Annotated in this window: 204 protein-coding genes and 1 tRNA gene (2 of these 205 cut by a window edge); 102 read left to right on the forward strand and 103 right to left on the reverse strand. The window is 62.4% G+C overall.

Features of this window, described 5'->3' with window-relative positions:
* The 7 genes from A9D13_RS14765 to mmsB form a co-directional block, all read left to right on the forward strand.
* A protein-coding gene (locus A9D13_RS14765; RefSeq protein ID WP_066775348.1) for a CoA-acylating methylmalonate-semialdehyde dehydrogenase crosses the window boundary here: on the forward strand, positions 1-1,307 show its 3' portion. It extends 190 nt beyond the left edge of the window; the window shows 1,307 of its 1,497 coding nt (coding positions 191-1,497); its start codon lies beyond the left edge, outside the window; its stop codon occupies positions 1,305-1,307.
* Positions 1,308-1,396: 89 nt separating this feature from the next.
* The gene (locus tag A9D13_RS14770; RefSeq protein ID WP_066775356.1) at positions 1,397-1,930 is read left to right on the forward strand and encodes a hypothetical protein; all 534 of its coding nucleotides are present in this window, start codon (positions 1,397-1,399) and stop codon (positions 1,928-1,930) included.
* A gap of 11 nt (positions 1,931-1,941) precedes the next feature.
* Positions 1,942-2,244: an I78 family peptidase inhibitor gene (locus tag A9D13_RS14775; RefSeq protein ID WP_066775359.1), complete on the forward strand. Its 303-nt coding sequence runs from the start codon at positions 1,942-1,944 to the stop codon at positions 2,242-2,244.
* Positions 2,245-2,281: 37 nt separating this feature from the next.
* Complete coding sequence (locus A9D13_RS14780; RefSeq protein WP_066775362.1) at positions 2,282-3,424, forward strand: acyl-CoA dehydrogenase family protein; 1,143 nt, start codon at positions 2,282-2,284, stop codon at positions 3,422-3,424.
* Positions 3,421-4,464, forward strand: coding sequence for an enoyl-CoA hydratase/isomerase family protein (locus A9D13_RS14785; protein WP_066775365.1), 1,044 nt, complete (start codon positions 3,421-3,423; stop codon positions 4,462-4,464). The genes A9D13_RS14780 and A9D13_RS14785 overlap by 4 nt, the downstream gene beginning before the upstream one ends.
* Positions 4,461-5,243, forward strand: a complete 783-nt coding sequence (locus tag A9D13_RS14790; protein WP_066775368.1) for an enoyl-CoA hydratase-related protein — start codon at positions 4,461-4,463, stop codon at positions 5,241-5,243. The genes A9D13_RS14785 and A9D13_RS14790 overlap by 4 nt, the downstream gene beginning before the upstream one ends.
* Before the next feature lie 40 nt (positions 5,244-5,283).
* Entirely contained in the window at positions 5,284-6,153 is an 870-nt protein-coding gene (gene mmsB / locus A9D13_RS14795) for a 3-hydroxyisobutyrate dehydrogenase (RefSeq protein WP_066775370.1), read from the forward strand.
* Positions 6,154-6,157: 4 nt separating this feature from the next.
* Here mmsB and A9D13_RS14800 read toward each other — a convergent pair whose 3' ends face one another.
* From A9D13_RS14800 to A9D13_RS14815, 4 genes are all read right to left on the reverse strand, one after another.
* A complete protein-coding gene (locus A9D13_RS14800; protein ID WP_066775372.1) occupies positions 6,158-6,475 on the reverse strand; it encodes a PilZ domain-containing protein in 318 nt (105 codons plus the stop codon).
* Between the two features lie 133 nt (positions 6,476-6,608).
* Positions 6,609-7,046, reverse strand: coding sequence for a hypothetical protein (locus tag A9D13_RS14805; protein ID WP_156522096.1), 438 nt, complete (start codon positions 7,044-7,046; stop codon positions 6,609-6,611).
* Between the two features lie 155 nt (positions 7,047-7,201).
* The gene (locus A9D13_RS14810) at positions 7,202-8,815 is read right to left on the reverse strand and encodes a Mur ligase family protein (RefSeq protein WP_066775377.1); all 1,614 of its coding nucleotides are present in this window, start codon (positions 8,813-8,815) and stop codon (positions 7,202-7,204) included.
* A complete protein-coding gene (locus A9D13_RS14815) occupies positions 8,812-9,588 on the reverse strand; it encodes an alpha/beta fold hydrolase (RefSeq protein ID WP_066775380.1) in 777 nt (258 codons plus the stop codon). The genes A9D13_RS14810 and A9D13_RS14815 overlap by 4 nt, the downstream gene beginning before the upstream one ends.
* A 90-nt stretch (positions 9,589-9,678) precedes the next feature.
* Between A9D13_RS14815 and A9D13_RS14820 the strand changes: the two genes are divergently transcribed.
* A complete protein-coding gene (locus tag A9D13_RS14820) occupies positions 9,679-10,860 on the forward strand; it encodes a D-alanine--D-alanine ligase (protein WP_066775383.1) in 1,182 nt (393 codons plus the stop codon).
* Here A9D13_RS14820 and A9D13_RS14825 read toward each other — a convergent pair.
* A complete protein-coding gene (locus A9D13_RS14825) occupies positions 10,857-11,354 on the reverse strand; it encodes a hypothetical protein (RefSeq protein WP_066775387.1) in 498 nt (165 codons plus the stop codon). The genes A9D13_RS14820 and A9D13_RS14825 overlap by 4 nt on opposite strands.
* A 72-nt stretch (positions 11,355-11,426) precedes the next feature.
* Between A9D13_RS14825 and A9D13_RS14830 the strand changes: the two genes are divergently transcribed.
* Complete coding sequence (locus A9D13_RS14830) at positions 11,427-12,413, forward strand: glucokinase (protein WP_066775389.1); 987 nt, start codon at positions 11,427-11,429, stop codon at positions 12,411-12,413.
* Here A9D13_RS14830 and A9D13_RS14835 read toward each other — a convergent pair.
* From A9D13_RS14835 to A9D13_RS20980, 4 genes are all read right to left on the reverse strand, one after another.
* A complete protein-coding gene (locus tag A9D13_RS14835) occupies positions 12,346-13,143 on the reverse strand; it encodes a hypothetical protein (protein ID WP_066775391.1) in 798 nt (265 codons plus the stop codon). The genes A9D13_RS14830 and A9D13_RS14835 overlap by 68 nt on opposite strands.
* 110 nt (positions 13,144-13,253) lie before the next feature.
* Entirely contained in the window at positions 13,254-15,287 is a 2,034-nt protein-coding gene (locus tag A9D13_RS14840; RefSeq protein ID WP_066775393.1) for a 3-hydroxyacyl-CoA dehydrogenase NAD-binding domain-containing protein, read from the reverse strand.
* A 287-nt stretch (positions 15,288-15,574) separates the two neighbouring features.
* The gene (locus A9D13_RS14845) at positions 15,575-15,829 is read right to left on the reverse strand and encodes a hypothetical protein (RefSeq protein ID WP_156522097.1); all 255 of its coding nucleotides are present in this window, start codon (positions 15,827-15,829) and stop codon (positions 15,575-15,577) included.
* A 761-nt stretch (positions 15,830-16,590) separates the two neighbouring features.
* Positions 16,591-17,256, reverse strand: coding sequence for a hypothetical protein (locus A9D13_RS20980; RefSeq protein ID WP_216635513.1), 666 nt, complete (start codon positions 17,254-17,256; stop codon positions 16,591-16,593).
* A gap of 151 nt (positions 17,257-17,407) precedes the next feature.
* Here A9D13_RS20980 and A9D13_RS14855 point away from each other — a divergent pair, with 151 nt between their 5' ends.
* From A9D13_RS14855 to A9D13_RS14875, 5 genes are all read left to right on the forward strand, one after another.
* The gene (locus tag A9D13_RS14855; RefSeq protein WP_229665323.1) at positions 17,408-18,142 is read left to right on the forward strand and encodes a TlyA family RNA methyltransferase; all 735 of its coding nucleotides are present in this window, start codon (positions 17,408-17,410) and stop codon (positions 18,140-18,142) included.
* 20 nt (positions 18,143-18,162) lie between these two features.
* Complete coding sequence (locus tag A9D13_RS14860; RefSeq protein ID WP_066775402.1) at positions 18,163-18,696, forward strand: TspO/MBR family protein; 534 nt, start codon at positions 18,163-18,165, stop codon at positions 18,694-18,696.
* Positions 18,697-18,812: 116 nt separating this feature from the next.
* A complete protein-coding gene (gene cysD / locus A9D13_RS14865) occupies positions 18,813-19,745 on the forward strand; it encodes a sulfate adenylyltransferase subunit CysD (RefSeq protein WP_066775405.1) in 933 nt (310 codons plus the stop codon).
* Entirely contained in the window at positions 19,745-21,676 is a 1,932-nt protein-coding gene (gene cysN, locus A9D13_RS14870; RefSeq protein ID WP_066775408.1) for a sulfate adenylyltransferase subunit CysN, read from the forward strand. The genes cysD and cysN overlap by 1 nt, the downstream gene beginning before the upstream one ends.
* A 12-nt stretch (positions 21,677-21,688) precedes the next feature.
* Positions 21,689-22,429, forward strand: a complete 741-nt coding sequence (locus A9D13_RS14875) for a 3'(2'),5'-bisphosphate nucleotidase CysQ (protein ID WP_156522098.1) — start codon at positions 21,689-21,691, stop codon at positions 22,427-22,429.
* A gap of 75 nt (positions 22,430-22,504) precedes the next feature.
* Here A9D13_RS14875 and budC read toward each other — a convergent pair whose 3' ends face one another.
* The 4 genes from budC to A9D13_RS14895 form a co-directional block, all read right to left on the reverse strand.
* Positions 22,505-23,266: a meso-2,3-butanediol dehydrogenase gene (gene budC / locus A9D13_RS14880; protein WP_066775417.1), complete on the reverse strand. Its 762-nt coding sequence runs from the start codon at positions 23,264-23,266 to the stop codon at positions 22,505-22,507.
* Positions 23,267-23,426: 160 nt separating this feature from the next.
* Positions 23,427-23,867: a type II 3-dehydroquinate dehydratase gene (gene aroQ / locus A9D13_RS14885; protein ID WP_066775420.1), complete on the reverse strand. Its 441-nt coding sequence runs from the start codon at positions 23,865-23,867 to the stop codon at positions 23,427-23,429.
* A gap of 165 nt (positions 23,868-24,032) precedes the next feature.
* Positions 24,033-24,437, reverse strand: coding sequence for a response regulator (locus A9D13_RS14890; RefSeq protein ID WP_229665325.1), 405 nt, complete (start codon positions 24,435-24,437; stop codon positions 24,033-24,035).
* Between the two features lie 150 nt (positions 24,438-24,587).
* On the reverse strand, positions 24,588-26,675 hold the full coding sequence (locus A9D13_RS14895) for a protein-disulfide reductase DsbD family protein (protein ID WP_229665327.1): 2,088 nt from the start codon (positions 26,673-26,675) through the stop codon (positions 24,588-24,590).
* Between the two features lie 100 nt (positions 26,676-26,775).
* On the opposite strand from A9D13_RS14895, the gene A9D13_RS14900 reads away from it, so the two are divergent.
* Positions 26,776-28,035: an FAD-dependent monooxygenase gene (locus A9D13_RS14900; RefSeq protein WP_066775422.1), complete on the forward strand. Its 1,260-nt coding sequence runs from the start codon at positions 26,776-26,778 to the stop codon at positions 28,033-28,035.
* A 5-nt stretch (positions 28,036-28,040) separates the two neighbouring features.
* Here A9D13_RS14900 and A9D13_RS14905 read toward each other — a convergent pair whose 3' ends face one another.
* The 3 genes from A9D13_RS14905 to hemC are packed head-to-tail and all read right to left on the reverse strand — an operon-like array spanning position 28,041 to position 30,663.
* Positions 28,041-29,021, reverse strand: a complete 981-nt coding sequence (locus A9D13_RS14905) for an MICOS complex subunit MIC60 (RefSeq protein WP_066775427.1) — start codon at positions 29,019-29,021, stop codon at positions 28,041-28,043.
* An 8-nt stretch (positions 29,022-29,029) separates the two neighbouring features.
* A complete protein-coding gene (locus A9D13_RS14910; RefSeq protein ID WP_066775428.1) occupies positions 29,030-29,731 on the reverse strand; it encodes a uroporphyrinogen-III synthase in 702 nt (233 codons plus the stop codon).
* On the reverse strand, positions 29,728-30,663 hold the full coding sequence (gene hemC / locus A9D13_RS14915; protein ID WP_066775430.1) for a hydroxymethylbilane synthase: 936 nt from the start codon (positions 30,661-30,663) through the stop codon (positions 29,728-29,730). Before hemC ends, A9D13_RS14910 begins: the two co-directional genes overlap by 4 nt.
* Positions 30,664-30,729: 66 nt before the next feature.
* Between hemC and tsaD the strand changes: the two genes are divergently transcribed.
* Genes tsaD through A9D13_RS14945 form a run of 6 tightly spaced genes read left to right on the forward strand, consistent with a single transcriptional unit; the run spans position 30,730 to position 35,992 of the window.
* Positions 30,730-31,800: a tRNA (adenosine(37)-N6)-threonylcarbamoyltransferase complex transferase subunit TsaD gene (gene tsaD / locus A9D13_RS14920; protein WP_066775434.1), complete on the forward strand. Its 1,071-nt coding sequence runs from the start codon at positions 30,730-30,732 to the stop codon at positions 31,798-31,800.
* On the forward strand, positions 31,797-32,831 hold the full coding sequence (locus A9D13_RS14925) for an NAD(P)H-dependent glycerol-3-phosphate dehydrogenase (protein ID WP_066775436.1): 1,035 nt from the start codon (positions 31,797-31,799) through the stop codon (positions 32,829-32,831). The genes tsaD and A9D13_RS14925 overlap by 4 nt, the downstream gene beginning before the upstream one ends.
* Entirely contained in the window at positions 32,828-34,381 is a 1,554-nt protein-coding gene (locus A9D13_RS14930) for a lipopolysaccharide biosynthesis protein (RefSeq protein WP_066775439.1), read from the forward strand. The genes A9D13_RS14925 and A9D13_RS14930 overlap by 4 nt, the downstream gene beginning before the upstream one ends.
* 9 nt (positions 34,382-34,390) lie before the next feature.
* The gene (locus tag A9D13_RS14935) at positions 34,391-35,161 is read left to right on the forward strand and encodes an OmpA family protein (protein WP_066775441.1); all 771 of its coding nucleotides are present in this window, start codon (positions 34,391-34,393) and stop codon (positions 35,159-35,161) included.
* A 10-nt stretch (positions 35,162-35,171) separates the two neighbouring features.
* The gene (locus tag A9D13_RS14940; protein WP_066775443.1) at positions 35,172-35,354 is read left to right on the forward strand and encodes a hypothetical protein; all 183 of its coding nucleotides are present in this window, start codon (positions 35,172-35,174) and stop codon (positions 35,352-35,354) included.
* Positions 35,351-35,992, forward strand: a complete 642-nt coding sequence (locus A9D13_RS14945; protein ID WP_066775444.1) for a hypothetical protein — start codon at positions 35,351-35,353, stop codon at positions 35,990-35,992. Before A9D13_RS14940 ends, A9D13_RS14945 begins: the two co-directional genes overlap by 4 nt.
* Here A9D13_RS14945 and A9D13_RS14950 read toward each other — a convergent pair.
* Together A9D13_RS14950 and uvrB are read right to left on the reverse strand one after the other, a co-directional pair.
* On the reverse strand, positions 35,989-36,561 hold the full coding sequence (locus A9D13_RS14950; protein WP_066775446.1) for a hypothetical protein: 573 nt from the start codon (positions 36,559-36,561) through the stop codon (positions 35,989-35,991). The genes A9D13_RS14945 and A9D13_RS14950 overlap by 4 nt on opposite strands.
* Complete coding sequence (uvrB, locus tag A9D13_RS14955; RefSeq protein ID WP_066775448.1) at positions 36,558-38,744, reverse strand: excinuclease ABC subunit UvrB; 2,187 nt, start codon at positions 38,742-38,744, stop codon at positions 36,558-36,560. Before uvrB ends, A9D13_RS14950 begins: the two co-directional genes overlap by 4 nt.
* A 103-nt stretch (positions 38,745-38,847) precedes the next feature.
* On the opposite strand from uvrB, the gene A9D13_RS14960 reads away from it, so the two are divergent.
* From A9D13_RS14960 to A9D13_RS14990, 7 genes are all read left to right on the forward strand, one after another.
* Complete coding sequence (locus A9D13_RS14960; RefSeq protein ID WP_172808186.1) at positions 38,848-39,414, forward strand: DUF3617 domain-containing protein; 567 nt, start codon at positions 38,848-38,850, stop codon at positions 39,412-39,414.
* Between the two features lie 89 nt (positions 39,415-39,503).
* Positions 39,504-40,367: an esterase/lipase family protein gene (locus A9D13_RS14965; RefSeq protein ID WP_156522099.1), complete on the forward strand. Its 864-nt coding sequence runs from the start codon at positions 39,504-39,506 to the stop codon at positions 40,365-40,367.
* 10 nt (positions 40,368-40,377) lie between these two features.
* Positions 40,378-41,814 carry a circularly permuted type 2 ATP-grasp protein gene (locus A9D13_RS14970; protein ID WP_066775453.1) on the forward strand — a complete coding sequence of 479 codons (1,437 nt, stop codon included), beginning with the start codon at positions 40,378-40,380 and terminating at the stop codon, positions 41,812-41,814.
* On the forward strand, positions 41,814-42,758 hold the full coding sequence (locus tag A9D13_RS14975) for an alpha-E domain-containing protein (protein ID WP_066775456.1): 945 nt from the start codon (positions 41,814-41,816) through the stop codon (positions 42,756-42,758). Before A9D13_RS14970 ends, A9D13_RS14975 begins: the two co-directional genes overlap by 1 nt.
* A 9-nt stretch (positions 42,759-42,767) precedes the next feature.
* Positions 42,768-43,646 (forward strand): transglutaminase family protein, encoded by an 879-nt coding sequence (locus tag A9D13_RS14980; RefSeq protein ID WP_066775458.1) that lies wholly within the window; start codon positions 42,768-42,770, stop codon positions 43,644-43,646.
* A 153-nt stretch (positions 43,647-43,799) separates the two neighbouring features.
* Positions 43,800-44,555, forward strand: a complete 756-nt coding sequence (locus A9D13_RS14985; RefSeq protein WP_066775460.1) for a proteasome-type protease — start codon at positions 43,800-43,802, stop codon at positions 44,553-44,555.
* A gap of 177 nt (positions 44,556-44,732) precedes the next feature.
* Positions 44,733-45,350, forward strand: a complete 618-nt coding sequence (locus A9D13_RS14990; protein WP_066775463.1) for a response regulator transcription factor — start codon at positions 44,733-44,735, stop codon at positions 45,348-45,350.
* 134 nt (positions 45,351-45,484) lie between these two features.
* Here the strand turns inward: A9D13_RS14990 and A9D13_RS14995 are convergent, their stop codons facing one another.
* The 3 genes from A9D13_RS14995 to A9D13_RS15000 form a co-directional block, all read right to left on the reverse strand.
* A complete protein-coding gene (locus A9D13_RS14995) occupies positions 45,485-46,057 on the reverse strand; it encodes a TMEM165/GDT1 family protein (RefSeq protein ID WP_066775860.1) in 573 nt (190 codons plus the stop codon).
* Positions 46,058-46,376: 319 nt separating this feature from the next.
* Positions 46,377-46,808, reverse strand: a complete 432-nt coding sequence (locus A9D13_RS20595; protein WP_156522100.1) for a hypothetical protein — start codon at positions 46,806-46,808, stop codon at positions 46,377-46,379.
* 28 nt (positions 46,809-46,836) lie between these two features.
* Positions 46,837-47,562 (reverse strand): extensin-like domain-containing protein, encoded by a 726-nt coding sequence (locus A9D13_RS15000; protein ID WP_229665329.1) that lies wholly within the window; start codon positions 47,560-47,562, stop codon positions 46,837-46,839.
* A 222-nt stretch (positions 47,563-47,784) separates the two neighbouring features.
* On the opposite strand from A9D13_RS15000, the gene A9D13_RS15005 reads away from it, so the two are divergent.
* The 3 genes from A9D13_RS15005 (at position 47,785) to A9D13_RS15015 (ending at position 51,822) form a co-directional block, all read left to right on the forward strand.
* Positions 47,785-48,906: a phosphoserine transaminase gene (locus tag A9D13_RS15005; protein WP_066775467.1), complete on the forward strand. Its 1,122-nt coding sequence runs from the start codon at positions 47,785-47,787 to the stop codon at positions 48,904-48,906.
* Between the two features lie 81 nt (positions 48,907-48,987).
* Complete coding sequence (gene serA, locus A9D13_RS15010; RefSeq protein WP_066775468.1) at positions 48,988-50,571, forward strand: phosphoglycerate dehydrogenase; 1,584 nt, start codon at positions 48,988-48,990, stop codon at positions 50,569-50,571.
* Between the two features lie 78 nt (positions 50,572-50,649).
* Entirely contained in the window at positions 50,650-51,822 is a 1,173-nt protein-coding gene (locus tag A9D13_RS15015) for an ATP phosphoribosyltransferase regulatory subunit (protein ID WP_066775469.1), read from the forward strand.
* Here A9D13_RS15015 and A9D13_RS15020 read toward each other — a convergent pair.
* Positions 51,819-52,769 carry an alpha/beta hydrolase gene (locus A9D13_RS15020; protein ID WP_229665331.1) on the reverse strand — a complete coding sequence of 317 codons (951 nt, stop codon included), beginning with the start codon at positions 52,767-52,769 and terminating at the stop codon, positions 51,819-51,821. The genes A9D13_RS15015 and A9D13_RS15020 overlap by 4 nt on opposite strands.
* A 155-nt stretch (positions 52,770-52,924) precedes the next feature.
* On the opposite strand from A9D13_RS15020, the gene A9D13_RS15025 reads away from it, so the two are divergent.
* From A9D13_RS15025 to A9D13_RS15035, 3 genes are all read left to right on the forward strand, one after another.
* Positions 52,925-54,214: an adenylosuccinate synthase gene (locus A9D13_RS15025; protein WP_066775472.1), complete on the forward strand. Its 1,290-nt coding sequence runs from the start codon at positions 52,925-52,927 to the stop codon at positions 54,212-54,214.
* A gap of 85 nt (positions 54,215-54,299) precedes the next feature.
* Positions 54,300-55,298 carry a helix-turn-helix domain-containing protein gene (locus A9D13_RS15030; RefSeq protein WP_066775475.1) on the forward strand — a complete coding sequence of 333 codons (999 nt, stop codon included), beginning with the start codon at positions 54,300-54,302 and terminating at the stop codon, positions 55,296-55,298.
* 86 nt (positions 55,299-55,384) lie between these two features.
* Positions 55,385-55,475: transfer RNA gene (locus A9D13_RS15035), tRNA-Ser, on the forward strand.
* Positions 55,476-55,549: 74 nt separating this feature from the next.
* Here A9D13_RS15035 and A9D13_RS15040 read toward each other — a convergent pair.
* The 7 genes from A9D13_RS15040 to A9D13_RS15070 all read right to left on the reverse strand — a co-directional run bounded on the left by A9D13_RS15040 (position 55,550) and on the right by A9D13_RS15070 (position 64,035).
* Positions 55,550-56,380, reverse strand: a complete 831-nt coding sequence (locus A9D13_RS15040; protein ID WP_066775477.1) for a 23S rRNA (adenine(2030)-N(6))-methyltransferase RlmJ — start codon at positions 56,378-56,380, stop codon at positions 55,550-55,552.
* A 49-nt stretch (positions 56,381-56,429) separates the two neighbouring features.
* On the reverse strand, positions 56,430-56,978 hold the full coding sequence (locus A9D13_RS15045; protein ID WP_066775479.1) for a pseudouridine synthase: 549 nt from the start codon (positions 56,976-56,978) through the stop codon (positions 56,430-56,432).
* 91 nt (positions 56,979-57,069) lie between these two features.
* Positions 57,070-57,378 carry a c-type cytochrome gene (locus A9D13_RS15050; RefSeq protein ID WP_066775481.1) on the reverse strand — a complete coding sequence of 103 codons (309 nt, stop codon included), beginning with the start codon at positions 57,376-57,378 and terminating at the stop codon, positions 57,070-57,072.
* A 62-nt stretch (positions 57,379-57,440) separates the two neighbouring features.
* Entirely contained in the window at positions 57,441-58,781 is a 1,341-nt protein-coding gene (locus A9D13_RS15055) for a PQQ-dependent sugar dehydrogenase (RefSeq protein ID WP_066775483.1), read from the reverse strand.
* 36 nt (positions 58,782-58,817) lie between these two features.
* Positions 58,818-60,710: an outer membrane protein assembly factor BamB family protein gene (locus A9D13_RS15060; protein ID WP_066775484.1), complete on the reverse strand. Its 1,893-nt coding sequence runs from the start codon at positions 60,708-60,710 to the stop codon at positions 58,818-58,820.
* Entirely contained in the window at positions 60,710-62,581 is a 1,872-nt protein-coding gene (locus A9D13_RS15065) for a gamma-glutamyltransferase family protein (RefSeq protein WP_066775486.1), read from the reverse strand. Before A9D13_RS15065 ends, A9D13_RS15060 begins: the two co-directional genes overlap by 1 nt.
* A 41-nt stretch (positions 62,582-62,622) precedes the next feature.
* On the reverse strand, positions 62,623-64,035 hold the full coding sequence (locus tag A9D13_RS15070) for an amidohydrolase family protein (protein ID WP_172808187.1): 1,413 nt from the start codon (positions 64,033-64,035) through the stop codon (positions 62,623-62,625).
* A 344-nt stretch (positions 64,036-64,379) separates the two neighbouring features.
* Between A9D13_RS15070 and A9D13_RS15075 the strand changes: the two genes are divergently transcribed.
* From A9D13_RS15075 to A9D13_RS15110, 8 genes are all read left to right on the forward strand, one after another.
* Positions 64,380-64,694, forward strand: coding sequence for a hypothetical protein (locus A9D13_RS15075; protein ID WP_066775490.1), 315 nt, complete (start codon positions 64,380-64,382; stop codon positions 64,692-64,694).
* Positions 64,695-65,444: 750 nt separating this feature from the next.
* Positions 65,445-67,061 carry a M20/M25/M40 family metallo-hydrolase gene (locus tag A9D13_RS15080; protein WP_066775494.1) on the forward strand — a complete coding sequence of 539 codons (1,617 nt, stop codon included), beginning with the start codon at positions 65,445-65,447 and terminating at the stop codon, positions 67,059-67,061.
* 259 nt (positions 67,062-67,320) lie between these two features.
* On the forward strand, positions 67,321-67,545 hold the full coding sequence (locus tag A9D13_RS15085) for an ATP-binding cassette domain-containing protein (protein WP_066775496.1): 225 nt from the start codon (positions 67,321-67,323) through the stop codon (positions 67,543-67,545).
* Positions 67,542-69,227, forward strand: a complete 1,686-nt coding sequence (locus tag A9D13_RS15090) for an ABC transporter permease (protein WP_066775499.1) — start codon at positions 67,542-67,544, stop codon at positions 69,225-69,227. The genes A9D13_RS15085 and A9D13_RS15090 overlap by 4 nt, the downstream gene beginning before the upstream one ends.
* A complete protein-coding gene (locus A9D13_RS15095; RefSeq protein WP_156522101.1) occupies positions 69,220-69,645 on the forward strand; it encodes a hypothetical protein in 426 nt (141 codons plus the stop codon). Before A9D13_RS15090 ends, A9D13_RS15095 begins: the two co-directional genes overlap by 8 nt.
* 5 nt (positions 69,646-69,650) lie before the next feature.
* A complete protein-coding gene (locus tag A9D13_RS15100) occupies positions 69,651-71,096 on the forward strand; it encodes an ABC transporter permease (RefSeq protein ID WP_066775503.1) in 1,446 nt (481 codons plus the stop codon).
* A gap of 75 nt (positions 71,097-71,171) precedes the next feature.
* The gene (locus tag A9D13_RS15105; RefSeq protein WP_066775504.1) at positions 71,172-72,509 is read left to right on the forward strand and encodes an ABC transporter permease; all 1,338 of its coding nucleotides are present in this window, start codon (positions 71,172-71,174) and stop codon (positions 72,507-72,509) included.
* A 21-nt stretch (positions 72,510-72,530) separates the two neighbouring features.
* The gene (locus tag A9D13_RS15110) at positions 72,531-73,868 is read left to right on the forward strand and encodes a hypothetical protein (RefSeq protein ID WP_156522102.1); all 1,338 of its coding nucleotides are present in this window, start codon (positions 72,531-72,533) and stop codon (positions 73,866-73,868) included.
* Positions 73,869-73,938: 70 nt separating this feature from the next.
* On the opposite strand, the gene A9D13_RS15115 is transcribed toward A9D13_RS15110, so the two are convergent.
* The 3 genes from A9D13_RS15115 to A9D13_RS15125 form a co-directional block, all read right to left on the reverse strand.
* On the reverse strand, positions 73,939-75,150 hold the full coding sequence (locus A9D13_RS15115; protein ID WP_066775508.1) for a pyridoxal phosphate-dependent aminotransferase: 1,212 nt from the start codon (positions 75,148-75,150) through the stop codon (positions 73,939-73,941).
* A complete protein-coding gene (locus A9D13_RS15120) occupies positions 75,129-75,812 on the reverse strand; it encodes a TetR/AcrR family transcriptional regulator (RefSeq protein WP_066775511.1) in 684 nt (227 codons plus the stop codon). Before A9D13_RS15120 ends, A9D13_RS15115 begins: the two co-directional genes overlap by 22 nt.
* A gap of 65 nt (positions 75,813-75,877) precedes the next feature.
* Positions 75,878-76,834 (reverse strand): NAD(P)-dependent oxidoreductase, encoded by a 957-nt coding sequence (locus tag A9D13_RS15125; RefSeq protein ID WP_066775512.1) that lies wholly within the window; start codon positions 76,832-76,834, stop codon positions 75,878-75,880.
* Positions 76,835-77,031: 197 nt separating this feature from the next.
* Here A9D13_RS15125 and A9D13_RS15130 point away from each other — a divergent pair, with 197 nt between their 5' ends.
* The 3 genes from A9D13_RS15130 to A9D13_RS15140 all read left to right on the forward strand — a co-directional run bounded on the left by A9D13_RS15130 (position 77,032) and on the right by A9D13_RS15140 (position 79,406).
* Positions 77,032-77,814, forward strand: a complete 783-nt coding sequence (locus A9D13_RS15130) for a class II aldolase/adducin family protein (RefSeq protein ID WP_066775514.1) — start codon at positions 77,032-77,034, stop codon at positions 77,812-77,814.
* A 423-nt stretch (positions 77,815-78,237) separates the two neighbouring features.
* A complete protein-coding gene (locus tag A9D13_RS15135) occupies positions 78,238-78,429 on the forward strand; it encodes a hypothetical protein (RefSeq protein WP_066775516.1) in 192 nt (63 codons plus the stop codon).
* A 53-nt stretch (positions 78,430-78,482) separates the two neighbouring features.
* On the forward strand, positions 78,483-79,406 hold the full coding sequence (locus tag A9D13_RS15140) for an SAM-dependent methyltransferase (RefSeq protein WP_066775518.1): 924 nt from the start codon (positions 78,483-78,485) through the stop codon (positions 79,404-79,406).
* Between the two features lie 45 nt (positions 79,407-79,451).
* Here the strand turns inward: A9D13_RS15140 and A9D13_RS15145 are convergent, their stop codons facing one another.
* Positions 79,452-80,105, reverse strand: a complete 654-nt coding sequence (locus tag A9D13_RS15145) for a glutathione S-transferase (RefSeq protein ID WP_066775520.1) — start codon at positions 80,103-80,105, stop codon at positions 79,452-79,454.
* Positions 80,106-80,226: 121 nt separating this feature from the next.
* Between A9D13_RS15145 and A9D13_RS15150 the strand changes: the two genes are divergently transcribed.
* Entirely contained in the window at positions 80,227-81,450 is a 1,224-nt protein-coding gene (locus A9D13_RS15150) for a polyhydroxyalkanoate depolymerase (protein WP_066775522.1), read from the forward strand.
* A 24-nt stretch (positions 81,451-81,474) separates the two neighbouring features.
* Here A9D13_RS15150 and A9D13_RS15155 read toward each other — a convergent pair whose 3' ends face one another.
* The 16 genes from A9D13_RS15155 to A9D13_RS15230 form a co-directional block, all read right to left on the reverse strand.
* A complete protein-coding gene (locus tag A9D13_RS15155) occupies positions 81,475-82,713 on the reverse strand; it encodes an APC family permease (protein ID WP_066775524.1) in 1,239 nt (412 codons plus the stop codon).
* 28 nt (positions 82,714-82,741) lie between these two features.
* Entirely contained in the window at positions 82,742-83,947 is a 1,206-nt protein-coding gene (locus A9D13_RS15160; RefSeq protein ID WP_066775526.1) for an ABC transporter permease, read from the reverse strand.
* A complete protein-coding gene (locus tag A9D13_RS20600; protein WP_066775528.1) occupies positions 83,947-84,690 on the reverse strand; it encodes an ABC transporter ATP-binding protein in 744 nt (247 codons plus the stop codon). The genes A9D13_RS15160 and A9D13_RS20600 overlap by 1 nt, the downstream gene beginning before the upstream one ends.
* A 6-nt stretch (positions 84,691-84,696) precedes the next feature.
* Positions 84,697-86,013 (reverse strand): efflux RND transporter periplasmic adaptor subunit, encoded by a 1,317-nt coding sequence (locus tag A9D13_RS15170; protein ID WP_066775530.1) that lies wholly within the window; start codon positions 86,011-86,013, stop codon positions 84,697-84,699.
* 2 nt (positions 86,014-86,015) lie between these two features.
* The gene (locus tag A9D13_RS15175; RefSeq protein WP_229665332.1) at positions 86,016-87,542 is read right to left on the reverse strand and encodes an efflux transporter outer membrane subunit; all 1,527 of its coding nucleotides are present in this window, start codon (positions 87,540-87,542) and stop codon (positions 86,016-86,018) included.
* Positions 87,543-87,761: 219 nt separating this feature from the next.
* Positions 87,762-88,385, reverse strand: coding sequence for an acyltransferase (locus A9D13_RS15180; protein ID WP_172808188.1), 624 nt, complete (start codon positions 88,383-88,385; stop codon positions 87,762-87,764).
* A gap of 8 nt (positions 88,386-88,393) precedes the next feature.
* Positions 88,394-89,002: an acyltransferase gene (locus A9D13_RS21305; RefSeq protein ID WP_156522103.1), complete on the reverse strand. Its 609-nt coding sequence runs from the start codon at positions 89,000-89,002 to the stop codon at positions 88,394-88,396.
* Positions 88,999-90,186: a hypothetical protein gene (locus A9D13_RS15190; RefSeq protein ID WP_066775534.1), complete on the reverse strand. Its 1,188-nt coding sequence runs from the start codon at positions 90,184-90,186 to the stop codon at positions 88,999-89,001. Before A9D13_RS15190 ends, A9D13_RS21305 begins: the two co-directional genes overlap by 4 nt.
* Before the next feature lie 12 nt (positions 90,187-90,198).
* Positions 90,199-91,164: a GNAT family protein gene (locus A9D13_RS15195; protein WP_066775536.1), complete on the reverse strand. Its 966-nt coding sequence runs from the start codon at positions 91,162-91,164 to the stop codon at positions 90,199-90,201.
* Positions 91,161-92,960 carry an ABC transporter ATP-binding protein gene (locus tag A9D13_RS15200; protein ID WP_066775542.1) on the reverse strand — a complete coding sequence of 600 codons (1,800 nt, stop codon included), beginning with the start codon at positions 92,958-92,960 and terminating at the stop codon, positions 91,161-91,163. The genes A9D13_RS15195 and A9D13_RS15200 overlap by 4 nt, the downstream gene beginning before the upstream one ends.
* The gene (locus A9D13_RS15205; protein ID WP_216635515.1) at positions 92,957-94,147 is read right to left on the reverse strand and encodes a glycosyltransferase family protein; all 1,191 of its coding nucleotides are present in this window, start codon (positions 94,145-94,147) and stop codon (positions 92,957-92,959) included. The genes A9D13_RS15200 and A9D13_RS15205 overlap by 4 nt, the downstream gene beginning before the upstream one ends.
* 2 nt (positions 94,148-94,149) lie before the next feature.
* Positions 94,150-96,732 (reverse strand): glycosyltransferase, encoded by a 2,583-nt coding sequence (locus A9D13_RS15210; RefSeq protein WP_066775547.1) that lies wholly within the window; start codon positions 96,730-96,732, stop codon positions 94,150-94,152.
* 29 nt (positions 96,733-96,761) lie between these two features.
* Positions 96,762-97,757 (reverse strand): UDP-glucose 4-epimerase GalE, encoded by a 996-nt coding sequence (gene galE / locus A9D13_RS15215; RefSeq protein WP_066775548.1) that lies wholly within the window; start codon positions 97,755-97,757, stop codon positions 96,762-96,764.
* Positions 97,757-98,749, reverse strand: coding sequence for a UDP-glucuronic acid decarboxylase family protein (locus A9D13_RS15220; RefSeq protein WP_066775550.1), 993 nt, complete (start codon positions 98,747-98,749; stop codon positions 97,757-97,759). The genes galE and A9D13_RS15220 overlap by 1 nt, the downstream gene beginning before the upstream one ends.
* A 255-nt stretch (positions 98,750-99,004) precedes the next feature.
* Complete coding sequence (locus A9D13_RS15225) at positions 99,005-100,306, reverse strand: UDP-glucose dehydrogenase family protein (protein ID WP_066775866.1); 1,302 nt, start codon at positions 100,304-100,306, stop codon at positions 99,005-99,007.
* 434 nt (positions 100,307-100,740) lie between these two features.
* Complete coding sequence (locus tag A9D13_RS15230; RefSeq protein WP_066775552.1) at positions 100,741-102,279, reverse strand: M20/M25/M40 family metallo-hydrolase; 1,539 nt, start codon at positions 102,277-102,279, stop codon at positions 100,741-100,743.
* A gap of 419 nt (positions 102,280-102,698) precedes the next feature.
* On the opposite strand from A9D13_RS15230, the gene A9D13_RS15235 reads away from it, so the two are divergent.
* The 3 genes from A9D13_RS15235 (at position 102,699) to A9D13_RS15245 (ending at position 106,965) form a co-directional block, all read left to right on the forward strand.
* On the forward strand, positions 102,699-104,903 hold the full coding sequence (locus A9D13_RS15235) for an acylase (protein WP_229665333.1): 2,205 nt from the start codon (positions 102,699-102,701) through the stop codon (positions 104,901-104,903).
* A 78-nt stretch (positions 104,904-104,981) separates the two neighbouring features.
* Positions 104,982-106,508 carry a CRTAC1 family protein gene (locus A9D13_RS15240; RefSeq protein WP_066775554.1) on the forward strand — a complete coding sequence of 509 codons (1,527 nt, stop codon included), beginning with the start codon at positions 104,982-104,984 and terminating at the stop codon, positions 106,506-106,508.
* Positions 106,509-106,551: 43 nt separating this feature from the next.
* A complete protein-coding gene (locus A9D13_RS15245) occupies positions 106,552-106,965 on the forward strand; it encodes a hypothetical protein (protein WP_066775556.1) in 414 nt (137 codons plus the stop codon).
* Between the two features lie 44 nt (positions 106,966-107,009).
* Here the strand turns inward: A9D13_RS15245 and A9D13_RS15250 are convergent, their stop codons facing one another.
* From A9D13_RS15250 to A9D13_RS15280, 8 genes are all read right to left on the reverse strand, one after another.
* On the reverse strand, positions 107,010-108,368 hold the full coding sequence (locus tag A9D13_RS15250) for a hypothetical protein (RefSeq protein WP_156522104.1): 1,359 nt from the start codon (positions 108,366-108,368) through the stop codon (positions 107,010-107,012).
* 4 nt (positions 108,369-108,372) lie between these two features.
* Positions 108,373-109,710, reverse strand: coding sequence for an ABC transporter permease (locus tag A9D13_RS20985; RefSeq protein ID WP_066775562.1), 1,338 nt, complete (start codon positions 109,708-109,710; stop codon positions 108,373-108,375).
* A gap of 46 nt (positions 109,711-109,756) precedes the next feature.
* The gene (locus A9D13_RS15260; protein ID WP_066775564.1) at positions 109,757-111,193 is read right to left on the reverse strand and encodes an ABC transporter permease; all 1,437 of its coding nucleotides are present in this window, start codon (positions 111,191-111,193) and stop codon (positions 109,757-109,759) included.
* Between the two features lie 53 nt (positions 111,194-111,246).
* Positions 111,247-112,863: an ABC transporter permease gene (locus tag A9D13_RS15265; RefSeq protein ID WP_066775566.1), complete on the reverse strand. Its 1,617-nt coding sequence runs from the start codon at positions 112,861-112,863 to the stop codon at positions 111,247-111,249.
* A gap of 24 nt (positions 112,864-112,887) precedes the next feature.
* Positions 112,888-113,625 carry an ABC transporter ATP-binding protein gene (locus A9D13_RS15270; RefSeq protein ID WP_066775568.1) on the reverse strand — a complete coding sequence of 246 codons (738 nt, stop codon included), beginning with the start codon at positions 113,623-113,625 and terminating at the stop codon, positions 112,888-112,890.
* An 87-nt stretch (positions 113,626-113,712) separates the two neighbouring features.
* Positions 113,713-115,365 carry a M20/M25/M40 family metallo-hydrolase gene (locus A9D13_RS15275; RefSeq protein WP_066775570.1) on the reverse strand — a complete coding sequence of 551 codons (1,653 nt, stop codon included), beginning with the start codon at positions 115,363-115,365 and terminating at the stop codon, positions 113,713-113,715.
* A gap of 324 nt (positions 115,366-115,689) precedes the next feature.
* On the reverse strand, positions 115,690-115,815 hold the full coding sequence (locus A9D13_RS21310) for a hypothetical protein (RefSeq protein ID WP_268235807.1): 126 nt from the start codon (positions 115,813-115,815) through the stop codon (positions 115,690-115,692).
* Entirely contained in the window at positions 115,812-116,276 is a 465-nt protein-coding gene (locus A9D13_RS15280; protein ID WP_172808189.1) for an HlyD family secretion protein, read from the reverse strand. Before A9D13_RS15280 ends, A9D13_RS21310 begins: the two co-directional genes overlap by 4 nt.
* On the opposite strand from A9D13_RS15280, the gene purU reads away from it, so the two are divergent.
* From purU to A9D13_RS15325, 8 genes are all read left to right on the forward strand, one after another.
* Complete coding sequence (purU, locus tag A9D13_RS15285; protein ID WP_066775574.1) at positions 116,265-117,119, forward strand: formyltetrahydrofolate deformylase; 855 nt, start codon at positions 116,265-116,267, stop codon at positions 117,117-117,119. The two genes, A9D13_RS15280 and purU, sit on opposite strands and share 12 nt — an antisense overlap.
* 54 nt (positions 117,120-117,173) lie before the next feature.
* Positions 117,174-117,647 (forward strand): MarR family winged helix-turn-helix transcriptional regulator, encoded by a 474-nt coding sequence (locus tag A9D13_RS15290; protein WP_066775576.1) that lies wholly within the window; start codon positions 117,174-117,176, stop codon positions 117,645-117,647.
* A 177-nt stretch (positions 117,648-117,824) separates the two neighbouring features.
* Positions 117,825-118,874, forward strand: a complete 1,050-nt coding sequence (locus A9D13_RS15300) for a glycoside hydrolase family 26 protein (RefSeq protein ID WP_156522106.1) — start codon at positions 117,825-117,827, stop codon at positions 118,872-118,874.
* A 245-nt stretch (positions 118,875-119,119) separates the two neighbouring features.
* A complete protein-coding gene (locus A9D13_RS15305) occupies positions 119,120-119,911 on the forward strand; it encodes an aldo/keto reductase (RefSeq protein ID WP_066775582.1) in 792 nt (263 codons plus the stop codon).
* Positions 119,905-121,572 (forward strand): GMC oxidoreductase, encoded by a 1,668-nt coding sequence (locus A9D13_RS15310; protein WP_066775584.1) that lies wholly within the window; start codon positions 119,905-119,907, stop codon positions 121,570-121,572. The genes A9D13_RS15305 and A9D13_RS15310 overlap by 7 nt, the downstream gene beginning before the upstream one ends.
* The gene (locus A9D13_RS15315; protein ID WP_066775589.1) at positions 121,569-122,768 is read left to right on the forward strand and encodes a glycosyltransferase; all 1,200 of its coding nucleotides are present in this window, start codon (positions 121,569-121,571) and stop codon (positions 122,766-122,768) included. The genes A9D13_RS15310 and A9D13_RS15315 overlap by 4 nt, the downstream gene beginning before the upstream one ends.
* Positions 122,765-124,216: an oligosaccharide flippase family protein gene (locus A9D13_RS15320; RefSeq protein ID WP_066775591.1), complete on the forward strand. Its 1,452-nt coding sequence runs from the start codon at positions 122,765-122,767 to the stop codon at positions 124,214-124,216. Before A9D13_RS15315 ends, A9D13_RS15320 begins: the two co-directional genes overlap by 4 nt.
* Before the next feature lie 5 nt (positions 124,217-124,221).
* Complete coding sequence (locus A9D13_RS15325; RefSeq protein WP_172808190.1) at positions 124,222-125,358, forward strand: glycosyltransferase family 4 protein; 1,137 nt, start codon at positions 124,222-124,224, stop codon at positions 125,356-125,358.
* Here A9D13_RS15325 and A9D13_RS15330 read toward each other — a convergent pair.
* The 4 genes from A9D13_RS15330 to A9D13_RS15345 all read right to left on the reverse strand — a co-directional run bounded on the left by A9D13_RS15330 (position 125,355) and on the right by A9D13_RS15345 (position 131,049).
* Positions 125,355-126,626 carry a hypothetical protein gene (locus A9D13_RS15330; protein ID WP_066775595.1) on the reverse strand — a complete coding sequence of 424 codons (1,272 nt, stop codon included), beginning with the start codon at positions 126,624-126,626 and terminating at the stop codon, positions 125,355-125,357. The two genes, A9D13_RS15325 and A9D13_RS15330, sit on opposite strands and share 4 nt — an antisense overlap.
* Positions 126,627-126,629: 3 nt before the next feature.
* Positions 126,630-127,640 (reverse strand): glycosyltransferase family 2 protein, encoded by a 1,011-nt coding sequence (locus tag A9D13_RS15335; protein WP_156522107.1) that lies wholly within the window; start codon positions 127,638-127,640, stop codon positions 126,630-126,632.
* 75 nt (positions 127,641-127,715) lie between these two features.
* The gene (locus A9D13_RS15340; RefSeq protein ID WP_066775599.1) at positions 127,716-128,747 is read right to left on the reverse strand and encodes a glycosyltransferase family 2 protein; all 1,032 of its coding nucleotides are present in this window, start codon (positions 128,745-128,747) and stop codon (positions 127,716-127,718) included.
* 118 nt (positions 128,748-128,865) lie between these two features.
* Complete coding sequence (locus A9D13_RS15345) at positions 128,866-131,049, reverse strand: GumC family protein (protein ID WP_082922458.1); 2,184 nt, start codon at positions 131,047-131,049, stop codon at positions 128,866-128,868.
* 688 nt (positions 131,050-131,737) lie between these two features.
* On the opposite strand from A9D13_RS15345, the gene A9D13_RS15350 reads away from it, so the two are divergent.
* Positions 131,738-132,181, forward strand: a complete 444-nt coding sequence (locus tag A9D13_RS15350) for a MarR family winged helix-turn-helix transcriptional regulator (RefSeq protein ID WP_172808191.1) — start codon at positions 131,738-131,740, stop codon at positions 132,179-132,181.
* A 28-nt stretch (positions 132,182-132,209) separates the two neighbouring features.
* Here the strand turns inward: A9D13_RS15350 and A9D13_RS15355 are convergent, their stop codons facing one another.
* Genes A9D13_RS15355 through A9D13_RS15365 form a run of 3 tightly spaced genes read right to left on the reverse strand, consistent with a single transcriptional unit; the run spans position 132,210 to position 138,921 of the window.
* On the reverse strand, positions 132,210-135,332 hold the full coding sequence (locus A9D13_RS15355) for an efflux RND transporter permease subunit (RefSeq protein WP_066775605.1): 3,123 nt from the start codon (positions 135,330-135,332) through the stop codon (positions 132,210-132,212).
* The gene (locus A9D13_RS15360) at positions 135,332-136,489 is read right to left on the reverse strand and encodes an efflux RND transporter periplasmic adaptor subunit (RefSeq protein ID WP_229665334.1); all 1,158 of its coding nucleotides are present in this window, start codon (positions 136,487-136,489) and stop codon (positions 135,332-135,334) included. The genes A9D13_RS15355 and A9D13_RS15360 overlap by 1 nt, the downstream gene beginning before the upstream one ends.
* Before the next feature lie 38 nt (positions 136,490-136,527).
* Positions 136,528-138,921: a zinc-dependent metalloprotease gene (locus A9D13_RS15365; RefSeq protein ID WP_066775607.1), complete on the reverse strand. Its 2,394-nt coding sequence runs from the start codon at positions 138,919-138,921 to the stop codon at positions 136,528-136,530.
* Positions 138,922-139,083: 162 nt separating this feature from the next.
* On the opposite strand from A9D13_RS15365, the gene A9D13_RS15370 reads away from it, so the two are divergent.
* The 3 genes from A9D13_RS15370 to A9D13_RS15380 all read left to right on the forward strand — a co-directional run bounded on the left by A9D13_RS15370 (position 139,084) and on the right by A9D13_RS15380 (position 144,439).
* Positions 139,084-139,578 carry an Lrp/AsnC family transcriptional regulator gene (locus A9D13_RS15370; protein ID WP_066775872.1) on the forward strand — a complete coding sequence of 165 codons (495 nt, stop codon included), beginning with the start codon at positions 139,084-139,086 and terminating at the stop codon, positions 139,576-139,578.
* Positions 139,579-139,948: 370 nt separating this feature from the next.
* Positions 139,949-142,744 (forward strand): TonB-dependent receptor plug domain-containing protein, encoded by a 2,796-nt coding sequence (locus A9D13_RS15375; RefSeq protein WP_229665336.1) that lies wholly within the window; start codon positions 139,949-139,951, stop codon positions 142,742-142,744.
* A 90-nt stretch (positions 142,745-142,834) separates the two neighbouring features.
* Positions 142,835-144,439, forward strand: coding sequence for a peptidase dimerization domain-containing protein (locus A9D13_RS15380; protein WP_066775614.1), 1,605 nt, complete (start codon positions 142,835-142,837; stop codon positions 144,437-144,439).
* 96 nt (positions 144,440-144,535) lie between these two features.
* On the opposite strand, the gene A9D13_RS15385 is transcribed toward A9D13_RS15380, so the two are convergent.
* Complete coding sequence (locus A9D13_RS15385) at positions 144,536-145,390, reverse strand: eCIS core domain-containing protein (RefSeq protein WP_172808192.1); 855 nt, start codon at positions 145,388-145,390, stop codon at positions 144,536-144,538.
* 407 nt (positions 145,391-145,797) lie between these two features.
* Between A9D13_RS15385 and A9D13_RS15390 the strand changes: the two genes are divergently transcribed.
* From A9D13_RS15390 to A9D13_RS15445, 12 genes are all read left to right on the forward strand, one after another.
* Positions 145,798-148,761, forward strand: a complete 2,964-nt coding sequence (locus tag A9D13_RS15390) for a TonB-dependent receptor (protein ID WP_308420376.1) — start codon at positions 145,798-145,800, stop codon at positions 148,759-148,761.
* 106 nt (positions 148,762-148,867) lie between these two features.
* Complete coding sequence (locus tag A9D13_RS15395) at positions 148,868-150,412, forward strand: tryptophan halogenase family protein (protein ID WP_066775618.1); 1,545 nt, start codon at positions 148,868-148,870, stop codon at positions 150,410-150,412.
* Complete coding sequence (locus tag A9D13_RS15400) at positions 150,409-151,125, forward strand: SapC family protein (RefSeq protein ID WP_066775623.1); 717 nt, start codon at positions 150,409-150,411, stop codon at positions 151,123-151,125. Before A9D13_RS15395 ends, A9D13_RS15400 begins: the two co-directional genes overlap by 4 nt.
* Positions 151,125-152,156: a cupin-like domain-containing protein gene (locus A9D13_RS15405; protein WP_066775625.1), complete on the forward strand. Its 1,032-nt coding sequence runs from the start codon at positions 151,125-151,127 to the stop codon at positions 152,154-152,156. Before A9D13_RS15400 ends, A9D13_RS15405 begins: the two co-directional genes overlap by 1 nt.
* Positions 152,153-153,664 carry a tryptophan halogenase family protein gene (locus tag A9D13_RS15410; protein ID WP_066775626.1) on the forward strand — a complete coding sequence of 504 codons (1,512 nt, stop codon included), beginning with the start codon at positions 152,153-152,155 and terminating at the stop codon, positions 153,662-153,664. Before A9D13_RS15405 ends, A9D13_RS15410 begins: the two co-directional genes overlap by 4 nt.
* Complete coding sequence (locus tag A9D13_RS15415; RefSeq protein WP_066775627.1) at positions 153,661-154,590, forward strand: glycoside hydrolase family 16 protein; 930 nt, start codon at positions 153,661-153,663, stop codon at positions 154,588-154,590. The genes A9D13_RS15410 and A9D13_RS15415 overlap by 4 nt, the downstream gene beginning before the upstream one ends.
* 53 nt (positions 154,591-154,643) lie before the next feature.
* Entirely contained in the window at positions 154,644-155,705 is a 1,062-nt protein-coding gene (locus A9D13_RS15420; protein WP_066775629.1) for a LacI family DNA-binding transcriptional regulator, read from the forward strand.
* 118 nt (positions 155,706-155,823) lie between these two features.
* On the forward strand, positions 155,824-158,346 hold the full coding sequence (locus A9D13_RS15425) for a glycoside hydrolase family 3 protein (protein ID WP_066775631.1): 2,523 nt from the start codon (positions 155,824-155,826) through the stop codon (positions 158,344-158,346).
* Between the two features lie 37 nt (positions 158,347-158,383).
* On the forward strand, positions 158,384-159,682 hold the full coding sequence (locus A9D13_RS15430; RefSeq protein WP_066775632.1) for a sugar MFS transporter: 1,299 nt from the start codon (positions 158,384-158,386) through the stop codon (positions 159,680-159,682).
* 143 nt (positions 159,683-159,825) lie between these two features.
* Positions 159,826-161,592 (forward strand): PHA/PHB synthase family protein, encoded by a 1,767-nt coding sequence (locus A9D13_RS15435; protein ID WP_229665338.1) that lies wholly within the window; start codon positions 159,826-159,828, stop codon positions 161,590-161,592.
* A gap of 4 nt (positions 161,593-161,596) precedes the next feature.
* A complete protein-coding gene (locus tag A9D13_RS15440; protein WP_066775633.1) occupies positions 161,597-163,009 on the forward strand; it encodes a bifunctional enoyl-CoA hydratase/phosphate acetyltransferase in 1,413 nt (470 codons plus the stop codon).
* Positions 163,010-163,120: 111 nt separating this feature from the next.
* Positions 163,121-164,743, forward strand: a complete 1,623-nt coding sequence (locus tag A9D13_RS15445; protein WP_066775637.1) for an MBL fold metallo-hydrolase RNA specificity domain-containing protein — start codon at positions 163,121-163,123, stop codon at positions 164,741-164,743.
* On the opposite strand, the gene A9D13_RS15450 is transcribed toward A9D13_RS15445, so the two are convergent.
* Positions 164,740-165,918: a L,D-transpeptidase family protein gene (locus A9D13_RS15450; protein WP_229665340.1), complete on the reverse strand. Its 1,179-nt coding sequence runs from the start codon at positions 165,916-165,918 to the stop codon at positions 164,740-164,742. The genes A9D13_RS15445 and A9D13_RS15450 overlap by 4 nt on opposite strands.
* Before the next feature lie 86 nt (positions 165,919-166,004).
* Here A9D13_RS15450 and A9D13_RS15455 point away from each other — a divergent pair, with 86 nt between their 5' ends.
* Positions 166,005-166,616, forward strand: coding sequence for a murein L,D-transpeptidase catalytic domain family protein (locus A9D13_RS15455; RefSeq protein WP_082922462.1), 612 nt, complete (start codon positions 166,005-166,007; stop codon positions 166,614-166,616).
* Positions 166,617-166,715: 99 nt separating this feature from the next.
* A complete protein-coding gene (gene arsB / locus A9D13_RS15460) occupies positions 166,716-167,789 on the forward strand; it encodes an ACR3 family arsenite efflux transporter (protein ID WP_066775644.1) in 1,074 nt (357 codons plus the stop codon).
* On the opposite strand, the gene thpR is transcribed toward arsB, so the two are convergent.
* Together thpR and A9D13_RS15470 are read right to left on the reverse strand one after the other, a co-directional pair.
* The gene (gene thpR, locus A9D13_RS15465; RefSeq protein WP_066775648.1) at positions 167,786-168,325 is read right to left on the reverse strand and encodes an RNA 2',3'-cyclic phosphodiesterase; all 540 of its coding nucleotides are present in this window, start codon (positions 168,323-168,325) and stop codon (positions 167,786-167,788) included. The two genes, arsB and thpR, sit on opposite strands and share 4 nt — an antisense overlap.
* Before the next feature lie 41 nt (positions 168,326-168,366).
* Positions 168,367-169,764: an amidohydrolase family protein gene (locus tag A9D13_RS15470; RefSeq protein WP_172808193.1), complete on the reverse strand. Its 1,398-nt coding sequence runs from the start codon at positions 169,762-169,764 to the stop codon at positions 168,367-168,369.
* Positions 169,765-169,957: 193 nt separating this feature from the next.
* On the opposite strand from A9D13_RS15470, the gene uvrA reads away from it, so the two are divergent.
* From uvrA to A9D13_RS15485, 4 genes are all read left to right on the forward strand, one after another.
* Positions 169,958-172,858, forward strand: coding sequence for an excinuclease ABC subunit UvrA (uvrA, locus tag A9D13_RS15475; protein ID WP_066775652.1), 2,901 nt, complete (start codon positions 169,958-169,960; stop codon positions 172,856-172,858).
* A gap of 115 nt (positions 172,859-172,973) precedes the next feature.
* Positions 172,974-173,534 (forward strand): hypothetical protein, encoded by a 561-nt coding sequence (locus A9D13_RS20605; RefSeq protein WP_172808194.1) that lies wholly within the window; start codon positions 172,974-172,976, stop codon positions 173,532-173,534.
* Positions 173,521-174,609: a ComEC/Rec2 family competence protein gene (locus A9D13_RS20610; protein WP_156522110.1), complete on the forward strand. Its 1,089-nt coding sequence runs from the start codon at positions 173,521-173,523 to the stop codon at positions 174,607-174,609. Before A9D13_RS20605 ends, A9D13_RS20610 begins: the two co-directional genes overlap by 14 nt.
* Before the next feature lie 80 nt (positions 174,610-174,689).
* Positions 174,690-174,899: a hypothetical protein gene (locus A9D13_RS15485; RefSeq protein WP_066775658.1), complete on the forward strand. Its 210-nt coding sequence runs from the start codon at positions 174,690-174,692 to the stop codon at positions 174,897-174,899.
* A gap of 486 nt (positions 174,900-175,385) precedes the next feature.
* Here the strand turns inward: A9D13_RS15485 and A9D13_RS15490 are convergent, their stop codons facing one another.
* Positions 175,386-175,682: a hypothetical protein gene (locus A9D13_RS15490; RefSeq protein WP_066775660.1), complete on the reverse strand. Its 297-nt coding sequence runs from the start codon at positions 175,680-175,682 to the stop codon at positions 175,386-175,388.
* Positions 175,683-175,808: 126 nt separating this feature from the next.
* Here A9D13_RS15490 and A9D13_RS15495 point away from each other — a divergent pair, with 126 nt between their 5' ends.
* Together A9D13_RS15495 and A9D13_RS15500 are read left to right on the forward strand one after the other, a co-directional pair.
* Entirely contained in the window at positions 175,809-176,387 is a 579-nt protein-coding gene (locus A9D13_RS15495; protein WP_156522111.1) for a hypothetical protein, read from the forward strand.
* 285 nt (positions 176,388-176,672) lie between these two features.
* Complete coding sequence (locus A9D13_RS15500) at positions 176,673-177,164, forward strand: DUF4168 domain-containing protein (RefSeq protein WP_066775878.1); 492 nt, start codon at positions 176,673-176,675, stop codon at positions 177,162-177,164.
* Positions 177,165-177,276: 112 nt separating this feature from the next.
* Here A9D13_RS15500 and A9D13_RS15505 read toward each other — a convergent pair whose 3' ends face one another.
* The 10 genes from A9D13_RS15505 to recJ form a co-directional block, all read right to left on the reverse strand.
* Positions 177,277-177,897: a YybH family protein gene (locus tag A9D13_RS15505; RefSeq protein ID WP_066775664.1), complete on the reverse strand. Its 621-nt coding sequence runs from the start codon at positions 177,895-177,897 to the stop codon at positions 177,277-177,279.
* 90 nt (positions 177,898-177,987) lie between these two features.
* A complete protein-coding gene (gene otsA, locus A9D13_RS15510) occupies positions 177,988-179,364 on the reverse strand; it encodes an alpha,alpha-trehalose-phosphate synthase (UDP-forming) (RefSeq protein WP_066775665.1) in 1,377 nt (458 codons plus the stop codon).
* Positions 179,365-179,409: 45 nt separating this feature from the next.
* Entirely contained in the window at positions 179,410-180,150 is a 741-nt protein-coding gene (gene otsB, locus A9D13_RS15515) for a trehalose-phosphatase (protein WP_066775666.1), read from the reverse strand.
* A 78-nt stretch (positions 180,151-180,228) separates the two neighbouring features.
* Positions 180,229-181,473 (reverse strand): nucleotidyltransferase domain-containing protein, encoded by a 1,245-nt coding sequence (locus A9D13_RS15520; protein ID WP_172808195.1) that lies wholly within the window; start codon positions 181,471-181,473, stop codon positions 180,229-180,231.
* Positions 181,466-183,424, reverse strand: a complete 1,959-nt coding sequence (locus A9D13_RS15525) for an asparagine synthase-related protein (protein ID WP_066775673.1) — start codon at positions 183,422-183,424, stop codon at positions 181,466-181,468. The genes A9D13_RS15520 and A9D13_RS15525 overlap by 8 nt, the downstream gene beginning before the upstream one ends.
* A 7-nt stretch (positions 183,425-183,431) precedes the next feature.
* Positions 183,432-183,893, reverse strand: a complete 462-nt coding sequence (locus A9D13_RS15530) for a lasso peptide biosynthesis B2 protein (RefSeq protein WP_066775675.1) — start codon at positions 183,891-183,893, stop codon at positions 183,432-183,434.
* Positions 183,894-183,959: 66 nt separating this feature from the next.
* Positions 183,960-184,229 (reverse strand): PqqD family protein, encoded by a 270-nt coding sequence (locus A9D13_RS15535; protein WP_172808197.1) that lies wholly within the window; start codon positions 184,227-184,229, stop codon positions 183,960-183,962.
* A 165-nt stretch (positions 184,230-184,394) separates the two neighbouring features.
* Positions 184,395-184,535: a hypothetical protein gene (locus tag A9D13_RS20615; protein ID WP_156522113.1), complete on the reverse strand. Its 141-nt coding sequence runs from the start codon at positions 184,533-184,535 to the stop codon at positions 184,395-184,397.
* Between the two features lie 82 nt (positions 184,536-184,617).
* The gene (locus A9D13_RS15540) at positions 184,618-185,511 is read right to left on the reverse strand and encodes a hypothetical protein (protein ID WP_156522114.1); all 894 of its coding nucleotides are present in this window, start codon (positions 185,509-185,511) and stop codon (positions 184,618-184,620) included.
* Positions 185,501-187,213, reverse strand: coding sequence for a single-stranded-DNA-specific exonuclease RecJ (gene recJ, locus A9D13_RS15545; protein WP_082922491.1), 1,713 nt, complete (start codon positions 187,211-187,213; stop codon positions 185,501-185,503). Before recJ ends, A9D13_RS15540 begins: the two co-directional genes overlap by 11 nt.
* A gap of 185 nt (positions 187,214-187,398) precedes the next feature.
* On the opposite strand from recJ, the gene A9D13_RS15550 reads away from it, so the two are divergent.
* The 3 genes from A9D13_RS15550 to A9D13_RS15560 all read left to right on the forward strand — a co-directional run bounded on the left by A9D13_RS15550 (position 187,399) and on the right by A9D13_RS15560 (position 189,421).
* Positions 187,399-187,752 (forward strand): NAD(P)H-dependent oxidoreductase, encoded by a 354-nt coding sequence (locus A9D13_RS15550; RefSeq protein WP_308420377.1) that lies wholly within the window; start codon positions 187,399-187,401, stop codon positions 187,750-187,752.
* Between the two features lie 350 nt (positions 187,753-188,102).
* Positions 188,103-188,816 carry a hypothetical protein gene (locus A9D13_RS15555; protein ID WP_156522115.1) on the forward strand — a complete coding sequence of 238 codons (714 nt, stop codon included), beginning with the start codon at positions 188,103-188,105 and terminating at the stop codon, positions 188,814-188,816.
* 44 nt (positions 188,817-188,860) lie between these two features.
* Positions 188,861-189,421 (forward strand): AHH domain-containing protein, encoded by a 561-nt coding sequence (locus tag A9D13_RS15560; protein ID WP_082922465.1) that lies wholly within the window; start codon positions 188,861-188,863, stop codon positions 189,419-189,421.
* 37 nt (positions 189,422-189,458) lie between these two features.
* Here A9D13_RS15560 and leuA read toward each other — a convergent pair whose 3' ends face one another.
* The 6 genes from leuA to miaA all read right to left on the reverse strand — a co-directional run bounded on the left by leuA (position 189,459) and on the right by miaA (position 196,798).
* Positions 189,459-191,144, reverse strand: coding sequence for a 2-isopropylmalate synthase (leuA, locus tag A9D13_RS15565; RefSeq protein ID WP_066775682.1), 1,686 nt, complete (start codon positions 191,142-191,144; stop codon positions 189,459-189,461).
* A 273-nt stretch (positions 191,145-191,417) separates the two neighbouring features.
* Positions 191,418-192,074 carry a YceI family protein gene (locus A9D13_RS15570; protein ID WP_066775684.1) on the reverse strand — a complete coding sequence of 219 codons (657 nt, stop codon included), beginning with the start codon at positions 192,072-192,074 and terminating at the stop codon, positions 191,418-191,420.
* A 229-nt stretch (positions 192,075-192,303) separates the two neighbouring features.
* Positions 192,304-193,323 carry a ketol-acid reductoisomerase gene (ilvC, locus tag A9D13_RS15575; protein WP_066775686.1) on the reverse strand — a complete coding sequence of 340 codons (1,020 nt, stop codon included), beginning with the start codon at positions 193,321-193,323 and terminating at the stop codon, positions 192,304-192,306.
* Between the two features lie 108 nt (positions 193,324-193,431).
* Complete coding sequence (gene ilvN, locus A9D13_RS15580) at positions 193,432-193,947, reverse strand: acetolactate synthase small subunit (protein WP_066775687.1); 516 nt, start codon at positions 193,945-193,947, stop codon at positions 193,432-193,434.
* Between the two features lie 29 nt (positions 193,948-193,976).
* Complete coding sequence (gene ilvB, locus A9D13_RS15585) at positions 193,977-195,692, reverse strand: biosynthetic-type acetolactate synthase large subunit (RefSeq protein ID WP_066775886.1); 1,716 nt, start codon at positions 195,690-195,692, stop codon at positions 193,977-193,979.
* Positions 195,693-195,856: 164 nt separating this feature from the next.
* The gene (gene miaA, locus A9D13_RS15590; protein WP_229665343.1) at positions 195,857-196,798 is read right to left on the reverse strand and encodes a tRNA (adenosine(37)-N6)-dimethylallyltransferase MiaA; all 942 of its coding nucleotides are present in this window, start codon (positions 196,796-196,798) and stop codon (positions 195,857-195,859) included.
* 13 nt (positions 196,799-196,811) lie between these two features.
* On the opposite strand from miaA, the gene serB reads away from it, so the two are divergent.
* Entirely contained in the window at positions 196,812-197,693 is an 882-nt protein-coding gene (serB, locus tag A9D13_RS15595; RefSeq protein WP_066775892.1) for a phosphoserine phosphatase SerB, read from the forward strand.
* A 3-nt stretch (positions 197,694-197,696) separates the two neighbouring features.
* Here serB and A9D13_RS15600 read toward each other — a convergent pair whose 3' ends face one another.
* The 3 genes from A9D13_RS15600 to purL form a co-directional block, all read right to left on the reverse strand.
* The gene (locus A9D13_RS15600) at positions 197,697-198,428 is read right to left on the reverse strand and encodes a glycoside hydrolase family 16 protein (RefSeq protein WP_156522116.1); all 732 of its coding nucleotides are present in this window, start codon (positions 198,426-198,428) and stop codon (positions 197,697-197,699) included.
* A 65-nt stretch (positions 198,429-198,493) separates the two neighbouring features.
* Entirely contained in the window at positions 198,494-199,690 is a 1,197-nt protein-coding gene (locus A9D13_RS15605; RefSeq protein ID WP_216635516.1) for a glycosyltransferase family 4 protein, read from the reverse strand.
* A 224-nt stretch (positions 199,691-199,914) separates the two neighbouring features.
* Complete coding sequence (gene purL, locus A9D13_RS15610) at positions 199,915-202,149, reverse strand: phosphoribosylformylglycinamidine synthase subunit PurL (protein WP_066775897.1); 2,235 nt, start codon at positions 202,147-202,149, stop codon at positions 199,915-199,917.
* A 160-nt stretch (positions 202,150-202,309) separates the two neighbouring features.
* Between purL and A9D13_RS15615 the strand changes: the two genes are divergently transcribed.
* The 9 genes from A9D13_RS15615 to tgt all read left to right on the forward strand — a co-directional run bounded on the left by A9D13_RS15615 (position 202,310) and on the right by tgt (position 209,899).
* Complete coding sequence (locus tag A9D13_RS15615; protein WP_066775689.1) at positions 202,310-202,564, forward strand: exodeoxyribonuclease VII small subunit; 255 nt, start codon at positions 202,310-202,312, stop codon at positions 202,562-202,564.
* A 4-nt stretch (positions 202,565-202,568) separates the two neighbouring features.
* Positions 202,569-203,474 (forward strand): polyprenyl synthetase family protein, encoded by a 906-nt coding sequence (locus A9D13_RS15620; RefSeq protein ID WP_066775899.1) that lies wholly within the window; start codon positions 202,569-202,571, stop codon positions 203,472-203,474.
* A 20-nt stretch (positions 203,475-203,494) separates the two neighbouring features.
* A complete protein-coding gene (gene coaD / locus A9D13_RS15625; protein ID WP_066775690.1) occupies positions 203,495-204,016 on the forward strand; it encodes a pantetheine-phosphate adenylyltransferase in 522 nt (173 codons plus the stop codon).
* Positions 204,017-204,118: 102 nt separating this feature from the next.
* Positions 204,119-204,853 carry a peptidylprolyl isomerase gene (locus A9D13_RS15630; protein WP_156522117.1) on the forward strand — a complete coding sequence of 245 codons (735 nt, stop codon included), beginning with the start codon at positions 204,119-204,121 and terminating at the stop codon, positions 204,851-204,853.
* A gap of 71 nt (positions 204,854-204,924) precedes the next feature.
* Positions 204,925-205,980, forward strand: a complete 1,056-nt coding sequence (queA, locus tag A9D13_RS15635) for a tRNA preQ1(34) S-adenosylmethionine ribosyltransferase-isomerase QueA (RefSeq protein ID WP_066775692.1) — start codon at positions 204,925-204,927, stop codon at positions 205,978-205,980.
* 32 nt (positions 205,981-206,012) lie between these two features.
* Positions 206,013-206,969, forward strand: a complete 957-nt coding sequence (locus tag A9D13_RS15640) for an ABC transporter ATP-binding protein (RefSeq protein WP_066775693.1) — start codon at positions 206,013-206,015, stop codon at positions 206,967-206,969.
* Positions 206,966-207,733: an ABC transporter permease gene (locus A9D13_RS15645; protein WP_066775694.1), complete on the forward strand. Its 768-nt coding sequence runs from the start codon at positions 206,966-206,968 to the stop codon at positions 207,731-207,733. The genes A9D13_RS15640 and A9D13_RS15645 overlap by 4 nt, the downstream gene beginning before the upstream one ends.
* 18 nt (positions 207,734-207,751) lie before the next feature.
* Positions 207,752-208,738 (forward strand): DUF481 domain-containing protein, encoded by a 987-nt coding sequence (locus tag A9D13_RS15650; protein ID WP_156522119.1) that lies wholly within the window; start codon positions 207,752-207,754, stop codon positions 208,736-208,738.
* A gap of 39 nt (positions 208,739-208,777) precedes the next feature.
* Complete coding sequence (gene tgt / locus A9D13_RS15655; RefSeq protein WP_066775695.1) at positions 208,778-209,899, forward strand: tRNA guanosine(34) transglycosylase Tgt; 1,122 nt, start codon at positions 208,778-208,780, stop codon at positions 209,897-209,899.
* Here tgt and A9D13_RS15660 read toward each other — a convergent pair.
* A complete protein-coding gene (locus A9D13_RS15660; protein ID WP_066775697.1) occupies positions 209,896-210,114 on the reverse strand; it encodes a YrhK family protein in 219 nt (72 codons plus the stop codon). The genes tgt and A9D13_RS15660 overlap by 4 nt on opposite strands.
* 120 nt (positions 210,115-210,234) lie before the next feature.
* Complete coding sequence (gene rpsD, locus A9D13_RS15665) at positions 210,235-210,849, reverse strand: 30S ribosomal protein S4 (RefSeq protein WP_066775699.1); 615 nt, start codon at positions 210,847-210,849, stop codon at positions 210,235-210,237.
* Positions 210,850-211,144: 295 nt separating this feature from the next.
* Between rpsD and A9D13_RS15670 the strand changes: the two genes are divergently transcribed.
* Positions 211,145-211,453 (forward strand): chorismate mutase, encoded by a 309-nt coding sequence (locus A9D13_RS15670; protein WP_172808206.1) that lies wholly within the window; start codon positions 211,145-211,147, stop codon positions 211,451-211,453.
* 5 nt (positions 211,454-211,458) lie between these two features.
* On the opposite strand, the gene A9D13_RS15675 is transcribed toward A9D13_RS15670, so the two are convergent.
* The 5 genes from A9D13_RS15675 to rpiB form a co-directional block, all read right to left on the reverse strand.
* Positions 211,459-212,118, reverse strand: a complete 660-nt coding sequence (locus tag A9D13_RS15675; protein ID WP_066775909.1) for an RNA methyltransferase — start codon at positions 212,116-212,118, stop codon at positions 211,459-211,461.
* 79 nt (positions 212,119-212,197) lie between these two features.
* The gene (gene nrdR / locus A9D13_RS15680) at positions 212,198-212,674 is read right to left on the reverse strand and encodes a transcriptional regulator NrdR (RefSeq protein WP_066775701.1); all 477 of its coding nucleotides are present in this window, start codon (positions 212,672-212,674) and stop codon (positions 212,198-212,200) included.
* Positions 212,675-212,688: 14 nt separating this feature from the next.
* Positions 212,689-212,868 carry a hypothetical protein gene (locus A9D13_RS15685; protein ID WP_066775702.1) on the reverse strand — a complete coding sequence of 60 codons (180 nt, stop codon included), beginning with the start codon at positions 212,866-212,868 and terminating at the stop codon, positions 212,689-212,691.
* A gap of 12 nt (positions 212,869-212,880) precedes the next feature.
* Positions 212,881-214,179, reverse strand: coding sequence for a serine hydroxymethyltransferase (gene glyA, locus A9D13_RS15690; protein ID WP_066775704.1), 1,299 nt, complete (start codon positions 214,177-214,179; stop codon positions 212,881-212,883).
* On the reverse strand, positions 214,176-214,631 hold the full coding sequence (gene rpiB, locus A9D13_RS15695) for a ribose 5-phosphate isomerase B (protein ID WP_066775914.1): 456 nt from the start codon (positions 214,629-214,631) through the stop codon (positions 214,176-214,178). Before rpiB ends, glyA begins: the two co-directional genes overlap by 4 nt.
* Positions 214,632-214,885: 254 nt before the next feature.
* Between rpiB and A9D13_RS15700 the strand changes: the two genes are divergently transcribed.
* Both A9D13_RS15700 and A9D13_RS20180 read left to right on the forward strand, forming a co-directional pair.
* A complete protein-coding gene (locus A9D13_RS15700) occupies positions 214,886-216,418 on the forward strand; it encodes a catalase (RefSeq protein WP_066775706.1) in 1,533 nt (510 codons plus the stop codon).
* A gap of 13 nt (positions 216,419-216,431) precedes the next feature.
* Positions 216,432-216,875, forward strand: a complete 444-nt coding sequence (locus tag A9D13_RS20180; RefSeq protein WP_156522120.1) for a hypothetical protein — start codon at positions 216,432-216,434, stop codon at positions 216,873-216,875.
* 52 nt (positions 216,876-216,927) lie between these two features.
* Here A9D13_RS20180 and rpoD read toward each other — a convergent pair whose 3' ends face one another.
* From rpoD to A9D13_RS15720, 3 genes are read right to left on the reverse strand one after another with little or no spacing between them, the layout of a single operon-like run.
* Positions 216,928-218,955 (reverse strand): RNA polymerase sigma factor RpoD, encoded by a 2,028-nt coding sequence (rpoD, locus tag A9D13_RS15710; RefSeq protein WP_066775708.1) that lies wholly within the window; start codon positions 218,953-218,955, stop codon positions 216,928-216,930.
* Positions 218,956-219,014: 59 nt separating this feature from the next.
* Positions 219,015-220,910, reverse strand: coding sequence for a DNA primase (dnaG, locus tag A9D13_RS15715; RefSeq protein ID WP_066775710.1), 1,896 nt, complete (start codon positions 220,908-220,910; stop codon positions 219,015-219,017).
* Positions 220,911-220,950: 40 nt separating this feature from the next.
* Entirely contained in the window at positions 220,951-221,403 is a 453-nt protein-coding gene (locus A9D13_RS15720; RefSeq protein WP_066775712.1) for a GatB/YqeY domain-containing protein, read from the reverse strand.
* Positions 221,404-221,594: 191 nt separating this feature from the next.
* Here A9D13_RS15720 and carA point away from each other — a divergent pair, with 191 nt between their 5' ends.
* The 4 genes from carA to greA all read left to right on the forward strand — a co-directional run bounded on the left by carA (position 221,595) and on the right by greA (position 227,058).
* The gene (gene carA / locus A9D13_RS15725) at positions 221,595-222,779 is read left to right on the forward strand and encodes a glutamine-hydrolyzing carbamoyl-phosphate synthase small subunit (protein ID WP_066775714.1); all 1,185 of its coding nucleotides are present in this window, start codon (positions 221,595-221,597) and stop codon (positions 222,777-222,779) included.
* Entirely contained in the window at positions 222,776-223,141 is a 366-nt protein-coding gene (locus A9D13_RS20620; protein WP_156522121.1) for a hypothetical protein, read from the forward strand. Before carA ends, A9D13_RS20620 begins: the two co-directional genes overlap by 4 nt.
* A gap of 4 nt (positions 223,142-223,145) precedes the next feature.
* Positions 223,146-226,469 carry a carbamoyl-phosphate synthase large subunit gene (carB, locus tag A9D13_RS15730; protein WP_066775717.1) on the forward strand — a complete coding sequence of 1,108 codons (3,324 nt, stop codon included), beginning with the start codon at positions 223,146-223,148 and terminating at the stop codon, positions 226,467-226,469.
* Between the two features lie 112 nt (positions 226,470-226,581).
* Positions 226,582-227,058 (forward strand): transcription elongation factor GreA, encoded by a 477-nt coding sequence (gene greA / locus A9D13_RS15735; protein ID WP_066775719.1) that lies wholly within the window; start codon positions 226,582-226,584, stop codon positions 227,056-227,058.
* Between the two features lie 51 nt (positions 227,059-227,109).
* On the opposite strand, the gene A9D13_RS15740 is transcribed toward greA, so the two are convergent.
* The 5 genes from A9D13_RS15740 to A9D13_RS15760 form a co-directional block, all read right to left on the reverse strand.
* Positions 227,110-227,334: a DUF4170 domain-containing protein gene (locus tag A9D13_RS15740; protein ID WP_066775721.1), complete on the reverse strand. Its 225-nt coding sequence runs from the start codon at positions 227,332-227,334 to the stop codon at positions 227,110-227,112.
* A gap of 116 nt (positions 227,335-227,450) precedes the next feature.
* Positions 227,451-228,050 carry a hypothetical protein gene (locus A9D13_RS15745; RefSeq protein WP_066775724.1) on the reverse strand — a complete coding sequence of 200 codons (600 nt, stop codon included), beginning with the start codon at positions 228,048-228,050 and terminating at the stop codon, positions 227,451-227,453.
* Between the two features lie 69 nt (positions 228,051-228,119).
* Complete coding sequence (locus A9D13_RS15750) at positions 228,120-228,455, reverse strand: hypothetical protein (protein ID WP_066775725.1); 336 nt, start codon at positions 228,453-228,455, stop codon at positions 228,120-228,122.
* Positions 228,452-228,826, reverse strand: coding sequence for a phage holin family protein (locus A9D13_RS15755; protein ID WP_066775917.1), 375 nt, complete (start codon positions 228,824-228,826; stop codon positions 228,452-228,454). Before A9D13_RS15755 ends, A9D13_RS15750 begins: the two co-directional genes overlap by 4 nt.
* 183 nt (positions 228,827-229,009) lie before the next feature.
* Entirely contained in the window at positions 229,010-229,519 is a 510-nt protein-coding gene (locus A9D13_RS15760; protein WP_066775918.1) for a DUF883 C-terminal domain-containing protein, read from the reverse strand.
* A gap of 307 nt (positions 229,520-229,826) precedes the next feature.
* On the opposite strand from A9D13_RS15760, the gene eno reads away from it, so the two are divergent.
* Positions 229,827-230,686, forward strand: the 5' portion of a protein-coding gene (gene eno / locus A9D13_RS15765) for a phosphopyruvate hydratase (protein ID WP_066775726.1). Its footprint extends 424 nt past the window's final position; only the first 860 of its 1,284 coding nucleotides appear in the window; the start codon lies at positions 229,827-229,829; the stop codon falls past the right edge of the window.

The raw sequence follows: 230,686 nt of genomic DNA on the forward strand, positions 1-230,686 counted from the left end.
GCGCCCGCGTGATGTTCAAGTTCAAGCAGCTCATCGAAGACAATATGGAAGAGCTCGCCCGCCTGCTGTCGAGCGAGCACGGCAAGGTCATTGATGACGCCAAGGGCGACGTGCAGCGCGGTCTGGAAGTCATCGAATTTGCTTGCGGCATCCCGCAGGCGCTGAAGGGTGAATATACGCAGGGCGCAGGGCCGGGCATCGACGTCTATTCGATGCGCCAGCCGATCGGCATCGGCGCCGGCATCACCCCGTTCAACTTCCCGGCCATGATCCCGATGTGGATGTTCGGCATGGCGATCGCCTGCGGCAATGCCTTCATCATCAAGCCGAGCGAGCGCGATCCCAGCGTTCCCGTCCGCCTTGCCGAACTCTTTCTGGAAGCGGGCGCGCCCGAGGGCATCCTGCAGGTTGTTCATGGCGACAAGGAAATGGTCGACGCCATTCTCGACCACCCGGCCATCGGCGCGATCAGCTTCGTCGGCAGTTCCGACATTGCCAATTACGTCTATGCCCGCGGCACCCAGAACGGGAAGCGCATGCAGTGCATGGGCGGCGCGAAAAACCACGGCATCATCATGCCCGATGCCGATCTCGACGTCGCCGTGAACGATTTGATCGGCGCGGCCTATGGCTCCGCCGGCGAACGCTGCATGGCGCTGCCCGTCGTTGTGCCGGTGGGTGAAGACACTGCTGAGCGCCTGCGCGACAAGCTGGTGAGCGCGGTCGGTTCGCTGCGTGTCGGCGTTTCCACCGATCCCGATGCGCAATATGGCCCCGTCGTCACCGCGCAGCACAAGGCGCGTGTCGAGGAATGGATCCAGAAGGGCGTGGACGAGGGCGCGGAGCTTGTCATCGATGGTCGCGGCTTCAAGCTGCAGGGGCATGAGGAAGGTTACTTCATCGGCCCGTCGCTGTTCGACCATGTGAAGACCGACATGGACACCTATCACAACGAGATTTTCGGCCCCGTCCTCCAGATGGTCCGCGCCAATGATTTCGAGGAAGCTCTGAAGCTTGCCAGCGATCACCAGTATGGCAATGGCGTCGCCATCTTTACCCGCAACGGCCATGCCGCGCGCGAATTCGCTGCCCGCGTGAACGTCGGTATGGTGGGCATCAACGTGCCGATCCCGGTGCCAGTCAGCTATCACAGCTTTGGCGGGTGGAAGCGTTCGGGCTTTGGCGATCAGAACCAGTACGGCATGGAAGGCATGCGTTTCTGGACCAAGGTCAAGACCGTGACCCAGCGCTGGCCCGATGGCGGCGGCGATGGATCGAATGCCTTTGTCATCCCGACCATGGGGTGACCTGACGGTTCAGGGTCTTTCGGGTGGATATCGCGGGGCTATGCTGCGTTACATTCGAAAGACCCTTACCGTTCGACAAAGGACATCCCATGCGCATTGCCTCTTCACTTTTCCTTACCCGAACGCTGGCCGCTGCTGCCGTGCTGGCGCTTGCCTCGTGCGGACCGTCCGCGCAGGATGAGGAGAATGGCGGGATCGACGACGCAACCGCCGACATGGCCAGTGATGATGCGGCCAGTGATGATGCGGCCAGTGATGATGCGCCCATGCCGGTCGAGCCCGATGGGGGCATCGGCGATGGCGCCACGGGCCCTGGCATCCCCGCGGCCTTTCAGGGCAACTGGGGCATGAACGCCGCCGATTGCGAAGGGGGCGCTGCGGCCAAGGGTCTGCTCAAGATCGATGGCGATACGCTGACCTTCTATGAATCGGTGGGGACCCTGGCCGAAATTGAGCAATCCAGGCCCGGCAGCCTCCGCGCCGATTTCGCATTTGAGGGCGAGGGCATGGAATGGAACCGCTCCATGCTGCTGGAGACCGCCGATAACGGAGAAGCACTGTATCGCCGCGAATATGGCGATGGCGCGGTGCCCGGTGCTTTTCGGTACCAGAAGTGCAGCTGAGGAGAGCGGACGTGAAGCGTTTGATGCAAATGAGCCTGATCGCCGCCACTCTTTCCGGCTGCGCCACGGTCGATCCCGCTCCGGCAGAGCCCGTGCGGATCGGTGCGGACGGAGCATGCGATGCCGCCGGGGTACAGGACCGGATCGGTCAGACGGCAACCGCGCCGCTTGGCGCCGAATTGCTTGCCGCGACCGGCGCGCGCCAATTGCGCTGGGGCCCGCCGCGCAGCGCGATGACCATGGATTTCAGGCCCGACCGGCTGACCGTATCCTATGACGACGACATGAAGATCGAGCGCATCAGCTGCGGCTGATCGACGTTCCAGACACAAGATAAGATAAAGAGGACCGATGACAGGCCAATTCGAACTGACCGAGGAGCAGCAGGCGATCCAGGAGATGGCACAGCGGTTCGCCGCCGATGCCATCACCCCCCATGCTGCCGAATGGGATGAGAAAAAGATCATGCCGCGCGACGTGCTGAAACAGGCGGGCGAGCTTGGTTTTGGCGCGATCTATGTGTCGGAGGATTCGGGCGGCATCGGGTTGGGCCGGCTGGAATCGGCGCTAATCATGGAGGCGCTCGCCTATGGTTGCCCGTCGACCAGCGCCTTCATCTCGATCCACAACATGTCGGCCTGGATGATCGACACTTTCGGCAGCGATGCGCTGAAGGAGAAATACCTGCCGCGCCTGATCGGGATGGAGGAGCTTGCCTCCTATTGCCTGACCGAACCGGGTTCGGGGTCCGACGCTGCGGCATTGAAGACCAAGGCGGTGGACAAGGGCGACCACTGGGAAGTCACCGGATCGAAGCAATTCATTTCCGGCGGTGGCCATAACGAGATTTATGTCACCATGGTGCGCACCGGAGAGGATGGCCCGCGCGGCATTTCCTGCATGGTGATTGAAAAGGACATGGAAGGCGTATCCTTCGGTGCGCAGGAGAAGAAGCTCGGCTGGAACTCGCAGCCGACCGCGGCGCTGATCCTCGACAATGCGAAAGTGCCCAAGGAAAACATCGTCGGGCGCGAGGGCGAGGGCTTCGCCATCGCCATGAAGGGGCTTGACGGCGGCCGCCTCAATATCGGGGCCTGCTCTCTGGGCGGGGCGCAGCGGGCGATCGACGAGGCGCTGGCCTATGTGAAGGACCGCAAGCAGTTCGGCAAGGCGATCGCCGATTTCCAGAACACGCAGTTCACGCTTGCCGAAATGGCGGCGGAGCTGGAGGCTGCGCGGGCGCTCCTCTATCTCGCCGCGGCGAAGGTGACGGCCGACGCGCCCGACAAGACCCGCTTTGCCGCCATGGCCAAGATGATCGCGACCGAAACCGGCAGCAGCGTCGTCGATCGCGCGCTGCAGCTGTTCGGCGGCTACGGTTACCTCAAGGAATATCCCATCGAGAAGCTGTGGCGCGACCTGCGCGTGCATTCAATCCTTGAAGGCACGAACCAGATCATGCGCATGATCGTCGGACGGGAGATGGTGCGATGAGCGAGGTGCTGATCCATACGCATGGCCCGGTGGGGCACATCTCTCTGAACCGGCCCAAGGCGATCCACGCGCTGACCCTTTCGATGTGCGAGGCGATGATCGAGGCGCTGGTGAAATGGCGCGACGATCCGGCGATCGAGGCGGTCATCGTCGATCATGCCGAAGGGCGCGGCTTCTGCGCGGGCGGTGACGTTACATTGCTGCGCAATTCCGCTCTGGAAGATGGCGGCGCGTCGGGCCGGCATTTCTTTGAGGTGGAGTATCACCTCAACCACCTGATGTTCACCTTTCCCAAGCCCATCGTCGCCTTTATGGACGGCATCACCATGGGCGGCGGCGTCGGCATTTCGCAGCCCGCGAAATATCGCGTGGTGACGGAAAACACGAAATACGCGATGCCCGAAACCGGCATCGGCCTGATCTGCGACGTGGGCGGCGGCTGGTACCTGTCGCGCTTGCCGGGGCAGATCGGCAAGTTCGCCGGGCTGACTGGTGCGCGCCTAGATGGTGCGGAATGCCTGTGGGCGGGGCTGGCGACGCATTACCTGCCTGCCGATGTGCTGGCCGAGGCGAAGGCGAAAATCGTCGAGAACCCCTCGGCCATCGAAAGCGTGCTGGATGCGCTGTCGGCTGATGCTCCCGATCCACGGCTTGCCGGTAACAAGGAGCGTATCGACACGCTTTTCGCTGCCGAGAGCCTGACCGACATCATAACCGCGCTTGAGGCCGATGGCGGCGAGTGGGCGATGAAGGAGTTGAAGACGCTTCGCACGAAAAGCCCGCAAGCGTGTGAACTGGTCCTGCGCCAGCTGCGAGAAGGTGCGGCCTGCGAGACCTTCGCCGATAATATGCGCATGGAATATCGTGCGGCGGGCCGGGCCATCATGCTGCCCGACTTTGCCGAAGGCGTGCGCGCTCTGCTGGTTGACAAGACCGGCGACCCGAAGTGGCAGCCCGCCACGCCTGAGGAAATCGACCCGGCAGCAGTCGACGCGGTTTTCGCGCCCCTGCCGGCTGACAAGGAATGGAGTCCGCTATGACCTACGAAACCATCGAAACCGAAACTCGCGGCGCGGTGACGCTGATCACGCTCAACCGCCCCAAGGCTCTGAACGCGCTCAACACGCAGGTACTGGCCGATCTGACCAGTGCTTTCGCTGCGTTCGAAGCGGATGACAGCCAGCTTTGCGCGGTCATCACCGGTAGCGGCGAAAAGGCCTTTGCCGCTGGTGCGGATATCAAGGAGATGTCGGAAAAGCCGGCGGCGGACTTCTACAAGGAAGACTTCTTCGCCGGCTGGACGTCCGATGTCGTCAAGAAGACGCGCAAGCCGTGGATCGCAGCGGTCAACGGTTTCGCGCTGGGCGGCGGTTGTGAACTGGCCATGATGGCCGATTTCATCATCGCGTCCGACAATGCCAAATTCGGCCAGCCCGAGATCAAGCTGGGCGTTGCCCCCGGCATGGGCGGTTCGCAGCGCCTGACCCGCGCCATCGGCAAGTCAAAGGCCATGGAGATGTGCCTGACGGGCCGGATGATGGACGCTGAAGAGGCCGAGCGCAGCGGCCTTGTCGCCCGCGTCGTGCCGCTGGCGGATCTGCTGGACGATGCGATGAAGACGGCAGCGACGATCGCGTCAATGCCGCCGCTGGCCGCGATGATGAACAAGGAAATGGTCAACACCGCTTTCGAAACGACGCTGGATCAGGGCCTGATCGCGGAGCGTCGCATGTTCCAGGTGCTGACCTCGACCGAGGACAAGGCCGAAGGCATGGCTGCCTTTGTCGAGAAGCGTGAAGGGAAGTGGAAGGGGCGCTGAGCGCTTCTCCATCCAGACGAAACACACCGGGAGAGTATTCATGAAAATTGCCTTCATCGGTCTTGGCAACATGGGCGGCGGGATGGCCGCGAACCTGGCCAGGGCCGGGCATGAGGTCAGCGCCTTCGACCTTTCGGAAGATGCGCTCGCTCGCGCAAAAGAAGCCGGATGCGCGACTTTCACTTCTGCCAGGGAAGCGGTGAAGGGCGCGGAAGCGGTCGTATCCATGCTGCCCAACGGCAAGATCGTCGATGCAGTCTATGATTCTGACGTCATCGGCCACGCGCCTTCTTCGGCGCTGCTGATCGATTGTTCGACCATTGATGTCGCCACCGCTCGCAAGGTAATGGATGCGGCCAAGGCGGCAGGCCACGACATGGTCGATGCCCCCGTTTCGGGCGGCATCGCGGCGGCCAATGGCGGCACGCTGACCTTTATGGTCGGCGGCAGCGAAGAGGCGTTCGCTCGCGCCGAGGTCGTGCTTGGCCCGATGGCAAAGGCCGTCATTCGCGCCGGCGAAGCCGGGGCAGGGCAGGTTGCCAAGATGTGCAACAACATGCTGCTCGCCTGCCACATGATCGGCACGGCAGAGGCTCTGAAGCTCGCTGACCGCAACGGTCTCGATATGGAGAAATTCTACGAGATCAGTTCAAAGTCGACCGGCTATTGCTGGTCCTTGAACGACTACACGCCCGTTGCCGGCGTCGGTGCGTCGAGCCCTGCCGATAACGGCTATGCGGGCGGATTCGCAACGGCGCTGATGCTCAAGGACTTGCGCCTTGCCATGGATGCAGCCGATCGCAGCGGCGCCAAGGTCGATCTGGGGCGCAAGGCCTGCGAACTTTACGAAGCTGCCGATGCCGCGGGGCTGGGCGGCAAGGATTTCGGCTCGATATTCGAGACGCTTTGATCCGTTAACGGGGGCGGCGGCCTGTGCGCAGGTCCGCCGCCGTCCGCGTCAGGTGGTCGAGCACCATCGCATGCAGCGGGCGCAGGAACTCGATCCCGTAGAACGATCCTTCCTGCCAGCAGACCTTTGCGGCGAAGGGATTGAGATGGCCGAAAGTCAGCGTCAGCTCCGCGCCCACCGGCAACGGGTGCAGGCGGTCGAGCAGGCGGCAGCCCTTGGCCGAAAGATCGACGATCAGCGCGCCACGCTCTCCACCACCGTTCTGCAGGCGATATATGCCGTGCAGCGAAACCCGAGAGCGATCCTCGATTCGCAGATTCATTGATTACCCACCCTTTTCGATACCGGAATGAGTTACCGCGATATTAGGAAAGAAATCGTTTAAATTGCGCAGTTCACGCAATTTTGACGGCAATCGCCGGACCGTTTGCGTAAAAACGGCCCGGCGCATAGGCTTACTCTTCTGCTTTGGCCTTATCCCACTCTGCGATCTTTGCCGCCGCGGTTGTGGGACCTTCGACGATGATATCCTCATGATCGGCGATCACCGTGGGCCAGGCTTCGAAAGCGTCTTTCGGCACGCCCAGTTTTTCACGCGCGGCCTTGGCCTTGTCGCCATATTCCTCCTTCCACGGCGGAGAAATCACGACCAGCATCCAGCCTGCGCCCTGCTGGTGGAAGTAATAGGTCTCGACGGGGATCTCGGCTTCGGCGAACACCTTGTCGCGTATCGCCATCATGCGGACCGCTTCCTCCATCTTGCCCGGCGCGAACTTGTAAAGCGTGATGATCGGCGAATCGTCCAGCGATTGCGCAATGGCAGGCTGCCCCCCGGCGACCAGCGCGGCGGCGCAGGCTGTAAGGGCAATGCGGCGGATATGTTTACGGATCATGGTTTCCCCCTTGGGTTTCGGCACATGGCCGATGGCGCGACCCGATACGGGGAATGAACTGCCGTCATGCGGCATAAAGTTTTGTTGAATACCCCCCGGTGCCGCGACCATGCGCGCACCGGGCTAATTGTTCAAATTATAATAAACTACAAAAGTTAGAGAAGTCTTTTTTCTTCAAGCAGATCAGGAAGATCATTCGCGTAAAGAATTACGTCCTCGGGCTTCGCCTCGGTCTTAAGCGCATTGCGCGCGTCCGCGAAGCTCGCAACTTCGTGCGCAGGCTTACCGTTCTGCGCCAAAGCGGCGGTGAAACTCGCTATACGTGAAGGGTTCACGGCATAGACGATATCGGCAAGCCCGGCGGAATATTCGCCCAGCTTAGCGTGGACGCGGTCATGCTCCATGCCCAGTTCGGCGACGCCGGGCGTCACAAGGATCGCGCGACCGCCGCGCTGTTTTGCCAGTTCAGCCGCGACCGCCACGGCATTGCGGAAGCCGGTCTCGTTCGCGTTATAGGCATCGTCCAGCACCAGCGCCTCACCAGGGCTTTCGCGCTTTTGCAGCCGGTGGGGGACCTGCTCGACATCGGGCGTTACCAGCGGGATGCGTTCGGCGATCGTGTGGTCGATGACGGCAGCCATCGCGACGGCAAGCGCCGAGTTGGTGATGTTGTGCTCACCCAGCAGCGGCAGCTCATAGCGGATGGTCCCAAAGCTTTCGCCGTCGACGCGGCGATCCTCGAGCTCGATCACCCAGTCGGCATCCTCCAGCGTGGCGGAATTGATGCGAATGTCGGCGTCCTGCTCGGGACCAACGGTGACAACCTGTCCCGGATAGCGTTCGGCAAGGCCGCGAAAGGGGGCGTAGTCCATGACCTGCGTCGCGACGACGGCGATGCCTTCATTGGCGCACACGGCCTCGACCAGTTCGGACTTCGCCTTGGCAATGTTCTCGACCGATCCGAAACGTTCGGTGTGCGCATCGCCGATGGCGGTGACAATGCCGTAATCGGGCTTAACGAACTTGCACAGCCGCGCGACCGATCCGATACCATAGGCCCCCATTTCGGCGATGAAGAAACGGTGGCTCCACTGCAGGCGCTCGCGGATGTGGCGGGTGAGGCCGAGCACCGTGTTGATCGACCCGCGCGAATAAAAAACGGGGCCGGACACGCCCAGCACCTCGGCAAAGATATGCTTGGTTGTCGTCTTGCCAAAGCTGCCGGTGATGCCGATGCGGATGGGGTCCAGCCGCGCCAGCTTGGCCTTCGCTTCGTCGATATAGGCTTCGTTCACCCGGTTCTGGATCGGCTGCAGCATGCCATTGGCCAGGATCAGCGCCAGCGGCGGCAACTGGATCGCGACCAGCGCCTGTATCGGCCCCATCGAGGCAAGCAGGACCGACAGGATCGAGATCAGTGCCGCGACATTGCGGATGCGCCGTGCCCGCTCCGTCAGGGCGAGGGGCTTCTTGTAGGTGTAGAGACGCTCTTTCCAGCCGATCGCGGCCAGAACCGCGCCCGACACGATGACCGCGACGACGAAAATACCGGCGACAGCGGGCTCGCCCGTCGAAAGAACGGCGATAAGCAACAGCACCAGCAGGACCAGGCTGGCCTTTACGTCATAAAGCCGGACCCGGAAAATCGCGGCTGCAAAACGCTTTGCGTCATATTCCTCCTGCTGGAAATAGGTGAGCAGCGTATGCAGGCGCACCCAGACCAGCCAGCCGAAGCCAAGCGCGAAGAGAAGGATGGCGGCGAAGATCATGCGGCCGTTCCTTCATCGGATGCTGTGACCGGCAGGCCTTCCTTGATGGCCAGCGCAATCTGGTGCCTTCCTCGGTCGAGGATCGAGATATGGTCGAGGAAGGGCATTTCGACATAGCGCGCGCCGGGGATGCCGTGCGCGATTTTGCGGCCCACTTCGGGCGGGGTGTCGGTATCCTGCGCGCCATAGATCAGCGTGGTCGGCACGATAATGCCCGAAAGCTCGTTGGTCTGATCCTCGTTCACCGTGGCGGTAAAGATGTCGCGCATCCCGCTTTCCCGGCTGGCAACATAGTCGATGGATCCAAATTTCTTTTCCAGTTCAATCAGTTCAGCTTCATTTTTGGCCTGGGCTTTCAGCTTCTGGAACTGGTTGGAACGCCGCTTGCGCTTGTATTTTTCCCAGCCCGAAATCTCACGCGGGACGCCGGCGCCGGCGACGATGATCAGCCGTTCTATCAAGCCGGGGCTGCGCCGGGCGAGCCGCAGGCCAATGCGCCCGCCAAGGCTGTGCCCGACCCATGTGCACAGGTCGAAGCCAAGATCGTCGGCCATGTGGCGCGCCATGTAATCGGCGTATTCCACCGTTCCCCATGCATCACCCGGCCTCTCGGACTTGCCGAAGCCGGGCAGATCGAACAGGTAGGCATCGATGAGGGGCGCAAGCGCCTCGGCAACCGGGATGAAGTCGCGGTGGGTTCGGCCCCAGCCATGGCCGAAAGCTACCTTTGGCGCACCCGGTGTGCCGATCCGAATATGGTGGGGAGGCTTCATGCCGCCCTTCTTACAGCGCCGATTGTGGTGCACAAGACAGGTGAGCGTTGCCCTGTGGGCGATGTGCGACAAGAGTTGGGGATTACGTGAATGGATCAGGCCGTCGATAATGCGCTGGGAAGCAGGCTGCGGGTCGCCGTGCTGTTCGGCGGGGCGAGCCAGGAGCATGATGTCTCGGTCGTGTCCGCGCATCAGCTGATGGATGCAGCCGACGTGCGCCGGGTCGAGATCGTGCCTGTCTACACCGATTTCGAAAACCGCTTTTTCTCCGCTCCTTTCCTGCGCGATATCAGGCGGTTCAAGCCCAAACCGTCGGGCGCTCCCGAAGTGATCTTCCGCTGGAGCGAGCGCGGCCCGGTCATGCAGGAGCTGGTCTCTGGCGATCAGACACCGATCGATTGCGTGCTGCCCGTGTTCCACGGCCCGTTCGGTGAAGACGGACGGCTACAGGGCCATTTCGAGCTACTGGGCATTCCCGTCACCGGCTTCGCCGCCGGGTCCAGCGCGATGGCCATGCGCAAGGACGCGACCAAGGCGCTGGTGAAATTGGCAGGCGTTAACGTCCTCGATCACGTCACCGCGAACCGCGCGAAACTTGCCAATCCCAAGGCGCTGGTGGCCGAGGTCGAGGCCAAGGTTGGCCTGCCCGCGATTGTGAAGCCGGCCAATCTGGGCAGTTCCATTGGCGTGGGTCTTGCCAAGACGGCTCAGGATCTGCCTGCGCTGGTCGCCTATGTGCTGGCGCAGGACAATCTCGCCATTATCGAGCCGCAGGTTCAGAACCTTGTCGAATATAATATCGCCATGCGCTGGGATGCAGCGACGCAGGATGTAAAGCTATCCGCGATAGAGCGGCCCAAGAGCGGCGCTGAACTGCTTGATTTCAAGGAGAAATATCTGTCTTCAGGCGGCGGCACGAAGGGGGCTTTCCTCCCGTCCGAAGGCATGCTTTCGCTGACACGCGACATCAATCCCGACCTGCCGCCCGAGATGAAGGCGACGATCCACGATTACGCCCGCCGCGCCTTTGTCACGCTTGGTCATCGCGGCGCACCGCGCATCGACTTCATGTCGAATCGCGAAACGGGGGAGATCTGGTTCAATGAAATCAACGCCATCCCCGGCAGCTATGGCTTTTTCCTGTGGGAAGCGGCGGAAGAGCCGCTGCTGTTCCCCGAACTCGTCCAGCACCTGATCGAGGAAGCACTTGCGGGAAGCGTGAAGCGGTTCGACGATCCAGTGCCGCAGGGCGCCTATCTGCTGCCGCGCTAACCGCCTGCTTTCCACCAGGCGTCGATGGTGAAGCCGGGGACGGCTTCGCTCTCGACATAGCCGCCATGATACATGTCCATCACGATCTCATGCGTGGTGTCGGGGCAGGCCACTTCGAAATAATCGACGATATTGCCGTATGGGCCGGTCCCGCCGCTGCTCAACCGGCGATAGGCGGGCGGGCGGTTGTCACTACAGCGCAGGGCGTCGAGATATTGCGCTTCGCCCTCGGGCATGGTGGTGCGCACCGGGTTGTCCGCGGTGCCGAGCGGGTGGGCCTGCGCCGCCTCTATCGCGGTATTCAATTCAACCCCGCTCATCATGGATTCGCCCGACGCCATTGCGGCAAGCATGCGCGCGAACTGATCCTGCGAGATCGTGCCGTCCCCCTCGTCGGTGATGGCTTCGGCTTCGACCGAATCCTGCGCCTGCAATGGCGTGCCAGTCGAACCGAGCAGGGCGGCGGCCATGAAAGCTGTGAATTTGCGCCCCAATTTATTCCCCCATTCGAATTCATGGCGGGCTTTGATCTTTCGTCGGCCCGTGTCCGACGCTAGCGTCCCCCCATGATCAAGTCACAGAAAATCGTTTCAATCGATGTCGGCGGCACCAATGCCCGTTTTGCCATTGCCGAGGTTTCCGCCGGGAGAGTGGAGCATCTGGGCGAGCCCGTTACCTTTGCCACGGGCGGCGTGTCGGGTCTTGCAGCGGCATGGCAGCGTTTTGCCGAGGCGCAGGACGAGCCGCTGCCGCGCGCGGCAGGCATTGCCGTTGCAGCGCCGCTGGGTGATGAGGAGATCCGCTTCACCAATTCGCACTGGGTTATCCGTCCCGCCACCATCGCGCAGGACGTTGGCCTCGACGATTTCGTGCTGATCAATGATTTCGAGGCGGTCGGCCATGCCGTCGCCCGCGCCAACGAACATTTCTTCGAGCATCTGGCAGGGCCTGACGTGCCGCTTCCCGATCACGGCGTCACCTCGATCGCCGGGCCGGGAACGGGTCTGGGTGTCGCGCAGCTATGGCATGACGGGGCAGGGGGCTATCGGGTCCAGCCGACCGAGGGCGGGCATATAGGCTTTTCGCCGGAGGACCGGGTTGAGGAGAAGATCCTGTCCCACGTGCGCGAGGTATTTCCCCGCGTTTCGATCGAACGCATGTGTTCGGGCCCCGCCATCATCCAGATCGCCGAGGCCATCGCCAAGATCGAGAACCTACCCATGCCCTCGGGCGACGATCGTGAGCTTTGGCTCTCGGCCATCACCGGCAGCGATCCGGTCGCGGTGAAGGCGTGCGAACGTTTCTGTATGATCCTGGGGGCGGCAGCTGGTGATTTCGCGCTGGCGCATGGTGCCAATGCGGTCGTGATCGCGGGCGGGCTGGGGCTAAGGCTGAAAGACCGGCTGACCGATCCCGGCTTTGCCGAACGTTTCGTTTACAAGGGCAGGTTCAAAGGCCTGATGGAGAAGATCCCCGTCAAGCTCATCACCCATCCGCAGCCCGGCCTGTTTGGGGCTGCTGCGGCCTTTGCACAGGCGCATTGTCCCGCGTGAGGCGGGTGAACCAGTCGCTTTCGATGATCGCATAATCGCGGCGCTGCGCCGCGGTCATGCTGCCGCGGCGAACCACGCTGGTCGCCAATGCGGCCAGTGCGGAAATCGCGAAGAGTTCGCCCCCGTCTTCCAGCATGCCGAGAGGCACGTCGAGGCGCGGATCGACGAAATGACGCATGCCGACATGGAATGCGTCCATGATGATCGAGAAAAAGGCGAAGATGGCGAACATCGTCGTCACCGCCCATAGCTCGCGCTTCACATGGTCTTCTGCGGTGACAAGGGCCCATAGCATCGCCGCGCCGGCCGCGATGCAGACCGCGATCATGAAAACCGGCTCACCATAATCGGGATTGGGGGGATAGAGCATCTCGCCCGCCGCCTCATGCCACTGCATGCTGCCGTCGAATGCCATATAGATCAGCAGCAATGCCGGCAGCATGAGTTTTCCGCATCTCTCACCCGCGGCGCGGAAGATATAGACCACTGCGGCCAGCGTGAGCAGCACCGTTTCCCAGAATTCCGAAACGCTGCCCTCTGCATCGATATGCAGGAAGACGAGTTCATTGCCCGTCTGCGCCGCATATTCGATCGAATAGATGTGGAGCATGATCAGCATGGCGCTGATGAACATGAAGTTCCGGCCAGGCCAGTTCCGGCAGGCGATGCCCGCTTCGCGCAGGCCTGTCCAGGCGCCGAACCAGCCCCATCGAATGAAATTTTCCGCCATTGTCTTCATGAAATCGTAACATAATCGTGATCCCCGCCCCCAGCAATTGCGCGAAAGGTGAGAGCGGGAACCTGACGAAATTTTTCACGATTACATCGGCTGGAATAATCTCAGGTAAAGCTGGATCCGGTCTCTGCCTTTTCTTTGAGCAACTTGGCCGGTTCGATGCCCATCGCTTCGAGACCCGAAATAATCGTGCCAAGACCGTGAATATCGGCCCAGCACATCGGGCCTCCCTGATAGGATGGCCAGTTATACCCCAGAATTGCCGCGACATCGATATCGCCGGCGCGCAGGGCGATTCCTTCTTCCAGGATCTTGGCGCCCTCATTGATCACCGGATACAGCAGGCTGGCCACGATCTCTTCGGGAGAGAGCGCTGGAGCAGTTTCGATGCCATTGGCCTCGCGGACCTTCTCGATCACCTCCAGCGCCGCTGGCGAGGGGGTTGAACGGCGCTTCTCGTCATAATCATAGAAACCGCCATTCAGCTTCTGGCCGCGGCGTTCCAGCTTCACCAGTTCGCCCGTCATGGTGACGTCGCCGGGGAAGGTGATGACGTCGAGCCCGATCAGGTCGAGCAGTGCGATCGGCCCCATGGCAAAGCCATAGGCTTTCATCGCGGCGTCGATTTCCTGCATCGGCGTACCCTTCAAAAGCATCTGCTGGCTGGCGACCATGTAGGGGAACATCAGGCGGTTCGCGATGAAGCCATCGCACACGCCTGCCAGAACGGGCGTTTTCCGAAGCGCTTTGCCCAGTTTCATGCCGGTCGCGATCACGCTGTCGCTGCTCTTGTCGCCGCGCACGACTTCGAGCAGCGGCATCACATTGGCGGGCGAGAAGAAGTGCAGGCCGACCACCATCTCGGGCCGCTTTGTCATCGCCGCGATATGGTTGAGGTCGAGAAAGCTGGTGTTGGAAGCGAGGATCGCCCCGTCCTTTGCAATGGCATCGAGGCGGGTGAACACCTTTTCCTTGATCTCCATGCTTTCGAATACCGCCTCGATGACCAGATCGACATCGGCGAGATCATCCATTTCCAGCGTGCCGGTGATGAGGCCCATGCGCATTTCGACGTCTTCGGCCGTCATGCGGCCCTTCTTCGCCGTGTTCTCGTAATTCTTGCGGATCACGCTCAGCCCGCGCTCAAGCGCCTCCGGCTTGATTTCGACCAGCTTGACCGCGATGCCGGCATTGGCAAAGCACATGGCGATCCCGCCGCCCATCGTGCCCGCGCCGATCACGCCCACGCTGTTGACGTCGATCAGCGGGGTGTCCTTGGGGATGTCGGGAACTTTCACGGTTTCGCGCATGGCGAAGAAAACGTGGATCAGGGCCCGCGACTGGTCGGAGTTCAAAAGGCGGAGGAACTCGCTGGTCTCGACCTCGACGCCCTTTTCATAAGGAAGCTCGACCGCGGCCTTTACGCAGGTGAGGATCGCATCGGGCGCGATTACCCCACGGAAAAGCCTGCCATAGTCGGCCTTGATCCGGTCGAAGATGTCGGGATCGGCGCGGTCCTTCGTCGTCCACTCGCTGTCCTCGGTCGTGCGGGGAAGGGGGCCGTCCTTTGCGATCAGTGCGGTGACCATGGCTATGGCGGCGTCATCCTGCGTGCCGGCTGGCACGGTCTCGTCGACCAACCCTATCTTCTCGGCCTTGTCGGCGCCGATGGGCTTGCCGGTCAGCATCATGCCAAGCGCCGCCTCTGCACCGATCAGGCGGGGGAGGCGCTGCGAACCGCGTGCGCCCGGCAGCAGGCCAAGGTTGACTTCGGGAAAGCCCAGTTTCGTATTGGCTGCGGCGACGCGGTAGTGGCAGGCCAGCGCCAGTTCCAGCCCGCCGCCCAGAGTATTGCCATGCAGCGCGGCAACGACCGGCTTGTCGAGCGCGGTGATCATGTCGAACACCTCGCCGTGCGAAGGTTCGGGAACATCGGGGAATTCCGCGATGTCCGCGCCAGCGGGGAAAGTGGCGCCCTCGGCCAGGATCACGGCGCCGCGAATGGCCTCGTCAGTGGCGATCTTTACGGCGGCTTCCTTTAGCCCGACCCTGACCGCGTGGCCCAGTGCATTGACGGGTGGACTGGAAATGGTGACGCGGGCGATACCGTTTTCCACCGTTACGCTGACTGCGGCCATTTTCTGCACTCTCCTGTTTCTGTCGAATTCTTTGGCGGCCATCCCCGCAATCACGCGAATCGTGCCGACCAGCCTGCCGAGGAATGGCCGCTGTCAGCTGGCTTGGCAAACAAGCCGGCGTGAATCGCGGCCGCTGAATTGCCATGCATGATGAACGGATCTGGTCCGCCATTAGGGATTAGGGGTGTGGGCGCACTTCGCAACTGCATAAAAGAATGGGCCGTCCGGCATTCACCGGACGGCCCATTCTTTTTTCACCGGAGCAAATGCTCCCTACGGCAAGCAGATTACATGCTGACCGGGTCGATGGCGGAATCGTCATCATCGCCGCCGCCAAGTGCGACGGCAGCACCCGCGCCGATCAGAAGCAGGCCCAGGATGAGAATGATCCCATTGCCCTTGGCTTCGCTGGCTTCTGCAGCCGGTGCCGAAAGCCGCGTGCCTGCCGAACCAACCGTGTCGAGCGGCGCCGCATGCGCGGCGATCGGTGCAAGCGCCAGATTGGCGGCGACCGAAACAGCAGCGAGTTTCTTGATGATCATCATACCCCCGAATTAACCTTTTCGCGTTTGCGGCATATTACATAATTTCCTTTGGCGAAAGAGCTAACCGGTACGGTAAACCGTTTCCAAACATGGATAGTCTGTTCGCCGCGGCGTTTCGATGTCTCCGAAAGCCGTAATTTCAGCTTCTTGTCGGATAACTCTCATCACGCAATAAAGTTTCCGGGAAAGAGCCGAAATGATACAGCGCCGCAGGTTACATCGTGCGAACCGCCATGGTTCGCATCCGCGAAAATCGGGCTGGTGGAAATGAGAAACCCCGCAGCGACCGAAGTCGCCACGGGGTTTCACATGGTCAGCGGCCAGGAAGTGCCGCCCTGACGAAGCCTTTATCGCCTTACCGGGTCAACTGTGCGGGCAGCATCAGCGACCCGCCATGACTTAGCGATAATGCCTCGTAGTGGACTTCACCGACCTCTTAGCTGGACCATGAGACATCGGATCACCTCCTTTCGCGCCGGGGCCAAGAATACCGCCTGTTCGCAAGCCCCGAGTGTCTTGCGTACGGTTCGGCCGGGGCGGGTTCCGGGCGTCGCTATCCGCTCTGGCGGAGACCCTCGGTCCGTCGCCCCGTCCTTGATTCGCATGCTGCTTTTTTTGCGCTGCAACGACAAGACTTGCATTGGAATTATTCACCGTCACAATATCCGCCTTGCCGATTCAGCCGCGGCAAACCCCTCAAAACCGTATTGATTCGCAGTGGGCTTCGCAGGGGCCTTCTCAGGTTTCCTTCTCAGGGCCTAGCGGCAGTCTTGCGCCGTACGCGCGATCTCTGCCCAGGCGGGCATGACCAGCAGCGCGGTCCCATTGGCTGCCACGGCAAAACGTCCGCGCGAAAAGATCATCGCATCGATGATCGGATCGGTCGGCGCCAGCGTCGCTACCAGCTGCGGCACGGGGCCTTCCAGCACGGTCGCGGGCAGGGTGCGCGTGGCGGAACTGGTCGCGATGGTCATGCCGGTCGGCGCGGGAATGCCCTTGGGCAGGGCGCGCCACAGCTTGATGACATTATTGCCGCGCTCGCAAGCCATGGTGAACTGCGTACCGTCCGATGGCGCGCCGAACAGGGCGCGCGTGGCATTGCCGTCCGCCCGGTAAGCCCATGTCCCGCTCGCCAGAGGAACCTCAAGCCACTCGCCAATAGTATATTGCGGCGTTGCCGGGACTGGGGCCGGTGCGGGAGCGGGGGCGGGAGCCGGTGCCGGCGCGGGGGCCGGCGGTGCCTTGTATGTCGTGGGCACGGGGGCGCAGGCCGCAGCCAGCGCAAGGCCGGTAAGCGCGATCATAGTGCCGGTCAGCGACCAGCACCGGCGCATGGCGGTGCGGGCTGCCCTGGCACGGGCTGCCTTGGCACGGGCGGGGGGGATAAGTGCGGGGCCCTCGGGGCGATTGCGGCTTGGCGTCATGGGCTGCTTATGCGAAGCCTTCGCCAAGCGCTCAAGCCGCAATCGGGCGAAATGCCCCCATAACTCGCCCTGCAGTGATTTCACCAAGACCGACTCCAGCATGACAGACAGCGCCAACCGGCCCTCTCGGGCTTCCAAAAAGCCGAAAAAGATGCGTGTGGACCAGATGCTGGTCGATCGTGGCCATGCCGAAAGCCGTACGCGGGCACAGGCCTTGGTCATGGCAGGCGTTGTCTTTGCCGGGGAGGCAAAGGTCGCCAAGCCCGGCCAGCAATTGCCTGTCGATGTCGAGCTGGACGTGCGGGGCCGCGATCACCCGTGGGTGTCACGCGGCGGGATCAAGCTGGCCCATGCGATCGCGGAATTCGCCCTTGCTCCTGCCGGCGCGCGCGCGATGGATATCGGCAGTTCGACCGGCGGGTTCACCGACGTGCTGCTGACCAATGGCGCGGCGCATGTCTTTGCCGTGGATTCCGGCACGAATCAGCTCGCGTGGAAATTGCGCAGCGACGAGCGGGTGACCGTTCTCGAACAGACGAGCGCGCGGATCCTGACGCGGGAGCATATTCCACAGGGGTGCGACTGGGTCGTATGCGATGCGTCCTTTATCTCGCTGGCGAAGGTTTTGGCGGTTCCGCTGGCACTGGCGGCACCCGATGCCACGCTGGTCGCGCTGATCAAGCCGCAGTTCGAGGTGGGACGCGATGAGGTGGGCAAGGGCGGCGTGGTCCGCGATCCCGCTCTTCATGCGCGCGTTTGCGAAGAAGTTCAGGACTGGCTGACAGGCGAGGGATGGGCCATCAAGGGTCTGACGGAAAGCCCGATCAAGGGGCCTGAAGGCAATGTCGAGTTTCTGGTCTGGGCCGCACGGGGAACGCGCGGCTGAGAGCCGGGTTTGGAGGGGCTATGGAAGATAATCGCGAACCGCAATCCGCCGAACGAATTCCGCACGTCCCCAGCTATCGGCAAAAGAGCATGCTGTGGTGGGCGATGCTATGCGTGCCGCTCGTCACGATCCTCGGCCTCGCTTCCGGTCAGCTTTCAGGGTCGGGCGTCGGCGATCCCTGGTTCGATGCGCTGGTGAAACCGGCGTTGTTTCCGCCGGGGTGGGTGTTCGGCGTGGTGTGGACCATCCTTTATGTGATGATGGGGTTTTCGCTGGCCATGGTGCTGGCAAGTTCGCGGCGCGGGCGCAAAAGCGCGGCGGTGAAGATGTTCGCCGTCCAGTTGGCGGCGAATCTGTGCTGGTCGCCGATCTTCTTCGGGCTGCACCAGATCGCGCTCGCCTTTTTCTGGATATTGCTGATGATCGTGCTCGTACTGGCGACGATCGCACTGTTCGTCCGGGTCAGCCGTTTGGCGGCTGCACTGCTCCTGCCATATCTCGCATGGATATGCTTTGCTGCGGTACTGAACCTGCAATTCTGGCAGGTTAACTGAGAAATCGGGTTAACGACCTTGCGCGACGGACAATGCTTCGTTGAACGCCTGAAAGCAAATTTTTCTACCGCACCGCAGTTCCCCTCGGTATCCCCCGATCCCGACAAAATTCATTCATGCTGCAGCCCAACAAGGAGCATTTCTTGCCGCGCGCACTCACTCATTTGGAACGGCTAGAGGCCGAGAGCATCCACATTATCCGCGAAGTTGTTGCGGAGACCGACAAGCCCGTGATGCTGTATTCGGTTGGCAAGGACAGCGCGGTTATGCTGCATCTTGCGAAGAAGGCATTCTATCCCAGCCCGCCGCCGTTTCCGTTGATGCATGTCGACACGACGTGGAAGTTCAAGGCGATGTACGAGCTTCGCAACCGCGCCGCGGAAGAGGCGGGGATGGAGCTGATCGTGCACCAGAACCCGGAGGCGAAGGAGCGCGGGATCAACCCGTTCGACCATGGCCCGCTGCACACCGACATGTGGAAGACCGAAGGGCTGAAGCAGGCGCTCGACATGTATGGCTTCGACGCGGCCTTTGGCGGCGCGCGCCGGGACGAGGAAAAGAGCCGCGCGAAGGAGCGCATCTTTTCGTTCCGCACGGCAAGCCATGGCTGGGACCCGAAAAATCAGCGGCCTGAGTTGTGGAACCTCTACAACGCGAAAAAGGCGAAGGGCGAAAGCATTCGCGTATTCCCGATCTCCAACTGGACCGAACTCGACATCTGGCAATACATCCAGCTTGAGGGGATCGAGATCGTGCCGCTGTATTTCAGCGCGCCGCGCCCGACGGTGGAGCGCGACGGCATGCTGCTGATGGTCGATGACGAACGCTTCCCGCTGAAGGAAGGCGAGGAGCCCGAAATGCGCTCGATCCGCTTCCGCACATTGGGTTGCTACCCGCTGACCGGCGCGGTGGAGAGCGAGGCGAGCAATCTGTCCGAAGTGATCCAGGAAATGCTGCTGACGACGACCAGCGAACGGCAGGGCCGCGCCATCGACAAGGATGCTGGCGGTGCCGGCATGGAGAAGAAGAAGCAGGAGGGCTATTTCTGATGACCGATATCAAGGACGAGCCCGTCTACAAGACCGATGCGCTGATCGAGCAGGACATCGACGCCTATCTGGAAAAGCACCAGCACAAGACCATGTTGCGCTTCATCACCTGCGGCAGCGTGGATGATGGCAAGTCGACGCTGATCGGCCGCCTGCTGTATGATTCCAAGATGATCTTCGAGGATCAGCTGGCCGACCTCCACGCCGATTCCAAGAAGATGGGCACGCAAGGGCAGGAGATCGACTTCGCGCTCCTCGTCGATGGTCTTGCCGCAGAGCGAGAGCAGGGCATCACCATCGATGTCGCCTATCGCTTCTTCGCGACCGAAAAGCGCAAGTTCATCGTCGCCGACACGCCGGGGCATGAACAATACACGCGCAACATGGTGACCGGCGCATCGACCGCCGATCTCGCGGTGATCCTCGTCGATGCGCGCAAGGGCGTGCTCGTCCAGACGCGGCGGCACAGCTATCTCGCCCATCTCGTCGGCATCAAGCACGTGGTGCTGGCGGTGAACAAGATGGACCTCATCGACTACGACCGCTCGACTTTCCTGGATATCGTGCAGGACTATCGCGAGTTCGCCGAGGAAGTGGGCATCGAGGCGTTCACCGCGATCCCGATCTCGGGCTTCAAGGGCGATAATATCACCGAGCTGTCGGACAACACGCCGTGGTATTCCGGCCCGACGCTGATGGATCACCTGGAAAGCGTGGAGCTGTCGGCCGACGAGGATCTGGGGAAGCCGTTCCGCATGGCCGTCCAGTGGGTCAACCGCCCCAATCTCGACTTCCGCGGCTTCTCGGGCCAGATCTCGGGCGGGACGATCAAGCCGGGCGATCCGGTGCGCATCGTGCCATCGGGCAAGACCACCACGGTGAAATCGATCGTCACCTTCGACGGCGAACTGGACGAGGCGCAGGCGGGCCAGTCGGTCACGCTGGTGCTGGAGGACGAGGTCGACGTGTCGCGCGGGAGCGTGATTGCAGCGGCCGACCATCCCCCCGAAAGCGCCGACCAGTTCGAGGCGACTGTCGTGTGGATGGCGGATGAAGCCATGCTACCGGGCCGCTCCTACTGGCTGAAATGCGCGACGCAGACGGTATCGTGCAGCCTGCAGGCGCCCAAGTACAAGGTCGACGTCAACACGCTGGACCATCTTGCCGCCAAGACGCTGGACCTGAATTCCATCGGCGTGACCGAGATGGTCACCGACAAGCCGCTGACCTTCCTGCCCTATCGCGACGAGCAGGGCCGCCTCAACAAGACGATGGGCGGGTTCATCCTGATCGACAAGATCACGAACCAGACCGTCGCCGCCGGCATGATCCACTTTGCGCTGCGCCGTTCGCAGAACGTCCACTGGCAGGCCATGGACATCACGCGGGAAGCGCGCGCGGACCTTAAGAACCAGACGCCCAAGGTGCTGTGGTTCACGGGCCTCTCCGGTTCGGGCAAGTCCACCATCGCCAATCTGGTCGAAAAGCGGCTGCACCGGATGAACCGGCACAGCTTCCTCCTTGACGGCGACAATGTGCGGCATGGGCTGAACAAGGACCTTGGCTTTACCGACGCCGACCGGATCGAGAATATCCGCCGCGTGGGCGAGGTTGCGCGCCTGATGACGGATGCGGGCCTGATCGTCGTCACCGCCTTCATCAGCCCGTTCCGGGCCGAGCGCGACATGGTGCGCGCGATGATGGAGGAGAGCGAGTTCGTTGAGGTCTATATCGACACGCCGCTCGCGGTGGCCGAGGAACGAGATGTGAAGGGCCTGTATAAAAAGGCGCGGGCAGGGACGCTCAAGAACTTCACCGGGATCGATAGCCCGTACGAGGCACCCGCCAACCCCGAAATTCGCATCGACACGACCAGCATGACGGCCGAGGAAGCCGCCGACCGGATCGTCGAATATGTGCTGGGCTGGTAAGGGGCGACACGCATGATCATGGAAAGCGATCACGAACTCGCCGCCCGTCTGGCCGAAGTCGCCGGACAGATCGCGGTGCAGGTGCGCGACAGCGGCCTCATCGACGGCAAGCCGCTGGGAAGCGCGGGCGACAAGACCGCCAATGCCTTTTTGATGAAGGCGATCGCGGCGCAGCGTCCCGATGACGGCGTCTTGTCGGAGGAGAGCCGCGACACGCTCGAAAGGCTGGACAAGGAGCGGGTTTGGATCATCGACCCTGTCGATGGCACCCGCGAATATGGCGAAAAACGGTCCGACTGGGCCGTGCATGTCGGGCTCGCCATCGGGGGCAAGCCCGTGATCGGGGCGGTCGCTCTGCCCGGCGTGCCGACAGTGATGCGCACCGATCGCATCGCCGATCTGCCGCCCGCGCCTGAAAAGCTGCGCATGGTGGTCAGCCGTACGCGCCCGGGCAAGGACAGCGAAGCGGTGGCCGAGGCCATTGGCGCCGAGCTGGTCCCCATGGGCAGTGCAGGCGCCAAGGCCATGTCGATCATCCGGGGGGAGGCGGACATCTACCTCCACTCCGGCGGTCAATACGAATGGGACAATTGCGCCCCGGCAGCCGTGGCCATCGCGCATGGTCTGCATGCTTCACGCATCGACGGTTCGCCCATGCTCTACAACCGGCCCGACGTGTCGCTCCCGGACTTGCTCATCTGCCGTAAGGAACATGCCGACACGGTGCTGAAGCTGGTCGCCGAGATGGGCTGATCCTGCCCGTATCCCGGATACAAAAAGCCCCGCGCGGAAAGTGATCCGCGCGGGGTTTTTCATATCTTCAATGGATCAGCCGATCGCGGGCTGCCCATTCGCCGCAGTTACGCCGCCATCAACAGGCAGGATCACGCCGGTGACCATGCGCGCATCGTCGCTGGCAAGAAAGCTTACGACTGCTGCGATATCCTCCGGCTCGGCAGGCGCTTCGAGCGGCATCCGCTCCTGGAACTTGGCCAGCTTTTCCTTGTCGGCCATGATGCCCTTGGCCATCTTCGTGTCGGTCAGCGAGGGGGCGACCGCGTTCACGCGAATGCCGCGCTTACCCAGATCCAGCGCAAGCGCACGGGTGAAGTTCGAGATGCTGCCCTTTGACGTATTATAGGCCAGCATGCCCCAGTCGCCGCCAATGCCAGAAACCGAACTGGTATTGACGATGCACCCCTTGGTCTTTTCCAGATGCGGGATGGCCGCGCGCGAGCAATAGAAAACACCGTCCACATTGGTGCGGATGACCTTGTCCCAGTCCTCGTCGGTGTGCTCCTCGGGCGGCTTCATTTCGGCAGCACCGGCATTGTTGTAGAGCACGTCGAGCTGGCCTGTCTTTTCGACGACGGCGTCGATTGCGGCTTTCACATTCTCGCTGTTGCGCACATCGACCTTCAGGGCGAAGCACTTGTCGCCCGGCATTTCCTTCACAGCGGTCTCGACGCTATCGGAATGGCCCAGAAGGGCGACGGTTGCCCCTTCTTCGGCAAATCGCTTTGCAGTTGCCTTGCCGATGCCCGATCCGGCGCCGGTAACGATGACGGTCTTTCCTTCGAAACGTTGCATTATATTCCCTGTTAGGTTGGTTCGGCCGCCAATGGACGGGCGGCACGGTTTACAGGGAAATAGCGCATCGGGCCCGGTTTCGTTCCGGTCGCGGCATCGCTAATCTGCGAGAGGAATGAATGGCGCGACATGATGCGCCGGGGTGCGATTGAAGGGGCGCTCAGCCTTTTGCGATCAGCCGCGAAACAGTGTCGATGGCATAGCCATAGCCCGCGATGCCACAGCCGCAGATGACGGCCGATGCGATGTCCGAAAGATAGCTTTTGTGACGAAAGCTTTCGCGGGCATGGACATTGGAAATATGGATTTCGACAAAGGGGCCGCCAAACGCGGCCAGCGCATCGCGGATCGCGACCGAGGTGTGGGTGTAGGCGGCAGGGTTGATGACGATGCCATCCGCCTTGCCGCGCGCTTCCTGGATCCAGGTGACGAGGTCGCCCTCGCTATTCGACTGGGTAAAGCGCATGTCATGGCCCAGCGTGCGGCACTTATCGGCGCACAAGGTCTCGACGTCCTTCAACGTTTCGCGCCCATAGATCTCAGGCTCACGCGTGCCGAGCATGTTGAGATTGGGACCGTTGAATACACAGATCAGCGCCATGGCATACCCTCCGCCTAGTACCGCATCGGGTTAGGCGGGGCCTTGGCCGCTTTCAAGACGGCGCATGGTTTTCTGCAGAGGAATTGCCCGCATGAAGGAAGCCGCCCTGGAAAAAGACAGCCCAGCAAAAAACCGGGCGGGGCCCGGTGGTCTATTGTCAGAAATTTACGCCTGATCGATCAGCATTTCGCGCAGCGAACTCTCAATCGCGCCGACCGCGCACGGCTTGGCGCAGACGATCGCATCGGGATAACGTTTCATGAGCACTTCAGGCCGGGCATGGCCAGAGTGGAAGACGATCGGCACATCCATTTCCACCAAACGGTCGGCTACCGGCAGAACGTCGCCATCGGTCAGTTGCACATCAAGGATCGCAGCTTCCGGCCTTTTATTGGCGAGCGCATCCATCGCGCGCGCCACGCTGGGGTAAGGACCGTCGACGTCGTAACCGCTGTCTTCAAGCCTGTCGCACAGGTCAAAGGCAATGATCATTTCGTCTTCAACTAACAGTATCACTGGTCGTAATCCGTCACAATTTTTCCATCCGACACTCGTGCCCATATTAACCATGGTGCCATCTCAACCCTTTTGGGAGCCCACGCACTTGCTCCTTGAAAACAGCGACCCAAGCCAAGCAGGACAAGCCATACCGGTTGCTTATCAACCGCGAAACAGCGTTACGGTTCCGTGACTGCTGCGATAATTTGTATCTGCTATGCATCATTTGCGCGCCTGCGCAACTAAGAGATTGGCGGTGAGGATCTGCGGCAACTGCTCCGCATCCTTCCCCGGCGCATACCAAAGGTACAGGGGAACACCGGCCGCGCCCTGCGCCGACAGGAAACGGGTAATCGCGGGATCGCGCCGCGTCCAGTCGCCGACGATGACCGTTACGCCCGCCTTGTGAAAGGCTTCGATGACGGGATCGCGCGCGATTGCCACGCTTTCGTTGACCTTGCAGGTGACGCACCAGTCGGCTGTGAAATAGACGAAGACTGGCCCCGTGGCGCGGGCACTGGCCAATGCCTCTTCGCTATAGGGGATCGCGCCCGGTATCGCCTGATCGGTCGCATTTGATGTCGGTTCGGTAAGTGCGCTTGCCGCTGCGGCGCTGCCGATGGCAATTGCGATCGCAGCCAGTGCGAGGCCGATCGCCGCCTTGCCCTTGCGCTGGCGTCTGCCGGCGATCAGGCACAATGCGGCGATAACGATCGCCAGCAGTGCTCCGCCCGCCAGCAGAGCCGCGCCGCCAAGCCGCCAGCACAGCCATGCGAGCGCCAGCACGGTAAGCCCCATCGGTACCGCCATGACCAGACGAAAACGGTTCATCCACGGGCCTGGACGCGGCAGCATGCGGCGCAGCCACGGCACGAAGCCGATGGCGAGGAAGGGGGCGGCAAGGCCGAGGCCCAGTGCGGCAAACAGCGCCATCGCCTGTTCGCCCGGCAGCAGCAGCGCCGCGCCCATGGCCGCGGCCATGAATGGGCCGGTGCACGGCGTCGCGGCAACCGCGGCCAGAACACCGGTCATGAAGGCTCCGCCGCCCTCGCCGATGCGCACGGGCAGGATGAATTCGTAAAGCCCGGCCAGATTGGCGGTGATCGCAACCGCAAGCGCCAGCAGAAGCACGACGGTGGCAGGTTCCTGCAACTGGAACGCCCAGCCGACCTGCGCGCCTCCTGCCCGCAGTGCCAGCAGCACCGCCCCCAGCGCCAGCACGGCCAGCACCACGCCTGCTGTATAGGCGATCGCCTCGCGCCGAGCCTCACGCGCATTGCCGCCCGCGCGGGCGAGGGCCATCGCCTTGAGGCTGAGGATCGGGAAAACGCAAGGCATTACGTTCAGGAGCAGCCCTCCGGCAAAGGCGGCCGCGATCAGGGCGATGCCGGCCATGGAGAAGAGGCTATCGGCAAGAGCATTTGCCGCAGCAGTCGTGGCAGGGACTTCGCCCGGGCTGGCCGTAAAGGCGATGCCATTGCCGTCATCGTCCAGTCTCAGCACGAAATGCAGTGGCTCGCCTTCACTCGCGGTGGCGCGCGCGCCGGTTTCGGCGATCAGCCAGTCGCCTTCGCGCGTGAAAGCCTGCGGCGCGGCATATTCGGCATAGCGGTCCTCCTCCACGAAGAGGTGCGGGGCTGTTGCCTCCGCTCCGGCGGCAAGCGGGATCGCGACGCGCAATTGGCCATTCGCGATGCTGTAGCGCCCCTCCATCACGACGGGGGCGGGCAGCATCTGCCGCCATTTGGAAAAGCGTGGGTCGTCTCCCGGCGTTTCACCCTTGGCCGCGACCGGGATCACGGTTTTCATCTCGGCCTGTTCGGGCACGCAGATCTTGTCGGTGCAGGCCAGCCAATTCGCCCGCAAGGAAACGGGGATGCTGGTGCCTGATGCGGCCGTTTCGGGAACTGTGATGGGGACGAGCACGGCATAGGGCCCCTCATACACATGGTTCATCAGCGGGCCGATCAGCAGCGGCTCGGGCACGGGATATTCCGGTTCGCCCGCACTGGCGCCATCGGGCAGCGTCCAGACCAGATCCATTCCGAAACCGGCATCGCCCGGATTGCTCCAGTAACCGTGCCAGCCGGCATCTGGGCGCATGGCGATGGCGATTTCTATCGTCTCGCCCGGCTGCGCGGCGCGCTGGGCGATCAGTTCGGATGAAATATGGTTCGCCCGGTCCTGCGCATGGGCAGGGGTTATGGCGACGATCAAAGCCGCGATAACCAGCGTCAGCGCCCGCAACACCGGTTTGAAGGCGGGCGGGACGATGGTCGGGATCACGATGAAGCGGTTCTCTTCGTTCAAAGCACCATCCGGGGCTTGCGCAGGGCGGAGCGGATAGCCATCAGGGGGTTGATGTAATTACGGCTCGCGCGTGGCTTAGGCGCGGCGGAAAGGCAATTCAATGGCTGGCGGTTCCAACTCGGGCAATGGCGGGTCCACTTTGGGCGGTGAAAGGCGCGATCTGGTGATCCTTGGCGGCGGACTGGTCGGGCTGACCCTTGCGCTGGCGCTTGCCAGAAAAGGCATCACCAGCCACGTGATCGACGCGGGCGATCCCTCGGCCCAGACAGCCGAAGGTTTCGATGGCCGCGCCTCTGCCATCAGCACGGCAAGCTGGAACCTGTTCGGCAATATCGGCCTGCAGGAACAGCTTGAACCTTTTTGCTGCGGCATCGACGAGATCGCGGTTTCCGATCAGTTGAAGCCCGGCGAATTGCGCTTTCGCCCCGGCGAAGGCGAAGGGTCATTGGGCCGCATGTTCGAAAACCGCCGTCTTCGCCTGGCGCTGTTCGACGCGCTGAAACATGCGCCTGAAATCGCCTACCACCCCAATTCGCGGGTCGTGGAGCGCGAGCGCGGGGCGCATGGCGTTGCCGCCACGCTGGAAGACGGCACGCGCTTCACCGGCAGCCTGCTGATCGCCGCCGAAGGGCGCGGATCGCCGACGCGGGAGGAAGCGGGGCTTACGGTCGCGAAGTGGAGCTATAACCATCGCGCCATGATCTGCGGGCTCGCTCATGAAAAGCCGCATGGCAATGTGGCGTGGGAAATCTTCTATCCCGATGGCCCGTTCGCGCTGCTGCCCATGCTGGATGACGATCAGGGCCGCCATCGCAGTGCACTGGTCTGGACCGTTGCCGAAAAGGAAGCGCCCGCATGGCTGAAGCTGGGCGAGCGCGCGTTCACGGCAGAGGCCGAGAAGAAGACCGGCGGCGCGCTGGGCAAGATCTCGCTCGCCAGCCCGCGATCGTCATATCCGCTGGGCTTCCACCATGCACCGACGATCATCGCCGAACGGCTCGCGCTGGTGGGCGATGCGGCGCATGGCATTCACCCGATCGCGGGGCAGGGGTTGAACCTTGGCCTGCGCGATGTCGGCGCATTGGCCGAAGTGCTGGAGGAAGGCGCGCGTCTGGGCATGGATCTTGGCGATGCGCAATTGCTGAAGCGCTATCAGGACTGGCGCGGCCTTGATGATTTGATGGTCGCGGCGGCAACCGATGGCCTGACGTGGATATACGGCGTGCCCGGCAAGACGGCCAGCGCGATCCGCCGCATTGGCATGGCCGCGATCGAGAAATCGAGCCCGGTGAAGCGCTGGTTCATGGATGAGGCGCGCGGTGTTTCGGGGAAGCTGCCTTCCCTGCTGCAAGACGCCTGAGGGCGTTACTCTTCGGGCTGCGGCGCCACGGTTTCGGCCTGCTCGCTGCTGGCATCACCCGGGGCCTGCGTTTCTTGCGCGGAATTATTGATGCCGCTGGGGGCCGCGGGGCTGGGCTGGCGCACCGGCTGGCCCGAACTGTCGGTCAGATTGCGCGATTCCAGCAGGGCCGCGGTCTCGATCAGGTCCAGTGCCTGATGCGTCGCGACAAACCGGCGCGCATCGGCAAGCCAGTCGGCGGTCGCTTCCCTGTTCGGCAGGCGCGCGACCAGCGCGGCGGCGGCTTCCACCCGGCCATCGTTCAGCAGCTGCTCGGCGCGCTCCAGCCTCACTTCCGGCTGGGGCGAGGGGGCGTCCGAATTGCGCAGCACGAAGAGATTGCCGATCTCGGCCCGTAGCTTCGCCCATCCGGTCAGGTCGTCAGGTGTTTCCGTCGCGGTCGAAGGCAGCTTTTGCAGGCTTTGCCGCAGCTGATCCAGCGTGACCGGATTGCGCGCCGAATTGATGATCGTGCGCACCGCATTGGGCTGCGCGTTGCCAAAGCGCAGGCGAAGCTGGTTTTCCAGATAGCCCAGCGGCGCCCCCTGCTCGACAAGGCGGCGCGAGGCGAAGGCGATCAAAAGCCCCTCGGCACGGGCGGCATTGCCCGATGCGGCCTCTGCCTGAAGGTCGAGGCGGTTGAGGCGTCGCTCCAGCTCTGTCACGCGCATGCCCATGGAGGCATCCGCGGGCAGGGTCGATGAAGTGCTTGGCGTTACAGGGGCTGCAGCACGCAGTTCGGCATCGCCGTCTTCGCCATCGCCCGCAGGCAAGGCCGCGGCCTGCTGCGGCGTCTCCGCATCGTCACTGGCCAGCCAGCCGGTGCTCCACGCCAGATAGAACGCGGCGGCAAGGCCCAGCACGAACGCCATCAGCACGCTGGCGGCATATTTGCGGAGACGGTTGCCGGCGGGCGCGTCGTAGGAGGTGGGGGAGCTGGCTTCCATGGGGTTCGTTATTGTTGCGAGGGATCGCAGCCTTGGCACATTTGTTCGGCCAAGGCCAGCAGGGCGGCATCCTGAGGGGCGGGGGCTGAACGGCAGCTGGCCCAGCCGATTCCGGCCCGCTGCGCGATGCGCGGGGCAAGGCAGGCCAGCATGATCTGCGAACGCGGAATGCCGTTGCGATCGCACTCATGCGCGAAATGCTCCGCCGCTTCGCCGGAGTGGAGCAGGACCAGCGCACCAGCGGCAAGGGTTTCGATCAATGCTTCATCCATGGGGGCTGCATGCACGGCATAAAGGATACAGGTGTCGACACTGACGCCGTGGGGCACATCCAGCGGCACATGCGCTTCGCCCGACAGGCGCAGCAAGCGGTGCAGGCCTCGCGCCTCGGCATGGGGAAGCAAGGTCTGCATGCCGCGCGCGCCGGTGGCGATAACGTCGAAACCCGCCTCGCGCGCAGCCTGTGCCGTGGTTTCGCCCACGCACAGGGCGGGAAGCGTCGTCAAGGCGGTCAGTCCGGCGCCGCCATGGCGAAGGGCATTGGCGCTGCCGATCAAAACCGCGTCATGGGCAGCAGGATCGGGAATGTCCCATGGAACCGGCCCCACGGTAAAAAGCGGATGGCTGGTGACGGTCAGCCCCTGATGAGCGCCGCGCTCCACCGTCGCCGCATCGCCCGGAGCCGGGCGGATGGTGATGACCGGGATCAACCCGGCGCACCCTCGAAATGGATGCGCACGCTTTCGGGGGCTTCGGCCAGCAAGGTGGCGGCAAGTGCGGCGGGGCCGTCGCTATCGCTGGCGAATTCGGCGCAGCGCTCCAACATCACCGCGCCGTCGGGGCTGAAAATGGCGGCCCGCATAGATAGCTGCGTCTCGCCCGACGTCAGCACGGCGATGGGGCTGTGGCAATTGCCGCCCAGCGCCAGCAGCAAAGCGCGCTCTGCCATGACCTGCGCGCGGGTCGGTGCATGGTCTATGGCGGCCAGCAATTCGCGAGTGGCAGCGTCATCTGTCCGGCACTCGATCCCGATCGCGCCCTGTGCCGGGGCGGGAAGCCAGTCATCGACGGCAAGCGGATGGCCGACCCCGGTTTCGCCCAGCCGTTCAAGACCGGCGGCGGCAAGGAGGGTGACGTCGGCTTCTCCCGCTTGCAGCTTGGCAAGGCGGGTGGCGACATTGCCGCGAAAGCTCACGACCTTGAGGTCCGGCCTTTGGTGAAGCATCTGCGCGGCGCGGCGCGGCGCGCTGGTGCCCACGGTCGCGCCCTGCGGGATAGCGGCAACGGATGACGCGCCGACCAGCACATCGCGGACATCGGCGCGCGGCAGCAGGGCGGCAATGGTCAATTCATCGGGCCGGATCGTCTCGACATCCTTCATCGAATGGACGGCGATGTCGATTTCTCCGGTCGCCAGCCACAGGTCGAGTTCCTTGGTCCACAGCGCCTTGCCGCCGATTTCGGCCAGCGGCCGATCCTGCACCTTGTCGCCGCTGGCAAGGACGGGGACGATCTCGACCGCGTCCTCGCTCCAGCCATGGGCGGCGCACAGGCGGTTGCGCGTTTCATGCGCCTGCGCCATCGCCAGTGGCGAACGGCGGGTGCCGAGGCGTAAGGGGCGTGCGGAGGATCGGGCGGTCATTGCGGTTGTGGGACTAGTCATGGAGCGGCTTGTGCTAGCGGGTCAAAGCGTTCAGGGAAAGCGGCCATGAGCGCGGTAGCCCCCGACAATCAACCACTCGTGCTGGGAATCGAGTCGAGTTGCGACGAAACCGCGGCTGCGCTGGTGCGTGCCGACGGGGCGATCGTGGCGCAGATCATCGCCAGCCAGGATGAACATCACGCCCCGTTCGGCGGCGTGGTGCCCGAAATCGCGGCGCGCGCTCATGTCGAGGTGCTGGCTCCGATGGTCGGCCGTGTGCTGGCAGATGCGGGCATGACATTGGCCGATGTCGACGCGATCGCGGCGACTGCTGGCCCCGGCCTGATCGGCGGCGTGATGGTGGGGCTGGTGACGGCCAAGGCATTGTCGCTCGCTTCGGGCAAGCCGCTGATCGCGGTTAACCATCTGGAGGGCCATGCGCTCAGCCCGCGGCTTGCTGATCGCGAACTCGAATTCCCCTATCTCTTGCTGCTGGCATCGGGCGGGCACTGCCAGATCCTGGAAGTGCGCGGCGTGGGCGAATATCGCCGCCTTGCCACGACCATCGACGATGCCTTGGGCGAAGCTTTCGATAAGACGGCGAAGATCCTTGGCCTTGGCTATCCCGGCGGCCCGGCGGTGGAGCGGCTGGCGAAGGAAGGCGATCCCGATGCGGTCCCGCTGCCGCGCCCGCTGAAAGGCTCGGCAGAACCGCATTTCTCTTTCGCGGGCCTTAAAAGCGCGGTGATGCGCGCGCATGACAGCGGGCAATATGCCGCCGCCGATATCGCGGCGAGTTTTCAACAGGCGGCCATGGATTGCGTGATCGACCGCACGGCGGGCGCGCTTGCCGTGGCGAATGATGTAAAGGCGCTGGTCGTCGCAGGCGGTGTGGCGGCAAACCAGCGGCTGCGCGGCGCGCTTGAGGATATGGCGCAGCGTCACGGGCTTGCATTCGCGGCACCGCCGATGAAACTGTGCACCGACAATGCGGCGATGATCGCATGGGCAGGGCAGGAACGGCTGGCAGCCGGGCTGGTGGAAGAGGGCGGCGATCCGCTTTCTATCTCGGCCCGTCCACGCTGGCCGCTGGACCCCGATGCGGAAGCCGTGCGGGGAGCGGGAGTAAAGGCATGAGTGCCCCTTTGACTGCGAAGGGAGGTATCGGCGTGATCGGAGCGGGTGCCTGGGGCACCGCGCTGGCGCAGATGCTGGCCTCGGACGGGCGCGATGTCGCCCTGTGGGCGCGTGAAAGCGAAGTAGTGGATGCGGTCAATAATGACCATCGTAACCCGGTTTACCTGCCATCGGCATCGCTTGCGCCAACGATCAGGGCCAGCAGCGATCTGGCTGAATTTTCCGCACTCGATACGCTCTTGATCGTCACGCCGGCGCAGCATCTCGGATCTATCATGGGCGAATTGTCCGATTACGCGGGCGACGCCGTGCTTTGCGCCAAGGGGATCGAGGCCGGATCGGGCCGGCTGATGGCGGAAGTGGCACGGGTCGCTGCGCCGAAAGCGCGCCTGTCAGTCATTTCCGGCCCGACATTCGCGCATGAGGTTGCCGCAGGGCTTCCCACGGCGGTCACGCTCGCCTGCGCGGGCGGCGAAGCGCAATGGCAGCGCCTTTCGATTGAAATCGCGCGGCCCAGCTTCCGGCCTTATTATTCCGACGACATGATCGGCGCGGAAATCGGGGGCGCGGTCAAGAACGTGCTCGCCATCGCATGCGGCGTGGTCGACGGGTTGCAACTGGGTCAGAACGCCCGCGCCGCCACCATCGCGCGCGGCTATGCAGAGATGCTGCGCTTTGGCCTTGCGCGCGGGGCGCAGGCAGAGACGCTTTCAGGCCTTTGCGGGCTGGGCGATCTGGTGCTGACCTGTTCCTCCACCTCCAGCCGCAATTTCTCATTGGGACGCGCTTTGGCAGAGGGCACGCCCGCTGCCGAACTGATGGCCAATCGCCGCACCGTGGCAGAGGGTGCGCACACCGCGCCCGTGCTGAAAGGGCTGGCCCAAGACATGGGCATCGCCATGCCGATTACCGAAGCGGTTTGCGCGCTTTTGGCAGGTGAGACAACTGCGCCCGACATGGTGTCTTCGGTCCTTGCCCGCCCGCTCAAAAGCGAGGTTGAGGCCATGCCGGCGCAGGGCGACACCGCGTGACGAGCGAAACCGAAACGGCAGGCAAGCCGGACGAGCCCAGCGATCTGCAGACGCTGGCCAAGGGCGGACGCACGAATTTCTTCGGCTTCCTGCTGCGGCTGGTCGCGCGCTTGCCGTTCCTGTTCATCGCTGGCCGTTTCTATGGCGCGGACCAGCTGGGTCGCTTTGCCTCTGCACTGATCATTATCGAGATCGGCGGACAGCTTGCCACGCTCGGCCTCAAACGCGGTCTGGCCAAGGAACTAGGGCGCGGCGACCGGGACGAGGCCGACGTGATCGCGGACGGGCTGCTGCTCAGCCTCGTATTCTCTTCGGTCCTTGCCGCGATATTGTTCATCTTTCCCGCGCCCATGTTCCCCAATGGCATGAACAGCCAGTGGGACCGCCTGCTGCCGATCGCGCTGATCTTCCTTGCGTTGACAGAGGTGATGCTGGCCGCGCTCGCCTTTCGCTATAATATCGCGGCCACCGTGCGCAGCCGCGCCATTGTCGAACCGTGGGTCATCTCCATCGGGGCGGGCGTGTTGCTGTTCATTCCGCCGCTCGCGGATGGCGGTCTTGCGATTGCCTATCTGCTCTCGGTGATCGGGGCGGCCATCACCGCCTTTATCCCGATGCTGCGCATGTATGGCATTCCGCACGGGTGGAAGCCGCATATGATCAAGCTGCTCGCCATCGCACGGGAAAACCTGCCGCTGGCGCTGGCCGATGCGATCGAGTGGGGCACGCGGCGCATGGATATTGCGATCCTTGGCATCTTCGTCAGCCCGGCGACAGTCGGCGTCTATTACGTCGCGGTGCAGGTCGCCAGCCTGCCGCAAAAGCTGAAGACCAGTTTCGAGCCGATCCTTGGCCCCGTGATCGTGCGCAAGCTGAAAGAGCATGACTATGCCGCCATCGCGCGGCAGGTGTGTCAGGCGGGTTTCTGGATTATCGCGGCGCAAACAGGCATCGCGCTGGCTTTGGGCATTCCGGGTGAGGCGGTAATGGGTCTTGTCGGTCCGGGCTTCGTTGGCGGGACGGGCGCGCTTGCGTTCCTGCTGGGCGCAGAGGTGGTGGCGGCGACAGCGGTCGTATCCGAAGCGGCGCTCATCTATCTCGCGCGGCTCAGGAATCTTGCGATCTCCGTCGCGACATTGGCATTGCAGGCCCTGTTTACAGTGGCGCTTGTCCATCTGGCGAAGACTATCGGCATGACCGAGCCGTTTCAGGCCGCTGCGGCGGCGCTTGCACTGGGGCTGGCGCTGGCCTTCGCCTCTTTCGTCAAATCGCGCATGCTGGCGAAGATGCTGGGGTATTCGATCAATAATTTCCGCTGGCCGCTGATATGGGCGATCGCGCCGGCCGTGGTGGTCGGGTTCCTCTTTACCATGGGGCCCGAATGGCTGGAGCTGGCGCTGGGCGTTCCGGCGATCCTTGCGACCTATGGCTTCGTGATCTGGCGGCGCGGCTTTGGCCCCGAAGATCGCGAACTGTTCAAATCCGGGCGAAAGCAGTCCAAGCCTGCCGTGAAAGCTGATGACCTTCCACCCGAAGCGGGCGCGCGCTAGAGGGGCGGCATGAACATTTTTCTTGCCATACCGCAATGGATGCGCGTGGCCGCCGGCGCGGCGATCGTGGCTGGTGTCGGGCTGGTCGCATCCGAACAGACCGGGTCGAACATGGTTTCGCGGCTGGAAACACGGGCAGAACGGGTGATCGCCGAAAACGGGGCCGGGGGCGAGGGCGGCATTCGCGCCGATTTCACCACGACCAATGGCTGGCTGACCCGTCACCCCACATTGCGCGGGGGCACGGATCTTCCCGATGATGTCCGTACCCGCGTCGCCCGTGCGGTTGCCGCGATACCGGGTGTGGGCGGTACCCACTGGGAAGCGGGCAAACGCCGCGAGCCGGAACAGACCGAGCCAATTCCCGAACCCGGCCCGTTCCACTGCCAGCGCGATGTCGAACAATTGCTGTCCGTCCGGGTCATCCGTTTCGGACAGGGCAGCGCCGAAATCGCGCCTGCGAGCGGCGTGCTGCTTGATGAAGTCGCGGCCGCGCTCAAGCCGTGCCGCGGGTCCATCGTCGCGATCATCGGCCATTCCGACGCGGTGGGCGATGCTGCGATCAATCTCCAGCTTTCGCGCGATCGCGCCTCTGCCGTGCGCGATGCGCTGATGGAAAGGGGCATTCCGGGTGCATCGATGCGCGCCACGGGCGTCGGATCGCAGCAACCGATCGAAGGGCTGGAGCCCGAGGACCCGGCCAATCGCCGTATCGAGTTTTCCGTGATCGAGGTCGCTCCGCTGGCGCCGACCCCGATCGATCTGCCCGGCGCGTGGTAGGGGACAGGCCATGCCACTCTGGATAGAACTGACCGTATTATTGCTGATCGTCTATTTCGCCGTGCTGGCGATCATGGCGAGCTGGTTGCGGCGGGGTGCGCGTCTCGCCCGCTTGACGAGCGAGCGTACGCGGCGGCAGGAACGCAACATAAGACGCAGCAAAAACATAAAGACTGACGAGGAAGTGAAATGATCGAGATGATCCAGTCCAACTGGCTGTCATTCCTGCTGGTTGTGATCGTGGCCGTGCTGATCGCCCTGTGGCTGATCGCCCGTCCCAAGAAAACGAAGGACCGCAGCTATCGCCCCGACGTGCTCGACGAGGGGGTCGGCCCCGCCAAGCGCAACCAGGCCTTCATAGACGCCGCGCCTGCCAGCGCGGGCAAGGTCACGCATGAGCACGAACCGCCCGCCGTGCCCGAGGCTGTGGGCGGTGCCGGCATCGCCGTTGCCGCTGCTGCATTGGCTGCAGAGGAAGAGCATGAGGCGCATGAGCGCGAGGCGCGCGAAGCTGCCGACCAGATGCCCGCCAGTGCCGAGGATGCGCAGGCCGTGGCCGCGGCGGTCAAGATCCATGACGACGATGTCGGTGAAGCCGACGACCTGCGCCGCATCAAGGGCGTGGGGCCAAAGCTTGTTGAACTGCTCGGTTCGATGGGCATCTCGCGCTATGACCAGATCGCGGCTTGGAGCGACGAAGACGTGCTGAAGATCGACGAGCAGCTGGGCCGCTTCAAGGGCCGCATCGCGCGCGATGACTGGCGCTCGCAGGCCAAGTACCTCGCTGAGGGCGATACCGCCGGTTACGAAGAAAAATTCGGCAAGCTCTAGGCGGTTGTCGCCGCATCCTTCGTGCTGGCGCGGCAGGATTTCACCACCTCGCCCAGCATGGAGGAGGCGGGCGAGATAACCTTGCCGCCGCCCGCGACGGTGGCGTAGAAAGGCCCGCCGGTGATCGCGATCCAGTGCGGATCCTTCGCATCCAGCGCGCCGGTCCATTCCGTGCCGTCATTGCTGACTTGCAGGCGCAATATGCCGCGGTAGCCGACAAAGGCGAACATCGCCTCTGCTCCCTTGTCCGACGGCACGTGGCGCGTGGCCTGCACCTTGCCGCCGACGCAGATGATGTCGATCAGCGGAGGCATTCCCGGTTCGCCATATTGCGCGCCATTGCCGCTGCGCACCCAGCGCGCGTCTTCCGGGTCGATCTTGCCCGGCATGGGCAGTTCTTCCGGGTCGGACAGGCGTTCGGCAGCATTGGCCGTGCCGCCCAGCGACATATGGATGGTGCGGCCCTGCGGCTCGTCGCTCTTCACTTCTTCGCTGCCGCCGGAACAGGCGGATAGCGCAATCAGGGCACATGCGCCGATGGCGCCGCGAAGGGGGAAGGGCTGGCTCATTTATTCCATTTGCGCTGAGTCTTGCCGTAACGCAATTTCCGCGTGCCGGGTTTTCCCTCGTTTGATCGACCGACTCGCGGCGCTTTGTGCTCATCTTCCGGCAAGCCGAGTTCCTCGCTCTCCAGCCGGCGGATCTCATCGCGCAGGCGGCCCGCTTCCTCGAACTCCAGATCGGCGGCCGCGGCGCGCATGCGGCCCTCCAGCTCTTCGATATAGGCGCGCAAATTGTGGCCGACGAGATTGTTGCGCTCATCATCGCCCGTGTCGACGGTGACGCCGTCCTTCGATGCGGTATCGGCGACGATATCGGCAATACGGCGCTTGATCGTGGCAGGCGTGATCCCGTGCTCGCGGTTATACTCCTCCTGCTTTTCGCGGCGGCGGTCGGTTTCCGCCATGGCGCGTTCCATCGATCCGGTGATGCGGTCGGCGTAAAGGATGACACGGCCATCGACGTTGCGCGCAGCGCGGCCAATGGTCTGGATCAGCGAAGTTTCGCTGCGCAGGAAGCCTTCCTTGTCGGCATCGAGAATACAGACGAGCCCGCATTCGGGAATGTCGAGCCCTTCGCGCAAGAGGTTGATGCCGACCAGCACGTCATAAACGCCAAGCCTGAGGTCGCGGATCAGCTCGATACGCTCCAGCGTTTCGACGTCACTGTGCATGTAGCGGACCTTTACTCCCGCCTCGTGCATGAATTCGGTCAGGTCTTCCGCCATGCGTTTGGTCAGCGTGGTGACCAGCGTGCGATAGCCCTTCTTCGCGGTCTCCTTGCACTCGTTGATGCAGTCCTGGACCTGGTCCTCGACCGGGCGGATCTCGACCGGCGGGTCGATCAGGCCGGTTGGGCGGATGACCTGTTCGGCAAACACACCGCCGGTCTGCTCCATCTCCCACCCGCCGGGAGTGGCGGAGACACAGAAAGTCTGCGGGCGCATCGCGTCCCACTCGTTGAAACGAAGGGGGCGGTTGTCGATGCACGACGGCAAGCGGAAGCCATATTCGGCCAGCGTGATCTTGCGCCGGTGATCGCCCTTGGACATGGCGCCGATCTGCGGCACGGTCTGGTGGCTTTCGTCGACGAATAGCAGTGCATTATCGGGCAGATATTCGAACAATGTCGGCGGCGGTTCGCCCGGCAGGCGGCCCGTCAGGAAGCGCGAATAATTCTCGATTCCCGCGCATGACCCGGTGGCGTGGATCATCTCAAGGTCGAAATTGGTGCGCTGCTCCAGCCTTTGCGCCTCCAGCAGCATGCCCTGTTCGTGCAGCTCCTTCAGCCGCTCGTTCAGCTCGAAGCGGATCGCTTCGGTCGCCTGCTTCATCGTCGGTCCGGGGGTGACATAGTGCGAGTTTGCGAACACCTTCACCCGGTCGAGAGTGGCGCCCTTTTTGCCGGTAAGCGGGTCGAATTCGGCAATCTCCTCGATCTCGTCACCGAAAAAGCTGACGCGCCACGCCATGTCTTCGTAGTGCGAGGGAAAGATTTCGAGATTGTCGCCGCGCACGCGGAAATTGCCGCGGGCGAACCCTGCGTCATTGCGCTTGTATTGCAGGGCGACGAGCTTCCTGATGATCTCGCGCTGGTCGACCTCCATGCCTTTTTCCAGCTTGAAGATCATGGCCGAATAAGTCTCGACCGAGCCGATGCCGTAAAGACAGGAAACCGATGCGACGATGATCACGTCGTCGCGTTCGAGGAGAGCGCGGGTGGCCGAATGGCGCATCCGGTCGATCGCCTCGTTGGTCGAGCTTTCCTTCTCGATATAGGTGTCGGACCGGGGGACATATGCCTCCGGCTGGTAGTAGTCGTAGTAGGACACGAAATACTCGACCGCATTGTTCGGGAAGAAGCTCTTGAACTCCCCGTAAAGCTGCGCGGCGAGGATCTTGTTGGGCGCGAGGATCAGGGCGGGGCGCTGCAATTCCTCGATGACCTTGGCCATGGTGAAGGTCTTGCCCGAACCGGTCACGCCCAGAAGCACCTGAGTCTGCTCGTCCGCCCTTGCGGATTCCACCAGTTCGCCGATCGCGGTCGGCTGGTCGCCTGCGGGTTCGTATTCGCTGACGAGTTCGAACCTTTTGCCCGGCAACGACTTTTCGGGCCGTTCCGGGCGGTGGGGAGTGAACGATTCGGATGTGTCGGGCTCTTCCAGACCCCTGCGGATTACGAGTTCGGCCATGCGCGGAGATATGGGGGCAATAAGGCGCGTTCGCAATTGCCAGCACCGCGATCATCTGCAATGCCCGCCGATATCGATGAATATGCCTGGGGGAATTTCTGCAATGAACTTAGCCACTCGCCGCCCGTTTCGCGCTTTTGCCGCCATGATCATGGCAGGCTCTGCCCTGGCTTTGGCCGCCTGTTCGAGCGAAGAGGAAACCGCCGGCGCCGACAGCGAAGAGGTCATGTCTCTCGACGATGCGGCCGCCGAATATGCCAAGCTCGATAAGCCGCAGCCCGGTCAGTATGACATGAAGGTCGAGATCCTGAGCTTCAACATGCCCGGCGCGCCCGAGAACATGCTCGACATGATCAAGACCAACATGGAGAGCGGCTTTGCCGACGGTTACTGCCTGACGCCCGAAGACGCGGAAAAAGGGTTTGAAGAGCAGCTGGGCCAGATCGGCAATGGCGGTCAGTGCGACTTCAATAACCTGTCCGTCGATGGCGGCAATGTGACCGGCAAGGCGACCTGCGAAATGCAGGGCGGCACGATGCAGATGGGGATGAACGGCACCGTCACCTCGACCAGTTCGGACCTGACGGTCGACACGCAGGTCGAAACGGGCGGGCAGACGATGGACATGACCATGCAGGTCACCCAGACCCGGACAGGCGACTGCGCCTGATTGCGAAGATTAAATGCGGCCCCGCCCGGAAACCGGCGGGGCCGTTTCGCATTGGTTACCAATGCACTTCAATGGTACACCCCGGCGGCATGACGGCTGAGACCACCCCCCCTGCGACAAGCCATCCTGCCAGCGACCGCACGGGCCGCGGTATCGGTTTCCTGCTGGGTGAGATCAGGCGCAGGCGCGCATTGGCACTTCGTCCGCATCCGCAGGGTGTGCAGACTCCGCGTTCCAGCCTGCTGGTTTCGGAATTCGCCTCGCTCGCCTTTCCGCGCGTCTATGCGGCGCTGCATGGCCGGATGAACATTGCCAAGGCCGACGAACCGCGCGCGGTCATGTTGCTGCCCGGTTTCGGATCGCATCCATGGCGCATGGCCGCGATGCGCAAGGCACTGGAAGGGGCGGGCCATTCGGTCACCGACTGGGGGCTCGGCTGGAACCTGGGGCCTAGCCAGGATCGTTTTGACCGGCTGCTGTCACGCATCGAACGCGTCTGCCGCGCCGAGGGGCGCAAGATCACCTTGGTCGGCTGGAGCCTTGGCGGCGTATTCGCGCGAGAGGCGGCCAAGCGGCTGCCCGATTGCGTGGAAATGGTCGTGACGATGGGCACGCCGTTTTCGGGCGACATGCACGGCAATAACGCATGGCGGGTCTATCACCTGATTACCGGCCATGCGGTCGATAATCCGCCGGTGGGTGAGGATTTCGCCGAGAAGCCGCCCATGCCGACCATCGCGCTGTGGAGCGCGAAGGACGGGGTGATCCATCGCCACTGCGCCTGCGGCAAGACGGGGGAGCGCGATCTCGCCATTCCCATGCGCTGCACGCATATGGGCTTCGCATGGCATCCGGCAGTAATCGAAAAGGTCTCGCAATTGCTGGCAATGGGGCCCGAAAGGCTTAGCCGGGTTGCAACGCAGCAAAAAACCGCCGACAAGCCTGAATCATGAGTGGGGATTCATGAACGCCGACGACAATATCAAGTTCGACGAGATGCATGGCGGTGACGGTGCGATCCGTGACGCCTATTCCGGCTATTGCGAATGGTTCGATGAACAGAACCCGCAGGCGTTGCGGAAGAAGCACCGCGAGGCGGAGGCATTCTTTCGCCGCACCGGCATCACCTTCAACGTCTATGGTCAGGACGAGGCGGAGGAACGCCTTATCCCATTCGACCCGGTGCCGCGGATCATCACCGCGCCCGAATGGCGGCGCCTGTCGAAAGGCATCGACCAGCGGGTGAGGGCGCTGAACGCGTTTCTTCACGATCTTTACCACCGGCAGGAAATCATCAAGTCGGGCCGCGTGCCCGAATGGCTCTTGCGCGGGAATGAGGCGTTCCTGCCCCACATGTGCGGTTTCACGCCGCCGGGCGGGATCTACACCCATATCACCGGCATCGACCTTGTCCGCACCGGACCGAATGACTTCCACGTGCTGGAAGACAACGCCCGCACGCCCAGCGGCGTCTCCTATATGCTGGAGAACCGTGAGACGATGATGGCGATGTTCCCGGAATTGTTCACCCGGGTAAAAGTCGCGCCTGTATCGAATTATCCGCGGCGGCTGGCACGCAGCCTTGCCGCCTGCGCACCGCCTGCATTCGACGGCAAGGGCAAGCCTGCTCTCGCCGTGCTGACGCCGGGCATCTACAACTCCGCTTATTACGAGCACAGCTTCCTCGCCGACCAGATGGGCGCGGAACTGGTGGAGGCGTCTGACCTTCGCGTGATGGACGGGCGCGTGCAGATGCGCACGACGCGCGGGTACAAGCCGCTCGACGTGATCTATCGCCGCATCGACGACGATTTCCTCGATCCGCTGACGTTCAATCCGGAATCCATGCTGGGCGTGCCGGGCATCATGGATGTCTATCGCGCAGGCGGCGTCACCATTGCCAATGCGCCGGGCACTGGCATTTCGGACGACAAGGCGCTTTACAGCTTCATGCCCGAAATCGTGGAATTCTATACCGGCGAAAAGCCGCTGCTCCCGAATGTCGAGACCTGGCGATGCATGGAGGAGGACGCGCTTAAATACGTCCTCGACAATATCAAGGATCTCGTCGTGAAGGAAGTTCATGGCTCGGGCGGCTATGGCATGCTGATCGGCCCGACCTCTTCGAAGCGCGAGATCGCCAAGTTCACCGAGAAGCTGAAGGCGAACCCGCATAATTATATCGCGCAGCCTACGCTGTCGCTTTCCACCGTGCCGATCCTGGCGAAAAAGGGCCTTGCCCCGCGCCATGTCGATCTGCGCCCGTTCGTGTTGATGAGCCCCAATGGCATCGACATCACGCCGGGCGGGCTGACGCGCGTGGCATTGAAGGAAGGATCGCTTGTCGTGAATTCCAGCCAGGGCGGCGGCACCAAGGATAGCTGGGTGCTGGAGGACTGATGCTCGGACGCAGTGCAAACGGCCTGTTCTGGATGTTCCGCTATCTTGAGCGGGCGGAAAACTATGCGCGCCTGATCGATACCGGTTTCCGCATGGCGCTGACCCGCGATTCCATCACGGCAGAGCAGGAATGGGGCTCCATCGTCGAGACGGCGGGCATGGCAGAGGCCTATCTCGAAAAGAACGGCACCTATACCGGCATGCAGGTGTGGAATTACATCCTGCGTGACAAGGACAATCCCAATTCGATCCGCAATCTGATCGGGCAGGTGCGCCAGAATGCGCGCGCGGTCAGGAATGTCATCACCTCCGAATTGTGGGAGGCGGTGAACGAAAGCTATCTGCAGATGAACGATCTGCTGGCAAAGCCGGTCACGCAGATCAATCTGGGCGACGCGATCGCCGCGGTGAAGCGTGAATCGACGCTGGTGCGCGGGTCGATGGACGGCTCGATGCTGCGGAACGACATCTATAATTTCGCGCGCATCGGCAATTACATCGAACGCGCCGACAACACCGCGCGCATCCTCGACGTCAAATATTACGTGCTGCTGCCTTCGCTCTCCTATGTCGGCTCCAGCCTCGACAATGTTCAGTGGGAAACGATCCTGCGGTCACTGGGGGCGGAGCGCGCCTATCGCTGGCTCAACGCCGGAAACATGGAGGCGAAGAGCATCGCCGATTTCCTGATCCTCGATGGCCGGTTCCCGCGCAGCCTTGCGTTCTGCTACGCCAAGATCCGGTCGAACCTTGCCAGCCTTGCCCTGCAATATGGCGAGGAACTTTATACCCACGAGGTGATGCGCAAGGCCGACATGCGCCTGCACGACGCCGACGTGGACAAGATCTTCGATACCGGCCTGCACGAATTTCTGGCCGATTTCATCACCGACAACAACGATATTGCGCGTGCGGTCGAGGCCGATTACCGCTTCGTGGAATAGGGAGAAGCCATGCGTCTCGCCGTCCATCACCGTACCAAATACACCTTCAGGGAGCCGGTCGTGCACGCGCTGCAGCGCCTGCACCTGACGCCCAAATCCACCAGCGGGCAGACCGTGGTGGAATGGAACATGCGCTATACCGGCGCGCATGAAGAGCTGCATTACGACGATCACAACATGAACACGACGGTCCTGATCGCGGTCGATCCCGGCGTGCATGAGGTGGTCATCGAATGCGAAGGCATCGTCGACACCGCCGATAATGCAGGCGTGATCGGCCGCCATGCGGGCCATCTGCCGCGCTGGCATTTCCTCAGCCAGACGAAGCTGACCAAGCCGGGGCCGAAGATGAAGGCGCTGGCCCAGCAGTTAGCCCGTAACGAGGATTCGACGCTCGACACGCTTCATTCGCTATGCTCCGCCGTGCTGGAGGAGATGGAATACCAGACCGGCGAGACCGATGCCGAGACCAGGGCGGAGGACGCGCTGGCCGCCGGGAAAGGGGTCTGTCAGGACCATGCGCATGTCTTTATCGGCATCGCGCGGCATCTCGGAATTCCGGCGCGCTATGTCTCCGGCTATCTGATGATGGATGAGCGGGTCGAGCAGGAAGCGAGCCACGCCTGGGCGGAGGCTTATGTCGACGACCTGGGCTGGGTCGGCTTCGATATCTCGAACAAGATCTGCCCGGACGAGCGTTATATCCGCGTCGCTACAGGCCGCGATTATGGAGAGGCCGCACCGATCACCGGCATTCAGCTTGGCGGCATGAGCGACAGCCTGACTGTCGAACTCGCGGTTGAGAATCGCGGTGCGAGCCAGTCCCAGAGCCAGGGCGCGAACGGCCAGGCGCAGGCGCAATCGCAGCAGAGCCAATCGCAGGGCTGATGTGTTCGGCAGGATCTGCCGTGAAATCCGAAATCTCGGATGCGGTTGCGCAAGGGATATTGACGCGCCTGTGGAACTGGGCCTTAGGCTCTATGGTTTGCGCAAGGCTGGCGGACTAGCCTTGCGCATGGATTTCGATGAAGGACGGTTGAAGTGACCTATTGCGTCGGCATGATGCTCGATCGCGGGCTGGTGCTCATGAGCGACACGCGCACCAATTCGGGTGTCGACAATATCTCGGTGTTCCGGAAGATGTTTCACTGGACGGTACCCGGAGAGCGGGTGATCGCGGTGATGACGGCGGGCAATCTCGCCACGACGCAGGCGGTCATTTCAAAGCTGGAAGAGCGCACCAAGGCGCCGGAGGACCGGGAGCCTTCGATCCTGAAGTGCACGACCATGTTCCAGGTCGCCAATCATATCGGCGAACTGCTGCGCGAAACTATCGAGGAGCGGCAGCTGTCCAACGGGCAGTCGGGCGGTCCGCGCTTTACCGCCAGCATCATCGTCGCCGGCCAGATCGCGGGGATGGAGCCGCGCCTCTTCCTCATTTATCCCGAAGGCAATTTCATCGAGGCGAGCGAAGACACGCCTTTCTTCCAGATCGGTGAGACCAAATACGGCCGTCCGATCATCATCCGCGGCTATGACCGCACGATGAGCTTTGAGGACGGGATCAAGCTCCTGATGGTGTCCTTCGATTCCACTCTGGCGGCGAACCTTTCGGTCGGCATGCCGCTTGATGTGCTTGTGCTGGAGCGCGACAATTTCGAGCCGCTGCACCAGCGGCGCATCCTAGCCAGCGATCCCTATTTCCAGGAAATCTCCACGAACTGGAGCGAGGCGTTGCGCGCGGCGTTCCATTCGCTGCCCGATTACAGCTTCAATCAGGACGAAGAAGCCGGGTGATTCTTACCAAAACACCCTGATTCGAAGGGTTTTTTGCGAAAGTCCGGCGGCCATTACCTCCATTTCGGAGCGTTATTTGACGCACTTCCTTGGCTCTTTGGCTTAACAAATTCGATACATCCATAACGGGTTTAACCTTAGTGGCGAGACCCGGATGGTTCCGCAAATGTTCCGTTCATGGAACAGCGCATCATCATTCACATCGTCGACGCCGAGCCCCGCAATCGGGCGGCGTTTGCCCGCATCATCTTCGATCTCGGCCATCATGCCGAAGTATATGAGAGTATCGACGAGCTTACCCGGCACATGCCCGATGACGGCATAATTCTTGCCCATGACGATCCGGAATTCGGCGGCGTGCTGGCGCTGATGGATGCGATCTCGCAGCGCGGGGCATGGCTGCCGGTCATTGCTATGGCCGCCAACCCGAAGATGGAGCGGGTCGTCAATTCGATGCGCAGTGGCGCTTTCGATTATCTCGAACAGCCGGTCGATCCCGAGGCGCTTGCCTCGACCCTTCGCCGCGTATCGAAAGAGGCGGAGAACCAGGCGCTTTACCGTCGCCGCGCGATCGAGGCGCGCATGCGCATCTCGCTTCTCTCCAACCGCGAACGCGAAGTGCTCGACCGGCTGACGCAGGGCTGTTCGAACAAGGTGATTGCCCGCGAACTGGAAATCTCGCCCCGCACGGTGGAGATCCACCGCGGCAACATGATGGACAAGCTGGGCGCGCGCCATGCCGCCGAAGCGGTCCGCCTCCGGCTCGAGGCCTCGATGGGCGACTGGCTGCATTGATCTGTCCACCCGTGTCGGGGAAGGGATTGGCGTTTCCTGGTCAGCCCTTCCACCCCGATACCGATCGACCGGGTGGGCGAGCATCTGTTCGGAGCCGCCCACTCCTACGCCCGCCCGGTCAAGCGGATGACGGATCAGCCCAAGAGGCCCGCCGTCTCTATCGCAAGCACGATGCCCAGCACGATGAACAGCGCCGCTGCCGCGATGCGCACCGCCTTCAGCGAGATGCGGCGGGTCAGCCAGTCGCCGGCAAAAACCGCGGGGACATTCGCCAGCATCATGCCGAGCGTCGTGCCCGCCGTTACCCAGAGCGCGCTGTCATAGCGGGCGCCGAGCGCGATTGTGGCGATCTGTGTCTTGTCGCCGATCTCGACGAGGAAAAAGGTGATGAGCGTGGTGACGAAGGCGCCGCCTCGGCTCTTGGGGTCCTCGTCATCATCCAGCTTGTCGGGCACCAGCGTCCACAGGCCCATGGCGACAAAGCCTGCGGCGACGATATAGCGGAACACGGGCCCATCCAGCAGGCCTGCCACCGTCGCGCCCAGCAGGGCGGCAAGGAAATGATTGGCCAGCGTCGCGAATAATATGCCCCAGACTACGGGCCACGGGCGGCGGAACCGTGCGGCCAAAAGCAGGGCGAGCAGCATCGTCTTGTCGCCGATCTCGGCGAGGGCAACGACGGCGGTCGAGGTGAAAAAGGCTTCCATCCAGATGAACTCCATGCGCCGAGCGTTTCTTCTACAATACCGATGACACCACGGCCCCCCGCTCGGCAAAGCGGAGGCTGCGGTGTCATGCGGTCTCGCCAGAAGATACTTCCCTGTCGCGCCGCGGCCTCTCGGCCGAGTATGTCGACGGCAGGTCCCGCTTGCGCGGGCGGCTACTCCCCGGATGACGCGGGCGGGGTAGGGGATGATGGCGGTGCGCGCAAGGGAGAAGATTGATCGGACAGTCCAAACAAGAGGAGGTACCGGTCAGTAAGATGCGCAGATCGCATGACCCCGGCTGCCCCAGAAACGCATCCACTCACCTGCATATTGCACGAGTTCGATTTGATCCGGGATCTTGAGGGGGCTTTCTCCTGCGAAGTGGCCCAAGACGACTGCTGGACGAGCCTCCGAAGCCATGGCGAGCTTTTTGCCGGGCCTCGCCCACGGCCTTCACAAGGGCATCCCCATATTCGAGTGCTTCATCAGCGAAGCGGTTTTCCCATGCTGCCGTGATCAGAACCCGGTCTAGCACGGCGCCACAATTCTGGAGCAGGTTGCCGCGAAACTGGGTTTCGTATCGATCACGGATAGCTGCCGGTTCTTCAATTGGCGCGATATTGACGCCTGGATTGGCGTGGTCGGGATCTTGGAAGTCGAGCTCTCCTGTAAAAATCGAGATCACCCATTGCCGCCATTCTATTTCGAGGCCTTGCCTCGGTCGGCCAATGGCTAGGATATCCAGTCCCATTTCGCTCGCCTTTACCTGTCGAGAATGCTCAACGGCAAAACCCGTCGCCACCTGCCTCCAGATGCAGGTGATCCTCATGCGCTGCATTGTAATCGGGGCCCAATACGGTGCCGAAACGCTTGCAGGCGCTGCCGTGGATCACCCGCAGGAAGCGGCGTTCGGCAGCGGAGCCGTTCCAGCCCGCTTTCACCGTGATCCGCCGCCCGTCGGCCAGCACGAAGCCCGAGATGTCGACCGCACTCGCCGTCGAATGGGCGGAACGGCGCGATGATCCCGCGACATTGCGGCAGTTGTAGCTGCCAAAGGTCTCCACCTTCACCACCGGGCTGCCCAGCATCTGTTGCGCCGCGCGGCTCACGCCATAGCGGGTCCAGTTCGACAGGGTTTGCGACAATGTGCAGGAGATGCGCGGCAGGTTCGTCACCGTCACGCGGCTGTTGTCGCTGGCAAGGTGATAGAGCGTGACCGCATTGCTTGAACTGCATGATCCGGCACTGAGGTTCGGCAAGGGCACGAAATCCGCGCCTAGTTCGGCCAGTTCGCGGCGGCAGATGCGTTCGCTTTCGGATGCAGGTGCGATGGTGGGGCGCGGTGTGGGTCTTGGTCCGCTTACCGTTTCGCCACCCGTCTGCCGCACTGCCTGCGGCGCGCAGGAGGCAAGCGCAAGCATCGCCGCCAGCGCCGAGATGCGGGCGATTCGCTGCGTCGTCATGCGCTTATCGTGGCCTGCGGGCAGGTTCGCGACCTTGTCCATAAGTCTCATCCTAACCGGCCCGGCGCGCGCCCGCCAAGCCACATCCTTGCGCTTTCCCTAGGGTTTTGCGTGGTTTCTTACGCACCGGGCCTTCACCGCAGATGAACCACTTCCCACCGGCTTATGCACGCATCCGCTTGACAGTTCGGCGGCTTACTCTAGTGCGGCGAGCGGGCCACGCGGTCCCAACGCCGCGCGTGCTCTCTGTAAGGAGAGTCTTAAATGACTGATACAAAGCCGACGCTACCGGAGCGTCCATTTTTCTCGTCCGGTCCCTGTGCCAAGCCCCCGGTTTGGACTCCCGAAATCATTGAAACCGCATCGCTTGGGCGCTCGCATCGCTCCAAGATCGGCAAGGCGCGTCTGGCGTATTGCATCGATCTCATGCGCGAACTGCTGGAGCTGCCCGAAACGCACCGCATCGGCATCGTGCCCGGTTCGGATACTGGCGCGTTCGAGATGGCGATGTGGACCATGCTGGGCGCGCGCCCGGTTACCACGCTGGCCTGGGAAAGCTTTGGCCAGGGCTGGGTGACCGATGCGGTCAAGCAGCTCAAGATCGACCCCACCGTGATGACCGCCGATTATGGCGAGATCCCCGATCTTTCCGCCGTGGACTGGTCGAACGACGTGCTCTTCACCTGGAACGGCACCACCAGCGGCGTTCGCGTTCCGAATGCGGACTGGATCCCGGAAACCCGCGAGGGCCTGTCCTTTGCCGACAGCACCAGCGCCGTTTTCGCGCAGAGCATCGACTGGACGAAGATCGACGTCGCCACCTTCTCCTGGCAGAAAGTGCTGGGCGGTGAGGGCGGCCATGGCGTGCTGATCCTCGGCCCCCGCGCGGTCGAGCGCCTTGAAAGCTACACCCCCACATGGCCGCTGCCGAAAGTTTTTCGCCTGACCAAGGGCGGCAAGCTGATCGAGGGCGTGTTCAAGGGCGAGACCATCAACACCCCGTCGATGCTGGCTGTCGAGGATGCCATCGTTTCGCTGGAATGGGCGAAGCAGATCGGCGGCGCCAAGGCCATGAAGGCGCGCGCGGACGCCAATGCCGCTGCGCTGAATAAGATCGTCGAGGACCGCTCGTGGCTCGGCCATCTGGTCGCAGACCCCGCGATCCGTTCGAACACCAGCGTGTGCCTCACTGTCGAGGGCGCGGACACGGACTTCATCAAGAAGTTCGCCAAGCTGCTCGAAGACGAGGGCGCAGCCTTTGACATCGCGGGTTACCGCGATGCGCCCGCAGGCCTTCGCATCTGGTGCGGCGCGACCGTAAACACCGCGGATATTGAGGCGCTTGGCCCTTGGCTCGACTGGGCCTGGGCGCAGCTTTCAGCCTGATCCGAACACGCGATTTACGTGGGGGCGGGGCCTGAAATCCCGCCCGCAATTCCCCGATTTCAAAGAGAAAGGGAGGCTATCATGGCCAAGCCCAAAGTTCTTATTTCCGACAAGATGGACCCCAATGCCGCGCGCATTTTCGAAGAGCGTGGCTGCGATGTCGACGTGAAGCCCGGCATGAGCAAGGAAGAGCTGATCGCCTGCATCGGCGAATATGACGGCCTTGCCATCCGCTCCGCGACGAAGGTGACCGAAGACGTTCTCGAAGCCGCGACCAATCTCAAGGTCATCGGCCGCGCCGGTATCGGCGTCGACAATGTCGACATCCCGGCTGCCAGCTCCAAGGGCGTGGTGGTGATGAACACCCCGTTCGGCAATTCGATCACCACTGCCGAGCACGCAATCGCCATGATCATGGCGCTGGCCCGCGAAATCCCAGCTGCGAATGAGCGTACGCAAAAGGGCGAATGGCCCAAGAACGATTTCATGGGCGTCGAAGTCACCGGCAAGACGCTGGGCCTCATCGGCGCTGGCAATATCGGCTCGATCGTCGCCAGCCGAGCCCTCGGCCTGCGCATGAAGGTCGTGGCCTATGACCCCTTCCTCACCGAGGAACGTGCCGTCGAGATGGGCGTCGAAAAGGTCGATCTGGAAGAGCTGGAAAAGCGTGCCGATTTCATCACGCTCCACACCCCGCTGACCGACGAGACGCGCAACATCCTCAACCGCGAACGTCTGGGCCGTACCAAGAAGGGCGTGCGCATCGTCAATTGCGCGCGCGGCGGCCTGATCGATGAGGCGGCGCTGAAGGAATTGCTCGATTCCGGCCATATCGCTGGCGCGGCGCTTGACGTGTTCCAGACCGAACCGGCCAAGGACAGCCCGCTATTCGGCACCCCCGGCTTCATCTGCACCCCGCATCTGGGCGCATCGACGACCGAGGCGCAGGTCAATGTCGCGCTGCAGGTGGCCGAGCAGATGGCCGATTACCTCGTCAATGGCGGCGTGACCAATGCGCTCAATATGCCTTCGCTGTCTGCAGAGGAAGCGCCCAAGCTCAAGCCCTATATGGCCCTGGCCGAAAAGCTGGGTTCGCTCGTCGGGCAGCTGGCGCATGGCAATCTCACCCGCATCGGGATCGAGGTCGAGGGCGCTGCGGCACAGCTCAACATCAAGCCAATCACGGGCGCCGTGCTCGCGGGCCTGATGAAGCGCTATTCGCAAAGCGTGAACATGGTCAACGCCCCCTATCTGGCAAAGGAACGCGGGCTTGACGTGCGCGAGATCCGCCGTGAGCGCGAGGGCGATTACCAGACACTGGTTCGTATCAAGATCGACACCGAGGCGGGCGAGCGCACCGTCGCGGGCACGCTCTTCGGCAAGACCCAGCCGCGCCTGGTCGACATCTTCGGCATCGGGATCGAGGCGGAACTCACCGGCAACATGCTCTATGTCGTCAACGCGGACGCGCCGGGCTTCATCGGCTCGATCGGGTCGCTGCTGGGCAAGAACGGCATCAATATCGGCACGTTCCACCTTGGTCGCCGCCAAACCGGTGGTGAGGCGGTGCTGCTGCTTTCGGTCGATCAGCCGATCGCGCAGGACGTGCTTAAAGAGGCCTGCGAACTGCCGGGCGTGAAGGTGGTGAAGGCGCTGACCTTCTAAGCCGGACCGAACACCGGAAGACGCGGGGAGGGGCAATGCGCTTGCCTCTCCCCGTTTCGCTATCTAGAGGCGCTAGCGATGACGACGCCGATCAATCCGTTCGCCAATAACGGCCCCGACCCCGACCTGCTGCCCGAAGGGCTTGCGGACCGCCTGCCGCCGCGGGCGGCCGAAGCGATGCGCGTGACCCGCGCCATGGTGGATGTGCTTTCGGCCCATGGATATGATCCGGTGCAGCCGCCGCTGGTGGAATTCGAACGTTCGCTGGCCAGCCGCATGGCGGGCGTGCGCAAGAACCGCATGGTACGCTTCACCGATCCGGTTTCGCTGCGCACCCTGTCGGTCCGTGCCGACATGACGGTGCAGGTTGGCCGGATCATCGCAACAGGGCTTGGCAGTGCGCCGCGCCCGCTGCGCCTCAGCTATGCGGGTCAGGTTCTGCGGATCAAGGGCGACGGCCTCGCGCCTGAACGTGAGCAGTTGCAGATCGGCGCCGAGATCATCGGCGCGGACAATGCCGCCGCTGCTGCCGAAACCGTATTGCTGGCGATCGAGACGCTGCGGGCAGCGGGCGCGACCGGGATATCGGTCGATTTCACACTGCCCGACCTGGTCGATACGCTGGTCGAAAAGGCGCACCCGCTGCCGCCCGAGGCGGTGATTGCGGTACGCCGCGAGCTGGATGCCAAGGATGCCGGCGGCCTCTCGGCTGCGGGCGGTGAGGCGTTCCTGCCTCTGCTCTATGCGACCGGGCCCTTCGATGCGGCCATTGCCCGGCTTGAGGAATTCGACCGCGCCATCAGTGATGGCGGCGCATTGGGGACCCGCATCTCCGGGCTGCGTGAGATTGCGGCGCAGGTCGGCAATGCCGCGCGGATCACGCTTGATCCCAGCGAAAGGCACGGCTTCGAATATCAAAGCTGGTTCGGCTTCACGATCTACGCCGATGGCGTGCGCGGCGAGCTGGGCCGGGGCGGCACTTATCGCGTGACCGGCGAGGCGCGTCCGGGCGAAGCAGGGCATGACGAGGCGGCAACCGGCTTCTCGCTCTATCCCGATCCGCTGATCGACGCGAACCCGCTGGAGGGTGCGGATCGCGTGCTGTTCCTACCGCTTGGCTATGACCGGGAAAAGGCCGAAACCCTGCGCGCCGAAGGCTGGCGCACCCGCGCCGCCTTGTCGGAAAGCGACGACGCCGGGGCGCTGGCTTGCACGCATGTGCTGGGTGCGAAAGGCCCCGAGGCGATCTAACCCCCGATGCGCGCGGGCGAGGGTGTGAACAGCCCTGCCAGGTAATCATCGACAATTGGCGTCGCCGGGGAATCGCTGCGGCCCAGCATGGCGTTGATCATGTTGTGGCCGTCCATGCCCTTGCCGGGTACGCCCTCCACTGTCGCCCGCGTTCCATTTTCCTGCAAACGCGCGGCCAGCGTCCGCGCCTGTCGGATGGATTCGTTACGCTCCACATGCATCAGCAGGAAACTGCGCGCATTGAGGGTTTCAGTATGCCCCGATGGTGAGAGCAGCCGCTGCCGTCCGGGGTCGGAACTGAAGGCGATGCGATAGGCAAAGCCCAGCAGCGGGCCCGCATCGACGATCTGGCTCGGCACGTCATAGGCCGCGCCATCCAGCAGCACGACGCCGCCGATATCGCCCGGCTCCAGCGAATAGGGCCGCAAAAACCGCGGATCGGTCGCGACCAGCGCGGCAAGATGCGCGCCGGCGGAATGCCCCATCAGGATCACGCGGCGGCTGTCGATATTGAGTTCTGCCGAGCGGTCCAGCAGTGCCGCCAATGACGCGGCGACATCGGCGGCCTGATCCTCGATGTCGACTTCCGGCAAGAGGCGATAGTTGACGCTGGCGAACTGGTATCCGGCCTGCGTGTAATGGCGAACCTTGGCAGGGCCGGTCGAATCGGACTTATCGCCGCCGACCCATGCGCCGCCATGCACGAAAAGGATCAGCGGGCGCACGCCTTCAACCGGAGAGGCGTAGAAATCCATTCGCTGCAATTGCGCGCCGCCATAGGCGATCTCGCGCGCGGTGGGTGCTGCCGCCGGGGCAGGGGCAGGTGCGGGCGCTGGCGCAGCCTGCGGCCGCGATACCGAGGGGGCCGGGGGCACCTGCTGCGCCGTTGCCGGGGCGACGGCGAGAAGGGTCAGCGAAGCACAGACGAACATGAATTTCGGTTTCATGCGAAAGCGCATAAACGCCAAAGCCTTTCGCCAGCCCGAACAAATGTGCAAACAAGCGTAAATCAGGCGGCAAATCGGGCAAAACCGCCCTTGCCGTGAAACCTTCATACCCCTAAGCCGCGCGGCGAGTTTGCGATGCTTGAAAGGCATGTACTTTGGCCAATGTAACCGTGATCGGTGCCCAGTGGGGCGATGAAGGCAAGGGCAAGATCGTCGATTGGCTGGCAAGCCGCGCCGACGCCGTCGTCCGTTTCCAGGGCGGGCACAATGCCGGCCATACGCTGGTCGTGGGTGATGTAACCTACAAGCTTTCGCTGCTGCCTTCGGGCATTGTTACCGGCACTTTGTCGCTCATCGGCAATGGCGTGGTGCTCGACCCCTGGGCGCTGAAGGCCGAGGTCGAGAAGCTGACCGCGCAGGGCGTGACCATCAATGCCGAGAATTTCGCCATTGCCGACAATTGCCCGCTGATCCTGCCTGTTCACCGCGATCTCGACGGTCTGCGCGAAAATGCTGCCGGTGCCGGCAAGATCGGCACCACGGGACGCGGCATCGGGCCTGCCTATGAAGACAAGGTCGGCCGCCGTGCGATCCGCGTGTGCGACCTTGCGCATCTCGATTCGCTGGATCCGCAGATCGACCGGCTTTGCGCGCATCACGATGCGCTGCGCGCCGGTTTCGGCGAACCGCCGGTGGACCGCGAAAAGCTGCTGGCCGAGCTGCGCGAAATCGCGCCCTATGTGCTGCAGTTCGCGCAGCCGGTGTGGAAGCGCCTGAAGAAGGTGCGCAAGGCCGGCGCCAAGGTCCTTTTCGAGGGGGCGCAGGGCGTGCTGCTCGATGTCGACCATGGCACCTATCCCTTCGTCACCAGCTCCAACACCGTCAGCGGCACGGCGGCCAGCGGGTCGGGTCTGGGCCCCAATGCCACCGGCTTCGTGCTGGGCATCGTCAAGGCCTATACCACTCGCGTCGGTTCGGGTCCGTTCCCGACCGAGCTCGACGACGAGGATGGCCGCACGCTGGGCGAACGCGGACATGAATTCGGCACGGTCACGGGGCGTCAGCGTCGCTGTGGCTGGTTTGATGCCGTTCTGGTCCGCCAGAGCTGCGCGATTTCGGGCGTGACCGGTATCGCACTGACAAAGCTCGACGTTCTGGACGGGTTCGAGACGGTGAAGATCTGCACGGGCTATCGACTCGATGGCAAGATTCTCGATTACCTGCCCGCGCATGCGCAGGAGCAGGCCCGGGTCGAGCCGATCTATGAAGAAATGGAGGGCTGGCGCGAGACGACCGCAGGTGCGCGCAGTTGGGCCGATCTTCCGGCGCAGGCAATTAAGTATATTCAGCGTGTTCAAGAACTTATCGAGACTCCCGTGGCGCTGGTGTCGACCAGCCCCGAACGCGAAGACACCATCCTGGTCCGCGATCCGTTCGAAGACTGATTGGTTAACATATTGAAAATCAGCGAAACATATTGACATGTTCTGCTGATGTTCCATAAGTGTTCTTCCGTAAGGGGGAACATTCATGTCGCATATCGCAGCTCCGTTCGTTTACGATCAGCCGGACGAAAATCGTCAGCCTGACAGCAAGGTGCCCAACATCCCGGTGTCAATCCTTGCCGATCGCCCGGCGGTGCGTAATGCGCTGATGGATCAGGTGCTTGATGCCGGGCTGATGGTCCGGCAGGCCGAACCCCTCGACAAGCTGCTGACAGACGAGGCGCTGGTGCTCGGCGATCTCGTTATCATCGATCTGCCCGTGCCCGGCGCCGAACTCCTGGCGGCGCTGGCACGGCTCGACATGCGAGCGGGGCAGAGCGGGACGCAGCTGATCGTGGCCACGCGGGTCGAGGGGATCGATGCAGTGTTCGGCGCGATGGACAGCGCCGGTGTCCAGTTCCTGGTCGATCCGAAGCCTGCCGAATATGCGCTGGCCATCGGCGCCGCGCTTGCGCGCCTGCCGGGTCGTTCCGTGCATGAGATGACGCATGAGGATCATCTCGCGCTCGTCCGCCTGACAGAACAGGTCCATTCGCTGGCACGGCGTATCGGCGGGATCGGCGGGGCCGAGATGGGTGCCGGGCTGTCTGCGCCCAAAGCACCCAGTGCGGTCAATGCACCCAATGTCGCCTATATGGCCCGCGCGGCAGAGGATGAAGCCGTACAGGCGCATGGCGAACTGCCCAATGCAGGCCATGTGCGTGAGATCATCCGACAGCGGCAGCTGCGCGCGAATTTCTTCGATTCCGAACTCTTCGCCGATCCTGCCTGGGACATGCTGCTCGACTTGACGGCGGCGCGGGCAGAGGGGCAGGACGTGTGCGTTTCGAGCCTGTGCATCGCATCGGGCGTGCCGCCCACCACGGCGCTGCGCTGGATCGGCCAGATGACCGAGGCCGGCCTGTTCGAGCGCCTGCCCGATCCTGCCGATCGTCGCCGCGCGATTATCCGCCTCAGCCGTAAGGCGGAGAATGGCATGGCGGCCTATTTCAGCCGTGTCGGCACCGCTCCGATGCCAATCTAAGCCCTCTTTGGGGGCAAGTGAGCCAAGTGTCTTGCACTATCGATAAAGCGCGGCTAGGGCGCGTTTTCCTGACAGATCAGGCATGCGGAGCGGTGGCCGAGTGGTCGAAGGCGCACGCCTGGAAAGTGTGTATACGGTAACCCCGTATCGAGGGTTCGAATCCCTCCCGCTCCGCCACGTATCCCCATCATTCGTCCCGATTTTGGGACCGGTCGTGAAACCGGCTGAAAAGGGCGTGATGCGGGTCTGTTTCAGTCGCTCAACCATTCTGCGGTGATGTCGCCCCTATGCCCTTCCGGCGCCAATGCGGCGCGCAGGGCTTCGAGCAAGGGCGGCAGCGCCTGCGTGAAGGCATAGGGCGGGTTGATGATGAAAAGACCCGCGCCATTATAGATGCCGGGCTGGTCGGCATCATACAGCCAATGCTCCACGCTCATGAATTTTGCGATGCCGAGCCTTCGCAGCTTCTGCTTCCACCGCTCATGCGCGGCGCGGTCTTTCAGAGGGTACCAGATCACGGTCACGCCATGCGCCCATTTGCGCTGCGCAGCCGCCAAGGTTGCGGTGATCCGGTCGCGTTCATCCGTCTGCTCGTAAGGCGGGTCGACCACCACCACGCCGCGCGGCGTGCGCGTCGGCAGCAACGCCAGCCATAGCTCGTAAGCGTCGCGTTCATGCACGGCGGCGGAGGTGCCGCGCATCGCATATCGCAGGGCCTTGGCATCCTCGGGGTGTTTTTCATTGAGGATCAGCAAGTCTTGCGGGCGCAGAAGCTGCGCCAGAACGCGCGGCGAGCCGGGGTAGAGATCCGGCTCGTCCCCGGTGTTCACCGCCTTTACCGCGTCGCGGTAGTCGTTCAGCAGCGGATGCGCGTCGGCAAAGGCCCGGACCACGCCCTGCGCGGCCTCGCCGGTGCGCTGGGCCTGATCTGCGTTAAGATCGTAGAGGCCGCAGCCGGCATGGGTGTCGATCAGGGTCAATGCGCCCGGCTTTTGCTGCAGGGCCCTGACAAGAGCGATCAACAGGCAATGCTTCACGACGTCGGCGCTGTTTCCAGCGTGGAAGGAGTGGCGATAATTCATTGTATTCGGATTCCTGGCATTCTGCCGTGATGCGGGCTGCAGCCTCCGCCTAGACGGAGATTTCCTTGAACTGGCCCTGCGCGACCCCGGAGACGGTCCATTCGCCGATCGACCAGCGCACGAGCCTGAGGGTTGGGAACCCGACCGCCGCCGTCATGCGGCGCACCTGCCGGTTGCGCCCTTCGCGGATGGTGATCTTCAGCCAGCTGTCGGGAATGGACTTGCGCTGACGTATCGGCGGATCGCGCGGCCACAGTTCCGGTGCGTCGATGCGGGCGATTTCGGCAGGCATGGTCATGCCGTCTTTCAGCCGTACGCCTTGCCGCAAGGGTTCCAGATCCCGTTCCTGCGGGTCACCTTCGACCTGCACGAGATAGGTCTTGGCCATTTTGAAACGTGGATCGGAAATGCGTGCCTGCAACCGCCCGTCATCGCATAAGAGCAGCAGGCCTTCGCTATCCCGGTCGAGCCTTCCGGCGGGATAGACGCCCTTTACCGCAATGAAATCGGACAAGGTCGCGCGAACCGTCGGCGAACCGCGATCGGTAAATTGCGACAGGACCCCAAAGGGTTTGTTGAACAGAAGCAGCCGGGCCATCCGGTGCCTTTATCGTTCGATTGCGGCCATGTCATCAGGCCCAAAGGCGCCGCCGGATGTGCGGCGCTCGCTCTGCTTCGGGATGGCGCGGTTATTCCGCCGAAGCCGAATCAGGGGGTTTTGGCGCGAGGTTTGTGGACAGGTAATCGAGGATGATCCGGTATTCGTCATCGCTGACCGACATGCCATTGCCGATCATGAAAGTGACGACCTGCGACCATTCATCGGGGGTGCGGGGCTGGGCGAACAGATCGATCCCGTGGCACTGCGTGCAGACGGCCATGGTCACGTCCTTGCCGGGGGCTTCGGGCAGCTCTTTCAGATCCCCGGCAGCGGCGGTGGTGACCGTCGCGCCCATCGCGGTGAGCCCGAATGCGCCGATGAGAAGTTTATTTTTCATGCTGGTTCTGCGGCCGTTCCTGCTGGGTTTTCTGGGTTTTCTGGGTTTTTGCCATGGAAAGATCAGTCCGGCGATTCAAACGGATCAGACGCCCTGCCGCTTGCCTCGCTTGCTGGCGGCGATGCGGCAGTGGGTTCCAGCCGCAGCAGCATGCCATCGGTATCGTCGGGCCCGCGCAGCCGACCTTCGGTCAGGACGTAGATGTAGCCGTCCGGCCCCTGTCTGATGTCGCGGAAGCGCACGTCCAGCTCTGTTAGCATGGTGTCGCCTTGCCGAACGAAGTCGCCCATGATGGAAAGCTGCGCGACCGTCTTGGAGCCCGCGCCCGCGACCATCAGGCTCCCCTTCAGGCGCGGAAACCTGTCGCCTGTATAGAACATCATGTTCTCGGGGTTGAAGGTCGGATTCCAGAAGAACATCGGCATGTCCATGCCTTCGCGGAACCACGGCTGGTCGGAGACGAGCTTGCCAAAATAATGGCGGCCCAGCGAAACGAGCGGCCAGCCGTAATTATGGCCGGGCAGGATCAGATTGACCTCGTCGCCGCCGGCGGGACCGAATTCCGACGCCCACATCTGGCCGGTTCGCGGGTGCCAGTCCATTCCGTAGACGTTGCGGTGGCCATAGCTGTAGATTTCGCCCAGCGCGCCATCGACATCGACAAAGGGATTGTCCGGCGGAACCGAACCGTCGTCCCGGACGCGCAGGATCTTGCCGATATGGCTGGAAAGGTCCTGCGCCTTGGGCCGCGCGCTGGAGATTTCATTGCGGGTCGTGCCGTCACGGTCGCCCACGCTGATATAGAGCATGCCGTCAGGTCCGAAGACCATGCGCCCGCCATATGTACCAAGCGGGCTTTCCCATGCCTTGGCGACGAGAATATCCTCGACCTCGGTCAGGGCGCCGCCCGACCAGCGCGCACGGGCGACGGCCAGCGCGGTTCCGGCCATTGGCGCGCCCTCCTTGGTATATGAGATATAGAGAAGCGCGTTTTCGGCGAAGTCGGGATGGAGGGCGATGTCGTGGAGGCCGCCCAGTCCGACATTGTTGAGCGCCGGCAGGCCCGCGACCGGGGTGGGGTCAAGCACGCCATCGCGCACCACCCGCAGGCGGCCGGGACGCTCGGTGATCAGCATCGTTTGGCCGTCGGGCAGAAATACGAGACCGTCGGGATGCGACAGCCCCTCGGCCAGCTTGACGACGCGCAGCCCCATGCCGCCCTTGCTTTTCAGATCGACCGGTCCGTCGACTGCCGCGCCGCTGAGTGCATCGGGCGGGTAATTGCGGATGATCTCGGCCTTGGTCAGCGGGCGGGTGACACCCGGTGTCTCTGCCTCCTGCGCGAGCGCCGCCTGCGACACGGTCGCCGCGGCCAGCAGGGCCCAGGATAATCTGCGGATCATGGCGTTCTCCAACTCCTGCCTTCAAGCGCTATTCGGCTATTCCAGCGCCAGCGCGACCAGTTCGGCGGGGTGGTCGATCCCGCCCACGGCGACCACGATATATTGCCGCCCCTCATGCGTGTAGCTGATCGGCGGACCGGTCGTGCCGACGCCAAGGTCGATCTCCCACGCCACATCGCCTGTCTGCTTGTCATAGGCGCGGAACATGTTGCCGCCGCTGTATCTGGGCAGGCTCAGGCCCACCGCGTCGCCTTCGCCCATGAACAGGAAGCTCTTGGTCAAAAGCGGCGCTGCACGTCCCGACTGGCCAAGCGGCGGCAGGTCGAGATCCTTGAGCAGCGGGTGGTCGCGCGGCCCGTCGCCATTGGGGACCATCCAGAGATGATCGCCCGAATCCATGTCGATCGCGGTGATCCGGCCATAGGGCGGCTTGACCAGCGGCAGGCCCTGCGGCCCGTCGAGATAGAGCTTGTCCTCTGGCGGGCGGCGATAATCGTAACGGCTGATCCATGGCACGGTGACCGAAGGGATATAGGCGATGCCCGTTTCGGGATCGAGCGCCGCGCCGGTCCAGTTCGCCCCGCCGACCCAGCCGGGGAGGTAAAGCGTGCCCAGCTTGCCGTCATCACCCCCGGCAATGGTTGGCGGGGTATACATTGGCCCGTGGACATAGCGGTTCAGTATCTCGACCGCCTCTTCATGCAGTTCGGGCGTAAAGTCGATCGGCGCGTCCTCGTTCATGTCCTGCCGCTCGAACGGGGCAGGCTTCACCGGACGCGGCTGCGTGGGCGAGGTATATTCGCCCTCCACGATGGCCTGCGGCACGGGCACTTCCTCGATCGGGAACAGCGGTTCGCCGCTCGCGCGGTCAAAGGCGAAGACATAGCCAAGCTTCGTGACCTGTATCGCGGCCTTGCGCAGTTCGCCGTTGACCCGGATGTTGGCCAGCATCGGTGGATAGGGCAGGTCGTAATCCCACAGATCGTGATGGACAGTCTGGTAGTGCCAGACCATTTCCCCGGTCTTCGCATCCAGCGCGACAAGGGAGTCGGAGTAGAGATTGTCGCCGGGACGCGCCCTGCCGTCGTAATCGCTGCTCGGCGCGCTGATCGGCAAATAGACATAGCCAAGCTCTTCGTCCGCGCTGAAGGCGTTCCAGACCTTGGTCTTGCCGCCCTGTCGCCAGCTGTCCCCGTGCCATGTCTCGGCCCCCGGCTGGCCTTCTTGCGGAATGGTGTTGAAGGTCCAGACCAGCTCTCCGCTTCGTGCGTCGAACCCGCGCACATCGCCGGGGAGCGAGGCCTTGTTGATGTCGGCAATGCCGGTCGCGATCGGCTGGCCGCCGATCACGATGACATCGCCGACCACGATCGGCGCGGGGTAATTCCACGAATAGATCGTGTCCGGGTCCTCGCGCAGATCCACCCTGCCGCCCTGTCCGAACTCATCGACCAGTGCGCCGGTCGTGGCATCAAGCACATAGAGATACGGGCTGCGAACGGAAACGATACGCGCCTTATCGCCATCCTGCCAGAATGCGAGCGCCCGGCTTGCCTGATTGCGTGTGCTTATCGGTCCGGGGCCGAAATCCTTTTGCCGCCAGAGCACTGCGCCGCTGCCCGGATCGCGCGCCTCGACCTGACCGGCCTGATTGCTCAGATACATGACCCCGTTCACGACAAGCGGAGCATTGCGCCAATTGTTCGACAGCCGCAGATCGGGCTGTTCTGCCAGCAGCGCGGGATCGGTGGCCGGTGCGCGCCAGACGACTTTCAGCCGGTCGATCGTCTCGGCATTGATCTGGTCGAGCGGCGAATATTTGGTCGCCCCGATGTCGCCTGCGAAATGCGCCCACTCGCCGCCGTCCTGCGCCAGCGCGGGCATGGCGAAAAGCGCGAGACCGGCTGCGATGATTGTGTGAAGCCGCATCAGTAACCCACCGAGTAACCCATGCGCCGCGGGTCTGAGCCTGCGACCTTCGTGTCGTATTCCGTTTGCAGCACCGCCTGGATGCTGCCGATCGACCATGGGCCGACCGCTCGCACCGTGTGGCCCATCGCCTCAAGACCGGCGAAGGCTGCAGGCGGTAGCCGCGATTCCAGTTGCAGCGTGATCGCGGCGCCGGGGGTGTAGAACCCCGGCTCCGGGTCGAGCGCGAGGCGCGGATGTTCGATCGCCTCCTGCACCGGCATGCGCCGGTCGATGATGTTGATAAGGTGCTGGAATTGCGTCTGACCGATGGTCTCGCCGCCCGGAGTCCCGAAAGCCATCTTGAAGCGGCCCTTTTCCAGCACGATGGTCGGGCAATTGCCGAGCAGCGGGACGCGCCCGCCCTGCACGAAATTGGGGTGGTCGCGATAGGGCGCGGTCGATCCGGTCCTGAGGCCATTGTTACAAAGGAGGCCGGTGTTGCCCATGACCACGCAGGCACCGAAACCGCCGCCCAGCGTGGTGGTGACGGCGACCGCATTGCCGTCGCTGTCGGTCACAGAGAGGCTGGTGGTGTGCCCCGGCACGTAACTGGCGACAGCCAGCGGACGCGGCGGCATCATGGCCCCGGCGATATCTCCGCCAGCGGGGAAGGGGATCGCGCGCGCCGGATCGATTAGCCGGCGGCGGCGCTCGGCAAAGGCCTTGGACGTGAGGATTTCGACCGGGACGTTGCTCTGCGTCGGGTCCGCCGCATAGCGATAAACGTCGGATTTGGTGACCTTGATGCACTCGGCAATGAGGTGCAGCGCCTTTGGGCTATCGGGCGGCAGGGCGGCAATGTCGAAGCCTTCAAGCAGGTTCAGCTGTTCACAGGTCTCCAGCCCTGTGCGCGACGTCAGGGGCGAGGAGATGACATCGAACCCGCGATAGCTGGTCTTTAGCGGTTCACGCCACACGGGCCGATACTTGCGCATGTCGTCAAGGCGCAGCCATCCGCCATTGGCGCGCGAGAAACGGTCCATCTCTCGCGCGATGGGGCCGGTGTAGAAATAGTCATAGGCAGCCATCAGCGCGGCATCGCGGCTCGCCCCGCCGGCCAGCGCGGCGCTTTCTGCATCGGCAAGCGACTGGAAGGTCCGCGCCAGCGGCACGTTCGTGAACATGCCGCGCGGCGGCGGCGGCGCGCCATCGGGCAGGAAGATCGCCGCGCTCGTCGGGAATTTGCCGAGCACTGCCTGTTGCCGCGCAATAAAACGGGAGATCGACGGATCGAGGGGATGGCCATCGCGGGCATAGCCGATGGCAGGGGCAAGCAGTGTCGCCAGCGGCAGTCTGCCATAGCGGCGCGCCAGTTCGATCCAGCCACCGAACGAGCCGGGCGTCACCACCGCTTTCGGCCCGTTGTTGAATACCGACGGGTCCGCCGTATCGTCGACGAGCGCCGGAGCCGCGCCTGTAAAGGCCAGTGCCTCGATCTTGCCGGTCTTGCGTTCGAGGCAGGTGGCAAGCCCATTGCCCGCCGCGCCCGATGCCCACGGCTCGGCCACGTTCAGCACCGCCATCGCGGCGACGGCGGCATCGGCGGCGCTGCCGCCCTGCATCAGGATCGACACCCCGGCCATGGATGCCAGCGGATGCCCTGCGGCGACAAGGCCATTGGGACCCGGCACCTCGACCCGGTGCTGGGCGACCTTGGCGGGGGCGACCGACGGCGCATCGGGCGCCTGCCGACCGACGCCTGTCTGCTGGGTCCCCGTCCCTTGCGCAATCGCCGCAGCGGGCACGGTCGCTGCCACCGCTGCGGTCGATAGCCCGCCGGCCATAAGCTGGCGGCGGCTGAGGGCGTGTTTGTCGGCGTGATCAGTCATCGCTCGGCTCCCGCAAGACAGGTTTTGATCGCAATGGAATTTCAGAACGGGAGAGGGATGGTCGGCGCGCCGTCCAGTTTGTAGATGACGCCCCCCTTCATCACGACCTGCACGGAAAAGAGGTTGTTGAGCTCGGCATAGACCGGGTCTCCGGGGACCACGATAATATCGGCGTACTGGCCCGGTTCGATGGTGCCGATATCGCGCATGCCCATGATCTGCGCATTGACGCGGGTGGTGTCGCGGATCACCTCGAGCGGGGACATGCCTTCGTCGACCAGCACCTTCATTTCGCGGATCAGGCCATCATGGTTGAAGTTCATCGGCGTGCCGCTGTCGGTGCCGACGCCCATCACCGCGTTGGAGGCGATCCACTGCTTCACCTGCGGGCTGCGAAAGGCGATCTGGCGGTCGATGCGCGAGAAATAGGCTTCCGACGGCCATTCCTCGAAGGAGTGCTGGATCGCTTCCCATATGTCTGCGGGAAACAGCGCCTTTGCGGCAGGATCCTGCAGCCTTTCGGGGAAGGCTACCGTGTCGGGATAGATCCAGCTGCGATGCGCCGCGGTCAGGACGATCGGGCGATAGCTGGCGGCGACTTCCTTGACGATCTCGTCCGAATAGGTCGGCATCCCGGCTGAGCCGACATGCTGGAACACGTCAACCCCTGCATCGATGGCGTTCCTGAGCGCCGGCTCGTCGTAAAGATGGGCATGGACCTTCATGCCATTGGCATGCGCGGCCTCTACTATGGCGAAATAATCATCACGCGTCAGGCCCGCATGCAGCTTGATGACATCGACGCCGGTCCGGTGCAGGCGGTTGACGATCTCGACCCCCTCTTTGGGGCTGCTGAGCACCGCCGAGGCATCGTCCGGAAAGCCGCCAAAGGCGCGGCGCGTGACGAGCGGGCCCGACACTTGCAGCCGCGGTCCGGGAACCGTGCCTGCATCGATCCTGTTGCGCAGCGATACGCTTTCCACCGCATTGCCGCCCAGATCGATCGCGCCGGTCACACCCGACATCAGCATCTGGTAGCCTGAAAGCTCCATGATCTGCTCGATGGAATAATGGCTGCCTTCGCCTTCGAGCCATTCGAACCAGTGCGCCTCGCTGCCATAGCCGACCATAAAGAGATGGGCGTGCGCATCGATCAGGCCGGGCATCATCGTCTGGCCACTGGTGTCGATGATCCGCGCCCCTTCGGGGATGGCCACTTCGGCCGCCGGGCCAACCTCGACGATCCGCTCGCCCCGCACCACGATTGTGGCATCGTGCAGCGGCGGGACGCTGAGCCCACTTATCAGCATGCCGCCGGTAAGGACGGTAGTGTCAGGTTCTTGCGCATGGAGCGGTGCGGCCAACAGGGCCAGTGCCGGCATCAACAGCCGACACGCAGAGCGGGCAAGTAAGCGCCCGCCCTTCATCACTTCGCCAAGCCTGTTGACCCCCATCATTTTCGCCCCCCGACCGGACAGTTTCGGACGCAAGAAAACGCTGCAAGGCAAGTCTTCGGCGCCCGAATGCCAAATTTCTCAACCAAGCATTGCGTGATTATCGGCGCATTATCTGTAATGTTTGCATGATACTGTCAAAGCCGGTTGAGTGTCGGTGGAGCCCGATAGCGGGCGGTTCTTGCCGGAATCCTGCGTGTGCTAGCAAAGCTGCTCGCCGATACGGCGGAAATCGGCGCAACGAGCAGCATCAGCGCAATTTTCCGGAAGATTTCCGTTTTTGCGAATTGTATTGTCGAGATTGATGACGGCTGCTGATTGGTTTGGGCGCTTTTAGCTGATGGTTGGCGCTGTTTCTGCGCGAAACAGGTTGCAAGATTACCATGGTCTATCCTTATGACCCGGGGAATCCGCAAGCATCTTCGGGCGGGGCATCTTCGGGCGGGGAAACGCGCAAGATCCGCTCTGGCTACGGCGACCGCGAGATCTATCCCGGTTGGGCCGCCAAAGCAGGGGTCGGGTGGCGTGATAGGCGGGAAGAATTCGGCCGCAAGCTGATCTATCCATCCTCGAGCCCTTGCAATCCGGTGGCCAGCAAGACGGAGATGCAGATTGCCATCTGCGACACGCTTAAGCTGCCCAGTGAAATGCTCATCTGAAAGTGGCGAACAAGCGTTGGCTCGCGATTATGTCCGCGACAGGGAGGTGGGCGTTACAATGCCTGAGGAGCACTGGAGCCGAGAAGCACAGGGCACTCCTTCCGCTTTCGGCTCCTGAGCCGATCGAAATGCTTGGTCAATGATCCCGTGACGGCGAACTGATCGCAATACAGGTGCGGGCGATACCGGCAAATCCGGTGGAAGCATGGACTATCTTCGAATCCTGCATTTCCAGAGCGGAAGAGCCGGGTGGGGCGATTTCGGACTGGATATTCGCCTGAGCGCAGCTGGGCTTCGCGGGGTCTCCCGATTCGACGGCCTGCACGCTTTGCTCATTGCTGGATGCATGATCCGATATGTGCGCATAATGCCCAAATGGTGATGAAAAGCACTAAGCCCGGCTCAATTATTATAATCTTTTAACGGGAAACGCCGCTCCGCCATATGTAATATGCAATGCGTAAAGTGTGCTACGCTACGGGGGGTCTGTAGATCGTTGCTAATTGAAACTGGACTGTAATCGCTGCATTATTTTGACCTAATTTGGTGACAGGCCGAATTGTCGAGCTATGAATTAATAATGGCGATCATCCTGTTTCCACTCACATAGTCTGCAACGGAAATCATGCTGACTTTTTAGCGACCCCTCATTCGGTTTTATTCGGGATCTGTTTTCCGTTGGTAAAAGGGGCGAAATTGATGATGCGCAAATCTTCTGCAATGCTCATTTCTGCAGGATTGCTGGCACTAATGACCGGTTGCGGTACGCAGGATGACGCCGCCGGCGGCAGCGGAGCGCAATCGGCAGGATCGGGCCCTGTGCTGGGCATTCGTCCATCGGGCGACGAAACGATCACCTACGACAAGGCCAAGATCAAGAACGAGGATTTGTTCAAGGTCTTCGATCATATCGATGAGAACATCGATCAGCATGTCGTGAACCTGCAGAAGTGGATCCAGCAGCCTTCGATTTCCAATACCGGCGAGGGGCTTCAGGAATCCGCCGAGATGGTAAAGGGCTTCTTCGACGAATTCGGCTGCCAGAAGACCCAGATCTATGATCCCGGCGAGAACCAGTGGGGCTCTCAGTCGAACCCGGTGGTCTATGCCAAATGTGACGAAGGCGCGGAAAAGACGCTGATCGTCTATTGGCAGGGCGACACCATGCCGGTGACCCAGCCCGATCTCTGGAAGGCACCGCCGTTCGAGGCGCGCATCGTCGAGCAGGAGCCTTTTAAAAAGGTGCTGATCGGTCGCGGCGCACAAAATTCCAAGGGTCCGGAAATGACCTTCATGAATGCGATCCGTTCGATCAAGGCGGTCACGGGCAAGCTGCCGGTCAACCTGATCTTCGTGGTCGAGCATGACGAAGAGCGCATGGACATCGGCCTGAACCAGTTCATGAAGGATCACGGCGACCTGTTCGAGGGTGCCGAAGCGACCTGGGGCCCCGGCGCATCGGAAGGCTGTGTCTTCGTCGAACTGACGACCAGCGGTGACAGCTGGGGGCGCGGCCCGACCTATTCCGACATCCACGGTTCCAACAAGCGTTCGGTCGACAGTGTGGCGTGGCGTCACATGACCATGCTGTCCAAGCTGGTGTCGGAAGACGGCAACAAGGTACTGATCCCTGGGTTTTACGAAAACATCGTGCCGCCGACCGCGGAAGAGATGCGGATCCTGAGGAAGCAGGCCGAAGGGCGCGATCTCGAGATCGCGGCCAAGAACCTGGGCGTTGCGCGTTTCATCTCGGAAGATCCGCTGACCCAGCTCAAGATGGCGCGCATGGGCACGTCGATGAACCTCGACGGCATCTGGGGCGGCAACATGTTTGCCGGCGGTTCGGGCGCGATCATGCCGAACAAGATCGTCTCGAAGCACAATTTCCGTTACGTGCCCAACATGAAGGGGCCCGACATCGTCAAGAAGCTGCGCGCCTATCTCGATCAGCTCGGTTATGAGGATGTCGAGATCAACGTGATCGGCGACGTGCCGTGGGCGAAGAAGAACACCAACAACGACCTCAGCAAGTCGAACGCCTATACCGCCTCGATCTGGGGTCTGGGGTCCAAGCCCTATAGCCCGGACGATTCCATCCTGCTTGGCGGCGGCGGCGGTTATTGGCCGGCCTATCTCTTCTCGGGCAACCAGTCGTCGGTGAACACGCCGATCAGCTCTGTCCGTGCCGGGACCGGCGGCAACTCGCACGCTGCCAATGAATGGTATGTGATCGAAGGCGCGGGCGAACAGCTGGGCATGGCGAGCGCTGAAAAGGTCATTGCGACGGCGCTTTACACCTATGCCGGCCTCAATGGTGAAATCCCGGAAGAATTCGCAAATCCGGAAGGTCTCGACACTGCTGAATAAGCAGAATGGCGGCCTGTCGCGTTCTGCAGGCACGGGCACGGGCACGGGCACAGGCATGGCTGCGCGATGGTGGTGCCGGTGGCGGATCCTCCGCTGCCGGCGCCGACCGCGGTAAGCCGGGGTGTGCGGCCTTGATGGCAGGCCCGCCCGGTCGCAGCAGGACTGGTGCATCGGGTGCGGTGCCGGTTCGGGCGCGCATGTCGAGGGCGTCATGAGCGGTGGTGCATTTCCCCAATTCCCCAGTCAGGTACATTAGTCGATGTCGATCATATCCCTCAGTAATCTCAGGAAAACCTACCAGATTGGCGAGAATGTCGTCGAAGCTCAGGCAGGTGTGTCGCTCGAAATTGAGCAGGGGGAATTTGCCTGCATTACCGGTCCGTCAGCTTCGGGAAAATCGACGCTGATGCATATTCCGGCCTGCCTCGACCGAGCGAGCGTGGGCGCAGAGGATACCGCCGGGCCGGCGGTGGCTGCGCAATGAGCGGGGCGGCTGACATCTACAATCGCCACTCGCTGTCGATTGCGCTGCGTGCATTGTTCAAGAACCGGTTGCAGACCGGCCTGGCGCTGCTTGGCGTGATCGTGGGCGTGGGCGCGCTGGTCACCAGCATTGCGCTGGGTCGCGGGGCGCAGGAGTCGGTGGAGGACCAGCTTCGCGCGGCGGGCGCAAACCTGATCGTCGTGACGGCGGGCAATTACAGCGGCTCGCGGCAGGACCGCAGCAACCCCGATGGCGACATGGGCTTTACCGCCCTCGAACCGGATCTGCTGCCACATTTTCCCGATCCGACGTTTTCCGGGTTTCAGCAGGTCGCGTGGACCGGCGGCGACGGGCAAGAGCTTTCCTTGCAGCCCGCATCGTTCGAAGGCGCGGCGCCGGTTCTGACGCGCCTGCCCAATGGCATGCTCTCGTGGCAGGCACCTGCTCCGACCTTGGCTCCGGCTCCGGCTCTGGCATCTTTGGAAGCGAATGAGCCGCAGTTCATGCTGGCCCATTACGAAGACGATCCGATGGAAATGCACGATCATCCCACGGCGCGAGACCGTTTGGGCGACAAGACCGCCGGTCTGGGTGCTGCGGCAACGCTTTTGCCCGGCGATGCCGCGGCCATACAGGCCATGCCGGGTATCGAACACGTGGTCTCTGGCGTGCATGAAAATGCGCGGATCTTCGCCGGGGGAGAGGACGGTGCGCAATGGTTTACGCGCATGCACGGCACCGAATGGGCACTTCCCGAACTCAAGAGCGGTTGGGTCATCACCCATGGGCGCTTCCTCGACAAGGCGGATGCCGACGACAAGGCGCAGGTCATGGTGCTGGGGCGGGTCGCGGCGGACAAGCTGTTTGGCGAAGATTCCGATCCGGTCGGCGAAGAGGTCACGCTCTGGAACCAGCAATTCAAGGTGATCGGCGTGGTCAGCAGCCGGAGCTGGGCCACGCAGCCCGTTCCAGGGGATGACCAGTTCGATGCCGTCTATGTCCCGGTGACGACGATCAATGGCCTGCTGAACCTCAGCAAGCTCAACACGATCTCGATCACGGTAAAGTCGGCCGGCGATGTCAGCCGCATTGCCGACGAGATCAAGCTGCTGCTGCGGGGGCGGCACGAGATCGGCGAGGCGACGCCCGATGATTTCACCGTCACCACCATGGCCAAACAGGCGATAGGCAAGGGCGTGCCGCCGCAGCTTTCGCGCATCATCAGCGGCAATCTTGAGCGGGTCGACCGCCTGACACTGGAACAGCTTTCCGCGTCCCTGCGCAAGACCAATGTCATCATGCTTGCCCTGCTGGCCAGCGTGGCGACCGTGTCGCTGCTGGTCGGTGGTATCGGGGTCATGAACCTGTTGCTGCTGTCGGTTACGCAGCGCACGCGTGAAGTGGGGCTTCGCATGGCTCTTGGCGCGCGGCGCAGCGACATCGCCGTCCAATTCGTGACGGAGGCGTTGTTGCTATGCGTCACCGGCGGAATTTTGGGCATTGCGGCGGGCGTATTCGCATCGGGCGCGCTGGAGCAGATCTTCCACTGGTCGGCCGTGGTATCGCCCCTGTCCGCATTGCTGGCCCTGATCGTGGCGGCACTGCTTGGCATTGCCTTCAGCATCTATCCGGCGCGGCGCGCATCGCTGCTGGATCCCATCGAGGCCCTTCGACATGAATAGAGTGTTTTGCGTTCTTGCTGCCTTTGCCTGCGTCATTTGCAGCCCGGCCATTGCCCATAACGGCGAAATCCATGAGGCCCCGCATGGCGGTATCATGGCGCCCACGAAGAACGCCCATCTCGAGATCGTGCTGGCACCCAAAGGCGGCGTCAGGATCTATGTTTATGATCTCAAGAACGTGCCGCTTCCTGCTTCGGCGGCCAGTGTGCTGAGCGTCGAAATCGAGCGCGCGGGCCAGAAGACCGAATATGTGACGCTGCGGCCCGACCCGACAGGAACCTTGTGGATGGGGCCCAGCAAGCCGGTGCCCAATCCAGCCAGCGTCATCCGCATTGGCAGCGTCGTTCGCGGTGTGTCCGGCCTGATCGAAATTCCGCGCTCTAAGTTCCCTGTCTACAAGGTCGCGAAGGGCAAATAAGGCCAATGGGGACCAACGTCCGACTGGCGTTGAAGGCGCTGATGCAAAATCGCCTGCAGGCGATGCTCACCTTGCTGGGCATGAGCGTCGGGGTCGCCATGGTCGTGGTCGTTTTCGGTCTGGGTCTGGGGGCTCAGCGAAGTATTGAATCCCAGATAGAACGCGCCGGGCCCACGCGGGTGATGATCCGCGCGGGCAATTACGTGCCGCCGGGGGTCGATACCACCGGGCAATACGACAGCAGCGGCGGAGAATTGTCAGGGGGCAGCGTCAGCCTTGGGATGGGGGGCGAATATTCGGGCACGATCGACATGTCCAAATTCGGCGCCGTGGCCGACGCCCGCGAAAGCGCCCGAAAAGCGAAGCGGACCCGATTCATGTCGCCAGCCACCCCGCTCGGCGAGGCCGAGATTGCCGCGGCGAGGGCCATGGCGAATGTGCGGGCGGTGTCGGGTGAACTCGCCGGCAATGTTAGTCTGGATGATGGGGCGGGTCTGCCCGCGAATATTGTGCGCCTGATCGGCTTTGGCCCCGATGGCCCCGACATGTCGGGATGGAAGGTGCTGGAGGGGCGATTGCCAAACCCTTTCGAACATCGCGGCTGGGCGCCGGTCGCGGTCATCGCGCCTGCAGTGGCGCAAAGGCTCTGGCCCAATGCCAAATCGCCCATCGACAAGACACTGCCCATCGCAGGCATGGAAGCGAAAATCATCGGCGTCGTCGATGCGGATGCGGCCGGCGGCGCGCTGGTGCCCATGGTCTATGTGCCAAGCAGCCTTGCCATGAAGCTGCTGGGCCGCGACGATTATGACAGCATCGCGATCCGCACGACGTCGATTGCCGAAACCAGCGCAGTGGCCAAGGCGGTCAGCGAAAAGCTGCGTGAACTCCACGATCTGCCCGAGGACATGGTCAATGATTTCCGGGTGGAAACGCAAAGCAATGCCGCCCTTCCGGTGCTGGGGTCCGATCCGCGCATGGCGCGAGCCGTGCACTCCAATTCCAAGGGTCTGGAGGAAGCGACCTGGGTCGAAATGGCCAAGAGCCTGCGGCAGGCGGGGCGCACCTTCACCCTGCTTCTTGCCGGAGCTGCCGCGGTTTCGCTGCTGGTGGGCGGTATCGGCATCATGAACATCATGCTGGTATCCGTGGCTGCCCGCACGCGGGAGATCGGCCTGCGCATGGCGGTCGGCGCGCGGGCGCATGATGTCATGCTGCAATTCCTGGTCGAATCCGTCACGCTTTCCACGCTGGGCGGCCTGTGCGGGATCGGGCTGGGCATCGGGGGGCTGCTGATTAGCGAATACGGTCTTCACTGGGCCACGGCGCTCTCTCCGGCCATGATGGTAATCGCGGTCGCCATGGCTGCGATCACCGGCGTCGCCTTCGGGCTGGGGCCGGCGCGGGCGGCGGCACGGCTCGATCCTGTCGTGGCGCTGAGATCCGAATGACGGGATGCGCATGACCCGAAACCCCATGCCGATCCAATATGCAGGCTGTAACCATTTCCCAGACCGGAGTTATCCATGTTCGCGCTGATACCCGTCAACATACGACTTGCCCTGCGTTCGCTCAGCCGGAACCGGATGCGGACCATGCTGACCATGCTGGGAATGATCATCGGGGTCGCGGCGGTTCTGACCATGGTCGCGATCGGTACAGGTGCGCGCGCTTCGGTCCAAAGCGAAGTCAGTTCGGCAGGGACAAGGCTCGTTTTCGTACGTTCGGGCAATTACACCCGCGGTGGCGAAGGTATCGGCATCGGTGCGGGTAGCGGCGCTTCCGACACGCTGACGCTTGAAGACATGGCAGCGATCAAGGAGGGCGTCAGCGGCATCCTTGAAATCAGCCCGGTCGTGAACACGAGGACCAGCATTTCGTCCGGCTCGATCAAGGCATTTGCCAAGGTTCAGGGCGTCTCACCTTCCTTCGCTGCAGCCTATGGGTGGAATGTCACTTCAGGGTCGGTGTTCGACGATAACGCAGCTGAAGCCGTCATCGGACGCATGCTGGCAGATCAGATGTTCGGGCCCGGTTCCGATCCCACCGGAGAGACGCTGCAGTTGCGTGATGCGGAGTTTGAGATCGTTGGCGTGATTGCCGGTGAATTCGGCGAACAGGGCGAAACGGTGTTTGTCCCCTATCAGAAGCTGCAGGATCTTTTGGGGCAGCCCAATCTCAATGAAATCTCGATTGCCGCTCAAAAGGCTGGCGAAGCCTCGCGCGTTGGCGATGACGTCAAGAGCCTGCTGCGCCAACGGCACGGCATCGCGACCTCTGCCGCCAAGTCCTATATCGGGGCGCAGGCCGGAACGGGCGGCGGGGCCATCGACGATTTCACCGTGGTGACGCAGACTGCCGAGGCGCTGACGCAGGGCCTTTACACGCCTGCCGCCGCCTTTGCTCTCGCCAATCTTCCAAAGCTCGATGAAGTCAATTTGGAGGAAATGACCGAGGCGCTTGACCGAGCGAGCGATACGATGACGTCGCTGCTTGCAAGCATCGCGGGAATCTCGCTGATTGTAGGCGGTATCGGGATCATGAACATCATGCTGGTATCGGTGAATGAACGGACCCGGGAAATCGGCCTGCGCATGGCGACCGGTGCGCATTCCAGCGATGTCGCCATGCAATTCCTGGTCGAAGCCATCACGCTCAGCGTCATCGGCGGGGTCTTCGGCCTCCTTCTCGGCCTTGGCTGTTCATGGCTGATCGGCTGGGTCCTGGGTTGGCCCGTTTCCGTGTCTGTCGCCGCCATGGCCATGGCCATGGGCATCTCCGCGCTGGTAGGGCTGGTTTTCGGCAGCTATCCGGCACGGCGTGCATCGCTCCTCGACCCGATCGACGCGCTACGTATGGAATAGCCGGGCGGAACTAGGCAGGCCATGACATCATTACTCGAAAAGCGCTCCCCCCGGCGCACCATCATTGCGGCCTTGGTCGCCGTGGCCGTGCTGGCCATCGGGCTGATCGGGTGGAGGCTGATACCGCTCCATGCGCCGCCCAGTGACGAGCAGGCAGAGCGGTTCGTGAAAATCGGGCTGCAGTTTCAAGAGCAGAGCCCGCGCGAGCCCGTCAGCTTTTTCGGTCCCGCCGCGCTCTATCCGGCTGCGGAGGACAAGACCACGCTCGATGCCTTGCACAGCCAGATGGCCATGCTGGCGCAAGAGATGGAGGGCGCAAGCAATCCAAGGCGAGCACGCCTGCACGAGCGGGCAAAGCGGCTGGCCGCGCTGATCGCGCTGGCCGCGGGCGATGAGAAATTGTCCTTCGACGAGGAGGCAAAGCGGCTTTACGGGCTCGATCCCGCCACGCTTGACGAAGCGAAGTTCGCGCAGCTGCGTGCTAAGCTGGATCAGCTGCTGCCCGGCGATGGCTCACTGACAAGCCGTGTGCAGGCGTTTCGTGATCGTTACATCGTTCCCGAAGAGCTGCGACCGGAATTGTTCCAGCGTGCGCTGGACGAATGCCGGGTCCGCACCAAACGGCACTGGTCGCTGCCGCCCGAAGAAAAGCTCTATGTCGAATGGAACAGTTATGCGGGTGCGGCCTGGCATCAGTACCAAGGCAATTTCCGCAGCAGCCTGCAGATCAATCCGCAGGCCGTCGCATTCCTTGGGTCTATTGTCGATGTCGCCTGTCACGAAGGCTACCCGGGTCACCATGTCCAGTTCCTCTTGCGCGAAATGGACTTTGGCAATGGCAAGCTTCCGCTGGAGGAGAAGGTCGTATTCCTGCGCTCGCCCGGCTCGGTCGTGCGCGAAGGTGCCGCCGATTACGGCGTGTCGCTGGCCTTTCCGATAGAGGATCGGCTGGTATTCGAACGCGATGTCCTTTTCCCCCTTGCGCATTTCCCGCCGGAAGATGCCGAGCATTTCGAACAGGTGCGCAGCCTGCTCGCGCAATTGGCTCCTGCGGCCCTGCCCATATTGCGCGATTACCGCGACCGCGAGATTGCGCCCGCCGCTGCCATTGCGGCGCTGGATGACAAGGCGCTGATCGGCAGCCCGCAGGCGCTTTTGGGCTTTACCGATAATCTGGGCGCCTTCGTCACCGGCTATACCAGCGTGCGCGAGCAGGTGAGGGCGGCCATCGAGCAGGGCAATCCCGATGAGGAGGAGCGCTGGGCCCGGCTTCGGGCGTTGCTCGGCATGGCCGATAATGTGCCGCTTGGCGTAGCCAGCGATCGGCTGTCAGTCGCCGGAACAGAAGCGGACGATTGAAATCGTGACGTCGCGGGTTGGGCACGCATGATCACGCCCCCGTTCGCTCCGGCGGTTCAATCGCTCAACCTCACGAAGCGCTGGCGTTCGCCGTTTCAGGCTGCGCCCCGCCAAGGGCTTCGGCCAGCGCGCAGATGCGGCGCATCGCTTCTTTCAGCATGTCATCGGATACAGTGAGGGCGACGCGAATAAGCGTGTTCGCATTATCGCCAAAGGATGTGCCGGGCATGATCGCGACATTATGTTCGTCGAGCAGGCGCCAGACGAATTCCTCCGATGTCAGGCCGGTCCCCTTGACGTCGAGCATGATGAACATGCCGCCCGAAACCTTTGCGCCCGTTATGCTGGGGCAGGCTTCCAGTTCTGACATGATGAGGTGGGTGCGCGCCGCATAGCTTTTCGACATGCGCTCGGCCGTATCGAAATTGCCGCGCAGCGCCGCCTCGGTCATGTCGGCGATGAAAGGCTGGTTGCCGAACAAGATGCTCTCCGAGATCGGCAGAAGGCGGGTGCAGAATTCGGTCGGCCCAACGGCCCAGCCGCTGCGGAACCCGGTCGCGGCAAAGGTTTTCGAGATGGAGGAGACCACGATGGTGCGGTCGCGCAGATCGGCAATTTCCAGCGGCGAGGCAAATTCGTCGTCGGTGAAGATCAGGTCCTCGTAAACCTCGTCCGAAACGATCCACAAATCATGCGCGCGCGCGATCGCGCCAAGCCGGGCAATGCTTTCGCGGTCCAGCAGCGCACCGGTCGGATTATGCGGGCTGTTGAGCAGAAGCACGCGGCTGTCTGGCGTGATCGCAGCCTCAAGATCGGCTGGCTGCATGATGAAATCATGCTCGATTTTAAGCGGGATGGGCTGCACGATTCCGCCCGGCGCGCGGATCACCCCGGCGTAGGTCGCGTAATAGGGATCGCCCACCAGAACGCCGTCGCCATCATCGACCAGTGCGGCAATGACTGCGTAAAGTGCGGTCTGCGTTCCGGGAAAGGCGAGGATATTATCGGTGGTGACATCGGGCCAGCGCGGCCGGTATTTCTCGACCAGCGCATCCAGCAGGCCAGCCTCTCCGCGGCCGTTCGAATAATGCGTGCGGCCATCCAGCATGGATTGGTGGCACACCTCGATCAGGGCGGGATCCACGGGGATGTCCGGCTCACCGATGGTCAGCTCGATGATCTCTTCGCCGGCCGCAGCCTTGGCGCGGGCCGCGTTGTGGATGGCCCATTTCTCTCCGCCAAGATCAGCGAGGCGTTCGGTTATGCCGGCATAGCGTGGGATTGGTCTTGCTCCTTATCGGTGGTGTCTGCGCCTGCCAGAGTGCCGCCGGGCAATGCCAGCAGGCGCTCCGCGGCCTCGATGATGAGGGATGGCAGGATGTCCTGACCGTAAAGGCCCGAATTCAGCGATCCTTCCAGCCACAACCCGTCAAGCAGGGCGTTGAGCGCGATCGCGTGGCGCCTGCACAGGGATGCGCCGTGCGGCATACCCAGATCGGCAAGCACCCCTTCGATCATTGCTTCGAGCAGGGCGAGAAACTCGCGATAGCCTTCGCGGTGGGTATCGGCGAAATAGCGGTCCTGCCGCACCCGCCCGATGAACGTCGCCCACAGCGATACCTTATCTTCGGACAGGTTGGGCCGCGTCATGTTGGCGACGAGGAAATGGCGCAGCTGCCGGGCAGGGGAGCCGCCCGATCGTGCCGCGCTTTCGCTGGCGCGCATGGTCAGCTGGCCGATCAGATAGGCATAGGCATTGCGGATCAGCTCGTCCTTGCTGCCGAAATAATGGCGGACAAGCCCCGCGGTGACGCCCGCTTCATCGGTGATGCGGCGTACTGTCGCGCCTTCCAGCCCATGTCGTGCCACGCACGAAAGCGTCGCCTCCATCAGGCTCTCGCGCCGCTCGTCGAGCGTCAGCCTCTGATATGCCTTCCGGCTCATGACCTTACCGTTCCATCATGCGGGGTGGCTGTGGTCCATTTGTTATACGAGTGAATAATTGCGGATCAATACCCCTGCTCGCGATCAATCGCCAGGCTGAGATCCTTGCCTGCCAAAAGCTCGCGCGCGGATTGCACGACCTGTTCGGATACGATGTGCGGCGTGGTGTCACTGGCAATGTGCGGCGTGATGTGGATGCGATTGTCGCTCCAGAACGGGTGATCTTCGGGAAGCGGCTCTGTCGCAAAGACATCAAGGCTCGCACCGGACAATTGCTGCTTGTCGAGCGCCTCCACGAGGTCTTCTTCGTTCAGATGCTCGCCCCTGCCGATCTGGATCAGCGTCGCGCCAGCAGACAGCTTCGCGAAAAGTTCGGCGTTCAATACGCCGCGTGTCTGATCGGTCAACGGCAGCGCATTGACAAGGAATGCGGCATCGGACGCGGCATTCAGCATGGCATCCTCACCCCAGCAATAGCCGGCGCCATCGATCTGCTTGTCGGGTTCGCTGCGACAGGCAAGCGTGACCGAAAAGCCGAGCACGATCATGGCCCGCGCGATGGCGCGGCCCATGAAGCCATTGCCGAGTATGGCGATTTTTACCTGCTCAGGCGGACGCATGGGCAGCGGATTCCACTGCGCCCTGACCTGTGCTTGCGCGTATTCTTCGAAGTCCCGTTCGATGCGCAGCACCTCATGCGCGACGAAACCGGCCATCAGTTCGGCCTGATAGGGGTCGCGGACGCGGCATATCTCGACAGCGGGCGGCAAGCCGTCATGGGTGACGAGGTCGTCGACGCCGGCGCCGATCGACATTGCCATTTCAAGTTCGGGATAAGGGGCGAAAGCCTGCTCCCCCGGCTGCCAGCAGACCGCAAAGCGAATGGCGGCCGGATCGCTGACCTCATCGGGATTGAGCAATCGTACATCGTCGCATCGCCCAGAAAGGTCGAGCTGGTAGAAAGTCTTGAGGTCGAAAGTCTCGCTCAAGAGAACACCGTGAATGGTGTCGGGATTTGTCATCGTCGATACATCTCCGGGGAAGATCGTGTTCCGGGGCTGGGCCGGCCATCGGCTGAATGCAGCAGTGACGGCTTATGCCCGCGAAGGTTCGGTTCGGGGGTTGTGCTGGCTTCGATGAAGAACTTATACAAACGTATATCATCGAGTAAAGCCGGGCAGGCACCGGCTATTGCTGCGGCGAAGGAGATCGGGTCGACATGACGGATGGCACCATCTTGCAGGAAGATCGGCTTGCGGCGGTAAGCGAGGGTGAGCGGCAGGCCCGGATCGAGCTGGCCGCCTGCTACAGGCTGGCGGCGCATTACCGGATGACCGACATCATCTACACCCACATAACCGCGCGCGTGCCGGGAGAGCCGGGCCATTTCCTGATCAACCCCTATGGCCTGATGTGGGAGGAGATCACCGCATCGTCGCTGGTGAAGATCGACGTCGAGGGAAACAAGGTCGACGACAGCAGCCATCGCGTTAATCCGGCCGGCTTCATGATCCACAGCGCGGTGCACATGGGTCGCCATGACGCGGCTTGGGTGATGCATACGCACACCCGCTCGGGCGTGGCGGTGTCCTGCCTTTCGGATGGTTTGCTGCCACTCAATCAGATCGCGATGCAGTTTTACGGCCGGATTGGCTATCACGATTTCGAAGGCATCGCCCTTGATACGGGGGAGCGGGAAAGGATCATCGCGAACCTTGGCCGCAATACGGCGCTGATCCTTCGCAACCATGGCCTCGTGACCGTTGGTGAAAGCGCGGCGCAGATGTTTTCAAAAATGTTCTATTTGAACAGGGCATGCGAAATCCAGGAGTCCGTTCTGGCCATGGGCCGACGGATCGAGCCTGTTTCCGAAGAGATCGCGCAGCGCGTCGTCGAGCAATATGACGAGCTGGAGAGCGAGGACAGCGATCAGGAATTGAAGCTGGAATGGGATGCGCAGATGCGCATGCTCGACCGTATTGATCCACTTTACGTGCAATGACCGGATTGGCCCGATCACATTCTGTCAAAACCATAGGCTTTACGTGCTTGACATGACTGAGGGGGGTACATAGCCTCCTGTCAATAACGAGGAAGAGAATATCTTTCTTGTCGTTCGGTCTAGTCCGTTATGCGTGTGGTCCGGGCGGGAGAGGGCGGTCCCGATTTCGCGTTTCGCGATCTAATCCTGTATTTTTCAGGAAATATTATCGGTTCCGCGCAATAAAAATTGCAAGAACGCATTGGCTTGACGATTTATTCGTCATGCGGTGGCGTCATTACTTTGCCGGTTGTCATTTCCGGCAATGGAATTTTGCGCAGTTTTGTCGGTTTCGAAAGATTGCGGTCCACGCCCCTCCCATGGCTTTGGCACTGTTCCGCACGGTTTCGATAACTTCTCCGGCCCCCCACAAGGAGTAAGCGAATGCAAACACTCGATTGCAACGGCCTTTCGGAAATTCCCACGGTCCTCCGCATCAAGCAGGCGCTGGTCGGATGGACGGAAGCGGGGGGTGAAATCGGTGTGCTGGTCGGGTCGCATTGCGATCATGATCGTATTACCGGCTCGCTCGGGGCGATGGCCGATCGCGTCAGGCTGGTTTCGGCACCCAACTAGCACGCCCGGCGCGGATACCGCCACTGCCGCAAGCATGACCAGAAGAGGGTAGAATGGCTGACGCCAGCATTTCGGATATGACCAATCATTCCGGGCACGAGCCTGTATCTCTCGAAAGACCGGATTACGCATTTGATCCCACCGATCCATGGACGCGAACCTTTCAGGAAGGGCTGAAGCGCGCGGAACTTTCAGGCAAGTCAGTCTATGAGGTGGGTGTCGGAACGGGCACCAATGCCGCCTTCGTGCTGCGCGATTGCGGCGCGTCGGTCTTTTACGGCAGCGATCTCGATCCGCGCCTTGTCGAACTGGCGCAGCGCAACGTCCGCAGCCTTGCCCCCCATCAGGCATCACGGTTTCAGCCCGTGATGGGGGCCGTCAGCCTGGTCGACAATGATGAGGCGCGGGCAAAGCTGGCGAAGACCGATGTGATCATCGCCTGCCTGCCGCAGGTCGGTGACCCCAATGACGAACATTTCACCTCTTTCCGCAATGAGCATTCGAGTGCGGCACCCATGGAGGCCGAGGATCCATCAGAGGATCACATCGCGCATTATTATCCGTGGAAGAGCTTTGACGAATATCCCTACAACTCGGTCGGGCTGGGCCTGAACGAGGCTTTGCTACGCCGCATCCGGGAGTTTGGCGCAGCTGAGGCGCAGGTCGTGATGAACTTCGGTTGCCGCATCGGCACCGAGCTCATTTTCGAGATGTTCAGGGCAAACGGGTTCGAACCGGAAAAGCTGGCGTCGCGCCTCGTGCTGCAGCACGCGGGCACGGATATATCCTTTTTCGTCGCGCTGGAAAGCGCGCTCAAGGGTACGGGGCTGGAGAAGGACTTCACGTGCAAATTCTTCGCCGACCCCGAAGGCGAGGAGAAATTGTCGGCATCGCAGGCGCAAGCATTGCTGGATGAAGATCCGCAGGTGCCGCTTTATCACGAAGTATGCGTTATCCGCGGAGTGCAGCCCGCCTGAACGAGGCCGTGAGGGGATCGGGCGGCAAACTCGCTGGCGCGCGGATCAGAATTCGACGTCCAGCTCTTCCAGCTCTTCGGGTTCCGCCTTCGCCGCTGCGATCCATTCCTTCATCGGTGCCCAGTCGGCGATCGTCCGGCAATAGGCCGCGCTTTCGGGCGAAACCCCGACGGCATAGGTGATGAAGCGCGTCGCGACCGGCGCATACATGGCGTCGGCCACGGTCGGCTTTTTGCCAAAGAGAAACGGGCCGCCATATTTCGAGAGGCATTCGTGCCAGATCGTCTCGATCCTCTCGATATCGGGGCGTGCGCCGCTGAACACGGGGAAGCTTTCATGCACGATCTTCAGGTTCATCGGCAAAGCGGATCGCAGATTGGTAAAGCCTGAATGGATCTCCCCCGAAACCGACCGGCAATGCGCGCGCGCGATCCGGTTTTCGGGCATCATGCCGGCTTCGGGAAAACACTCGTTGAGATATTCCGCGATCGCCAGCGTATCCCAGACGCTGGCCTCTTCATGGGTCAGGCGCGGGACGAGGACGGAGGGCGATAGCAGCAGCAGCTCGGCACGGTTGCTGGCATCGTTTTCGACCGGCACCTCCACGAAATCGAGGCCCGCCAGCTTGCACAGGAGCCAGCCCCTGAGCGACCAGGCCGAATAGGTTTTGCTCGAAATCGTCAGCTGCGCTTTTTGCATTTCTTCCCCGCCAGATCGTTCAAAAGCTTGCTTTGCTCGATGATGCGCTGCAGCATTGCGCAATCCGGTCGTTTTGAAAAGGTGAAACGCATGCGCTGTCTGGTGGTGGAGGTGATCTGTAATGCTCTATAAGAGCTATCAGGCATTCACCGACCTCATGCTGCCCTCGCGCATGCTGGCCTCTGCGATGGTTGAGCTGGGCGAGCGACTGCCCGATGAGATTTCGGACAATGATCTGGTAAAGCGCTATTTCGCGCTGTGCGAGGTTTTCGCCGGCATAACCCTCACTCACAAGCGTCCCGATTACGGCATCGAGGAGGTGTTGTGCGGCAACGAGGTCCAGCCCGTGGTCGAGGAGGTCGCGCAGGACTGGCCGTTCGGCAATCTTTTGCATTTCGCGAAACCGGGCCTGCAGACGCCGCAGCCGCGCATGCTGGTGGTGGCGCCGCTATCGGGCCATTTCGCCACGCTGCTGCGCAATACGGTCGAAACGCTGCTGCGCGACCATGACGTCTATATCCTCGACTGGAAGAATGCGCGTGACATTCCGCAGAGCGAGGGGCGTTTCGGCTTTGACGATTACGTCGACTACATCATCACCGGCATGCAGCATTTGGGGCCGGGATCGCATATGTTCGCGGTCTGCCAACCCTGCGTCCCGGCATTGGTCGCGACGGCGCTGATGGCAGAGGACCGCGACCCCAGCGAGCCGCGCACGCTGACATTGCTGGGCGGCCCGGTCGATACGCGTGAATCGCCAACGGTCGTGAACGAACTGGCCAATTCGAAACCCTATTCCTGGTTCGAGGAAACGGTCATCGACAAGGTGCCGCTCCGCTATCGGGGAAGGGGGCGCAAGGTCTATCCCGGCTTTCTCCAGCTGACCGCCTTCATGTCGATGAACCCTGATCGCCACTGGGACCAGCAGCGCAAGCTTTATGATATGGTCGTCAATGGCGAGGACGAGGCCGCGCTCAAGATACAGGATTTCTACAAGGAATATTTCGCCGTTCTCGACCTGACGGCGGAATTCTACCTGGAGACGATCGACAAGGTGTTCCAGCGCGCCCTGCTGGCCAAGGGTGAACTGATGTATCGCGGTGAAAGGCTGGTCGATTGCAACGCCATCCAGCGCACCGCCATCCTTACCGTCGAAGGGGAGCGCGACGATATCTGTGCCGTGGGGCAGACGGCCGCGACCCATCTGCTGTGCGGCCGGTTGCGGCCCCATCTCAAGCGCCATTACCTGCAGCCCGGCGTCGGTCATTACGGTATTTTCGCCGGATCGAAATGGGAACGGCAGGTCTATCCGCAGGTGCGCAATATCGTTCTGGCCATGAACTAGCGGCCCTGAATTAATGGCCCTGAATTAACGGATCGCCGGCCACAGGCTGGCCACCATCAGGCCAAGGCAGATCACGCTACCCAGTATCGGCACGACGATGGGATAGCGCGGTAAGCCATCGCCTTTGGCAACCCCGCGCATCCTGATCGCGACCAGCCCGGCGCATACGCAGGAAAAGATCAGCAGCATCAGCGTGCTGGTGCCTGCGGCCAAAGTCTGGATCGGGAAAAACAGGGCAAGCAGCGCGATCACTACGCCAGAGCAGACGGTTGCCCTGACCGGGGTCCGCGTGCGCGGAGAAATCCGGGCCAGCCAGCGCGGCGCCGCCCGGCGCCGGGTGCCGAGGTCATGAATGACCCGCGACGCCATGACGATCTGCGCCAGCGCGCCATTGAGGATGGTGACAAGCCCGATCAGCGCGAGGAAATCCGATGGGCCGCCATGGCGCGCGATGATGGCGCTGAGCGGTGCGCCGCTCTCACGCAATGTCTCGGACGACAGCGTCGATACCGCGATCGCCGATACCGCGAGATAGAGGCAGAGCGAAATGGCCAGCGCGGTGATGATGGCGAAGGGGATGGCGCGGCTGCTGTCGGTCGTCTCCTCCGACAATGTGGCCAGATCCTCAAAGCCGATATAGGCGTAGAATGACAGCACGGTCCCTGCCAACACGCCGTGGACCAGCACCTCTGGCGGCGCATCCAAGCCCTGGGCGAATGTCGCGGGAAAATCGGCCAGCGATCCCCCGGCAAAGCCGATCACGAGCAGCAGGCCCAGCACCTCCAGCGCAGTGGTCGCGATCATCGTCCATGCCGCTTCCTTCACCCCGATGGCGGCAATGGCGGCAAGCGCCGCAATCACCAACGGCACGACCAGATATTTCGGCAGCGCCACGAATACGGCCAGATAGCCGACAAATCCCGACGTGATCGTCGCTGCCGAGATAAGACCCGTGGCGATGATGGCCCAGCCGATGAAAGCGGTTAGCCATTGCCGGTTGAAGGCCCGCGCGACAAAGGCGGCGGACCCGCCGCTTTCAGGTATGCGCGCGCTCAATTCGCCATAGGACAGGCCGGTCAGCCACGCCGCGACCGCAGCGACCAGAAATGCGACGGGGGCCAGAGAACCCGCTTCCCCCGCGACCTTGCCGACGACGACATAGATCCCTGCACCAAGGATCGTGCCAAGCCCATAGATCGCCAGCACCCAGCGGGAAAGTGCCGGTTCGAGCGTCTCGCCTGCCTTGCCCGCCGCCTTTGCCAATATAGGCCCCCCGCGTTCAGCCTTGCCCTTATTCGTAGCGCAGCGCGTCAATCGGATTGAGATTGGCCGCCCGCCGCGCAGGGAAATAGCCGAAGACGATGCCGATCGCACCGGAAATGAGGAACGCGGCAACATTGATCGGCAGGTCGAACACCCATGGCAGACCCATCAACGGTATGGCGAGCGCGATCACAAGCTGCGCCAGCGCCAGCCCCAGTAACCCGCCGATGCAGGACAGCACGACCGCCTCGACCAGGAACTGCATCAGCACTTCGCCGGCGATGGCGCCGATGGCAAGGCGTATGCCGATCTCACGCGTGCGTTCGGTTACGGATACGAGCATGATGTTCATGATCCCGATCCCGCCCACGACAAGGCTGATCGCGGCGATGGCGGCGACGATGGCGGTCAGCATGCCGGTCGTTTCGGTGACCGTGTCGGTGATCTGCTTGGTATCGAAGATGTTGAAATCCTCGTCCTCGCCCTCCGACAGATGCCGGCGCGCGCGCAGCACATTGGTAAGCGTCGTCTTCACCGCTTCGGTCGAGAAACTGTCGTCGATGCCGATGACGATGGTATGGATGTCGGTGCTGCCAAGGAAGCGGCGCTGCACCGTCTTGACCGGCATGATGACGATATCGTCCTGGTCGTTGCCGAAACCGCCCTGACCCTTGGTGCTCAATACGCCAATGACATCGCAGCTGACATCGCCGACGCGGAAGCGCTTACCCATCGGATCCACGGCGCGAAACACCTCGTCCCGCACGGTGGTGCCGATCAGGCAGACCGACTTGCCCGCGCTTTCCTCCTGGGCGTTGAACAGGCGGCCCTGTTCCAGCGGCCATGGCTGAATGGCGAAATATTGATTGGTGCTGCCGGTAATCCTCGTCGACCAGTTCGCCCCTTCATAGATGGCCGTCGCGCTGGTGGTGGTGAGGGGGGCGACCGCCTTTACGCCGCTGACCTGTTCGGCAATGGCGGTGATGTCGGCATTGTCGAACTGCCGGGGCGCAGACCCGCCGCCGCGGCCCGAACCGCTGCCGGGGCTGACCTGCAATATGTTTGATCCCAAAGATGCGATCTGGTCGGTCACCGCCGCCGTCGTCGCACGGCCCAGCGTCACCATGGTCACGACCGCCGCGACCCCGATCACGATGCCCAGCATGGTCAGCAGCGAACGCAATGCGTGCCGCTTTATCGAGCGCAGCGAGACGAAGACGATCGTGCCCAGCATCAGCCCGCGCCCCCGGCTGCGATGGCCCTGTTTTCGCGTGACCTGCGCACATGGCCGGTTTCCTCGCGGTCGATAAGGCCATCCTTGAAATGGACGATGCGCCGCGCAAATTCGGCCATGTCCGGTTCGTGCGTCACCATCATCACCGTGATCCCGTCGGCATTGAGATCGGACAAAAGCTCCATGATCTCAACCGATCGCTGGCTGTCGAGATTACCGGTGGGTTCGTCGGCCAGCAGCACATCCGGGCTGGACACGATGGCGCGGGCGATGGCCACGCGCTGCTGCTGCCCGCCCGATAATTCGCCCGGCGTGTGATCGGACCATGCGGCAAGGCCGACCTTTTCCAGCGCCGCCATCGCGCGTTCACGCCGCAATTTGCGATCATCGCCGCGATAAAGAAGCGGCAGTTCGACATTTTCAAGCGCGGAGGTGCGCGCCAGCAGGTTGAACCCCTGAAACACAAAGCCGAGATAGCGCCGCCGCAAGAGCGCCCGCTGGTCGCGCTCCAATGCCTCCACATGGTGGCCGCGAAACAGATATTCGCCGCTGCTGGCGACGTCGAGGCAGCCAAGAATATTCATCATCGTCGACTTGCCCGACCCCGATGGCCCCATGATCGCGACGAATTCGCCCGGCGCGACATCGAAATCGACACCCTTCAGCGCGCGAAAGGCGGTGTCGCCGCTGCCGAACACCTTGGTCACGTGCCTCAGCGATATGAGAGGGGCAGGGGCTGCCATCGCCGCCTAATCCGCCGCCTCGGCGCCTGCTGCCGAGCGTTTGCCGACGATGACCTGCATTCCGGCTTCCAGATCGCCGGAACTGACCGCGGTGAAGCTGCCATCGGTTTCGCCGGTCACGATCTGGACAGGTTCGGGATCACCATCACTGCCCAGCACATAGATCGTCTGGCGGGCGCCGCGTCCGATGACGACTGTCTTCTCCACGGTTTCACGGGGCGGGCCAAGGCGCATCCCGTCCGACTTCTCCTCTTCGTCAATGGGCTGGAAGGTCAGCGCGCCATTGGGCACCAGCAGCGCGTCGGAGCGATCCGAGGTGACGATATCGGCCGTGGCCGTCATGCCCGGGCGCAGCTTCTGATCGGGATTGGCGACCGACAGGTCTGCGGCATAGGACACGACCTGCCCCGAAGTGGAGGATGTGCCGGACGAGCCGCTGCTCGACGCGCTGGCGGCAGAGGCGGTGAGGTTGGAGCCGATCTCGACCCGGGTGATCCGCGCGGGAAAGCGCGTTCCGGGGAAGGCATCGACGGTAAAGCTCGCCTCCTGCCCTTCCTTGACGGTGCCGACATCGGCCTCGTCGATCGCGACTTCCAGCTTCATCTGGGAAAGATCTTCGGCGATCACGAACAGGGTCGGCGTGCTGAAAGATGCGGCCACGGTCTGCCCCGGATCGACCTGCCGGGCCAGCACGACGCCTGCGACGGGGGATCGGATGATGGCGCGATTACGCTGGGTGCGGCTCTGCGCCAGCGTTGCCTCCGACGCGCCGACATTGGCCTGCGCCACGGCCAGCGCGGCGCGCGCGCGGTCGAGGTCGGCCTTGCCCGTCTGCAATTCGGTGGCCGATGGCACCTTGCCGCCCGAAAGCTCGCGCACTTCCTCTAGCCGGGCATATTGCGCCTGCGACTGGGCGAGCGTCGCCCTTGCCTGCTCGACCTGCGCGCGATTGGCGGCAAGCTGGGCGACATTCTGCCTGATCTGGTCCTCGATCTGTTCGGGATCGATTTCGGCCAGCGGCTGACCGGCGCTCACGCGGTCGTTCACATCGACCAGCACCCGCGTGACAAGGCCGGAAAGTTGCGATCCGACCGTGACCTGGTTCGTGGGGGCGAGCTTGCCCGTCGCCGATACGCTGGCGACAAGGCTGCCGCGCTTTACCTCTGCGGTCACATAGCCGGCCTCATCCCCGTCCGAAAAGCAGCGGGAGATCAGGAGGACAAGGACGATCAGGACCGCGACCGTGGCCCAGATCTTGCGCCTTTTGTACCAGGGCGGGCGCTTGTCCTCGCCAAGGAATTCTTCGATCGTCTCTTCGGACATGGTCAGTCCTGCCCCCCTGGTGAAATCTCTGCCGGCCCCTCTATCGGCGGATCATATGCGGGATTGCCCTCAGGGTCCCAGCCGCCGCCCAGCGCATCATAAAGCGCGACCAGCGCGTTTGCCCGGTCGGATTGCGCCTGCACCAGCCCATTGCGGGCCGAGATCAACGCGATCTCCTGTGCGTTCAATGTCGTGAAATCGGTCAGTCCCGACTGGTATTGCGCCCGTGCATAGATGGCCGAATTATTGGCCGCATCCAGCGCCACTTCGTAAAGCGTCTCCCGCTCACGCGCGGCGCGCAGGGCGGTGACGGCGTTCTCCACATCCTCCAGCGCGGTCAGCACGGTTCCGCGATAGCTGGCAAAGGCGCCATCGGCAGCAGCTTCGGCCTGCCGGGCCTGCGCGGCCAGTCGGCCCCCTGCGAACAGCGACTGGCTGATCCCGGCAAACAGTCCGCTGGTGATCGTGTCGAACAGGCGCGAAAAGCTGGTCGCATTGGTGTCGAGGCTGCCGCTGATCGAAAGCGTGGGCAGCAATGCCGCGCGCGCAACGCCGATCTGCGCGGCTGCTGCTTCAAGCTGGCGTTCGGCCGAGCGGATGTCGGGGCGGCGGCGCAAGAGGTCTGCCGGGATGCCCGCGCCGGGATCGGATGGCCCGGTGGGAATGGGCTGTACCGCTTCCATGATGGGCTTTACCGCCCCCGGCGCCTGCCCGGTAAGGACGCCAAGGCGCGAGACGGCGGCATTATACTGCTGCCCAATCTGCGGGACCGAGGCTGCCGATTGCGCACGGCTGGACCGGGCCTGTTCCTCATCCACGGATGAGACGAGGCCTGCCATCACGCGGTATCCGGCGATTTCCAGATTATCGTCCTGAATGGCCAGGCTGGCCCGCGCATTGGCAAGCTGCGACTGATAGGCCCGCGCGAGGATGTAGTTGCGCGCGACCTCGCTCTCCACCAGCCGCATGGTCGAGGCATAGTCGAATCCCGCAGCCTCCAGATCCGCCCGGCTTGCCCGCACGGCGCTGCGATTGCCGCCGAATATGTCGAGCTGGTAGCTGGCATCGAGGCCGAGCGAGAAGCTGTCGCTGCCGCCGCCGCCTACGGTCGTCACCGTGCCATCGGGCAGGGTGACCGTCGTGCCGCCGCCGCGGATGCTTTCCTGCCGGTTGTAACCGCCCGCAGCGGATAGCGAGGGAAACAGCGACGAACGGCTGACGACGAGCGCCTCTCGCGCTTGGCGCAGGCGGGACAGGGCAACACCCAGATCGGTATTCGCCTCAAGCGATTGTTCGATCAGCCCGGTCAGTACCGGATCGTCGAATGCCTGCCACCACCGCACGAGATCGGGCGTTTCACCCGATGCCTCGACGCTCCAATCTTCCGGAAGGGCAAGCGCCTGCGCATCATGCGGCATTTCGGGGGCGAGCGTCGTGCACGATGCAAGCAGCACGGCGGCAAAAGCCGGCAGTATCTTCCTTGCAATATCGAAATGCATCAGCGCCCCCGCATCATCCGCCATCTGCATCAATCGCCTTCCCATAGCAGGATAAGGTCGAAAGGGCTTGTATCCCTGTGTATCTGCAAAGTTCTTCGGGTCAATTGAAACGAAAACCGCCGCTCGGGCCAAGTCTTGCAGGTAAAATTATGCGCAGGATTTTTTCGAAAACTGCGTGATGGCGATCGATTGCATCATTTATGCAACGCCGCGGGACTGGAAATGCGGATAATTTCAGGGGAGGCAGCATCACGCGATGCAATCGCTGCTGTGGAGCTTTCGGCTTTCGTCCCGGTCCAGCGCGCGGATCATGCGCGCAGGAGAGCCTGCGACCAGCGTATAGGGCGGGACATCGGTGTCGATGACGGTGCGGCAGCCGATGATCGCGCCTTCGCCAATGGTGACGCCGGGCATGATGACCGAACCGAAGCCCACCCAGACATTATCGCAAAGCACGACGGGCCGGGCATCGGCAGGCGCGGGGATGGTGGGCCTGCCGCGATGGCGGGGCTTTGCAAACCAGCGACCGCTCCAGATGGCGGGATCGGGGACGCAATCGGCAATGACCACGCCCCAGGCGATCAGGCAATGCGCGCCGATGGTGATTTCGGCCTCGCATTGCAGGGTGGCGCTGTTGATGCAGGCATAATCGCCAAGGCGGATCGCGCCGCGTTCCCCCACGACCAGCTGCGACTGGCTATAGATCCCGCTGCCCGTTCCCATGGTCAGACCGGGGCTGCGGGTGGAATGGAACTGGCCGAAAATCTGGGCGCTCTGCAGAAAGCAGTTTTCCGAGCAGACAATATTGGCCGGCAGCGGTATCTGCCGCCAGTCGTGGCTCATGTCGGGATGGCGCTGTTCGGGGGATTTCATGGCGTGGCTCATGAAGTTTCAACGTCCGACAATATGCGCGCGGGATTGCCCGCGACCACGCAATAGGGCGGCACATCCTCGGTCACGACGGAGCCGGGGGAGACGAGGGCGCCATCGCCAATCGTCACGCCTTTCAGGATAGAGGCATTGGCGCCGATCCAGACATCATTCCCGATCGTCACCGGGCGCGGCCTGATGACCGGGCGCTGTGAACGGTCGCCGCCGGGGGCAAGGGCGATCGTGTCCTGTATCCGCTGGGCGGGATCGACGGGGTGGAAATCGCAATCGGCGATGGTGACGCCGAACGACACATTGACCCTGTCGCCGATGGTCACTTTTTCTTCGCAAACGATCGAGCAATTGCAGAAATAGCAGTCGTCGCCGACCGACAGGGACGCGCGCGGCCCCACTGCCAGCGAGCTGCGCCAGAAGACCACGTCACGCCCGGTTGTCAGCGCACCGGGCTGCGTCGCCTGGAAGAAATAGAAGCTGTGCGAGGAATCGATGCAGGTTCCATCGCCCACCACGATATTGCCGGGTATCTGCGCATCATACCAGTCATTCGCCAGTGCGGCCCCTGCGATCAGCGGCTGTAGTTCGGGTTGTGTCGCCATCATGCATGCACCCTTGCGCGTTCGATCATCTGGGAAAGGACGAGAGAGGCATCGAAATGTTCATGCGCCAGCGCCCGTGCCGCGCGGGCATGGCGCGGCAGGTCGGATCCGATGCGCCGCGTATGTTCGATGGCCTCTTCGCGAGTGGAGAAGGCATACAACCCGTCGCCCGGCGGGACGTAGCGGGACCAGCCGGTATCCTGCACCACGGCGGGGCGCGATGCGGCAAGGTAGCAGGCCGTCCGGCAGGAAAACCAGCCGCTGCGCGAGGCGACATAGGCGTGCTTGGCCACGGAAATCTCCCCCGCCGATTGCAGGATGAAATCGTGATAGGACTGCGCATCGGGCACCGTTTTGGCAGGGTCCAGCAATCGCCACCCGGCAGCGGCGATGCGTTCGGTGGGAAAGCCGGGTTTGTCCTGCCCGTTGACGGCAAGGTCGAACGAACGGTTCGGGCAATGCGCGGGAACGTCGATGACAAGGCCGAATTCGCTGTCCTTTTGCCCATAGGTTTCGCCATGGAATTCCAGTGGGGGCAGGGCCGACCAGTTCATGACCGTGGAAAACGGCAGCCCCGCGCCGGGCGGATCGCTATCCCAGCGGTCGAGCGCGATAGGCTGGCGCGTCGGGATCCAGTCGATCCCGCATTGGGGGACAAGGCAATCGTCGGCCCCGATGTTTTCACCAAAGGTGAAATGATGGGTATAGGCTGCCAGCTTCGCCTTCAGCCCGCGCGCGCCTTTGGTGAACCCATCATCGCCGGTCAACTGCATCTGGGTGAACATCGGATCGGAATCGATGACGATGCGCACGGGTATGTCGATCCATTCCTCTCGCAATGCGGCAGAGCATGAGATGCTGATGAAGATATCGGCCGACCGCATGATGCGCACCACCTGCGCTTCGGGCAGGCCGAACCAGCCCAATGTCGCCGGATCGCGATAGGCCCAGCGGTCGCCAAGCCCCAGATCCTCCATCGCCTTGGTCAGATAGGCGATGTTGAACCGCCCGTCACCCGGCTCGCCTTCGGGCACGAAACTTGGCCATGTGCCGGTGTCCTCGATGTAATAGACATCGTGGCCCATCCCCGCGAAGCCCATGACATACTGGATATAGTCCCACACCGCTCCGCCTGCCGGGAACAGACCGATATAGCCGCATACGACGATCCTGAGTTTTTCGGCCATGGCTCGTACTCCTCAGCCGCCGCCTGCCAGATACCAGCTATCTACGGCGAATTCGTCGGTCAGGGTCTCGTCCAGCGCCTCCACCGCAAATCCGAACTTGTAGATGCTGTTGACGAAGCCGAGCGCTGCCGGATCCTCGTAATAGGGCATCATCATCAGCTTGAGATCGGGGATGATGCTGCTGTCGAGCGCATTGAGCAGCGCCGCCAGTGCAGGATCGTAAAGATCGCGCTCCAGGGTGACGATGTCATAGAGCAAGCCGTCCTTGCGAACCGTGGCATAGCCGGCCAGCGTGCCCGAAGCTGTCACCAGTTCGAAGTTGCGATGTTCCGAATTGCGATAGCTGAGCGTGGCGAGGTCGCGGTGGATCGCGCAGCCGATGTCCTGATTTTTGCGCGCCTGTTGCCAAAGCTGCGCATGGTCGGCGGTAAGCTCTGCAACCGGCCTTGCCGTCATGCCGCCGATCAGGGCGGGGGGGCTTGCCACGGGACGTTCCATGCAGCCTATGCGTTTGTGCGGGATCTCCTTCATCCCGCTTGCGGCAGCCTTGCGAAGGATGGCCAGCCAGCCGGATTTGGGCAAGGAGAAGATCACGGGGTAGCCGCGGCGTACGGCGGCCTCTCGGCAGCCTGCCCAAAGGCCCATGATCGGGTGGGTCGCGATATCGAACCTGCCCTTGAATTCATTGGACACGATATTGGCCATGAACCGCCCGCCCTGGACAACGCGGTCTCCCACCGCGATGCGGTGGGGCAACATCGTGATCAGCCCCACGACCCGGCCGGTTTCATCCAGTGCCACGACCGGGATGATCAGACCTTCGGGATTGTGGTTGCACCAGTAATCGAACATCTCGGCCGATAATTCGCCCCAGCCCGCTTCCTGCCAGATATGCTGCAAGCCGGGGAAATCGTCAGGCTCGTATTCGCGGTAGGTGAGCCCGCTGTCGCGCGAAGTGTCGATGGCTGTCTGGGTCATAGGACGGCGAGCTCCTGGTGGCGGTAAAGGGCGGAATAGGTGGCACCGTTGCCGATCAGCTCTTCATGCCTGCCGGCCTCGACCAGCCGCCCGTCATCGAGCACGATGATCTTGTCGGCGTGCTTGATCGTGCTCAGCCGGTGGGAGATGAAGAAGGTCGTGCGCGCCCGTGCCGATTGCGCGAGGTTCTGCAGGATCTGCGCTTCGGTGCGCGCGTCGAGTGCGGATGTCGGCTCATCAAGGATCAGGATCGACGACGGGCGCAGCATGGCCCGCGCGATCGCGATCCGCTGGCGTTCCCCGCCAGAGAGGCTGGATCCGCTTTCGCCGAGGTTCGTGGCATAGCCAAGCGGCAGGCGGCTGATGAAATCATGCGCGCAGGCCATCCTGGCGGCTTCATGGATCTGCGACAGGCTGGGATCTTCGACGCCGAAGGCGATATTCTCGGCAATGCTGACAGGGAACAGATAGGGCTCTTGCAGGACCAGCGAGACCGAAGAGCGCAGCTTGCGCAATGGCAAGTCTCGCAGGTCGTGGCCATCCAGCAGGACCCGGCCGGAAGCCGGATCGTAGAACCGCGAAATCAGCGATACGAGCGTCGATTTCCCCATGCCGGTCGCACCGACAATGGCGACGATTTCGCCCGGGCTGGCGGTAAAGCTGACGTGATCCAATACGGTTCGGGGGGGTCCTTCATCGCCTCGCTGGACATAGCAGAAAGAGACATCCTCGAATTGCAAGTCTCCCCTGATGACCGGCGGATCGACCGGATCGGCCCGCTCGGGCACCTCTTCACCGCTGTCGAGCACTTCGAACACACGGCGCGCTTGTGAGCCGGACACCACAGCCGCACCCAGCGCGACCGAGATCGCTTCGATCGGGCCTGATAGCGCCGCCAGATAGCTGGTGAAGACCAGCAGATCCCCCAGCGAGATATGCCCGCCGATCACGCGCCATGCGCCAAGACCCAGAACCGCTGCCGTGCTCAGCCCTGTCACGATCAGCGTCACCTGCTTGTAGGCGGCACCGATGTTGACATCGCGCTGATAGGCCCCGCCAAGCCGCTGTGCGTAGCCCTGCAACTTGGCCTGCAGCAGATCCTCTCGATTGAAGCCCTGGACGACCTTGATGCCAGAGATCGCCTGATCGACGAAGGACATGAAAGAGCCAAGCTCGTCATATCGGCGCCGGGTTGCCCGATCCATCGGCCCCGCGAACAGCAGAAGCGCACCGGCAAGACCCGGCACCACCACCATCGACATCAGCGCCAGGGTGACATCGATCTGGGCGAGGATGACAAACATCCCGATCAGCGTGCAGAGCGATATCACCCCCGGCAGCAGCACGGCCGAAACCGCCATGTGGACGCAATAGACATCCTGGCTCATCCGCTGAATGAGGTCGCCGCCGGCCTGTTTCTGGTGATAGGATAACGACAGGCGCTGGAGCTTGGCAAAGAGCTCTCCGGCCAGCCCGTGAACGAGCCGGTAGCAAAGCTTAACGACCAGCGCCGTCCCGATATAGGTGAGCACCGCAGACGCAAGCGTGATGACGACCAGCGTGCCGATCGTCCATGCCAGCAGCCCCTGTGTCGTATCGCCATAGGGCAGGGCCGCGGCCATGGCGGCAAGCGTGCCGGGAAGATCCTGACCGCCCAGCACGTAATCGACGACCACCTTGAGCGGCCATGGACGCAGCAGTTCGAGGAGCATGCCGGAAAAGGCAATCGCGAACGCCACCAGCAGGCCGGGCCAGACCGTGATCGCATAGGATAAAAGACGGGGAAACCGGTTCATGCCACCGCCTTTTCACTGTCGGCCACCGCGCAATGTTCGATCATGTCGGACAGGACTCCGTGAGCGGCGAAATGCGTTTCGGCGACCTCGCGCGCTGCGCTGCAATGCCGGGTGTAATCGCTCTCGATCTCGCGGATCGCCTCTACCGCCTCGTCCGGGGTCGAAAAGAAGATCAGGCCGCCATCGGCATCCAGGAATTGCGAACAGCCCGTATCCTCGACCACTACGGGGCGGCCGCTGGCGAGGAAGCAGGCGCTGCGTTCGCTGAACCAGCCGGTCCGCCCCGCGACATAGCCGTGCTTGGCGACGCTCCATTCGCCTTTCGAAGCGCCGATGTAATCGCGATAGCTTTCGACCGTTCGCGTGACCTCCATCGGATCGTCGATCCGCCAGCCCAGCGCGGCCAGCGCGTCATGCGGCGCGGTATCGCCGCCCAGCGCCAGCGCCATGGCCGCGTCCACCCGCGAGGGCAGGTCCTCGTATCCGGCGAACGACGCCGACTTCATCCCGAATTCGCGCCAGCCGATGCGGCGGGTGCGATAGCTGTCCCACTGCATGACCGTGGTCATCGCTCCATCAGGCTGCCCGCGGCGCATATCCCACGCCGAGAGCGCGACCGGCTGGCGCGTCGGATGCCATGTGATCCCGTCATCGGGTGCCATGGATCGGCCCTGGGGAATAAGCTCGCCAAAGGTGAAAAAGCGGTTGTGCTGCCGTGCCCGCTCCAGTGCTTCCGGCTCGCTGCAATGGCGCGCCTGCGTGAACAGCGGATCGGTATCGACATAGGCGCGCACCGGTATCTCACCCGTCCAGTCGCGCAATGGGTTCATGGCCGAGATATTGAGCACGAGATCGGCGTCGCGGCAGAACGCGATCGCCCGATGCGCGGCAGGCCCCATCCAGCGATCCGCATGCGCATCGAAATAGCACCAGTCATCGGCCAGCCCGATCAGGTCGAATGCCCGGCGCGCGAAATCGATGCCATATCTGGGATCGCATCCGGTGGTGAAGGTCGATGGATCGTAGCACAGCGGGTAATCGTCGCTGTCCTCCATGAACAACACATCATGCCCCATGTCGGCCAGCCCGCGGACATAGTTCAAGTGATGCCATGCCATGCCGCCAACCGGACCGCGCACGACATAGCCGAGGACCACGATCCGAAGCCTGTCGCTGCGCGTCGTCATGCTCATTCCTTCCGTGCTTCGCCGAAATGGCTGCGCCACGCGCGTTCCCACAGCCAGCCGCCGTTGGAACATGCGCTCCACGTGGCGATGGCGACATAGATTGCCGCGGCGATCAGCGCGCCGCCCGCGATCGGGGCGGAGGAGAGCAGGGCGCCGACGCCAAGGCCCACGAGGAGAAGCCCGAGCAGAATGGTGCCGCGAAACACCACGGGGCGAGTGCGAAAGCGGAAGAGCTGGCAGCCGGCGCCGTGCTCTTCCACCATCGCGGTGACGCGGGTTTCGGCGAACAGCGACGGGCGAAAGGCGATGTCCCAGTCGTCGGTGTCGCCGCCTACGCGGTGCGGCAGTTCAAGCTCCACCATCGTCTGCCGCAATCCGGCAAGCCGATCTTCCAGCGATACCCAGTCGATCTCGCTCCAATGTGTTTTTTCGCGTGCCCTTGGCAGCGGAAACAGGCGCAGCGGGGCGCGGCCCCAGGGGCCGATGCCATGCTGCATCCGGCCGATCAGCCGTGCCGCGGGTTGCAGCAGATGCAGCCAGGCGACGATGGCGCGCATCTGCCATGCGGGCCTGCGCCCCGTGGCGACGGAGGAGAAATGCGCCCGGCGCGCGCCCTGAACCGCCATCATCACGCTGAGCAGCACCCCGGCAATGGCGAAAGGCGCAAATACCAGCATCGGTGTCCATGCAATGCCCAGCAGCGAGAGCGCGATCAGCCCGCCGACGATCGCATACCATTCGGGCATCAGCGGCAGCGAACTGACAAGCCCCGCCGCCGGTTCATAGATCGACTGGAACGGCGCGGCATTGAACGTGCCGTGATAGATCCGCATGGGCCGGAAGGGTACCTGCATCAGCCCGCGCCCATACAGCCTGCCATGCCATGACAGATGGCCGGTCGAATTATACTTCTCCGGCCATTTCGCCTCCAGCAGCGCCTCTGCGCGGGCATAGCCGCGCTGCTGCTTGAGATAGCGCGAGATCGAGGGGCGACGGTGGTGCCAGACCATCGCGGCGGCGTGGAAGCCGATGGTCTCACCGCTGTCCATCAGGCGCCAGCAGCAGTCGACATCGTCGCCGGCCACGCGGAACTGCGGATCGAAGCCGCCGATGGCGCGCAGCTTATCGGTGCGATAGGCCATGTTGCAGCCCGGGATATGTTCGGCGACCTGATCGCCGACGAGGACATGGACCGGGCCGCCCGGCGCATTGGCAACGCATTCGGCGATGTCGCCATCCTCGGGCGGGCCGATATTGGGGCCGCCCATCGCGCCGACCTGCTGGCTCTCGAACGCCAATGCCATGTAATGCAGCCAATGCGGATCGGGATAGGCGTCGTCGTCGATATAGACCGTGATCTCACCGCGCGCCTGTTCCAGCCCCAGATTGCGCGCGTTCGACAATCCCCGGTTTTCGGTAGAGGTCAGCTCCACCGGATATTTGCGCGCGATATCGGGCGTCGCGTCGGTCGAGCCATCGTCGATGACGATGATCTGCTTGGCCGGATATTCCAGCTCGCACAGCGCCTTGATCGTCTCCTCTATCGTGCCGGAGCCGTTGTAGGAGCACACCACCACCGAGATCAGCGGCCAGTCGCGCTCGGCCATGGGCGCCGCGGCATAGGCGAACTGCACCGTTTGCAGCGCCGGTTTGGGCTGCCGCTCCCGCGTGACCAGCCCGAAATCCCAGTCGAGGATCTCATGACCGCCCCGGTGCCATTCATCGGTCCATGCGAAAACGAAACAGCCCGCGCATCCCGCTTCGAAAGCGGTCTTCACCTGCCAGTCGAGCGCCTTTGCCTGCGTGATCGCGCCATTGCGCCGGGAGTCGAGCCCGATCTCCGCCATGACCAGCGGCTTTTCGCAGGCCATGTTCTGCAGCCGCGCGAGATAGCGCGACAGCGTAGCCTTGTCTTCGAGATAGACGTTGAACGCGATGAAGTCGGCAAAGTCCTGATCGAGATATTCGGTCGTCGGGAAATTGACATAGGTGACCAGCACGCCGGGATCTTCATCGCGCACCAGTGTCGCCAGCGACCTCAGGAAACGCTCGACCTTCTTTTTGCCGTGCCAGCGCACGACGGCGGCGGGGATCTCGTTCCCGACGGTATAGCACAGCAGGGCGGGGTGCCCGGAAATGGGCCGCACCTGTTCGCGCATCCTCTTGCGGATGGCGGCGGCCTGTCCGGGCTGATCGAGGAAGGCGATATGCTGTTCCCACGGAAGGCCGACCATCACCCGCAGCCCGTTTTCGGCAGCGACATCCAGCAGCCAGCGCGGCGGCAGCGTATAGGTGCGCACCGCATTCATGCCCGACTGGGCCATCTGGCGGAAATCCGCCTCGACTACCGATCGTTCGGGGACATTCGCGCCATCCTCGGTTTCGCCGAAGGTTCCGTAGGTGACGCCCTTGATCCAGAACTTTTCGTCGCCCGCATACAGGAATTTACCGCGCACAATGACGCGTTGCTCAACCGGGCGGACGGGGGCGGGAGCCTCCGTTTCGCCGGTGCAGTGAACCGGCTGGCCATCGAAGGCGTCGTGATCTTCGGATCGGCGCAGCATCGTATCGAACAGGTCGGTCATTTCATTATCCCGTCACGAGAGGGAAGGGATCAGGCGGCCCTTTCGGCACCTCCTGCCTGCTCCGCGCTGATCCAGTTCAGTGCGGTGCTGATGATATTGTCCATGTCGGAATGGACCGGCTCCCACCCCAGCAATTCGCGCGCCTTGTCGGGCGCGGCGTAAAGTGCCGGGGGGTCGCCCGCGCGGCGCGGGGCATGGTTCACGGGCATCCTGCGCCCGCTCACCCGCTCTATCGCCGCGATCAGTTCCAGCACGCTGGTGCCCTGACCCGTGCCGAGATTGAGCGCCACCGGAGCGCCGTCATCCGCCAGATATTCGGCCGCTGCGACATGGGCCGAGGCGAGATCGGTGACATGGATATAGTCGCGCACCGCCGAACCGTCGGGCGTGGGGTAATCGGTCCCCATGACATCGAATGGCCCGCGCTGCCCCAGCATCGACATGAGGGCGAGGGGAATGGCGTGGGTTTCGGGGTAATGGCTTTCCCCGATCTCTCCATCCGCGTCGCAGCCTGCCGCATTGAAATAGCGCAGCGCAGCCCATGACAGGCCATAGGCCCGCTCGTAATCGCGCAGCATGTGTTCGGCGACGAGCTTGGTATAGCCGTAGGGATTGATCGGGGCCTGGGCGGAGCTCTCCGCGATCGGCACCGTGTCGGGCACGCCATAGGTCGCGCAGCTCGATGAAAACACGATCCGGTCCACCCCGCTTTCGCGCATCGCGGAAAGCAGCGTGGCAAAGCCCGTTACGTTCACGTCGTAATATTTCGCCGGGTCCGCCACCGATTCCCCGACATAGGCAAGCGCGGCGAAATGCATGACGAGATCGGGCCGGTGCTTTTCGAAAACCCGGAGCAGCGCTTCGCGGTCGCGAATATCGCCCACCTCCAGCGGACCCCAGCGCACGAAATCGCGGTGCCCGGTGGTGAGATTGTCGAACACGACAGGCTGATGCCCGGCCGCGGCAAGCGCCTTGCACGCATGGCTGCCGATATAGCCGGCGCCTCCGATGACGAGGATCTTCATCAGCGTCCCGCCGTCATGCTGGCGCTGATCGCTGCCGGGGCCATGCGCGCGACCTCTTCGGCGAAGTAATTGGCCGTCATGTCCAGCCCTTCGCTGAGGGGGATGAGCGGTTCCCATTGCAGCCGGTCGCGGGCCAGAGTGATGTCGGGCTTGCGCTGCTTGGGGTCATCCATGGTCGCGGGCACGCAGACGATCTCGGACTTCGAACCCAGCTTGTCGACCACGATCTCGGCCAGCTGCTTGACGGTGAATTCGCCGGGATTGCCAATGTTCACAGGGCCATGGCAGCCATCCGAATGCATCAGCCGCAGGAAGCCGGCGATGAGATCGTCGACATAGCAGAAGGAGCGGGTCTGATCGCCCGACCCGTAGAGTTCGAGCGGTTCGCCCTTCAGCGCCTTGACGATGAAGTTGGAGACGACGCGCCCGTCCTCCGGGTCCATGCGCGGGCCATAGGTGTTGAAGATCCGCACCACGCGGATGTCGACATTATAGGTGCGCAGATAATCGAAACACAGCGATTCCGCGGCGCGCTTTCCTTCATCGTAACAGGCACGCGGCCCGATCGTGTTGACAGAACCGGTGTAGTGCTCCGGCTGCGGATGCTGTTCGGGATCGCCATAAACCTCGCTCGTCGATGCCTGGAAAAAGCGAGCCTTGTTCGCCCGCGCCAGGTCGAGGAGGTTCTTCGTGCCCAGAACACTGGTCATCATCGTCTGGACCGGATCGATCTGATAGCGCGGCGGCGAAGCCGGGCAGGCAAGGTTCCAGACCTCGTCGACCTCCATCGAGGGGAGCGGCGAACAGATGTCGGCCTGGATCAGATCGAACCGTTTATCGCCCAGCAGATGGCTGATATTGGCGACCCTGCCGGACGTGAAATTGTCGACACAAGTCACATGGTAGTCGAGCTCAATCAGCTGATCGCACAAATGGCTGCCCAGAAATCCGGCACCACCTGCCACAACAGCCCTGCGAATTACCTCGGACATAGCTTATCCCCTTGTCTCGGCAGCCTTCATCAGGCTGCGCGGAACATCCATCGCAATGCGACCATCCAACGGTAAGCTAGGAGTACGAACTCCTATGCTGCATATGCACAATTAAATGTCAACGAGATCGGTACAGAAAAAGGGGAAGGCATTATTATGGCTTGCTCTTTCCGGGGGCATCTTATGCGATGCCATTTCTTCCCTTTTTCTTTTTCCTTCCGACTCGCGGTGCAAATTACCTTCTCGTGCGGCTGCTCAATGGCCGACGGCGTGGTATCTAAAGCCATGGCCTTCCATCTCGGCCCGGCTGTAGACATTGCGCAGGTCCACCATCAGCGGTTCCTTGAGCAAGTCCTTGGTCCGCTGCAGGTCCAGCGCCCGGAACGCGGCCCATTCGGTGGCGATGACGGCGCAGTCGGTGCCGGTCATCGCGTCATATGGGTCCTCGCAGAAAGTGACCTCGGTCATCATGGTGCGTGCATTGGCCATGCCCTCGGGGTCATAGGCACGCACGCTGATGCCGGCATCCTGCAGGGTCTGCACGATGGCAAGCGAGGGTGAATCGCGCATGTCGTCGGTGTCGGCCTTGAATGTCAGGCCGAGCAAGGCGACCGACTTGCCATGGACATCGCCGCCCATCGCATGAACGACCTTTCGCCCCATGCCGCGTTTGCGGCTGTCGTTCACCGCGACGACTGCCTCGACGATGCGCAGGCTGGCGTCATGATCCTGCGCGGTTTTCAAAAGCGCAAGCGTGTCCTTCGGGAAGCACGATCCGCCATAGCCGGGGCCTGCGTTGAGGAAGCTGGAGCCGATCCGCTTATCCATCCCGATGCCGAGCGCAACGTCACCCACATCGGCGCCCACGCGTTCGCACAAATCCGATATCTCATTGATAAAGCAGATCTTCGTGGCCAGAAACGCATTGGCGGCATATTTCGTCAACTCGGACGCGCGGCGCGCCATTTGCAGCATCGGGGCCGAGTTGGTGGTGACCGGACGATAGATTTCGTTCAGCACATGCGCCGCTTCGGGCTCGTTCACGCCGATGACGACGCGGTCGGGCCGCTGGAAATCATCGATCGCCGCGCCTTCGCGCAGGAATTCCGGGTTCGATGCGACATAGAATTCAAAATCGTCGCGTACCGACCGGATGATCCGCTCCACCTCGTCCCCTGTGCCGACGGGCACGGTGGACTTGGTGACAACAACCGCGCCGGGCCGGATCAACTGTCCAATTTCCTTTGCTGCCGCATAGACGTAGCTGAGGTCGGCATGGCCATCGCCGCGCCGCGAAGGCGTGCCGACTGCGATGAACACCGCATCGGCAAACGGGGCCGCGCTTTCCAGCTCGGTTGTGAATTTCAGCCTGCCCTCGGCCACGTTCTTCGCAACAAGCTGTTCGAGCCCCGGCTCGTATATCGGCATGATGCCCTCGTTTAGAGCGTCGATCTTCCGCTGGTCCTTGTCCACGCAGACGACCTCATGTCCGAAGTCAGCGAAACAAGTGCCCGACACAAGGCCCACATATCCCGATCCAATCATCACGATCCGCATATCCACCTCCACCGCAATGCGTCCTGCCGAAGATCATGGTGCAATGCACAATAAGCGGTCAATACGGCATTATTGCTCGACCTCCTCTTTCTCTGTTCTTGTTTCTATTCAATAGATTAATCTTGTTTCAAAGATTTAAAACAATATTACCAATATCTAATCTGACGTAGAAAGTCGGTCTTTATCAGAAAGCTGAAAGCGTACTTTTCGCAGCCTGGCTTCCTATCGCCAAATCCTGGCCGATCAGCGCCAGATGGCTGCCGCTACCCAGATGGGATTAGTCCTTGTCGAAACTGCGAGGTCGGGTGAACGCTACCAATTGCCGGATGCTTGATCTCATCATGTCGAGTCGGCGTGTCGGCTTATGCCGATCTGCAGCATGGAGCACAGGTTCAGCGCTATGCGCCGATCCCGCTTTTTCGTGGGATGGGGCCTCAATCCCCGGCCGAAAGGTCCTGCGTGAATAGCGCGCGCAGCGTACGCACGCCCGCTTCGAAATTGCCGATACGCAGGTTCTCATTCGCCGCATGCTGATTGTTGTCGGCATTGACCAGCGGGACCAGCAGGATCGGCGCGCCGAGCCCGTTCGCCAATGGCTGTGTCGGCACTCCGCCGCCCATGATCGGAATGCGGACCGGATCGACACCGAATTCCCGGCGCATGGCCGATGCCGCCCATTTGCCCACACCGGCATCGAGCGGCGTCATCAGCGCCGACATTCCGCCTCCTCCCGTGATCGAGGCGAGGAGGGGGTATTTCAGGCGCTCTTCCTCGGTCGGTTCACCATCGACAAGGTGATAGCCCTGTGCCTCTACCCAGTTTCGCACCAGCGCCAACTGGCGGGCAGGGGGCGTGCCCGGCACGGTGCGCGAACTGACGCGAGCGGCGGCAAAGGCGGGAATGATGGAGCGGCGCGAGCCCGGCTCCCCCGCTATCATCGAGGTTATGTTGAAGGTCGGATAGTTCATCGCCTCCTGGTAATTGTCGCCGACGTGTTCGCTTTCGGCGATGCCGATGCGCTTTCTTATCGCGGCCTCGTCGTCGGGCACTGCGGCCAGAACCGCTTTCATGCCCGGGTTCATGTCGACGCCATCGTAAAAGCCGGGGATCAGGACCCGGCCATCGGGCGCCCGCATCGTAGAGAGCAGATGCGCAAGCGCGAAGCTGGGGTCAGGCGCGAAATTGCCGAAATGGCCACTATGGACGTCATTGTTGGCGGAATGGACCTTCAGTTCGAAGCCCATGCCGCCGCGATGGCCGAATACCAGCGTCGGATTGTTACTGGCATGCATGGGGCCATCGAGCATCACCACGGCGTCGGCCCTGAGAAGTTCGCGGTTCCGCGCGACCACGTCCTTAAGCGTGGGCGGGCCGCCTTCCTCGTGTGAATCGATGATGATCTTGATGTTGATCGCGGCTTCCGTGCCATTGGCGCGCATCATGTCCATCGCGGCGATAAGCATCATGATCGGGGCTTTGTCGTCCGCAGCCGAACGTGCGAACAGGCGCCATTCGGGATCGACGGGGGCAGAGCCCGTCAGGCTTTCGAGAGCAATCGGCGACCATTCCCCACCTGCGCCCCGCTGTTTGAGCACCGGCGTGAAAGGATCGGGCTGGTCCCACTCTTTTGGAAACACGGCCTGCCCGTCCATATGGGCATAGAACAACACGGTCTTGCGATCGGGCGATGGGTCGGCAGCCTGCGCAAAGACCATCGGGGTTTCGCCATCCTCAAGCTGACGTGCATCGAAGCCATGTCGACGGAAGGCCGCCTCAAGCCAGTCGGCGTTGCGCTGCATGTCCTCTACCGAGAGGTGCATGACATTGGGGATCTTCAGGAACTCGATGAATTCGGGAAACACCTGCCTCGCTGCTTCCGGTGCCGTGACGCGGTCCCCGGCATGGGCGGGGCCGCCGGAGGCAAAGGTGAGGGCGGCACAGGTCAGGGCGATTAGCGCGGATGCAGGTTTCATGGGCTGGTCGCTCCCGCTTGCATGACGATTTCAGGCTGTTCCGATGACCCGAACATGCCCGTCTTCGCCGAGCGATTGGAGGAAAAACCGGTGGCTACCCGAACTTTGCCTGAATCTTGCAAATCATGCGCGTTGATACATCATTATTATAATTTGCTGCACGAATTATGGCTCTGATGATGAAATCCATGAACAAATGAGGAAGGTGTTAGGCGGATCGCGGTCCCTGGCCATGCTGCGATCTTGCCTGACCGCTGGCCCGTGTGCAGACTGGCTCAAATGTGAATGGAAACCGGGGCGCATGCTTATGCAAAGCCGCCCCGATCCGCAGCATACGATAAGCAGAAAAACGGTTTGCTTGGGAGACTTCGGGGAAGCGTCATCGCGGCGATGGCGTGTCATGGACGGGGGTCTTGGTCATGGTGTCAGTCGCATTTCTGCGGCAGCGTTCGAACGGCGGCAGTCGGCATATCGGGGCCGTGGGCGCGTTATCTGTTTCAACCATGCGATCGGCGCTGCTTGGCATTACGCTGGCGATCACCGTGACCGGGGGTGCACTGGCGGTCCTGCCCGAAACGCCTGCGCAGGCAGCGGACAACAAGACCGCTTTCGGTGGGGGCGAGATCCTTTGGGACAGCTATGGCGTGCCCCATGTATATGCCAATACCGAAGAGGGCGCGTTCTATGGCTTCGGCTATGCACAGGCGCAGAACCATGGCGACATATTGCTGCGCATGTATGGCGAATCCCGCGCCCGCGCGGCTGAATACTGGGGCGCGGAATTCGAAAAGCAGGACCGCTGGCTGATCGGCAATGGCGTGCCGGAGCGCGCGAAGCAGTGGTACGCGATGCAGACGCCGCAGATGCGCCGGAACCTCGACGGCTTTGCCGCGGGTATCAATGCTTATGCCGCCGCACATCCCGACAGGATCGATCCCGAGGTGCGGCAGGTGCTGCCCGTCACCGGCACCGATATCATCGGTCATGCGCACCGGCTGATGAATTTCCTATATATCGCATCAGACCGTAAGGTGCTGGTCGCGCCCGAAACGAATGAGGCGGGTGGATCGAACGCATGGGCCGTCGCGCCTTCGCGCTCTGCCAGCGGCAATGCGATGCTGCTGGCCAATCCGCACCTGCCATGGGCACCGTCGCTGCTCACCTATATGGAGGCGCAGCTCGAAGCGCCGGGGCTCAGCGTCTATGGCGCGACGCAGGTCGGGCTGCCGGTGCTGAGGTTCGGGTTCAATCGCAATCTGGGCTTCACCAACACGGTGAACACCATGCTCGGCTATACCAGCTATGTCCTTACGCCAAAGGGCGATGGTTATGAATTCGACGGCAAGATCCTGCCCTTCCGGACAGAGACCAAGAGCTACAAGGTGAAGCAGGAGGACGGGACGCTCAAGACCGTCAGCTTCACTCAGCGTCATGCGGTGCAGGGGCCTGTTTTCGAACTGCCCGATGGCAAGACTCAAGTGGCCGTGCGGGTTGCGGGGCTCGACCGGCCCGGCGTGCTGCAGCAATATCTCGACATGGGGAAGGCCGCGAACTGGGCCGAATTCTCCACCGCGCTCAAGAAGATGCAGGTGGTGATGTTCAACATCGTCTATGCCGATCGCGACGGGCATATCCTCTATCTCGACAATGGGCTTTTGCCAAAGCGCGCCAGCGGCGATCTCGCTTTTTGGTCAAAGCCGGTGCCGGGCGATACTTCGGCGACCTTGTGGGATGAGCTGCACAGCTTCGACGAGCTGCCGAAGGTCCTCGATCCCGCGACCGGCTTTGTCCAGAACGCTAATGATCCGCCATGGCTCTCGACCTGGCCGCGCGCGCTGAACGCGGCGGATTATCCCGCCTATACCGCGCCGGTCGGACCGGTCAGCCAGCGCGCGCAAATGTCGGTGAAGATGCTGGCCGAGGGGCCGAAGATCAGCTTCGACGATTTTGTCGAGAAGAAGCTGACGACCCGCTCGCTGATGGCTGATCGCATGATCCCGGAACTGGTGCAGGCGGCGGCAGGAAATAGCGACCCTGACATCGTCAAGGCGGTCGAACTGCTGAAAGGCTGGGACCACCATTTCGAACCCGACAGCCGCGGCGCCCTGCTGTTCGAGACATGGGCCGCGATCTTCGCTCCGGAAAATTTCACCGACCAGAGCAATTACGCCATCCAGTGGACGCCCGACGATCCGCTTCAGACCCCGCGGGGCCTGAAGGATCCGGACGGAGCCGTCGCCATGCTCAAACAGGCGGTGGCAAAGACCATCGAGCTTTATGGCGCGATCGACCGCCCCTATGGCGAGGTATCGCGCTTTCACATCGACGACGTGAGCGTTCCGGGCAATGGCGGTTTTGGCAATACGGGCGTGTTCCGCGTCATTACGTGGAACCCGATGAAGGATGGCGAACGCACCCCGCGCCATGGCGAGACATGGGTTTCCATGGTGGAATTCGGCACGCCGCTCAAGGCCAAGGGGCTGATGAGCTATGGCAATGCCAGCCAGCCCGGATCGCCGCATCCCAGCGACCAGCTGAAGCTGCTGTCGGAAAAGAAATTCCGCACGCTCTGGCTCGACCGCGCCGATGTCGAGGCGAACCTGGAGGACACGACCAGCTTCTGACCCCATCGCCCAATCCTGTCCGTGTCGGTGGCAGATCATGTGCATGCCACTCGGGACAGCGAAGCAAGGACCGGACCGTTGAACAGATCGACCATCCTGCACCATTCACTGCCGGCAATCGCCATTGTGGGCGCGGCCTGTGCCGGGGCGACATCTGGCGCCGCGCAGGAATTCACGAGCGTCCATCCCGAGCTGTTCGATGAAAAGGGCTCGCTCTCCAACGCATGGGCGGATTTCGACAGGGACGGTGACCTCGATTTCGCGGTCACGACCAAGAGCGGGGCGATCCGTCTCTATCGCAATGACGGCGGCCTGTTCACCAGTGTCGGAGAGGCGATGGGCCTGCCGACCGAAGGGCCGGAATATCGCGGCATCAGCTGGGGCGATTACGATGGCGATGGCTGGCTCGACCTTTATGCAGGCGCCACACGGCCCGAAGCAAGCAGCGCGCTTTTCCGCTCTAAAGGCGGCGCGGTGTTCACCGATGTCGCCGAAGAGGCCGGGCTGACCTTTCCGGGCCGCTCTTCGCGCCAGAACAACTGGATCGATTACGATGGCGACGGCGATCTCGACCTGTTCGCCACGAACAGGATCGGGCCGAACCGGCTGTATCGCAACGATGGCGGACGTTTCGCCCATGTGCTGCCGGATGCGCCGATGTCGCAGTTCAAATCCACGGTCGGGGCATGCTGGCTCGATTATGACGAGGATGGCGATCTCGACCTGTTTCTTGCCAACCAGTCGGGCCAGACCGATTCCCTTGTCCGGAACGATCGCGGCACCTTCGTCGATGTCGCGCCCGAACTCGGCATGGACATGGCCGGGCGGGAAAAGAGCGAGGGCGGGGTCGGCTGCGCGGTCGGGGATTACGACAATGACGGCCATCTCGACATTTTCGTCGCCAGCTATGGGCGCAATTTGCTGTGGCGCAACAATGGCGATGGCAGCTTTGCGAACATGGCCGCAGCGATGGGTGTCGATGTCGAAAACCATGCCGTGGGCGCGACATGGGGCGATTTCGACAATGACGGGCTGATCGACCTGTTCATCACCTCCTATACCGGCGCGCGTGATGAGCAGGTGCCCGCCGATGCGCTGTTCCGGAACCGGGGGACATCCGGCTTTTCCGATGTGATCGGGCAATATCCGCTGCTCAACAACGGGGATCACGGGGTGGAATGGGTCGATCATGACGCCGATGGCGCGATCGACCTCAGCCTGACGCATGGCTATACCGATGTCGGCGGGCATTTCGTCTATCGCAACCGGCTTTCACCGGCGGATGCCGCGCGCGGTCTCAACATCGAGGTGCGCGGACCGGACGGGTCCCCCGCAATGCCCGGCACAGAGGTCCGGCTCTACGATGCAGGCGGCGAGATCCTTGCCACGCGGCAGCTGTCGACCGGGGGCGGCTATAATGCGCAAAGCGTCACGCCGGTTCATTTCGGGCTGGCGAGCAGCGGGCCAGTCATGATCGAAGTGACCTATGTCACCGGTACGTCGCGCCGACGGTTCCAGATCGCGGATGTCGATCCGGCTCAGTGGTCGGGGCGCGTACTCGTTTTTACGCCACCTGCGGATAATGCCGAGATAAAGCCGCGGTAGCTGCAACGCCAAGTCCTGTTCACCAAAAGTGGAGACTGCTGAAATGAAGAAGATCCTGGTCATCGCCGGAGCCGCCATGCTGTCGGCATGTGGAAGCCCGGAAGCCGAGCAGGCCGAGGCCCCGGTTACAGAGACCGAAGCCCCCGTCGAAGTCATGCCGCTGCTGGACACGAGCTGGAGCTTTGCGATGGACGGCACGGATTACTTTGAATCGATCGACGCCGAAGGCAATTACCTCACCAATGTCATGACCGACGATGGCGAGGAGCATTTCGATCACGGCCTTTACGAGATGATCGACGGCAAGCATTGCTTCACCAGCCAGATGAACGAAGACGGACAGATGTGCTGGACCACGCCTGCCGAGATCGCCACCGGCGATACGGTCGACGCGGTAAGCGACAGCGGCGATACGCTTGCCATCACGCGGCAGGAATACCGGAAGCTGGAGCACTGAGGATCGGCGCTGGCCGCAGGCAGATCAGCGCGGTGGCATCGGCGTCAGCCGTGAGGCGATGCCGCCGCGCAAGCCTTTCCCTGCAAAGCTGAAATATCGTTGGTCGCGACGATTTCGCGCAGCAGGGCCCATTGCGCCCCAACATCGCCGCGGCCCAATGCGCGCGTTTCGATGCATTGGGCGATCAGTTCGCGCGCGGCGGTATAGCCAAGGACATAGGAGCGGTTCGTCTTGACGAATGTCAGCAGCGCGCGGGGGCTGGCGATCAGCGCCTTGTCGCGCAGGGCGCTTGCCGCATCATAGAATGTCATCCGCCCATCGATATAGGCGGCGATGATCGGCGTTCCGGCAGCGGCCATTTGCCCTGCCAGCCGATGGATTTCGGCATATTCCGCAGCCTTTTCCGGGTCGAGACCGGCAAGCGGGAACAGCGTGTCACGCAGATCGGCAATGGCGCCGGGTGACGAAAGGGCAAGGGCGACTCCATATTCTGCGGCCCCCTCGCGCAGCAATTGCTCCGGCGTGTGGATGAGGACGATTGTATCCTCAACCGGCAATTCCCGCCCCTCGGTAAGCAGCAGGAACTGGGCGTGATGTCCGGGATACCCCTCATGACATGCAAGATCGAGCGCGGTCCCGACTGTCGCGGCGGCAGCGAGCGAAATTTCCAGCCTGCTGCGACCGGCGCCGAGATAGCGATGCCATGCGGCCGGTGCGTTATCGGTCCAGACAGTCTCGATCGCATCTTTATCGGGCACCTTCTGATCGGGCAGGGGCCAATGGTCTGCGGTGCGCTGCCTGCATAGTGCCAGCGCCTTTGCGAACACCGCCTTACGCCGGCCGGGCGGGATCATGAATTGCGCGTCATAGGCGGCGAGGCGCTTTGCCAATGGTCCGGCGCCGGGGAGCAACTCGTCCAGTTTGGCGCTGATCCCGGCCAGCATTTCCGTATCGGGATCGGGAATTGCGAGGCCATAGAGGCGCGCAGCCTCTTCGCCCAGCGGGACAGGGCGCGGATCGCTCGCCGCTTTCACTTGAACCAGCAGATTGTCGGTGAGGTTCAGGAGGTGGGCCTGCCGCTTGGTCGGGGGAAGGGCGGCCAGCTCTGACTTCAGCGCGCGCAAGTCAGCTTGCAGTTCGTCGAATGAAGCCGGTTCCGCTTCCGCGTCCGGGCGCAGGGCGTCAGGCCCGAAATAGAAATCGAGCGCGCCTTCCTCTACCTGTGCAAAGGACAGGCCCAGCGTGACATAGCGTCGGGCCATGTCGTCGATGTCGTCACTGCGGCCCGTCATGAACGCCGCAGCGATCAGTGCCGCGATGACGGCAAGCACGGCAGCAATCAGCCACGGGCGGATCGCCCGCCCCGATGACGCCCTGCCGGATCGCGCCGTCTTTTCGGGCAAGGGCCTACTCGCTGCGCAGCGCGTCGATCGGGTCGAGGAGCGAGGCGCGCCGCGCCGGGTAGATCCCGAAGATCAGGCCGACCAGTGCCGCGATCCCCAGCGCCAGCGCCATGGCCGGGATCGGCACGCTGACCGGCCATTCCAGCGACCAGCCGATGATCCGTGATGTCACCAGCCCCAGCACCAGCCCGATAAGGCCTCCGACCAGGCTAAGGGTCACGGATTCGATCAGGAATTGAAGGGCAATATCGGCAGACCGCGCACCCGTTGCCACGCGCAAGCCGATCTCTCGCGTGCGTTCGGTGACGGATACGAGCATGATGTTCATGATGCCGATCCCGCCCACGATCAGCGAAACCCCGGCGATGCTGGCAAGCAGGATGGTCATGGTATCGCTCGCGCGGTCGAGCGTGTCGGCCATTTCTGCCGTCGTCACCTCGTCCAGCTTTGGCAAATTGGCGAGGGCGAAGGCCGCGGCAGGCGTGTAAAGCCCCTTGGTCAATGCCTTTGCCGCCTGCGTCTCGACCGTGAAATCGTCGACACCGCCTGCGCCGGAACCCTGTGCACCCAGATATCCCTGGCTGGAGCTGGCCGCGCCGATCCCGTGGCGCTGGCGCAGCAGCGCCTTTACCTCGTCCGAAATGCGTGAGGCCTGACCGGCTTCTTCGGCAGCGATCACGATGAAATCGAGGTGACGGATGTTCTGGCTGGACTGCATTGCGCGCCATGGCACGAACAGCTTTTCGTCGTGGTCTTCGGTGCCATCGTCGGTGACGCCCACGATGGTGTAATCGGCATCGCGCACGCGCACGTTCTTGCCGGTGGGGTCGAAGCCCTTGCCGAAAAGATCATCGGCAAGCGCGCGTCCGATCACGGCCTCGTTCCCGGCATCGGCCAGCATCCGGCCGGGATCGATGTCCCACATATTGGCATCGGCGAAATCGGGGCCCACGCCCTGTACCTGCGCGAATGAACGCGAAGCGCCCGACGTGACCGTGGTGCGCATCGACAGGCCCGGGCTGACCGCGGTGATGCCGTCAATCTCGTCCGCGATGGCACGGGCATCGGCATCGGTCAGCGTCGTGGCCGCGCCAAGTCCCGATGCGACCCCGACGCTGGCGCCGCCGCGCGTGTAATTGCCCGCGCGGACATAGACGAGATTGGTGCCGGCGGAGCGGACATCCCCCTCGACCGAACCACGCGCGCCGGTGCCCAGCGCCACCATGGTCAGCACGGCGGAAACGCCGATGATGATGCCCAGCATGGTCAGGAACGTGCGCAGCCGGTTCCGGGCGAGCGAGCGGGTTGCCATCCAGATATTGATGGGAATCAGTTGGAACATTCGGCACTCCGGATCTTGGCGGGGTTGGTGCACATGAGCGTCTGGCTCATTCCGATTTCAGCGCGACGACGGGATCGAGGCGAGCAGCCCTGCGGGCAGGCGCGATGCCGAACACGATCCCGGTCGCAGCGGCGAGGGCAAAGGCGAGCAGCAGCATCCATGGCGACACGGCGGTGGCCCAATGGAACCCGTATTCGGTGACAAGCAGGCCGACCCAGCCCAGCGCCAGCCCGATCAACCCGCCCAGCGTCGCGAGCGTGATGGCTTCGACAAGGAACTGGATCATCACGTCATTCGTCCGCGCGCCCAGCGCCATGCGTAGGCCGATTTCGCGCGTGCGAGCCGCGACGGATACGAGCATGATATTCATGACGCCGACCCCTCCGACCGCCAGCGACACTGCCGCCGCCCCGGCAAGAAGCAGGGTGAAGGTGCGCCCCGCCTGCCGCAGGCTCTTGGCCATTTCCTCCCAGTTCGCCCGTTCCAGTTCGGCCGTGTTCGAATGCACCGCGCGCACCAGTCCGGGATTGGTCCCCATGCTGGGGAGGGCGGATATGCTTTGGCTTTCGACGCGGAAATCGTCGAAGGTGTCATCGGGCAGCTGGTGCAGCTCGCGCAGCTTTTTCGTGATCTCTTCGGCCGCCTTGCTCGTGACCGCGACCGAGGCTGTCCGCACGGTGATCTGGTCAAAGCTGTCACGCTCAAGCAGCGTCTGGGCGAGATCGAGAGGCGCATAGACGGTGGGGATGATGGCATTGGTCTTTTCGGGCGCATCGATCACGCCCACGACAGTGAGATCCGTGCCGCCCACGGGAATATGCTTGCCGATGGGAGACCCTTCGCCGGGCCAGAGTTTTTCCGAAACCGACCGGCCGATCACGATTTCGGGCGTGCCTGCTGCAATGCTTGCCGCATCCGGGATTTCGCCTTCCAGCGCTTTCCATCCGTCCATTTCCGGCCACGCAGGGGCAAAGCCGTGAACCCGCACGACCCGCATGCGCAGGCCCGCATCGCTGTCGACGCTGGCATTGCCTTCCACCGATCCGGCGACGGCGGTGACATCGTCGATCTCGCTCGTAAGCATTGCGATCTCGGCAGCGCCGAGCGGGGTGGCGGGGTTGCGGAACTTGGTCGGCGTCTTGGTCTCCATGCGCGCGCGTGCGCGTTGGACGGCCTCGTTCAGGGTCGCATCCGATTTGCCGGAATAAGGATCGATTGAGACCGCTCCCTCGGCCTCTCCGCCAAAGCTGGTGTCCTGACCTTTGGAGCTCATGCCCGGCGGGGTGAGATTGCCGGGCTTGATGGTGATGCGGGTGGGGCCTGCGGCCTCTATCTGGGATTCGATCCGCATCTGCGCCCCGCGGCCAAGGCCGGACACGATCACGACCATCGCCACGCCCACGCTCATGCCCAGCAGGGTAAGCACGGCCTGCAGCTTGTTCTGCGTAAGTGCACGCATCGCCATGCGCAGATTAGTACCCATGGGTCTTCGCCTTTTGCGATGCCCGATCGGCACGAATTCCTGACTGCCATTCACTAGTCATAATGCAGAGCCTCGATCGGGTTGAGATGGGATGCGCGCAGCGCGGGATAGACACCGAAGACCGCGCCAAGCACGACCGCGACGACAAGCGCGATGAATGCGGCAAGGGGCGAGATCACCGCCGACCACTGGAAAAGCCGCTGAAGGCTGCCCGACGCCGCGATGCCGAGCGCAATGCCCGCCACCCCGCCGATCAGGCTCAGGAGGATCGCCTCGAACAGGAACTGGCCCGCGATGTCCCCCGGTTTCGCGCCCAGGGCCATGCGCAGGCCGACCTCTCGTGTGCGTTGGGTGACGGACAGGAGGAGGAGGTTCATCACTCCCACTCCGCCGACAAGCAGCGAGACCGTCGCCACCCCGGCCAGCAATGCGACAATGGTCCGATTGGTGCGCTTCAGTGAGTTGGAAAGATTGGCGACCGTCATCTTGTCGACCGAACGCATATTGCCCGACACCACGCGCGCGACGCTGGGGGCGAGGCCCTTGCCGAGAACCTGCTGGGCGACGCTCTCGACCTTGAAATCATCGGGCATGGCATCGCCGATTTCGTGCCGCTTTCGCAGCAGTTCGGTAATGGCTTTGGATACCTGCGTCGTCTGGTCGACGGAAACGGTGGTGACGGCAATGCTGTTCAGCTTACTGAGGTTCAGCAGCTTGTGGATCGCGGTCACCGGAACGTAAAACGCATCGAACTGGTCATCGCCGGGCGTGGGCTGCGCGGCCCAGCTTCGCGATCCGACGACGCCGATGACGGTAAAGGGCTGATTCCAGAGGACGACGGTCTCTCCCACGGGATTGACGTCTTTGCCGAACAGCTTGTCCGCCACGACCTTGCCCAGCACGGCGACCTGCGCGCCATCCTCGACTTCGGCCTCGCTCAGGAAACGGCCATGGGGGAAGGTCCAGCCGCTGCGGATCTCGGGCAGGTCGGCTTCGGTTCCGTGCAGCCGGGTGAACCAGACCGCATCGGAATCCTGCACATGCAGGCGCTGGTTTTCATGCACGCCCGAAACGACATACTGGACGCCGGGTATTCTGGCGATTTCCCGCGCATCTTCACGCGTCAGCGTCGCGGCAGAGCCCAATCCCGCGGCGGCATCCCCCAGCCGCTGGGCCGCCGTCGGATGTTTGTGCACCGCCATCGGGTCATCCTCGAAATGGATCTGGCGGAACATTTTATCCCGCGCATTGGCGCGATAGACCGCTGGCAGCGTAGGCAACTCGTCCATGCTGAGGACGTAGGGCGTGGCTTCTTCGGCCGAGAATGCGACGCTTTCCATTCGTGCGATGGCGTCGTCGGAACGAATGCCGGGGACGAGGTCGGGAAGCGATTGCGGCAAATCCAGCCAACCGATGCCATGGCCGGTGGCATCCATGTTGAGATATTGCTCGGTGTTGGGCTTGTAATTGCCTGCCGTGACCAGCAGCAGATTGGCGCCCGCAGCGCGCAATTGCTCGTCCAGCGCCTCCTTGGCCCCCTGACCCAGCGCGAGGCTGGTGACCAGCGCACCAACACCGATCATCATGCCCAGCATCGCCAGCATGGCCTGAACGCGATTGCGCTTCAGCCCCTGAACGGCAAGGGTGAGGTGATGTCTCAGCGCGATCATGTCCGTGCGCTCACCCTATCCCGATCAGCCCAGCATCTGCGCCGCAACCGGCTCGGCAAGCCCTTCGTGCGGTACATTGGCCTCATCGCTCAGGATCGCGCCATCGCGCACCGTGATGATGCGCGTGCCATAGGCCGCGATTTCCGGTTCATGGGTAATAAGGACGATGGTGATGCCCAGCCGTTCGCGCAGGTCCTGCAGCACATGCATGACATCGATGCTGGTCTTCGTGTCGAGATTGCCAGTCGGCTCGTCGGCAAGGATGAGGGACGGGGTGTTCACCAGCGCACGCGCGATCGCCACGCGCTGCTGCTGCCCGCCCGAAAGCTGGTTCGACCCATGCTCGGCCCGGTCGCCAAGGCCGACGACCTCAAGCGCCTTCATCGCCCGCTCATGCCGTTCGGTCGCGCCCATGACCGGGCGGGAATAGAGAAGGGGAATCTCCACATTCTCTGCCGCGGTGGTGCGCGGCAGCAGGTTGAAGCCCTGGAAGACGAAGCCGATCCGCTTGTTGCGAATATCGGCCAGCTCGTCGCCCGAAAGCGAGGAGACGTCCTTGTCGTCGAGGCAATATTGCCCGGACGTCGGCCGGTCGAGACAGCCAAGAATATGCATCATCGTCGACTTGCCAGAACCCGACGGCCCGACGATGGAGACAAATTCGCCCGCCTCGATGTCGAGGGATATGCCGCGCAGGGCATGCACCTCGTTGTCGCCGAGCGTATAGATCTTCTTGATGTCTTTGAGAGAGATGACTGGCAAGTGAGACCCTTTCAATCAGAGGGGCGGAACACGCTTTGATAATGGGCGGACCCGGCCCGATCCGTGGCCGGGTCCGCGTGGCTCCCGTCAGGGGGTTTCGGTTTTGGGCTTGTTCAGGCCGGCATAGTTGTAAAGGGCGGTCGCCACGGATTTCTCCGCGCCGGCCATGCCGTAAACCTTGCCCGCGCCTTCGATGACGTAATATTCATTGGCCGCGTGGGCATTGCCGCCCGATCCGGCCATGCCGCCAAAGATCGGCACGTTCACCGCATATCCCGAGAACAGGTAGGACGGCCAGTAACCGCCCATGATGCTGGAATAATCGTGCAGCGGCGCGCTCTGGATGTTGAAGCTGTCGAACATCTGCGAAACCGCGCGGCCGATCTCAGTGTCGGTGCTGGTCTTCGACCATGGCACATCGCCCACGACGTTGATCTGCACGTCCTCATAGCCATGCGCGTCGAGATGCTTGCGCACCTTGTCGACGATGTCCTGGCCCGACATGTTCGGGATATAGCGGATATTGTGCTTCGACACGATGCGGTTGGGCAGGACCGCGCCCGATCCGCCCTCGAACATGTTGCCGCCCCAGATGCCGTCAAGGTTGAACGAGGTGCCATAGCTCAGCTGCTTGAGCATGGTGTAGGGATCGTCCGACATGAAGCGGGCGACGCCCAGATTGTCGGCGGCGGTCTCCATGTCATAGCCATCCGCCGCCTTGCGCAGCTTGGCGTCGTCGGCGGGGTTCATCGGCTCCATGTTCTCGTAAAAACCGTCGACCAGCACGTTGTTGCCGCTGTCGTCGACCAGCGTGGAGAGCATCTTGATGTGGCGCCATGCAGGGGAATCCACGCCGCGCTTGTAAGCGCCGTGGATGTTGCTGCGCGCAGGGCCGCGGCCCCAGCTTTCGCCGCTGGTGATTAGTTCGAAGAACACGCACCCTTCCGAACCGCTGAGGCCGCGCGCGCCGCCGCCCGGCGACTGGCCGCCAAAGGTGTACATGGCGTCGACATCGCTGAAGAGATCCTTGTGATCGGCCATGAACTTGCGATAGCCGATATCCATGCGCTCTTCGTCGCCTTCGGCGATGAACTTGATGTTCACGGGCAGCTTGCCTGTCACTGCCTTGATCGACATCAGCGCATTCCACATGGACATTTGCGGCCCCTTGGAATTGGTCGCGCCGCGTCCGATCAGCACCTTTTTATAAGGGGCCTGCTCGACCAGCGCGCCTTCGAACGGCGGCGATTTCCAGAGGTCTGGCTGCGTCACCGGCATGGTGTCGTACATCCAGTAGATCGCGATGGTCTTTTCCGCGCCTTCGTCGCAGTGGCCATAGACGACCGGGTTGCCCTGCTGGCCCCACTCGGTCTCGCCCACGTCATAGACCTGCGTGGTCTGGCAGCCGAGCTGGTCGAAGAAACCCTGCACCATTTCGGCCGATTCCTGGATGCCTTCGCCGGTATTCGAAATGCTCGGCTGCCGGATCCAGTTCTGCAGGTTCACGACATGGCTGTCGATGTTCTGGTCGATGTAGTCGTAGATCTGCGTCAGCTCGGGATTGTTGATCTTCGACATGTCGATGCTGACTTCGGTGTCGCCGTCGGGGCGAATGCCGAGATCGGGGCCGGCATCGGCCTCGATCGTTGCCGTATCGTCGGCGGTTTCACCACAGGCCGACAAAAGAGGCAGTCCGCCGATCGCGGTTGCGACCAGGAGAATTGTCTTGAAGCTTTTCATTGAATGACCCCGCTATGAACAAAGCGAGCGGCCAGACCAGGCGAAAGGCAAAGTGGTGCACATGCTGGCAAGCAGCATGTCGATGCGTGCAAGTCCGTCCACCCCCCAAAACGGATGATAGGTCAAACAAGCCGCAAATTTCCTGCTAATCTTTGGTCAATTTCAGCAGGAAATTGATGGATTGCATCTGCATTTCCCGAAAGCGTGATGAATTCCATCATGCTGGGGAATAATCGGTGTGAAACGCTTTGCCTGACTCGCCGGATATTAGCTTTGGGCCGCCCGTTTCGCCATTTCATTGCGGGCAGGGTGCTATTCTATCCTTCAGCTTCCCCGCAGGTCGGTCTCGATGGCCGGGATCGCCGACATGCCCACCCGCAGGCGAGCAGTTTCCGCCTGCCCTTCGTCAAGCGCGATACGCACCGACGGGCGCTGCGCGATCTTGGTCAAATTGCCGGTGGCGTTTTCGGGTGCGACACCGGCAAGGCGCCGCCGGTCGCAGGCGCGACGCTGTCGACATGGCCCTTCAGCTCTACATCCGGCAGCATGTCGAAACGCAAGGTGGCGGATTGTCCCGGGCGAATGCGTTTGATCTGCGTTTCGCGGTAGTGCGCCTCGAGATAGATATCGTTCAGCGGAACCACGGCGAGGAGCGGGATGCCTACCTGCACGTAATTGCCGATGCGCAATGTGCGCTGCCCGGCGATGCCGTCGATGGGAGAACGGATCTCGGTACAGGAAAGGTTGAGCTTTGCCGCATCGGGCGTCGCGGACTGGCAATTCGGTCGACAAGGTCGACCGACATCTTGGATTGATGTCCGCCGATAAATCGGCGGGATTTTCGCAGAAAGCTGATTCCGCGGTTGCCCCTGCCGAAACCCGCGATACACAGGCGCGCCATGAGCAGCCAATTCGTACTTACCCTGTCCTGCGATGACCGCGTCGGCATCGTCGCGCGTGTCTCCAGCCTGCTGGCGGGCCTTGATTGCAATATCACCGATGCGCAGCAATTCGACGATGCCAGCAACAACCGCTTCTTCATGCGCATCGTGCTCGAACCGGCAGGTCACACGCTGGATGAAGTGCGCACCGCCTTTGCACCGATCGCCGGGGAATATGGCATGGCGTGGAAGATGCGCGACCGCGACGCGCCCGCGCGCGTGCTGATCATGGTGTCGAAATTCGATCACTGCCTCGTCGATCTTCTTTACCGGAAGCGGATCGGGGAGCTGAACATGGAGGTGGTGGCCATCGTGTCGAACCACCCGCGCGCAGCCGATCATGTTCCCATGGACCCGGCGATCCCCTATCACCATCTTCCCGTCACGCGCGACACGAAGCCCGCGCAGGAAGCGCAATTGCGCCAGCTGATCGAGGAGACCGGCGCCGAACTCGTCGTGCTGGCGCGCTACATGCAGGTGCTTTCGGACGAGATGGCGGCGTGGCTTTCGGGGCGCTGCATCAACATCCACCACAGCTTCCTGCCCGGCTTCAAGGGGGCGAAGCCCTATCACCAGGCGTATGATCGCGGGGTGAAGATGATCGGCGCGACCAGTCATTACGTCACGGGCGATCTGGACGAAGGGCCGATCATTGCGCAGGACGTGATGGCGATCACCCACCGCGAGCGGGCCGAGGATCTTGTCGCCAAGGGCCGCGATGTCGAACGCCGGGTGCTGGCCCGCGCGGTCAAGGCGCATATCGAGGACCGGGTCTGGATGAACGGCAGCCGCACGGTGGTGTTCGACGGTTGAGATGCCGCACCGCTTTCGATTGACAATATCAACCGACCGCCTAGCGTCACATCCGTGACCGAGAATATCTTCAACCTGCTGCGCGAGGTCGAGTTGGCCTTCGTCAACCGGCTGCAACAGATGCAGCCGCTCAAGGCGCTGTCGCTGGCGCCGTATCTGGGCCGCCTGCTGCGGGTGATAGGCGATCATCCCGGCATTACCCAAAACCGGCTGTGCCAGACGACCGACCGTGACAAGGCCCAGGTCGCCCGTGCGATCAAGGAACTGGAAAGGCGCGGTTTCGTGACGCGAACCCCGCATGAGACCGAGTGGCGTACACAGGTGATCGCGCTGACCGACAGCGGGCGCGAAGCTGCGGACGTTATCGTCCATCACCGCAATGCCACCATTGCGGATGCTCTCAAGGATATTCCCGAAGACAGGCAGCAAGTGTTGCGCGAAACGCTGGAAACGATCCGCGCGGCGCTTGAAAACCCCGAATCACGGACAGCGGAGCAGGGCGGTCAGGCCATCACCCATTCGGGGTAAACGCCCTATCCGACAGGATTAATTTGACGAGGTAGAACTTTGTTCCACGGCTCGTCGTTTTGTCGCCTCGGTCCACCCGGCTTAAGGATTTGACCACCAACTCCGTTACACTGAAATTAAGGTCATTCCGGCAGCTAGGGGGCTATGCAAAAATCCCCTAACCGCCATGATCGGGTCATGTCCTGCGTTCTCATTGCTCTCGCGCTGTCGTCCTGTGGCGGCTCCGGCGGCTCTGGCGATAGTGCCAGCGCGACCGAAGCCGTCGTGATCACGGAGTCGAGCAGTTCGACATCGAGCGTCGCCACTCCTTCCCCGACGCCCAGCCCGACACCCACGCCGACCCCGTCGCCAACTCCAAGTCCGACGCCCAGCAGCAGCTGGAGCAATACCGGCGATCCGGTCAATTCGGTGTTTGTCGGCAATGATCCGGCCCAGCTTACCAGCTATGAAAACTGGCTCGGCCGCAGGACCGAGGCGGTACAGCTGCATACCGGCCGCGAAAACTGGGATGACTGGAAGGGGTCGATCGGCTGGCTCGCGGGGAACTGGTCGTCCGTCGACCGCGCGAAATACTGGACCATCCCGCTTATCGTGAAGGGCGGCTCGCTCTCGGCCTCGGCATCTGGCAGCTATGACGATCATTACAGGGCCGGGGCGCAGGACTTGCTGGCGGCGTCGCCGGGCAGCGGGCCGATTTTCGTGCGCACGGGCTGGGAATTCAACGGCAACTGGCAACCGTGGGCAGCAGCGGGCAAGACATCGGATTACCGTAGCGCGTTCCGTAAGTTCGTTTCCGCGTTTCGCGCCGTGTCGGACCGCTTCGTCTTCGAATGGTCGCCCAATATCGGCGACCTTGGCATGAATCCCGAGGATGCGTGGCCGGGCAATGACTATGTCGATATCATCGGGCTTAGCGTCTACACCCATGACAGCGACCCCGCTGACCCGGCAGAGGCTTTCCAACTGGCCGTCGACCGCGATTACGGGCTGCAATGGCAGCAGGATTTCGCCGCCGCGCATGGCAAGCCGACCGCGATTTCGGAATGGGGGGTCAAGTCCGACGATGCGGGGCTTTATGTCTCCCTGATGGGTGACTGGATCGCCGATCACGACATGATCTACCAGAGCTACTGGAATTCCAACGCAGACTTCCCCGGCATGTTGAGCAGCCAGCAATACCCCGGCGTTTCGGCCGATTACCGCTACCTCGTCGCCCAACTCGATTGAGCGGGGGGCGGTGCTGCGGCAGCGCGGCGGGAATATCGTAGGACGGTGCCTAGCCCTTTTGCCACGGTACAGGACGCTGCCGAATGCTTGACGCGCCGCAGCAATCTGGCGAGAACGCAGGACACTGACCCACTCCTTTCGTGGCCGCACCTGATGGTGGCCGGCTTCGGGATTGCCTACGGGGATCACTTTGTTCTTGCCCGCCAATGCGCCTGTCGTGTCACTCAGGGACGCTGCCTGAAGCCATGGCGGTTCTGTCTCTGGGATGCAGCCGATGGGGCTCGCTGGTCGGCGGTGTCGATCCCGCGCGGGCACGGGCGCTGGTCGAGCGCGCGGCGATGCTGGGGGTCTGCCATTTCGACACGGCCGACATCTATGGCCAGGGCGACAGCGAGCGCATGCTGGGCAAGTTGCTTGCCGGTTTGCCCGCAGCCCATGTCACGACCAAGGCGGGGCAGCGTTTCCCGCTGAAGAAACGCGCCATCCTCGCCGCGAAGCCGATCCTGCGCCCACTGCTGAAGCGTCGCGCCGGTCTCGCGGATGCGGCGGCGCGCAACCGCGCCGGTGTGTTGCCGCAGGACTGGTCCGAACAGCATTTGCGCAAGGCGATCACCGGATCGCTGAAACGGCTCCGGCGCGAGCGGGTGGACGATTTTCTCCTTCACAGCCCGGACTCGGCGGTATTGCTGCGCGGCGACGCGATGACGGTGCTCTGTGCGCTGAAGCAGGAAGGCAAGGCCGCGCGCATCGGCGCATCGGTGGATGATCGCGAAGCGTTCTCCGCCGCGATCGCCGACCCGCGGATCGAGGTCGTGCAGCTGCCCTGCCTTGTCATGCAGGCCGCGCCCGAACTGGTCGAAGAGGCGCGGGCGCGCGACCTCGTGCTGGCCGTGCGGGAAATCTTCTCAGGGCATGCGGGGGACGCCGGCGCTGCCATCGCGGCCATTCCGCCGGGTGCGGATATGGTGCTGACTGGCACCGGCTCGCCCGATCATCTGGCTGAAACGCATAAATTGCTGGATGGCGCATCATGCTGATGGATGCATCGGACCTGCCGCATGGCAAGCAGCTCGACGCAGATCTGTGCATCATCGGTGCGGGGCCTGCGGGCATCGCGCTTGCCATGGAATTCATGGGCACGAAGGCCAGCGTATTGCTGGTCGACGCCGGATCGGAAAAGCCCGATGTCGATGGCGGCGGGCTTTTCGATGGCGCTTCGGCCAATCCGGCCCATCCCGAACCCACCTTGTATCGTAAGCGGCAATTGGGCGGTGCCTCGTCCATCTGGGGCGGGCGTTGCGTGCCCTATGACCCCATCGACTTTGAGGAACGCGACTGGCTTTCCTTGCCGGGCTGGCCCATCGGCCATGACGAAATCGTGCCCTTTTACGCCCGCGCGCAGCAGGTGCTGGATGCAGGGGAATTCGATTACGCCGCTGCCACTGCGCTTGATGACGGCGCGCTGATCGACGGGTTCGCCGATGCGGCGATGAAGACCGACCGGATCGAGCGTTTCAGCCTTCCCACCGATGTCTGGCGCAAGAACCGGCAGGCGTTGAGCGCGGCGCCCAATATCACCGTTTTGACCAATGCCACCTGTGTCGATCTGGTCGCGCGCGGCGATTTTTCCGGGGTCTCGGGCTGCGTTCTGGCCGCACCGGACGCAGAGCGGCACATGGTCCATGCCACGCATTTCGTGGTCGCGTCGGGCGGGCTTGAAACCTATCGCCTGCTTGCCAATAGCTGGCGCGAGCAGGGCGGGATCGGCAATCATTCGGGCCTCTTGGGCCGCGGCTATATGTGCCATCTCGAACTGGCGGCCGGGACCATCGTGCTCGACCCCGGATCGCGCGGCGTCAGCCACGGGTTCGAGATGACGCGCGATGGCATCTATGCCCGGCGCAAGTTCACGCTGTCGCCTGAATATCAGCGCGAAAACCGGGTGCTGAATGCGATGGTGCGCCTGCATCACCCCGGTATCGTCGATCCGGCACATCGCGACGGCATCCTGTCGTTAATGTATCTGGCCAAGAATACGGTGATCCCCGAATATCGGCGCAAACTCGCCATGGTCGATCATGCCTCCGCCGCCGCGATGGAACATCGGCTGGCCTTCTGGACAGGACATTTGCGCAATGTCGTGCTGGGTGCGCCGCGGGTGGCGGGCTTTACCGCGAACTGGATCGCAAGGAACATGCTGGCGACGCGCAAGCTTCCCTATGTGGCGCTGAAGAATCCGGCGGGCATCTATGCCGCCGACATGAACGTTGAGCAGGAACCGACGCGCGACAGCCGCGTCTGCCTGACGGGGGAAACCGACCAATTCGGCATGCACAGGCTGGAGGTCGACTGGAAGATTTCCCCGCTCGACATCAAAAGCGCGGGCGCTGCCTATCGCGCGCTGGCACAGTCGCTGGGCGCCAGCGGGGTGGCAAGGCTGGCCGAGGATCCGGATGAGCTGGCCGAGCGCGCCGGGGATGCGGTTGCGGTCGGCGGGCATCACATCGGCCTTGCGCGCATGGCCGATGATCCGTCGATGGGCGTGGTCGATCCCGATTGCGCCGTCTATCGGCTCGACAATCTGTCGGTGGCAGGCGCTGCCGTTTTGCCGACCAGCAGCCATGCCAATCCGACGCTGACGCTGGTGGCGCTGGCGCTGCGGCTTGGCGATCATCTGAAAAGAAAGCTTGCAGTATGAGCGCGCCGCAGATCCTCTGGCTGGCGCGGGCGCTGCCACTGCCGCTGGATGCGGGTGACCGCATGTATACCGCCTTTCTGGCCGAGGCGCTGGCTGATGCGGGGGCCGATGTACGCTTCGTCGGGCTTGCCAGTCCCGATGCCCCCGATGCGAAGGGAGAGGAGGCGCTGCCTTCCCTGTCCTTTACCGTCGTACCGGGTGGGCCGCGCTCGCAGATCCGCGCGCTTTTGTCGCGCCATCCGCTGGTGTCGGGCCGGTTCGGAACGGCGGAATACAGGCGCGTGCTGGGTGAACTGCTGGCGGAGCAGGCGTGGGACGCCATCGTGCTCGACCAATATGCGCTGGTCTGGGCGCTGCCGCTGATCGAGGCCAAGGCGAAAGGCAGGCCGGTGCTGATCCATGTGGCGCATGATTTCGAGACGCAGGTCACCCGCGATCTCGCGCGCGCCTATACCGGCAATCCGCTGCGCAAGGCGGTGCTGGCGCTGAACGCGCGGCGCACGGCGCGTGCCGAGAGGACGCTGGCTGCCGCCTGCGACGCGGTCGTGACCCTGACCGAAGAGGACCGCGAGGCCTTCCGCGCCATCGGTGCGAAGGGGGCGATGGCGGTGATCCCGCCAGGGTATAAAGGCGTGCGCGTGACCGAGCGGGCGATCACCTCGGCGACGCCGCGCCGGATCGCGATCGTCGGTTCCTATCAATGGATCGTGAAGCAGCATAACCTCGCCGCTTTCCTTGAGGTCGCAGATGCAAGGCTGGCCGAGGCGGGCATCGAACTCGCCATCGTCGGCGGTGCCCCCGCCGAATTTCGGGAGACTTGGGAGCAGCGTTGCAAAGCTGCGAAGTTCCACGGCTATGTCGATGATCTTACGGCATTTCTCATGGATTGCCGCATGGGGCTGGTGATTGAGGCGGTGGGCGGCGGCTTCAAGCTGAAAGTGCTCGACTACGTCATGACCCGCACGCCGTTGGCTGGATTGTCGGCCGGGCTGACGGGGCAGGCGAAAAGCGTGATGGATCATTGCCTTGTGCGCGATATCTCTTCCGAACTATGCGATGCGATCATCGCGCTCATCGACGATGTCGATCAGCTCGATGCCATGCAGGAAGGCGCCTATGCCGCCGCATCGGCGCATTATGACTGGGCCGAAAACGGGCGCAAGCTGCTGGCGCTGGTCACCGGGCGGAAAACGTGAGCCGGCGCAGGCAGGCGGCAGGGGCAAAGGGCCTGCGCGGGCCGATGATGTGGGTGGCAGCCGATAGCGCGCTGTCCTTCCTCTCTGCCATGGCGATCGCTTTCCTTGTCGCGCCGATCATCGGGCCGGTGGCATTCGGCATGGCCGGTTCGGCCTATCTCCTCGTCACCTTTGCCGAGGCCTTCATCGGCATCCCCATTGGCGAGGCATTGATCCAGCGGACCCATTATTCGAACAGCGCGCGCGATACCGGCTTTACGCTGATGATGGGGCTGGGGATCGCACTGTTCGCGGTGATGGTGCTGGCAGCGCCGCTGGTCGCCGATTTCTTCGGGGCTGAGGAGATCCGCAACCTTGTCTATGTGCAGGCGCTGACCTGCCCGCTGCTGGCCCTGCGCGGCGTGCCCGAGGCGATCATGGCCCGCAAGCTGCGCTTCCGTTCGCTGGCCATCCGCAATAGCGCGGCCAAGCTGGTGTCGGTCGTTGTTGCGCTGGCGCTGGCCTTTGCCGGTTGGGGGGCGTGGGCGGTGATCGTGTCGAACGTCTCCTTCGCGCTGGTTTCGACCGTGCTGGTGCTGATGATCACCCCGCGCATTCCGCGCCTGAGGTTTTCGGCGCAAGAGGCGCGCTCGCTGTCATCTTTCGCCGGGCTCAGCCTGACGGAAAACGTGATGTGGGTGGCTACGCCGCGCGTGTTCGCTTTCCTCATCGGGCGGTTCCAGGGGCTCGAGGCGCTGGGCCTTATCAATATCGCCTTTCGGATCAATGATGCGCTTGTCGCGGTCGTTTCGGCGCTGACTTCGCGCGTGGCCTTGCCGATCCTGTCACGGGCACGCGACGATGCCGACCGCATGAAGCGTGCATTTCTGAAGGGCACCGAGCTGTGCAGCATGTTGTCGCTGCCGATATTCACGGGGCTGGCCCTGGTCTCTGGCGATGTCGTGCTGCTGGTCATGGGGCCGGAATGGGAACGCGCGGGTATCGCGCTAATGGCAGTCTCGCTGTTTTCGACCGTCAATTTCGCGATGACACTGACCCAGCCCTCGATGAAGGCGGTCGGTCGGCCCGACCTGCTGGTATGGCTGCGCGTGGTGGGCCTGACCTATATCGGCACCTCCATGTGGTTTCTTGCCGATGCCAGCTTTTTCGAACAGCTCATGGTCTGGGCCTGCTTCGGCATCCTCCATCTGGCAGAGACGCTGGCACTGGTGCGGCTCGCTCTCGGCATTGCGGTAGTGCGGCAGGTTGGCGCATTGGCGCGACCGGTGATCGCGGCGCTGGTCATGGCGGCGGTGACCGCGGTATTACAGGGCTGGGCGCAGGACGTGGTGTTGATCCTGCGGCTTGGCATTGCAGTGGTGGGCGGTGCTGCAGCCTATGCGCTGATATCCATTGCGATCAATCGCAAGCTCCTGGCCGAGATCGTGAATTCCGGACCTTCGAGATGAAAATGATGAAAATTCTGCTTTGCTCCCATTCGCCCGACAACCGGTTCGCGGGCGCTTCGCGCATCTATCACCTGCTGGCCGCGTCGCTGCGCGAGCGCGGGCACGAAGTGGAAGTCTATCACGGTGAGGATGCCGGCATCACCGGCAAAGGACTTGCGGCCAAGCTTAAAACGCGTTTTGCCATGCCGCGACTGGTCAGCGCACTTGGCCGCAAATTGCAGCCGGAACGTTTCGACGTTGTGATGACGTCATCGGGTACGGGGGCACCGCTCTATCGCCATTTGCGTAAGAATGGCGGGCCGCGACCGTTGATGATCAATCATATTCACGGGCTTGGTGTCTATGACGATCTTGCCAACAGGTCGGAGGAATGGATCGGCAACTGGCCGACAAGCCGGATGTACAAGCTTTTCACTGGGCGTGCGCAAAAACGATGGGACTGGGAAGGGGTGGTTTCTGCCGACCTCACCATAGTCCAGAACCTGCGCGCCCTCGATTGGGTCGAACGCCGCCTGCCTCAGGGGCGGGAGGCGGCCTATATTCCCGCGGCCGTTCATCCCGAGCTGCTGAAGCGCAGTGCCGATGTGGACGAAAGCCTGCGCCGCGACGATATGGTGGTCTGGTTCGCAAGCTGGGAAGCGCGCAAAGGTGCCGCCTATGTCCCGCGCGCCTTCCGCAAGTTGCGCGAAGCAAGGCCCGAGATGCGATTGGTCGTCGCAGGCGTCTCGGTTCCGGTTGACGAGATACTTGACCAGTTCGATCCTCGAGACCGGGAAAACGTCGAGGTGCCGGGCTATATCGCCTTTGACAAGCAGGTCGAATTATTTAGCCGCGCTGCCATCATCCTCTTTCCGTCGGTGAACGAAGGGTTCGGCCTCGCGCTTATCGAGGCGATGGCATTTGGCCCTGCTGCGGTGTCGAGTAATGTCGGTTTTGGCGCGGATTTCATCGAGGATCGCGGCAATGGGCGCATTGTCCAGAACAGTTCGATCCACATGGCGCGGGCCATGATCGAACTGGTGGAAAACCCCGAGGAACGCCGAAGGATGGCCGCCAAGGGACGAATGCTGGCAAGAAGCCTCACGATGGAGCGCATGACCGACGCCTACGAACGGGAAATGGAAAAGCGCCTGCCTGCCTAGGCCGCAGCAAAGCGGAAGGGGCCGGTTATGGCGGATTTCTCGACGCGCTGCGCGCTTTGTCCTGAACGCAGCGGTCCAGTAAGGCGCATGTTGGCGCATAGTACTGCCGGGAAAAGCACATAGATCGGCACGCTCAAACCGCCGCCGCCCAGATTGTAATAGAAGAACACGATGGCCGCGATCTGCACCGATGGTGCCTGCACGAACATGGCATGGATCATAAGCAGAAGTAGTAGCAGCGTCGCGATCAGGCCGTATTCGTCGAACATCTTGGTCAGCGGCACGGTGTCGTCCCCCTCCTGACCATAGGGGGCGGATCCCGCGCCATGCCCCACGACCACGCGCTCAGGCTCCTCGACCAAATCGCTTACGCGCAGAATCGGACGGATATAGCGGTTATAGCCCGAGGTCCCCGGTCGGCTGAATTCGCCGACGCGGTCACCGACCGTGTCCATCCACCCGACCGATGCCGCGACACCGCCCACGGCCACCAGCACCAATGCGCCCGCAGCGATCATCTTGACCGGAACACGGCTGATGATGAACGGCGATGACAGGGCAAGGATCAGCAAGCCCGTGCCCGCCATGGTCGCAAACAGCCCGGCGACGAAGGCAGCCATCATCACGATCCGGCGAAACACCACCAGTTCGATCACCAGCGCGATCGCGAGGAATTGCGACAGGAAGCTGGGTTCGAGAAAGACAATGCCGTTGGGCTTCACATAGGGCGACTGGTAGCCGAATTCGTTGATGTAGTTGTAACCCGGGAAAAGAAGTGCGGGCGGAAAGTTTTCCAGATCCGGCCAGCTGTCATACCCCAGCGTAAACTGGACCGCGTGCTGTCCGAACACGAGCGCGACGGCGAGTATCATAAGCCATTGATAGAGCGAGAGGATGCGGCGATAGACATCCTCGTCCAGCCTGATGATCAGCACCATCGGAGCATACAGCACCAGCACCAGCGCGATGGCCGTGACATCGGTGGGCCGCATCGTCAGCATCTGTGAAAGCAGCATGGCCCCGGCCATCAGCCCGTAGAGCAGCAATCGCGTCGGATGCACCTGCAGCTTGAGGCCGAAGACGGCCAGCCCCAGCGAAGCGAAATAGATCGGCATGACCAGTTGGATCGCGGAAGAGCCGGCAGGCAGGCCGAATTTCTGGAGGAGGATCGCGGCGACGACATTGATGGCTCCGAAAAGCCACGACGCTTGCCGTTCGCGCGCTGTGCCCCGTATTTCGGGCTGCTCATCCGCCAACGCCTGTTCCACGGATCAGCGGCTCCCGAAGAGGCGTTTCAGCAGGGCCGAGCGATTGACCGAGGACTGCCGTGACACGGCCAGTTCGCGCCGCTTGGCGTCGGGCAGCGAGAATAGCGCCAGCGCCCACGCGCTGAAGGCAAGCTTGCGCTTGGCGTTCTGCGAACTGGCCGTAAGCGCCCGGATATAGGACAGGACCAGCGACAGCGAAGGCCGCTTGCCGCGCGCGACGTTGGCCAGCATTTCCCATTCCAGCATCTGACCGCCCGTTTCCGCCTGTTTGGCAAGATCGACACGGCCTGAAAGATCGGCGAAATGGACGAGGCGGTTACGCGTGCGGGTCATTTCCCTTTCGATGCCCTCGATGCTCAGCTTGTGTTGCTGGTGCTTGTTCTTGCCGTGTACGCGATATTCGACAAGCGCTTCATCGATGCTGACGACTTCGCCCATTTCCGGGGCGAGGAACAAGGGCACGCCGTCAATGGCGTTTTCGTAATCGTATCCGCTCTGAAGCCCGGCGAGCAGGGCGGTTGCAAAGACATTGCCCGATGTCGGCGGCGAGATCGGCACGCTCCAAACCGCGATGTCATGCAGCATGGCCGCGGAATCATAGCCATCCGGAAAGCTGGGAAACACCGACGGCAAGCGCGCGCCCCCGGCATCGATCGACTGCATGCGGCACTGCACCTTGGTCGGGCTGCTGGCGAGCGCTGCACGGATTTTTGCCGCGAAATCGGGCAAGAGGCGATCATCGGCATCGAGGAAATGGACATAGGGCGTGTCCACCCGCTCCAGACCGGCCAGACAGGCGGAGACCTGCCCGCCGTTTTCGCGCAAGACTGGGGTGAGCCGGTCGCCATAGGATGCGATGATCTCTCGCGAATGGTCGGTCGATCCGTCATCGACCACGATCAGGCGCACAGGCTCCGTCTGCGCCAGCACGCTTTCGATCGCGTCGCGCAGGTAATCAGCGTAATTATAATTGTTTATGACCGTCGTGAACTCGGCCGTCCTCTCCAACGACATATCCTCGCCCCCCAGCCGGGCGTGGACAGCCAGCCCGACATTTTTCTTCGCTTCTGCAAATCGCACGATGTCGGGTTACCGGATGGAGGAAACGGACCTCATCATCGCGCGGCTGCGCAGATAGGTCACGAGGAAACCAGCCCCCCAGGCAAAGTGCATGATCGGTGCCGCAATGATCCCGGCCAGCGCGCAGCGCGACCGGATACGGCTGAAGATCGATAAAGTGCCAAGCGCCACGCCGCCCAGATAGGCGAAGGGCACCAGCAGATACCAGGGGGATGCTAAAGACAGGAAAAGACAAAGGCTGACGATCAGGACCGTCATCGGCGGCAGCAGCTGGCGTAGGCGCAGCTTGCCGCCATGCTTCAACAGGTTGCGTGCACGGCCCGCGCCATAGCGGAAATACTGATTTGCAAGCGCTGCAGGCGTCGCGCGCGGGCTGTAGATGATCGTGGAATCATTGCTGAACCAGATCCGTCCGCCCGCGGCACAAAGGCGGAAGTCGAATTCCGCATCCTCGTTCGCGACAAAGCTTTCGTCATATCCGCCCAGCGATTTGAAGCTGGAAACGGAGAAGAGCGCATGGTGGCCGTGTTCGACCCAGCGCGAATTGCCGCCGATCCGGTGCACGGCCCCGCCCGTACCGATCACGCTGTTCGACACCATGCCGACCGCCCGCTGGAAGCAGGTCTCACCCTCCGCCTTGAGCCGGGTGACAACGCTTTGCGCACCATGGGTGAGCGCGGCGGTAAGCAGCTTGTCGATGAAATCGTCGGGATAGACCGAATGCGCATCGGCGCGAATAAAATATTGCGTATCGGGATCGAGCTGGCGAACGGCAAGATTGATGCCTGCGGCCTGCAATTGTTGCTCGTTATGGATCAGCCGCACCCGGGGATCGCGCAGCGAATATTGCAGCACGATATCGCAGGTCGCATCGCTGCTGCCGCCATCGACGACAATGATTTCGCGGCACCGACCCGAAGACTGGCGCGCCAGCGAATCCAGCGTGGCGAGGATGTGGCGCTCCTCGTTCAATGTCGGGATGATGATGGCCACCATGGTGCTGGCCACGCTTTCATCGAAGACATGCTCAATCTTACCCATGGTGCCTCCGTATCGGCACGCCCGTCGCTATTTTGACGCATACGAACCGGCCCTGCCGCCGGCAGGCAGCGCCATGGGTTCGCTTGGCGAAGATGCGGGGAGGGGGCATGTCCAGAGATCAGTCCGCGTAGTAGCTGTCGTAATTGCCGTGGCTGTGCCCCATCGCCGCACGCGCCGCCTTGCTCGGCTGCGTGAAGGTGAGGATGGCCCCGAGGTTGAGGATCCCGTCCGCCTGCAGCCTGCGCACGGCGGCAGATGCCGATCCGGCCGGCGTGGAATCGGCGAGAATGGAGAAGATCGTCCCGTCGCTCATCGCCGCGATGGTCCGGGCGTCGGCGACGGCCAGGACCGGCGGCGTGTCGATCAGCACGAGGTCGAAACGACCGCGTAAGTCCGAAAGCATGTCGTACATTTCGGGCTGACCCAGGATGTCGAGAGCGCGATTATCGCCTTCGCCCGCGGTCAGCACATACATGCCCGATGCGAAATCGGTGACGACCGCCTCTTCCAGCCGGGCATCGCCCGACAGCACGTCGCCCAGCGACGAACGCGCCTCGATGCCGAGTTCGCGCGTGAGGGCGCGGCGCCTCAGGTCGCAGTCGATCACCAGCACACGGTCACCTGCCATCGCAGCAACGCGGCCAAGGCTCAGCGTCAGGCTGGTCTTGCCTTCACCCGGAACCGCAGAGGTGATCGCATAAATGCCGGTTTTGCCGCGTACGTCGGAGCGGATGGCGCGGCGGATATGGCGCAGCGCCTCGGCATATTTCGACGTGGGGCGCGCGACCACATATTCCCACATGGCCCGTCCGGAACCGGCTTTGCGGATCAGCTTGGGCGTGACCGGGGGCAAAACGCCGCCGCAGCCGACGCCGACCTTTTCCATGACTTCCTGCGGGGAAAGCAGGGGCTGGCCCGACATCTCCCTCCATCCGACCGCGCCAGCGCCGAGGAAGCAGCCGACAAAGGCACCAAGGACGAGAAACAGCGGACGATTGGGGAAGCTTGGCGAGCTGGGTGCCAGCGCCTGCTGTGCGATGGTGCCGGCAGGCAGGGTGCCTTCGCGCTGCTGCCGGGCGAATTGCGCCGCCTGTGACAGTTCCTGATAGGCTTCGCGCTGGTTCTGGGCTTCGCGCTCAAGGCTTTCGGCCGTGACCTGATGGCGCGCATCACTTGCCTGCCGGGCCTGCAGGCCATTCAGGCGCGCGCGCAGCGAAGCCGCACTTGCCGCCGTGGCGCGGGCATCGCTGGCCAGTTTGGATTCGATCCGCTGCGCCTCGGCGCGGATCTGGTTGTCGATGTCGTTGAGCTTCTGGTTCGCCTCGATCGTGGCGGGGTGATTGGGGCCATAGCGGGTAATGACCTCGCCCCGCTCCCGCACGATTTCCGCACGCTGCTTCTGAAGCTCGGTAATGACGCCCGAATTGAGGTTTTCCGAAAGCGCGCCAATACCGCCGCCCGCGATTTCGCTACGTGCCGAGGCGAGTTTTGCCGCGGCCTCTGCCGCCTGCGCCTCTGCCGTGGCGAGCTGCATCGAGATGGGGGCGATCTGCTGCTGGGTCACCGTGCCCGACGTGCCGTCCGAAACGATCCCGCGCGAGGCACGGAAATTCGCCGCGCGCTGCTCCGCATCATCGAGGTTGGCGCGCATGCTGGACATCTGCTCCTCGATGTTCTCCAGCCTGTCGTTCCCGTCCTCGACCGTGCTGGTCGAGCGGATGGCGACATATTGCGCGGCGACCGCATTGGCGACGTCGGCTGCCTTCTGCGGCTCGGCCATCGTGGCCTCGATGGTGACGAGATAGCTCGAACCCTCGCGCTCCACCGTCAGCGCGTCGGTCACGGCGCTGATGGCGGCGTCACGGCGATCATCGGCAGGCGTTTCGGCACCGACCAAGTCAATATCATTGGCAAGGCCAAGTTCGTCGACGACCGCTCCGACGACATCGCGAGAGCGGATCAGCGAGACCTCTGTATTGATCAGCGCCTCGTCCGGCGGGCGATTGTCGCCTTGCGTGATCTGGGCGGTGTTGCGCACACCCGGTTCGATCCTGAGCGACGCCTCTGCCGTATAGCGGTCGGGGAAGACGAAACTGAGCGCGACGAAGAGCGCGGTGACGAGCACCACGATGACTGCGAACATCCGCCAGCGGTGACGCATGCCGCGCACCAGATCGGAAATCGAGATGGAGGGTGTGCCCCCGTCGCCGTGCTGATCGTTCGAGCCGATCCAGCCGCGCAACAGGCTCTTTGGGCTGCGATGTGGCAGCGCGATAGACTGGGCAACTATGCCGTCATTCATGAATCGGACCTGCGTTCCCCTTGCAGTCAGCCACGTTGCTAACTGCGCTATGTTAGCGATTTACCGAATTTTTACCAAGCTCTTCGCGCACGCAGCAAGGGTCAATTTCGTTGCAGCGGGCTTGGACGAACGGTCAATTACGGTCAGAATCTACCCCTTGCGAGGTAACAAACCTGATCAGATCCGTTGGAATTCAATCATTTCGCAGGTGCAGCACGGTCGAGCGAACGATTTGGCCTTGGTGCGTTGAAATGCCTGAAAAAAGCGATGGGTTGGATGGGCAAACCGTTAACATTGGTGGAAATCCTGCCCGAAAGGGGATGCTTTTACGGCTTCGCGGCCATGAACTCATACTCCCGATTTTGAGCGCGAGGGGCGGGAAATCTACACGGTCGGCCCAGATCAACCGCGCGTTAATTGCCTTGCGGTGGAAGATGCCAACAAATGTCAATTATTGGTGGGCTGAAATGGGAGTTTGAGCTAAGGAAAACCCATAGGCAGCCTTCCGAATTTTTTAGTCCCGTGACATCGCATCATAACGAAACGACGACCCGCCCACCATGAATATTGATTGCTCATGCATGCATTTTTCCATTGCTTTCAAATGCGCGAATCCAGCAGCGATTCGCCCTTGCTACGTCATGCTGAACGGAGCGCAGCGATGATTGGGCAGGGCGACGGGCTTCCCATGTCCTGGTTCGATCGCGATGCCTTCATCCGCGAGGATATCGGCTTTACCATGCGGCGGACGTTCAATCGCCTTGTCGACAGGGTAGAGGATGCGCTCAGCGATCATGTCGTAACATCGCATCAGTTCGGCGTGCTGCTGGCACTGTATCACGGGCTGGCCCACACGCCGGGCGAGATTGCGCGTCTGCGCTTTCAATATGGCGGTGCGATCACCTACACGCTCGACAGGCTGGAACAGCGCGGGCTGGTCAAGCGGGCGCGGTCGGAAGATGATCGCCGGGTCATCACCGTTACGCTGACCAAAGAAGGCGAGGCACTGGTGACGGAATGCCTGCCTCTGGTTGAAGCGGCCACTGACAAATTCGCAAGCCCATTGAGCCGCGAGGAGCGCGCCAGCCTGATGGACATGCTGCACCGGCTTGCCGACGCGCCGGGCGAATAGCGCCGTCATCCGTTGCGATCAGGTCCGGTCAGGCCGGGGCGATGCTCTCGCCGCTGTCGCGGATTTCTTCCTCCAGATCGCGGGCAACAGCCTGCGGCGGGCGGGTCTTGCGCGTGAGCCCTGCATAAAGCACCGGCACGAGGAAGATCGTCACGAAAGTCGCCAATGCGACGCCCGCCACCAGCACCACGCCGATCGCGGTGCGCGCACCGGCACCTGCGCCCGTGCTGATCGCCAGCGGGACGCCGCCCATGACTGTCGCAATGGAGGTCATCAGGATCGGCCGAAGGCGGCGGACCGCAGCGCGGCGCGTTGCAGCGAGGAATTCGACCCCTTCGTCGCGCAGCTGATTGGCGAATTCCACGATCAGGATGCCGTTTTTGGCGGCAAGCCCGACGAGCATAACCATGCCGATCTGGCTGAACAGATTGATCGAATTGCCCGTCAGCGCCAGCCCATAGGCACCGCCCGCGATCGCAGGCGGCACGCCCATGATGATGACGAGCGGGTGGACGAAGCTTTCGAACTGCGCGGCCAGCAGCAGATAGATGGTGAGCACGGTAAAGCCGAACACGATCCAGATCGAGGAGCCGGTCTGGCGGAACGTCTGGCTTTCCCCGCGATAGCCGATGGCCAGCACTTCGGGGGAGGAGCGGGCCTGATCCTCAAGGAAGTTCAGCGCCTCGCCCAGCGAATAGCCCGGCGCAAGGCCGCCCTGCAAAGTGATGGCGCGCATCTTGTTGAAACGCCCCAGTTCGCGCGCAGAGGTGGATTCGCGCAGCGAAACGAGGTTCGACAGGGGCACCAGCTCCCCCGTGCGAGATCGGACATAGATGCTGGAGAGGCTGGATTCCCGGTCGCGCTCGGACGCGTCGGCCTGCACGACGACGCGATATTCCTCGCCCCCTTGCGTAAAGGTGGAAACGCGGCGCGACCCCATCAGCGTTTGCAATGCCTGGCTGATCGCGGCGGATGATACGCCCAGATCGCCCGCGCGTTCGCGATTTACGTCGATCAGGATCTGCGGCTTCGATTCCACGTAATCCGCGTCGAGATTGACGAGGCCCGGGTTCTCGGCCGCTGCGGCGAGGATGCGATCGCGCGCGATGGCGAGATCGTCGTAACTGGTGCCCGCGATGACGAAATTGACCGGCTGCCCGCGCCCGCGGCCAAGCGAGGAGCGCACCGTGCCATTGCCGCGCAGGGCCGCCAGTTCGGACAAGCGGGCGTTGATCATCTGCGCCACTTCGGCAGAGCTTTCCTCGCGCTCTTCCCATGGCTTGAGGAAGATGACCATGCGGCCGGCGTTGAAATCCTCCGACGATCCGAAGCTTGCGGGGAAGCGGCTGATGACGCCGCGTATCGGCTTGCCGTCATTGCCGTCGTCGACCATCGGCAGGATCTTGGCCTCGGCTTCCTGACCATAGCCGACCAGCGCGTTGAAGCTGGTCCCCTCGGGGGCGTTCAGGCGGACTTCGACGATGCCGGTATCTTCTGCGGGCACAAGTTCGTTCGGAAGGGTCGAGAATGCCCAGACGGCCATGGCCAGCAAGATCGCGACACCGCCATAGACCGTGAAGGGGCGGGCCATGCACCAGTCGAGCCAGTTGCCATAGCGGCGCTCCACCTTGCCGAAGACGTGATCGATCTTGGCAGGCAGCCCGCCGCGCTCCTCCCGCTTCAGGATTTTGGAGCAGATCATGGGCGTGAGCGAAAGGGCGAGGAAGCCCGACAGTGCGATTGCGGCGATCATCGCCACGGCCAGTTCGCGGAAAAGCAGGCCGGTCTGCCCGGCGATGAACATCACCGGCACGAACACCGCGCACACGACCAATGTCGTCGCCACCACTGCAAAGCCGACTTGCCGCGCGCCGTTGAAGGAGGCGAGGAGGGGGGGTTCGCCTTCCTCTATCCGGTGATGGATGTTTTCGAGGACGACGATGGCATCGTCGACGACAAGGCCGATCGCCAGCACCAAGGCCAGCAGGGTCAGGAGGTTGATCGAAAAACCGAACACCCACAGCACCGCAAAAGTACCCAGAAGGCAGATCGGCACGGTAATCGCCGGAATCAGCGTCGCGCGCCAGCTGCCCAGGAAAAGGAAGATCACAAGGACGACCAGCACCGCGGCCTCTGCCAGCGTGTGATAGACCTTTTCGATGGCGCGTTCGATGAACTGTGAATTGTCCGATCCCGGGATGATGGAGACGCCATCGGGCAGGTCCTTCTTCATCTCCTCGATCGCGTCGCGCGCGCCCTGTGCCACCGACAGCGTGTTGGCGCCCGACTGGCGCACGACGCCAAGGCCGACGCCGGTCTCGCCGTTCAGCTTGAAATTGGAATACAGGTCCTCTGGCGCGAGTTCGATGCGGGCGACATCGCCCAGCCGCACGAGATAGCCATCGGACCCGCGCCCGACGATCAGCGCGGCGAAGTCTTCGGGTGTCACATATTGGCGGTCTACGCGAAGCGTGAGGTTCTGCGCCTCGGATTCGATGCGTCCGGCGGGCAATTCGACATTCTGGTTGCGCAGCGCGGTTTCGATATCGCCCGGCGTCAGGCGGTATGCGGCCAGCCGGTTCATGTCGAGCCAGACCCGCATTGCCGGACGCGACGCGCCGCCGGCAAAGACCTGCGCCACGCCATCGACATTGGAAAGCCGATCGACCAGCACCCGGTCGACGTAATCGCCCAGTTCCAGACGGTCCATCGTATCGGATCTGACAATGAAGAACATGATCGGACTGGCGTCGGAATCGACCTTGCGAACCTCTGGCGGTTCGGCATCGTCAGGCAGGTCGCCCGCCGCGCGCGAAATGCGGTCGCGCACGTCATTGGCAGCGGCGTCGATCTCACGCCCCGGCCTGAATTCGACCGAGATGCTGGAGCGCCCGTCCTGCGATTGCGAGGTGATCGTCTCGATCCCCTCGACCCCTGCCAGCCGGTCCTCGAGGATCTGGGTGATCTGGCTTTCGATCACGCTGGCGCTGGCACCGGTGTAATTGGTGCGCACCGAGATGACGGGTGGGTCGGTATCGGGAAATTCGCGGACCGAGAGATTGAGGAAGCCGACGATCCCGGCGATGGTGATCAGGATCGAAAGCACCGTCGCGACCACCGGCCGCCGGACCGAAAGGTCGGAAAGGAACATCAGCTGTTACCGCCGGCGGCGGCGCCCCGGTCCGGCTCGGCCCTGGCTTTGTCGCCTGGCTGCTTCCCGCCAAGCGTGACCTTCGTGCCTTCGCTGACCTTGATGACACCTTCGGTCACGACCCGCGCGTCGGGTTCGATGCCGGACACCTCGATATAACCTTCGGCGCGCTGGCCGGTGGTTACGGTGGCGCGGTGCGCAGTGTCGTTTTCGTCAAGCACATAGACATAGCGGTCGGACCCGCTGCCGATCACCGACAGTTCGGGCACCGCCAGCGCCTGTCTTTCGCCCAGTTTCAGCTTTACTTCCATCAGCATGCCGGGTTTCAGCCGGGCACCGGGGTTGGGAAGCACCGCGCGCACGGTCACGGCGCGGGTGTTGGGGTCGATCACAGGATCGATGGTGGCGATTCGGCCGGTAAAGCGCGCGCCCGGCCATGCGGCGCTGGTCGCCTCTATGATCTGGCCCGGCTTTATCTGCGACGATGCCTGTTCGGGAAGCGCGAAGTCGAGCTTTATCTGCGAGACGTCGCTGACCGTTGCGATGGGATCGCCCACCGAAACGATGGACCCGGCCGAAATATTGCGCAGCGACACTGCGCCTGAAAACGGCGCGCGGACGGTGCGGTCGGCGATGCGGGCGCGCGCGTCGTCGGCTTCGGCCTTTGCCCGCGCCATGGTGGCGATCTGCGTGTCGAGCTGGGCGCGTGTGGCAAAGCCGCGGTCATTGAGCGTTTCGATACGGTTGAGCTGGGTCCGGGCCTGCTCCATCGTCGCCTCTGCAGCGGCGAGCGCGGCGCGCTCCTGCTCTTGTGAAAGCACCGCGATCAGCTGCCCTTTGCGGACATAGGCGCCATCGTCGAAATACAGGCGCTCGATCTTTTCCGCGACGGGGGCGGAGATCGTCACCTGTTCATTAGCACGGGCCGTACCGACCGCATCGAGTTCATCGACGAAATTGCGCTGCTGGGGTTTTGCCACATCGACCAGCGGCGCCCGCGGCCCCGATGGCGCGTCATCGCCCGAGCCGCAGGCGGCCAGTAGCAGCAGGAAGGACAGCAGGAGCGGCGAGCGCAGCCCGGCCTTGCCGCCACTCAAGGTGAGGCCATTGGCGGCAAAGGGGCGCAGCGGCAGTGATTGCCGCAATTCACGCATCATAGGTCGGCGCTTTCCACTAGACGGATTGGGTCGGGAGGTCAGTCGACGAACCAGCCGGTGTCGCCGCCAATGGGCATGCCGGGTGGTACATCGGGAACCGCCTCCTTTTCACCAACGAGGGCAATCAATCTTTCCCTATCACCAAGCGCGGTCGCCATAAAGCTGGCCCAAGGTGCACCATCGCCCCTGGCGGGCGAAGTAAGCCTCTTGCCGAGACGGGTGAGGTAATCGTCGAGAATGGCCGCGGCACCGGGCGCGGTGTTCTTGTCCATCGCCGCTTCGGCGATGGTGAGCACGGTGCGATAGGCGATGCGGCGCGCAATGGCATTGGGGCGCACGCTCACGACCTTGGCATCCAGCGCGGCGACCAGTTCGGCGGGGCCGGGGATCGAAGGATCGCGGCGATGCTGGTCAAGCATGCGGGTCAGCCGTTCGGGCGCAAGCAGGCTTTCCAGCGGCAGCTGTGCGCCGATATCCGCCGCGACCAGCGGATCGAAGGCGGCAGCGCCTGCATTGGGCATGACCTCGATGTTGAACTGCTGATCGGGCAGGCGCGTCACCGGCGCGGACAGCAGCGGCACCAGCCGGTCGGGCACGGTCAGCGTCTCGTACGAAAGCAGGTCGATCAGCGCGTTCATCGCCGCGGTCTGGGTTGCGCCTGCCACGGGTTTTGGATCGGGATGATTGTCCCCCACCACGGCATATTCGTAATCCATGCCGCCGATCAGCTTGCCTGCGGCTTCCACATCATAGCGGTGCAGCAGCCAGATCGGCACGAATTTGCGCCTGAGGTTCGCCTTGGGTTCACCGGGAAGAAGCGTCTGATAGCCGAAATTGGAAAGCGCGATGTCCCGCACCTTTACCATGTGGTCGAGCGCGGCGATAGGTTCGGGGCCATCGTCCCACATGCTGGCCAGCGCGCTGGGAAGGGCGATGTCGCGCCCGTCGATGTCGGTGGCAAAAGCGACGCCTGCCTCTTTGATCGCAAGCGCTTTTTCCGCCGCGGCGGCATCGGGGTTCACGCCGGGAGCGGGCTGGCCATACAGCCAGTCGACCGAGAAATCGTCCCACGCGCCGCCCGATTTGGCATAGGCGTCGGAAAGGTCGATCTTCCCGTCGGTCAGCTTGATGCGCGGCGGCGGGTAATCCATCACCGTGGTGCGATCCTGCGTGCTGCCCGCGAAATTATGCATGAAGCCGATAGCATGGCCCACTTCATGCGCGCCGAGCTGGCGGATGCGGTCCAATGCGGCGCGAACCGGATCATTGGGACCGCCAGTGCCGTTCTGCGCCGTGCCGACCAGCCCTTCGAAGATCGCGATGTCCTGCCAGACGCGCAGGGCGCCGATGACGACATTGCCCTTGATGATCTCTCCGGTCCGCGGATCGCGAATGCCGCCGCCGTATGACCAGCCGCGGGTCAGGCGGTTGGACCAGTTCACCATGGAATAGCGCACGTCCATCGGATCGGCGCCCTCGGGCAGGACTTCGGCGCGGAAGGCGTCGATGAAGCCGGCCTTTTCAAAGGATTCCTGCCAATAGTTCACACCTTCGACGAGCGCGGTTCGTACAGGTTCGGGCGCTGCAGGGTCGATGTAGAAGACAATCGGCTTCTTGACTGTCGACCGTTCGGCGGTGGGATCGGCCTTCTCCAGCCGGAACTTTGCCGCAAGCTGGATCGCGAGCGGCATGCCAAGGGCGCTGCCATAGTCGTAAACGACCGGCCCGCCCACTGGCGCGCGCGGATCGGCAAGGCGCGGTTCGAAGCCGGGTTCGGGCAGGCGGATGAAGCTGTGGTGGACCACATAGCTGGTCGATTTCGCATCGGGCGCGATCAGCTTCACCTCGCTCCCCGGATTGTCGGAGGTGAAGGTCTGGACCGCATCGATCTCAATATTGTCGGGAAAGGCTTTGAGCGATCCGGCATCGACCGCGCTCTGGCCGGGCGCAAAGCGGAAGCTGCCGCCGCCGCGCTTCAGCGCATCGCCGATGCCGATCACGTCGCTGGCAAGGAACGGCGCCATGTCGACGGTGAGCGATCCGTCCTTGCCGGTGTTCAGGATCGGCAGCATCGCGGGGATGGAAAAGGCAAAGCTTTCCTGCGCGCCGGTTTCGGTTCCGGCATCGCCGCTGGCGCGGAATTTCGGGTTCTCGAACCGCACTGCGACCTTGCCGCCATAACGCTGGAAGCACAGCAGCTGCTCTTCCCCGATCATGCCGCGATCAAGGCGGATGCGGGCCGAGCCAAGACCGCTCCTTAGCGTGCTTGCATATATATAGCAGCCTGCCGAGCCATCGGCGTCGGGTTCGGGCAGGACGAAGCTGACCGTGCCTTTGGCGACATCGACGGCGGTCTTCAGCAGGGGTTCTTCGGCATGTGCGGGTGAAAGGCTTGCGAACATTGCTGCAGATGCGACCAGTGAAAGTCGCATGCCATTCAGATATCGAGTTTTCACAGAGACCCCCACGCGAAATTACCCGCCGCTAGCGTGTTGCGGCGCAACATGAATAGCAGCGGTCTGCTTGCGTTTCCTACCAAAATCGACAAATTTCCCGGATGTTCACACAGGATTCTTGCGCGGGGAACTGAATTCATGACGGAAAACAATTTGCACGGTCTTGATAATACGGACTTTCGAATCCTCAGGGCCTTGGTCGAGGATGGCCGCGCTCCGGACGTCACGCTCGGCGAAAAGGTCAATCTTTCCAGCACGGCGACCGCGCGGCGGCGCAAGATCCTGGAGGATCGCCAGATCATCACGGGATATGCCGCCGACATTGACGCGAGCCTCCTTGGCTATTCGATCAAGGTCCTGGTGCTGATCGAGCTGAGCAGCCAGGCCGAGAACAAGCTGGTGGAATTCGAAAAGGCGGTGCTCGACTGTCCCTCCATGGAATTCTGCAGTTTCATATCGGGCGAGAACGATTTCATGATGCTGATCTCGGTACGCTCCTTCGACGATTACGACCGAATTTATCGCACCGAGCTGTCGAATCTGCCGCATGTGTCCAAGATCCGCACCAGCTTCATGCTGCGCGAGGTCGCGCATCGCCGAATCGCACCTGTCGTGCTGTCGAATACGTTCTGACACTCGAAATGCCCGAAGATTTGGCAAAGAGGATTGGATATCCGGCGCGCTGATCCCGTTTGGCGCTGTATTCCTGCAACGGGCCGTGAATTTTGTATTAATTTAGCCGCAAATCCCCATCGTTTTTGAAATATAAATGTTTCTGACAGGGGGGTTTGTGGTCGAAGATTATTCTAGACCGCAAATGGGACGGACAACCCCCGGGCAAAAGAGTGGGGGAGGATCGACTTTTTCTGACTGATCAGGGAGTTGGTCTATGAATGCAGTTAACGGGCGGATTGCACCGCAATCGTGCAGTAAATTTTCGAGGAACATCCTTCTGGCTGGCGCGGCGAGCGTAAGTTCGCTGATGTTCATGCCGGGAACGGCCATGGCTCAGGATGCCGAGGACGCCGAGGAACCGATCGTGGTCACCGGCTCGCGCATCGTGCGCGACGGTAACGACGCACCGACGCCTGTCAGCGTCATCAGCGCCGAGGAAATCGCGACCGAGGCCCCGGCCAACATCTCCGATTTCGTCAACTCGCTGCCTGCCGTTGCTGGCAGCCAGACGGCGCAGAGCAACTCGGGCAGCCTTTCCAGTTCGAACTCGGGCATCAACGCGCTCAACCTGCGCGAACTGGGCAGCAACCGCACGCTCGTCCTGCTCGATGGTCGCCGCTCGGTTACCTCTTCGGCTGCCGGCCTGGTCGACATCAACACCTTCCCGCAATCGCTGATCAAGCGCGTCGAGGTCGTGACCGGCGGTGCATCGTCGGTGTACGGTTCGGACGCTGTTGCCGGCGTCGTGAACTTCGTGCTCGACCGCGAATACGAAGGGTTCAAGGCCAATTACGAATACGGCATCACCACCTATGGCGACGTGCCCAACCACAAGCTTGAACTGACCGGCGGCACCAGCCTTATGGATGATCGCCTGCATGTCATCGGCAGCGTGGAATATTTCGATCAAACCGGCGTCGACACCATCGATCGCGACTGGAACACGCACACCTTCATCGTCGACAATCCGGACTATGTGATCGGCAACGGACAGCCTGAGCGTATCTGGGGCAGCGGCATTGGTGAGGCTATCCTCTCACCGGGCGGCCTGATCACCAGCGGCCCGTTCAAGGGAACCTATTTCGGCGCCATCAGCCCCACGACCGGCGAAGCTTCGGTCAACCAGTTCGCCTATGGCCAGACCACCGGTCGCTACACCATCGGCGGCGACTATCTGCTCGACGATTACCACTTCGGGTCGAACTCGCTGGCTTCGCATGAGCAGCGCCTTGGCTTCTTCGGCCGTGTCGGTTTCGAAGTGACACCGACGCTCGAAGTGTTTGCGCAGGTGTCGTGGAACCGGTTCAAGGGCCGCAGCTATTACCAGCAGACGCCTTCGTCCGCGACGATCCAGCTTGACAACCCCTATCTGCCGCAGTCGCTGGTGGACGAGGTCAACGCCTATAATCTCGCGAATGGCACTGATATCTCCTCGATCACGATCGGCACTTCCAACGCGGGTATCCCCGCAGCGGGCGGCGCCAATGAACGTACGGTTGAGCGCTATCTCTTTGGTGCCGAAGGCGAATTCGACCTGCTCGGCGGTGTGAACTGGGACGCGTCCTATCAGATGGGTCGCGCCGATCTTGATCAGAACCTGATCAACACCTGGCTCAACTCGCGTCTGGCTGCGATGACCGACGCTGTCGACGACGGGACCGGCAATATCGTTTGCCGTGTCAACATCGATGGCGATGCCACGAATGACCTGCCGGGCTGTGTTCCGATCAATCGGATCGGTATCGGCGGCGTGACGCAGGAAGCGGTCGATTACCTGTTCCAGCTGACCCCGTTCCGTAATCAGGTCATCAAGCAGGACGTGGCAGCGGTCAATTTCTCGATGCCGAACCTGATCGACCTGTGGGCAGGCCCGCTCTCGATCGCTTTCGGCGCCGAATATCGCGAGGAATCGCTGAAGAGCAACCTCGACCCGCTGCAGTACGAAGAGCGCTGGCTTTACGGTAACTACAAGCCCGACAATGGTTCGTTCGATGTGAAGGAAGCCTATGTCGAAGCGATCGTCCCGCTTTTCGACGGGGCCGAATTCAACGGCGCGTTCCGCCTGACCGACTACAGCAGCTCGGGCACAGTGAACACGTGGAAGCTGGGTCTTGTCTGGCAGGTAATCGACGACATCAAGCTGCGCGCGACCTATTCGCGTGACATCCGCGCCGGTAACCTGCTCGACCTGTTCGCAACCGGTACCGCGCGTACCAATGCGATCAGCCGTCCGCTGCTCGATGGCGCGGGCAATGTCACCGGCGCTTCGGTATCCGACCAGTTCGTGCAGAGCGCGACGGGTAACCCGCAGATCGATCCCGAGGTCGCCAAGACGATCGGTATCGGCGCGGTCTTCACCCCGACGTTCATGCCCGGCTTCGCCTTCTCGGCCGACTATTTCAACATCGACCTGAAGGACGCCATCGGCTCGTTGAGCGCTGAACAGGCCGTGCTCTTCTGCTATGAGCAAAAGATCGCGCAGCAGTGCCTCAACATCGAGTACACCGGCGGGCAGCGTTTCAGCACCGGCCAGAACCTCGACATCGCGACGATCGATCTGCCGCTGTTCAACTTTGCCAAGCAGAAGGTCAGCGGCATCGACTTCGAGGCCAACTACCGCACTCCGCTTGGTCCGGGCGACCTGTCGCTTCGTGCCGTGGCCACCCACTACATCGAAAACGTTTCGGACGATGGCCTGAGCTATCCGGTCGATTCCGCAGGCGCGGGTCTGCCCAGCTGGCGCTATCGCCTGTCGGCATCCTATGAATACGAGGGCTTCCGTACCTCGATCGTGGGTCGCGGGTTCGATGATGGCGTGATCAGCAACGACTATGTCGTTTGTACGGTGAACTGCCCGCTGTCCTATCCGGATGCGCGTACGATCAACAACAACTACCGTGCCGGCGCCTTCTATCTCGATACGAACTTCACCTATTCGTTCGATCTGGAAGGGACCAGCGCCCAGTTGCTGTTCGCGGTCAAGAACCTCTTCGACAAGGACCCGTACATCTACGGTGCCGGTTCGGTCGGCGGTAACAATGTCGCGGCTTATCCGCGCACCGATCGCAGCCTGTACGACACGCTGGGTCGTACTTTCCGCCTCGGCTTCCGGGTCGAACTCTGATCCGGGCATGCGCGGAGCCGTCCCCGAAACGGCTCCGCGCACCCTTTTTCAAGTTTTCAAGACAACTGCCAGTCCAAGGATTGCAATTCCATGATTTCACTTCGCCTGCGCCATTTCGCCGCAGCCTGCGCCATCGCCGCCGCCGCCCCCGTGGCGCTAGCGCCGACGGCCGCCCATGCCGAGGCCCCCGTTCCCATGAAGGAAGAGGCCATGGCCGGCGTCGATGCGCGCGCCAAGCTGGTGCAGGAGATGGTCGATTCCATTTTCAGCTTCGCAGAGCCCGGTTTCCAGGAATTCCAGACGATGGAATATGTGACCGCCATCCTCGAAAAGGAGGGGTTCACCATCGAGAAGGGCGCCGCCGGCATCCCCAGCGCGTGGACCGCGACCTGGACCCACGGCAAGGGCGGGCCGAAGATCGCGCTGGGCAGTGACGTCGATGGTCTCCTCGGCCTCAGCCAGAAGCCCGCGACGGGCGGACTTGAGCCGCTGGTCGAAGGCGCGCCGGGCCATGGCGAAGGCCATAACTCCGGCATCCCCGCCATGGTCGCCGCCGCGCTGGCGGTGAAGGACATCATGGTGAAGGACAATATCCCCGGCACGCTGATGATCTGGCCGGGCATCGCCGAGGAGCTGCTGGCGACCAAGGCGTTCTTCGTGCGCGAAGGCATGTTCGAAGGCTATGACGCGTGCATCTTCACCCATGTCTCCAACGGTTTCGGCACCAGCTATGGCCAAAGCGGCGGCAATGGCATGGTCTCGGTCGAATATACGTTCAAGGGCAGCTCCTCGCATGGTGCGGGCGCGCCGTGGGCAGGCCGTAGCGCGCTCGACGGTGTGGAGATCATGGATATCGCGTGGAACTTCCGCCGCGAACATCTCTTTCCGACGCAGCGTTCGCATTATGTCATCACCAATGGCGGCGGGCAGCCCAACATCGTCCCTGACGTGGCATCGGTCTGGTATTATTTCCGCGAACGTGAATTCGATTCGATCCGCAACCTGTATGAAACCGGCAACAAGATCTCTGAAGCGGCGGCAATGGCGACCGACACCACCGTGTCGCACCGGATCCTGGGCTATGCCGCGCCGCAATGGGCGAGCAAGCCGATCGCCGAGGCTGCGCAGAAGAACATCGAGATGGTCGGCATGCCGAAGTGGTCGGCTGCCGACCAGGGCTTTACCAAGGCGATGCAGGAAGCGTTCGACCGCGATCTGAAGCCGCTGGGAACGGAAGTGAACGACCTGCGCGAACCGCCCGAATTCTCACTGGGCGGCGGTTCGGACGACATCGGCGACATCATGTGGGCGCTGCCCACGATTACCATCCGCTTCCCCTCGAACATTCCCAACATGACCGGGCACCACCAGACCGCCGCGCTCGCCATGGCGACGCCGGTCGCGCACAAGGGCGCGGTTGCCGGGGCCAAGGCGGTGGCGCTGACCACGCTCGATCTTCTCACTTCGCCTGATCTGCTGGCCGAAGCGAAGAAATATCGCGAGGAAGTACAGTTTGCCGAAGGACGCAAATATGACCCGGTGCTTACGCCCGAGGACATGCCCGGCATCCATTTGAACAAGGAAATCATGGAGCAGATGCGCCCCAAGATGACCCCGTACTACTACGACCCGTCGAAGTACGATTCCTATCTCGAACAGCTGGGCGTCGACTACGAAAGCTTCGCCGCGAAATAAGTTTCGATCGGGGCGACCCGAGACTGACCGGTTCCCTCGTCCGGGCGGGAAGTGTCCAAGCCACTTCCCGCCCGGTTAATTTCTGGTTCGCCCTCTTCAGTTTTCCTCGTCGGGGTCCGTTTCCGGCTCGGTCGGCAGTTTCGGATGGGTTGGAAGGGCGAAACCGCGCCCCTCGAACAGGGTGTCCTTCACGATCTCGTACTCACCGTTCTTCGTGTCGAAGATCGCGAATTGCACCACGGGGCGCTCGCTTTCGGCGCGCACGTCCGGATTGTCGGCGGCGTCAGGGTGGCAGACCAGCCGCTGCTCGCTGGCGTACCACGCGTCGAGCAGGGCGGCTTCCTTGTCGCGCACGTCCTGTTCGTAATCATTGTTCTTCATTTCCTCGCCGCCAGCATAGCTGGCCGCCGCGCTGGTCGCATATTCGCCGATGTCGAGCCCGGCGGCATATTGCGCGACATGGGCCAGCTCGTGAAAGAACAACCGCTCGTTCAACTGGTCGAGGTTCGAAGGCTCCTTGGGCACGGCGATATAGATGTCGTTCTGGCGGGTGATGCCCAGCACACCGCGGGCAAAGGCGACCTCATTGATGATGTCGTCATTGCGGAATTCTGGATGAAAGCGAACCTTGCGCCAGTCGGCGCTGCCGATCAGATCTTCCTGCTCTTCGAGGAAAGAGATTACGCAGGGGTTCAGCGGGGTGCCATTGCGGCGAAGCCCCGCGATGTCGACAGGGCGCAGCCCTTCTTCGGGCATCGCGTCATATTCGAGCACTGCGTTCTTCGCCGCCGGAGAGATCTTGGGCGTGCCAATGGTGTTGAGCACCCACCACGTGCCTGCCGCACCGCCGATGGCGCCACCAGCCAGACCCAATATTCCCGCACCCGCAATCGCCGTTGCGACGAGCCTGCGTCGTCCTTTTCTTCTGGCTTTGGCGGGTCCGTCTGCCAAGGTTAGGCATCTCCTCTTGCGTGTCGGTAGAGCGTGTCGTGGCTGCGGGTGTTCCCGGCATATCGGCGGGCGGGGCGCATCATGCGTCCTGTCGGCCATTCAAAGGCCGGCAGGGGCCTCGATCGCGTCTCGCCGTCGTCCCGATTTGGCCGGGCTGGCGTTCGCTCCCTTCATGTTCACGGTATAACGCATCGCTGCTTGCGGGTTGCTTAACCCCGTGGGAAGATTGGCATAGAGCAGGCCGCTGGCGCTTGACTCTGCAAAAGAGAACGTTCAAGTGAACGTTCACAACGCGAGCTCGGGATTAATCCGAGTCGCAGTATTTGCAGAACCCGGCACGAGGCCGGGCGCACAGTGCAGGGGAGAGGACTATGGCGCGTAGCTCACGCGTAACTTCGATTCGATTCTTGTCCGGCGCATCCGCTCTGGCTCTGGCGGCGCTTCCCGCTGTCGCCATGGCGCAGGATACGGCCGAGACCCAAAGTGAAGAGGCAACTGCCGGCGATGACGTCATCGTCGTTACCGGCATTCGTGCGTCGCTGCGCGACGCGATGAATATCAAGCGTGACGGGCAGGGCGTTGTCGATGCTATCTCGGCAGAAGACATTGGCAAGTTTCCCGATACCAATCTCGCGGAATCGCTCCAGCGCATCACCGGCGTGTCGATCGACCGCTCCAATGGCGAAGGCTCGACCGTTACGGTTCGCGGCTTCGGTCCGGAATTCAACCTCGTCACGCTGAATGGTCGCCAGATGCCGACCTCGACGCTGGGCGATGGTGCCAGCCCGCCGTCCTCGCGCAGCTTCGACTTTGCCAATCTCGCGTCGGAAGGCGTTGCCGCGGTCGAAGTGTACAAGACTGGCCGCGCCGATGTCCCCTCGGGCGGTATCGGCTCGACCATCAACATCCGCACCCCGCGTCCGCTCGACAAACCCGGTCTTTCGGGCAGCGTCGCGGTCAAGGGCGTGCTCGACAGTTCGCGCAACAGCGGCAATCCGATCACGCCGGAAGTGTCGGGCATCCTGTCCAGCACCTTTGCCGATGACCGCATCGGCATCCTCGTCGCCGGTTCCTACCAGGACCGCAAGGCGAGCGTGAACACGGCGAGCGTCGGCTGGCGCGACGGCTATCTGGGCAGCGAAAACAACTGGGGCAGCCTGGCGCAGGAAGGCAGCGCCGGTTACGACCAGATCACCAACCGTCCCGGCCCTAACGATGTCTATGCCGTTCCGCAGAACGCCAGCTATACGCTGACCGACATCGACCGCGAACGCATCAACGGGCAGGCCGTGCTGCAGTATCAGCCGACCGACACGCTGACTGCGACACTGGACTACACCTTCAGCCAGAACACGGTCGAGGCGCGTTCGAGCGATGTCGGCATCTGGTTCAACTTCGCCAACACCTCCAGCGCATGGACCGATGGTCCGGTGGCGGGCCCGATCTTCTATTCGGAAAACTTCGGCACCGATCCCGCGGGGTGGTCCGACCTGTCTTACTCGGGCGCGCTTGTAGCCAATCGTTCGATCAACAAATCGCTTGGTTTCAACCTCGAATGGGAGCCGACCGACCGCCTCAGCTTCACGCTCGACGCGCATGATTCCAGCGCGGAATCCAAGCCGACGAACAAATACGGCACCTCGGTTTCCGTTGGCACTGCCGTCTTTGGCCTGGCCGAACAGGGCATCAATTTCGAAAACGACCTGCCGGTCATCTATTACACGCCCGGCGACGGCATCGACCCCAACGACCCGGCCGAACGTTTCGCGACCGGGCAGGCGTTCCGCAACGCCTATTTCAAGGACGAGATCCGCCAGGTGCAGATCAGCGGCCGTTACGACGCCGACATGGGCTTCCTGAAAAGCGTGGACTTCGGCGCGACCTATACCGAGAACAAGGTCCGCAGCGCCTATGGCTTCCTTCAGAACGAGACATGGGGCGGCATTCCGGGCGCAGGGCCGGGCGATATTCCGGACGACATCTTTTACGAGATCAGCCTGCCGGACAAGTTCTCCGGCCTGTCGGGTTCGAACGATCCGGCGATGATCCAGAGTTTCTATGGCTTCAATTTCGAAGACATGGTCACGATCCTCGACGATCAGTTCGGCATCTGTGACGCGGCGGCCGTTTCGGGCACCTGCCTTGCGGATTACAACACCGACCGCCGGATCAAGGAAACGACCTGGGCGCCCTATATCCAGTTCAACAACGAATTCGACCTGATGGCGGGCCCGGCCCATGTCATCGCCGGTCTTCGTTACGAGAACACGGATGTCGACAGCTCGGCACTGGTGCCGATCCCCGAAACGATCCGCTGGGTTTCGGTCAATGAATTCGCCATCGACTACGGTCCGGACGATTATTCGCAGCTCAAGGGCGGGTATGATTTCTGGCTGCCCTCGATCGACTTCGATTTCCGTCCGATCGACGATGTGGTGGTCCGCGCTTCCTATAGCCAGACGATCACCCGGCCGAGCTATGCCGACCTTCAGGGCGGCCAGTCGATCGATCCCAATCCGCGTATCGAGAACGGCACCGGTTCGCAGGGCAATCCCGGCCTTCTGCCGTATAAGTCGGAGAATTTCGACGCCTCGGCGGAATGGTACTATGGCCCCTCGAGCTATGTCTCGATTGGCTATTTCCGCAAGAACGTCGAGAACTTCATCGGATCGGGCCGCGCCAATGTCTTCATCGACGGTGTGACCAACCCGGCATCGGGTCCGCGTGTGGAGGCTGCCTATGCGGCGCTGGGCGCGGATGCCCCGCTGACCGAGGTGCGGCAGTACATCTTCGACAATTATCCGGAATCGACGATTGCCACGGGCACCGACACCAATGGCTTCACCACGGGGTCGATCCTGTCGCTGCCCGAAGACGATCCGATGCGCTTCGAGGTTACCCAGCCGGTCAATTCCGACCAGACGGCGACCATCGACGGTCTCGAATTCGCGGTGCAGCACAGCTTCTGGGACACCGGCTTTGGCGTCATCGCGAACTACACCATGGTCAATGGCGATGCGAAATACGACAATACGCAGCCCTATAATGTCACGCAGTTCGCGCTGACGGGCCTGTCGGACAGCGCCAATCTCGTCGGTTTCTACGACAAGGGACCGCTTCAGGCCCGCGTCGCGTGGAACTGGCGCGACAAGTTCCTGGGCGGCACCGGTCCGAACCCGTTCTATGTCGAGGAGTACTGGCAGATCGACGCCAGCGCTTCCTATGAATTCGACATGGGCGTTTCGGTCTTTGTCGAGGCGATCAACCTGACGGGCGAAAGCCGCCGCGGGCATCGCCGTTCGGACAACACCGTCTATTTCGCATCGCCGGGCTTTGCCCGCTATGCGGCAGGCGTTCGCTACAATTTCTAAGCTGGCGACCGCTTGATATGAATTGAGCAATCGGGAAAGGTCGTCGCGGGCACAAAAGCCCCGGCGGCCTTTTCCGCCTTATAGAACAACAGGAGAGTGACGGGCCATGTCGGGCGTTACGCCCCCAAAGGGCGAGATCAGCAGGATCGTGATCGCAGGCGGCGGCACCGCCGGCTGGCTGTCGGCCTGCACGATCGCTGCGCGCGCCCGCACCGATGGCCGCGATCTTTCCGTTACGCTGGTCGAGGCTCCCGACATCCCCACCATCGGCGTGGGTGAGGGAACATGGCCGACCATGCGCGGCACGCTGGCCACCATTGGGATTGCCGAAGAGGAATTCCTGCTCGCCTGCGATGCCTCGTTCAAGCAGGGGTCGCGATTTGACGGATGGCGCGACGGATCGGCAGGCGACAGCTATCTCCACCCGTTCACCGCCCCGCCTGCGGGATCGCTTGCGCCGATGCTATCGGCGTGGAACGCGATGGGGTCGTTTGCCAGCGCCATGACCCCGCAGGCCGATGCCTGCGCCGCCGATCTGGCCCCGCGTCAGCGTACGATGCCGGGCTATGCCGGTGCGCTCAATTATGGCTACCACCTCGACGCGGGCAAGTTCGCGGCGCTGCTGAAGCGCCATGCCACCGGGCGGTTGGGCGTTACCCATATCGCCGACCGCATTACCGGCGTTGAGCCGGATGAAGGCGGCAATATCAAGGGCCTGCACCTTTCCTCTCACCCCATGCTCGAAGGGAATCTGTTCCTCGACTGCACCGGCATGCGGGCGCTTTTGATCGACGGCCATTGCGGCGCGGGCTTCATCGACCGCTCGCAAGTCCTCTCCAACGATCGCGCGCTCGCCATGCAGGTGCCGGTCGAAGCGGGCAGCGCGATTGCATCCCAGACCATCGGCACGGCGCACGAGGCCGGTTGGCTGTGGGACATCGCGCTGCCCGCACGTCGCGGCATCGGCTGCGTCTTCTCCTCCGCCCATATGGATGAAACCCGCGCCGCGGACGTGCTGCGCGCCCATGTCGCCAAAGCCGTGCCGGGTGCGGATATCGACGCACTGGAACCGCGCCTGCTGCGTTTCGCCAGCGGGCACCGTGATAGTTTCTGGAAAGGCAATTGCCTTGCCGTCGGCCTGTCCGCCGGGTTCGTCGAACCGCTGGAAGCATCGGCCATCGTCATGATCGAATTGTCGCTGACGATGCTGATGGACAATTTCCCGCAGAGCCGTGCGACCATGCCGGTCCACGCCCGCCGTTTCGATGCGCTGTTTCGCCAGCGCTGGGACCGGATCGTCGATTTCCTCAAACTGCATTATGCGCTCTCACAGCGGACCGAACCCTATTGGCGCGACCATGTCTCGAGCGTGCCCGATACGCTGTCCGACATGCTGGCGCTTTGGCGCGAACAGCCGCCTGCCGCCGATGATTTTCCATTGGCAAATGAAGTGTTTCCCGCGGCAAGCTGGCAATATGTGCTATATGGCATGGGCCATGATCTTCCCGCCCATTTGCCGCCAGCGGCATCAGATCCGCTGGCCGATGTGCGCGAACGTGCGCGGCGAATGACCGCCGCGCTGCCGACCAATCGCGCCTATCAAGATGCCTTGCGTCAGGCCGCCCCCATTCCCGCTGGAGCAAACCGATGACCAGTCACGCCATTCTCGACAGCAACACCCACCGCGACCTGCGCGTCGCCTCCGACCCGTCCGCGGACATGGGCGATGGGGTAATGAGCTGCATCACCTTTCCCGATGAATTCCGCCGGGTGCAGGGCGAGTTTCCGATCCTGTTCCGCATGGACGCCGCGCGCGAGAATTTTCACGCGCTCGCCATGTTCGGGTTTGAGCAGGGGGAGAACCTGTTTCTCGACAATGGGAAATGGGATGCAGCCTATCGCCCGCTGGCTCTCTCGATCCAGCCGTTTCTGATCGGGAGGAACCCGGATGGCGAGGGGCCGGGGCAGGTGCATGTCGACATGGAGCACCCCCGCGCCAATGCCGCCGAAGGCACACGCGTTTTCGACGAGGATGGCCGACCCACGCCATATCTGGAAGGGATCGCCGAACAGCTGGGTGCAGTCGACCAGGGCTATCGCGGGCAGGACGCGTTTTTTGCGGCCTTGAAGCGGCATGAACTGCTCGAACCCTTCACGCTGGAGATTACGCTGGCGGATGGGGCCAAAAACAATCTCGTGGGCTTCCACATCATCGATGAGGCAAAGCTGCAGGCGCTGGACGGCGAGGCTGTGGCCGAGCTGCATGCCGAAGGGCACCTTATGCCGATCTTCATGGCATTGGCTTCGCTGTCGCAGATCGGCGAGCTGGTCGCGCGCAAGAACCGGCGCGAAGGACACATCTGATGGCTGAGGCCGATCCCGGCCCTCTCACTGGCCTCACGCCGGTGCGCGAGATCGCGGTGGCCGACGCCGCTGACCTTTCCGAACGTCTGCGCGGGGCGGAGCGGCCTTTCATCATTCGCGGGCTGGTGAAGGACTGGCCGTTGGTGCAGGCGGGGCTGGCCGGTAGCCGCAATGCGCGCGATTATTTGCTGAGAAAGCGTCAGGACCGGCCCTTCACCGTTTCCATCGCGCCGCCGGATGCGGGTGGCCGCCTGTGGTACACCGACGATTTCGCCATGAATTTCCGCATGGCAAAGGCAAAACTGCCCGAGATATTCCAGAAGATCGACGAAGCCGAGGCCGAGGAGGATAGCCCCGCAATCTATCTCGCCTCCATCGACATGCACGAATATTTCGACGGGTTGGTGGAGGAAAATGATGTCGACCTGTCGGGCCGCGATCCGCTGCGATCCATCTGGATCGGGACAGCGACGCGGATCGCTGCGCATAACGACTTCCCCGACAATCTCGCCTGCTGTGCGGTGGGGAGGCGGCGTTTCACCCTGTTTCCGCCTGACCAGTTCCGCAATCTCTACCTTGGCCCGGTCGACAACACGCCAGCGGGGCGGGCGGTATCCATGGTCGATTTCGCCGCGCCCGATTACGATGCGCACCCCCGCTTCCGCGAGGCGCTGGCCCATGCGCAAGTGGCAGAGCTAGAGCCGGGCGATGCTCTCTTCATCCCGTCGATGTGGTGGCACCATGTCGAGGGATTGTCCGACTTCAACGTGCTGGTGAACTATTGGTGGCGCGATACGCCGCGCTGGCTGGGGCAGCCGCAGGATGCTCTCAATCACGCCATGATGTCGATCCGCGACCTGCCCGAAAAGGACCGCGCGATCTGGCGCGATCTGTTTGAACATTACGTGTTCGGCGCGGGCCCCGAAGTCACCGACCACATCCCCGAAAAGGCGCGCAGCGTGCTCGGCCCGCTGACGCCCGAAAGCGCGGGCCGCATCCGCGCATTCCTGCTTAGGAGCCTTTCGCGATGAAACCGACCCCGCGCCGTATCGTGATCGCAGGCGGCGGCACCGCAGGCTGGATGGCCGCTGCCGCTATCGCCCGCACCTTGGGTGAGATGGTCGATGTGACGCTGGTGGAAAGCGAGCAGATCGGCACCGTCGGCGTGGGTGAAAGCACGATCCCGCCGCTGGTGGGCTTCAACCGCCTGCTCGGCATTAACGAGGCCGAGTTCATGCGCGCCACGCAGGCGACGTTCAAGCTGGGCATCCAGTTTGAAAACTGGCGCGAGCCGGGCGAATTCGATTCAGGGAACGGCTATTTCCATAGCTTCGGCATCACGGGGAAGGACCACTGGTCGGCAGGGTTCCAGCACTTCTGGCTGAACGGGCGCGAGCGTGGACACAGCGAAAGCTATGACGAGTACTGCCTTGAACTGAAGGCCGCCCATGCGGGCAAGTTCGCGCATCTGCCCGATAATCGCCTGAACTACGCCTATCAGCTCGACAGCGCGCTTTACGCAAAGTTCCTGCGCGCCATGGCCGAAGCCGACGGCGTCACCCGTGTCGAGGGCAAGATCGCCAAGGTGGAGCTGAACGGCGAGACCGGCGACATCGCCGCGCTGACGCTGGACGCGGGCACGCGGATCGAGGGCGATCTCTTCCTCGACTGCACCGGCTTTCGCGCCTTGCTGATCGAGGGGGCTTTGCATGCAGGGTACGACGACTGGACGCATTGGCTACCGTGCGACCGCGCCATCGCGGTGCAGACTGCCAGCGTTCGCCCGCCGATCCCTTATACGAAGGCGATCGCGCATGAGGCGGGCTGGCAATGGCGCATTCCGCTGCAGCACCGGGGCGGCAATGGCATCGTCTATTGCAGCCGCTACATGTCGGATGACGAGGCCGAGGCGAAGCTGCTCTCAACAGTCGAGGGCGAGGTGCTGACGAAGCCCAATCGCCTGCGCTTCACCACAGGGGCGCGGCGGCGGCAGTGGCATCGGAACTGCATCGCCATCGGCCTGTCGGGCGGGTTCATGGAACCGCTGGAATCGACCTCCATCCACCTCATCCAGCGTGCTATCCTGCGCCTGATCCGCATGCTGCCGGCAGGCACGATCAGCGCCCGCGACATTGCCGAATTCAACGACCAGCAGTTGACCGACATGGAGCAGATCCGCGACTTCCTGATCCTCCATTACAAGGTCACCGAACGGCGCGATTCCCCGTTCTGGCGGCAATGCGCCGTGATGCCGGTGCCCGATACGCTCACGCAAAAGATCGAGCTGTTCCGCGAAACCGGACGTGTCTTCCGCAAGAACGACGAGCTTTTCGTCGAGAACAGCTGGGTGCAGGTGATGATGGGGCAGGGCATCGTGCCGCAATCCCATCACCCCATCGCCGCCAAGCTTTCGGACGAGGAAATGGCGCAGTTCCTGAAGACCATCCGCGAAAGCGTGGCGAAGACCGTCGCCAGTCTTCCCGACCACCATCATTATGTCTCCCGCACCTGCGGTGCGCGCGAGGCGGAGGCCGCATGAAACTTCTCACCTTGCTTGCCGCGACAGCACTGGTCGCGCCCGTTACCGCGCATGCGCAAGATAACGACGACAGCAAATGGCAACTGGTCTGGTCGGACGAGTTCGACGGGGACGCCATCGACCCGATGAAATGGGAGCTGGAGGAGAACTGCTGGGGCGGCGGCAATAATGAGCGCCAGTGTTACACCGACAGCCCCCGGAATGCGCATGTCGAGGACGGCCATCTGGTCATCACCGCGCGCAAGGAAAGCATGACGGGCCCCGCGCTTCCGCTGGATCAGCGTGGCGGGGGCGATGTGCCGGACGCGACCAAGCCCTTCACCAGCGCGCGGCTGACCACGCGCGATCGGGCTGCGTGGCGCTATGGCCGGATCGAGGTGCGGGCCGAACTGCCGCAGGGGCAGGGCACGTGGCCCGCGATCTGGATGCTGCCCGAAAGCGGCGCCTATGGCCGCTGGGCCGCATCGGGCGAGATCGACATTCTGGAAGCGGTGAACCTTGGCACCAAATGCGCCGATTGCCCCACCGGCAAGGAGGATACGGTCCTCGGGACCCTGCATTTCGGCGGCTTCCCGCCTGAAAACGCGCACAAGGGCGAAGAAATCCATTACCCCGAAGTGCTCTTGGGCTTTCACACCTTCGCCATCGAATGGAGCGAAGGGCGGATCGAATGGTTCGTCGATGGAAAAAGCTACCAGGTGCAGACCGCCGGGGATTGGTACACGCCGGCAAGCGATGATCCGCTGTCGCCCTTCGACCGGCGTTTCCACCTGATCCTCAATCTCGCCATTGGTGGCGGGCTTGCCGAAAGTCGCGGGCTGAAGGGCGTCGACGAGACCGGCTTTCCCAAGCAGATGAAGGTTGATTGGGTGCGCGTCTGGCAATGCGGCGCGGATCAGGCTACCGGAAAGGCGTGCGAACGCTAACAGCGGGGGCTGGAGGCGCCTTGGCATGAACGTAAGCGGGGTAGACGGAAACAATGGCTAGGCGGCGTCAGGCGGTCACGATCAAGCATGTGGCGGCGGATGCGGGCGTATCGCTTCAGACCGTCAGCCGCGTCATCAACAAGGAACCCAATGTCCGCCCCGAAATGCAGGAGCGGGTGCAGGCCTCCATCGACAGGCTGGGCTATGTCCCCTCCATCGCGGCCCAGCGGATGAGCGGGTCGCGGTCTTATCTTATCCTCGCATTGAATGACCGCGACCGCACCATTGCCGACTGGCGCGAACGGCAAGGCGCCGACTGGGTCGACCAGATGCTGCTGGGCGGCATGCTGAAATGCGCCGAACATGGCTATCGCCTGATGTTCGAACTGGTCGACACTCATTCCGACCATATCCGGCGCGAACTTGCCGCCACTATCGCCGCGTTGCAACCCGATGGCGTGATCCTCACGCCGCCGCACTCCGAAAACCCGCTGATCACGGGCATGCTGGCAGAGCAGAAAATCCCCTTCGCCCGCATCGGTTCGGCGCAGGAAGGGCCGGGCATCGCGCTCACCATGGATGACGAGGGCGCGGCCCGCAGCGCGACTGAGCGGCTGATCGAGCTTGGTCACAAGCGGATCGCGATGATCGCGGGGCCGGCGGATTATTCGGTCAGCGGATGGCGCGTCGATGGCTGGAAAAAGGCCATGGCCGGGGCGGATCTGCCGATTGATGATCTTTGCGAGGCGGGTGATTTCGGCTTCGACAGCGGCCTTGTCGCGGCAAAGGCGCTGCTTTCGCGCGAAGACCGGCCCAGCGCCATCATCGCCAGCAGCGGACCGATGGCGCTCGCCACGATGCAGGTTGCGCGCGAGATGGGGCTGTCGCTTCCCACCGATCTGTCGATAATCAGTTTCGACAACACGCCGCTGGTGCGCTTTACCCATCCCACCATGACCGCCGTTGACCAGCCCATCGCGGCGGTGACCAGCCGCGCGGTCGAGCTCTTGATCGAAGCGCAAAAGGGCGAGAAGCCGCCAGCGCAGCCCGTGGTCGTGCCTGCGACCTTGGTGGAGCGGGATTCGACTGCCGCTTCGGGGGCTTCGCCCGCCTGAACCGGGCGGAAATCAAAATTCCCCGAAGGCTTGATTTTTCCGGATCGCCGTGCGATTGGCTCATTATTGAGAACGTTCACATAAGAACGGCCAGCAGCAAAGAAAGACGGGATTGGGGATGGCAGGCAAGCTTGCATCACTCGCGATGGCGGGGCTTTTGGCAGGGACCGCGGCAGTGGCCCATGCAGGGCAGAACGCGCCGGTACTCACGAGTGAGAACACACGCGCTACCGCGCATGACATCACGCTTTGGCCAGAGGCGCGATCGCCATCGGCGATCACCGACACGGCAACCGAAAACCGGATTTCGGCAATTCTTGCCGCGATGACGCTGAAGCAGAAGATCGGGCAGCTGATCCAGGCCGACATCAGTACGATCACGCCTGATGACCTGGCCCAATATCCGGTCGGCAGCCTGCTCGCGGGCGGCAATTCGGGGCCTTATGGCGACGAACGCGCCAATGCCAGCGAATGGGACCGGATGATCCGCGAATTCCGCGCAGCATCCACCGCGCCGCGCGCGCAGGGTGTGGCGGTGCCGATCATCTTTGGCATCGACGCGGTGCATGGCCACAATAACGTGCCGGGTGCGACGATCTTTCCGCATAATGTCGGCCTTGGCGCGGCGCATGATCCTGATCTCATCCGCCGCATCGGCGAAATCACCGCTGACGAGATCGCGGGCAGCGGCATCGAATGGACCTTCGCGCCTACGCTCGCCGTGCCTCAGGACTTGCGCTGGGGCCGCGCTTATGAGGGCTATTCATCCGATCCCGCAATCGTCGCCAGCTATTCGAAAGCGATGGTGCTGGGCCTGCAGGGGCCGCTGAAATCGGGCGTTGAAATCGACGCGACCCATGTGGCCGCAACTGCCAAGCACTTCCTTGCCGATGGCGGCACCGAAGGGGGCAAGGACCAGGGCGACGCGAAGATCGGCGAGGACGAGCTTGTCCGCGTCCATAACGCCGGATACCCCGGCGCGATTGATGCCGGGGCGCTGACCGTGATGGCCAGCTTCTCCAGCTGGAACGGGGCGAAGAACCACGCCAATCCGTATCTTCTGTCCGACGTGCTCAAGGGGCGCATGGGCTTTGGCGGTTTCGTAGTGGGTGACTGGAACGGCCACGGGCAGGTTCCGGGCTGCACCGTCACCGATTGCGTGCCCGCGCTGATGGCGGGGCTCGACATGTTCATGGCGCCCGACAGCTGGAAGGGCCTGTTCGACAACATGTACAGCCATGCCCGTGCCGGTGATATCCCGCAGGCGCGCATCAATGATGCTGTGCGCCGCATCCTGCGGGTCAAGGCGAAGCTCGGCCTGCTTGACGATCCGATCCCGGCGCGGCGCGATTATGCTGCCATCGGCGCGCCCGAACATCTGGCCGTGGCGCGCGAGGCGGTGGCGAAATCGCTGGTGCTTTTGAAAAATTCCGGTTCGGTCCTGCCGATCAAACCCGGCGCGAAAGTGCTGGTCGCGGGTGAGGGCGCGAACAGTTTTGCCATGCAGTCGGGTGGCTGGACGATCAGCTGGCAGGGCACGGATGTGACCCGCGAGGATTTCCCCAATGGCCAGACCATCTGGGACGGCATCGACGCCGCCGTGACCGAAGCGGGCGGCAGCGCGACCTTGTCCGAAGACGGCAGCTTTGCCGAAAAGCCCGATGTCGCCATCGTGGTGTTCGGCGAAAAACCCTATGCAGAATTTCAGGGCGATGTCCCGACGCTCGCCTATCAGCCCAGCGGCGCGAGCGATCTGGCGCTCCTGAAAAAGCTGAAGAGCGAAGGGGTAAAAGTCGTTTCGGTTTTCCTGTCGGGCCGTCCCATGTTCATGAGCCGCGAAATAAACGCCTCCGATGCGTTCGTTGCCGCATGGCTTCCCGGGTCGCAGGGCGCGGGCGTGGCCGATGTGCTGGTCGCGGGGGCGGATGGCAAGCCGGTGCGTGATTTCACCGGCGCGCTGTCGTTCCCATGGCCAAGAGACGCGGTATCGCCGATCGCCGATCCGCTGTTCGATCTGGGCTATGGCCTGAGCTATACGAAACCCGGCACCGTGCCGAAACTGGCAGAGGGTTTCGGCCTCGACATTGCGCAGGCGCTGAACGTGGAGGATTTCTTCGTCGCGGGCCGCGCGCAGGCACCGTGGGAGATGAGCCTGACCGACGCAGGCGGCAAGCGTTCGGTCGGCCCCGCGCCGTCCAGCAGCGCGGGCGGTGCCATCGTGGCACGCTCAGTCGATTACGCGGCGCAGGAGGATGCGAAGTCCATCGTTTTCACCGGCCCCGGCACGGTGTCCATCGACGGCCCTGCCGCCGATCTGTCGCGCCAGCTCAACAATGCGTTTGCGCTGCGGCTCGACTGGCGGATCGATGCGCGCGGCGATGCGCCGGTGTCGCTGGGCATGGGCAATAACATGGTATCGCTCGATGATTGGCTGGACGGCGCGCCCATCGGAGAGGCGACCACCTTGCGGATTCCGCTGCGTTGTTTTGCTGACTTGGGCGCAGATTTTGCGCAAGTGGGCAATGCCCTGCGAATCGATGCGGGCGTAGGGTTTGCGGCAACGCTGATCGGCGCCAATGTCGAAGCGGTGGGCGAAAACTACGATTGTCCCCCGGCCGCGCCGGTAGCGCCCGCACAGTAACGAGCGGCAAAACCGCCAGCCGAAGAGAGGTTTCCCGATGGCACTAGCCCCCGACGTTTCGTCGAGCACTGACACCGCGCCCATGACCGACGATACCCCGCCGGTCGATGCGCCGGGCCTTCAGTATTTCGTGTTCGCGCTGTTCTTCATTTTTGGCGGGATCACCTCGCTGAACGATGTCATCATCCCGAAGCTGAAAGAGCTTTTCACGCTCAATTACACGCAGGCAATGCTTGTGCAGTTCTGCTTCTTCACCGCCTATCTGGTGATCGGCATTCCCGGCGCGAAGCTGGTGAAGAAGCTGGGCTATATGCGCGGTGCGGTCGCGGGGCTGGTGCTGATGATGGTGGGCTGCCTGCTCTTCATCCCGGCCAGCCAGAACGCGGTCTATGGCCTGTTCCTGTTTGCCTTGTTCGTGCTGGCCTCGGGCGTGGTGATCATCCAGGTGGTCGCCAATCCGCTGATCTCGATGCTGGGCAAGCCTTCCACCGCGCACAGCCGCCTGACTTTCGCGCAGGCGTTCAATTCCTTTGGCACCTATATCTTCCCGCTGGTTGGCGCCGGGCTGATCCTGGGCAAGCTGGCTGACGTTTCGGCGGACGAGCTGGAGGGCGCAGCGCTTGCCGCCTATCGTTCGGCCGAAAGCGCGATGATCGCCAATACCTATATCGGCCTCGCCGTTGCCATCGGCATCGTGGCGCTTGCGGTCTGGATGTTCCGCAACAAGCTCAAGGGTGAAAACCACGAAGACACCAGCATCGCCGAAGGCCTGTCCCTGCTGAAGCGTCCGCGCTTCGGTTACGGTGCGCTGTGCATCTTCCTTTACGTCGGTGCGGAAGTGTCGATCGGGTCTGTCATCATCAACTATCTCATGCTCGAAGACGTTCTGGGCCAGCCCGAGAACGTGATCGGCTGGATGATCAGCCTCTATTGGGGCGGTGCGATGATCGGGCGGTTCATCGGTTCGCTGGTGCTGCGTTTCGTCAGCCCCGGGCTGGTGCTGGCGTTCAACACCTGTGCGGCAATCGCGCTGATCGCGATCTCGACCAATACGACGGGCGTGGTCTCGGCCTATTCGCTGCTGGCTATCGGCCTGATGAATTCGATCATGTTCCCGACGATCTTCAGCCTCGCCTGCGAAAAGCTGGGCCCGCGCGCGGCGGATGGATCGGGCATCATCAATGTCGCGATCTTCGGCGGCGCGGTCGTGCCGCTGGCAACCGGAGCATTGGCCGACCTGTCGGGCAGCCTCGGTTTTGCGCTGATCCTGCCGGCGATCTGCTACGCAATCATTGCCGGCTTCGGAATATTTGCCAGAAAGCCTGCGGTCAGCTAACGGGCCGCTCATTACTGCTCTTGCACCGCACTTTGCGGTCATGAGACCATACGCCGGGCCCATCCCGTGGGGTCCGGCGTATTTGCGTCAGGTCAAGGACGCGCGCGCCGGCATCGTGGCAGGGCATAAGCGCAGGAGTGACCATGGCCTTACCCGACAAGCGCGCAAGTATTATCGAAAGCCACGCCGACCCGCTGGACGGCGTGGCCGAGACGATGGACCGATCCAGCTTTTCGGTGATCGCGCAGGCGACGCACGGCCTGTCCCCTGTCACCATGATGCAGGCGTGGTCGGACTGGGCGATGCATCTGGCAGTATCCCCCGGAAAGCAGATGCAGCTGACGTCGAAAGCGGCGCGTAAGCTGGCGCGGCTTGCCACCACCACGCTGTCGGGCCAGCTCGCCGATCATCCCGCGATCGAGCCTCTGGAGCAGGATCACCGCTTCGACGACGACGCGTGGAAGCATTGGCCCTTCAACGCGATCAGCCAGTCCTTCCTCCTTCAGCAGCAATGGTGGCATGCGGCCACGACCGGGGTGATGGGCGTGACCCGCCACCACGAGAACATCGTCGATTTCGCCACGCGCCAGATGCTCGACATGATGGCCCCCAGCAATTTCATCGCGACCAATCCGGTGCTGCAGGAAAGGATCGTCGAAACGGGCGGCAAATGCCTCGTCGACGGGGCGCGGCTGTTCCTTGAAGATTTCACCGCAACGATCCGCGGCGAACCTTCGGTCGATACCGGCGATTTCAAGGTGGGCGAGACTTTGGCCGTCACGCCGGGGAAGGTCGTGTTCCGCAACCGGCTGATCGAGCTGATCCAATATTTACCCACGACCGACAAGGTCAGGCCCGAACCGGTGCTGATCGTGCCGGCGTGGATTATGAAATATTACATCCTCGACCTGTCGCCCCATAACTCGCTGATCGCGTGGCTGGTGGGGCAGGGTTATACCGTGTTCGCGATCAGCTGGCACAACCCGGTCAGCCACGACCGCGATCTCGACCTTGACGATTATCGCACTTTGGGGCCGATGGCGGCGCTGGATGCGATTGGCGCGATCACCGGGGCGGAAAAGACGCATGCGCTGGGCTATTGCCTTGGCGGGACGCTGCTTTCGATCACTGCCGCCGCAATGGCGCGGGACCGCGATCACCGGCTTGCCAGCCTTACCCTGCTTGCCGCCCAGACCGAGTTTTCGGAGCCGGGGGAACTGGGCCTCTTCATCGACGAAGCGCAATTGAACCTGCTTGAAAACATGATGTGGGGATCGGGCTATCTCGATAGTAGCCAGATGGGCGGGGCTTTCCAGATCCTCAGGTCCAGCGATCTCATCTGGTCGCGCGTTCTGAAAACCTATTTGATGGGCGAGCGCGAGGAGATGAGCGACCTGATGGCGTGGAACGCCGATGGCACGCGCATGCCTTACGCCATGCACAGCCAGTATCTGAAAAAGCTGTTCCTGCACGATGCCTTGGCCGAGGGGCATTTCAAGGCAGGCGGCAAGGGCGTGAGCCTGTCGTCCCTTCGCCAGCCGATATTCCTTGTCGGGACCGAACGCGATCATGTCGCCCCATGGCATTCGGTGCATAAGCTGCACTGGCTGACGCCGGCAGAGATTACCTTCGTGCTGACCAGCGGCGGGCATAATGCCGGCATCGTGTCCGAACCGGGTCACCGGCACCGGCATTACAAGATCATGACCCGGGAAAAGGACGGCCCCGCCATTGGCGCGGAAGAATGGTGCCACATGGCCGAAAGCCGCGAAGGATCGTGGTGGAGCGCATGGGGCGAATGGCTGGCTACGCAATCGGGCACGCCGGTAAAACCGCCGCCGATGGGCAATTCCCGATGCGGATATCCGGCCATCGAGGACGCGCCCGGTTCCTATGTGATGGAGCGATAGGGCAATGCACGACACCGCGACCATCGAGAACCGCACATTCGACGAAATATCCGTCGGCGACAGCGCCAGCGTGTCGCGCACGCTGACAGAGCGTGACATCCAGCTATTCGCCTTGGCATCGGGCGATGTGAACCCCGCGCATATGGACCCGGAATATGCCGAAGGGGACATGTTCCACCATGTGATCGCCCATGGCCTGTGGGGCGGCGGTCTGATCAGCGCGGTGCTGGGGACGGAATTGCCGGGGCCGGGCACGATCTATCTGGGGCAGAGCTTTCGCTTTCTCAAACCCGTCAGCCTTGGCGATCACATCACCGCCACCGTCACGGTGAAGGAAAAGCGCGAGAAGCATCACGCACTGACGCTGGACTGCCAATGCACCAACCAGCGCGGCGAAGCGGTGATCACGGGAGAGGCCGAGGTCATGGCCCCGACCGAGAAGATCCGCCGCAAGCGGGTCGAACTTCCGCGGGTCGTCATCCCCGATCACGATGTCCACGCCGCGCTGGTCAAACGCTGCCGGGGCGGCGAACCGGTGCCCACTGCGATCGTTCACCCGTGCTCCGCCGTGGCATTGTCCGCAGCGCTGGAGGCCGCGGAGGCGGGCATGATCGTGCCCATCCTCGTCGGCCCGCAGGTAAAGATCGAAAGCGTGGCGCAGGAAGCCGGGATCGACATTTCGGGCCTTCGCATCGAAGCGGCCCCGCACAGCCATGCCGCCGCCGCGCGCGGGGTGGATCTGGTGATTTCGGGCGAGGCGCGGCTGCTGATGAAAGGCTCGCTCCACACCGATGAGCTGATGCATGCGGTATTGGACAAGACGCATGGGCTGCGCACCGAACGCCGCCTCAGCCATGTCTATGTGATGGATGTGCCGGGGCACGAACCGCCGCTGCTGATTAGCGATGCCGCGATCAATGTCGCGCCCACCTTGATGGAAAAGGCCGACATCATCCGGAACGCCATCGATGTCGCCCACGTCATCGGCATCGAAACGCCCCGCGTCGCCATCCTGTCCGCATCGGAAACGGTGATGCCGGTGATGGAATCGACACTGGATGCCGCCGCCTTGTGCAAGATGGCGGATCGCGGGCAGATCACCGGCGGAGTGCTGGATGGGCCGCTGGCCTTCGACAATGCGATCAGCGCGATTGCGGCGCGGGAAAAGGGCATCGTCTCACCCGTTGCGGGCAATGCCGAGATCCTGATCGTGCCGACACTGGAAGCGGGCAACATGCTGGCCAAGGAACTGACCTTCCTTGCCGGTGCGGATGCCGCCGGCATCGTGCTGGGCGCGCGCGTGCCGATTATCCTGACCAGCCGCGCCGATAGCGAAAGGACGCGCATCGCATCCTGCGCGCTGGGCGTATTACTGTCGCGCGCGGGCACTCTGGCCGCGCCGGGATTGGCGGAGTGACGGGCAAAAATGCTGCGCAGCATGGACGGCGGTGACACCACTGCGCCCATGGCGTAAACTGCCCCAAAAATCATTGGGAAAGAGAAAAATCATCGCGAAGGAGAGGGCGTGATGGCAGACCATGGACCGAAATCGGCAGAGGGCTATCCGCTCTCATTGCGCTTTCACGGGGCGGCGCGCACCGTCACCGGCAGTTGCATGGAATTCGCGCAAAAAGGCGTTTCGTTGCTGGTCGATTGCGGCATGTTCCAAGGGTCGCGCACGCTTGAATATCTGAACGCCGGACCGTTCGAATTCGACCCCGCGAAAATTCCCGCCGTCATCCTCACCCATGCGCATATCGACCATAGCGGGCTGCTGCCGAAACTGGTCGCGCAGGGGTTCAAAGGCACGATCTGGTGCACCGGGCCTACCGCCGATCTCCTTGAATTCATGCTGGCCGATGCGGGCCGCATCCAGGAATCCGAAGCCGAGCGCCACAATCGCCGCCGCGACCGCGCGGGCGAAGAGGCGTTTCAGCCGGTCTATACCGAGGCCGACGCCATCGCCGCATGGCACCTTTGCCGCAAGGTCGAGCTGGAGGAATGGTTCGAACCCGCGCCCGGTTTTCGTGCGCGCCTGTGGAACGCGGGGCACATATTGGGCGCAGCATCGGTGGAACTGGTGGCAGGCGGGGTGCAGATCATGTGCTCTGGCGATATCGGCCCCGACAACAAGGCATTCCAGCCCGATCCCGAAGGGCCGTCGGGTTTCGACCATGTCATTTGCGAATCCACCTATGGCGGGCGTCAGCGCGAGCGCGTCTCTATCGCGGAACGTCGCCGCCTGCTGGGCGCAGAGGTCCGCTCGGCACTGGCACGGGGCGGAAACCTCATCATCCCGGTCTTCGCGCTGGAGCGGACACAGGAATTGCTGCTCGATCTCGCATCTTTGCTGCGCGAAGGGCAGGTGCCGGACGTGCCCGTCTTCATCGACAGCCCGCTCGCCAGCCGCGTCACCGAAGTCTTTGCCCGCTATGCGGCGGAGCTTGAGGATACGGGCGGAGCCAATGTCTTTGCCAGTCCGTCTTTCCATTTCACGGCAGATGTATCGGAATCGATCCGCCTCAATTCGATGACCGGCGCGATCATCATGGCCGCATCGGGCATGTGTGAAGGCGGGCGCATCCGGCACCACCTGATCCACAATCTCCACCGCCGGGGCAGCACCGTGCTGTTCGTCGGGTTTCAGGCGCAGGGGTCATTGGGCCGGGTGATACAAGAGGGTGCAAATGCCGTCCGCATTTCCGGCACCGATGTGCGGGTGAGGGCGCAGATCCGGCGGATCGACCATTACTCCGCCCATGCCGACGAATGCGAGTTGCTGGACTGGGTGGCGGCGCGCGAACCCATCGGGGGCACATTGTTCCTTGACCATGGCGAACCCGAGGGGATGGAGCAGATGCGCCGCGAATTGCAGCGCCGCCGCCCGGATCAGAACGTGCGCCTGCCGGAAATAGGGGAGAGCTATGCGCTGGCGGCGGGTAAGCCGGCCAAGCGCATCGGCACGGGTCGCACCGAATTGCAGCAGGCGCTGGGCCGCGACTGGCAGAACGATTACGCCGCCTTTGTCACCGGGCTGAAAAGCGATCTTGCCCATATTCATGACGAGGCCAAGCGGCGCGAGGCGCTGAAGAAGATGAGCGAAATCCTCGATTCCTATTCCGAGTTTCGCGAGGGCAAGGCGAAGGCCTAGAAACAGCCCCCCGCCGCCGCCAGCCGGACCGGCTTTACCGGCGCGGGCGCCATGGCGACAGACCGGATGCGTCCGTCGCGGCGATAGATGTCGGGCATGATCTTCACGCCGCCATCATCATCGGCCATAGCGGTGAAATAGGTGATGTAGATCGCCAATGGCCGGTTCAGATCGACCACGGTCGATTTGTTCGTCGCGACCACGGCATCGACCTCTTCGCGGGTCATCTGCGTATCCAGCAAGGTGGCGGCAAAGCCAAGCGCATCGCCGACGCGGACACAGCCATGGCTGAAAGCGCGAACCTCTTTCTCGAACAGGGTCTTGTTCGGCGTGTCATGCAGATAGACGCTGAAACGATTGGGCATGACCAGCTTCATCTGGCCCAGCGCATTGGTCGGTCCCGGCCTCTGCCGCACGCCGCTGGCATCCCAGACATAGCCGCGCGCCTTTGCGGTCTGCGGGCTCTTGCGGATCAGCGATCCCACGCTTTCGCGCACGATGCTGGCGGGCACATACCACCAGGGGTTGAGGTTCACGCCCGTGACCTCTGCCTGAAACACAGGGGTCGGCGTGCTGGTCTTGCCGTTGATCACGCGCCAGTCGCCGACATGGCTGCCATCGCGCCAGAGCGCCAGTTTGAAAGCGGCGGCATTGACGATGATGAAGTCGCGCCCCAGCCGCTGCGGCATCCAGCGCCAGCGTTCCATGTTGCGCGCGATGGTCGTGCGGTTTTCGGCATCGGTCTCTCTCGCCAGCGCCTGTTTCAAAACCGCATAGTCGGGATAGGCGGGGGCGAGACCTGCGAAGAACCTATCAAGCTTTCCGGCTGCCAGGGCCCGGTCGATGCGTGCGGGCAAGTCGATATCGGCATCGCTGTCGGTGATGTTCCATCCGGCGCGCTCCGCCTTTGTCGCGGCACCCAGCAGATGGCCGCGCGCCAGTTCCAGCGCGAGCGCATCGGCAGCCGCGTCGATCGCCTGCGCTTCATCCGACGCCCGCGCGGCGTCAAGCGCGCGCATCGAGGGTGAGGGCAGCGCATCGAGCGGTGCGGCTTCGACCCAGCGGGCCAGCACGGCGATTTCGGCAGGCGACCATTTCGCACGCTCCGGTGGCGAGCCGCCCTGCGCGATGACCGGCGCAGCGGCAAACCCCATCAGCATTGCAGCAAGAAGCACCAACCCCCGCTCCATCGAAATACTCCATATTGTGTTGACTAACATATCTCAAACACTATATCTTGTGTCTAACGGGATCGAAAGACATGAACTTCAACAGACGCAACCTTCTGCGCTCCGGTGCTGCCGGCTTGTCCGGCCTTGCGGCCCCGCGCGCCTTTGCCGCGCCCGCTGGCTCCCGGCCACCCGCTGCACTTGGTGCGGCCCTTGCGGCGCTCGATGCTCATTCCGCTACTCCGACGGGCCGCTCGATCAAACGGGATTTCGTCGGCCTTGTCGACTTCAATCAGCACTCCCGCGAAAAGCGTTTCGACATCGTCGATGTCGGCAATGGGCGCGTGATGAAAAGCTATCTCGTCTCGCATGGGAAGGGGTCGGACCCGGCGCATACGGGATGGGTGCAGACCCTTTCCAATCGGGTGGGTTCGAACCAGTCTTCGGACGGCGCTTTTCTCACCGGCGCGGCCTATTACGGCAAGCTTGGACGCTCGCGCCGCTTGCATGGGCTCGACCCCAGCAACAGTCACGCCTTTGCCCGCGCCATCGTCATGCACGGCGCCGATTACGTCAGCCCGTCGCTGATCATGCGCCATGGCAAGATCGGGCGCAGCCTTGGCTGTTTCGCGGTCGAACAGCATGTGCGCGACGAGGTGCTGGACATCATGGGTGAGGGCCGCCTGCTTTTCGCCGCGCGTTGATCAGGCTCGGCATCGCGCCCTCCATCTGCATTTTGCCATTGAGCGCCGCGTGATCCTGCGCATAAGCCTGTGCGACGAGCATCGTGGCGGGGGCAAATCATGGCGAGTGCTGAATTGAACGCGGGCGATCCGCAGGCAGCGGGTCTGGGCACGTTCGAGAAATTCCTGTCGGTCTGGGTCGGCGGAGCAATCCTAGCCGGTATCGCGCTCGGCAATCTGGCGCCGGGGCTGTTCGCCTCGCTGGCGGCAATCGAATATGCTTCGGTCAATCTGGTCGTCGCGGTGCTGATCTGGGCGATGATCTTCCCGATGATGGTCGCGGTCGATTTCTCCGCCATCCGCCGGGTGGGTGAAAAGCCCAAGGGGCTGGTCATCACGCTGATCGTCAACTGGCTGATCAAGCCCTTCACCATGGCGGCGCTGGCCGTATTGTTCTTCAAGGTGATCTTTGCCGGCCTCATTCCCGCAGGTGATGCCAGCCAATATATTGCCGGGCTGATCCTGCTGGGCGCAGCGCCCTGCACCGCGATGGTGTTCGTATGGTCGCAGCTGACGCGCGGGGACCCGGCCTATACGCTGGTGCAGGTGGCGGCGAACGATCTGATCATGATCGCGGCCTTCGCGCCCATTGTCGCGCTCTTGCTGGGCGTGACCGACATTGCGGTGCCGTGGGAAACGCTGCTGCTTTCGGTGCTGCTCTATGTCGTGGTGCCGCTGGCGGCGGGCTCGTTCGTGCGCGGGCGGCTGCTTAAATCGCATGGCGGAGACGAGGGGGCGGTCAGCGCCTTTACCGCGCGGGCCAAGCCGCTCTCGATCCTGGGCCTGCTGGCGACCGTGCTGCTATTGTTCGGCTTTCAGGCCAGCACCATCGTTTCGCGCCCGCTGCTGATCGCGCTGATCGCCGCGCCGATCATCGTGCAAAGCTATGGCATCTTCTTCATCGCCTATGGCGCGGCGAAAGCGTGGAAAGTGCCCCATGCCATTGCCGCGCCTTGCGCGCTGATCGGCACGTCCAATTTTTTCGAACTGGCCGTCGCGGTCGCGATCGGTCTGTTCGGTCTTGGCAGCGGGGCGGCGTTGGCCACGGTGGTCGGCGTGCTGGTGGAGGTGCCGGTGATGCTCTCGCTCGTCGCCATCGCCAACCGGACGCGGGGCGCGTTTCCGGCGCGCTAGGCTCTCAGCGGAAAGCTCATCACCGGGTCGTAATGCGCGCCATGCGATGACAGCGTGCTTTCGAACAGGATGAACTGGCTGACCGTAAAAGGCGGCGATTTCAGGTCGCCCCATTTCGTCAGAAACGGTCCGACCGCCCCGGCGCTGCCCGAAAGCCGCGCCAGCGTGATATGCGGCGCATAGCTGCGCGTTTCGGGCGGCAGGCCGACGCTGCGGCAGGCGCTTTCCACCCGCTTTTGCAGCGCCAGCAACGCAGGCGATGGCGCGATCCCCGCCCAGAGCGTGTGGGTTCGCCCCTTCTTTTCAAAGTGGCCGGTGCCGCGAATGGCCAGATCGAACGGCTCACAGCGCACCTGTGTCAGCGCATCGGCGAGATCATTGGCCGCAGGGCTGTCGATTTCACCCACGAAACGCAGGGTCAGGTGCATCTGCTCGTCCGATTGCCAGCGGGCATTGTCGATCCCGTCCATCGTGTCGATCAACAGGTCGAGCACGGGTTCGGGTGGCTTGATGGCGACGAACAGGCGGTGTGTCATGGTTGCGGCGCTTCTAGGGCAGGGCGGGGCAATCCGCCAGCCTAGCGTCCGGTCGGAACCCCGTCCCACGCGGCGGCATTGGCGGCGATATCCGCCTGCATCGCATCGAGCGCCGCCCGGTCGAAGGCACGCCCATTGGCGATGACCATGGCGATCTGCCGCGTCGCGCCGATATCGGCCAGCGGATCGGCATCGAGCACGAGCAGGTCGGCGAGGAAGCCCGGCTGCACCAGTCCCAGATCCTTCATCCCTGTCATGCGCGCCGGATTGATCGTGGCTGCACGGATCGCCTCTCCTTGGGAAAGTCCGGCGTCCACCAGCGCGAACAATTCTTCATGCAGCCCGTCGCCCGGAACATAGAACGGCTTTACCGTGTCGGTTCCGGCAAGGATCGGCACGCCGCGCTGCGCCAACATGCGCACGGCCTCACTTTCGAGGCGCAAATTGGCCTGCCATTGCGCGATTATCTCTGGCGTGGTGGGGCGCTCACCCATTTTCCATGCGTCGAGATAGGGGCGCGGGATGAAGCGTAGCGCCGGATTGTCCAGAACAAAGTCGCTCTTTTCGGCAAGGCCGATGAAATGCCGCCGCAGGTTCAGCGTAGGATCGAGCCACGTGCCGTTTTCGCGGAAGGTCGCGGCCATCTCGTCGGCTTTTTCGGCGCTCAGGCGATTTTCCAGCGCGGTCCAGTCGGTATAGCCGCCCGCAAGCTTCGGGATCTCACCCTCGATCAGCGCCAGCGCGACTTCGCGGGCATGTTCGATAACCCGCTGTCCGGCGCGGGACGCTTCCAGCGGGGGGATCGCATCGGGATCATGCCCATCGACCGGAAGGCCCTGCGCTTTCGCCTCTGCCAGAATCGCGCGGTAATTTTCGGGCGTGAGGTCGGAATAGACCTTTACGAAATCCGCGCCTTCGCGTTTCAGCCGGTCGACGGCGGCGCGGGCTTCGTCCGGGTCATGCACGACGGTGATATGCGACCAGCGCGCACCGGGATTATTGAGCACCGTGCCCGCCGTCCACCAGCGCGGGCCGACGCGCGTGCCCGCCGCGATCTCGCGCCGCCATGCCAATTGCTCGGGCAAATGCTCCCACGGGCCGCCAAGATCGCGGGTGGCGGTGATCCCGTGGCTGATCAGCAGCCGCAAATGGTCGATCCCCTTGTAGCGCGAATGGATATGCGCATCCCACAGGCCGGGGATGATCCAGCGGCCCCGCATATCGACGATCTGCGCACCATCGGGTATCGGCGTTTCCGCTGCCGGTCCGATGGCGGTGATGCGATTGCCGGTGACGATGACGGTCCGGTCATGCGCCCATGTGGCGAAATCGGGGCCCAGCACCTCGGCACCGACAAGGGCGATTGTCTTGGGCGCATCCTCAGCCGCTGCCGGACCGGCCAGCGCCATGATGCCCAGCGACATGATACCAAGCGCCATGCATGTGGCGCGAACGATATTCCTGATAAAGACCCCCATGGCCGGGAAGATTGCCCGAAGGGCCGCATCGGTCAAGTCAGCGGACCTTTGATACGACCGCAGGCGTTGAAGCCGGAGGGGATGGTCCCCAAATGGCGAACAAGCCCTCATTACCCGCTTGACGCGGGAGAACATCTGCGGAACATCCCCAAGCATGCTTACCAAGATCTCCGTGCGCGGCGCGCGCGAACATAATCTCAAAGGCGTGGACATCGACCTGCCGCGCGATGCGCTGATCGTGATCACCGGCCTTTCGGGGTCGGGCAAGTCGTCGCTGGCCTTCGACACCATCTATGCCGAAGGGCAGCGGCGTTATGTCGAGAGCCTGTCGGCCTATGCGCGCCAGTTCCTCGAGATGATGCAGAAGCCCGATGTCGAGCATATCGACGGGCTCTCGCCTGCGATTTCCATCGAGCAGAAGACGACCAGCCGCAATCCGCGTTCGACCGTGGCGACGGTGACCGAGATCTATGACTACATGCGCCTGCTGTGGGCGCGCGTGGGCGTGCCCTTCAGCCCCGCGACGGGCCTTCCGATCGAGGCGCAGACGGTGTCGAACATGGTCGACCGGGTGATGGCGCTGCCCGAAGGCACGCGGCTTTACCTGCTGGCCCCCGTGGTGCGCGGGCGCAAGGGCGAATACCGCAAGGAACTGGCCGAGTGGCAGAAGGCGGGCTTTACCCGCGTGCGCATTGATGGCGAGATCATGGAGATCGAGAACGCCCCCGCGCTCGACAAGAAGTACAAGCATGACATCGAAGTGGTCGTCGACCGCCTTGCCGTGCGCGAAGGGATCGAGACGCGTCTTGCCGACAGTTTCGAAACCGCGCTGCGCCTGGCCGATGGCCTTGCCTATGTCGACCTCGCCGATGGCGTGGTGCCCGGGCGCGAGGAGGAAGCCAAGAGCGCGAATGTAACGGGCGGCCAGATGAAGGGGGCGGGGATTCCCGCCAACCGCATCGTCTTTTCCGAACGTTTCGCTTGTCCGGTTAGCGGTTTCACCATCGAGGAGATCGAGCCGCGCCTGTTCTCCTTCAACGCGCCGCAGGGGGCGTGCGCAGTGTGTGACGGGCTGGGTGAGAAGCTGCTGTTCGATCCGCAGCTGGTGGTCCCGAACGAGGCCCTCTCGCTGAAGAAAGGCGCGGTCGTGCCGTGGGCGAAATCGAACCCGCCGTCGCCCTATTACATGCAGGTGCTGGCCAGTCTTGCGAACCACTACGGTTTCGAGCTGGAAACCCCGTGGGAGGAGCTGTCCAAGGAGCACCGTGACGCGATCCTCTATGGCACCAAGGGCAAGCCGGTCCCGCTGACCTTCAAGGACGGGCGCAAGAGCTACACGGTCAACAAGCCGTTCGAGGGCGTCATCGGCAATCTCAATCGTCGCATGATGCAGACCGAAAGCGCCTGGATGCGCGAGGAGCTGTCCAAGTTCCAGACCGCGCAGCCCTGCGATGCCTGCGGTGGTGCGCGTCTTAATGAAAAGGCCCGGGCGGTGAAGGTCGCAGGCGTCGATATCGCCTCGCCCGTGCGCCTGTCGGTGTCGGATGCGAAGGCGTGGTTCCTTGATCTCGACGGCAAGCTGACCGACCAGCAGCAGCAGATCGCCAAGGCCATTCTGAAAGAAATCAACGAGCGTCTTGGCTTCCTCGACAATGTCGGTCTGGACTATCTCAACCTCGACCGCACCAGCGGCACGCTGTCGGGCGGCGAAAGCCAGCGCATCCGCCTTGCCAGCCAGATCGGCAGCGGGCTGTCGGGCGTGCTCTACGTGCTCGACGAACCTTCCATCGGCCTGCACCAGCGGGATAATGATCGCCTGCTTGAAACGCTCAAACGCCTGCGCGATCTTGGCAACACGGTCATCGTGGTGGAGCATGACGAAGACGCGATCCGCGCCGCCGATCATGTCGTCGACCTTGGCCCCGGCGCGGGGGTGCATGGCGGCGAGGTCGTCGCGCAAGGCACGCTGAAACAGGTGCTGAAGACGAAGGGTTCGCTCACCGCCGATTACCTCAACGGCACGCGCAAGATCGAGGTGCCGGAAAAGCGCCGCAAGGGGAACGGCAAGAAGCTCACCGTGCATGGCGCTGTCGCCAATAATCTGAAGGACGTGACGGGCGAAATCCCGCTCGGCACCTTTACCTGCATCACCGGCGTTTCGGGGTCGGGCAAATCGTCCTTCACCATCGACACGCTCTATGCCGGTGCGGCCCGCCAGCTGAACGGCGCGCGCGTCATCGCCGGCCCGCATGAGAAGATCACGGGTCTCAACCATTGCGACAAGGTGATCGAGATCGACCAGTCGCCCATCGGCCGCACCCCGCGTTCGAACCCGGCGACCTATACCGGCGCTTTCACCAATATCCGCGACTGGTTCGCCGGGCTGCCCGAGGCGCAGGCGCGCGGGTACAAGCCGGGGCGCTTCAGCTTCAACGTCAAGGGCGGCCGATGCGAGGCGTGCCAGGGCGACGGGCTGATCAAGATCGAGATGCACTTCCTGCCCGACGTCTATGTCACCTGCGAGGAATGCGGCGGCAAACGCTATAACCGCGAAACGCTGGAGGTGAAGTTCAAGGGCAAGTCCATCGCCGACGTGCTCGACATGACGATCGAGGATGCCGAGGAATTCTTTGGCGCCGTGCCCCCTATCCGCGACAAGATGCACATGCTGAACGAAGTGGGGCTGGGCTATGTGAAGGTGGGCCAGCAGGCCACCACCCTGTCAGGGGGCGAGGCGCAGCGCGTGAAGCTCGCCAAGGAACTCGCCCGCCGCTCCACCGGGCAGACGCTCTACATCCTCGACGAGCCGACCACGGGCCTGCATTTCGAGGATGTGCGCAAACTGCTCGAAGTGCTGCACCGCCTTGTCGACCAGGGCAATTCTGTCGTGGTGATCGAGCATAATCTCGACGTCATCAAGACGGCGGACTGGATTCTGGACCTTGGCCCTGATGGCGGCGTGCGCGGCGGCGAGATTGTCGCCACTGGCACGCCGGAGGACGTGGTGAAGGTGGAGCGGAGTTATACCGGGCGGTATTTGGCGGGGATGTTGTGAGGCGATTGGTTCTTACATAGGGCAAGACCGTTGAGGGGGACTGGAAATATTTAACTCGATAAAATCGCAAATCGTAGCGCAAACTCTGGCTCCGTTCGCGGGGGCCTACTCAGTTTTGTGCCTCTTGCTCTCTGGCAAGGATATTTCCCAATTATTCTCTGATTGGCAAAAAATTATTGCGATTGGGTGTGCCTCCGTAGGGCTTAGCCTGTTGCTAGATTTGATTCCTAAATCATTTAAAGAAATTCTAATTTTTTGGAGAATTAGGTTTCGTCTTCCAAGTCATCGGGCATTTGCAAATGGAAGAAAATTCTCGGAAATTTTAGACAGGAATGAGGTCGTTGACATCGCAATGCGAAGCAGTCTTGGTCCAAAATATCAGAATAGAACTTTTTACAGAATATATGATAAATTTAGAGATGTTGGAAGCGTAAGGCATTACTCTACACGGTACTTGCAATGGCGTGAGTTGGCGTCTCTTTCCATATTTTTGATAATTATCGGATATATTTATGTAGGAAGTGAAGGAGGGTGGGCTTCTACACAAGCAGCATTATCGCTAGCGATAGGCATTGCAATTACCCTGTGCTCTATATTAGCTGCACGGAATTCATCTGAAATGCTGATTGATTATGTTTTGCTGAGTGAGGCGGTCGCTAAAGATGACGGAAAATAATGACTTTTTTGAAATCGATTTTTTAGATGTCGAGACTGCAAAAAGCGGAGACTCTATCACTATTAGGACAAGAGTCGGTGGCATAGAAACCGTGTCTGTCGTCGATGGAGGTTATGCAGAATGTGGTCAGAAAATAATTGATCATATAAAAAAGTATTATGGATCGGTCCCAACAATCCAGCACGTGGTGCTGACGCATCCCGACGGTGATCATGCTGCTGGATTGAAAACGGTTTTAGAAGAATATCCTGTTGAACGTCTCTGGATGAATCGACCTTGGTTATATGCGACGACGCTCCTGCCGAATTACCCAACTTATAATAGTTTAAAGGCTCTAGAATCGCGATTGAAGAAGAAATATCCACACGTCGCTGAGCTAGAGAAAATTGCTCTATCGATGGGGGTTTTAATTGAAGAGGCATTTCAGGGAAATGTCATCGGCAATTTTACTGTTATGTCTCCGACATTTAATAATTTTATCAATCTTATTTTAAAAGATGACGATAAAGCTGAAGAATTTGAAGAAACGGCTAGTGTTAGGTTCGACAAATATCTTCTCGAATTAGCTAAATCTGCGATTAGCTATGTTTCATCAATATGGGGCCATGAAAACCTTCCGGAGAAAGATACAAGTCCTCGGAATGAAATGACGATCGTACAATATGGAAAAATAGCTGGCAAAAAGATTCTCCTTACAGGTGATGTTGGCCGAGAGGGTTTGCAGACCGTAATCGATTATGCGCCCTCAGTTGGCTTGGATTTGCCAGGTATTGACCGGTTTCAGGTGCCACATCATGGGTCACGGCGAAATGTGTCGAGTGAAATTCTCAATCAGTTACTCGGTCCGGTAAAGTCCGAGACAGAAAGTCAGCAAACTCATTTTACCGCAGTAATTTCATCAGCAGCCAAGGATGTGCACCATCCGAAAAAGGCTGTTGTCCGCGCGATGATCCATAGAGGGGCAAAAGTTGTGACAACTGAAGGGCATGATGTGCGGTCACACATGAATGCACCTGTACGCGAAGGTTGGACGAGTTTGAATGGATTGAATTATCCCACTGAACAGGAAGAGTAGCTTATCTTTAATTTTCCTACACCCCGCCAACCCCATAAATAACCCGGTTCCTTTTCACCCCTCACAGAGAGGAACCGCAAATGCCCATGGAAATCCCGCCGCCGTCGGATCGTGATGCGCTCGAACATGCTCGCCGTTGGCTTGAGCATGTCGAGGCGGGGCGGATTGGGTGGGGGGCGGTTACTACGCCCGCCATCGCCCTCCAGCACCTTCGCAACGAGGAAGTCGTGCTGGGCCGCTCGCGCAGCTTCTCCTTTCCCACGCCGGAACCCTATCGCGGGAGGCGGTAGGCTTGCGCCATCGGCTTTGGCGCGCGCCTCTCTTGGCGCGGCTCACGGGCGTTGGTGCATGGGGTGAGGGGAACTGTTGTTCGGTCAGCCGCTACGTTTGTGGTTGGCGCCGTTTGTTTGTTTGGGTCCCTCAAACGCCGGGCGGGGCGCATCCGCGCCACTTGGCTTCCTCGCATAAGCTCGGGCGCGCTTTCGCGCTTGCCGGAGTCACCTTCGGTGCCCGGAGACCCGGCGCGACAGGTTCCAAGCATATGCTCGCAGGTCAGCAGTGGAACGGGGCGCGAAGCGACTCCCGCAAGGCCGAACGGCCGCCGCCGCTTATTGCGGCGAAGCCAAGGCGGGCGGATGCCCGCCGCCCGGCGTTTGAGGGATCAAAACAAACCACTCACGGGGCGCGAAGCGACTCCCGCAAGGCCGAACGGCCGCCGCCGCTTATTGCGGCGAAGCCAAGGCGGGCGGATGCCCGCCGCCCGGCGTCTGAGGGTCTTAAGAATAAAGCCTCGCGCAGGCCTGTGTGACCTCCTGCATCTCGGCTTTCTTGTCTCCGAACGCATCGGTCAGTTTCAAACGGCGCGTGTCGAATTCGCTTTTCATGCAGCCGCAGATCTGGGGTTTCTTCGCCTCCAGTTCGGGCGGGAACTGGGCGCGGGCGATGCATTGGGGGATGAAATCCTCGTCCAGCTTCCTCTCGACCTCGGCCCCGATCTCGTCACGCGCGGTGAACGAAAATGCCACCAGAAAGCCGACCACCGCTGCCGCCAGAAATGCGATCAATTTCAGCATTGCTCATTCTCCCCCGGGAAAACGCTGCCGAACCCTCGCACGAGAGGGTTGAGAACGGGTGAACCGCCATCAGCCCCTGCGATTTTCCGGGATCGCCACCAGCACGATACATTAATGGAGCGCCCCATGACGACCGAAACCCACGACGCAGCCTACCGCCCCAAACCCCGCGCCCCGCGCCGGGACCAATGGACCCGCCGCAAGATGGTGATCTTCCTGCGCGAACTCGCCGCGTGCCAGTCGGTCACGCAAGCCGCGAAATCGGTCGGCCTCTCGCGCCAGAGCGCCTATCGCCTGCGCGACCGGCTTGTCGGCACGCCGTTCGCGCTGGGCTGGGAAGTCGCGCTGGAGGCGGGGATCAGCCAGCTGGCCCATGCCATGCTCGACCGCGCGATCAACGGGGTCGAGGTGCCGCATTATTACCAGGGGGAGCTGATCGGCACCTCGCGCCATTACGATGAACGGCTTGCCATCTGGATCGCCGCCAACCCGTGGAAGATGGGCCGCCACCAGATGGCCCGCGAATATTCGGCGGAAGGCTGGGACGATCTCCTCAAACGCATAGAGGACGGCCCCCTCGACTGGAGCGGCGACGAACGCGCCCCCGCAGCCACCGATATCGCCAAGGGCGATGCGGCGCAAAACCTTGCCAGCTGGTACGGGGCTAATGCCGCCAATGATGGCTCCGGCGCTCAGGTGAATTGAGATGCGCAAAGTTTCCCTTATGCGCCGGTGTGTCACCCAAAGCCGCGAAACCCCAGCATTTGCGCGGGGTTCCGGCGGGTTACGCCGGTTGTAGGGCATGTCACTTATGTCACCCTGCACACCGAGATCTGCGCGCAAAACCGCCGTTTCCGGTTCGGTTCGTCGATGCTGGGGCACGGCTGCCACAATTCGGCCTTAATTCCCGCACGAGGCATCCGCTGGCCGGTTGCGATGTGGCTTTGGGATCCTGACTCTTGGGTCATCGCAGAAGAGAGGTATTTTTTGATGACCAAGTTCACTGCTCTGAAATTCACCGGGATTGCTGCCGTTGCCGCGATCGCCGCAACCGCGACCCCCGCATTTGCGCAGGATGCCCAGAACACGATGATGGATCCGCCTGCCGCGCCGGGTGCAATGGGCAGCGCGCAGGAAGTGCCGGCTCCGCCGTCGAGCGCGGCCCCCGATGCAGCGACCCCGGCTACGCCTGCCGATCCGGCCACTCCGGCGCAGCCCTCGATGGGCGCTGAAGCCGCCGCCACTGCCGTGACCGATACGGAACTGAAGAGTTTTGCCGAAGCCGCGATGGCGGTGCAGAAGATCCAGGCCGACACGACCGTCGCTGCTGCCGACAAGCAGGCGAAGATGGCTGCAGAGGTGCAGTCCTCTGGCCTGACGGCGCAGCGTTTCAATGAGATCAGCACCAAGCTGCAAACCGATGCCGCGCTTCAAAAGCGGCTGCAGGTCGCCATGGCTGCCGAAATGCAGGCCGGCAGCTGACCGGGTCTGATCACGCAATAGCTCACGGGGCCAACTCCCCCGCAGAGCCGAGCGGGCGCCTTTCCTTTGCGGGGAGGGCGCCCGTTCCCCTGTGGACCTTTGTCGGCCCCTGTCAGGCGGCGGGTTTTGCGGTGCCGGTTTCGGGTCGTGCCGCCGTTTCCGCCGTTTCCGCCGCTGCCGCCGCATCGGGCGGGGTGGTGGCGGAGGATGCAGCATCGGGCGCCTGTGCGGTGTTGGATTCGGACACGATTTTCCAAAGCCCGTCAGTCTGGCGCTGCCACACGGCCTGGTTGGTGGTGACCGAATGCACCGGCTCCTCGCCGATCATGCCGTCGAGCGTGATCTTCGACGTGGTGACCGCGAAATCGGCATTGACCGAAACCCAGGTGTTATAGGGCGTGATCTGCATGTCGACATCGTCGTCGCCCAGCATGGAGGCATACATGGCGCGGATCGCGGCAGGGTCGGTCAGCGGCGGTTCGCCGGGCATGATAATGGTGGCATCGGGCGCGTATACAGCAACGGCCCCGTCGACATCGCCCTTGTTCAGAGCCTCCACCTTTGCGCGCAGCGCGGCGTCAATGTCCTGCTTCGCGGCCTCGGGGGTGGGGGCTTCCTCCTTCGCGGGCTTCATCGCCTCGGGCATGTCGGGCGTCTTGTCGCAGGCCGCCAGCGCGGCAAAGGGCAGGACAAGCGCACCGGCCATGGCCAGGCGGCGGAAGGAGGAAGGCATCTGTTATCTCCACGGCGCGGCCAGCCGCCGGAATGCGGGCGCCGCTGATAAGGAAAGGCCTGAAAGCCCCGGACGTTCCCTAATGTGCGATCAGCGGATCGTCTCGGTCTCTTCGATCATATTCACGAACTTTTCGCGCCACCAGTGCACGTCTTCCTTCTCGACCCCTTCGCGCAGCGTCTGGAACCGGGCCTTACGCTCTGCCAGCGGCATTTTCAGCGCAGTCTGGATGGCCTCGGCGACTTCCTCGGGAGCGTAGGGATTGACCAGCAGGGCGTCCTGCATCTGCGCGGCGGCGCCGGCAAAGCGCGAGAGGACGAGGACGCCGGGATCTTCCGGGTCCTGCGCGGCGATATATTCCTTGGCCACAAGGTTCATGCCGTCGCGCAGCGGGGTGACGAGGCCGACGCGGGCGGCGCGGTAGAGGGCGGTCAGTTCCTCGCGCCGGTAGCCGCGGTTGACATAGCGGATCGGGGTCCAGTCGACCTCGGCGAACATGCCGTTGATGCGGCCGGCCAGTTCGTTCAATTCCTCGCGAACGTGGCGATATTGCTCGACCTCTCCGCGCGATGGCGGCGCGACCTGGACAAGGACGACGGAACGGTGGAGGTCGGGATAGGCGTTGAGCAGGTGCTCGAAACTGACGAGGCGTTCCTGCAGGCCTTTGGAATAGTCGAGCCTGTCGACGCCCACGATCATGGTCAGCTGGCGCAGCGAAACGCGCATGCGTTCGGCCAGCTGGTGAGCAAGGTCGGTTTCGCTGCTGTCGATGAAGTTCTTGAAGTCGATGCCGATCGGGCAGACCACGGCGCGAAGGCGCTGACCGTCGACGGTGATGTAATCGCCATCAATCGTGCCGCCCAGCTCGTTTTCGCAATAATGGCGGAAGCTTTCGAGCCACTCGCCGGTCTGGAAGCCCACGACGTCATAGCCGAACATGGAGCGGACCAGCCGTTCATGATGCGGAAGCGAGACGAGCAGCCGGGTGGGCGGCCACGGGGTGTGGAGGAAGAAGCCGATCTTGTTCTTGATGCCATGTTCGCGCAGCAGCGATGCCATCGGGATCAAGTGGTAATCGTTGATCCAGATCGTGTCCTCAGGCTCGATCATGACGTGCAGCGGCTCGGCGAAACGCTTGTTCACGCGTTCATAACCGGAACCGAAACTGCGGTTATATTTGGCAATGTCGATGCGGTAGTGGAACAGCGGCCAGAGTGTGCGATTGGCAAAGCCGTTGTAATATTCTTCGACATCCTGCGGTTCGAGATCGACAACGGCAGAGCGCACGCCATCGCTTTCCTCGAAGCTGACGGAACCGTTGAATTCCTCGACTTCGCGCCCGGACCAGCCGAACCAGAGGCCTCCGGATTCGCGCAGCGCCGCCTGCAGCGCCACGGCAAGCCCGCCCTGCGAGCCATCCGGGCTGGGCATGGATACGCGATTGGAAACGACAATCAGGCGGCTCATTCTATTCCCCTGTATTCTTTTAAGGCCTCAATGATCCAAGAGGCTTTAGTCCATGCGTTCCCTTAACGAGCGAGATAGCCAATCGTTCACGGCGGCGACACCGGCAAGGCGAAAAGTCGCGAGCGTTGGTCGCATTTCGCCAACCAAAACACCTGCGCCGCCATGCGCATCGACCGCGCGGAAACCGTCTTCATCGGTGACGTCATCCCCCAGGAAAACGGGTCGGTGGCCGGCAAAGGGGCCGTGGCCCAGCATTTCCGTGATGGCAGAGCCCTTATCGACGCCGGAAATGCGAAGCTCGACCATATCGTGTCCGCGCTGGACGTGAAGGCCATGATCATCGGCCATCTCCTGCGCCAGATCATGCGCAGCATCCCGCTCGCCCGGCGCGCGACGGTAATGCAGCGCGGCGCCCAGTGGCTTGTCCTCAAACAGCAGACCCTCGGCACGGGTGGCAAATTCGGTAAACCGCTCGCGCGCGCGATCGAGGCCAGCTGGGCGAGGGCGGTGCTGGCGTTCCCCGCCGGCAAGGCGCCATTCCGATCCATGGCTTCCGGCGGCAGCCAGTCCCGCCATGCCGAATTCATCCAGCACCTCGAGTGCCCTGCCGCTTACCAGCGCCAGACGGCCATTCAGTCGGTCGGTCAATTCATGAAGCGTTGCGATGAGATCGTCTGGTACGGTGATCGCATCCGGGCGATCCGCCAGTTCGACCAGCGTGCCGTCGAAATCGAGAAACAACGTGTCCGTAGCGAAATCGAGCAGCGGGGGTTCTGGCAATTGCATACTCACTCCTTGTGATGTGGCCGCTGGCCGCTTTGGGGTCAACCCTCGGTGCTGCAAACGCGAATAAAGTAGCGCCGGTCAGGGCTGCGAACCATCGCCTCTCAACCAGTTCAGCATGTCTGCATCCGCCTGCGCCTCGGCACGCAGCGTTCGATTAGCCAGAGTGGATAGCCAGCGTTGACCACGGCTCCATGCCCATGCGGGATAAGCCAGCCATCGTGTCGGATCTGACGCGCGCGTACCGGCGATGTCGGCCAGTTTTTGCGGTGTGGGGCTGAGCATGCGCGTAATTGCAGCCAATGGGCTGGAAGAGGAATTTCCGCTTGTCTCCAGCCGCCGGGCCATGTCTCGGGCTTTGGCCTGCGACGGTGTGCGGAACATGGCGTCGATCGCGTGCGGCACATAAGGTGAAGCCGCATCTGTCTGGGGAAGAAAGTGGTCGGGAACGGCGATGTCGCCGCTTTCGCGCGCGATGGCAAGCAGCAGGGCGAGCGGACGGGCAAGCGATAAGCTGTCAGCCTCATGCAACAGGCGGTCCCGATCGAGGGACGGATCGGCCCATAGATGCCGGATGTCGGCAATCGTCAGCGGGCCGTTTTCAAAACAATTGTGCAGCGTTGCATGGACCGTGATATGCAGCAGGTTTGAAAGCGGGTCGGCCAGCCTTACGGCTGCGGATCCGACCGAGACTTCCTTCGCATTTTGCAACAGCAGTGCGGTCAATCCGCTGTCGCCTGCCCATTGGCGTGAAAAGACACGGTGATGGATCTCCACCGTGACCGCATGTTCGGGGCTGACAAGTTCGGGCATCTGGTGATACCGCTCGGGACCGTACTGGCCGGCCCATTCCGCTGTGGTAAACCCATGATCGCGAAGAAGATCGTAAGCCTCTTGTGCGCGCGAACGCGGAACGAGCACATCAATGTCGCGCAAGGGGCGCATGGCAGGCTGAGGATAGGCCGAAAAAGCGAGCGCCGAACCCTTGAGTGCGACATGACCGATATCAGCCGCGCTTAGCAACGCCGCCACCTGTCCCAGCACGATCCGTTGACCCAGAGCGTAGAGAGTCTGCCTGCGGTAAAGATCTGTAATGCGGCGCCTGTTCGGTTCCGGAGCGGCAATGCCTTGTGCCACCATGTGGCGATGCAGCAGACACGCTGTGCGGGTTCGCACCGCGATTGCCTCCAATGCATCCCAGCCAGCTTCATCAAGTGCGGTAAAGGTCTCATCCGGCTGCGCATTTCCTGCACAAATTCCCACCATCAGCCGCTCTGCGAAACCGTCACGTGGGGCGCTGTCATGGCAGCCTGCGGGGTTAGCCATTGCGGCCACCGACATGCCTGAAAAACCGCGCAGCAATCAGCCCGCGCCCGACGGCTGAGTATATTCTCGGCCCCTCGCGTCCGCCGATGCTGTCCCTGCCGTCCCATTCCTCAAGCCATTTGCGAAGACGCGTAAGGTCTAGCATCGCGGAAAGATCCTCATCGTTTTCCAGCCGATCGATCTCTGCCAGCATTGCGGCTCGCTCGCCTGAAAAACGTATTGGCCAGTCCGAGTTTTGGATCCCGATCCGCCGGGCGGTGCGAACCTCTTCGGGGATCCGTCCGTGCAGCAATCGCCGCGCCAACCAGCGGGTCGTGCCATTTCGCAGGAATTGATCGTCGGGAATTCCTGCGCACAGTTCGTATAACGGTCGAAAGCTTGTCGGATCGCGCATCGGAATGCCGTGCAGGAGCTCCATCGCCTGAATCGCATCGCCTCCCTCCGCCTCACTCATGGCTATAACCGCCTTTCGCCATTGGCGAGAGGATCGCGTTTCGAGAAAGAGCGGGTCATGGCCATCGCGGGCAGCTCGTTCGGCGACGCCCGATTTTGAAGCGCCGTCCCGATCAAGCGCGCACCAGCTGTCAAACGGATCCATCGCCGTACCGCGGCGATTGGCCCATGCCTGGCGCCATCCCAGCGGTAGCTGGGGCATCAGCGCATGGCTTATGAACCGCCGCCATATGGGGCGATCACCGCCGAGTGCGGCCAGTTCGGCGATGGCTTTTACTAACCGCCCCTCGCGCAGCCAGGTCGGCGGGCCGGTCCGTCCGTCATAGCTGAAGGAGCCATTCCCCGATGCGCCGGTCAGCATCACGTCATGGCCCGATGCGGCTGCTCGCCTCAGCGTCTCGTGCCCCCAATGCATGTTGCTGCCGCCCATTGGGGCAGCCCCTGCCAGCAGAAAGAAATTGTCCTCCCTGTGCTGCAGGTCAAGCGCGCCGGTATCGACAAGCTCCAGATCAACGCGCCCGTGCATGGATGCAAAGGCCCTGGCGCCGTCGCGTTCGTCCCCTGTCGCGGCCGGCCAGTCGAGAGGTTCGTAACCCTTCTGCGGAACCCAGCAATAGGCTTTGAGCCGAGCCTCTTGCGCAATCGCGTCGAGCGCGAAGCTGCCGACAGCTTGCGAATCCAGCCCGCCCGATAGCTGAAGCGCGGGCGACCGAAATGGTGAGAGCATAGCCTCAGTGCCGCGTCGAAACGCCTCTTGCACTGCATCGACATAATCCTCGTCACGGGGAAAGCGGACTTCCGGCAGGCGGTCGATGGACCAGTAATTTTCACGGTGGGTGCGGTCGGGCGTAATGTCCGCCAGTTCACCCGGCGCAATCCGCTCGATCCCGCGAAACCAGCTACGCCGCGCATCGCGGAAATTGAGGAACAGGGCGTCTTCGAGCTTCGTACGGTCGATTTCTTCGGCGGCGCCAGCGGCAAAGGCGACGCGCGGGGTGGAGGCGACAACCAGCAGACTGCCCTGTCGCCAGAGGTGCAGGGGAGGGGCCTGAATCGGCGAGCGGGCGATGCGCACGCGCCTTTCCTCGGGGTAGTAGGCAATCGCGGCGTATTGTCCGTTGATCAGTCGATCGCACGCGTCGCCATGCTGGGCGAGAGCGGTGCCATAGATTGCGGCCTCATCGCTTTCCCGTGCGGCTTGCGTGATAGCCGTGGGCAATCGGTCAGTCTCGAACAAATCCCCGGCCAGAAGGATGATCGCACCATCAGGGCCCCGCGCTGCCTGCCATGGCCGCGATCGCGCCCCCAATCCCGTGGCTGGCGCGGCGCTAATTCGAGAGCGAGAGAACAGGAGCCCGCCCGGGGCTTTCATCGTGCTGACCGGCCCCCCCAGTCCGATGCCGAGGCTGTTGGCGACGCGCTCCTTAAGCCCATCTTGGTGGGCGCCGGGATCTCCTCCGGCCAGATCGATGACGGCGGCAATAAGCAGGGCACCCATCGTCGTTTCAGTCCGTTGGATCAGCAGGGCGCGCCGGGCGAGACGTGAAGATGAGCATCGCGCGATAATCGTCGCGATCGCAATGGCCTATTACGATTTCCTCGCCATGCTCGACCCACGCATGCCATTCATCGCGGTTACCTTTCTCATGCGAACGCGCCACGATAAGGCGCGAGGCTATGGCTCGGCGGCGCAGCATCCATTGCAGCGCGATGGCGCGCGGAAGGCATTTCGTTTCCACCGGCAGTTTTTCCGCCGCCCGCTCGACATGTCGGCCAAGACGGGCGGCATCACGCCATGCGGCGGTTTGCTGGTCGGTGGGAGAGGCAGCAGAAGAAATCGTGGCCCCCTCGATTTCTCCGAGTGTCCCACGCCAGTGCTTCATCTGAACCCGGTTCACCAGGACACGTGCGAGCGGCAGCAGGGCCATGGCCTCAATCGTCAGCAGGCGGGGCGAAGCGATGCGCATCCTGAATGGCGTGTCATGCGTGTCGGATCGGATCAATGATTTTCGGATCACGAACCTCGTTCGCTCTTATTCGAGGCGGCCAAAGCCTGCCTTGGCCAGGCTCTCGGCAAAGCCTGCAACACTCTTGCGGGCATGCTCGGGATCGACTTCATATTCGTCACATAATTGCTCGGCGATCCGGTCGAGATCGGCTTCGTCGTCGAGAAGGGTCCAGATGCGCAGCCCGACATCCTTCAGCGCGAAAAACTTTCCCGTATCGACGTCGATCAGGACAAGTTCGTCATCGATGGCGCTGGATTCATAACGTGCGGGGATTTTGATCAGGGTGCTTGGCATATCAAGGCGCACCATGCCCTGCACGGTGATGCAGCGCCATAGTGGAAAATGCGGGTCACGCTCTTATGTGGAGAACGCCCCAAACGCAGGCGAGCATGCCATCGGCAAGCAGCCACCTGCGGGGGCGTTTCGGTCAATTAGCCAATGCGATTGGCGTAATGAAAATCAGGACTTGCGCGAGAGGTTGTTCGACACGGAACCGTCGTCGAAATAATTGTTGCCCGATGCGACCGAAGAAAGATCGACGTCAAGCTGTTCGAGCTTCGGCTCGGTCCAGGCGTTCTTGTGCGCGGCGCGGGTGGTCATGCCGGAAGTCCCTTTGAGAATTGAATTTTCAATAATTGGTCATAGCTCCAGACCGTGAAATTCGCAACTGCACAATTGGTTCCTAAAGCCTGTTCAGCAGATTTGCGATAAGCGCGACATCATTCGCGAAATTGCAGCGCGAGCGTACTCGAAAGAGGTTCCAGCATCGCAGGCCGCGCGCAAGGCGCAGTAGAATGGCCCTGTGCGCCTGCTGATTTGCAAGGCCGATGGCAATCTCAATCCGGTACAAGGCATTGGTAAGCGCAGGGAATTTCTGGCTGCCGACCAGGCTTTCGAGCTTGGGCGGGCCATTTTCGGCCGAATGAATGAACACCAGCTCGCAAAGGGGAAGGGGCAGCCCGTCGCCTGACAGAGGGCCGGTTTTGCTTATATTGCCCAGATCTGCAAAAAATTTGTCCGCGCCGGGTTCGATCGGCTCCAATCGCGCAGCACCCGTTAATTCAAAAGCATCCGCGCAAAGTTTGATTCGGTCCCTGTCAGGCCACGCGTAGATGCCGTCATCACGCATTTCGATGAGCAGCACATCGTCCGATCTATGCGAGAAGCCATGTTGCGCCAATGCTGCGGCAAGAGTTGACTTGCCCTCTCCCGATTGTCCGGTGAATGCGATGACCCGGCCATCGCTTACGACGCTGCTGGCATGCAGCGGGATCAGCCCGTTAAGCCAGGCGACCGCGCCATAGACAGTGCCATTATAAAAAAGGTCGGTTTCCTCCGCACTACCCTCGCGCCCTTGCGAAATGGCAATGCCTTGTCCTTGACGATAATAGAAACGTGTTCCTGCCGGCGTGGTGAACAGGAAGCTGTCAGCACGAAGCTGGATGACCTGATTATCGACGAGCGGAGTGTCGAGCCTGTCGGGAACGGGCTCGTTCAGGATCCGCATCTCTTCACGGATGATGGCGGGAAAGCGCGAGGGGGCCGACGCGTCCGGCAAAGCCTGCTCAATCGGCAAAGGCGGCATCTTCCAGAATTAGCTCCGCAGCTGGCGTGTTACCCCAATCATCGATCTTGGCCCGCCCGGCCAGCCACAGCTTGCGACCGCGCGATCCATGAAGCAACGCCTGCCCCATCTCGGTCTCCTCTGCGCGAAAGGCTATTGCCTTGAAACGGCCGCCATCCTGCCCTGCGGCGATTAGGCGGACATGCCCCTGTCCGACGACATCTGCCTTGATCAGCGTCACCGGCCCGATCGCGACACGAGGGGCGGGCCAGCCGACGCCATAGGGGCCGGCGGCCTCCATCTGCTCCACCAGCGCAGGGTTCAGTCCGCGTGGTGACAGCGAGAGATCGAGCGTCAGGGCGCGCGATGCCATCGCCCGTTCCACATCTCGGCCCAGGCGTTCATCGAGAAAATCGCGGAACGCGTCGAGCCTGGCTTCCTCTATGGTCAGGCCGGCCGCCATGGCGTGACCGCCGCCCTTGACCAGCAGGTCTGCTTCGCGCGCGGCGATGACGGCTGCGCCCAGATCGACGCCCGCCAGCGACCGGCCCGACCCCTTGCCAAGCATCACGCCGTCTTCCGCTTCGTCATCGATGGCGATCACGAAGACCGGCTTGCCCACCTTTTCCTTGAGGCGCCCGGCCACGATGCCGATGACACCCGGATGCCAGCCGCGCCCGGCGACGACGACGACCTGCCGGTTATGCTGTGCGGAAAGCTGCGCTTCGGCAGCTTCCTGAACCGCGGCTTCGATCGCGCGGCGTTCTTCGTTCAAGACGTCGAGCCGGGCAGCGATCTCGCGGGCTTCGTCCATGTCATCGCTGGTCAGCAACCGCACGCCGAGGCTGGAATCGCCGATCCGGCCTGCCGCGTTGATGCGCGGCCCAAGGGCAAAGCCGAGATCACTTGCCTGCGGTGCGCGTTTGACCCGTCCGGCATCGATCAGCGCGGCAATGCCCGCGTTCTGGCGGCGTGCCATGATCTTCAAGCCCTGAGCCACGAAAGCGCGGTTCAACCCGTGAAGCGCGGCGACATCGGCGACCGTACCCAGCGCGACCAGATCGAGCAGGGCCATCAGGTCGGGTTCTTGGCGTTCTTGAAAATAGCCCTTCTGCCGCAAGACCCGCACCAGCGCGATGCCGAGCAGGAACGCCACGCCGACCGCGGCCAGATGTCCGTGCGAAGCCGCATCGTCGGTGGAATCGAGGCGGTTCGGATTTACCAGCGCCGCTGCGCGCGGGAGCGTGCTGGCACATTTGTGGTGGTCGACGACGATCACATCCACGCCCACCTCCGCCGCGGCGTCCAGCGCCTCATGCGCCATGGCGCCGCAATCGACGGTGACGATCAGGCTGGAGCCGTCCCTTGCCAGCTGCACCAGGGATTCTCCGGTCGGACCGTAACCCTCTAGCAGGCGGTCTGGGATGTAATGGCCGGGATCGACGCCCAGTTGCCGTAAGAGCCGGATCAGCAGCGCCGCACTCGTGGCTCCATCGACGTCGTAATCGCCATAGATGGTGATCGCCTCCCCGCTCAGCACGGCCTGTGCGATACGCTGCGCAGCCTCGTCCATGTCGTGAAAGATCGAGGGGTCGGGGAGGAAGTCGCGCAAGGTGGGGCGCATCTGGCGATCCACGTCATGCTCCTCCACCCCGCGTGACAGCAGCAGCTGGCGCAGCAGCCCCAGCCCGTCACCATCATCGCCAAGCGCCATGTTGCCGCCGCGCCAACGCCACGCCCGCCCGCTCAGCGATGCGGATACGTTGCAGACGAAGCCATGTAGATTGCGTGTTTCGAGACCGGGACCCATGCTGCGATGATAACACGGCTTTTCGCCAATGGGGCGGGCGGGCGTGGCCACGGATGGAATTATCCACCGCTATGGGGCAGGGTGGGGTGATGGGAACAGATATGGATGAGGGGCTGGTCATAATCTGGCATTCGCGCACCGGCGGAGCGGCCGCGATGGCGCGCGCTGCGATGCAGGGGGCTGCGAAATATGCTCCCGACATTCCGGCCCGGCTGATTCCGGCGGACGCCGCGAATGCCAAACACGTGATCGGCGCGAGGGCTTGCCTGTTCGTCTGCCCCGAGAACCTGGCATCGATGACCGGTGTCATGAAAGAGTTTTTCGACCGCAGCTATTATCCCGTGCTCGCCGCCGGAGAGCGGATAGCGGGCCGCCCATATGCGACGGCCATCGCCGCAGGTTCCGATGAGAGGGGGCGACGCGGCAAATCGACCGGATCGTGACAGGCTGGCGGCTCAAGCGATTGGCAGAGCCCCTGATTTGCAATTTCCACGCCCAGACACCCGAAGAGATCATGGCCGATAAAGTTCTGGATGAAGAAGACCGCAGGCGGTGCGAGGAACTGGGGGGCGGGCTTGCTGCTTATCTTGACCTTTGCTGAAATGCCGGGCGGAAACTTACTTAACGGCAAAGAAATATGTCCTGCTTCGGGATAGGTCCAAATTGGACCCTACGGCGGCTCGTCAACAGCGTTAAACTTCGCTAGTGACACATGTCTAAGCGATTGTGATTTGCTGCAATTTTGCACATTTCCATTCGACATTTCGCAATATCACACGGGAACGTTCGGAAAGTGCGGGTTTTTATCTTAACCCTGTTCTTCAAATGCGAGCCGGGGCCACTGCAAGAGCATGTGGCGGCAGAGCTCGACGCACGTGGCTGGCGCGTGAAGACCACGGATGGAGATGACGGCCTTTTCGTGTCGAGGGATGGCGATGATGCTGGCGTCTATCTCGTGAATACCGGGCTACCGGTCAGTGATGGTGAAGTCGCGGCGATCGATCATCGCTTCGGGGCCGATCCCGCAGCGATCGCCGGTTGCGCAAAGGTTGAACTCACACCGCGAGAAAACGGTGACCTCGGCGATCCGGTCGAGCGGCTGCGGGAGATGGCGGCGATCGCTCTTGCGCTGGTTGACGATAGGGTCACGGCAATATGGTGGGGCGGCGCACGAAGCCTGATTTCGCCCGACTTGTTTCAGCGTAGCGTTGGCGCCTGGCTTGCCGACGGCGCTTTCCCAGCGCTGGGCTTCACCGCGTTGGAGCGCGATGGCGACGGCCTTGTTCACTCGATCGGGCTCGGTCTGCTGGCAGGACAGGAGATCGCGGTGCATCCGGGGGGATTGGCAAATTCGCCGCCGGATCAGGCCCGGCTTGCCATCCGGGTTATAGATTTTCTCGTGCGCGAAGGCCCGTTGATGCAATCGCAGTCGATGGATGTCGAGGGGTTCGGGCCCGTGCGCTTCGAGATCGAGCAAAATAAAGGTAACATTAACCTTTATTGCTAACGCAGGTGATAACATCCCCCCGCTTAGTAGCGGATGGGTCTGATATGTTAATTGAGCTTCACGTAAGCAATAAACCGGAACGGAAATTCCGGTCTGTGAACAAGAGAGGTACAGCCGGATACAGTCCGGGCTGGCAACGGCATCACTTGCTGCCGCGCCAGCTATTGCAAAGCAAGTGCTTGAAACCTTTCCTGAATGAACTCGTTCATGAAGGGTTGGGCTTTGAAGATTTCCGCACGAATGGACTTCTGCTTCCCGGCACGGAAAAGCTGGCATTGAAGCAGGGCCTGCCGCTGCACAGGGGGCCACACCGCCTCTATAACGAAATGGTGCTAGAAAGGGTCGGCGCAATCGAGATGGCTTGGTCAGAGGCCAAGAATGGCAGGACGAATCTGTCCGGAATTCCGGATAAAACACGTCGCGCCCGTGCAAATGCCGAAGCAATGGAGCGTCTTGGCCTGCTGCAGCGCGCCCTGCGCCGCCGCCTCGTCAGCTCGTCGGGTAAGCCGATGGTGCTCAACCGGAAGGATCCGATCGGCGCGAACATCGACTTCTCGCATCTCGATGCAATGGCTGAAACGCTCTGGCAGGATACCTCCGGCTAGGCGGGCGCACCGGCCTGGCCGGCGCGCCCACAACAGATCAGCCTTCCTGTAACTGCCACGCGCCATTCGCGGCGCTGAGGATCGCGCGGACGCTGGCCGTGGCGATATCTTCGTCAATACCCACGCCCCAGATCGTGTCGCCGCCGGGCAGCACGCATTCGACATAGGCTGCAGCCCGTGCATCCGATCCCTTGGTCATGGCGTGTTCGGAGTAATCGTTCACCTCCAGCGCCAGTCCGAAACTGTCACGCAAGGTAGCGATGACAGAGCTGATGAGGCCATTGCCGCGGCCCGACACGCTCTTCTCTTCGCCATTGACAGCGATCTTGCCGCTGAAGACGCGCGTACCATCGGCGGCGCGGGCCTCTTCATATTCGACAAGCTGGAAATGCTGCGGTCGCGACAGCTTGTATTCGTTGCGGAACGCCTGCCAGATATCCTCGGCATTCAGTTCGCGGCCAGTCTCGTCGGCCATGTTCTGCACGGCTTTGGAGAAATGCGGCTGCAGGCGCTTGGGCAGCTTCAGGCCCTTGTCCTGCTCCAGCACCCAGGCGAAGCCGCCCTTGCCGGACTGCGAGTTGACGCGGATCACCGCCTCGTAATTGCGGCCCAGATCGGCGGGGTCGATGGGCAGATAGGGCACGCGCCAGAACTCATCGTTCTGCTGGTCGTGCGCTTCGAAACCCTTTTTGATCGCGTCCTGATGGCTGCCCGAAAACGCGGTGAAGACCAGTTCCCCGCCATAAGGGTGGCGCTGGTGCACAGGGATCTGGTTGCAGTATTCGACCGTCTCGATCACGGAATCGATGTCGGAGAAATCAAGCTCCGGATCCACGCCCTGCGTGTACATGTTCAATGCCATGGTCACGAGGCAGCAATTGCCCGTGCGCTCGCCATTACCGAACAGGCAGCCCTCGATCCGGTCGGCGCCCGCCATCAGGCCCAGTTCCGCCGCGGCAACGCCGGTGCCACGGTCATTGTGAGTATGCAGGCTGATCACCGCGCTTTCGCGGTTGGGCAGGTTGCGGCAGAAATATTCGATCTGGTCGGCGTAGATATTGGGCGTTGCCGCCTCGACCGTGGCCGGCAGGTTGAGGATGATCGGCTTTTCAGGCGTCGGCTGCAGGATTTCCATCACCGCCTCACAGCATTGGATCGAGAAATCCAGTTCGGCCGTCGAAAACGTCTCCGGCGAATATTCGAAATGCCAGTCGGTGTCGGGGCGCTTGGCGGCCTCGTCACGGATGACCTTCGCGCCCTTTACCGCGATCTCGCGCACTTCGTCCTTCGTCATGCGGAACACGATGTCGCGCCATGCCGGGCTGACCGCATTATAGACGTGGACGATGGCCTGCTTGGCGCCTTCCAGGCTTTCGAAGCTGCGGCGGATCAGGTCCTCGCGGCTTTGCGTCAGCACCTGCACCATCACGTCATCGGGAATGCGGTCGCCACGCACGAGGCCCTGGATGAAGTCGAATTCGGTCGCGCCCGCTGCGGGAAAGCCGACTTCGATTTCCTTCAGTCCCACGCTTACCAGCGTGTCGAAAAAGCGGTTCTTCTTCACCGCGTCCATCGGGTCGATCAGCGACTGGTTGCCGTCGCGCATGTCGGTCGACAGCCAGCGGGGTGCCTTGGTGATGGTATTGCCCGGCCACTGGCGGTCAGTGATCGGCACGGTCGGGAACGGTCGGTATTTGACCGAAGGGTTCTGCAGCATGGTCATGTGAGTGTCGCTTTGCTTGATCGGATCTCGATGCGTCAGCCTTTTGCCCTGTGGGCGGTCAGCCGGTCTAAGTCATGTCCCCCGGGGCGCCAGCCGCGCCGTGGACACGACGCATCGCCTCACGCCCGGGGGCGGATAAGTCGCAGGAGTAGTCCGAGCTTTGCGTTCATGGGGCTGCCTATGATGCCGATTGCATCGTTTGTAAAGTAAAAGCCTTACCAAAAAGGGCGCTCTCCCGCAGGAAAGCGCCCTATCTTGCATTGGCGGAGCAGCTTACTGCTTTTCGAAAGCCGCTTCGATGTCGAGCGTGACCTTGTCGGAGACGTAGGGCACAAAGGCCGACACACCGAACTGCGAACGCAGCACCGTGGCGCGACCGTGGAAGCCGATCGTTTCCGCCTTCGTCATCGGGTTGGTGCCAGCGCCGGTGAATTCGGCCGCAATCAGCACCGGACGCGTAACGCCGTTCATGGTGAGATCGCCAAAGATATTGGCAGTGGTCGCACCGGTCGGCTCGACCTTGGTCGAAACGAAATGCGCGTCAGCCGGTTCAGGGCCAAAGAAATCGGGCTCGGCTCCGTCGGCGCCTGCGCGCAGCAGGTGGTCCTTCAGCTCTGGCTCGGCCACGGTGACCGAAGAAACCGGGATCGTCACATCCAGCTTCGCAGCGGCAGGATTGGCAGGGTCCAGCTCAAGCGAGCCGGTCACGCTGCCGAAGATGCCGAAGTAATCGGTAAATCCGAAATGGTTGACGCGAAATCCGACCAGCGTGTGGGCGGGGTCAGTGGCATAGGTGCCGGCGGTTACGCGCGACACATCGACCTGGCCGGGCAGGGCGGCATCGTCCTGCGCGAGCAGCGGGGCAGCGGCAATGCCTGCGCCCGAGAGCGCGAGGGCGGCGATGGCGGCACGGGTCTTCGTGAACTTCATGATCAGTCTCCTCCTTGGAATGAGCTTGCGACGTAATTTGGCGCATCGCGGGCAATCCTGAAAGAAGGCACAGAGTTGTAACTGCTGAAGTTTCCGTTTCATCCTATTCTAAAACAAGAGAAAAAAATCCCGCCGCCCCGTTAAAGGGCGGCGGGCTTCACGACCCGTCGGGGAAGCCATGCGCGCGGCATTTCCGAAACCGCGCGGGACGCATGGCCTTTTGGCGGACTTAGTTCTTTTCCTTGTCCACCAGCTTGTTCGCACCGATCCACGGCATCATGGCGCGCAGCTTCGCACCGGTCTGCTCGATCGGGTGTGCCTCGGCGGCCTTGCGGCTTGCCTTCAGTTCGGGCTGGCCAGCGCGGTTGTCGAGAACGAAGTCCTTCACGAAACGGCCCGACTGGATGTCGGCCAGCACGCGCTTCATCTCGGCCTTGGTCTCATCGGTGATGATGCGCGGGCCGGTCTTGATGTCGCCATATTCGGCGGTGTTCGAAATCGAGTAGCGCATGTTGGCGATACCGCCTTCATACAGCAGGTCGACGATCAGCTTGGTTTCGTGCAGGCACTCGAAATAGGCCATCTCGGGGGCGTAGCCTGCCTCGACCAGCGTTTCGAAGCCGGCCTGAATCAGATGGGTGACGCCGCCGCACAGCACGGCCTGTTCGCCGAAGAGGTCGGTTTCGCACTCTTCCTTGAAATTTGTCTCGATGATGCCCGAACGGCCACCGCCAACGCCCGAAGCGTAAGCGAGCGCAACGTCATGCGCATTGCCGGTCGCATCCTGATGGATCGCGATCAGGCAGGGCACGCCGCCGCCGCGCGAATATTCGCTGCGCACGGTGTGACCGGGGCCCTTGGGCGCAATCATCATGACGTCGATGTCCTTGGGCGGCTCGATCAGGCCGAAGTGCACGTTGAGGCCATGCGCAAAGGCGATGGCGCTGCCCGGCTTCATCTTGCCGGCGATATCGTCGCTATAGATCGCAGCCTGATGCTCGTCGGGTGCCAGCATCATCAGGATGTCGGCCCATTCGGCTGCTTCCGAATTGTTCATCACCTTGAATCCGGCAGCTTCTGCCTTCTTGCGCGTGGCCGAACCTTCGCGCAGGGCGATGGCAATATCCTTGACGCCGCTGTCGCGCAGGTTCTGCGCATGAGCGTGGCCCTGGCTGCCATAGCCGACGATGGCGATCTTCTTGTCGGTGACCAGATTGATGTCACAATCGGCGTCGTAATAAACCTTCACTTCAGTTTCCCCTTATGCCCGGCGGAATAGTGCAGGGCGGTTAGACGGGCCGACACGCAGGATCAATGGGCGTGAATGCGGCCGCTCGGTTTCAATAAACTTGTGCTGTCAAACCCCGTTGGGGCCGCGCATCATGCCGACGATGCCGGTGCGGCCAACTTCGACAAGGCCCAGTTCGCGCATCAGCGCGACGAAGCTGTCGATTTTATCGGGGGCGCCGGTGAGTTCGAAAATGAAGCTCTCCGTCGTGGTATCGACCACCTTGGCACGGAACACATCGGCCACGCGCAGCGCCTCGACGCGGATATCGCCCTTGCCGGCGACCTTCACCAGCGCGAGCTCACGCTCGACATGCTGGCCGCATTCGGTGAGGTCGACGACCTTGTGAACCGGCACGAGGCGTTCGAGCTGTGCGTGGATCTGGTCGATCACCTGCGGGGGCCCGTGCGTCACGATGGTGATGCGCGAAACGCGGTGGTTCTCGGTGATGTCGGCCACGGTCAGCGAGTCGATGTTATAGCCGCGCGCGGTGAACAGACCCGCGATCTTGGCGAGAATACCGGACTCGTTGTCGACGGTGATGGCAAGGACGTGGCGTTCCTGCTCTCGGTGCTGAATATGCATCTTGCTGTCTTTCGCTGGTATCCGGGCGCTCACACCGATGCCTTCGCCTCTGCGGTGACGGTCTGCGCGGCGGGCGCTTCGTCGCCATAGAGCATCATGTCGGTATGCGCCGCGCCCGAACGGAACATCGGCAGGCAATTGGCGAGCTTCGCCACGCGGCAATCGACGATGACGGGGCCATCGTAATCGATCATCGCCTGGATGCCGGCATCAAGGTCGGCGGGGTCGTCGATGACGATGCCCTTCCACCCATAGGCCTCCGCCAGCTTCACGAAATCGGGAAGCGCGTCGGAATAGCTGTTCGAATAGCGCGATTCATAAGTCAGCTCCTGCCACTGGCGGACCATGCCCATGAATTCATTGTTGAGGATGAAGATCTTCACCGGCAGGCGATACTGGCTCGCCGTGCCCAGTTCCTGGATGTTCATCTGGATGCTGGCTTCGCCGGCAATATCGATCACCAGCGCATCGGGATTGCCGATCTGCGCGCCGATCGCGGCAGGCAGGCCATATCCCATGGTGCCCAGACCACCGCTGGTCAGCCATTTGTTCGGGCCGAAGAAACCGAAGTGCTGCGCCGCCCACATCTGGTGCTGGCCGACTTCGGTCGAGATGATCGGGTCCTTGTCCTTCGTCAGCGCGAACAGCCGGTCGATGGCGTATTGCGGCATGATCTCGGTTTCGGACTTCGGGTAGTTCAGCGAACCCTTGGCCTTCCAGCCCTCGATACGGGCCTTCCACTCGGTCAGGTCGTTGGCGTCGTGACCGGCCGCTTTCCACTGCGCGATCATCTGGCGCATGATCTCACCCACATCGCCAAGGATGGGGAGGTCGACGGCGACCGTCTTGTTGATCGACGAACGGTCGATATCGACGTGAATCTTGCGCGCGTTGGGGGCGAAATCCTCGATCCGGCCGGTAACGCGGTCATCGAAACGCGCGCCAAGGCACAGGATCAGGTCGGCACGGTTCATCGCGTGGTTCGCTTCCCACGTGCCATGCATGCCCAGCATGCCCAGCCAGTCGGAATGGTCGGCGGGAAATGCACCCAGCCCCATCAGGGTCGAAGTGACGGGCGCGCCGGTCAGTTCCTGCAGCTCACGCAGCAGGGCGCTGGCGTGCGGACCGGAATTGATGATGCCGCCGCCGGTATAGAGGACAGGCGATTCCGCCGCAGCCAGCCAGTCCATGGCCTGCGCGATAGCCTCAGCGTCACCCTCGAACGGAGGGTTGTAGCGCGACGCCATCTCGCTTGCCGTGCCGTCGATGCTGGCAACCTGAACGTCTTTCGGAATGTCGATGACGACGGGACCGGGACGACCCGTGGTCGCGATCTTGAACGCCTCGGCGATAGTCGCTTCCAGCTCCGCGGGGTCTTTCACCAGATAGTTGTGCTTGGTGCAGTGACGCGTGATGCCAACGGTATCGGCTTCCTGAAATGCGTCGGTGCCGATCATGGCGGTCGCGACCTGTCCGGTCAGCACGACCATCGGGATCGAATCCATGAACGCATCGGCAATGCCGGTGACGGCATTGGTCGCGCCGGGGCCACTGGTGACGAGAACGACGCCCGGCTTGCCGGTGGAGCGGGCATAGCCCTCTGCCGCATGGGCGGCGCCCGCTTCGTGGCGGACGAGGATGTGGCGAATGCGCTCGTCCGAAAACAGAGCGTCATAGATGGGTAGCACCGCGCCGCCGGGATAGCCGAAGACCACTTCGACGCCCTGCTGTGCCAGGCTGTCCATCAATATGTCTGCGCCGCTGCGCTCGGTCACGTTTACGCTCCATCGGTTTGATCTGGCCCCGCTGCATGCGCATGCGGGTTGCCGGAATAATCAAGGCCCGAGCGAACTGGCGCCGGGCCTTGGGATTCTTCCGTCGATGGCGGCGAATTAGGTGACGTAAGATTTCATGTCAAGCGCAAATTACGTAACATTGTTGCGATCTGATCCTCAAATTGGGAATCATATCGCTCCGCTCGGGTCCAATTTTGCGGAGGCTGGCGGCGAAACCAGGTGTATTGCCGCTTGGCATATTGGCGCGTGGCCCGCGCGCCCTGTTCAATCGCCTCTTCTCGCGTGATTTCCCCTGCAAGCATGGCCGCGATCTCGCAGACCCCGATGGCCCGCATGACGGGGAGTGCCGGATCGAGCGATCGGGACAGCAGGGCTTCCACCTCCGCTATCGCTCCGCGCTCCAGCATCACGCCAAAGCGCAGGTCGCAGCGTTGGTAAAGCCAGTCTCGGTCGGGCAGCAGGACCATTGCGGCAAGATCGATCTCGTTTCCGATTCCGCCTTCGAGCATGCCGTGCCAGTGCGAGAGCGGATGCCCTGTCGATCGTATGACTTCGAGCGCGCGCGCGACACGGGTCGTATCAGCCGCGTTCAGGCGGTCGGCGGCTTCTGCATCTTCGGCCTTTAATGCCGCATAGGCATCGCTGACGGGAAGGGCACGCACTGCTTCGCGAACGGCAGGGTCGATCGCCGGTATGGGAGCGATCCCTTCGATCAGGGTCTTCATGTAAAGCCCTGTCCCGCCAACGAGGATGGGAAGGCGCCCGGCATCCTGCGCCTCGGTAATCTCGGCCTTTGCGGCGGCGGCCCAGTCTGCGGCAGAGCACCCTTGCGCGCCATCCCATGCACCGAACAGGCGATGCGGCACGCCGCGCATTTCCTCATCGCCAGGTCGTGCCGAGAGGATGGAAAGATCGGCATAGACCTGCGAACTGTCGGCATTGATCACCGTTGCGGGCAAACCGCGCGCTTCGCTCGCCAAAGCGAGCCTTACGGCAAGATCGCTCTTGCCGCTGGCGGTCGGCCCTGCAATGAGCGCGACCTTCGGTTTATCCATGGAGTCATTACCCTTGCTCATCGCCCGGCTGATAGCAGACCCCGCCGTTCTTGAAACCGCGCTCGCAACGGCGACTGCGGCGTTGGCCGATAAAGGCTGGCATGTGGCTGAGGCGACGATGCTCGATTTCTGCGGCGACGTGCTGCAGATATCGCTGCCCGATGGCGATGCGGATGGGGTGCGTGCGATCCTGTCAGACGCTTTTGGGCCGAGCGACCTGCTGCTTTCCAGCGGTCCCATCGAAGTGCCCCACCTATTCGTATCCGACATGGATTCAACCATGATCGGGCAGGAATGCATCGACGAGCTGGCCGATTTCGCCGGGCTGAAGCCACAGATCGCCGCCATTACCGAACGTGCGATGCAGGGCGAACTGGATTTCGCCAGTGCGCTGACCGAACGGGTCGGGCTGCTTAAAGATTTGCCCGAAGCTGCCATACAGCAGTGTCTTGATGAGCGGATTCGCCCCATGCCCGGCGCGCGCACGCTGGTCGAAACATTGAACGCGCGCGGTTGCCACACGGTGCTGGTCACGGGCGGGTTTCACAGTTTTGCCGACCCCGTGGCGGAAATGCTCGGCTTCACGCGTGTCGTCGGCAATGTGCTGGGCGTTGCGCAAGGCAAGCTTACCGGCAATCTGGCCGCTGCCATCGTCGACAGCTCGGTCAAGCAGAAGACGCTGGAAGAAGAAATGGCCCGACTTGGCGCGGGCGCGCGCAGCCTTGCCATGGGCGACGGTGCCAACGACATCCCGATGATCGAGGCGGCGGACTATGGCATATCCTATTACGCCAAGCCCAAGGCCCGCGCTGCCGCCGATGGCTGGGTGGAACGGGGCGATCTGACGAGCGTGCTAAAACTCTTCGACGTGCCCGAAAGCGAGTGGATCAAGTAGACATCAGCAGTCCGGCGCATCGGGGTCGAGCGCGTAGACATGCACGAAATCGACCTTGAGCTTTACCGGATTGGGCGTCTTGTCGATCGGCCAGCCGGCACCAAGCGCAAGGTTCACGATCGGATATAGCGGCGGGTCATGCTGCGGCGGTGTCGGCTGTTGCCACACCGGTTTTCGGTCGAGATACCAGGTGATGTATTTCGGCCCGACCCGCGCGCCGAAACGATGCCAGCGCGCTGGTATTGCCCGCTTTTGGTCGATCCCGTGATCTATATGAATCTCCTCGACCCCCGGCGGCGGGCGCCAGAGGTGCAGGGCGGTGCGATACTGCGCTGGCTTATGGCCGTAGAATTCGACCACGTCGACTTCGAGCGTAGTGCGTTTCCTGTCGGTAGGTCGCTGCGCGGCCAGCCAGAATGCGGGCCAGGTTCCCGCTCCGCGCGGCATTTTCATGCGCGCTTCAAAATAGCCGTATTGCGTTCCCGCATTGCCGCGTCCCTTCGGATCGGATGCGGCAAGCAGGCCTGAACGCCATTTGCCATCGGCGCCTTTTCGCGCGGTGATGGTCAATATGCCATTTTTCACCGTGAAAGGGCCATCGGGGCCGGGATCCATAAAGCGCGCATCGCCGAAATCGCCGTTCCATGGGGTATGCGCCGTCCAGCGCGCATCGGGGCCGATCTCATCTCGTGATGCGGCGAGCGTGTCGAACTCCTCCCGGAAAATCGGCCGCATCCGGCAAAGATCGAGCGGTTGCATCGATGGAGCGACGCCGATCGCCAATAGAAGCGACGTGAAGATCACCCGGTGGCGGCGGGCGCGATCAGCGCCTCGCTCAATTCGACATGGCGGCGGATATAGGAATCGGCATCGATCGCGCCGGACAGCATGCGCGATTGCGCGCGGCGGGCCATGTCGCGGGCGCCCTGCGGATCGGCCGCGATCCGGGCAAACGCATCGGCCATCGCCCTGGCATCGCCGACAGGGACATAATGTGCGCAGTCCTGCCCGAAATAGGCGTCGAGGCCCCCGGTGTCCGTTGCCACCATGGGGACGCCCGCCAGTGCGGCCTCCTCCATCACGGTGATCCCGCTGGCGTGGAAGTTGGGCGAAAGCGGCACGCAAACCACGCCGGCCTCGGCGAAGTGGCGGCGCAATTCGTCGTTGGATCGCGCCTGGTGAATTTCCACATTGTCATGCCCTGCCGCAAGCGATGCCGGGGCAGTGGCCGACAGGATCGTCAGCGCATATTCGGGCCGATCAATGACGGCATCGACCAGAGTGCGCCAGTCGCGGTGCCGGTCATTGCCCACGGCAAGGATCTTGAGCGGGGCGTCCGAACGCATGCGCGGCTTTTCAAATTTCTCCGCCGGGATGCCAAAGGGGATGAATTCGCATCGCGTTCCCGGAAACAGGCGCTCTGCCAGCGAACGGTTGTGCGGCGACAGAAAGCTGAGCACATCGACATAGGGCATGAGCTTGCGAGCCAGCGCCCGGCGCCAGAAACCCATTCGCGACCATTGATCGCAAAGCCACACGGTCTGCCCGACCAGCATGGGGCGCTTCCCTTTTTGCAGGCCGCGACGCTGGAACACGGCGGCGACGGCAAGGGTCTGGGATTCGGTATGCGTCCAAACGACGTCGGCATCGCGCATTGCCGCCCATTGGCGGCGAGCGTGTATGTAATCGAACCCCGTAATCACGCGCAGCGCAAGGCGAACGACTTTCGCGGCCAGCGATTCTGCATGCGAGGTAGAGAATGTGACATTACAGCCCATGTCGACTGCGCGCCCATAGCCATAGGGCGTTTCATCGTTCACGCCGACCAGCGTGCCCGCATCATATGCCGCTTTCCAGCGCGCGGCATCCTTGTCGCTGGCGAGATGCACGAATACGTTGATCTTGCTTGCTCCAGCATGCCGAACCGCATCGGGCCCGGTTTTCAGGACCGCCTCGTCATACTGCTGTAACCTTGAGCGCTGATCGAGAACGTCCAACTTAACCTTCCTTTGAACCGAAAGTCTTTTTTTGACTTCGGGGGACGGTTTGATTTTCTTCGAACAGGGGCTTTCTGTCCATCACCTTCAAGGTTTCTGGATGCGGTAAAGATAGTTGCGGCAACTATCCGATCGAAAACGAAGATTACCCGATCGGTTTAATTGAAACCGATCCAACAGCCATGAGGAAATGAGCCAGCCACTGGAAATGGCAGGCTGCTGGCTCAGCCATCCATCCAGTCAGCGAAGAACGCAAGGTGGCTTGCTTTCAGTTCGGAGAGAGGAACCATGCTCTCGGCATTCACCGCCCGGAAGACGAGCTTGTCGCCACCGGTTACGCCTAGCGCGATGGCAGCAAGGCCCGCGGCTTCGGCGGCCTCGAGGATCGGTTCGGCTTCGCTTGCCGTCACGACATAGCGGGCCTGATCTTCGCCGAACCAGAACGCCGCCTGGCTCAGGCGATCCTCCGGCATGGCGACGGTGCAGCCCATGCCGCCCTTCATCGCCATTTCCGCCAGCGTAACGGCAAGGCCGCCGTCGGAGCAATCGTGCACGGCAGTCACGGCCTTGTCGGCGATAAGCTTGCGCACGGTTTCACCCGCGGTCCGCTCAAGGTCGAGCATGACAGGGGGCGGAGTGCCTTCCTCGCGGCCATGGATATTGCGCAGCCACAGCGACTGGCCCAGATGGCCGCTTTCGCCGCCGATCACCACGATCTGCTCGCCCGCCGCCTTGAAGCCGGGGGTCGCCATGATCGCGTAGTCCTGCATCAGGCCGACGCCGCCGATGGCAGGGGTGGGCAGGATTGCGCTGCCGCCACCGGTCGCCTTCGACTCGTTGTAAAGCGAGACATTGCCCGACACGATCGGGAAATCGAGCGCCCGGCACGCATCGCCCATGCCTTCGAGGCAGCCGACGAACTGGGCCATGATCTCGGGCCGCTGCGGGTTTGCGAAATTCAGGCAGTTGGTGACGGCCAGTGGCAGCGCACCCACCGCGCAGATATTGCGCCACGCCTCGGCAATGGCCTGCTTGCCGCCTTCATGCGGGTCGGCATAGCAATAGCGCGGGGTGCAGTCGGTGCTGATCGCCAGCGCCTTTTTCGTGCCATGCACGCGCACGACGGCCGCATCGCCGCCGGTCTGCAGCGTGTCCGCGCCGACCTGCGAATCGTACTGCTCGGCAATCCACTTGCGCGAGGCGAGATCGGGGGAGCCGACCAGCGCCTTAAGATCACCCGCGACATCGTTAGTCTCGGGCAATTCCTGCAGCACGGTGGTGCCGACCCAATCGGCATATTCCTCGCGGCTGATATAGGGGCGGTCATAAAGCGGCGCGTCTGCGGCCAGCGGGCCGAGCGGGATGTCGCAAACGACCTCGCCATCGAATTCCAGCACCATGTGGCGCGTATCGGTGACTTCGCCGATGACCGCGAAATCCAGCTCCCACTTACGGAAAATCTCTTCCGCCATGGCTTCCTTGCCCGGCTTCAGCACCATGAGCATGCGCTCCTGGCTTTCCGAAAGCATCATCTCGTAAGGCGTCATGCCCTCTTCGCGGCAGGGGACCTTGTTCATGTCGAGGCGGATGCCCGCCTTGCCATTGGTCGCCATCTCGACGGACGAGGATGTGAGGCCCGCCGCGCCCATGTCCTGGATCGCGACGATGGCGTCGGTCGCCATCAGCTCGAGGCACGCCTCGATCAGCAGCTTTTCCGTGAAGGGGTCGCCAACCTGCACGGTGGGGCGCTTCTCTTCCGAATCCTCGCCGAAATCGGCGCTGGCCATGGTTGCGCCATGGATGCCGTCTCGCCCGGTCTTCGACCCGACATAGACGATCGGATTGCCAAGGCCCGTTGCGGCGGAATAGAAAATCCGATCGGCGTCCGCTACGCCCACGGTCATCGCATTGACGAGGATATTGCCGTCATAGGCGGGGTGGAAGTTGGTCTCACCGCCAACGGTCGGCACGCCGACGCAATTGCCATAGCCACCGATGCCGGCGACCACGCCCTGCACCAGATGCTTCATCTTCGGGTGATCGGGGCGACCAAAACGCAGCGCGTTCATGTTCGCCACCGGGCGCGCGCCCATGGTGAACACATCGCGCAGGATGCCGCCAACGCCCGTCGCCGCGCCCTGATAGGGCTCGATATACGAAGGGTGGTTATGGCTCTCCATCTTGAAGATGCAGGCCTGACCGTTGCCGATGTCGATGACGCCCGCATTTTCGCCGGGGCCGCAGATGACCCAGTCCGCCTCGGTCGGAAGCTTCTTCAGATGGAGGCGCGAGCTTTTATAGCTGCAATGCTCCGACCACATCACGGAGAAGATGCCGAGTTCGACGAGATTGGGCTCCCGCCCCAGCGCATGCAGCACGCGCTCGTATTCTTCGGGGGAGAGGCCGTGAGCCGCTACGACATCGGGCGTGATCTTGTCGGGCGTGGTGGATTGGGTCATGGCGCGCGCATAGCCACGCGAGCGCGCCTGCGCCAGCCCCTCTTTCACGCGAAACGCATCACAATCCCCGGTCACGAGGGCTTTCGCGCAATGAAGTGTTGTTGGCAGGGCGGTCCGCCAGCCTTGACCATGGCGGGCCGCCGTTCCAAACACGCCTGCAATGAGTGAGCAAACAGCCGATATTTCGCAATTGAGCTACGAGCAGGCGCTGGCCGCGCTCGAAGACGTGGTCCGCAAGCTGGAAAGCGGGGAGGCGGCTCTCGACGAGTCGATCGCGCTTTACGAGCGTGGCGAACATCTGAGGAAACACTGCCAGGCGCGTCTCGACGCGGCGCAGGCCCGGATCGAGGCGATCGTCGCCGACGCCGAAGGGCGAGCGACCGGAACTCGCCCCTTTGACGAACCGGGCGCCTGAGGTGGTGGCGACAACCGTGTCTGAAAACCTCCTTGGGCAGGCGCTCGAACGGATCGCGACAGAGGTCGATGTCTGCCTCGACGCGCTGCTGCCTTTACCGGGCGATGCCCGTGCCCGTCTGGTCGAGGCGATGCGCTATGCCGCCATTGGCGGCGGCAAGCGGATGCGCCCGCTGCTGTGCGCCGCGACTGCCGAGATGCTGGCGGTTGACCGTGAACTGGCCGTTCGCGTCGGCTGTTCGATCGAAGCGATCCATGTCTATTCGCTGATCCATGACGATCTGCCGTGCATGGACGATGACGACATGCGCCATGGCAAACCGACGCTCCACCGAGAGTATGATGAGGCGACCGCCGTGCTGGCGGGCGATTCGCTGCATGCGCTGGCGTTCGAGATCCTGTCCGATGCATCGCGCATTCCCGATCCCTTTACCCGCGCCGAACTTGTCGCCTGCCTTGCCAAAGCGAGCGGCGCGCAGGGCATGGCCGGCGGGCAGATGATGGATATCGTCGCCGAAGAGCGTGAGTTCGATCTCCACACCGTTACCCGGCTTCAGCAGCTGAAAACCGGCGCACTGCTGGCAGCTTCGGTCGAAATGGGCGCGATCCTTGCCCATTTGCCGGAAGAGGGACGCAAGTCGCTGCGCCACTATGCGCATGACATCGGCCTCGCTTTCCAGATTGCCGACGATCTCCTCGATCACGAAGGGGACGAGGAACTGGCGGGCAAGGCGCTCAGAAAGGACGAGGCGGCGGGCAAGTCGACCTTTGTTTCGCTGCTGGGCGCAGAACGTGCGCGCGAACAGGCGCGTGCGCTGGTCGACCAGGCGATCGGTCATCTCGATCAATATGGGAGTGAGGCCGACCTGCTGCGCGCGGTGGCCCGCTTTGTTGTCGAACGTAAGAAATAAGAAGGCGAGGGGAAGCAGTCTTGAGCGAAGGCAAGCCGCTGGTCGGGATCTATCCCGGCACGTTCGATCCGATCACGCTGGGGCATTGCGACATCATCCGTCGCGGCTCCAAGCTGGTGGACAGGCTGATAATCGGCGTCACCACCAATCCGTCGAAAAATCCGCTGTTCTCTCCTGAGGAGCGCATCGCGATGGTCGAACGCGAGGCGGAGGCGCTGGGGATCGACAATGTCGAGGTCGTCGGCTTCAACGCACTTCTCATGCGCTTTGCCGAAAGGCAGGGGGCGCAGCTGATCATCCGGGGACTGCGGGCCGTTGCGGATTTCGAATATGAATACCAGATGGCGGGCATGAACCAGCAGCTCAACGACGAGATCGAGACGGTATTCCTGATGGCGGATGTGTCGCTTCAGCCCATCGCGTCAAAGCTTGTAAAGGAAATCGCCCAGTTCGGGGGCGACATCACGCCCTTCGTCAGCCCGGCGGTAAAGGACGACGTGGTCGAACGCGTCGCCGCGCAGGGTCTGAAAGGCGATTACTGAAAACAGCCCTTATCGCGCCACCGCTGCGTGAAAGGTTTTTATTCATTTGATTGTCAGCGGCGGTCGTCTAGGCCCGCGCGCAGACTATCCGAGGGATCATTCATGACCATCCGTTTCACCCTGCTTGCCGCTATCGGCGCTGCCTCGCTTGGCCTTTCGACCGGCGCGATGGCGCAGGACGCCGACACGACCGCCAATGCAGAGGCCGATACTGCCGTAGAAGAGGCTGCACCGGCCCCCACGATCACGCCGGAATACTGGACCGTCGACACTGACCTTACGCATGAGCCGGAAAACATCTGGGTTCTCGACCTGGCGAACGGCGGACGCGTCCAGATCCGCCTGAAGTCCGAATGGGCACCTAACCATGTCGAGCGTATCAAGACGCTGACCGAACAGGGCTTTTACGACGGCACGATCTTCCACCGCGTGATCGATGGCTTCATGGCGCAGGGTGGAGATCCGACCGGCACGGGGCGCGGCGGGTCGGAGCTTCCCGACCTCAAGGCGGAATTCAACCGCGTACCGCATCTGCGCGGGACGGTGGCGATGGCGCGTAACGGCAATTCGGACGATTCGGCCAACAGCCAGTTCTACATCATCTTTTACCCGACCATGGCAATCGACGGGAAATACACCGTCTTTGGCCGGGTGATCGGCGGCATGAATCATGTCGATGCGATCCAGCGCGGTCAGCCGCCGCAAAACCCGACGAAGATCGTCCAGGCATCGCTGGAGAGTGACCACAAGGCACCGCCAGTAGCCGCTTCGGCCGAGCCGGAGATCACGGCGGACATGCTGAACGCAGCCACGCCCGAAAGCGCGCCGGCACAGTAATCCGCGCAAAGCCCCGGTCGGTAACGGTCGGGGCTGGCCTTTCGCCCGCTCTGGTCCTAGTGGCTCGCCCCATGCGAGTGGACGCCTTCGATTTCGACCTTCCGCAAGAGCGGATAGCCCTGCGGCCCGCGCGCCCGCGTGACGCGGCGCGCATGCTGCTGGTGCGCGGCAGCAAGATGGAGGATCGCGGCGTTCGCGATCTGCCCAGCCTGCTGAACAAGGGCGATGTGCTGGTCTTCAACGACACGCGCGTCATTCCTGCCCAGCTGGAAGGCGTGCGTCCCCCGCGCGATGGAGAGCATGGCGAGGGCGCCAAGATCGGGGCGACCCTCCACAAGCGTATAGACCTCAGGCGCTGGCAGGCGTTCATCCGCAACGGCAAGCGCCTGCGCGAGGGTGACATGGTCGAATTCCCCGCTGGCGTGACTGCCATTGCCGAAAACCGCCACGACGATGGCAGCTGGTCGCTGTCCTTTGGCGGCGATGAACCTGTCGAAGTGCTGCTGGAACGTGCGGGGCAGATGCCTTTGCCGCCCTATATTGCGGGCAAGCGCGGAACGGATGAACAAGACCGCAGCGATTACCAGACCATGTTTGCCGAGCGTGACGGCGCGGTCGCGGCCCCGACCGCATCGCTGCACTTCACGCCGGAGCTGATCGCCAGGCTGGACGAAGCGGGGATCGGGCGTGAAACGCTGACGCTGCATGTCGGTGCGGGGACATTCCTGCCAGTCAAGGCGGACGATACCGACGACCATGCCATGCACGCCGAATGGGGCCGCATCGAACCTGATGTCGCAGAGCGCCTGAACGCCGTCCGCGCCGCAGGTGGCCGTGTTATCGCGGTTGGCACTACCGTCCTGCGCCTGCTGGAAAGCGCCGCGGGTGAAAACGATCTTATTCGACCCTTTGCTGGTGATACCTCGATCTTTATCACGCCCGGTTACAGGTTTCGCGCGGTCGATGGCCTGATGACCAATTTCCATCTGCCCAAATCGACGCTGTTCATGCTTGTCAGCGCGTTAATGGGGCTCGATACCATGCAGGCGGTCTATGCCCATGCGATTGAGCAGGAATATCGTTTCTACTCCTATGGCGATTCCTCGCTGTTGCTGCCCGCTGCTTGAAATCGTCTCTACCGGCCCCCAATGATGGCCGGGTGGAAACCATTCTTGATATTCGCGGTCTGACCAAGACCTATCCCGGCAGGGGATCCGCCCCGCCGGTCGATGCTCTTAAAAATGTCGATCTCACGATCCGCAAAGGTGAGATTTTCGCGCTGCTTGGCCCAAATGGCGCGGGTAAGACGACGCTGATCGGCGCGGTCTGCGGCATGGTGCGGCCCACTTCGGGGTCGATCCATGCCTTCGGCCTCGACATGAAGCATGACTGGCGGACGATGCGCGCGCGAATTGGCCTCGTCCCGCAGGAGATGAGCGTCGATATCTTCGAAAAGGTGCACCGCTCGGTCGCCTATTCGCGCGGATTGTTCGGACGCAAGGCGGACCCTGCGCGGATCGAGGAAGTGCTGCGCACGCTCTCGCTGTGGGACAAGCGTGATTCCCAGCTTCGCGCGCTTTCAGGTGGGATGAAGCGCCGCGTGCTGATCGCCAAGGCGCTGGCACATGACCCCGACCTGCTGTTCCTCGACGAACCGACAGCCGGGGTGGATGTCGAGCTGCGCCGCGACATGTGGAACACGATCGACAAACTGCGCGAGCAGGGCGTCACCGTCATTCTGACGACCCACTACATAGAGGAAGCCGAGGAGATGGCCGACCGCGTGGGCGTCATCAACAAGGGCCGCATCCTTCTGGTCGACGATAAGGACGCGATCATGGGCCGGCTTGGCCGGACGGAAGCGGAATTCACCCTTTCACAGCCGCTTGCCAGTCTGCCCGCATCGCTATCCGACTTGCCGGTCACGCTGGAAAACGATGGGCGTACCATTGCCTTTCGTGGCGGCGATGGATCGGGGCTGGGTAAGGAGCAGGTGGCTGCGCTGGCCCAGACTCTGGTGCGAGAGAACATCGGATACACCGCGATCGACCAGCGCGAATCGAGCCTTGAGGACATTTTCGTCAAGCTGGTGGAAGAGGAGGGGGCCACATCATGAGCTTCAACCTGACCAGCGCGCTGACGATCTATCGCAATGAGCTGCTGCGGTTCCTGCGCACCGTGTTCGGCTCTCTCATTTCGCCGGTGCTGACGACTTGCCTCTATTTCATCGTCTTTGGCGCGGCCATCGGCGGGCGGATGGATCAGGTCGGCGGCGTCGATTATGGCGCATTTATCGTGCCCGGCCTGCTGCTTTTGACCATGCTGTCGGAAAGCACGTCGAACGCCAGTTTCGGGATCTACATGCCGCGCTTTACCGGCTCGATCTACGAACTGCTTTCAGCCCCGGTCGGCGTGGCCGAGACATTGGTAGGGTTCGTGGGAGCTGCGGTGACCAAGTCCCTGATATTGGCCTTGATTATCCTGACCACCGCCACATTCTTCGTAGACTACCAGATCGCGCACCCCGTGTTCGCCTTCTTCTACATCCTGCTGGTGGCCAGCGCGTTTTCACTGCTGGGCTTTATACTTGGCCTATGGGCGGACGGGTTTGAAAAGCTGCAAATGGTGCCGCTGCTGATCCTGACGCCGCTGACCTTTCTGGGCGGCACATTCTATTCGATCGACATGCTGGCCGAGCCGTGGCGCACCGTCGCCCTGTTCAACCCCATCGTCTATCTCGTCAGCGGCCTCAGGTGGACATTCTATGGCCAGGCCGATGTCGATATCGCAACCGCAACAGGGCTGACTGTCGGCTTCCTGATACTATGCGTCGCTGTTATCACTGTTATCTTTCATACAGGCTGGCGGCTTCGCGAGTGATTTGATAGCGGATGCGGCATGGGATCGAAGACCGCATTGATCGGCCTGTTGGCCACTGCCGCAGCAACACCCGCCATGGCCCAGACGGCCACGGTAATTGACCCTTATCCGCGTCAGGCACCGCCGCCGCCGCCGTTGACGGGCCTGCCCGATCCCGTGCGCGAAATGGTCGAAACCGCCATAGCTACTGGCGATGCCGACAAGGTGAAGACCGTGATCGAGATCGCGCGGCGCACCTATCCCGATGGCGGGGCGGAACTCGACAAGCTGGAAACAGGGTTCAAGGCAAACCGCCAGCGTATCGCTGCGGCAGAGGCGGCTCGCAAGCGCGAGGCGCTGCGCACCGCAGGCCCCTTCGAAGGCTGGAGCGGGAAGGGCGAATTCGGTGCCTTGGCTTCCACCGGCAACAGCGAGGATGTGGGCGTTACGGCCGGTTTCAAGGCCAGCCGGGTCGGCATCAACTGGCGGCATGCGGTGCGGCTGAGCTTCGATTACCAGCGCAGCGATGGCGACACGACGCGCGAACGCTATCTCGCCGCGTATGAGCCCAACATCAATATCTCGAAAAGCGCGTTCGTCTATGGCCTCGGCCAGTTCGAGCGGGACAAGGTGCAGGGCTTCCTCGCACGCTATTCCGCTTCGAGCGGTGTGGGTTACCGTTTCTTCGACCGTGAGGATCTGAAGCTTTCAGCCAAGATCGGCCCGGCATGGCGCCGCACCGAACTTGTCGATCCGATGACCGCGGATGAGAACGATACTTATTTCGCAGGGCTGGGCGGTCTGGAGTTCGAGTGGAGGTTCGCCGACAACTGGAGCCTGACCGAAAGCGCGACTGCATTCGTCAGCGACAATTCGACCTATACCTCGCTGACGGGCGTGCAGGCCGGGATCGGCAAGCGGCTGAAGGCGCGGCTATCATACAGCATCGAGCACGATACCGATCCACCCGAAGACACGAAGCCGACCGATACGCTTTCGCGCATTTCGCTGATCTACGATTTCTGATCGACTAAAGCGGGTCAGGGCCGCTAAGCGCGCATCGCTATGACCCGTTTCGAATTCAAGATCCACGCCCGCGAAGGCAAGGCCCGCACTGGCGAGATTGCCATGATGCGCGGTACCATCCGCACGCCCGCCTTCATGCCCGTCGGCACCGCCGCCACGGTAAAGGCGATGAAGGTGGAGGACGTGCGCCGCACGGGCGCGGACATCATCCTGGGCAACACCTATCACCTGATGCTGCGCCCCGGGGCCGAGCGGGTGGCAAGGCTTGGCGGGCTGCACAAATTCATGGGCTGGGACCGCCCGATCCTGACCGACAGCGGTGGCTATCAGGTTATGAGCCTGTCGGACCTTCGCAAGATCACCGAGGAAGGCGTGACCTTCAAAAGCCACCTCGACGGATCGCGCCATTCGCTGACCCCCGAACGCTCGATGGAAATCCAGCGCCTTTTGGGTAGTGACATCGTCATGGCGTTCGACGAATGCCCCCGCGCCGACCGACCGCGTGACGAGATCGCGGCATCGATGGAAATGTCGATGCGCTGGGCCAAGCGTAGCCGCGAAGGTTTCGACAGCGGCGAGGAGCATGCCGCGCGCTCGGCCCTGTTCGGCATCCAGCAGGGCGCGCTGGACGAGGAACTGCGCAAGATCAGCGCGGAAAAGCTGACCGAGATCGGCTTTGACGGCTATGCCGTGGGCGGGCTCGCCGTGGGTGAGGGGCAGGAGGCGATGTTCGCCACGCTGGACTTTGCGCCGGAGCAGTTGCCCGATGACCGCCCGCGTTACCTGATGGGCGTGGGCAAGCCCGACGATCTGGTCGGTGCGGTTGAGCGCGGCATCGACATGTTCGATTGCGTGCTGCCCAGCCGGTCGGGCCGCAATGGGCAGGCTTTCACCTGGAATGGCCCGATCAACATCCGCAACGCCAAGTTCGGCGAGGATCAGGAGCCGATCGACAATCGCTGCTCATGCCCGACCTGCGGCAAATATACGCGTGCCTATCTGCACCACCTCGTCCGCAGCGGCGAAATTCTTGGCGCTATGCTGATGACCGAGCATAATCTCTCGTTTTATCAGCAGCTGATGCAGGGCATGCGCGATGCGATCGCGGATGGGCGGTTCGCGGCCTTTGCGGCGGATTTCCGGCGGGATTATCTGCGCTAGTCCCGCTTGGTGATCTTAACCAGAAACGACCCAATGGCGCCGATCAGCATTAGGGTTGATCCAAGGATGAAAAGCCATACGCCCAGCACCTTCCATGCATCGAACGCGGGCAAAAAGAGCACGCTTCCAATGACGAACAGGGCATTGCCTACCAGGCCGAGGCCAAGGTGGATCCAGCCATAATCATGGATGAGCGTGCGAAGAAAACCGGGCATGCGGCGCTAATTGGATTATGTGCCTGCCGGTTCAACCCCGGCAACGCCATTTCCCGCTGAACCAACGAAAAAAGGCGGCCCCCGCAGGAGCCGCCTCTTTTTTCGTGAACCGCTAGCGGATCAGCGCGAGTAGAACTCGACCACCAGGTTCGGTTCCATGCGGACCGGATAGGGAACCTCGTCCAGCGTCGGAACGCGGGTGAAGGTCACCTTGTCGGTGCCGTCGGTCGCGACATAGTCGGGGATCTCACGCTCGGGCAGGCTCTGCGCTTCGATGACGAGCGCCATTTCCTTGGCCTTGTCGCCGAGGCTGATCACGTCACCGACGAAGCAACGACGCGATGCGATGTTGCACTTCACGCCATTGACCTTGATGTGACCGTGCGAAACGATCTGGCGGGCCGCGAAGATCGTCGGCGCGAACTTGGCGCGATAGACGATCATGTCGAGGCGCTGTTCGAGCAGGCCGATGAGGTTCTGGCTGGTATCGCCCTTCATCTTCGAAGCTTCGGCGTAGGTGCGCTTGAACTGCTTCTCGGTCACGTCGCCGTAGTAGCCCTTGAGCTTCTGCTTGGCGCGCAGCTGCAGACCGTAGTCCGAAACCTTGCTCTTGCGGCGCTGGCCGTGCTGGCCGGGGCCGTACGAGCGACGGTTGACGGGGCTGTTCGGGCGGCCCCAGATGTTTTCGCCCATGCGGCGGTCAAGCTTATGCTTGGCGCTCTTGCGCTTCGACATATGTCTTTCCTTCAATATGCTGGCCATCGCCCTGATGGGCGTTCGCTGGCCGGGGTTTGGTTCTCATAGCCCGGAACCGCTGCGTCCCATGGGGACGTGGCCACCGCTTCACCGGGGTGCGGGGCCCTATTGCGAGCGCGCGCATTTACAGGAAAAGCCGCTGTCGTCAACCCCGGTGATTGGCCCGGTGATTGGCCCAGTGATCGGCCCGGTGATGGGCACAGCCATGGACTGCGCGTGGAGAGTGCGCCGCAGCATCTCGACAGCGGGCGCGGGGCAGGGCATGGCACCGCCCATGGACAAGCATATCGAACCCGAACTGTGCCGCACGATGAAGGAAGTGCGCCGCGGCGTCGACGCGACCGACAAGGCCCTGATCTCCCTCTTGGCCACGCGCTTCGGATATATGCGGGCCGCCGCCCGGATCAAGCAGACGCATGAAGAAGTGCGTGACGAGGACCGCAAGCGTGAAGTGATCGATAATGCCGTAGCCGAGGCCAAGGCACTGGGCGTACCGGATGCGTTGATCGCGCAATTCTGGGAAGCGCTCGTCGAATGCTCGATCGCTTATGAGGGCGAGGAGTGGAAGCGCATCCGCGCCTGACCCTCTCAGTCCTTGCGCGGCCCCTTGGCCAGCGCGCTTAGAACGCCGCGCATGGTGCGGATTTCAAGGTGGTTCCAGCCCGGCTTCGTCAACATGGTGCGCAGTGTGCGCCGCGTGGCGGTGGCGCGGCTTTCCGGGCGGAAATAGCCGCAAGGCTCCAGCATGCCGTCAAGCTGCGCGATCATGCCATCCAGCTCTTCCTGGCTGGCGGGCGGCAGCAATTCCTCGTCCGTCGGCTGCACCAGCGTTTCGGCGGAGGCTTGCGTCTTCGACCATTCATAGGACAGCAGGATCACCGCCTGCGCGAGATTGAGCGAGCCGAATTCCGGATTGATCGGCACGGTCACGATCGTGCGCGCCAGCGCGACATCATCGGTTTCCAGGCCCGATCGTTCCGGCCCGAACAAAATGGCGTGCCGGCCGGGAGCGGTGGCCATGTCGCGCGCGGCCTCTTCGGGCGTCAGCACCGGCTTTGTCACGCCGCGTTTCCTGACCGTGGTGGCATGGACATGGGCGCAATCGGCAACCGCGTCTGCAACGCTGTCGAAAACCTTCGCGTTTTCCAGCACGATATCCGCGCCCGATGCCGCAGGACCCGCCGAAGGATTGGGCCAGCCATCGCGCGGTGCGACAAGCCGCATTTCGGTCAGGCCGAAGTTCAGCATGGCGCGCGCGGCCTTGCCGATGTTTTCACCCAGCTGCGGGCGGACGAGCACGATAACGGGATTCTCAGGCGGCACGTGGTTACTCGCTGGCGACGTCGCGCACGGTGCTGGCGAATTGCTCGAAGTCACTGGCCTCGCTGAATTCGCGATAGACGCTGGCAAAGCGGATATAGGCCACGGAATCGAGCTGGCGCAGGCCCTCCATGACCAGTTCGCCGATCACGGCGGAGGGCACTTCGCTGTCGCCGCGCGTTTCGATCTGGCGCTGCACGCCCGAAATTAGACGGTCCACGCTTTCGGGCGCGATGTCCCGCTTGCGGCAGGCAAGGCGCACCGCGTAATCCAGCTTCGACCGGTCGAAGGGTTCGCGCCGTGCGTCTTCGCCATCTGCGCCGGTTTTCAGCACGGTCACTTCGCGCAGTTGGATACGCTCAAACGTGGTGAACCGCGCGCCGCAGCCTTCGCACTGGCGGCGGCGGCGGATCGCGCTCGCGTCTTCGGCGGGACGGCTGTCCTTTACCTGGCTCGATTCATTCGCGCAAAACGGGCAACGCACTTATCGGAATACCTTCAGATCTTGCCCTTGGCCTTGGCATAGCCAAGCCCGCCGCCCACGACCGCACCGATGACCGGGCCGACGAAGGGGACGGGGATTGCGACGACGGCACCGATGGCCGCCCATTTGGCTGCCTTCTGCTTGTCGGGCGAAAGCCCGTTCCAGTAATCCTTGATGCCGCCGGGTTCGCTCATCGCTTGTGTCCTTTAATCTTCGTAGATCGGGAATCGATCGCACAGGGCTTCGACGCGCTCACGCACGTTCTGTTCCACCTGCGCGTCGCCTTCCTCGCCGCACTTGGCAAGCCCGTCGAGGACGTCTGCGACCATATTTCCGATTTCGCGGAATTCAGCGGGGCCGAAACCGCGCGTGGTGCCCGCCGGGCTGCCAACGCGAATGCCGCTGGTCTTTACAGGCGGCAGCGGGTCGAAGGGGATGCCGTTCTTGTTGCAGGTGATGCCTGCACGTTCCAGCGCCTCGTCCGCGTCCTTACCCGTGACGCCCAGCGGGGTGAGGTCGATCAGCGCGACATGAGTGTCGGTCCCGCCCGAAACGACGGCAGCGCCGCGTTCCTTCAGCGTGTCGGCCAGAACCTGCGCGTTTTCGATGACAAGGCGCGAATAATCCTTGAACTCGGGGCGCAGCGCCTCGCCAAACGCCACGGCCTTGGCCGCGATGACATGCATCAGCGGGCCGCCCTGAAGCCCCGGGAAAACGGCGGAGTTGATCTTCTTCGCCAGCTTTTCGTCATTGGTCAGGATCATGCCGCCACGCGGACCGCGCAAAGTCTTGTGCGTGGTGGTGGTCACGACATGGGCGTGCGGGAAGGGGGAGGGATGCTCACCAGCCGCGACCAGACCTGCGAAATGCGCCATGTCGACATGGAACAGCGCACCGACCTTATCCGCGATGGCGCGGAAGCGGGCGAAATCGATGACGCGCGGATAGGCGCTGCCGCCCGCGATGATGAGCTTGGGCTGATGCTCCTGGGCAAGGCGCTCGACCTCGTCATAATCGATCAGATGCGTGTCCTTGGTCACGCCATACTGCACGGCGTTGAACCATTTCCCCGAAAGCGCAGGGCGCGCGCCATGGGTGAGGTGGCCGCCTGCATCGAGGCTCATGCCAAGGATGGTGTCGCCCGGCTTTACCGTGGCGAGCAGCACCGCGCCGTTTGCCTGCGCGCCCGAATGCGGCTGCACATTGGCGAAGTCGCAGCCAAACAAAGTTTTCGCGCGATCGATGGCCAGCTGTTCAACCGAATCCGACGGTGCGCAGCCCTGGTAATAACGCTTACCGGGGTAACCCTCGGCGTATTTGTTGGTGAACACCGAACCTTGTGCTTCCAGCACGGCCTTCGAAACGATGTTCTCGCTCGCGATCAGTTCGATCTGCTTGCGCTCACGATTAAGCTCGCTGGCGATCGCATCGGCAATGGCGCTGTCGCTACTGGCAAGATCATCGGTGAAAAAGCCGGTGGAGCGGATCTTGGTGTCGACGGTCATCGGGTCTCTTCCTTGGCGAAAGGGGGATTGGAAAGCTTGTCTACGCGGCCGGCGTGGCGGCCGCCCTCGAACTTGCCGACAGTGAAGGCGGCGATGCAGGCCTTGGCCATGTCGATCCCGGTCAGGCGGGCGCCAAGGGCGATGCAGTTCGCATCATTATGTTCGCGCGCCAGCATAGCCGACAGCGGTTCGGATACCAGAGCGCAGCGCATGGCCGGGTGGCGGTTGACGGCGATGGAAATGCCAATCCCCGATCCGCAAACGGCGACGCCATAATCGACCGCCCCGGAACTGACGGATTTTGCGAGCTTATAGCCGAAATCGGGATAATCGACGCGGTCCGCGCTTTGCGGCCCGCAATCGGTGACGACATGGCCTTCATCGGCGAGCCAGCGGGCCAGTTCCTGCTTCATGTCGAAACCGGCGTGATCGGATGCGATGGCAATACGCATGGCGTGTTCGTTCCCGTTGCTGAGGAATCGAGGGAGGGTGCTTCCGCGTCGCATAGTGCCTATGCCCGCCAAAGGCCACCGCAAAGGGCGTTTGGCGGGGAAAAGCTGCGCTTCACGCGATTGCGGCGCAATCATGACATTGATCATGCGGGAAAAGCGATTTTACTGATCGGCGAATTAGCGCGGAACCTTGGGCAGTTTGGTGGGTAGCGAATGGGTAAGCATTAACCATTCAGCCCGAAAGGCAGGCTCCCATGGCCGACAAGAATCACGTTCCCAAGACGACCACCGATGCCGGTATCCCGGTGCAGAGCGACGAGCATTCGCTGACCGTGGGCCGCGACGGACCGATCGTCCTGAACGATCACTATTTGCTGGAGCAGATGGCCAACTTCAATCGGGAGCGTATTCCCGAACGCCAGCCCCATGCCAAGGGAAGCGGCGCATTCGGCTATTTCGAAGTGACGAACGATGTCACCAAATACACCAAGGCCAAGGTTTTCCAGCCCGGTGCCAAGACCGAGACCGCGATGCGCTTTTCGACCGTGGCTGGTGAACGCGGCAGCCCCGACACCTGGCGCGATCCGCGCGGTTTTTCGGTCAAGTTCTATACCGAGGACGGCAATTTCGACATGGTCGGCAACAACACGCCGATCTTCTTCATCCGCGACCCGCTGAAGTTCCAGCATTTCATCCGTAGCCAGAAGCGCCGTGCCGACAGCGGCCTTCGCGACCATGACATGCAGTGGGATTTCTGGACCCTGTCGCCCGAAAGCGCGCATCAGGTCACCTATCTGATGGGCGATCGCGGCGTGCCCAAGAACTGGCGCGAGATGAACGGCTATGGCAGCCATACCTATTCGCTGATCAATGCCGATGGTGAGAAGTTCTGGGTGAAGTTCCACTTCCTGACCGACCTTGGCGACGGCAACGCCTATCTCAGCCAGGAAGAAGCCGACAAGATGGCCGGGCAGGACGGCGATTATCACCGCCGCGACCTGTTCGACCACATCTCCAAGGGCGAGTATCCGAGCTGGACACTCAAATGGCAGATCATGCCTTATGAGGATGCCAAGACCTATCACATCAACCCGTTCGACCTGACCAAGGTCTGGCCGCACGAGGATTATCCGCTGATCGAGGTGGGCAAGCTGGTGCTGAACCAGAACCCCGTCGACTGGGATACGCAGATCGAGCAGCTGGCGTTCGAGCCCAATAACATGGTGCCCGGCATCGGCCTGTCGCCCGACAAGATGCTGCTGGCGCGCGGCTTCAGCTACGCCGATGCGCATCGCGCGCGGCTTGGCGTGAATTACAAGCAGATTCCGGTGAACCAGCCCAAAACCGAAGTGCATAGCTATTCGCGTGCCGGCGCGATGCGCACGAAAAACGCGGTCGATCCGGTTTATGCGCCAAACAGCTATGGCGGTCCGGCAGCGCAGCCTGATCTGACGGGCGAAGCCGGTCTGTGGCATTCCGACGGCGACATGGTTCGCGAAGCCTATACGCTGCGCAAGGATGATGATGATTTCAGCCAGGCAGGCGCCTTGGTCCGTGACGTGATGGACGATGCCGCGCGTGAGCGACTGGTCATGAACGTCGTTGGCCATTTGTGCGATGGCGTGTCGGAAAAGGTGCTGCTGCGCGCTTTCGATTACTGGAAGTCCATCGACAAGGACACCGGAGAGAAGATCGAGAAGGGCGTGCGCGAAAAACTGGGCGGCAAATCCGATGCGCCGGGAATGGCGTCTGCTCAGGCGATCGAGGAGCATGAACCGGCCGAGTAAGAGGCACTCGAACTTGCTTTCGAACGGAGCGGCGGCAACCGGTGTTGCCGCCGCTTTGTTTTTTCTGCTCATCAGGCGTAAATGTGGAAACCGCATGATGCACGACGGGCCGAGTATTTACGGCGACGAGTCGTTCATGGCAAAGTTAAGGGGAGCCACGATGAATACGCAGATTGCCAGTCGGAAAACTTTCGCGATCCTTCGCATAGCGGCGTGGAGCCTTGGCGCCGCTATTCTGATTGTCCCCGCCATAGCCATGCAGTTCAGCAGCGAGGTAAACTGGGGCCCCGGCGATTTTCTCGTGATGGGTTCCCTTGTCCTTCTGGTCGGCGGAGCCATTGAGGGGATTTCGCGCATGGCCGAAGGAGGCCGGCTGATGAAATATGCGCTGGCCGGCGGGGTGCTGCTGCTTGGCCTTGCCATATGGGTCGAGCTTGCCGTCGGTATTTTCGACTGAGCTGACTACACATCGCAACCAGTGAAAAGCCCCGCCGAAGCGGGGCTTTTTGTTACTGGTCGAGGAAGCTGCGCATCTTGCGGCTGCGGCTCGGGTGCTTGAGCTTTCTCAGCGCCTTTGCCTCGATCTGCCGGATGCGTTCGCGGGTCACGCTGAACTGCTGGCCCACTTCCTCCAGCGTGTGATCGGTGTTCATGCCGATGCCGAAACGCATGCGCAGCACGCGCTCTTCACGCGGGGTGAGGCTGGCGAGAACGCGCGTGACGGTCTCTTTCAGGTTGGACTGGATTGCCGCATCGACAGGGATGATGGCGTTCTTGTCCTCGATGAAATCGCCCAGATGGCTGTCTTCCTCGTCGCCGATCGGCGTTTCGAGGGAGATCGGCTCCTTGGCGATCTTCATCACCTTGCGCACCTTTTCGAGCGGCATCGAAAGACGCTCGGCCATTTCCTCGGGCGTGGGCTCACGCCCTTGCTCGTGCAGGAACTGGCGGGAAGTGCGGACCAGCTTGTTGATCGTCTCGATCATATGGACCGGGATACGGATCGTGCGGGCCTGGTCCGCGATCGAACGCGTGATCGCCTGACGGATCCACCATGTCGCATAGGTCGAGAACTTGTAGCCGCGGCGATACTCGAACTTGTCGACCGCCTTCATCAGGCCGATGTTCCCTTCCTGGATAAGGTCCAGGAACTGCAGGCCGCGGTTCGTGTATTTCTTGGCAATGGAAATCACGAGACGCAGGTTCGCCTCGACCATTTCCTTCTTCGCGATACGCGCCTCGCGCTCGCCCTTTTGCACCATGTTCACGATGCGGCGGAATTCCGGGAGCGCCATGCCGGTCTGGCTGGCGATGTCCGAAATCTCGGCGCGGATGCGTTCGACAGGATCGGCTTCCTTCTCGGCGAAGGCGGCCCATTTCTTGTCCTTCTTCGACATCTCCACCAGCCAGTTTTCGTCAAGCTCGCGCCCGACATATTGCTGGAGGAAATCGGCGCGCTTGACCTTGTGACGCTCGGCCAGACGCAGCATTTGGCCGCCCAGCGCGGTCAGGCGGCGGTTGAAGGCATAGAGATTGTCGACCAGGAATTCGATCTTGGTCGCGTGGAACTGCACGGATTCGACTTCGGCGGTGAGTTCCTCGCTCAGGCTTTCGTACTTGTTTTCCTTGGCCTTGGGGAACACTTCGCCACGGTTCAGCGCGTCGACGCGCTCTCCCTGCAGCTTCTCGAAGCTCTTGAACAGCTTGGTGATGCGGGCGAAACGCTCGATGGCATCGGGCTTCAGCGCCGCTTCCATCTGGGCGAGGGACAGGGTGTTGTCCTCCTCGTCCTCTTCCTTCTCGCGGGTCGAACCCTCTTCGCCGTCTTCGGACTCCTCGTCCGAATCGTCGTCATCGTCTTCCTTGTACGACGGACCGGCGGTTTCCTCGGAAATCTCGCCGTCGCCTTCATCGTCGTCATTCAGGCTTTCAGGGGCAGGTTCCTTCGACAGCATGGCGTCAAGATCGAGGATCTCGCGCAGCTGCATTTCCTCGTTGTTGAGCGCTTCGGACCACTGGATGATGGCGTGGAAAGTGATCGGGCTTTCGCACAGGCCCATGATCATCATGTCGCGGCCGGCCTCGATGCGCTTGGCGATGGCGATTTCGCCTTCGCGGCTCAGCAGTTCGACGGCACCCATTTCGCGCAAGTACATGCGCACGGGGTCGTCGGTCCGCTCGACCGTTTCCTTCTTCTTGGCAGGCGCCTTGTTGTCCTTGGCGGTGCTGGCGCCCGAGCTGTCGTCGGAATCGTCGTCGCTGCCGCCGTCGATCTCATCGGGCGTATCGTCGTCGTCGCCTTCGGAATCCTCGTCGCTCTCGACGATGTTCACGCCCATTTCCGAGATCGCGGACATCACGTCCTCGATCTGCTCGGAAGTCATCTGATCCTGCGGGAGCGCCTCGTTCAGCTCGTCGATCGTGATCACGCCGCGCTTTTTCGCGCGAGCGATGAGTTTCTTGATCGAAGCTTCGTTGAGGTCGATCAGCGGGGAATCACCGTCGCCGCCGCTGCCGTTTTTCGATTTGGTTGCCATTACCGCCTATTTGTCTGCTCTGGTCCCGGCTTTTCGCATGTCGAGCTTTCCCACTCTCTCTACTCGGCCTGACTATTGCTTCGCGTAGCCGCCATTTGCATGAGGCGACCGTCAAATTCCAGCTTTCTCTTCAAAAGACGCTGCTGTTCCGCGAAGGACCCTTCCGGATCTTCGGCGAAACGCGCGGTCGCCTGTGCAAGCGCAGCCTCAATCGCCGGCCTTTCGACCAGCAGCGAGATTGCCTCGCTCAGTTCTTGCGTGGCCTCGGGCGCCTGTGTTCGATCGGTCAGAAAGGCAAACTTTGTGCCGCCGATCGCGTCCCCGGTGGGTAGGGCCAGTCCACGTTGGGCCAATATGGCGGCAAATTCGGCTCTTTCAAGCGGGCGATCAGGGATTTGCCCCGATTCCGCAATGTCGAGCATGGCATTGAGCATCCGGGCCTGCTCGCGGTCTTCGGGTACGAGGTGCGAGAGCCTTTCCGCTTCCTCTGCCAGCAGCGCCGGATAGCGGGTGAGCCCGGCCAATACCGCGTCGGTAAGCCGCTTGCGCGCCGTGGCCGGATTCATCTGCCGCAAGGCTGCGGAAGGCGGCGTGTTGTCCCTGCCGAACGGCTTACCACCGAACCTGCCCTTGCCCTGCTGTCCGCCATAGCCTCCGCCGCGATTTGGCGTGAACGGCGTGCGCTCGCGCCGGGGAAAGGCGAAATCTGAGAACCTTTCGCGCAGTTCGCGGGCGTAAAGTGCCTTGATATCAGGGTGCTGTATGGCATCGGCATGCGCCATCAGCCGCTCCTTCAGCCCCGCCTTCGCTTCGGGAGTGTTCAGCGGGGCGGCGGCGCTTTCAACCCGCCAGATCACGTCGAGTAGCGTTTCGCCCTTGCCCAGCAGCGCCTTCATCGCGGCAGGACCATCGCGGCGAATCAGGTCGTCGGGGTCCAATCCTTCAGGGAGCGTCACGATCGAGAGGCTGTGGCCGGGCCGCAGCAGGGGGAGGGCGCGTTCCACCGCACGCATGGCGGCCCGCTGCCCGGCGCTGTCGCCGTCGAAGCACAGCACCGGAACCGGCACCATGCGCCAGAGCAGTTCGATCTGCCGCTCGGTCAGCGCGGTACCCATCGGCGCAACCGCCTCGGGAATACCGGCGCCTGCCAGTGCGACGACATCCATGTAGCCTTCGACCACGACGACGCGGTCGGATTGGCGCGATGAAGCCGAGGCTCGGTGGATATTGTAAAGCGTGCGCCCCTTGTCGAAAACGGGCGTGTCGGGCGAATTGAGGTACTTCGGCGCGTTGTCGCGCTTCTCCATGATCCGGCCGCCAAAGCCGATCACGCGGGCGCGGCGGTCCTGAATCGGCAGCATCAGCCGTCCGCGAAAGCGGTCGTAAGGTTCCTTGCCATCCACACTGATCAACAGGCCCGCCTCGATCAGCATCTCCTTGGGGAAGCCGTCCAGAACGCCTGCGATCGCGCCGCGCGCATCCGGCGCGAAGCCGAAGCCGAATTCGCGGATCTGCGCATCATTGATGCCGCGCTGCTTCAGATAGGCGCGGGCGGCCGAACCCTCTGGCGCGGCGAGATTCTTTACGAACCACCCTTGCGCTTCGGCCAGCACGTCATACAGCGTGGCGCGCTGTTCCGCGGCCTCTGCATAGCGCGGGTCGGCGGCGGGCACTTCCATGCCTGCTTCCTGCGCCAGTTCCTTGACCGCATCCATGAAGGGCAGGCCGCGCTGGTCGGTCATCCAGCGGATGGCATCGCCATGCGCCCCGCAGCCAAAGCAGTGATAAAACTGCTTCTCGTCATTGACGTAGAAGCTGGGCGTATTCTCGTTATGGAAGGGGCAGCACGCCTTGAACTCACGCCCCGCGCGCTGAAGCTTTTCGGTACGGCCGATCAGCGCGGAAAGCGTGATCCGCGACCGAAGTTCGTCCAGCCATTGGGGAGAGAGCGCCATCGCCCCCTAATGCCGCAGCGCGCTCAGGAAAGCGAGGCCTTCACGCCAGCGATGCTTTCACGAGGCCGCTTGCCTTGCTCATGTCAAGTTCGGTGCCGTGGCGGGCCTTCAGCTCGGCCATGACCTTGCCCATGTCTTTCATGCCGCTGGCACCGGTTTCCGCCTTGATCGCCTCGATCGCGGCCTTGGTGTCTTCCTCGCTCATCTGCGCGGGCAGGAATTCCTCGATCACGACGAGTTCCTTTTCCTCCGCTTCGGCCAGTTCGGCGCGGCCGCCATCGTTGTACATCGCAATCGATTCGCGGCGCTGCTTCGCCATCTTCTGCAGCACGTCGATCACCAGCGCATCGTCGTCGCCGGTCGCCTCGCTGGTGCGCAGTTCGATGTCGCGATCCTTCACCTTGGCGAGAATCAGGCGCACGGCGTTCAACCGCTCCTTGTCCTTGTCCTTCATCGCCTGGATCTGGGCGGCCTTGAGATCGTCGCGGAGCATGATTTTTCTTCTCTGTCTGATAGCGTGATTTGGGTCTGTGGCGCAGATAGGCGCGTTTGCGGCGTATGCAAACCGGACGGGCTGTGCGACTGTTAAGAAATACCCGGATCCGTGCTTGACGCTTGGCCCTGCCGTCTCTAGCGGACGGGCCTTAGCACATATCGCCGGAACCCTGACCAACGGAGCGCCCCATGGCCGACCCCGCTTCTACTCACGCGTCTACTCCAGAGGGGGCCACTGCCGTTCTCGTCTTTGCCGATGGGCATGTCGCCTATGGCCGCGGCTTTGGCGCGACGGGTGAGGCTGTGGGTGAACTTTGCTTCAACACCTCGATGACCGGCTATCAGGAAGTGATGACCGACCCGTCCTATGCAGGGCAGGTCGTGTGCTTCACTTTCCCGCATATCGGCAATGTCGGCACCAACAGCGAAGACGTCGAAGGCGCGGTCGATTCGGCGCTGGGCTGCGTGGTGCGCGAGGATGTGACCGACCCTTCGAACTTCCGCTCCATGGGCGATTTCCCCGAATGGATGAAGGCCAAGGGCAAGATCGGCATCGCCGGGCTCGATACCCGCGCGCTGACGCGCCGCATCCGCATTCAGGGCGCGCCCAATGTGGTGATCGCGCACAATCCCGACGGCCAGTTCGACATTGACGCGCTGGTGGCCAAGGCAGCGGCGTGGAGCGGCCTCGAAGGCCTCGACCTTGCCAAGGATGTCAGCCGCGAAATCAGCGAAGGCTGGACCGGCGGGCACTGGATGCTGGGTTCCGGCTATGACGAGCCGGGCGCCGATGGCCGCCCGCATGTCGTCGCCATGGATTTCGGCGCGAAGGACAATATCTTCCGCAATCTCGTGCGGGCAGGGGCCAAGGTTACTGTCGTCCCGGCGGAAGCGAGCTATGACGAGATCATGGCGCTGAAGCCCGACGGCGTGTTCCTGTCGAACGGCCCCGGCGATCCGGCGGCGACCGGCGTCTACGCGGTGCCGGTGATCAAGGCGCTGCTGGACGCAGACGTTCCGCTGTTCGGCATCTGCCTTGGCCACCAGATGCTGGCGCTGGCCGCAGGCGCGAAGACCGCCAAGATGTTCCAGGGCCACCGCGGCGCCAACCACCCGGTGCAGCGCGTCGGCGGCATCTGGGGCGAGACCGAGGGGCTGGTCGAGATTACCTCGATGAACCACGGTTTCGCGGTCGATGGCGAGACGCTGCCCGAAGGCGTGATCGAAACGCACAAATCGCTGTTCGACGGCACCAATTGCGGCATCGCGATCACCGGCAAGAAGGCGTTCGGCGTGCAATACCACCCCGAGGCTTCGCCGGGACCGATGGACAGTTTCTACCTGTTCGAGAAATTCGTGGGTGAGTTGGGGTGACGCTAAACGTCGGATTGGTAATAGGCTTCGCGATCCTGCTTCTAACAGCAGCCGCAGTTATTGTCAGTTTTCGGCGTAATAAAAAGGCAATCGATGCGCTCGATGAAAGCGATTGTCGCACATTAAAAATCAGCGTCCCTAACCATCGGATAAAATGGACGCAGAAAAAATTACATTCTCTTGGCTGGGCCAATGACGAAGGCAGGAACTGTGCTGAAGGAAAGTCAGCAACGCGTCTTACCTTCGAAAAGGGTGAAGCCGAAGGCGCTTCTTCACTGAAGGAAGTGTTGCACAGTTTAAATAGATCGATGGCGCTGCCTGCAAGCCCGCCCGATTTCTCGCCTAAGATCGAGGATAAATAACGAAATGCCAAAACGCACTGACATCTCCTCCATCCTCATCATCGGCGCGGGTCCGATCATCATCGGGCAGGCGTGCGAGTTCGACTATTCGGGCACGCAGGCGGTCAAGGCGCTGAAGGAAGAGGGTTACCGGGTCATTCTGGTAAACTCGAACCCGGCGACGATCATGACCGATCCGGAAATGGCCGACGCGACATATGTGGAGCCGATCACGCCCGAATTCGTAGAGCGCGTCATCGCCAAGGAGCGCCCCGATGCGCTGCTGCCGACCATGGGCGGGCAGACCGCGCTCAACACCGCGCTCAAGCTTTATGAGAATGGCACGCTGTCGAAATATGGCGTGAAGATGATCGGCGCGGACGCCGACGCCATCGACAAGGCCGAAAACCGCCAGCGTTTCCGTAAGGCGATGGACGCCATCGGCCTCGAAAGTGCGCGCAGCGGCGTTGCCAACACGCTGGATGAGGCGATCAAGGTGCTCGACACCACGGGCCTCCCTGCGATCATTCGCCCGTCGTTCACGCTGGGCGGCACCGGCGGCGGCATCGCCTATAACAAGGCCGAGTTCGAGAAAATCGTGCGCGAAGGCCTCGACGCCAGCCCCACGACCGAGGTCCTGATCGAGGAATCGCTCCTCGGCTGGAAAGAGTATGAGATGGAGGTTGTCCGCGACAAGAAGGACAATTGCATCATCATCTGCTCGATCGAAAATGTCGATCCGATGGGCGTGCACACGGGCGATTCCATTACGGTCGCTCCAGCGCTGACGCTGACCGATAAGGAATACCAGATCATGCGCACCGCGTCTTTGAACGTGCTGCGTGAAATTGGCGTGGAAACAGGCGGTTCGAACGTACAGTTCGCAGTGAATCCCGCCGATGGCCGCCTCATCGTGATCGAGATGAACCCGCGCGTTTCGCGGTCCTCGGCGCTGGCATCGAAAGCCACCGGCTTCCCCATCGCGCGCGTCGCGGCCAAGCTCGCCGTGGGCTACACGCTGGACGAGATCACGAACGAGATCACCGGGGCGACGCCTGCCAGCTTTGAACCCACCATCGACTATATCGTCACCAAGATCCCGCGCTTCGCCTTTGAAAAGTTTAAGGGCGCGGAGAACAAGCTGTCGACCGCGATGAAGTCGGTGGGCGAGGTCATGGCGATCGGCCGCAACATGAAGGAATCGATGCAGAAGGCGCTGCGCGGCCTCGAAACCGGATTGGACGGCTTCAACCGGGTAGAAGAGCTGGAAGGCGCGAACAAGGAGGTCATCACCGCTCGCCTTGCCGAGCGGACGCCCGAGCGCCTGCTGATCGTGGCACAGGCCTTCCGCGAAGGGCTTACCATCGATGAGATCCATTCGATCACGCAATATGACCTCTGGTTCCTGCGCCACATCGAACAGATCATCGCCGAGGAAGCGAACATCATCGCCCATGGCGTGCCCCGCACGACAGAGGGCCTGCGCCGCCTGAAAGCCATGGGCTTTTCGGACAAGCGCCTTGCCACGCTGGCCGTGCGTTCGGTCGGTGTCGCGGGCGGCATGGGCGAAACGCAGGCGAAGCGTTCGGGCCTCCTCCACGATACGCTGAAGGCCATGGCCGGCGGCACGAGCGAGGAAGAAATCCGCGCCCTGCGCCACAAGCTGGGCGTGCGCCCCGTGTTCAAGCGCATCGACAGCTGCGCCGCCGAGTTCGAGGCGATCACGCCCTATATGTACTCGACCTATGAAAACCCGCTGTTCGGCGAGGCCGAGAACGAGGCCGATCCGTCCGAGCGCAAGAAGGTCGTGATCCTTGGCGGCGGACCCAACCGCATCGGTCAGGGTATCGAGTTCGACTATTGCTGCTGCCATGCCTGCTTCGCGCTGGAAGAAGCGGGCTATGAAACCATCATGATCAACTGCAACCCGGAGACCGTGTCGACCGACTACGACACCTCCGACCGGCTTTATTTCGAGCCGCTTACCGCCGAAGACGTGCTGGAAATCCTCGATGTCGAAAAGTCGCGCGGCACGCTGGTCGGCGTGATCGTGCAGTTCGGCGGGCAGACCCCGCTGAAACTGGCGCAGGCGCTTGAGGATGCGGGCATCCCGATCCTTGGCACCAGCCCGGATGCCATCGACCTTGCCGAAGACCGCGAGCGTTTCGCCAAGCTGGTCAACAAGCTCGACCTGCTGCAGCCCTCGAACGGCATCGCGCGCAGCCAGGAAGAGGCGCGCGGCATCGCGGCGCAGATCGGCTATCCCGTGCTCATCCGCCCGTCCTACGTGCTGGGCGGCCGCGCGATGGAGATCGTGGACAGCGAAGGCCAACTCGACGAATATATGGAAACGGCCGTGCGCGTTTCCGGAGACTCGCCTGTTCTGATCGACCAGTATCTGCGCGATGCGGTGGAATGCGATGTCGATGCCTTGTGCGATGGCACCGACGTGGTCGTCGCGGGCGTCATGCAGCATATCGAGGAAGCCGGCGTGCATTCGGGCGACAGCGCCTGCACGATCCCGCCCTACAGCCTCCCACCCGAGATTATCGAGGAGATGGAGCGTCAGGCCGAGGCATTGGCCCGTGCACTGAAGGTTGTTGGCCTGATGAACATCCAGTTCGCGGTCAAGGACGGCAAGGTCTATCTGATCGAGGTTAACCCGCGCGCTAGCCGGACCGTGCCCTTTGTCGCCAAGGCGATCGGCCAGTCCATCGCGAAATACGCCGCCCGCATCATGGCAGGCGAAAAGCTGGCCGATTTCCCGCCGATCAAGCGCGACATCGACTATTTCGCGATCAAGGAAGCGGTGTTCCCCTTCAGCAAGTTCCCCGGCGCGGATCCGGCATTGTCGCCCGAAATGAAATCGACCGGCGAAGTCATGGGCATTGACCCGACTTTCACCGGCGCTTTCGTGAAAAGCCAATTTGGTGCTGGCGCGATCCTGCCCGAAAGCGGTGTGCTTTTCGTTTCGGTAAAGGACAGCGACAAGGACACCATCCTGCCCGCGGTCAAGGAACTTACGGAAAACGGATTCAAGATCATCGCGACCGGCGGCACTCAGCGCTTTCTGGCCGACAACGGGGTCGAGGTCACACCGGTCAACAAGGTTGCCGAAGGTCGCCCGCATATCGTCGATGCCATCATCGACGGTGAGGTCGCGATGATCTTCAACACGACCGAGGGTTGGCAAAGCCTGAAGGACAGCAAGTCCATCCGTCAGGCCGCGCTGGAAGCAAAGGTTCCGATCTATACCACGGCCGCTGGCGCGCGCGTCGCGGCAGAGGCGATTGTGGCCCAGCGCTCCGCTACGCTTGAAGTACGCTCGCTTCAGGCCTATTATAGCTGACCGCTAACGCTTTTCCCCTAGCAGCGTAGACCCGCACTACCCCGGAGCCAAAGGTTTCGGCAGGCGGGAAACCTGTCTCGCCGCGGGGAGGGCCAGGAGGAACGAATTAAAAATGGCGAGTGTCGAAAAGGTACCGATGCTGGCGGAAGGCTATGAAAAGCTGACCGCCGAATTGAAGGCTCTGCGTGAGGAGCGTCCCCGCATCGTCGATGCGATCGAAGAAGCGCGCGCGCATGGCGATTTGTCGGAAAACGCCGAATACCATGCCGCCAAGGAGCGCCAGGGCCAGGTAGAGGCGACGATCGCCGATCTGGAGGACAAGGTCAGCCGTGCGCAGATCATCGATCCGGCTTCGCTGTCGGGCGACAAGATCATCTTTGGCGCGACTGTCACCCTGCTGGACGAGGACGACAAGCCGATCAAATACCAGATCGTTGGTCCGACCGAGGCTGACGCTAAAAAGGGCCGGATCAGCTATTCCAGCCCGCTGGGCCGCGCATTGATCGGCAAGAAAGTCGAGGAAGAGGTAGAGGTTACCGTGCCTTCGGGCGAGCGGTTCTACCTTGTCGACAAAATCGAATTCATCTGATTGCTTCGGGCGGGGAGGCTTTGGCTTCCCCGCCCGAATTGCATCCGGACCTCAGTCGAGCTTGAGATCGGGTTCCAGCAGCCGGTGCAGGTGCACCACCACATATTTCATCTCTGCATCGTCTACAGTGCGCTGGGCTGCACCGCGCCATGCTTCCTCGGCCGAAGCCTTGTCGGGGAAGACGCCGACGATATCGAGGTTGTTCAGGTCCTCGAATTCGAGGCCACGGGGGTCTTTCACTCGGCCACCCATCACAAGATGCAGAAGCTGCGCCATCAAATACTCCGCTGGTAAAGGTAAAGCCGCCCGATCGGGCGGGATCGGGCGGCTTCTAACCGATGCGGCGGCCGATCCAAAGGGGGGTCGGACCTATTTTTTGAAAAACAACCTATTTATTTCCGCAGGCGCGAAGCGAGCGAGCCGGTCTTGAAAGCTGCGTCCTCGCTGGCCTGACGGGCGGCAAGTGCGGCCTTTTCACCGATATGGCGGGCCGACAGTAGCGTGCCTTCGCCTTTTTCCGACAAGGTGCTCGCAAGTGCGGAACTCGATTCGGCAAAATTTTCGCCAATTTCGCCCAGCTTTTCCTTGGACGTTTCAGCAGCATCTTCGGCCATGGCCAGCATTTGCGAGCCATAGGTGCTGGCCAGTTCCGCCAGAAGACCGCCGGTGGAAAGCACGGCGCCGCGCACCTTGCGCCCCGGCTTGCCCGGAAGGGCGAGGGCGATGGCTGCACCGGCAACGACCGCACCGGAAAGTGCGAGGACGGGGTGCTCCTTGACGAAATCGCTGGCGCTGCGAGCAGCCTTCTTCGTGTTCTCCGCGGCCTTGGCGCGGGCAGGGGCCGTACGTTCAGCAAGACGCGCCTGTGCTGCGGAAACCTTTTCGGCCAGCGTCGGCTCGCGGGGCGCTTCGATATCGTTCGACGGAACGCCGACCGGCTCGATCGGCGTTGCAGGGGTCGTTGCGGTGGTTGCGGCAGGTTCGTTGGTCACGGGCGTTTCCTCGATTGATTGATGTCTTGTCAGATCAATGGATCGGACGTGATCCGGTTCCAAAAGCGCTTATTCCGGGGCTTGCGGGGTGTCGGCCGTGTCGAATGCCTCTTCCTCTTCACCCTCTTCACGGCCAAGCACACGGTCGGCAAATGCCATGATAGGCCCGCGCAGCAGCCATGCCGTAACGGCAAGCGCGCCAGCGGCCACTATCGGGCGGTGTGTGTTCGCGGCATCGGCGGCTTCCTCGGCCAGCATGCGCCCATCCGAGGCGAGGCGGGTCGCGACGCGCTTGCCGACACCTGCCGCGCCAAGATCGGACTTGATCAGATCGCGCTGGGTTTCGAAAACATTGCGTGCCGCTTTCCTCAGCCGGCGCGCTTCAAGGACTTCTTCCTCGCTCATGCGTTTCGACCTTCCTCATCGGCGGCGATGACCGCCTTCATCCTGTTGATCTTTGCCGTCCCCTTTTTGGCCAAAAGCAGTGCAATGATGCCAAGCACGGCGGTAACAAGCGCAGTCGATCCCCAATAGGTGATGATCTGCCCCAGTGCGAGCACCAGCCCGACTACCAGCGCCATCGCCGCGAAAAAGCCGCATACGGCTGCCGCGACGAATAGCGCGGTAATGCCCTTCGCCTCGTTCGCGGCGTAAAGGGCGCGCTTTTTATGGAAGTCGATCTCGGCCTCGGCCAGCATCTTGCCGTCTTCGACAAGCGTGCTGATATCCTCGATCAGTGATCGCTCGACAGCGATGTCATCGGCGCTTTCCGCCATTTCAGTCTTGTCCCCCAGGCACCGGCCTTGGTCCGGCACCGAATTTCGTTTGCGTCCGGCCCTTTCGAACCGTGGCGGAAAAGGCAAAAGGCGGGCGCGCCCTGAACAGACGCGCTCCGCCTCTCATCCGGTCATGATCGGTACGCACTGCACGTCATTGTGGAGAGCACCGATCCGGCCCGATCACTTGCTGCGGAACAGCCGTGCCAGCAGGAAGCCGGCGCCTGCCGCGATCGCGACAGCGGTGCCCGGGCTCTTGCGCACGAATTCGCGCGCATCGTCGCCGATCTGCTCAAGGCTCTTTTCGTCGAGCGAGGCTGCGTTCTTTTCAAGGCTGCCGGCAGCCGAGCGGGCGTAATCGCCATATTTGACGCCAAGCTTCTCATCGAGCGTCGGCGCATTGTCGGTGATCAGCTTAGAGAGCGCGACCATGCCTTCGCTGGCCTTGCCCTTGCCTTCGTTGGCAAGCTCATAGGCCTTGGCCTTGGCCTGATCGCCATAGGCGTTGGCATCGCCCTTGAGCTGATCGCCCTTCTCACCGGCGCGGTCCTTGTAGCCACTGGTCTTTTCCAGCGCTTCGGCCTTCAGCTCGGCAACGCCGGCCTTGGCTTCCTCAAGCGCCTTCGAAAAGCGGCTCTTCGCTTCGGTGCGGTGATCGGGAGTGGGGGAAACGGGTTCGATAGGTTCGACCATGGTTTGCATCTTTCGTCCTTGTCCGTCCCCTCTGGCGAAGGGGTTGGATGGGTTGCCAGGTCGGGCCGGTGGCCCGGCGGTTCTCTCCAGCCTTACCCTTTCGGGGCGGGCTGGCAAAAAGAGGGGACGGGTTCAGCCCCCTGGTGTTGATGCAATAACGACTGTTGCCAGTCATTGTTCCGCCAACTAATTCGGCCACGCATATCACGAATTGCGCTAGCCTGCGCCCCTGCTGATATATCTGGCATGTCCGATGCCGCCAACAAGGGGGCGCAGGACCGTTAAATTTGGAAAAGAGGCCCATTAAATGACCGCGATCATCGATATCCACGCTCGCGAAATCCTCGACAGCCGTGGCAATCCGACCGTTGAGGTGGACGTGCTGCTGGAGGACGGCTCGATGGGCCGTGCCGCCGTTCCCTCCGGCGCGTCGACCGGCGCGCATGAGGCGGTGGAACTGCGCGATGGCGACAAGAGTCGCTATATGGGCAAGGGCGTGCTGAAAGCCGTAGAGGCCTGCAATACCGAGATTTCCGACGTTCTCCTCGGCCTCGACGCCGAAGACCAGCGCGATATCGACCTTGCCATGATCTCGCTCGACGGGACGGAGAACAAGAGCCGGATCGGCGCCAATGCGATTCTCGGCGCGTCGATGGCGGTGGCCAAGGCTGCGGCGGCTGCGCGCGGCCTGCCGCTTTATGCTTATATCGGCGGCGTTTCGGCCCACATGCTGCCCGTACCGATGATGAACATCATCAATGGCGGTGAACATGCCGACAACCCGATCGATTTCCAGGAATTCATGGTCATGCCGGTCGGCGCCGAATCGATTGCCGAAGCGGTTCGCTGGGGCAGCGAGATCTTCCACACGCTGAAGAAGGGCCTTGCCGAAAAGGGCCTCTCGACCGCAGTCGGCGATGAAGGCGGCTTTGCTCCCAACATCGGCAGCACGCGCGACGCGCTCGATTTCATCATGAAGTCGATCGAGAAGGCCGGTTTCAAGCCCGGTGAAGATGTCGCTCTCGCACTCGACTGCGCCAGCACCGAGTTTTTCGCCGATGGCCGCTATGACATCGCGGGTGAGGGGATCTCGCTCTCGGGCGTGGAAATGGCCGATTACCTGGCTGATCTGTGTGCCAACTATCCGATCAAGTCGATCGAGGACGG

Source organism: Croceicoccus mobilis (genome assembly GCF_001661965.1).
Classification (GTDB): Bacteria; Pseudomonadota; Alphaproteobacteria; order Sphingomonadales; family Sphingomonadaceae; genus Croceicoccus; species Croceicoccus mobilis.

Bases quoted from the DNA above. Each gene is read 5' to 3' on its own strand.
- A9D13_RS14770 (WP_066775356.1), top strand. From the start codon at position 1,397: ATGCGCATTGCCTCTTCACTTTTCCTTACCCGAACGCTGGCCGCTGCT.
- A9D13_RS14780 (WP_066775362.1), top strand. From the start codon at position 2,282: ATGACAGGCCAATTCGAACTGACCGAGGAGCAGCAGGCGATCCAGGAG.
- A9D13_RS14785 (WP_066775365.1), top strand. From the start codon at position 3,421: ATGAGCGAGGTGCTGATCCATACGCATGGCCCGGTGGGGCACATCTCT.
- A9D13_RS14790 (WP_066775368.1), top strand. From the start codon at position 4,461: ATGACCTACGAAACCATCGAAACCGAAACTCGCGGCGCGGTGACGCTG.
- mmsB (WP_066775370.1), top strand. From the start codon at position 5,284: ATGAAAATTGCCTTCATCGGTCTTGGCAACATGGGCGGCGGGATGGCC.
- A9D13_RS14800 (WP_066775372.1), bottom strand. From the start codon at position 6,475: ATGAATCTGCGAATCGAGGATCGCTCTCGGGTTTCGCTGCACGGCATA.
- A9D13_RS14805 (WP_156522096.1), bottom strand. From the start codon at position 7,046: ATGATCCGTAAACATATCCGCCGCATTGCCCTTACAGCCTGCGCCGCC.
- A9D13_RS14810 (WP_066775377.1), bottom strand. From the start codon at position 8,815: ATGATCTTCGCCGCCATCCTTCTCTTCGCGCTTGGCTTCGGCTGGCTG.
- A9D13_RS14815 (WP_066775380.1), bottom strand. From the start codon at position 9,588: ATGAAGCCTCCCCACCATATTCGGATCGGCACACCGGGTGCGCCAAAG.
- A9D13_RS14820 (WP_066775383.1), top strand. From the start codon at position 9,679: ATGGATCAGGCCGTCGATAATGCGCTGGGAAGCAGGCTGCGGGTCGCC.
- A9D13_RS14830 (WP_066775389.1), top strand. From the start codon at position 11,427: ATGATCAAGTCACAGAAAATCGTTTCAATCGATGTCGGCGGCACCAAT.
- A9D13_RS14835 (WP_066775391.1), bottom strand. From the start codon at position 13,143: ATGGCGGAAAATTTCATTCGATGGGGCTGGTTCGGCGCCTGGACAGGC.
- A9D13_RS14840 (WP_066775393.1), bottom strand. From the start codon at position 15,287: ATGGCCGCAGTCAGCGTAACGGTGGAAAACGGTATCGCCCGCGTCACC.
- A9D13_RS14845 (WP_156522097.1), bottom strand. From the start codon at position 15,829: ATGATCATCAAGAAACTCGCTGCTGTTTCGGTCGCCGCCAATCTGGCG.
- A9D13_RS20980 (WP_216635513.1), bottom strand. From the start codon at position 17,256: ATGACGCCAAGCCGCAATCGCCCCGAGGGCCCCGCACTTATCCCCCCC.
- A9D13_RS14855 (WP_229665323.1), top strand. From the start codon at position 17,408: ATGCGTGTGGACCAGATGCTGGTCGATCGTGGCCATGCCGAAAGCCGT.
- A9D13_RS14860 (WP_066775402.1), top strand. From the start codon at position 18,163: ATGGAAGATAATCGCGAACCGCAATCCGCCGAACGAATTCCGCACGTC.
- cysD (WP_066775405.1), top strand. From the start codon at position 18,813: ATGCTGCAGCCCAACAAGGAGCATTTCTTGCCGCGCGCACTCACTCAT.
- cysN (WP_066775408.1), top strand. From the start codon at position 19,745: ATGACCGATATCAAGGACGAGCCCGTCTACAAGACCGATGCGCTGATC.
- A9D13_RS14875 (WP_156522098.1), top strand. From the start codon at position 21,689: ATGATCATGGAAAGCGATCACGAACTCGCCGCCCGTCTGGCCGAAGTC.
- budC (WP_066775417.1), bottom strand. From the start codon at position 23,266: ATGCAACGTTTCGAAGGAAAGACCGTCATCGTTACCGGCGCCGGATCG.
- aroQ (WP_066775420.1), bottom strand. From the start codon at position 23,867: ATGGCGCTGATCTGTGTATTCAACGGTCCCAATCTCAACATGCTCGGC.
- A9D13_RS14890 (WP_229665325.1), bottom strand. From the start codon at position 24,437: ATGGTTAATATGGGCACGAGTGTCGGATGGAAAAATTGTGACGGATTA.
- A9D13_RS14900 (WP_066775422.1), top strand. From the start codon at position 26,776: ATGGCTGGCGGTTCCAACTCGGGCAATGGCGGGTCCACTTTGGGCGGT.
- A9D13_RS14905 (WP_066775427.1), bottom strand. From the start codon at position 29,021: ATGGAAGCCAGCTCCCCCACCTCCTACGACGCGCCCGCCGGCAACCGT.
- hemC (WP_066775430.1), bottom strand. From the start codon at position 30,663: ATGACCGCCCGATCCTCCGCACGCCCCTTACGCCTCGGCACCCGCCGT.
- tsaD (WP_066775434.1), top strand. From the start codon at position 30,730: ATGAGCGCGGTAGCCCCCGACAATCAACCACTCGTGCTGGGAATCGAG.
- A9D13_RS14925 (WP_066775436.1), top strand. From the start codon at position 31,797: ATGAGTGCCCCTTTGACTGCGAAGGGAGGTATCGGCGTGATCGGAGCG.
- A9D13_RS14935 (WP_066775441.1), top strand. From the start codon at position 34,391: ATGAACATTTTTCTTGCCATACCGCAATGGATGCGCGTGGCCGCCGGC.
- A9D13_RS14940 (WP_066775443.1), top strand. From the start codon at position 35,172: ATGCCACTCTGGATAGAACTGACCGTATTATTGCTGATCGTCTATTTC.
- A9D13_RS14945 (WP_066775444.1), top strand. From the start codon at position 35,351: ATGATCGAGATGATCCAGTCCAACTGGCTGTCATTCCTGCTGGTTGTG.
- A9D13_RS14950 (WP_066775446.1), bottom strand. From the start codon at position 36,561: ATGAGCCAGCCCTTCCCCCTTCGCGGCGCCATCGGCGCATGTGCCCTG.
- uvrB (WP_066775448.1), bottom strand. From the start codon at position 38,744: ATGGCCGAACTCGTAATCCGCAGGGGTCTGGAAGAGCCCGACACATCC.
- A9D13_RS14960 (WP_172808186.1), top strand. From the start codon at position 38,848: ATGAACTTAGCCACTCGCCGCCCGTTTCGCGCTTTTGCCGCCATGATC.
- A9D13_RS14965 (WP_156522099.1), top strand. From the start codon at position 39,504: ATGACGGCTGAGACCACCCCCCCTGCGACAAGCCATCCTGCCAGCGAC.
- A9D13_RS14970 (WP_066775453.1), top strand. From the start codon at position 40,378: ATGAACGCCGACGACAATATCAAGTTCGACGAGATGCATGGCGGTGAC.
- A9D13_RS14975 (WP_066775456.1), top strand. From the start codon at position 41,814: ATGCTCGGACGCAGTGCAAACGGCCTGTTCTGGATGTTCCGCTATCTT.
- A9D13_RS14980 (WP_066775458.1), top strand. From the start codon at position 42,768: ATGCGTCTCGCCGTCCATCACCGTACCAAATACACCTTCAGGGAGCCG.
- A9D13_RS14990 (WP_066775463.1), top strand. From the start codon at position 44,733: ATGGAACAGCGCATCATCATTCACATCGTCGACGCCGAGCCCCGCAAT.
- A9D13_RS14995 (WP_066775860.1), bottom strand. From the start codon at position 46,057: ATGGAAGCCTTTTTCACCTCGACCGCCGTCGTTGCCCTCGCCGAGATC.
- A9D13_RS20595 (WP_156522100.1), bottom strand. From the start codon at position 46,808: ATGGGACTGGATATCCTAGCCATTGGCCGACCGAGGCAAGGCCTCGAA.
- A9D13_RS15000 (WP_229665329.1), bottom strand. From the start codon at position 47,562: ATGGACAAGGTCGCGAACCTGCCCGCAGGCCACGATAAGCGCATGACG.
- A9D13_RS15005 (WP_066775467.1), top strand. From the start codon at position 47,785: ATGACTGATACAAAGCCGACGCTACCGGAGCGTCCATTTTTCTCGTCC.
- serA (WP_066775468.1), top strand. From the start codon at position 48,988: ATGGCCAAGCCCAAAGTTCTTATTTCCGACAAGATGGACCCCAATGCC.
- A9D13_RS15015 (WP_066775469.1), top strand. From the start codon at position 50,650: ATGACGACGCCGATCAATCCGTTCGCCAATAACGGCCCCGACCCCGAC.
- A9D13_RS15020 (WP_229665331.1), bottom strand. From the start codon at position 52,769: ATGAAACCGAAATTCATGTTCGTCTGTGCTTCGCTGACCCTTCTCGCC.
- A9D13_RS15030 (WP_066775475.1), top strand. From the start codon at position 54,300: ATGTCGCATATCGCAGCTCCGTTCGTTTACGATCAGCCGGACGAAAAT.
- A9D13_RS15040 (WP_066775477.1), bottom strand. From the start codon at position 56,380: ATGAATTATCGCCACTCCTTCCACGCTGGAAACAGCGCCGACGTCGTG.
- A9D13_RS15045 (WP_066775479.1), bottom strand. From the start codon at position 56,978: ATGGCCCGGCTGCTTCTGTTCAACAAACCCTTTGGGGTCCTGTCGCAA.
- A9D13_RS15050 (WP_066775481.1), bottom strand. From the start codon at position 57,378: ATGAAAAATAAACTTCTCATCGGCGCATTCGGGCTCACCGCGATGGGC.
- A9D13_RS15055 (WP_066775483.1), bottom strand. From the start codon at position 58,781: ATGATCCGCAGATTATCCTGGGCCCTGCTGGCCGCGGCGACCGTGTCG.
- A9D13_RS15060 (WP_066775484.1), bottom strand. From the start codon at position 60,710: ATGCGGCTTCACACAATCATCGCAGCCGGTCTCGCGCTTTTCGCCATG.
- A9D13_RS15065 (WP_066775486.1), bottom strand. From the start codon at position 62,581: ATGACTGATCACGCCGACAAACACGCCCTCAGCCGCCGCCAGCTTATG.
- A9D13_RS15070 (WP_172808187.1), bottom strand. From the start codon at position 64,035: ATGGGGGTCAACAGGCTTGGCGAAGTGATGAAGGGCGGGCGCTTACTT.
- A9D13_RS15080 (WP_066775494.1), top strand. From the start codon at position 65,445: ATGACCGGTTGCGGTACGCAGGATGACGCCGCCGGCGGCAGCGGAGCG.
- A9D13_RS15085 (WP_066775496.1), top strand. From the start codon at position 67,321: ATGTCGATCATATCCCTCAGTAATCTCAGGAAAACCTACCAGATTGGC.
- A9D13_RS15090 (WP_066775499.1), top strand. From the start codon at position 67,542: ATGAGCGGGGCGGCTGACATCTACAATCGCCACTCGCTGTCGATTGCG.
- A9D13_RS15095 (WP_156522101.1), top strand. From the start codon at position 69,220: ATGAATAGAGTGTTTTGCGTTCTTGCTGCCTTTGCCTGCGTCATTTGC.
- A9D13_RS15100 (WP_066775503.1), top strand. From the start codon at position 69,651: ATGGGGACCAACGTCCGACTGGCGTTGAAGGCGCTGATGCAAAATCGC.
- A9D13_RS15105 (WP_066775504.1), top strand. From the start codon at position 71,172: ATGTTCGCGCTGATACCCGTCAACATACGACTTGCCCTGCGTTCGCTC.
- A9D13_RS15110 (WP_156522102.1), top strand. From the start codon at position 72,531: ATGACATCATTACTCGAAAAGCGCTCCCCCCGGCGCACCATCATTGCG.
- A9D13_RS15120 (WP_066775511.1), bottom strand. From the start codon at position 75,812: ATGAGCCGGAAGGCATATCAGAGGCTGACGCTCGACGAGCGGCGCGAG.
- A9D13_RS15125 (WP_066775512.1), bottom strand. From the start codon at position 76,834: ATGACAAATCCCGACACCATTCACGGTGTTCTCTTGAGCGAGACTTTC.
- A9D13_RS15130 (WP_066775514.1), top strand. From the start codon at position 77,032: ATGACGGATGGCACCATCTTGCAGGAAGATCGGCTTGCGGCGGTAAGC.
- A9D13_RS15135 (WP_066775516.1), top strand. From the start codon at position 78,238: ATGCAAACACTCGATTGCAACGGCCTTTCGGAAATTCCCACGGTCCTC.
- A9D13_RS15140 (WP_066775518.1), top strand. From the start codon at position 78,483: ATGGCTGACGCCAGCATTTCGGATATGACCAATCATTCCGGGCACGAG.
- A9D13_RS15145 (WP_066775520.1), bottom strand. From the start codon at position 80,105: ATGCAAAAAGCGCAGCTGACGATTTCGAGCAAAACCTATTCGGCCTGG.
- A9D13_RS15150 (WP_066775522.1), top strand. From the start codon at position 80,227: ATGCTCTATAAGAGCTATCAGGCATTCACCGACCTCATGCTGCCCTCG.
- A9D13_RS15160 (WP_066775526.1), bottom strand. From the start codon at position 83,947: ATGCTGGGCACGATCGTCTTCGTCTCGCTGCGCTCGATAAAGCGGCAC.
- A9D13_RS20600 (WP_066775528.1), bottom strand. From the start codon at position 84,690: ATGGCAGCCCCTGCCCCTCTCATATCGCTGAGGCACGTGACCAAGGTG.
- A9D13_RS15170 (WP_066775530.1), bottom strand. From the start codon at position 86,013: ATGTCCGAAGAGACGATCGAAGAATTCCTTGGCGAGGACAAGCGCCCG.
- A9D13_RS15175 (WP_229665332.1), bottom strand. From the start codon at position 87,542: ATGCAGATGGCGGATGATGCGGGGGCGCTGATGCATTTCGATATTGCA.
- A9D13_RS15180 (WP_172808188.1), bottom strand. From the start codon at position 88,385: ATGAAATCCCCCGAACAGCGCCATCCCGACATGAGCCACGACTGGCGG.
- A9D13_RS21305 (WP_156522103.1), bottom strand. From the start codon at position 89,002: ATGATGGCGACACAACCCGAACTACAGCCGCTGATCGCAGGGGCCGCA.
- A9D13_RS15190 (WP_066775534.1), bottom strand. From the start codon at position 90,186: ATGGCCGAAAAACTCAGGATCGTCGTATGCGGCTATATCGGTCTGTTC.
- A9D13_RS15195 (WP_066775536.1), bottom strand. From the start codon at position 91,164: ATGACCCAGACAGCCATCGACACTTCGCGCGACAGCGGGCTCACCTAC.
- A9D13_RS15200 (WP_066775542.1), bottom strand. From the start codon at position 92,960: ATGAACCGGTTTCCCCGTCTTTTATCCTATGCGATCACGGTCTGGCCC.
- A9D13_RS15205 (WP_216635515.1), bottom strand. From the start codon at position 94,147: ATGACGACGCGCAGCGACAGGCTTCGGATCGTGGTCCTCGGCTATGTC.
- A9D13_RS15210 (WP_066775547.1), bottom strand. From the start codon at position 96,732: ATGACCGACCTGTTCGATACGATGCTGCGCCGATCCGAAGATCACGAC.
- galE (WP_066775548.1), bottom strand. From the start codon at position 97,757: ATGAAGATCCTCGTCATCGGAGGCGCCGGCTATATCGGCAGCCATGCG.
- A9D13_RS15220 (WP_066775550.1), bottom strand. From the start codon at position 98,749: ATGTCCGAGGTAATTCGCAGGGCTGTTGTGGCAGGTGGTGCCGGATTT.
- A9D13_RS15225 (WP_066775866.1), bottom strand. From the start codon at position 100,306: ATGCGGATCGTGATGATTGGATCGGGATATGTGGGCCTTGTGTCGGGC.
- A9D13_RS15230 (WP_066775552.1), bottom strand. From the start codon at position 102,279: ATGAAACCTGCATCCGCGCTAATCGCCCTGACCTGTGCCGCCCTCACC.
- A9D13_RS15235 (WP_229665333.1), top strand. From the start codon at position 102,699: ATGGTGTCAGTCGCATTTCTGCGGCAGCGTTCGAACGGCGGCAGTCGG.
- A9D13_RS15245 (WP_066775556.1), top strand. From the start codon at position 106,552: ATGAAGAAGATCCTGGTCATCGCCGGAGCCGCCATGCTGTCGGCATGT.
- A9D13_RS20985 (WP_066775562.1), bottom strand. From the start codon at position 109,710: ATGTTCCAACTGATTCCCATCAATATCTGGATGGCAACCCGCTCGCTC.
- A9D13_RS15260 (WP_066775564.1), bottom strand. From the start codon at position 111,193: ATGGGTACTAATCTGCGCATGGCGATGCGTGCACTTACGCAGAACAAG.
- A9D13_RS15265 (WP_066775566.1), bottom strand. From the start codon at position 112,863: ATGATCGCGCTGAGACATCACCTCACCCTTGCCGTTCAGGGGCTGAAG.
- A9D13_RS15275 (WP_066775570.1), bottom strand. From the start codon at position 115,365: ATGAAAAGCTTCAAGACAATTCTCCTGGTCGCAACCGCGATCGGCGGA.
- purU (WP_066775574.1), top strand. From the start codon at position 116,265: ATGAGCAGCCAATTCGTACTTACCCTGTCCTGCGATGACCGCGTCGGC.
- A9D13_RS15300 (WP_156522106.1), top strand. From the start codon at position 117,825: ATGTCCTGCGTTCTCATTGCTCTCGCGCTGTCGTCCTGTGGCGGCTCC.
- A9D13_RS15305 (WP_066775582.1), top strand. From the start codon at position 119,120: ATGGCGGTTCTGTCTCTGGGATGCAGCCGATGGGGCTCGCTGGTCGGC.
- A9D13_RS15310 (WP_066775584.1), top strand. From the start codon at position 119,905: ATGCTGATGGATGCATCGGACCTGCCGCATGGCAAGCAGCTCGACGCA.
- A9D13_RS15315 (WP_066775589.1), top strand. From the start codon at position 121,569: ATGAGCGCGCCGCAGATCCTCTGGCTGGCGCGGGCGCTGCCACTGCCG.
- A9D13_RS15325 (WP_172808190.1), top strand. From the start codon at position 124,222: ATGAAAATTCTGCTTTGCTCCCATTCGCCCGACAACCGGTTCGCGGGC.
- A9D13_RS15335 (WP_156522107.1), bottom strand. From the start codon at position 127,640: ATGTCGTTGGAGAGGACGGCCGAGTTCACGACGGTCATAAACAATTAT.
- A9D13_RS15340 (WP_066775599.1), bottom strand. From the start codon at position 128,747: ATGGGTAAGATTGAGCATGTCTTCGATGAAAGCGTGGCCAGCACCATG.
- A9D13_RS15345 (WP_082922458.1), bottom strand. From the start codon at position 131,049: ATGAATGACGGCATAGTTGCCCAGTCTATCGCGCTGCCACATCGCAGC.
- A9D13_RS15350 (WP_172808191.1), top strand. From the start codon at position 131,738: ATGTCCTGGTTCGATCGCGATGCCTTCATCCGCGAGGATATCGGCTTT.
- A9D13_RS15355 (WP_066775605.1), bottom strand. From the start codon at position 135,332: ATGTTCCTTTCCGACCTTTCGGTCCGGCGGCCGGTGGTCGCGACGGTG.
- A9D13_RS15360 (WP_229665334.1), bottom strand. From the start codon at position 136,489: ATGATGCGTGAATTGCGGCAATCACTGCCGCTGCGCCCCTTTGCCGCC.
- A9D13_RS15365 (WP_066775607.1), bottom strand. From the start codon at position 138,921: ATGCGACTTTCACTGGTCGCATCTGCAGCAATGTTCGCAAGCCTTTCA.
- A9D13_RS15370 (WP_066775872.1), top strand. From the start codon at position 139,084: ATGACGGAAAACAATTTGCACGGTCTTGATAATACGGACTTTCGAATC.
- A9D13_RS15375 (WP_229665336.1), top strand. From the start codon at position 139,949: ATGGCTCAGGATGCCGAGGACGCCGAGGAACCGATCGTGGTCACCGGC.
- A9D13_RS15380 (WP_066775614.1), top strand. From the start codon at position 142,835: ATGATTTCACTTCGCCTGCGCCATTTCGCCGCAGCCTGCGCCATCGCC.
- A9D13_RS15395 (WP_066775618.1), top strand. From the start codon at position 148,868: ATGTCGGGCGTTACGCCCCCAAAGGGCGAGATCAGCAGGATCGTGATC.
- A9D13_RS15400 (WP_066775623.1), top strand. From the start codon at position 150,409: ATGACCAGTCACGCCATTCTCGACAGCAACACCCACCGCGACCTGCGC.
- A9D13_RS15405 (WP_066775625.1), top strand. From the start codon at position 151,125: ATGGCTGAGGCCGATCCCGGCCCTCTCACTGGCCTCACGCCGGTGCGC.
- A9D13_RS15410 (WP_066775626.1), top strand. From the start codon at position 152,153: ATGAAACCGACCCCGCGCCGTATCGTGATCGCAGGCGGCGGCACCGCA.
- A9D13_RS15415 (WP_066775627.1), top strand. From the start codon at position 153,661: ATGAAACTTCTCACCTTGCTTGCCGCGACAGCACTGGTCGCGCCCGTT.
- A9D13_RS15420 (WP_066775629.1), top strand. From the start codon at position 154,644: ATGGCTAGGCGGCGTCAGGCGGTCACGATCAAGCATGTGGCGGCGGAT.
- A9D13_RS15425 (WP_066775631.1), top strand. From the start codon at position 155,824: ATGGCAGGCAAGCTTGCATCACTCGCGATGGCGGGGCTTTTGGCAGGG.
- A9D13_RS15430 (WP_066775632.1), top strand. From the start codon at position 158,384: ATGGCACTAGCCCCCGACGTTTCGTCGAGCACTGACACCGCGCCCATG.
- A9D13_RS15435 (WP_229665338.1), top strand. From the start codon at position 159,826: ATGGCCTTACCCGACAAGCGCGCAAGTATTATCGAAAGCCACGCCGAC.
- A9D13_RS15440 (WP_066775633.1), top strand. From the start codon at position 161,597: ATGCACGACACCGCGACCATCGAGAACCGCACATTCGACGAAATATCC.
- A9D13_RS15445 (WP_066775637.1), top strand. From the start codon at position 163,121: ATGGCAGACCATGGACCGAAATCGGCAGAGGGCTATCCGCTCTCATTG.
- A9D13_RS15455 (WP_082922462.1), top strand. From the start codon at position 166,005: ATGAACTTCAACAGACGCAACCTTCTGCGCTCCGGTGCTGCCGGCTTG.
- arsB (WP_066775644.1), top strand. From the start codon at position 166,716: ATGGCGAGTGCTGAATTGAACGCGGGCGATCCGCAGGCAGCGGGTCTG.
- thpR (WP_066775648.1), bottom strand. From the start codon at position 168,325: ATGACACACCGCCTGTTCGTCGCCATCAAGCCACCCGAACCCGTGCTC.
- A9D13_RS15470 (WP_172808193.1), bottom strand. From the start codon at position 169,764: ATGGCGCTTGGTATCATGTCGCTGGGCATCATGGCGCTGGCCGGTCCG.
- uvrA (WP_066775652.1), top strand. From the start codon at position 169,958: ATGCTTACCAAGATCTCCGTGCGCGGCGCGCGCGAACATAATCTCAAA.
- A9D13_RS20610 (WP_156522110.1), top strand. From the start codon at position 173,521: ATGACGGAAAATAATGACTTTTTTGAAATCGATTTTTTAGATGTCGAG.
- A9D13_RS15485 (WP_066775658.1), top strand. From the start codon at position 174,690: ATGCCCATGGAAATCCCGCCGCCGTCGGATCGTGATGCGCTCGAACAT.
- A9D13_RS15490 (WP_066775660.1), bottom strand. From the start codon at position 175,682: ATGCTGAAATTGATCGCATTTCTGGCGGCAGCGGTGGTCGGCTTTCTG.
- A9D13_RS15495 (WP_156522111.1), top strand. From the start codon at position 175,809: ATGACGACCGAAACCCACGACGCAGCCTACCGCCCCAAACCCCGCGCC.
- A9D13_RS15500 (WP_066775878.1), top strand. From the start codon at position 176,673: ATGACCAAGTTCACTGCTCTGAAATTCACCGGGATTGCTGCCGTTGCC.
- A9D13_RS15505 (WP_066775664.1), bottom strand. From the start codon at position 177,897: ATGCCTTCCTCCTTCCGCCGCCTGGCCATGGCCGGTGCGCTTGTCCTG.
- otsA (WP_066775665.1), bottom strand. From the start codon at position 179,364: ATGAGCCGCCTGATTGTCGTTTCCAATCGCGTATCCATGCCCAGCCCG.
- otsB (WP_066775666.1), bottom strand. From the start codon at position 180,150: ATGCAATTGCCAGAACCCCCGCTGCTCGATTTCGCTACGGACACGTTG.
- A9D13_RS15520 (WP_172808195.1), bottom strand. From the start codon at position 181,473: ATGGCTAACCCCGCAGGCTGCCATGACAGCGCCCCACGTGACGGTTTC.
- A9D13_RS15525 (WP_066775673.1), bottom strand. From the start codon at position 183,424: ATGGGTGCCCTGCTTATTGCCGCCGTCATCGATCTGGCCGGAGGAGAT.
- A9D13_RS15530 (WP_066775675.1), bottom strand. From the start codon at position 183,893: ATGCGCATCGCTTCGCCCCGCCTGCTGACGATTGAGGCCATGGCCCTG.
- A9D13_RS15535 (WP_172808197.1), bottom strand. From the start codon at position 184,229: ATGCCAAGCACCCTGATCAAAATCCCCGCACGTTATGAATCCAGCGCC.
- A9D13_RS20615 (WP_156522113.1), bottom strand. From the start codon at position 184,535: ATGACCACCCGCGCCGCGCACAAGAACGCCTGGACCGAGCCGAAGCTC.
- recJ (WP_082922491.1), bottom strand. From the start codon at position 187,213: ATGGCGCTTGGCGATGATGGTGACGGGCTGGGGCTGCTGCGCCAGCTG.
- A9D13_RS15550 (WP_308420377.1), top strand. From the start codon at position 187,399: ATGGGAACAGATATGGATGAGGGGCTGGTCATAATCTGGCATTCGCGC.
- A9D13_RS15560 (WP_082922465.1), top strand. From the start codon at position 188,861: ATGTTAATTGAGCTTCACGTAAGCAATAAACCGGAACGGAAATTCCGG.
- leuA (WP_066775682.1), bottom strand. From the start codon at position 191,144: ATGACCATGCTGCAGAACCCTTCGGTCAAATACCGACCGTTCCCGACC.
- A9D13_RS15570 (WP_066775684.1), bottom strand. From the start codon at position 192,074: ATGAAGTTCACGAAGACCCGTGCCGCCATCGCCGCCCTCGCGCTCTCG.
- ilvN (WP_066775687.1), bottom strand. From the start codon at position 193,947: ATGCATATTCAGCACCGAGAGCAGGAACGCCACGTCCTTGCCATCACC.
- ilvB (WP_066775886.1), bottom strand. From the start codon at position 195,692: ATGGACAGCCTGGCACAGCAGGGCGTCGAAGTGGTCTTCGGCTATCCC.
- miaA (WP_229665343.1), bottom strand. From the start codon at position 196,798: ATGGATAAACCGAAGGTCGCGCTCATTGCAGGGCCGACCGCCAGCGGC.
- A9D13_RS15600 (WP_156522116.1), bottom strand. From the start codon at position 198,428: ATGCGGCCGATTTTCCGGGAGGAGTTCGACACGCTCGCCGCATCACGA.
- purL (WP_066775897.1), bottom strand. From the start codon at position 202,149: ATGACCCAATCCACCACGCCCGACAAGATCACGCCCGATGTCGTAGCG.
- A9D13_RS15615 (WP_066775689.1), top strand. From the start codon at position 202,310: ATGAGTGAGCAAACAGCCGATATTTCGCAATTGAGCTACGAGCAGGCG.
- A9D13_RS15630 (WP_156522117.1), top strand. From the start codon at position 204,119: ATGACCATCCGTTTCACCCTGCTTGCCGCTATCGGCGCTGCCTCGCTT.
- queA (WP_066775692.1), top strand. From the start codon at position 204,925: ATGCGAGTGGACGCCTTCGATTTCGACCTTCCGCAAGAGCGGATAGCC.
- A9D13_RS15645 (WP_066775694.1), top strand. From the start codon at position 206,966: ATGAGCTTCAACCTGACCAGCGCGCTGACGATCTATCGCAATGAGCTG.
- A9D13_RS15650 (WP_156522119.1), top strand. From the start codon at position 207,752: ATGGGATCGAAGACCGCATTGATCGGCCTGTTGGCCACTGCCGCAGCA.
- tgt (WP_066775695.1), top strand. From the start codon at position 208,778: ATGACCCGTTTCGAATTCAAGATCCACGCCCGCGAAGGCAAGGCCCGC.
- A9D13_RS15660 (WP_066775697.1), bottom strand. From the start codon at position 210,114: ATGCCCGGTTTTCTTCGCACGCTCATCCATGATTATGGCTGGATCCAC.
- rpsD (WP_066775699.1), bottom strand. From the start codon at position 210,849: ATGTCGAAGCGCAAGAGCGCCAAGCATAAGCTTGACCGCCGCATGGGC.
- A9D13_RS15670 (WP_172808206.1), top strand. From the start codon at position 211,145: ATGGACAAGCATATCGAACCCGAACTGTGCCGCACGATGAAGGAAGTG.
- A9D13_RS15675 (WP_066775909.1), bottom strand. From the start codon at position 212,118: ATGCTGAACTTCGGCCTGACCGAAATGCGGCTTGTCGCACCGCGCGAT.
- A9D13_RS15685 (WP_066775702.1), bottom strand. From the start codon at position 212,868: ATGAGCGAACCCGGCGGCATCAAGGATTACTGGAACGGGCTTTCGCCC.
- glyA (WP_066775704.1), bottom strand. From the start codon at position 214,179: ATGACCGTCGACACCAAGATCCGCTCCACCGGCTTTTTCACCGATGAT.
- rpiB (WP_066775914.1), bottom strand. From the start codon at position 214,631: ATGCGTATTGCCATCGCATCCGATCACGCCGGTTTCGACATGAAGCAG.
- A9D13_RS15700 (WP_066775706.1), top strand. From the start codon at position 214,886: ATGGCCGACAAGAATCACGTTCCCAAGACGACCACCGATGCCGGTATC.
- rpoD (WP_066775708.1), bottom strand. From the start codon at position 218,955: ATGGCAACCAAATCGAAAAACGGCAGCGGCGGCGACGGTGATTCCCCG.
- dnaG (WP_066775710.1), bottom strand. From the start codon at position 220,910: ATGGCGCTCTCTCCCCAATGGCTGGACGAACTTCGGTCGCGGATCACG.
- A9D13_RS15720 (WP_066775712.1), bottom strand. From the start codon at position 221,403: ATGCTCCGCGACGATCTCAAGGCCGCCCAGATCCAGGCGATGAAGGAC.
- carA (WP_066775714.1), top strand. From the start codon at position 221,595: ATGGCCGACCCCGCTTCTACTCACGCGTCTACTCCAGAGGGGGCCACT.
- carB (WP_066775717.1), top strand. From the start codon at position 223,146: ATGCCAAAACGCACTGACATCTCCTCCATCCTCATCATCGGCGCGGGT.
- greA (WP_066775719.1), top strand. From the start codon at position 226,582: ATGGCGAGTGTCGAAAAGGTACCGATGCTGGCGGAAGGCTATGAAAAG.
- A9D13_RS15740 (WP_066775721.1), bottom strand. From the start codon at position 227,334: ATGGCGCAGCTTCTGCATCTTGTGATGGGTGGCCGAGTGAAAGACCCC.
- A9D13_RS15750 (WP_066775725.1), bottom strand. From the start codon at position 228,455: ATGAGCGAGGAAGAAGTCCTTGAAGCGCGCCGGCTGAGGAAAGCGGCA.
- A9D13_RS15755 (WP_066775917.1), bottom strand. From the start codon at position 228,826: ATGGCGGAAAGCGCCGATGACATCGCTGTCGAGCGATCACTGATCGAG.
- A9D13_RS15760 (WP_066775918.1), bottom strand. From the start codon at position 229,519: ATGGTCGAACCTATCGAACCCGTTTCCCCCACTCCCGATCACCGCACC.